Origin of the sequence: Pseudomonas sp. L7 (assembly GCF_046605565.1) — a bacterium.
GTDB classification, from domain to species: domain Bacteria; phylum Pseudomonadota; class Gammaproteobacteria; order Pseudomonadales; family Pseudomonadaceae; genus Aquipseudomonas; species Aquipseudomonas wayambapalatensis.
This window is the reverse complement of the sequence record NZ_CP176784.1, coordinates 5,029,126-5,259,811: the sequence shown is the minus strand read 5'-3', so window position 1 is coordinate 5,259,811 and position 230,686 is coordinate 5,029,126. Positions and strand designations below refer to the sequence as shown.

Below are 230,686 nucleotides of genomic sequence, written 5' to 3'. Positions count from 1 at the left end.
GCTTCACCTCGTCGGCGCCCTTCACCTCGAGGATTCCCCAGGCGATCCACGCCTTCCGCCAGCGCTTCCCGGCGGTGCACCTGCACCTCAAGGAGATGAGCAGCCGTGAGGTGGTCGACGCGGTGTTCGACGAATCCATCGAGGTCGGCCTGATGCGTCCGCTGCCGGTGCCGGAAGGGCTGGCGGTCACCGAGTTGTTTCGCGAGCCGCTGGTCGTGGTGCTCAATGCCTCCCATCCGCTGGCGCTGGGCGGCGAGCAAGGCCTGTATATGCGGGACCTGGCTCACGAGCCGTTCGTATTCTTCCCACGCAGCTACGGCAGCGGTCTGTATGCGCAATTGATGGACCTGGCACGCCAGGCTGGCTTCAGCCCGCATTTTGCCCAGGAAGCCGGTGAGGCGCTGACCATCATCGGTTTGGTCTCGGCGGGCCTCGGGGTATCGGTGCTGCCAGCGTCGTTCCAGCGCATCCGCATCGATGGCGTGGTGTACCGCACGCTGCTCGACGAGCAGGCGAGCAGTGCGGTCTGGCTGGTGCGCCGCGAGGGCGCGGGCTCTGCGATGGCGAGGGCATTCGTCGATCTGCTGGCGGGGTTGGAAAAGCCCGAAGGTGCTGGCTAAACCGCCGCGCCGGACACATACTCGGGCATTCCCTGATACACGGAGGTCAGTCATGCGGCGCGTGGTGTTCAATCAGAAAGGTGGCGTGGGCAAGTCGAGCATCGCCTGCAACCTGGCGGCGGTCAGTGCCAACGAAGGCTACCGGACCCTGTTGATCGACCTGGATGCCCAGGCCAACTCGACCCAGTACCTGACCGGTTTGACGGGTGACGATATCCCCATGGGTATTGCCGATTTCTTCAAGCAGAGCCTGTCCAGCGGGCCGTTCAGCAAGAAGAACAAGGTCGATATCTACGAAACGCCCTTCGACAACCTGCACGTGGTCACCGCCACCGCCGAGCTGGCCGACCTGCAGCCCAAGCTCGAGGCCAAGCACAAGATCAACAAGCTGCGCAAATTGCTCGATGAGCTGGACGAAGACTACGAGCGGATCTACATCGACACCCCGCCAGCGTTGAATTTTTATGCGGTTTCCGCGTTGATCGCCGCAGATCGTGTGCTTATTCCCTTCGATTGCGACAGCTTCTCGCGCCAGGCCCTGTACGGCCTGCTGGCCGAGATCGAGGAACTCAAGGACGACCACAACGAAGACCTCCAGGTAGAGGGCATCGTGGTCAACCAGTTCCAGTCACGGGCCAGCCTGCCTCAGCAGATGCTCGACGAGCTGCTCGCCGAGGGCCTGCCGGTGCTGCCGGTGTACCTGGGCAGCTCGGTGAAGATGCGCGAATCCCACCACGCCAGCCTGCCGCTGATTCACCTGGAGCCGCGGCACAAGCTGACACAGCAGTTTGTCGAGCTGCACTCGCTGCTCGAAGAAAACGCTTAGATCCCTTGGCTGCGCAGCCACTCCAGCAATGACTGGAGTGGAAACGCCCCCGATGCGCGGTGAATGGCACCGGCTTTGCCGGTGTTCGCGGGCAAGTCGGGGCGCCGAACCGCCGCTCCCACAGGGATGGATTGCCCCCAAGAAGTTGGACACCAATCCAACCCTTGGGGGCAAGTCCAGGTCAGTCGTAGTTCAGGAAGAGCAGCTGATTTCCAGGTGCTTGCCCCACTCCGGTGGCCGCTCGGCATAGGCTTGCATCCCGGGTTGCTCATCGAACGGCTTGCACAGGACCTGGTGCAGCCGTCGCACTTCACTGTAGTCCCCGCCCTCTGCCGCTTCGATGGCGCGCTGCGCGAGATAGTTACGCAGGATGTACAGCGGGTTGACTGCATGCATGCGCTCACGCCGACCCTCCGCGTTAACCGCCTCACGCTGGCAGCGCGCCAGGTAGTCGGCGCCCCAGGCATCGAAGCCGGCGAGGTCGATGAAGTCGTCGCGAACCGCCTGCAGCGCCTGTTCCACAGGTTGCTCGCCAAGCCGGCGGAAGAACAGGGTGTAGTCCACGCCGCCACTCTGCATGCGTTGCAGCAGGCGTTCGACCAGGGCCATGTCGCCGTCTTCGGCGGTGGTCAGGCCCAGGCGTCGGCGCATCAGGTCCAGGTAGTGCGCCTGGTACAGCGGCAGGAACAGCCCGAGGGTTTCCTTGAGCGCATCCACTTCGATCACCGTGGTCAGGGCCTGGGCCAGGGCGCTCAGGTTCCAGTGGGCGATCGGCACCTGGTTGGCGTAGCTGTAGCGGCCGCGGTCGTCGGAGTGGTTGCAGATGAAGTTGGCGTCGAAGTCGTCGAGGAAGGCATAGGGGCCAAAATCGAAGGTGATGCCCAGGATCGACATGTTGTCGGTGTTCATCACCCCGTGGCAGAAACCATAGGCCTGCCAGCGCGCGATCAGCTCGGCGTTGCGCTCGACGATGGTGCGGAACATCGCCAGGTAGGGCTGCTCGGCGTCGCGACACTCGGGGTAGTGCTGTTCGAGCACGTGGTCGATGAGCACGCGTTGCTGCTCGGGCTGCTGGGTGTAGTAGAAGTATTCGAAATGACCGAAGCGCACGTGGCTCTGCGCCAGTCGCAGCAGCATGGCCGCGCTTTCACGGGTCTCGCGCCACACCGGGGTGCTCGAACCCACCACGCACAGCGCCCGGCTGCTGGGGATGCCCAGGGCGTGCAGTGCTTCTGAAGCAAGGAATTCGCGGATCGAGGAGCGCAGCACCGCGCGGCCGTCGCCCATGCGCGAGTACGGGGTCTGGCCGGCGCCCTTGAGGTGCAGGTCCCAATGCTCGCCGGCATCGTTCAGCACCTCGCCCAGCAGCAGGCCGCGGCCGTCCCCCAGGCGCGGGTTGTACGAACCGAACTGATGGCCGGAATAGACCATCGCCCGTGGGTCGGCTTCTTCCCAGAGCTTGTGGCCGCTGAACAGCTCGGCGAACACCGGCTCATCGGCCTGGGCTGGGTCGAGGTCGAGCAGGGCCATGGCCGATTCACTGGCGACCACCAGGCGCGGCTCGGCAATCGGCTCGGGCAGCACCTGGGTGGAGTAGGTGTCGCCGAGTTGGGCGAAGCGGTTGTCGAAGGTGAGTTGGTCGAGGGCTTTCACGGGGCCGGCTCCTGAAGTCTGGACATCGGGGCCGCCTTGCGGCCCTTCGCGGGCAAGCCCGCTCCCACAGGTAATGCGCGGTCTCTGTAGGAGCGGGCTTGCCCGCGAACGAGGGCGCAGCCCTCGCAGGGATTCTGCACAGAATAAAGTATTCGAGTGCACTCAGACCGATGCAGTGCCATCGGATTTCGGTTGCTCCAGCGGGATCATCTGCTGCTTGCCGCCCTTGGTGTCCATCAGGAACACCTCCACCTGGCGGACCGAGATCTTGATGTCGTGGGCCTTGAACTCACGGTTGATATAGCGGTTGATCTCGTCCAGCGTCGGGTTGCGGTCGCCCAGGTCGCGCACGTGCATGCGCAACTCATGATCCAGCGAGCTTTCGCCGAACTGCAGGAAATACACGATCGGCTCAGGGTCCTTGAGCACACGTGGGTTTTCATGGGCGCCCTTGAGCAGCAGCTCGCGCACCAGGTCCAGGTCGGAGCCGTAGTCGATGCCCAGCTTGAGCGTCACCCGTGTAACGGTGTCGGTCAGCGACCAGTTGATCAACTGGCCAGTGATGAACGTCTTGTTGGGGACAATGATGTCCTTGCGGTCGAAGTCGGTGATGGTCGTGGCGCGAATGCGGATCTTGCTCACCGTGCCGGACAGGTTGCCGATGGTGATGGTGTCGCCGATCCGCACCGGGCGCTCGAACAGGATCATGATGCCGGAGATGAAGTTGGCGAAGATCTCCTGCATACCGAAGCCCAGGCCCAGAGACAGGGCGGCGACCAGCCATTGCAGCTTGTCCCAGCTCACCCCTAGGGTGGCCAGGGTGCTGACGATGCCCACGCCGACGATCACGTAGGACAGCAGCGTGGTGATCGCGTAGGCACTGCCCTGGGCCAGGCTCAGGCGCGACAGTACCAGCACTTCCAGCAGGCCCGGCAGGTTGCTGGCCAGGGCAATGGTGATGCCGGCGATGACCAGTGCACCGAGCAGGTCGCCGAGGCTGATCGGCACCATGCTGGCCGTTGCGCCGGTGCCGCTGGCGTATTCGTACAGGGTGACGTTGTTGAGGTAGGAGAATACGGTGATCAGGTCCGACCATACCCAGTACAACCCACCGATGAAGCCGCCGAGCAGGGCCAGGCGGATCAGGCGCAAGGACTGCTGGTTGACCTGCTCGATGTCCAGGGTCGGTTCCTCGACGATGACTTCGCCGTCCAGGCCTTCCTTGGCGGCCGCGCGCTTGCTCAACGCGCGCTGGTAGGCCAGGCGTCGCGCCGCCACCGACAGGCCGCGAACGAACGCCGCCTCGATCACCAGCCAGAACAGCAGCAGGTAGAGGGTGTAGATCAGGCGGTCGGTGAGTTTCAGTGCGGTGTAGTAGTAGCCGAAGCACACCGCGACGAACAGCGCGATCGGCAGCGCGGTGAACGCTACCCCGACCGCCTTGCGGAACAGCGATGTGTCACGGTGTGCCGGGCTGCTCAGCAGCAGACGGCTGAGCAGCCAGGCCATCAGCGCATAGCAGGCCAGCACCACGCCGATGCCCAGCACGTCGTCGGCCAGCGCCGAAGGCTGGTGTTCGGCCACCGCGACCACACCCACCAGGGCCAGCACCACCGTGCCGAGCCTGCGTACCCAACCGCGCAGGAACTCGACCTGCGGCTTGTGCCAGCGGAAGTGCACCTCGGCCACGCCTCCGGGGGCCAGCACGCGGTAGGCGGTGTAGAACACCAGCCAGGCCTGGGCCAGTTGCCACAGCGCGGCGCCGAGATTGGCGTTCTGGCCGCGGGCGTCGATCTGCAAGGCATAGCTGCACAGTGCCAGGCCCAGGCTTACCGGCATGGCCAGGAGGATGTTGATCAGGATCGCCTGGGGGGTGTGCCACTGGCTGTCGCGACGGAAGTGGCCGATATCCTGGTGCACCTTGCCCAGGCGCTGGTACAGGTACTTGCGCCTCCACAGCAGCGCGCCGATCACCAGCAACAGCGGCAGGAACAGCAGTGGGCGCTGGCTCAGGCCGTCGGCCAGTTCCTTGATGCCCGAACCCCAGGGCAGGCTGGCGACCTGGTCGGCGAAGCGCTCGGGCACATAGCGCAGCCAGTCCCAGTCCAGCGGCTTGTTGCTGGGGATCCAGAACATCTGCTCATCGAGGGTGGTGCGCAGATTCTGCGCGGTGCCCAGCAGCTGCTTCTGGTTGAGCTGCAGGGTGATGGATTCGTTGAGCAGTGCCGACAGTTCGCGGTTCAGGCGCTCGAGCAGGTCGCTGCGGGTGATGGCGACTTCCAGCAGTGCCTTGCGCAGTTGCGGGGTGACGTCCTGCTCAGGCTGGGTGGACAGCAGCTTGTCGACATAGCTGACCGGGCTGCTCATCTGCTCGCGCTGCTGGTTGACCTCGAACTGGTACAGGCGGATATCGGCGATCTGGTCGGCCAGGTCGCGATCCACCTTCAGGTGCGGCAGCGCCTGCTTCTGCTTGTAAAGGATCTTCGACAGCAGCAGGCTGCCCTTGAGTACGTTGATCTGCTCGTCCAGCGCCTGGTCGGCCTGGGTCAGTGTGTCGAGCTGCTGCTTGGTCTGCAGGTTCTGCTGGGTGAGTTCGTTGAGGCGGTCGGTGCTGCGCAGCAGGTAGTCGGAGAGCTTGAGGTTGGCGGCGCTCTCGTTGGCCAGCAGGGTGCTGCCGCCGGCCTTCTGCGCTTCGATCGACTGCTGGGTGACGGTCTGTTGCGACTGTGCCAGGCGTTTCTCGTTGATCAGTGTCTGCAGGTCCTGGATTTCTTGCTCAAGGCGTGTGGCACGCTCGATCAGCAGGTCGTGGCGGGCGTTGCCCAGATCCTGCAGCAGGCTGTTGCCGGCCAGCTCCTGGCGGCGCAGCAGGGTGAGGGCGTTGAGCGAGGCCAGTTCGGCGTTGAGCTGGTTGCGCTGGTCGACGGAAATCGCCTTGCCGTTGTCCTTGCCCGATTTCAGCGCGTTGTTGATCTGCTGGGCGCGGGTCTGGTTGTTGCTGATCTCGGCCTGGGCACGTTCGGGGCGGGTCTGGGAGTTGATGATCAGGCTGTTGGCTTCGGACAGCGCCTTTTGCAGCTCGCCCTGCTGGGTGCTGCGTTCGCTGAGCATCTGCTCGAGCTGCGGCACGCTGAGGCTGGCATAGCGCTGGGCCACGGGCGTGACCTTGGTGTCCTTGAGCTTGGCCAGTTCGCGCTGGCTGTCGCGGGTTTCCTGAGGGGCACCGGCCAATTGCTGCTTGAGGTCGGCGAGTTTCTTCTCGCTATCCTCTTTGCTGGCGATCAACGCGAGGGTCTGCTCCAGCACCTGCTGGAGCGCCTTCTGCTCGGGCTCCGGCAGCTTGCGCTCGGCAATCTTGTCGAGGCTGTTCTGGATGCCGGGAGCGGCCGGCACCTCGGCCGCCACGGCGGCGAACGACAGGGAAAGGCACAGCCCCAGCAGGGCTGCGCGGACATACACGCGCAGGGACATAGGCAGACTACTTGCGAGAGGGCACGAACGGAGTTTAGAGGAACAGCCCCGGGCCGGGCCGGGTTCCTTCGGGGAATCTGACGCCCACTTTCTGGATCTTGTTCCCGTCCATGGTCGCGACCGTCCAGATCGTGCTGTGCCATTCGACCTGGTCGCCTACGACTGGAGCGCCTCCGACCTTCTGTCGGATGAACTGCGCCAACGGCATTTTCGCATCCAGCCCGTCGAGCTTCAGGCCATAAAGTGCTGCCACCGCGCCGAGCTCGGCATCGCCTTCGAGGACGAAGTCGCCGAAGAAGCGCAGGTCCAGGCCGCGCTGTGGCGCCTGGCTGAACAGTTTGCCCAGGGCTGGCAGGTTGTGCTCATGGCCGATCACGCAGAGCATGTCGCCGACCTCCAGCACGGTACTGCCCGAGGGGTGCAGCAACTGCTCGCCACGGAACAGCGCGGCAATGCGCGTGCCCTCGGGCATCTTCAGCTCGCGCAGGGCTGCGCCGATGCACCATTTTTCCGCGCCCAGGCGGTAGACGAACAGCTCCCATTCGCTGGTGATGTGCACCTCCAGCGCCGAGCGCGAGATCGGCGCTGGATCTGGCGGCACCGTGACCTTCAGCAGCTTGGCCATCCACGGCAGGCTGGTGCCTTGCACCAGCAGCGACACCAGCACGATGAAGAACGCCAGGTTGAAGAACAACTGCGCATCGGGCAGGCCCGCCATCAGCGGGAACACCGCAAGGATGATCGGTACCGCGCCGCGCAGGCCAACCCAGGAAATGAAGCCCTTTTCGCGGCCGTGGAACGCCTTGAACGGCAGCAGTGCGGCCAGCACCGACAGTGGGCGGGCGAAGAGGATCATCCACAGCGCCAGGCCCAGGGCGGGCAGGGCGATGGGCAGCAGGTCGTGCGGGGTGACCAGCAGCCCCAGCACCAGGAACATGCCGATCTGCGCCAGCCAGGCCATGCCGTCGAGCATGTGCAGGATGCCGTGGCGGCTGCGGATCGGCTTGTTGCCCAGCACCAGGCCGCACAGGTAGACGGCAAGGAAGCCGCTGCCGTGCAGGGCGTTGGTCAGGGAGAACACCACCAGGCCCCCGGCGATCACCAGGATCGGGTACAGGCCACCGGCCAGGTTGATGCGGTTGACCAGTTGCAGCATCAGCCAGCCGCCACCCAGGCCCAGCAGGCCGCCGATGCCGAACTCGCGGATCAGGTGGGTCAGCAGGCTCCAGTGCAGGCCGGTCTGGCCGCTGGCGATCATGTCGATCAGGGTGACGGTGAGGAATACCGCCATCGGGTCGTTGCTGCCCGACTCGATCTCGAGCGTAGCCGTGACCCGTTCGTTCAGGCCTTTGCCACCGAGCAGCGAAAACACCGCCGCGGCGTCGGTAGAGCCGACGATGGCGCCGATCAGCAGGCCCTGGATCAGGCTCAGGTCGAACAGCCAGGCGGCGACCATGCCGGTCAGGCCGGTGGTGATGAGCACGCCCACCGTGGCCAGCGACAAGGCCGGCCACAGGGCCACGCGGAAACTCGCTACCCGCGTACGCAGGCCGCCGTCGAGCAGGATCACGGCCAGCGCGAGGTTGCCCACCAGGTAGGCGGTCGGGTAGTTGTTGAAGATGATGCCGCCACCATCGACACCGGCGACCATGCCGACCGCGAGGATGATGACCAGGATAGGAATGCCCAGGCGCGACGACAGAGAGCTGACCAGGATACTTGCGCCCACCAGCAGTGCGCCGATCAGGAACAGGCTGTTGATGGTGCTGGCATCCAAAGGCAGGTACTCCGGGATATCGCGGAAAGATGACTTGACTCGCAAGTCGCGTGCCAATCGATTCTAACCTGATGAATTGCCAGCATGTAAAGCGTTTCTGCAGATGTACAAAAGGCACCGCGGTGGGTGCCTTTTGTTGTGTTGCCTATGCGGGCCCTTTCGCGGGCAAGCCCGCTCCCACAGATTCACCACAGGCATGAAGACTTGTGCAGTACCTGTGGGGAGCTGGCTTGTCGGGGCGACGAACCGCCGCGAAGAGGCCGGTGCAGGATTACGCCTGCTTCACCTCACGCATCGGCTTGCCCTTCACCGGCGCACCGTTGGCCTTGTAGTACTTGGCCGTGCTGCGTGGCAGTGGCTTGCGGCCACGGATCTTGTCGGAGATTTTCTCGGCGATCATGATCGTGGTGGCGTTGAGGTTGCCGGTGATGATGATCGGCATGATCGACGCATCGACCACACGCAGGCCTTGCATGCCATGCACGCGGCCTTCGCCATCGACCACCGCCATGTCGTCGGTGCCCATCTTGCACGAGCAGGATGGGTGGAACGCGGTTTCGGCGTGCTCGCGGATGAATTTGTCCAGCTCTTCATCGGTCTGCACGTGCGCGCCCGGGCTGATCTCGCGACCGCGATACGGGTCCAGCGCAGGCTGGGCCATGATCTCGCGGGTCAGGCGGATGCCGTCGCGGAACTCTTGCCAGTCCTGTTCGGTGGCCATGTAGTTGAACAGGATGCTCGGGTGCTGGCGCGGGTCCTTGGACTTGAGTTGGATGCGGCCACGGCTTGGCGAACGCATCGAGCCCATGTGCGCCTGGAAGCCGTGTTCCTTCACGCCGTTGGAGCCGTTGTAGTTGATCGCCACCGGCAGGAAGTGGTACTGGATGTTCGGCCACTCGAACTCAGGGCGGGTGCGGATGAAACCACCGGCCTCGAACTGGTTGCTGGCGCCGATGCCGGTGCCGTTGAACAGCCACTCGGCACCGATGGCCGGCTGGTTCCACCACAGCAGCGATGGGTACAGCGACACCGGCTGGGTGCAGGCGTACTGCAGATACAGTTCCAGGTGGTCCTGCAGGTTCTCGCCGACGCCCGGCAGGTCGTGGACCACCGGAATGTCGAGGCTCTCCAGCAGGGCGCGCGGGCCGACACCGGAGCGCTGCAGCAACTGCGGCGAAGCGATGGCGCCGGAGCTGACGATGACTTCCTTGCGGGCACGGGCTTCGACACGCTCTTCGCTGTCACCGACCAGATAGGTCACACCCACGGCGCGCTTGCCTTCGAAGAGTACGCGGTCGCTCAGGGCGTGGGTGACGATGGTCAGGTTCGGGCGTTTCTTGGCCTGGTCCAGGTAGCCGCGGGCGGTGCTGGAGCGACGACCGTTCTTGGTCACCGAACGGTCCATCGGACCGAAGCCTTCCTGCTGGTAGCCGTTGAGGTCTTCGGTGCGTGGGTAACCGGCCTGTACACCGGCTTCGACCATGGCATGGAACAGCGGGTTGTTGCCGGCTTTTGGCGTGGCAACGCTGACCGGGCCGTCGCCACCGTGGTAGTCGTTCGGGCCGATGTCGCGGGTTTCGGCTTTCTTGAAGTAGGGCAGGCAGTCCAGGTAGGTCCAGTCTTCCAGGCCTGGCAGTTCGGCCCAGCCGTCGAAGTCCATGGCGTTGCCGCGGATGTAGCACATGCCGTTGATCAGCGAGGAGCCACCCAGGCCCTTGCCGCGGCCACATTCCATGCGGCGGCCATCCATGTGCGGTTCAGGGTCGGTCTCGTAGGCCCAGTTGTAGCGGCGGCCCTGCAGCGGGAAGGCCAGGGCGGCTGGCATCTGGGTGCGGAAATCGAAGCGGTAGTCGGGGCCGCCGGCTTCCAGCAGCAGCACCGAGACGCTGGCGTCTTCGGTCAGGCGGGTGGCCAGGGTGTTACCGGCCGAACCGGCACCGACGATGATGTAATCGTATTCTTGGGACATGCAAAGTACCCTCGTTGGCAGTGTTCAGGGAGCGGGAGTGCCCGTGCGCAAAGGCACGGGCGTGGCCAGACCGGTCTTAGAAGACCGAGTTGTAGCCGCCCAGCTCGACCTGCACCGACTTGATGCGAGTGTATTGAGCCAGCGAGCTGACGCCGTTCTCACGGCCGACGCCCGACTGCTTGTAGCCGCCAACCGGCATTTCGGCTGGCGATTCACCCCAGGCGTTGATCCAGCAGATACCGGCTTCGAGCTTGTGGATGATGCGGTGGGCGCGGGTGATGTCGTTGGTGCATACGCCCGCAGCCAGGCCGTACTCGGTGTCGTTGGCGCGGCGGATGACTTCTTCTTCGGTTTCGTAGGTGAGGATGCTCATCACCGGCCCGAAGATTTCTTCCTTGACGATGGTCATGTCGTCGCGGCAGTCGGTGAACACGGTCGGGGCGACGAAGGCGCCCTTGGCGAACGCGCCTTCGGTCAGACGCTCACCGCCGCACAGCACGCGGGCGCCTTCTTCCTTGCCCTTGGCGATGTAGCCCAGGACGCTTTCCATGTGCTGGAAGCTGACCAGCGGGCCGAAGTTGGTGTTCTCGTCTTCCGGGTTGCCGATGCGGATGCGGGCGACGCGCTCGGCGATCTTGGCTTCGAACGCCGCTTTCATCGCGACCGGGACGAACACGCGGGTGCCGTTGGTGCAGACCTGACCGGAGCTGTAGAAGTTGGCCATCATGGCGATGTCGGCGGCCTTGTCCAGGTCGGCGTCGTCGCAGATGATCAGCGGCGACTTGCCGCCCAGTTCCATGGTCACTTCCTTGAGCGAGGAGCTCGAGGCGCTGGCCATGACCTTCTTGCCGGTGGTGGTGCCGCCGGTGAAGGAGACTTTCTCGATGCGTGGGTGCTCGGTCAACAGGGTGCCGACTTCACGGCCGCTACCGGTCAGGACGTTGAACACGCCATCCGGCAGGCCGGCTTCGGTGAAGATCTCGGCCAGTTTCAGGGTGGTCAGCGAGGTGACTTCCGACGGTTTGAAGATCATCGCGTTGCCAGCGGCCAGGGCAGGCGCGGACTTCCACAGGGCGATCTGGATCGGGTAGTTCCACGCGCCGATACCGGCAGTCACGCCCAGTGGCTCGCGACGGGTGTAGACGAAGGACGATTCGCGCAGCGGGATCTGCTCACCTTCGATTGCCGGGACCAGGCCTGCGTAGTACTCCAGTACATCGGCACCGGTGACGATGTCGACGTAGCGGGTTTCGGAGTACGACTTGCCGGTGTCCAGGGTTTCCAGCATGGCCAGCTCGTCGTTGCGCTCGCGCAGGATGTCGACGGCGCGGCGCAGGATGCGCGAACGCTGCATGGCGGTCATCGCGGCCCAGACTTTCTGGCCACGTTCGGCGCTCTCGACGGCGCGCTCGACGTCAGCCTCGGTCGCACGCTGGACGTGGGCAAGGACTTCGCCGGTGGCCGGGTTGATGGCCTCGAAGGTGGCATCGCTGCCAGCGTCGACATAACCACCATCGATGTAGAGTTTTTGCGTTCCGAAACGGGCCATAGAGTCCTCGCAAGTGCAGTGTGTGATTGGCTAGCCGCGTCGTGCTCCTGCCGATTGGGCAGTCGCTGCGTGCGATCGTTCAGCCGCCTGGGGGTTGGAATCCAGGTCGTGCTGCTTAGCCAGTTGTAGATCCATGTATTCGTAGGCGATCCGTATTGCCTGCTCGGTGTCGAACGCGTCGCCCGAGAGCGCACCGCGCAGCCACAGGCCGTCGATCAGGGCCGCCAGCCCGCGAGCGGCCTTGCGCGCATGGTAGAGCGGCAAGACACGGCGGAACTGGCAGCACAGGTTGGAGTAAAGGCGGTGATCGTTGATCCGCTGCAACCTGTGCAAGGACGGCTGGTGCATGCTGGCGGCCCAGAAGGCCAACCAGGTTTTCATTGCCGGGCCGCTGACCTGGCTTGCGTCGAAGTTGCCTTCGACGATCACTCTCAGGTGCGCCCGCGGGCTGTCGTCTGTGAGGGCTTGTCGGCGGGCGACGGTGCCTTCGCTCAACGCGTTCATGAGGTAGCGCATGGTCGCTGCGATCAGGCCGTTCTTGTCCTGAAAGTAGTGACTGATGATGCCGTTCGACACACCGGCCAAACGGGCAATCAGCGCAATGCTGGCATCTCCCAGACCGACCTGGTCGACAGCCTGCAATGTGGCGTCGATCAACTGCTGGCGGCGGATGGGTTGCATACCGACCTTGGGCATCTTGCTATCTCCTCAGGCCTGCGAGCGGACGACCTGCATCCGACTCGGCAAGGGCCAGTCTATTTTGTTTTGATTGAACGTTCAATCAATAAAGAATAAGCTCTGCGACAATTTGTGCCATTGACAGTTTTTCAGGCGGTCGAGAAAGCACGGATTGACACCCCAGGAAAACGTGTAACCCCCGGAATACAAGGCGTTGACGGGCAAGAACGATGCATGGACAGATTCTGCCGAGCGGTCGATGACCGCGCGGACGACCCTTGGAGCGGGTCAGGCGAGCTGTGACGAATGCGCGCATCCAGCAAGGATGGCAGCGTTCAGGCAGTGCCCGCCGGTCTGTTTAATTGCAGCGTTTCGATTCGGGATCACGGTTTCCAGGGTGCTTTTATAACACCTGACGCAGTGGGGCTATTGCACCAATTGCGCGGGAACTGACTGATTAGCCTCCACAGCCTTACTGCCCGGAGCATTCGTGCAATGAGTTCTGCCTCCCTGACAAAGCCCCCCGCCGAGAGGGTTCGGGTCAACCGCGTGGTGTTCTTCACCTCCGCGCTGCTGGTCCTCGCGTTGACTGCCTTGCTTATCGCTGTACCCGAAACCGCCGGCCAGGTGCTGGGCGTGGCCCAGAGATGGCTGACGCGCACCTTCGGCTGGTACTACATGCTGGTGATCTGTGGTTACCTCGTGTTCGTCGTCTTCCTGGCCTTCTCCGACTACGGCAAGCTCAAGCTGGGCGGCAAGGATGACCAGCCCGACTTCAGCTATGGCGCCTGGGCCGGCATGCTGTTCTCGTCCGGTATCGGTATCTCGCTGCTGTATTTCGGCGCATCCGAACCGCTGGACCACTACTTCAACCCGCCCGAAGGCAACCCCGCGAGCCTCGAAGCTGCGCGCCAGGGCCTGCAACTGACCTTCCTGCACTGGGGCCTGCATGGCTGGGCGATCTACGCCCTGGTGGGCCTGGCCGTGGGCTACTTCGCCTACCGCCACAACCAGCCGCTGGCGCTGCGTTCGGCGCTGTACCCGCTGGTCGGTGAGCGCTGGGTCAAGGGCGCGGCGGGCAACGCCGTGGACATCTTCGGCATGTTCGTCACCCTGCTGGGCCTGGTGACCAACCTGGGTATCGGTTCGATGCAGGTGTCTTCGGGCCTGGAATACCTGTTCGGCATGGACCACAGCAAGACCAACCTGCTGGTGGTCATTCTGGTGATGGCTGGGGTGGCCACCGTCGCCGCCGTGTCGGGGGTGGAAAACGGCATTCGCCGCCTGTCCAACCTGAACATCATGCTGTTCAGCGGCCTGCTGATCTTCGTCCTGCTTGGCGGCAACACCCTGCACCTGCTCAACGGCTTCGTGCAGAACGTCGGCGACTACCTCAACGGCATCGTGCTCAAGACCTTCGACCTCTACGTCTACGAGGGCGAGGCGGGCAAATCCGAGCGCTGGCTGGGCCTGTGGACCGTGTTCTACTGGGCCTGGTGGATCTCCTGGGGCCCGTTCGTCGGCATGTTCATCGCCCGTATCTCCAAGGGCCGTACCGTACGCCAGCTGGTCAGCGGCGTGCTGCTGATCCCGCTGGGCTTCACCCTGGCGTGGCTGTCGATCTTCGGCAACACCGCGTTGGACCTGGTAATCAACCAGGGCGCCGTGGAGCTGGGCAAGACCGCGTTGGAACAGCCGTCGATGTCGATCTACCAGTTGCTGGAATACTTCCCGGCGGCCAAGGTGGTGATCGGTGTGGCGGTGTTCGTCGGCTTCGTGCTGTTCCTCACCCCGGCCGACTCGGGTGCGGTGATGATGGCCAACCTTTCGTGCAAAGGTGGCCAGGTCGACGAGGACGCGCCGCACTGGATGGTGGTGTTCTGGTCGGTGATCATCACCCTGGTCACCATCGGCCTGCTGTTCGCCGGCAACTTCGAAGCCATGCAGACCATGGTGGTGCTGGCCGGCCTGCCGTTCTCGGTGGTGCTGGTGCTGTTCATGTTCGGCTTGTACAAGGCGATGAAGCAGGATGTCGCGGTCGAGCAGGAACGTGCGGAGCTGGCTGCCCGTGGCCGTCGTGGCTTCAGCGAGCGCCTCACGCAACTGGAGCTCGAGCCGACCCAGGCGGTGGTGCAGCGCTTCATGGACAAGCAGGTCAGCCCGGCCCTCAAGGAGGCGGCTGAACAACTGCGCGCCCAGGGCTTCGAGGTGGAGACCCGCGTCGGTCAGTCGCGCAACATGATGGGTGTGCGGGTGATGATGGAAGAGGGCAACCCCTTCGTCTATGAAGTCAGCCTGGACGGCTATCTGGCGGCACCGAGCGAGGCATCTGCCGGGGGCGAGCCTGAAGTGCGCCAGCGCTTCTACCGCGCCGAGGTGTACCTGCACAACGGTAGCCAGGAGTACGACCTGATGGGCTTCCTGCCCGAGCAGATCGTGCGCGATGTGCTCGATCAGTTCGAAAGCCATCGCCAGTTGCTGGGGCGTGTCTACAGCTGATCGCCCCTACGCGTGCTGTCATGAAAAGGCCCTGTCACACGACAGGGCCTTTTTGTTTGCCTCAGCGAGCTACAGGCGCAATCACGTCGGTGCGGAGCGCAGATTGTTGGCGGATGATGTCCTCGCCTCGGGTGCAGATCTTCAGCGGCAGCTTGCTGGCCTCGAAGGTGAAGTGGGTGTGACGCAGGAGGCCAAAGCCCTTGGGGTCGTCACAGTCGATCTTCGCTGCCGGGCCTTGCTTGACCCGGTAGTGGACCACGTCCGGTGGATGGCGTGTCCAGGTGACTCGCACGCCACCATTGTCCTGATACGCATAGGTCACGTCGGGGAAGGGCACGTCCTTGGCGGGCAACAGTTCCGTCGCCAGCGTCAGGCTGTTGGCCATCAGCGCGACCGAGGGCGCCTGCTCGGGGGTATTCACGCCGATCAGGCAGAGAAAGTGCCAGCCGGGCTCTGGGCCGACGGGGGCGTCGATCGGCACTTCCCCCGCAGCGATGGTGCCGCTGTAGCCGGTCGGCTCTTCACAGGCCAGTGGGTCGGTCGTGGTCTTGAAGCGATAGCGGGGCGTGTCGAGGGTGAAGTGCAGGTTCCAGCCGGGCGGGGTGTACTGCCCTTGCTCATCGCTGGCGATCTTTTCGAGAAAGCGAGGCCGCTTGGTCACCGTTGCCGAGAAGCCGGGCAGTAGCTGGCAGCTGTCCAGTGCCAGGTCGGCCACACCTTGCTTGAAGCAGCCGAGGACCCTGTTCAGCGGCATGGCGATGTTGCGTGGCGGGGCGTCTTGCGAGCCTTGCGCATTTACGCAAGGGCTGTTTGTAGCGCAGGGCGCGCTGGCGTCGCTGGTGACACTGTTGATCACTGCGATCACCTGCTGGTCGTCTGGCGTTATCACGGGGCTGCCTGAGGCACCGGCACTGACCCCGGGGCAGTCGTTGACGCGTATGTTGCGCCAGACCCAGGGGTGCTCCAGGGCAAAGTCGGCGGGGTGCTCGGTACAGCTTGCCACGCGCAGGCCCTTGCCGATGCTGCCGGGTTCACCAATGACCACAACCGGTTTTTCTTTGGCCGGGTTGCTGCCCATGCGCAGCGGCATGATGCCTTGCGACATGACTTCATCGAGCGTGGCGTCCAGCTCAAGCAGTGCCAGGTCGGTGCCCTGCATGCTGTTCCACAGGCTGCGCTTGAGAGCGAAGGTCTTGCGCTGCTCCTGGGTGTCGATGAAGTAGTTGAAGGCGATGCTGCCGTGTGTCGGCTGGTCCTGGCCGATGCGGCCATTGCGCGTGTCCACGCAGTGGCCGCTGGTCAGGATGTAGGCGGGGCCGCTGTCGGTCGTGGGCGGGTTGTCGCGGCTGTCGATCAAGGTGGCGATGCACAGTCTGCCGTTGTCCATGGTCAATCGGCCGATTCCGCTCCAGTGCGCATGTTGCGCCTGGGCATTCAACACGGGGCTTGGTGTGCTTGCAGGTTCTGCCATGAGGGCTGCAGGGGCTAATGCACCGAGCAGGGCGGCGAGGCTCCAGGGAGATAGTGAGGGCATCAGTAGGCTCCGTTGTGGGGACACGCAGCAGCCTGTTCCGACAAGAGAGGGTGTGGGTGGTAGATATCGCGTGACCTGATGCAGGGGAGAGGCAAAACGCCAAGCTTGAGGAGCTGCGGACCAAGCTCGTCAAGGTGAAAGAAACACTCGACCAACCGCCTCCCACGGATCCGGACAACCTTTCCCGGTTCAACACGTTGACCGAACTGTACACCGCAAAACGCGATGCACTGCTGCGCGAGATGAACGGCCTGCGCCGGCAGCGTATCGAACTGGTGTATTCCATGTTCGAGCACTACGTCAACGCAGAGAACAGCATTGTCACGCTGCTGGATAACCCTAACTATACCCGCACGACCGCCCACGACAGGGACCAGCGACAAACCCTCACGAATGTGCGTCGAGACCTGATCAGCTATGGCGTGTTCATCCTCGATGAAGCGGTGGCGGTGGGTAACTTCCATGAGTATGACCGGATTGCCAGCAGTTTGAGCGGGGCCACGCCGCAAGCCCGCGCAGCCCTCTATGTCAGGTGCCGGGAGTTGCTTGAGGGGCTGGTGCTGGACCAGCCAAGGATCATGGAGGTCTCCAGCCAGATGGATCGTGTGCTGGCGGTCAGCGATATCGGGATGGAGATCGAATCGAGCAGGGGCCGTGTCACCGTTGCGCAAGTCATCGCCGCTCGCAAGACGTCTACGGTCATGATCCGCTTCTTCCAGGCCATGAGCCTGGTCGAACTGGCCCTTCGCTTGAAAGAAGGAGCCACCAACCAGCATTACACGATCTTCCGTGACGCGATCGCCAGTTACCGTTTGCGTGTTGCCGCCAACTCCCACCATCTCTCGATGTTCTGCGAGCTGCCGATCGCCGAGCGCATCGAGGTGCTGCAAGGTGCCTGGGATGAGTACCTGGCAGCGATCCTCAACTGCGACCGCATCACCAAGCTGGGCAGACGCTTGGTCGATATCCCGCGCCTGGCATCCTACAGAGAGCAGATGGTGCTGTTGAAGACAATGGCAGGCGAGTCGCTGGTCGAAGCCATGCGTGAGCAGGCAGCCGGGCAAGCCCAGGCGCCGCGTCGTGCGGTTTATCCGCTGCGTGCATTGCAAGTGGCGCGCACCCATGCAGGCCAGACAGTGCTGGGTACCGAGGTCATGGTCGATGGGAAGTCGGAATTGCAGGTCAAGGGCGCGTTCAGCGCCCAGGTCCAACACCGTTTTCACAAGACAGGCGGTGCATGGTTCGAAGAGGTCGCGAGCACAGCACCTGAGCCGCAATCGCGGGCCTCGACGCCGGAATCCGAGAGGAAAAGCCGTGAACTGGCCGAGGGCATACTGGCGCAGAACGAGAGCGTCATCGAACAGGCCAAGGCATTGGTGGCCAACGACGCGCAGGACAGCGGGTTGATCTCGATGCTCGATGCGCAGGTCGCCGAGGTGCTGGACTTGCGCGAACAGTTGGCGGACGTGGATAGCACCGACAGCCTGCTGGGTCGTCTGGATGACGCTGTGATCCGGTTGCGCGAGCAGAAGCGCGAATGCCTGGTCGAGCTTTATACCAAGACGCGCTATCCCGGCGCCCATGGGTTGAGCTTCCTCCATCAGCAAGGCTTGATCGCGGTCGAGTACGTGGGGCCGCGCAAGCCGGTTTCGGATGGTTTCCTGGATGAGTACCGCATCAACCTGCTCAAGTCGTCCGCTGACAGCAAGGGCCGACCCCTGTGGGCTGCGCACTTCCACTTCGCTGACTCCCAGGCGGCGCCCACCGCGTTCGGCAAGGGCCACCTGAAGCTCTGGAGCCAGCGCAAGATGGGCTATAGGGAGCAGATGAGGGCCGCGAGCGAGGGGCAGGTGCTGAGCATCTACCGGGGCAACCTGACCTACGCCCAGGCCAAGGACATCATTCCCTTCAACAGCCTGTAGGCGCTCTGAACGGCGCGCGGATCAACGGTTGCTGTATCGACCGTTGCGACCGTGCGCCGGCATGGCCTGGTTGCTGCGCTCGGCGATCATCTGGCGCAGTTCGATCAACTCGATGCCCTGGCGCTTGAGCCCGGGCATCTCTCGTTCGAGCACTTCGAGGGTTTGCGGGTAGGGGTGGCCGATCAGCACCGCCGAGCCTTGCTTGCGTGCAAGCTCGATGCCTTGGCGCAATTGAGCGGCGATGGCTTCGGGGGTGCGCACGTCATCCAGGAATACGTCCCGCGAGACATGCGCCAATCCGATCGCCTGGGCCTGGGCCGCCGCCACCGTGGCAGCGCTGGTACGGCTGTCGACGAAGAACAGCTCGCGCTCCTGCAGGTTGCCCATCAACCAGGCCATGGCGTCGCGCTGTGCGGTCATGCGGCTGCCCATGTGGTTGTTGATGCCAGCGGCGAACGGCACCTTGAGCAGGGCTGCATCGAGCCTGCGGGCCAGTTCTTCGATGGGCAGGCCCGGGTGCCAGGCGTAGGGGCCGGTGGCCGGGTCCATGGGCATGTGCAGGATCACCGTACGCCCGGCCTTGTGGGCCTGGCGGGCGAAATCGGTGGCGTGCGGGGTGTCGGGCATGATCGCCAGGGTGACCGGACCGGGCAGGGCGAGGGTGCGGCTGTCGCGTTCGCTGTTCTGGCCCAGGTCGTCGATGATGATGCTCATGTAGGCCGGCGCCGCATGTGCGACACCGGCCATCAGGCAGAACAGCGTGAACAGCAGAAAACGCATGCAGGTATCAATCACCCTTGGTGATGTTCAAGCCCTTGAGCAGGCTGAGTGCCTGGCTGAGCTGGAAATCGTTGTCCTGCGGGCGCTCGGTACGCTTGCTGCTGCCGGTCGGGCGGTCGGCGCCGCCGTTGCCGTTGCCCAGGTGCCCTTGCAGGTCGGCTTCCTTGAAGTTGTCGGTGTCGGCTTCGGCCGTGAGCTTGGCCTGGCGTACTTCGATGTCCGGCACGATACCCTGTGCCTGGATCGATCGTCCGTTGGGGGTGAAGTACAGCGCGGTGGTGAGCTTCAGCGCACGGTCGTTGGCCAGTGGCAGCACGGTCTGTACCGAGCCCTTGCCGAAGCTGTCGGTGCCCATCAGCACGCCGCGTTTCTGATCCTGCAGGGCGCCGGCGACGATCTCCGAAGCCGAGGCGCTGCCGCCGTTGATCAGCACCACCAGCGGTACACCCTCGCTGGCGTCGGCCGGGTCGGCGGAGAAGCGCAGCTCGGAGTTGGCGATACGGCCCTTGGTGTAGACGATCAGGCCTTTGGTGAGGAAGTGGTCGGCCACTTCCACGGCCGACTGCAGGACGCCGCCGGGGTTGTTGCGCAGGTCCAGGACCAGGCCGCGCAGCTTCTTGCCGTTATCCTTGCGCAGCTTGGCCAACGCCTTGCCGACCTCTTCGCCGGTCTTGACCTGGAACTGGGTGATGCGGATATAGCCGTAGTCGTTCTCGAGCAGCTGGCTCTTCACGCTCTTGACCTGGATGACCGCGCGGGCCAGCGTCACATCGAATGGTGTTCCGCCATCGCGTACCAGGGTCAGGGTGATCTTCTGGCCGATCTTGCCGCGCATCTTGTCGACCGCTTCGGTCATGGTCTGGCCGCGGGTCGGGGCGCCGTTGATCTTGACGATCAGGTCGCCTGCCTCGATGCCGGCGCGTGATGCCGGGGTGTCGTCGATGGGTGAGACCACCTTGACGAAGCCGTCCTCCATGCCAACCTCGATGCCCAGGCCGCCGAACTCGCCGCTGGTGCTTTCCTGCAGCTCCTGGAAGTCTTCAGGGCCGAGGTAGGCCGAGTGCGGGTCGAGGTTGCTGAGCATGCCCTTGATGGCGTTTTCCAGCAGGGTCTTGTCGTCCACCGGCTCGACGTAGGCCGCCTTGATGCGGTCCATGACCTCGGCGAAGGTGCGCAGTTCGTCCAGCGGCAGCGGCGCCTTGGCCGTCACCTCGGTGGCCGGCACGGCAGCCGCCTTGGCGGGCTTGACCGGCTCTGCGGCACTGGCCAGAGGCGCGCCGACGACCAGGGCGATGGTCAGGGCCAGCGGGGTGAGGCGAGACGAGTGCAGCATGTCGAACGAACTCCTGATCCTGTAGGCGCTCCCGGAGGAGCATCGGTGCGGCCCGCTGTCGGGCCTTACCGTAAATGTTGCGGTGCCTAGCCTCGGCACCATTGCGCAGGGTCGGTAGGCCGCCCCTGCTGGCGAATCGCGAAGTACAGACCTGCGCTGTCCTGGCCACCGCTGTCGCCGACGGTGGAAATGGCTTCGCCGGCCTTGACGATGTCGCCGGCGCTCTTGAGCAGGCTCTGGTTATGGCCGTACAGGCTGAGATAACCATTACCATGGTCGAGAATGACCAGAAGTCCAGCGCCGCGCAACCAGTCGGCGAACACCACGCGCCCGCCATGTACGGCGCGCACCTGGGTGCCGGCGCTGGCGCTGATCATCACGCCGTCCCACTTGGCGCGGGCATCACCGCCTCGCGTGTCGCCGAAGCGTGCCAGCAATCGACCATTGACTGGCCATGGAAGTTTTCCCCGGGCCGCAGAAAATGCACCGCCGTAGTTGGCGCCATCGCTGGACACCAGCGGGCCGAGCACGGTGCGGGCCTTTTTCGGTGGCGCTTGTGGCTCTTGCTGCTCGTCGCGGCGAGCGTCGGCCAGGGCCTGCTCCTTGCGCCGCTTCTCTTCTTCCTGCTTGGCCAGCAGCGCCTTCTGCCGCGCTTCCTCGGCTTCGCGGGCTTGGCGGGCGAGGGTTTCCTCGATGGTCTTGAGCACCTTGGCAAGGTCGGCCTGGTCCTGCTCGCGGGCCTGGAGCTTCTGGTCGCGATCCTTGACGTCGCTGTTGAGCTTGGCCAGTACCTGCTGGCGCTTTCTGCGCTCGGCCTCCAGTGCCTGGCGGCGGCTGTCGAGGTCGGCGCGCTGGGCCATCAGTTGTTCCTGCTGGCCGGAAATTTCCAGTTCGACATTGGCCAACTGGCGCAAGGTTTCGTTGAAGGTGCGCAGTTGCTCCAGGCGCGCCTTGCTCAGGTAGTCGTAGTACGTGAGGGTGCGGGCGAACTTCTCGGGATTCTGCTGGTTGAGCAACAGCTTGAGGTACTCCTCGCGACCGTTCTGGTAAGCGGAGCGGGCCTGGATCGCGATCAGTCGTTGTTGTTCAACGCGGGCGCTCTGGAGTTTTTTTTTCTCGTGGTCAAGGCGCTCCAGCTCGCCCTCGGTCTTTTTTAGCTCTTGTTGCAGACCCTCCACCTGTTTCTCGAGATTGCCGATATCGGTCTCGGTGGACTTGAGGTCTTTCTGCACGCCGGCTTTCTCTTCCTGGAGCTTGCCCAGCATTTTCTTGAGCTCGGCGATGTCCTGGCGCGTGGCGTCCAGTTGTTGCTGGGTCTGCGCGCGCTCGTCGGCGAACGCCGGACTGAGCAGGCATGACAGGGCTAGGAGTATGAGGGCGCGGCGCATGGAATCGGGCGTACCAGGGATGGAGACTGGCCTAGTATGCCCGCCCGGGCGCGCAAAAAAAACGCCTCCCGGCGCCTCAAGGCAAGCGTTTGTCAGGAAAGTCCGGTGATGCATCGGACTAAACCCTGAAAAAACGGGAAACATACGTATCTGGTTACGTGAGTCTTGCTCGATACCATTGTGATTGGGCGTCCTCAAAGCCCGCCCGCCAATCGTTGTGTGAGACTCAAGCATGCCTACGCCCAAACGCTCCGCCCCCCCGCGCCGCTGGCTGTTGTGCGGCACCGTCCTGATCATGGTCGCAACATCGGTGCCCGCGCTGGCGGTGCAGGAGGATAGCTGGTACCTGCAGACCAGCGTCTACACCCGGCATTTCAATCCCAATCCCGAGCACAGCGAGCGTCAGGAACTGATCGGCCTGGAACGCAATCGTGCCGATGGCCTGTTGTACGGCGCGGCGACCTTTCGCAACTCGTATCGGCAGCGTTCGGTGTACGCATACGGCGGCAAGGCCTGGCACCATGACCACTGGCCGGTGTATGCCAAGGTCAGCGCGGGCCTGCTGCATGGCTATCGCGGGGAGTACCGGGACAAGATTCCGCTCAATCGCTTCGGTGTCGCGCCCGTGATCATTCCATCGCTGGGCACGCGCCTGGGGCCTGTCGGCCTGGAGGCGGTGCTGCTGGGGACCAATGCAATGATGGTCAACGTCGGCTACCACTTCCGGTAGAGCCTTCGAAAATGAAAAAGCCCGATGCCATGGCATCGGGCTTTTCTTTACAGCGCGGGCTCAGGCGTCGAGCAGAATCGACGTCCCGGTCATCTCCGCCGGCTTTTCCAGGCCCAGCAGCTTGAGCATGGTCGGTGCCACGTCGGCCAGCACGCCGCCCTCACGGACTTTGACGCTGCGCTTGCCGACATAGATGAACGGCACCGGCTCGGTGGTGTGGGCAGTGTGCGCCTGGCCAGTGGACTCGTCTTCCATCTGCTCGACGTTGCCGTGGTCGGCGGTGATCAGCGCTTCGCCCCCCACCTTGTCCAGCGCCTGGACGATGCGCCCGACACAGCCATCCAGCGCCTCGACCGCCTTGACCGCAGCACTGAACACGCCGGTGTGCCCGACCATGTCGCCGTTGGCGTAGTTGACCACGATCACGTCGTAACGCTGTTGCTCGATGGCCTCGACGATACGGTCGGTCACTTCCGGTGCGCTCATTTCGGGCTGCAGGTCGTAGGTGGCGACTTTCGGCGACGGAATGAGGATGCGCTCTTCGCCTTCGAAGGGTTCTTCACGCCCGCCGGAGAAGAAGAAGGTCACGTGGGCGTACTTTTCGGTCTCGGCGATGCGCAGCTGGGTCTTGCCGTTCTTGGCCAGGTACTCGCCCAGCACATTGTTCAGGCTGGCTGGGGCGAAGGCGGCAGGGGCGGGGATCTTCGCCGAATACTGGGTCAGGCCGATGTAGGCCGCGAGCTTCGGCAGGCGCGCACGGGGGAACTCGTTGAAGTCGGCCTCGACGAACACCCGCGACAGTTCGCGGGCGCGGTCGGCGCGGAAGTTCATGAAGATCACCGCGTCGCCGTCTTCGACCTTGACCGCCTCGCCGATGCGGGTGGCCTTGACGAATTCGTCGCTCTCATCACGTGCATAGGCTGCTTCCAGCCCAGCCACGGCGCTGTCTGCGCTGTATTCGGCGGTGCTGTCGACGATCAGATTGTAGGCAGCGCTGACGCGGTCCCAGCGGTTGTCACGGTCCATGGCGTAGTAGCGGCCGATCAGGCTGGCGATGCGGCCCTTGCCCAGCTTGGCGAAGGTCGCATCGAGCAGTTCGATGGACGACTGGGCGCTGCGCGGCGGGGTGTCGCGACCGTCGAGGAAGGCGTGCAGGTAGATTTTCTCGGCGCCACGCTGCGCGGCCAGTTCGGCCATGGCGACGATGTGGTCCTGGTGGCTGTGCACGCCGCCGTCGGAGAGCAGGCCCAGCAGGTGCACGGCCTTGCCGGCGGCGACTGCCTTGTCAACGGCGCCGGTGAGCACCGGGTTTTCGAAGAACTCGCCGTCGCGGATGGCCTTGGTGACCCGGGTGAAGTCCTGGTACACCACACGGCCGGCGCCGAGGTTCATGTGACCGACTTCGGAGTTGCCCATCTGCCCGTCCGGCAGGCCGACATCCATGCCGGAACCGGAGATCAGGCCATGCGGCTGGGTGGCGCGCAGGCGGTCATAGACCGGTGTGTTGGCGGCGTAGATGGCATTGTATTCGGGGCTTTCGCTGTGACCGAAACCATCCAGGATGATCAGGACCAGGGGCTTGGGCGTGCTCGTCATCAATCAAACTCACGGTTGTTCAAAGATGATAAAGACACGCATTTTAGGGCAAATCGGCCAGCGACGGCGAATATTCGTCGGTTCGCACGACCAGCGTCCCGACGGGTTGCAGATGAAGGCTGGTTCCGAGCCGGCCCGGCGGGCTTTGGCGGGCATGGGTGGCTGTGTATACTGGCCGGCATTTTCAATCGCCTGGAACACCCCTGATGGTTGCTCACTTGATTCAATTCGCGACAGATCACTTCATCCTGGTTGCGATCTTCTTCGTCCTGCTGATCCTGCTGCTGGTCAATGAAATCCGCCGCGGCGGCCAGAGCCTGAGCAACGGCCAGCTGACCGCGCTGGTCAACGCCGAGAAGGGCGTGGTGATCGATATCCGTCCAAGCAAGGAATACTCCGCCGGCCACATCGTCGGGGCGCTGAACATTCCGCAGGACAAAGTCGTCGGCCGCATTGCCGAGCTGGAAAAGCACAAAGAAAAGACCCTGATCATCGTCGATGCGATGGGCCAGCAGTCCGGCACCGTCTGCCGTGAGCTGCTCAAGGCTGGCTTCACCGCTGCCAAGCTCAGCGGTGGCGTGTCCAGCTGGAAAGCCGATAACCTGCCCCTGGTGAAGTGATATGAAGCCCGTCATCGTCTACTCCAGCGACTACTGCCCCTACTGCATGCGCGCCAAGCAGCTGCTGGCGAGCAAGCAGGTGGCGTTCGAGGAAATCCGCGTCGACGGCAAGCCGCAGCTGCGCGCCGAGATGGCGCAGAAGGCCGGGCGTACCTCGGTGCCGCAGATCTGGATCGGCAGCACCCACGTTGGCGGTTGCGATGACTTGTTTGCGCTGGAGCGCTCGGGCAAGCTCGACGCCCTGCTCGAGGCCTGATTCACGCCTCTTTCAACCATTTTCAGAAAAGGATCTGCCATGACTGACCAACAGAACAACGGCGCCGCCGAAGAGAACAACCCACAATTCTCCCTGCAGCGCATCTACGTGCGTGACCTGTCGTTCGAAGCCCCGAAAAGCCCGCAGATCTTCCGCCAGCAGTGGGAACCGAGCGTCGCGCTGGACCTGAATACTCGTCAGAAGGCCCTGGAAGGCGACTTCCACGAAGTCGTGCTGACCCTGTCGGTTACCGTCAAGAACGGTGAAGAAGTCGCCTTCATCGCTGAAGTTCAGCAGGCGGGCATCTTCCTGATCTCGGGCCTGGACGCAGCGTCGATGAGCCACACCCTGGGTGCGTTCTGCCCGAACATCCTGTTCCCGTATGCGCGTGAAACCCTCGACAGCCTGGTCACCCGCGGCTCGTTCCCGGCGCTGATGCTGTCGCCTGTGAACTTCGATGCCCTGTACGCCCAGGAGCTGCAGCGCATGCAGGAAGCTGGCGAAGCGCCTTCCCTGCAGTAATAGTTTTCGCGCGACACAAAAAAACCCTCGGGATCGACCCGAGGGTTTTTTTATGGGCGCACGCCGAGTTTCAGCCGAACTGCTTCTGCTGTTGCTGCTGCTTGGCCACCGCCTCCGACGCTGCCACGTAGGCGTCCTGGAACTCGTCGCTTTCCAGCCAGGCCATGGTGGCCGCTTCATCAGCGCCATCGAGCCAGGCGCGGTAAGCGGTAAACACCAGGACGATGTAGTCGGTGGCGTGCTCTTCCTTGTGCCCCTTGAGCACCAGCGCCAGCAGCGGATCGACCAGGAACACCGAGATCATCGCCACCAGGCCGGTTTCCTGGGCTTCCTTCATCTTCTTGAACAGCGCGTCATAGCTGCCGGATTCCATGGCCTTGCTGTACACCTGCTCGACGCTGGTGCTCTCGCCCGCGCTGGCCTTGACCGCCTGGCCGCCGCGGACCATACGGTTCTGCTTGGCCTTGGAGGCGGCGCGCTTGGCGCGTTTCTGTTGCTTGGTGTTGGAGGCCATGGGTGAATCCTTGGGGGTGTCCGAAAAAACGCGTATTGAAGCCTAGTTGGCGCGCTTCTGGATAGAGCCCATCGGTCAGAAGCTGTAGGTGCCTGTCACCACCAGGCTGCGCGGATCGCCGAACTGGATCTGCGCGGCGCTGGTCGCCGAGCTGTAGTAGGTCTTGTCGGTGATGTTGTTCAGCGCAGCGCGAACGTCCCAGTCGTGGGTGCGGAACCCGGCCAGCGCATCCCAGCGACCGTAGCCTGGCAGCACCGTGGTGTTCTGGTTATCGGCATAGCGGTCGCCGACCAGGGTCAGGCCGGTTTCGGCGTACCAGCCCAGCTCCGGCTTCCAGGTCACGAACAGGCTGGCGTTGCGTCGCGCCACGTTGTTTACCCGGTTGCCTTCCAGGCCGCCGTTGTCCTTGGCGATGATGGCATCCTGCACGCCGATGCCGCCGCGCACGTACCAGTTGCCGACCACATTGCCCTGGGCCGTCAGCTCGATGCCTCGCGAGCGTTGCAGGCCGGTGAGGATGGTGATGCCTGGGTTGTCCGGATCGGTGGTGCGGCGGTTGTAGAGCTCCAGCTCGTAGACGGCAAGGGTTGTGCTCAGGCGCTCGTCGAACCAGTCGCTCTTGACCCCGATTTCCTTCTGGCGGGTGTTCTCCGGAGCGGTTTCGTTGGTGTTGCCGGCAGCGCCGGGGGTGATGCCGATCAGGCCGCCGCCGACCGGGGAATAGGTCTTGCTCCAGGAGGCGTAGAACGAATGCTCCTGCCAGGGCGAATAGACCACGCCCAGGCGCGGGCTGGTGCTGTTGTCGTCCTGCTTCTCGGAAATGCCCCGCAGCTTGTTGGTGGTTTCCACCTCGAACTGGTCGAAGCGCACGCCTGCGAGGATCTGCCATTGCTCGTTGAGGCGGATCTGGTCCTGCAGGTAGACGCCACGGCTGTCGACCACGGTATGGTTGTAGCTCGACGGCACCATCGGGCCGTTGTGCTGCAGGCGTCGGTTGGGATTGTTCAGGTTCAGCGGTGGTACTGCCTGGCCACCGGCGTTCGCCGCCAGGGCGGTGTACAGGCGCGGGTCGCGGCGCTGGTTACCGAACTCCAGACCCAGCAGCAGCTTGTGCTCCAGACCCCAGGTGCTGACATCACCCTCGGCCTCGAGGTTGTTGAACAGGTTGCGGGTGTTCAAGTCCTGCTGCCAGCGCTGGCGGGTCACCAGGTTGGTGCTCGGGGTGTAGCCGGTGAGGTAGGTGTTGTCGAAATCGCTGTCGAGCTTGAACAGGCTCAGCGTGTGGCGCAGTTGCCAGTTGTCGCTGAGTTGGTAGTTCAGGCGCGAGCGCAGCGACTGCGACTTGTCATCGATGAAGTCGCGCTGCGTGTCGCCATAGGTGGTGCTGCGCCCGACATCTGCCGGACGGCCGCCGACACCCGGAATGCCGCGATCCGGGGTGCGGTTGTAGCGGCTGTATTCGTACTGCACCAGCCAGTTCAGGTCGGGGCTCAGTTGCCAGCTCAGCGACGGGGCGAACAGTTGGCGGTTGCCATCGACCCCATCGCGGAAACTGTTGTTGTCCTGATTGCCCATGTTCAGGCGCACGCTGATGTCGTCGTTGAGGTCGGCACTGAGGTCGGCGTACAGGCTGCGCAGATCCTCGCTGCCGCCCTGGGCTTCGAGGGTCGAGCGACGGCCATGCTCCGGCGCCTTGCTCACCCGGTTGACGATGCCACCCTGGCTGCCGCGGCCATAGAGCACCGCTGCCGGGCCCTTGAGCACCTCGATACGCTCGATGTTGTGCAGGTCGCGCACGTACTGGCTGTCATCACGCACGCCGTCCAGATAGAAGTCGTTGCTGGCGTCGAAGCCGCGGATGCGCAGGCTGTCGAAGCGAGTGTCGGCACCGCTGCTGACGTTGGGGATGCCCTCCAGTGCCTTGCCCAGGCTGTTGGTGCCGTAGTCCAGGACGTTGGCGGTCTTCACCGTGTCGATGGCCTGCGGGACGTAGCGCACCGGGGTCGAGGTGCGGGTGGCGGTGCTGACGTCCTTGACCCGCGGGTTATCGCGCTCGCGTTCGCTTTCGGCGGTGACCGAGAGTTCAGGCAGGGTCGTGGTGGCAGCGCTGGCAAGGCCTACGCTGAACATCAGCGACAGGCCCAGGGACAGGGGAGACAAGCGGCAGGGGGCAAGCATCGGCAGGCATCCAGCAGAGGTTGTTGTGAAAAGGATGCGAATGTTAATGCTTGCTATTTGCTCTTGCCTGGCTATTTGTAAAGATGAAGATTTACGAATGTATCAATTTGTAACTGGTAATTATTCGCTTTTATGCGCGTGTTTTTGTCAAGTCAACCAAGAGTAGGCTGTCTGTACGAAAGTACAGAAAAGAGAGGGAATAACTGTCTGTCCTGCGATTCAGCACAGATTTGCACCAGCTCTGGCCTTTAATTTGGTTATATCAACCTTCATTTCACGTTTTTTTGACATTGCGAAGCACACGCGGCTAGGATTCGGCCTCTACGCCTGCCGGCCATCAGTTGGCCGAGCGCCGGACGAAGCCCGCTACCTGCAAAAGGAGCGGGGTTTTCAGTTTGGATACAAGCGTCGAACCTACGAAGGGGCGTTGGTTCCTGGCGTTTTAGGTAGCAGAGCGTTCTGATTCGGTAATAAGGAAAACAACATGTTGAATACAAGGATCAGCCTGGTAGCGCTGGCACTCATCGCCGCCACTCAGGCCCAGGCCAACGACCAGGCCGAAAGCAAGGGCTTCATCGAGGACAGCCACGCCAACGTCCTCCTGCGCAACGCCTTCATCAACCGTGACAAGAAGCACAACACCAACGACCAGTCCCAGTGGGGCCAGGGCGTGATCGCCAACTTCTCCTCCGGCTTCACTCAAGGCACCGTGGGTGTCGGTGTCGACGCCTTCGGCCTGTACGCCGTGCGTCTGGATGGTGGCAAGGGTCGTAACGGCGGCGCCGGTATCGACTTCTTCAAGCGTGAGAACACCGTCGATGCCGACGGCCGCAGCTCCGCAGCCAACGACCTGGCCCGTGGCGGCGCGGCGATCAAGTTCCGCATCTCCAACACCGTGCTGAAGTACGGTGACCAGATGCCGGCTCTTCCGGTTCTGCAGTACGACGATTCGCGTCTGCTGCCAGAAAGCTTCACCGGCGCCCTGCTGACCTCCAAGGAGATCAAGGGCCTGGAACTGAACGCGGGTCGCTTCACCCAGGAAGCGCGCAAGAGCGCCCAGGGCCGTGACAGCGGCGCACTGAAGTCGATCAACGTCTTCGGTGGTAGCTACAAGTTCACCGAAAACTTCACCGCGTCGCTGTACACCGCCGACAACGAAGACGTGATGCGCAAGCATTACCTGGGCCTGAACTACGTCTTCCCGATTGCGGCCGACCAGTCCCTGACCCTGGACTTCAACGGCTACAAGTCGAGCCTGAACAAGCAGTTCGTCCAGCGCGCCGAACTGAACGGCGACAGCAACACCATCTGGAGCCTGGCGGCCACCTACGCCTTCGGCCCACACTCGATCACCCTGGCGCACCAGCGCAACACCGGCAGCACCGGCTACAACTATGGCGGTTACAAGAACCAGCCATGGGGCGTGGGTGACGGCGGTTCGACCATCTACCTGGCCAACTCGTACTGGTCCGACTTCAACGCCGAAGACGAGCGTTCCTGGCAACTGGGCTACGGCCTGGACTTCGGTGCCTTCGGCATCCCGGGCCTGACCTACAAGATCGCTTACGTGGTGGGTGACAACATCAACACCCGCAACCTGAGCAATCCTCAGGGCTTCGGCGAAGGCAAGGAGCGCGAGATCTTCAACCAGCTTCGTTACGTGGTTCAGGAAGGTCCAGCCAAGGACCTGTCGGTCAAGCTGCGCGGCTCGTGGGTTCGCACCAACAACGCCGTCCAGCAGAACGGCTACAACGACGACGGCAACGAAGTTCGCGTATTCGTCGAGTACCCGATCAGCATCTTCTGATACTGATCTGGCGTAACCAAACAGCCCCGGCATTTGCCGGGGCTGTTTCGTTTCAAGGCTAGCGCGCCAGCAGTTGCGGATAGTCGCCGAACCAATATTCCATCGCGTCGGCGTCCACGCCGTTTGCCCCGGTCCAGAAATCCACCGGATAGCTCCAGTCCGACGAGCGCGAGCTGCTCGGCGCCAGACCCTGATTGGTGAAACGCTGCAAAACGCGCGGTTCCAGTTCCTATTCTGCTGTCACGTGATTGGTGATTTTCAGTGACCTCAAGTACAACACTCCAGGCGGCCTGTGAGCCATCAGGACCTTCAATCGGGGAGGTGATGACGTAGCAGGGTTGGTTGAGGGGCAACTGGGTTTTACCGCCGTCACTTACATTTCGCCAGTATATGATTACATGAACAGGCCTGTTCAATGATGTTGCTCGGCTGAAAAGTAATGCTCGATCGGCAATCCTGCACTTTCAAATTCAAACAGGACTTTCCACGTGAATGCGGTGGCCCAGCGATCAATCATCTCTCGTGCTTCATAACGATTTTCAGTGGTGCAGGTCAGTGAGAAAATAGACGTTTTCTTCTTGCCTTTGTACACATTTATCGAAGCCTGATACTCGATCATGCGTTCTTCATCCGGTGCTCTGCACCAGATGTCCAAAGTGGCGGAAATAGGGACGCCGCTATCGAGTGTTCGCTCACTGCTCGCCATGAATATGTTATCGGCGAAAAAATTCTGTGTGACCAGAAAGCGCACATGCTCATCGTCGATTGTTTCCAGAATGTCAGGGCCGATATCGACGAAGTCATTTTTCGAGATCGACCAACCGGTAGGGATACGCAGAGCCATCAGTGCGTGTTGCTGCACAATCGTTTGGATGATGTTCATATTTTTATTTCAGATAGCTCATGTGGTCTGCCTGCGAGATCGGATGCCCATGGAATTCGGGCAAACAACGCGGTACGGCAGGACCGCTACAACGACGACGGCAACGAAGCTCCCATGTTCGTCGAGTACCCGACCGACATCTTCTGATACTGAGCTTGCTGATGCCCGAATTGCGCAGATAGATCTTGGCCGACTTGAGGACGTTCAGGTGGGCGTCCCCCTGGCGTCAAACTCGAGGCGCGCTACGGCCCGTCGTCCCTCGTAGACTTCCAGCGTACTGCCAGGGCATAACAGGTCCCTGGGGGCATTGGGGGCAAGGAAGCGCGCGGTTCCGGTTCCTATTCTGCTGTCACGTGATTGGTGATTCTTCGTGACCTCAAGTACAACACTCCAGGCCGCCCGTGAGCCGTCAGGGCCTTCAATCGGAGCGGTGATGACGTAGTAGGGGTGGTTGAGGGGAAGCTGGGCCTTACCGCCGTCACTTACATTTCGCCAGTATATGGTTACGTGAACAGGTCTGTTCATTGGTTGATCACTTTCCACAAGAGATACCCCGCGTCCAACGTGGCTTGATGCGAGCACGATTCAAATCTGCAATTTCTATGTATCTGGCTTTGCCAATACTGTCCAAATTGCTGGAGGAGAACGCTGCATTGGCAAGTTTGTCAGGAACCTTGACCTGAACGATTTTGAAGTCTCCGCCGTGGCCCATCGTCTTACCCCATGTCACAGCATCTTTGTATGACTCAGCAAACCATTTTCCTTCCATGGTGCCATTCGATGTCCACGTGCCGGTTCGCATAAGTCCGTTATATTCTTCCATGCTCATGGAGCGGTAGAGGACAGTCTCCCACCCTAGCGGGTCAATCCACATAAACGGATTGGGAGCATAGCGGTAAAGGTTCCACCCCCCCGCCAACCCTATCGGATCCGGCTGGGTAAAGCGTCCGATGTCGGGATCATAGAATCTGAAGGTGTTGTAATGCAGTCCTGTCTCACGGTCCAGGTACTGGCCTTGGAACCTCAGGTTCTGCTCCATGCCCTGGTCTGGGTTGCAGCGCTCGGCGGCAGTGTTGCCCCACACCCGATAGGTAGCTTCCCATTGGGTCTGTCCATCTTCGTCGGTCTGACGATATGGCAGACCGTTGAGGTGGTTGTGAAAATGCAGTATGCGTTGATGGGCGCCGTTCCCATCGACGCGTGCAAGGGGTTCGTGGCCAGATTCTGCATACAGGTACAGACTGTTTCGACCGTTGCGGCGCTCATGCAGCAGACGCAGGCCATCCCACAGGAAGTCGGTTCTTCCCAGCAGAAGGCCGCGTACATCGTATTGTTCCTTGGCAACGCGTCTGCCTAGTGGGTCGTAGTGCATCCTTACGCAGGTTTCTCGACCGGCATGCAGGGTGCGGACTTCCACCAGTCTGTGCTCAGCGTCGTAGCGAAAGCGTTGGACGCCTCGTGCGCTGCTGACCTTTTCAATCAGGCGCCCGAAGCCGTCGTAGCGATAGCGCTTGTCCTGATACTTCAGCAGTTGGTTGTACTGAACCGAAGAGTTGTTGATTCCGTCGAGCAGGTTTGCGGCGGGGTCGTAATTGAACTGTTCTTGACGACCACCAGATGAGGCATAGCTTGAGCGCACCCTGGCCGTAACGTCGTAGGCAATGGTCTCAAGCGTGTTGCCTGTGGCGTGAAACTCCTCCACCTGGATCAGATTGTCGGCGCCGTCATAGCTGTAGTGCCGACGTGCGTTAGCCAAAGTGGCGGATGTCGGATCGCTTGCGTGATTGCCACGGCTGCGAAGCCGACCCAGTTGGTCGTAATCGCTGCGGTACAGCAGGCGTCCCTGGGTACGATTGATTTCTCGATGCAGCCGATCGCGCTCGAAGTCGGCGATGACGTGCCCATCGAGGTTCAGTTGATGCAGATGGCCCGAGCCATACATCAAGCGGTTGATCGAACGACCATCGGGAAGAATGAGCCTGGTCTGATTACCCAGCTCGTCGTAGGAATAGCCAAGTGTGCCATGTGGTGTGTGCTCCTCGAGCACATGCCCCAGCTTGTCATAGACATAGCTCAGCGTCTGGGAGTTGCCGTCCAGGGCAATGGTCTGCACCGCGAGCAACTGGTCCAAGGCATCAAACCGGTACTCCGTGCGGCCATCGGAGGTGATCTTGGCCACGAGCCGACCGATGGCATCGCGTTCGAGCTGGTGGGCGACAGGAGTATCGGGGCTCTCTGGCGCTGGGTGGAACACCAGCCGTATCAGATTGCCCAGAGCGTCATAGCTATAGGTCTTGTGACTACCCCCCAGATCGCGTTGCATTGCCAGGCGGTCACACGCGTCCCAGGAGAATCGATAAGCTTCGCCGTTTTCGTTGACGAGCTCTACCAGTCGGCCGTAGTGATCGTACTCGAAACGCACGCTACGGCCGGCCGCGTCAACTTGGCGGCTGAGCTGTCCGCGTGCTGTGTATGAGTAGCGCGTGGTATGGCCAGTCGCGTTCACATGGGCAATCAGGGCGCCATCGGCTGCACGCTGGTACTGCTCGTGCGTACCGTCTGGCCGAGTGATGGACTGCAACCTGCCTTGTGCGTCATGGCTGTATCGAGTCGTGCAGCCCTCTGCATCCGTCACCTGTGCTAGATGGCCGCGGTGGTCGTAGCTGTAATGAGTAACGGAGCCCGTGCAATCGACTGTCTCGATGACTTGATCCAGGTCGTTCCAGCGCTGTGATCTTGTTTTTCCCGCAGCGTCGACCATCTCGACCATCCTGCCGTGAGGGTCATGGCGAAACCGCGTCAGATGTCCTTCAGGGTCTTCTTCACGGGTGCAGTTGCCACGCGGGTCATAGCGGTATTTCCAGCGATTCCCAGCGCGGTCGACTTGCTCTCTGGGTAGCGCCCAATGTTCCAGCCAATACGTGGATTCGCTGCGCCCGAGCGGATCCACCGTCTCGGTCAGGTTGCCGGATTCATCATAGAAGTATTGCCAGCGTCCGCCTTGAGGGTCTACCGCGCCCAACAGCTGACGTTCATCGTTCCATTCGAAATGCCAGGTGTTCGCCAGGGCGTCGGTGTGTTCCACGACTTGATATTGGTTGTTCCAGCGATGCGTATGAGTGCGTTGCAGGCTGTCCGTAACATGGGTCAGCCCGGCGATCAGGTCGTAGGAAAACTGGTATTGATCACCCTCGGAAGTCCAGTGCCGACAGACGCGCCATTCATCGCCGAGGGCTTGCCACTCATAGTGACAAACTAATCCCGAAGCGTTCCGGTGTTCAATCAGTCGCCGGTGTTCACCATAGACGAAAAGCCGCTGCACTTGGCCGCTGCCATCCCTGACTTCAGCGAGCTCTCCGAACGCGTCGTAGTCATAACAGACCAGCGATTCGTTGCTCCCGTCACTGTACACGCGAACAATCTCGGAGACGCGAGAGGGCCATCGGGAGCTATAGCGCAATTCCATTCTGGTAGCGCCGTACGTGTCATCGAGCCCGATCAGGCGACCATGCTCGTCGTACCGAAGGTGCACCCGATTGTCATTGCGGTCACCCAACAGGCGCAGGCGCAGGCGTTGGGGATCTATTGGGGAGGGTTCGAATAATCGATAGAGGCCGTCCATATCCTCGATCAACAACTCGCCATCAGCCGCGCGTCTTACGCTCAAACCTTCGCCGGCACTGAATACTGCGTCGCCTGGGGGGATCGTGCCCATATCGATGATCCGCGCCTGCTCATCCGTGTACAGCAGGCGTTCTCCGTCATCCAAATCGGCGATCAGGTTCACGCAGACTTCGTAGGGAACGCTCCAACCTCTGCCGAGCAAACCGTCCTGGCGTTCGTCCAGGCTGCTATAGAAGCGCTGCCAGACCAGTGGCATCAGCGCCGGTAGTGTGAAGTCCAGCTCCTGCTCGCCGCTCAACACTTTCGCGCCAGTGGCTGCATGCACCGGGTTGGGGGCACCGGTTATGGCACGTGTGAGTGCCCCGGTCACCTGGCTACTGACGACACTCGCGGCGCCACCGAGCAGCATGCAGCCAAACTTGCTGTAGAACTTGCCCCCACGGCCACGCAACATCATCAGCGCGGTGATGGCCAAGCCTATGCCTGGCGTCTTACCGCTGCGGATCTCTCGTACGACGATTTTCTCGCCACCAATGCGCACGTTGTCCGATATCAGGCCGGAGTCGACGATCACCGCGTCGCAGGTGCTGCGATCGCCACTGCGCGCCGCTGGTTGGCCATTGATGCTGACCTTGCCAGAGCCCTCGGCGATATATTGGGGAGGCATCGCCGGATGCTTGGTGCACAGCACCTTGTCATCGTCCGCAGGTTCGGTGTTCGGGGCTGGCGAGGCTACGGTAGGCCGCCACATTTGCGAAAAGAACGCCTTCGTCATGTCGAGGAAGGTTTGCTCTTGCTCTTCTTCTCCTTCATCAGCCTGGCCAGCGGCAGGAGGAGGCAACACCACACCTGCAGCCCGGGCTGCAGGTTTTGAGTTTATGTAGGTATTTTGCGAACCACTGGCAATGTGGGCCTGCACTGTCGGTGGAAAAAGCGCGTTACCTATACCTTCGCAGAACCGACTCAGTGCGGTGTCCGCTCCGGTGCTGGCCATTGCCACGCCGACCACCACCCCCACGACCGCGCCCAGCACAACGCAGCCCAGACCACCGGTAGCAGCAGTGATGCCAAGCGCAGCCCCGACCGCAGCCGTGGCCAAGGCCCCGATGGCGATGGTGGCGGCGACTTCGAGTACACCGCCGACGATGTCGGCCATCATCGAGGTGTGCATCAGTGCGTCGCCTTCGCGCGCAGCCCAGAGTGCGTCGGACATGGTTGTCGTTCAGCCGAGGTTGTCGAAGTCGAGCGACTGTTTGAGAGCCGCCCAGTGCGCCGCTTCCTCCTCACCCAATGGCTGCGGCTTCACGTAGCTCAGGGCGAACATCTTGCGCGAGCCCGGCAGCAACAGCGCCAGTTGATATTGGTAAACCTTCTCTTTGCCCTTGGTGAACTGGCTCTGCAACTCGATGCCTTCCAGTTTTCCATCTGCTCCCAGCTTCACCGGCCGGGGGGGCTGCAAGCGCAGATCCAGCACCTGCTGGCGCAATCGCTGGATCTGGTCGTCGAAGTTGCTTTGCAACGTTTCCCCTTCGTTCAACAGGCTGCGGCTGACTACCAGTGAGGTGCCCAGTGTCTCGAAACGCAGGATGTTGATGCTGGTATCTCGCACCTGATCGGTCGGAAGGTCGAAGCGAAATTCGTTGAGGCGATAGTTCATGATTCGGGTGTCCGTCACTGGCGCGGGAATTTGTCGCTGACCCGACCGTCGATGCTGCCTTTGTCACCATGGCTGCCCGGTGTGGTGCCTGCTGCTCCACCGATGTTCAGGTCGAGCGTGCCGTTGGGGGTATTGATCTGTGCATGTTCGCTGGCGTTGATGTTCAGGCGTACGCCTGTGAGATTGATGTGACCGTTGGCGTTGAGCTCCAGCACACTGTCGCCGCACACCAGACGCAACTTTTCCCCGGCCTCCATCAGGTAGGTGGTGCTGATGCTGTCGGTCTTGCTGGCGCCAACCAGCAAGGTATCGTGATGGCGTACTGCGCGTACTCGATCCTGGCCGATGGTCACCATCTCCACCATTCCGACGCTCTTGGTCCGGCTTATGCCCACCGACAACGTTTCGTTCTGCTCCACCACCGTGTCCATGTTGCGCTCGGCATGCACATACAACTGCTCCTGCCCGCGCTTGTCCTCCATGCGGATCTCGTTGAAGTTGGCCGGGCTGCCGCCTTTGCTCGAACGGCTCTTCATGCCGCTCTGGGTGGCGTTGCCGGGCAGGTCGTAGGGCACGGCCTGCTCGGCGTTGTACACCCGGCCAGTGATGATCGGTCGGTCGGGGTCGCCTTCGAGAAAGCTGACGATCACTTCCTGGCCGATCCGCGGGATCTGCATCGAGCCCCAGTTCTTGCCGGCCCAGGCCTGGGATACGCGGATCCAGCACGAGCTGTTCTCGTTGGACTGGTCGTGGCGGTCCCAGTGGAAGTGCACCTTCACCCGACCGTACTGGTCGGTCCAGATCTCCTCGCCGCTGGGGCCGACCACCACGGCGGTCTGCGGGCCCTTGACCAGCGGGCGCAGGGTGCTCGAGACCGGCCGGTAGCTCTGCTGGGCGTCGATGCAGCTCAGGTTGCTTTCGAACTGCGCCGAGCCGCTGCCGCCGCCGGTTTCCAGACGCTCCTGTACTACGTAGTAGCGGGCGGCGACGATCAGGTACTCGCGGTTCTGGTCCTGGCGGGAGAAGCCGCTGAGGCTGAACAAATGACCACTGCCAAGACCACGGGCGTTGCCGCGCAGCTCCACGCGTTCATGCAGGCTCTGCAGCGACTCGAGACGGGTGCGCGCATAGTGCTCGCCATCCTGGGTCTGCTCATAGGCGCCGGGGTAGTCGTACAGCGGGTAGTCGCCGGCCTGGTGCGGGCGTGGCATGGCCGAGCGCACGTCGATCCGTGCGCTGGGGCGCTGGAAATCGTAGTCGTTGAGTTCCAGCGAGCCGGGCTGAACCTCCTGCGCCAGGTGCCAGTCGTTGATGTGGTCGCGCTCGCGGTGCTGGCCGTCGGGCGGATAGAACGGCACCGACTCGTAGCCCGGCGCCTTCTGGTGCGCGCCATAGGCGTCGGCCATCACCAGGACGTGGCGTTCTTGTTCATGACGGAAGAAGTAGTAGATGCCTTCTTCTTCCATCAGCCGGCTGACGAAGTCGAAGCTGGTCTCGCGGTATTGCACGCAGTACTCGCGCTCGCGATAGCTGCGGCTCAGGGCGTCCTCGAAGTCCGAGAACCCCAGGTCGCGGAACACCTGCTTGATGATCTGCGGTGCGCTCAGGTGCTGGAAGATCCGGCAGTCGCTGGTGCGTGTCAGCAGCCACAGCCAGGGCCGCAGGGTGACGCGGTAGCTGGCGAACTGCCCGCGATCGACCGATTGGCTGCAGCGCGCGACGATGCCATGAAAGTGGCGCGAGCCCCCGCCGCTCATCTGCAGCGACAGACTCATGGGTTTGCCCAGCAGCTGGTTGAGGTCGATGGCCGCGTCGTCGCTGGTCAACTGCAGCTCGTAGTCGAACAGGCGGCCGAGCTCTTCGCTGCCGCCCATCTCGCTGAGGATCAGCACGTTCGGCCCCAGGGGGCTGTTGATCTGCGCCAGGCGCGTCAGTTGCGTGAACAGCATGGATGTTCCTGTATGCGCGAGACTCAGGCCGCGCTGAAGTCATAGTGCAGTTCGTTGTCACGCGCGCCGATACTGACGCTGGCCAGCGGCTTGCCTTCGAGCAGACGGGTGAGGAACTCGCGGCTCATGTCCGGCAGCAGGCCGTTGGTCAGGATCGCGTCGATCATTCGCCCGCCGCTCTCGGTCTCGGTGCAGCGCGAGACGATCAGCTCGACCACCGCGTCGTCGTAGGCGAAGCCGACCTTGTGCGTGGCCTCGACACGTTTGCGGATGCGCTCCAGTTGCAGACGGGTGATGGCCTTGAGCATGGCGTCGCTGAGCGGGTAGTAGGGGATGGTCACCAGGCGCCCGAGCAGCGCGGGCGGGAAGATCTCCAGCAGCGGCTTGCGCAGCATGGTGGCGACCGCATCCGGTTCGGGCAGGGTCTGCGGGTCCTTGCAGATATCGGCAATCAGCTCGGTGCCGGCGTTGGTGGTGAGCAGGATCAGGGTGTTGCGAAAATCGATCTGGCGCCCTTCGCCATCTTCCATCACGCCCTTGTCGAACACCTGGAAGAAGATCTCGTGCACGTCGGGGTGGGCCTTTTCCACCTCGTCGAGCAGCACCACGCTGTAGGGGCGGCGGCGCACGGCCTCGGTCAGCACGCCACCTTCGCCGTAGCCGACATAGCCGGGCGGTGCGCCCTTGAGGGTGGAGACGGTGTGCGCTTCCTGGAACTCGCTCATGTTGATGGTGATCAGGTTCTGCTCGCCGCCATACATGGCCTCGGCCAGCGCCAGGGCGGTCTCGGTCTTGCCCACGCCCGAGGTGCCGGCAAGCATGAACACGCCAATGGGTTTGTTGGGGTTGTCGAGGCCGGCGCGGGAGGTCTGGATACGCTTGGCGATCATCTTCAGGGCTTGGTCCTGGCCGATGATGCGCTTGCCCAGGTGGCTGTCGAGGTTGAGCACCGTCTCGATCTCGTTGCGTGCCATGCGCCCCACCGGGATACCGGTCCAGTCGGCAACCACCGAAGCCACGGCCTGGTAGTCGACGGTCGGCAGGATCAGCGGGCTTTCGCCCTGCAGGGTGCCCAGGCGCTGCTGCAAGTCGATGAGTTGTTCGCGCAGCGCATGGCTGCCTTGGGCATCGACCTCCTGATCGACCACCCCGACCTGCTCACGCAACTGGGCGCGGGTGGCCAGTAACTGATCGACCAGGGCTTTCTCTTCGGCCCAGCGGTTTTCCAGCTCCAGCAGGCGCTGACGCTCTTCGGTCAGCAGGGTGTCGGCCTGGGCTTGGCGTTGCTCGGTGGCGACACCAATGGCCGCTTCGCGGGCGATGATCTGCAGTTCGACTTCCAGCGCCTCGATACGCCGACGGCTGTCATCGACCTCTGCGGGCACCGCATGCAGGCTGATGGCCACGCGTGCGCAGGCGGTATCGAGCAGGCTCACCGACTTGTCGGGCAATTGCCGGGCGGGGATGTAGCGGTGCGACAGCTTGACTGCCGCCTCCAGGGCTTCGTCGAGGATCTGCACCTGATGGTGCTTCTCCATGGTCGAGGCCACGCCGCGCATCATCAGCAGCGCCTTTGGCTCGCTCGGCTCATCGACCTGCACGACCTGGAAGCGGCGGGTCAGTGCCGGATCCTTCTCGATGTGTTTCTTGTACTCGGCCCAGGTGGTCGCTGCCACGGTGCGCAGGCTGCCACGGGCCAGTGCTGGCTTGAGCAGGTTGGCGGCATCGCCGGTCCCGGCCGCCCCACCGGCACCGACCAGGGTGTGGGCTTCGTCGATGAACAGGATGATGGGTTTGGGCGAGGCCTGGACGTCCTCGATGACCTGGCGCAGACGCTGCTCGAACTCACCCTTCATGCTGGCGCCAGCCTGCAGCAGGCCGACATCCAGGCTGCGCAGCTCGACATCCTTGAGCGCGGGCGGTACATCGCCGGCAACGATGCGCAAGGCGAAGCCCTCGACGACGGCAGTTTTGCCCACGCCCGCTTCGCCGGTGAGGATCGGGTTGTTCTGGCGGCGACGCATGAGGATGTCGACCAGTTGGCGGATCTCTTCGTCGCGGCCGACGATCGGGTCGAGCTTGCCGCTGCGTGCCTGCTCGGTCAGGTCCACGGTGAAGCGCTTGAGTGCCTCCTGCTTGCCCATCGCAGCGGGGGCCACGGCGCCGCTGGCTTCGCCCGGCGCTGCCGCGGTGAAGCCGTCGCTGGCGGCCAGATTGTTCTCGGGGGAGTCGCCGACGTACTCGTCGAAACGCTCGCTCAGGGCCTCGACCTTGAGCTTGGCGAACTCGCTCGACAGACCCAGCAGGGCATTGCGCAGGCTCGGGGTCTTGAGGATGCCGACCAGCAGGTAGCCGGTGCGCACCTGGCTTTCGCCGAACATCAGGCTGCCGTAGACCCAACCGCGTTCCACTGCCTCTTCGACCTGCGAGGACAGGTCGGTGATCGAAGTCGAGCCCCGTGGCAGGCGATCGAGGGCGTCGGTCAGATCGCGGGCCAGGCGTGCCGGCTCGACATTGAACTGGCGCACGATGCGGTGCAGGTCGCTGTCCTGCAACTGCAGCAGTTGGTGCAGCCAGTGCACCAGCTCCACGTAGGGATTGCCGCGCAGCTTGCAGAACACCGTGGCGGCCTCGATGGCCTTGTAGGCGACGCTGTTGAGTTTGCCGAACAGCGCGGCGCGGCTGATTTCACCCATGTTCCTGACTCCTTGTGCATGGCGGTTGGACCGGCTGCGCGGCGTAGTAGCGAGCGAGCTTGAGGTCGTTGGCATCGTGTTGTGGACGGCCGAGCCAGGTGTCGAAACCCAGGCGCCTGCCGGCATCGAGTCCCAGCGCGGGCACGTGCTCGCGCGCGAGAATGAGGTTCAGGTCCCAGTCCAGCTCGTGGCCCAGGTACTCGGCGACCCAGGCCGCCAGTTCCATGAAGGCCTGCCCGCCGGGCAGCAGGGCGTGGTACTGCTCCAGCGTCAGCGGGCCGAGGCACAGGCGGAACTTGTGCTGGCGATCCCAGACGTAGCGGCCCAGGCACAGGTCCACACCCAGGCGATTGGCGTCCACGCCGAGGCGACTGCGCTCGGGCAACTCAAGCCACTGGCCGACGTACTCCTCGACATGCACCGGCACGCCGAAGTAGCCCGACAGGATGCTGCACAGGCCATCGGGGTAGCGGGTCTGCGCGGCGAGGTGGCCGGAGTAGTGCAACTTGGCGGTATGCGGCAGCGGGCCTTGAGCCTGCAGCTCGGGTTGGCCGCGACCGCTCAGGGCAGCCAGGCGTGCGGCCCAGTAGTCATCGCCGGGGCGGTCGTGGCTGACAGTCGGTCGTGCTTCGGCCCAGGCTCGGTAGAACAGGCTCAGCAGGCGGTGATGGAAGATGTCGAGAAAGCGTTTGCTGGTGTGGTCGGCGTGGTTGCGCTGGCGCTCACGCAGGTACTCGGTCAGGTGTAGCGGCAAGGGGCCGTTGGGGCCACCGAGGCCGAAGAAGAACTGCTCCAGGCGCGCCGGGCCTTCGTCGTTTTGCGTCACCGACGCCAGCGTGGCCGGGGCGAAGCTGCAGTCCAGGCGCTGGCCCAGGCGCACCGGTTCGTCGGCCAAACGCTGGGCGTGGCCGAAGCGCGGCAGCTCGGGGTGCTCGGCCTCCAGGCGACGCAGCGCCTGGAAGAAGTCGAACGCCCAGGGTTCGGCCTGCATGGCCTCGAGTGTGTTCACAGGGTCGGCCTGCGTCCGGGCTTGGCTTTCCATCGCATGATCTCGCCGCGTTCGCGGGTGCGCAGAACGGTTTCGGTAAAGCTGTTGATGGACACGTAGCGGGTCAGGAAGCGTTCGAACACCGCGCCGAGCAGGAACACACCGGTGCCGCGGAACGCGTTTTCGTCGAACTCCAGGGTGATTTCCAGGCCGCGGCCGAAGACGATCGGGCCGGGCATGGGCAGGCGCCGGGTGCAGGGCTTGCTGCTGACTTCGCGCAGGCCGTCGATCTGCAGGTGCAGCGCGCTGTCCTGGCTATCGCCGTACAGACGCAGCAGTTCGCGCAGGGCGGCTGCGCCCTGGCCTTGCTCGGTCAGCGACAGGTAGTTCAGCGACAGTTGGCTGATCAGGCGCCACGCGCGGTTGTCATGGGCATGGCTGGCCTTGGGGCGGCTGGGGCCGGCCAGGCAACGTACGGCAGACACGGGCGCGCTGTCGGCGAGGCTGAAGTCGCTACGCCCGTCGCCCACGCTCATGAACAGCGGCAGATCGCGGTTGCTGCACAGCGCGCTGATACCCAGCTGGCGCAGGTCGTGGCGGTGCGGCGCCTGTTGGCCATCGACCAGGCTGATGAAGGTTTCGCTGCCCATGTAGCTCGAGCGCGTGCCGTTGCGCCGTTGTTCGCTCGACAGCACCCGTTGCTCGCGGCGCACGATGTAGTAGGCCTGGTCGCGGCCATAGCGCGAGGGGTCGCGCACGGCGTAGAAGGGCAGGAACTCCTGGTCGGCACCGGTGCCGTGGCCGGTGACGTGCTGCAGCGAGTGGATCTCGAAATCGGTAGGGCGGGTGCGGTCGGCGATTACATGGTGTTCGTTGACCTTGTCGGTCAGGTGGATGCGATCGACGCGGCGCGGGAACAGGTTGATCGCTGGGGTGCAGAAGGGCACCAGGCGCTCGGCGCCGACGCTGCTTTCCAGTGTCGAGTCGAAGCGCTCGAACAGTACCAGCAGCTCCAGCTCCTGCCCGTTGCAGCGCTTGACCGCCCGTTCCAGGCCCGCGAAATCGACAAATAGAAAGCGCTGCGGCAGGGCAAAGTATTCCTGCAGCAGCCGGTAGCCCTGAAACGCCTGCGGCACCACTGGCAATGCGGCTTCACTGTCATCGAAACCACAGGGGCGCAGGGCCTGCTCCAGCGGGATGCGCTCGACCCAATCAGCGCCGGGCTGGCGGGCGAACACGGCGCAGGCGCTGCCCAGCAGTTGTTCGTAGAGACGGTAGGGCGTTTCGTCGGCGCCGTTGAGGTACAGCGGCAAGTGCGTCAGCGGCAGGCTGCACAGCGGGATCTCGGCACCGCTGCGCAGGGTCAGGCGCAGCGCGGCGCGGGCCTTGGGTTCGCTGGCGGCGAGGCGGCCGAGCACGGTGCCGGGGTTGCCGAAATATTCGGCGCGGGCCACCTGCAGCGGCCACAGGGTCACGTCCTGGGTGCTGCGAAATTCGCAGGGGGTCTGCGAGTCGCGGCCAAGGTTGGCCCGCAGCACGCTGCCACGTGGCAGCGGGAAGCCGGCACTGAGCGAGCCCTCGTCGGGGTCGGTCTGCAACTGCACCACGGTCATCGAGGGCGTCGGTGCCAGATAGTGCGGGTAGGCGATTTCCAGCAGGTTGTGGGTGAAGGTCGGGTACTCGGCGTCGAGCTTGAGCTGCACGCGTGCAGTGAGGTACGCGAAGCCTTCGAGCAGGCGCTCGACATACGGGTCGGCGCAATCGATGCCGGACAGTGTGAGGCGTCCGGCGATCTTCGGGTACTCGCGGGAGAACTCCGCTGCACTCTCGCGGATGTGCCGCAGTTCCTGGTTGTACAGCTCGAGCAGGCGCGGGTTCATGCGCGTCTCCGGCGATCGGCGGGGGCCACGTGCACTTGGCCGGACTCCAGGTCCAGGTCGGTCTGCAGCAGCAATGGCAAGGCCGCAGGCTGGGCCCAGAGATCGCCTTCGATCTCGAAGCTCAGGGCGTTGGCGTTCATTTCGCCGGGCGCGACCAGGGCCCGCACCTTGAGGGTGTGGGCGAGGATGCGTGGCTCGTAGGTGGCGATGGCCTGGTGAATGATGCGCTCCAGGGCCAGCAGGTCGATGTTCGACGCGCAGTTGCCGGCCAGGGCGGGCAGGCCGTAGTTGATCACCGAGGTGCCTGCGGGGGTATCCAGGGTGCGGGTGCTGTCGAGCAGCGATGTGGTATTGAGCAGCCAGGCCAGGTCGCGCAGCACCGAAGCCTTGAGCTGTTGCAGCGATAGCACGCGCTTGTCCGGGGCCTCCTGCGGGTTGCCGGGGTCGTCGTCGGTCAGACGATCCAGCAGCGAGGGTTGCAGGCGGTCACGGGCGGCGATGTCGGCTACCACGGATGGATTCCTTCAAGGATTCGGGATCGTGTCGACTGCTTCGCAAGCAAGTCGCAGCGGCGAACCGCCGCTCCTACAAACGAGGAGCGGAATTGCCCGCGAAGCAGTCGACGCCGCTATCAGATCTTGACGTTCTGGCGCACGTTCCAGCCGTACTTGATCGCGCCGCCATCCTTGGTGCCGTCGGCCTTCTGCGGCTGATAGTCCACGGTGACCTTGGCGAAGTTCAGGGTGACGTTCTCGGTGAGGCGGTCATCGCTGCCCGAGCCGCCGGTGCTCAGCGAGCTGATGATCACCTCTTCGAGGTTGATGATCAGGTACTCGACCTGGCTCTCGCCACCGGCCTTGCGCACGGTCAGCTTGACCTTGTCGATGTGCTTGCCGCTGGAGCAGTGGGCCATCAGGTTGGGGCTGGACTTGTCCACGTACTTGGTGATCGACAGGTCCTGGATGTTGACCTTGCCGGAGCCGCCGCCCCCGCCCATGTGCATGTTGCCGGACTGGGACATGCCCCAGCTCCAGTTCAGCACGTCGATTTCGTCCTTGTGGGCCTTGTCCGCGGACTCGCCCTTGATGTCGCCGATCTTGATGAAAATATCTACAGCCATGATGTCCTCGGTATTTCGCGTCGGTTGGCGGTTCTATCGGGGCTGCTGCGCAGCCCATCGCGGGGCGCGCAGCGGCCCCGGTTCAGGCTCAGGCCCCTTTGGCCGAAGGCAGCTTCGAGACCAGGCGCAACGACACGGTCAGCCCTTCGAGCTGGTAGTGCGGGCGCAGGTAGAAGCGCGAGTTGTAGTAGCCAGGGTTGCCCTCGACTTCCTCCACCACCACTTCGGCCGCAGCCAGCGGATGTTGGGCCTTGGTGGTCTCGCTGGAGTGCGCCGGGTCACCGTCGACGTAGTTCAGGATCCAGTCCTGCAGCCAGCGCTGCATCTCGTCCTTTTCCTTGAACGAGCCGATCTTGTCGCGAACGATGCACTTCAGGTAATGGGCGAAGCGGCAGGTGGCGAACAGGTACGGCAGGCGGGCGGCCAGGTTGGCGTTGGCGGTGGCGTCCGGGTCGTCGTACTCAGCCGGTTTTTGCAGCGACTGGGCGCCGATGAACGCGGCGAAGTCGGTGTTCTTCTTGTGCAGCAATGGCATGAAGCCGTTCTTCGCCAGCTCCGCCTCGCGGCGGTCGGAAATGGCGATCTCGGTCGGGCACTTCATGTCCACGCCACCGTCATCGGTGGGGAAGGTGTGCGCCGGCAGGCCTTGCACTTCACCGCCCGACTCCACGCCGCGGATGCGCGAGCACCAGCCGAAATGCTTGAACGAGCGGTTGATGTTGACCGCCATGGCATAGGCCGCGTTGGCCCAGGTGTACTTGCTGCTGTCGGCGCCGTCGGTGTCTTCCTCGAAGGCGAAGGCCTCGACCGGGTCGGTCTTGGCGCCATAGGGCAGGCGTGCCAGGAAGCGCGGCATGGTCAGGCCGATGTAGCGCGAGTCTTCCGATTCGCGCAGCGAACGCCAGCCGGCGTATTCCGGGGTGGTGAAGATCTTGGTCAGGTCACGCGGGTTGGACAGCTCCTGCCACGAACCCATGCCCATCACCGTTGGCGACGCCGCGGCAATGAACGGCGCATGCATCGACGCACACACCTTGGACATCTCGCCCAGCAGCTCGACATCCGGAGGCGACTGATCGAAGTAGTAGTCGCCCACCAGGCAGCCGTAGGGCTCTCCGCCGAACTGGCCGTACTCTTCTTCGTAGAGCTTCTTGAACACCGGGCTCTGGTCCCAGGCGGTGCCCTTGAACTTCTTCAGGGTCTTGTGCAGGTCGGTCTTGGAGATGTTGAGCACGCGAATCTTCAGTTGCTCGTCGCTCTCGGTGTTGTTGACCAGGTAGTGCAGGCCGCGCCACGCGCTTTCCAGCTTCTGGAAGTCATCGTGGTGGATGATCTGGTTGACCTGTGCGGTGAGCTTGGCGTCGATGGCGGCGATGATCTGCTCGATCGAGCCGATGGCGTCGTTGGAGACCAGGTTGGTCTGCGCCAGGGCTTGCTCGGCGAGGGTGCGCACGGCGCTTTCGACAGCTTCCTTGGCGCGCTCGGTCTTGGGTTTGAATTCCTGCAGCAGCAGGTTGGCGAACTCGCTGGCCTGCTCGGTGGCGGCCGGCTGGGCCTGGGTATCGCGCAATGGATCGGTCATGGCGGGCTCCTCAGGCGCTCGGCTCGTTGTCGGAAGGTTTCGGGGCGCTGGCCAGGGCCTGCAGCAGGGCAGGGTCCTTGATGGCCTTGAGGATGATGTCCTCGGCACCGGTCTTGCCGTCCATGTAGGTCAGCAGGTTGGCCAGTTGGGTACGCGCCTCGAGCAGCTGGTTCAGGGCATCGACCTTGCGCGCCACGGCGGCCGGGCTGAAGTCGTCCATGCTCTCGAAGGTGATGTCCAGGCTCAGGTTGCCTTCGCCGGTCAGCTCGTTGGGGACGTTGAATGCCACGCGTGGCTTCATCGCCTTGAGGCGCGAGTCGAAGTTGTCGACATCGACTTCCAGGAACTTGCGGTCGGCCACCGCGGGCAGTGGCTCGGCGGGCTTGCCGGCGAGGTCCGAGAGCACGCCCATGACGAAGGGCAACTGGACCTTCTTCTCGGCGCCATACAGTTCGACGTCGTACTCGATCTGCACTCGCGGCGCCCGGTTGCGCGCGATGAATTTCTGGGAGCTGTCTTTGGCCACGTGGTTCCTCCTGGTCGCCGCTGGGGGCGCTGTCGTTCGTTGCGGCTGTCGGTGGTATCAGTCGTCCTGGGGCCCGCGCAGGTTCTCGAACTGCGAAAGGCCATCGGGAATCAGGTCGCGCACGATGGTCGCGAAGTCGGCGTTGACCAGGTTTTTCGCCCGGCGCAGCAGCACCGGCAGCGGGCTGGAAGGCTCGTGACGGGCGTAGTACTGGAGCAGGCGCTCGAGGCTTTGCTGAACTTCGTCGCGGCTGCTGATTTCGCCAGGGCGCACGGCGGGGCGAGCGGTCGCGGCGACGGCAGCGGGTGCCGAAGGGGCATCGTCGAGGCTGTCCTGCTGCGGCTGTTCGTCTGGCGCGGCTGACGGCGAGCCCCCAGGGGCGTAATCGGCAAGTACCTGTTGCGCCAGGCGCAACGGCTGCTTGAGTGCGGACAGATCGACGCCACTGGCCGAGCCGACCTGGTCGCTGACCCGGCGCTCGATCGCTTCGCAGGCCTCGCGGGCCAGGTTCAGGGCCTGGCGAGTCTGTTCGAGTTCATCGGCGTCGGCATCGCGCAGGGCTGCGGCCAGCGCCTCGACGCTCAGTGTCTCGCTGGCGAAATGCTGCAGGCCGGCGGCGTGCAGGGCGGCACGCAAGGTGATCGGGCCAAAGGCGCGCGAGCGCGCCAGCACGGCATCGCGCAGCAGGGCGATGTTGGCTTCGCACGTCAGGCCGGTCAGTGCGTTGATGCGCACGGTCGGGTCGTTGTCGTCGGAGGCGTCGAGCTGCGGATGCAGGTGCAGCCAGTATTCGCCGAGCAGGTCGCGGATCAGTTCCAGGCTGGCGGCGAGGCCGGCGAAGCCGTGCAGCGCGAGGTTGGCCTGGACCAGGAAGTGGGTGATGCGCAGGTCCTTGCTGCGCTGCAGCAAGCTGGCGCAGGACTGTTCGATCGCTCGCCACTCGGGGGGCTCGGCCGCCTGTACTGCATCGCCCATGACCCGTTCCGGACGCCCTTGGGCATCGCGTTCGAGTTGCAGGAAGTCCGCGTCATATTCGAGATCTTCACCGCAGGGGAAGTCATCGGAAACAGCGGCGAGCAGCAGCGGTGAGTTCACCAGGAATCGATCTCCATATCGGCCCGTGGCGGGGCTTTAGTTGCGCGAAGTTGCAAGTGTGAACTGGCGCACAAAACTTGCAGAAGAGCGGGCGGTTGATATCGTTGTGATATCAGTGGCCGGCTCCAAAGTTGCGCATTTATGGTTTATTTCCAAAATGCTGTCAAGGTAAGCTACCCGCCCTCGAGTGGAGGTGTGACCGAGTCTGCAGCTTTGAAGGCCCACCTGTCGGATGCCATCAAAGTGCCTTGCCGTTGTGGTTAAATTCGCCGATATGCCGCGATAAAACAGTGATAGGTGTTATTTAAATCATTGTTTTATAAAGAGTTATTGGCGATTTTCGCTATCCACTCATTTGAATGGAATCACGAGTCATATTATATGCAGGAGGAGTGATGGCACTTTGCCTAACTATCACTAGTTATCACAAGATAACTCCGGGGCAATGCGCGGAGATGATTGTGGAAACTGGTGCCGTCACCATCGGGCGAAGTCCAAACAATGATTGGGTGTTGCCGGATCCAGAGCGGTTGGTGTCGTCCAATCATTGCGTCATCCAGTTTCGGGATGGCCGTTATTACCTGACCGATAACAGCACCAACGGTGTGGAACTAGTACACGCTGGCGTGCGCATGCGCCGAGGAAACAGCGAGCCATTGATGGATGGCGAAGTTATCCGGATTGGTGAGTACGAGATTCAGGCACGCATCGATTCAGGATTCTCGCTGGAGGAGAGCCGCCAGCCTGGCGCGCAGAGCTTCGAGGCGTTGATGGCCCACCAGGCGACGCCCGCCGAGCCCCCCCTTGCACCCGCGCCGGCTGCTTTCCTGCAGGGGGCTTCGAGCCACGACACACTGCCCGACATCTTCGATTTCCTCGGCCCTGCCAGCGTGCCGACGGCGAGCCAACCTGACCATGTTCCGGCCCAGCAGCATGACTTTCGTCCGCCCGCACCGGTCCCCGCCGCCGCGCCACCTGCCTCACCGGCCCCCGGCGTGATACCGGCGGACTGGAACCTGTTCGACGAGGCGCCGGCCTCCAGCCCCCTGCCTGCCCACGAGCCGATGACGCCTGTTGCCGCAGTGCCTCCACCGCCTGCGCCCGTTCCCGCACCGCCCACCCCCCAGGCCATGCCCGACCAGGCGTTGCTGCAGGCCTTCCTGCGCGGCGCGGGCATCGAGCACCTGCGCATCGACGCTGGCGATGCCGCAGCGCAGATGGAGGCGGTGGGCCGCAGCTACCGCCTGATGGTCGAGGGCCTGATCGATGTGCTGCGCGCACGCAGCAGCCTCAAGGGCGAGTTCCGCATGCAGCAGACCACCATCGCGCCGGTGCAGAACAACCCGCTGAAATTCGCCCCCAATGCCGACGAGGCGCTGTTGCTGCTGCTGCGCCAGGGCAACCAGGCGTTCATGCCCGCCGACCAGGCGGTACGCGACAGTTTCGATGACCTGCGTGCCCACCAGCTGGCCGTCATGGCCGGGGTCGAGGCGGCGATCAAGCACGTGCTGACGCGTTTCGAGCCCGCCCGGCTGGAGGCTCGCCTGGCCCCGGCAACGGGCCTGGCGAAGGTGTTCGGTGGCTCGCGCCAGGCCCATTGCTGGCAGCAGTTCACCGAGCTGTACGGGCAGATATCACGTGAAGCCCAGGACGATTTCCAGGACTTGTTCGGCCGCGAGTTCAGCCGCGCCTACGAGGCCCACAACGCCCGACTGCAACGCTCTTGAGACTGATGCTCAAGGCAGGAAGAACACCAATACGTCATGAGGACGAGGATGAGTGCAACAAGACTGATCGCAGCCCTGGCCTTCGTGCTGCTCAGTGCCTGCAGCAAGGATGCGCCGGTCGTACCGAGTTCGGACGCTGAGCCGGCAGTGCCGGGCGTCACCCTGTACTTCAGTGCCGCCGCCGGGCTCAACCCCGGCGCCGATGGCACACCAGCGCCTGTGCGGGTGCGCATCTACGAACTGAAGAATGCCGCCGCTTTCGAGCGCGCCGATTACTTCGCCCTGGCCGAACGGGCCCAGGACACCCTCGGCGCCGACCTGATCGACCAGGACGAAGTGCTGCTGCAGCCCGGCCGTCAACTGCACCTGGACCGCCCGCTGAACCCGGCCACGCGCCAGGTCGGCCTGGTGGTCGGCTACCGCGAGATCGACCAGGCGCAGTGGCGCAGCGTGCTCGCGGTGCCACCTCGCGACTATCAGATCAGCCTCGATGTGCGCGCCGTGCGCAGCGCCGTGGCCACCCCACAACCTGTGCCTGCCCACTAGGCAAACGGAGAACCCATGTCCTGGAACAATCGCGTGGTCTGGTCGGAAGGTATGTTCATCACGACCCAGCACTTCCAGCAGCACGACCGCTATCTGGAAAACTTCATCGATGCCCGCAGCCGCCCGCTGTCGAGCGCGGCCTGGGGCTTTTCCGAGCTGCTGGTCGACCAGGGCCTGCTGGCCCAGGGCAAGCTGGCGATCCTCAGTGCCCGTGGCCTGCTGCCGGACGGCACCCCCTTCGACATTCCCCGCGATGACCTGCCACCGGCGCCTCTGGAAATTCCCGACGACCTGCGCGACGGGGTGATTCACCTGGGCTTGCCGCTCAAGCGTGCCGGTGCCCGCGACACCGTCGACGAAGGCGAGGCGCTGGACGGCGCGCGCTATGTGGCGCGGGTCAGCGAAGTGCGCGACGACAATGCGCCGTTCGAGAACCGCGCACCACTGGCTCTGGGTGGCCGCGCGCTGCGCCTGCTGCGTGAGGAAGATGGCCTCGGCGATTTCGCCGCGCTGGGTGTGGTGCGCATTCGTGAAAAACGTGCCGACCGGGCCTTGGTGCTGGACGACAGCTACATCCCGCCGCTGCTTGATGTGGCGGCCAGTAACCCGCTGTCGAATTTTCGCAGCGAGCTGCTGGGGCTGCTGCACCAGCGTGGCGAGGCACTGGCCGGGCGGGTGGTGGCCTCGGCCAATGGCGGTGCCTCGGAAATCGCCGACTTCATGCTGTTGCAACTGGTCAACCGCGCGCAGCCGTTGATCGAGCATCTCGGGCAGCTCAGCCCGCTGCACCCCGAACGGCTGTACAGCGAGCTGGTGGCGCTGGCGGGCGAGTTCGCCACCTTCACCCGCGAGGGCCGTCGCCCCGAGAGCTTCCCGGTGTACCAGCACGATGACCTCGCGGCGACCTTCCAGCCGCTGATGGCGTCGCTGCGTGAAGCGCTGTCGATGCTGATCGACAGCAAGGCGGTGGCCATTCCTATCGTCGAGAAAGCCTACGGCGTGCACGTGGCCATGCTCGCCGACCGCAGCCTGCTGGACAGCGCCAGTTTCATCCTCGTGGTGCGCGCCGACGTGCCAGGCGAGACCCTGCGCAGCCGCTTCGGCCAGCAGAGCAAGATCGGTTCGGTGGAGCACATCCGCGACCTGGTCAATCTGCAACTGCCAGGCATTGGCCTGCTGCCGTTGCCGGTGGCGCCGCGGCAGATCCCGTTCCATGCAGGCTCCACCTATTTCGAACTCGACCGCGGCAGCGAGCACTGGAAGCAGTTGCAACACTCGGGGGGCTTCGCCTTCTACGTCGCTGGCGAGTTCCCTGGCCTGAACCTGGCCTTCTGGGCCATTCGAGGATAAGCCGCGATGCAGCACGACGATCCGCAGGCCAACGACCGCACCCAGTTCATGCCTCGCCCGGGCGGACGAGGCCCGCAGCCGACGGCGACGCCCCAGGCCGCGCCAACGCCGCTGAACGTACCCGCCGAGCCGCTGGCACCAGGCCAGGGCGAGGGCCTCAATCCGCTGGAGCAGGCGGCCGGGCCGCTGCTGGCGTTGCTCACGCGCTTGCGCAATACCATCGCCCATCCAGCCCCGGCGAGCCTGCGTGCGCAACTGCTCGCCTACCTGCGCCAGTTCGAAGAGCGCGCCGAAGCCAGCGGTGTGCCGCGCAACGAGGTGCTGCTGGCGCGCTATGCCCTGTGCACCGCGCTCGATGAGGCCGTGCTCAGCACCCCCTGGGGCAGCAGCAGCGACTGGGGCAAGCAAAGCCTCTTGATCACCGTGCACAACGAAGCCTGGGGCGGCGAGAAGGTCTTCCAGTTGCTCGAACATTGCCTGCAGAGCCCGCGCGAACGCCTGAACCTGCTGGAGTTGCTGTACCTGTGCACCAGCCTCGGTTTCGAGGGCCGCTACCGGGTGATGAACGGTGGCCGAGCACAGCTCGAGGCACTGCGCGAGCGTACCGCCGCGGCCTTGCGCAGCGCGCGCGGCGAAATCGAGCGTGAATTGTCACCGCACTGGCGCGGCGTTTCGGTCAGCCGCGATCGTCTGACCCAGTTCGTGCCGCCCTGGGTAGGGCTCGCGGTGGCCCTGGCCTTGCTGCTGTTGTTGCTGTTCGGCCTGCGCCTGAAACTTGCCGCCGACGCCGAGCCTGTGTTCCGCGGCATCCATGCCCTGGGTGAAATCCCGGTGCAGGCCATGGACCGCCCGGTGGTGCAGCCCAAGCCGGTCGAGCGCCCGCGCCTGGCAGGTTTCCTTGCCGAGGACATCAAGGCGGGTCGGGTCGCGGTGGAGGATGCGGTCGATCGCTCGGTGGTGACCATTCGTGGCGATGAACTGTTCGCGTCTGCCAGCGCCAGTATCAAGGGCGATTTCGAGCCGCTGATGCTGCGTATCGCCGAGGCGATTTCCAAGGTGAAGGGCAACGTGCGCGTCACCGGCCACAGCGATAACCAGCGCATCGCCACGATCCGCTTCCCCTCCAACTGGGCGCTGTCCCAGGCTCGCGCCGAAGAGGTCAAGGCAATGCTCGCCGCGCGCACCGGGCAGCCGCAGCGCTTCAGCGCGCAAGGCCTGAGCGACACCGAGCCGCTGGCCTCCAACGACACCGCACAAGGCCGGGCGAAGAATCGCCGGGTCGAAATCACCGTTCTGGCGGAGGGCGTCGAGTGAAGGCGTTTTTCAGTTTTGTCATTCGCTGGGTGATCCCGGTGCTGGGGCTGATCGCCCTCAGCCTGATCATCTGGTTCATCGGGCCGCTGTTGGACGTACTGGCGCCGCCCACCCCGCGCTGGATCCTGATCGTCCTGCTGTTCGCGGTGTGGATCGCTTACCGTACCTGGCGCATCGTCCAGGCGCGTCGCCAGGCCGCCAAAGTGATGGAGAGCCTGGCCGCCGAAACCGCGCCGGATCCTGCGAGCCTGGCCACCGCCGAAGAGCTGGCGACCCTGCGCCAGCGCATGGACGAGGCCCTGGTGCTGCTGAAGAAAGCGCGCCTGGGCGGTGACGAGCGCCGCAACCTCTACGAGCTGCCGTGGTACGTGATCATCGGCCCGCCGGGCTCCGGCAAGACCACCGCGCTGGTCAACTCGGGGCTGCATTTCCCGCTGGCGGCACAGTTGGGCGAGGGCGCCATCCGTGGTGTCGGTGGCACGCGCAACTGCGACTGGTGGTTCACCGACCAGGCGGTGCTGCTCGATACCGCCGGACGCTACACCACCCAGGACAGCCATGCGCAGGTGGACAAGGCCGCCTGGCTGGGCTTTCTCGACCTGCTCAAGACCCAGCGCTCGCGCCGCCCCATCGACGGGGCGTTCATCGCCATCAGCCTGTCCGATCTGCTGCTGGGCAGCGACGCCGAGCGCGCCGCCCATGCAGCGGCGATCCGCACCCGGATCCAGGAGCTGTACAGCCAGCTCGGCGTGCGTTTCCCGATCTACCTGATGCTCACCAAGCTCGACCTGGTGCCGGGCTTCATGGAGTACTTCGACAACCTGAGCAAGGACGAGCGCGCCCAGGTGTGGGGCATGACCTTCGCGCTGGATGACGGGCAGCAGGGCGACGGCCCACTGGCCGGCTTCGACCAGGAGTTCGGCCTGCTCGAACAACGCCTCAACCAGCGTCTGGTCGAGCGCCTGCAGCAGGAGCGCGACCCGGCGCGGCGCGACCTGATCTATGGCTTCGTCCAGCAATTTGCGGCACTGCGCGGCAATCTCAAGACCTTCCTCGACGGTGTGTTCAAACCCAACGCCTTCGAGGCGCGGGCGCTGCTGCGCGGGGTGTACTTCACCAGCGGCACCCAGGAAGGCAGCCCCATCGATCGCCTGATCGGCAGCATGGCGCAGAGCATGGGCCTGGACCGCGCGCACCTGGCGCGCCAGACCGGCACCGGACGCAGCTACTTCATCGAGAAGCTGTTCAGCGCCGTGGCCTTCGCCGAGCGTGGGCTGGTGGGCAGCAACCCCAAGGTCGAGCAGCGCCGCAAGTGGATCACCCGAGGTGCCCTGGCGCTGAGCGTGGCTCTGGTGCTGGTCGTCGGCACCCTGTGGACCCTCAGCTACCGCGCCAACCAGCAGTACATCGCCGAAGTCGACAGCCGCCTCAAGCCGCTGGGCAAGAGCGTGCAGGAGCTGAGCCCGGCGCAGCGCGAGGTGATCGAAGTGCTGCCGCTGCTCAACGCCGTGCGCCGTCTGGCGGACGATCCGCCGGCCTGGGCCGAGGGGCTCGGGTTGTACCAGGGCGACATGCTGGAGACCGAATCCACCAGCGTCTATCGCAAGCTGTTGATCGCGATCTTCGCCCCGCGGCTGGTCACCCGCATCGAGGAGCAACTGTACGCCGGCGGTCCTTCCGACTATCTGTACGAAGGCCTCAAGGCCTATCTGATGCTGGCCGACGGCGAGCATTACGACGCTGACTTCCTCAAGGCATGGATCAGTCTCGACTGGGAGCGCCATCTGCCGCGCGACCTGGCTCCCGAGCAGCGCCAGGCACTTGAACAGCACCTGGCGGCGCTGTTCGACAAGCGCCCGCCGAATGCGCGCCTCGACCAACGCCTGATCGACGACACCCGCCGCCAGTTGCAGCAGTTGCCGGTGGCGCAACGTGTGTATGACCGGGTCAAGCGGCAGAAGCTGCCGGCCGGCGTCAGCGATTTTCGCATCAGCGACGCCGCCGGGCGCGATGCCGCGCTGGTGTTCCAGCGCAAGAGCGGCAAGCCGCTGACCGAGCCGCTGCCGGGCATCTTCACTGTCGAGGGTTATCGCAAGGCGTTTCTCGCCGCCAGCGTCGCCCACAGCGAAACCCTCGCCGAGGAGCGCTGGGTGCTCGGTCGCGAGCTGAGCGAGGCCAGCGATGCCAAGCGCCTGGCCGACGATGTGCGCCAGCTCTACTACCAGGACTACATCCGCCACTGGGACGCGCTGTTGGCCGACCTGGACTTCGTGCCGATCACCAGTGTCGGGCAGGCCGCCGACGTGCTGCGGGTGTTGTCCGGCCCTACCTCGCCGATGAAGAAACTGTTGCAGGCGGTGGCCAAGGAAACCGACCTGCAGCAGCCCACCACGCTCGACAAGGCCCAGGCCAAGGTCGAACAGGCCGGTGTCGATCAACTGCGCCAGCGCCTCGGCGGTCTGCTCGGCGACATGCCGATCCCGGGCACCGAGCAAGGTGCGCGTGAGGTGGACCCCGTGACCGCACACTTCGCCGAACTGGCCGAGCTGGTCGAAGGTGGCGAAGGCCAGCCAAGCTCGATCGATGGCCTGCTCGCCGATCTCAACGCCCTGTACGTACAGGTCAGTGCGATGGTCGGCGCCAGTGGCGAAGCCCTGCTGGGCGAGGCCAAGAACCAGGCTCAGGCTGCCTCGCAGAGGGTTTCGCTCGGCGCCGCGCGGCAGCCGAAAGTGGTGCGGAACCTGGTCGGCTCGGTGGTCGGCTCGACCAACGCCATCGTCATGGGTGGCGTACGCAACCAGCTCAATGCCGCCTGGACCAGCGAGGTGGTCAACGTCTACCGCCAGTCCCTCAGCGGTCGCTACCCGCTGACGGCCGGCAGCCCGCGCGATGCGACCCTGGAAGACTTCGGCCAGTTCTTCGGTGTTGGCGGGGTGATGGACAACTACTTCCGCAAATACCTGCAGCCTTACGTCAACACCTCCACGTCGCCGTGGAGCTGGCAGCCAGGGGCGGCGCAGAAGCTGGGGATCAATGCCGGTGTGCTCAACACCTTCCAGCGCGCCGCGACCATCCGCGATGCCTTCTTCCGCAACAGCAGCGGCCTGACGCCAGGCGTGCGTTTCGAGCTCAAGCCGGTGGCGATGGATGCGTCGATCACCCAGTTCATGCTCGACCTCGATGGCCAACAGGTCAGCTATGACCACGGCCCGAGCCGTCCGGTGTCGTTGCAGTGGCCGAACCCGAACAGCATCGGCGTGGTACGCCTGTCGATCTCGCCCCCTTCGGCCAGTGGCCGTTCGGGGCTGACGCTGGAAGGGCCGTGGGCGTGGTTCCGCCTGCTCGACCAGTCCGACCTGATTGCCGGCACCTCACCCGAGCGCTTCAGTCTGCGCCTGCGGGTCGAGGGTGCCAGCGTGTCCTACGAGCTGCGTGCCAGCAGCGCCTTCAACCCGTTCCGCAGCCGAGTGGTCAGCGGTTTCAGCCTGCCGGAGCGCCTGTGAACGACGTTGGTTTCTACGGAAAGATGGCCTGCCGCGGTGACTTCGTCAGCCGCGATCTGCCACAGAGCTTCATCCAGCCCTGGGACCAGTGGCTGGCCGCAGGTATCCAGGCCAGCCAGCGGCAACTGGGTGAGCAGTGGCTGCAGGCCTACCTGGTCAGCCCGCTGTGGCGCTTTGCCCTGGCAGCGGGTGTGTGTGGGCCGCAGGCGATGATCGGGGTGGTGATGCCGAGCATCGATCGGGTCGGGCGGTATTTTCCGCTGACCGTGGCGCAGGCGCTGGAGCCGCAGGTTTCGGTGGCGGTTGCGGTGGTGGGTGCGGATGAATGGTTCGAACAGGTCGAAGCGGCCTTGCTCGGCACGCTGGAGGAAGGTGCGCAGTTCGAAGCGTTCGAGCATGCCGTGCAGCCCTATCGGGGCACCACCCCGCTGCCACAGGGGATAGCGAGTGGGCCTGCGGTGGGTGGGTTGCAACGTCTGGCCGCGACCACGCCTGAGGGGCGAGAACGCGCGTTGGCCGAGTGCGCCTGCGAGGGCATGAGCCTGTGGTGGGGCAGGGGTTCGGAGCGGATCGCACCGGGCCTGATGCGCTATCCGGGCCTGCCGCGCAGCGAGGATTTCGCCGGGTTTCTTCTGGGTAGCGAGGCCGCACGCGCATGACCGACCTGCAGTACAGCGCGGCCAGCTACAGCCATGTCGGCATGGTGCGCAAGATCAACGAGGACGCCTGCCTGGACCTGACCTGGGCGGGCCTTTGGGCAGTGGCCGACGGCATGGGTGGCCATGCGGCGGGCGACTATGTCAGCAGCCTGGCGGTGGACAGCCTGCGCCGCCTGCCGATGCTCGACTCGCTGGCGGAGTTCGCCGACGAAGTGCGTGACGGCCTGGCGTGGGTCAACTTCAAGGTCCGCGAGGAAACCGCACGCCGTGGCGTAGCGATGATGGGCAGCACCGTGGTGGTGCTGGCGGCGCGCGGCGACCAGGCCATCGGCCTGTGGGCCGGTGACAGCCGTCTGTATCGCCTGCGCGGCGGGCGCATCGAGCGTCTGTCCCACGATCACAGCTACGTCCAGGAACTGCAGGACAGCGGCCTGCTCAGCGAGGCCGAGGCCCGGGTGCATCCGCGCGGCAACATCGTGACCCGCGCCATCGGTGTCGAAGATCACCTGGAGCTGCAGGCCGTGGCCCTGCAGGTGCGCCCTGGCGACACCTACCTGCTGTGCAGCGATGGCCTGACCAAGACCGCCGAAGACCTCGAGATCGGCGAGGTGCTCAGCCATGCCGACCCCTACCAGATAGTGCGCAGCCTGGTCCACCTGGGCCTGACCCGAGGCGCGCCCGACAACATCACCGCCGTGGTGGTGAAGGCCAATTGAAGAACATCATGGACATGCAGATCCCCGGATTCGACATCGACGGCGAGATTGGCCAAGGCGCCATGGCCAGCGTCTACCTGGCCACCCAGCGCTCGCTGCAGCGCAAGGTGGCACTCAAGGTGATGGCCGCGAGCCTGGCGGCCGATCCGACCTTCTGCGAGCGCTTCCTGCGCGAAGGCCGCACCCTTGCACGCCTGGCCCATCCGCACATTGCCACCATCCACGACATCGGCAATGTCGGCGAGCTGTACTACATGGCCATGGAGTACCTGCCCAGCGGCACGCTCAAGGAGCGCATCGCCGCCGGGCTGACGCCGGAGCAAGGGTTGATCTATGTGCGCCAGATGGCCCAGGCGCTGGGCTATGCCCATGCCCAGGGCCTGGTGCACCGCGACGTGAAGCCGGCCAACATCCTGTTCCGGGCCGATGGCAACGCCGTGCTGTCGGACTTCGGCATCGCCAAGTCCCTGGACGATCACACCCAGTTCACCCAGGCGGGTTTCGCGGTGGGGACGCCCAGCTACATGAGCCCGGAGCAGGCCCGCGGGCTTGAGATCGACGGGCGCGCCGACCTTTATGCCTTGGGGGTGGTGCTCTACGAGATCCTCGTCGGCAAGCTGCCCTACAGCGGCACCGATGCGCTGTCCACGGCGCTGGCGCACCTGACCGAGCCGCTGCCGGAGCTGCCCATCGAGCATGGGCGTTATCAGGAAATCCTGCGCGGGTTACTGGCCAAGGACCCGAACGAACGCTTCGCCGATGCCGCCGCCTTGCTGGCGGCACTGGACCGCCTTCCGGAAGAAGACTGCCATAGCACGGTGATCAGGCCACTGGTCGTGCCCCAGGCGGCCCCCGAACTGGCAGGGTTGACGCCAGTGTCCATCGAGATTCCCCAGGCGGCTGCCCAGCCCGAGCCAGCCCGGCGTGAGCCACAGCAGAGCCGCCCGGCGCCTGTTGTTGCGCCAAAGAAAAAGCCCGCGGTGGCGCTGTTGGCGGTGGCCATCGCAGCGGCATTGGGCCTGGCAGCGGGCGGTTACTGGTTGTTCGCCGGTCACGACAAGCCCGCCGTCGCCACACCGGTGGCACAGACACCCGTCCAGCCCAGCGCGCCGCCTCCCGTCGCCAGCGCGGCGCAGAACGATCAGCGGCCGCTGCTCATGGCGGGCAAGAAGACCCTGTTCCAGCGCGTGCTGACCAAGCCCGGCGCGCGCCTGGCCGATAGCCCTGGTGGCGCTGCCGGCGATAGCCTGCCGGCCTTCTCGGTGCTCTACGTTTATCAGCGCAAGGATATCGACGGCAAAGCCTGGATCCAGGTCGGCGCTGCCAGCGATGGCCTGCGCGAAGGCTGGCTGCCTGCAGAGCAGACCAGCGACTGGAAGCAGAGCCTGGTGCTCAAGTTCACCGAACGCTCCGGCCGCGCGCCGGTGATGTTCATGCGTGAGCCCGACGATGTGCAGCAGTTGCTCGACGACAGTACCCAGGCCCGCGCGCAACTGCTCAAGGCGCAAAACGATCCGGCCGAAGTGCCGCGTGTGCTGGCGCTGGAGCCTGCGGCCAACGCGGTGCCGCAGGACCAGTTCTACCTGATGCCGATCTTCGACTACCGCGAGAGCTTCGACGCCGACGGTCAGCCGGTGCAACTGCTCAATATCGCATCGATCGATCCCGGGAGCAGTGCGGCTGGCAGCGCGCCGCAGGCCGCAGGTGTTGCCAGCGCCGGCGACAACAGCTTCCGCACCGGCATCGTGCTGGTGGTGGACACCTCGGTGTCGATGCAGCCCTACATCGACCGGGTGCGCCAGGTGGTCAGCGAGTTGCAGCAGCAACTGGCGGCACGCGGTGAGCTGGACAGCGTCAGCTTTGGCCTGGTGGGCTTTCGCAACAGCGTCAAGCGCACGCCGGGCCTGGACTACTTGAGCAAGACCCTGGTCAGCCTCGATGAAGGCCGCGACCCTGCGCGCTTTCTCAAGGCCGCATCGCAGGTCAAGGCCACCACCGTGTCCAGCCATTCGTTCAACGAAGATGCCTTCGCCGGGGTCATGCAGGCGGTCGAGGGCATGGACTGGTCCGGCTACGGCGGACGCATCGTGCTGCTGGTCAGCGATGCTGGCGCCTTGCGCAAGAGCGACCCCGAGAGCAGCACGCGGATGAACGAAGCCGAGGTGCGTCAGGCGGCGCTGAGCAAGCAGATCAAGATCTACGCCCTGCACCTGCGCACCCCTGCCGGGGTGAAGAACCACGGCTCGGCCGAGCAGCAGTACCGCGTGCTCACCGCCGACAGCAACCCGCGTATCGGCGACCTCTACGTGGGTGTGCCGGGGGGCGATGTGAACGCCTTTGGCGAGCGCGTGCAGGAGATCGGCTCGACCTTCGCCGAGCTGGTGCACCAGGTGCGCAACCAACAGCCGCAGGCCGTGCCGTTGCTCGCCTCCGGTTCCAGCCTCGCCGCCAAGACCCAGGCCGTGGGCTACGCCATGCACATGGACTTTCTCGGCCGTCGCAGCGCCAGCCAGGCGCCGCAACTGGTGAGTGCCTGGACCGCAGACCGTGACCTCACCAACCCGGCGCTGCCGACCTTGCAGGTGTGCGTGATGCTGACCAAGCTGCAGCTCAACGACCTGCAGCAGTCGCTCAAGCTGATCGTCGATGCGGCGCGCAAGACGCGCAGCTCGCCGGGCGACTTCTTCAATGAAATCGCCAGCGCCAGTGCCTACATGAGCCGCGACCCCGGCGCGCTGAGCAAGGGCGCCAACCTTGCCCAGGGCGGCGTACTCGGTGAGTACCTCGAAGGCCTGCCGTATCGCAGCAAGTCGCTGAGCATGACCCAGGACCTGTGGCTGTCGCTGTCGGTCGCCGAGCAGGAGGATTTCATCGACGAGCTCGACTCGAAGATTCGCCTCTACGAAACCTTCCACAACGACATGGCCAACTGGGTGCGTTTCGGCAACGCCGAACCGGGCGACGCCCTGTACCGTGTCCCGCTCTCGACGCTGCCTTGATGATCAGCCTGCAAGGGGTGCACAAGACGCGCGGGCGCTACCGCCTGGAGATCGGCGATCTGCGCCTGGGCGCCGGTGAGCGTGTGGCGCTGGTCGGCCCCAGCGGCTGCGGCAAGAGCACCCTGCTCGACCTGCTGGCATTGGTGCTGGCGCCGGATGCGGCGGACGCCTTCACCCTGGAACTTGAAGGCATCGTGCAGGATGTCGCCGGGCTGTGGCGTGGTCGTCGGCTCGACCGGCTGGCCGCCTTGCGCAGTCGGCACCTGGGTTATGTGCTGCAAGCGGGCGGGCTGCTGGGCTTTCTCGATGTGCGCGGCAATATCCGCCTGCCGCGTCAGTTGCTGGGGCTGGCCGACGACGGTGGCGTCGAACGCCTGGCGGCCGCGCTGGATGTGAGCGACCAGTTGGACAAGCGTCCGGCGGCGCTTTCGCTGGGCCAGCGCCAGCGGGTCAGTTGTGCCCGCGCCCTGGCCCATGCGCCAGCGCTGTTGCTGGCGGACGAACCGACCGCAGCGCTCGATCCGGTCAATGCCGAGAGGGTGATGCAGTTGCTGTTGCGCCAGGCCGAGGCGCATCGGGTGACCTGCATCATCGCCACCCACGACGAGACCCTGGCCCGCGACGCCGGGCTGCGGGTGCTGCGCATGCACTGTCGGCGCGATGCCGACGGCGGCGTCATCGCGACCTTGGGGCAGGCTGCCTGATGCGCCCGCTGCTGATCGCCGGGCTGGCCTGGCTGGACTACCGCACCGACGCGCGGCTGTCGGCCTGCGCGGTGCTGGCGCTGGTGGCGGTGATTGCGCCGCTGCTGGTGCTGTTCGGCCTGAAGTTCGGCCTGATCGGCAGCCTGACCGAACGCCTGCAGCGCGACCCGGGCGTGCGTGAGGTCATACCCTTGGGCGGTGGACGTTTCACTGCCGATTTCATTACCGGGCTCGCGGCGCGCCCGGATGTCGCCTTCGCCATCCCGCGCACCCGCCAGATCGCTGCCACCGCCGAGCTGTTGCTGCCTGCACAAGGGCGTGGAGTGACGGTCGAGATGCTGCCGACCGCGCCCGGCGATCCGTTGCTCGACGGCGCCGTGGCCCCCGATGCAGCCGACTTGCGCGACGTAGTGCTGAGTTTCACCGCGGCGGAAAAGCTCGGCGCCCATCCTGGCGATCGCTTGCAGGCCAGTTTCAATCGCCAGCGTGCGGGCGAGGTGCAGTGGCGCCAGACCTCGTTGCACGTGCGTGCCGTGCTGCCGCTGGCAGCGTTCGAGCGCGATGCCTTGTTCGCACCGTTGGCCTTGCTGGAGGCCGCCGAGGACTACCGCGACGGGCGTGCGGTACCGGCGCTGGATTGGGCGGGCGAGCTGCCGGCCGGTAACGCGGCGCGGGTCTACCCGGCGTTTCGCCTGTATGCCCGCACGCTCGAGGACGTCGAGCCGCTGCGCCAGTTCTTCGCCGAACGTCAGTTGCTGGTCTCGACCCAGGCGGCGCAGATCGCCCAGGTGCAGTCGCTCGGGCGCAACCTCGACCTGGTGTTCTGGATCATCGCCGCGTTGGCCGTGGCCGGGGCGGTTGCGGCGGTTGCCGCAGGTGCTGTGGCGGCGGTCGAGCGCAAGCAGCGCGAGCTGGCGGTGTTGCGCCTGCTGGGCTTCGGCACCGCCGCGCTGCTGTTGTTCGTGGTGTTGCAGGCGCTGTACAGCGGCCTGCTCGCCGCCGGGCTGGCGGCTCTGTTGTATGCCCTGGCCGAGCACGGCCTGAACCGACTGTTCATGCAGGTGCCCGGCGAGTACGCCGCTCACCTGCTGCCCATGCACTATCTCGTCGCGCTGCTCGCCGTGTTGTCGGCCAGCACCGCTGCCGCCGCCCTGGGCGGCTGGCGGGTGGCGCGGATCGACGCCTCGCAAGGAATTCGTGATGTCTGAACTTCGCCTCAAGGTAGCGGCCTTGATCGTCACCACACTGGGTCTTGTGGCCTGTTCTCCAGCTGATGGCGGGGACAAGCCCCAGGCCTCCGCGGTCAACACCGCCAAGCCCGACCCTGCCGCCACCAGCAAGCTGGACAACCCCAAGCCCCTGGCCGACGACGTCAGCTTGCCGCTGCCCTGTGGCGGCGAGATTGTCTTCCGGCATGTCTACGTGCTGGCGCAAGGCAGCCTCGACGACCGTGAGGTCAACCTGGGCTATCCCTTCAGCGAAGGCGAGGCGGGTTACAAGCAGTCGTTCATCTCCGGGTATCGCCGCGACTTCATCAATGGCCAGTTCAGCCTGCAGGACCTGTCCTCCGCCTGGCAGAAGCAGGTCGGCGCCAGCCTGCCCAAGGTCGAGGCGGGCAGTCCGCTCAAGCCGATGATGTATTTTATCGGCAAGTACGAGGTGACTGCGCGCCAGTATGCGCAGGTCATGGCCCAGGCTCAGTCGCTGGCCAGCGGCGAGGCGGAGCCCGCCTGCGAACCGGTCACCGAGGCCGCCGGTCGCCTGCCCAAGGTCAAGCTGTCGCGGTTCGAGGCCGAGCGTTTCGCCGCGGTGTACAGCGCCTGGTTGATGAAGCATCACCGCGAGTTGCTGCCGGTCAGTGGCCGGGGCAGCAAGGCCGAAGATGGCGGGATCGGTTTCGTGCGCTTGCCCACCGAAGTGGAATGGGAGTTCGCCGCCCGCGGCGGTTCGGCGGTCAGCCGCCAGGAGCTCGATGGGCGGCTGTTCCCGCGCAAGGTCGAAGGCAGCGACAGTGACGGGCCGTTGGCCGACTGGGCGGTGTTCAACCAGGTTGCCGGTGGCACCGGACAGGCTGCGCGACTGATGCCGATCGGGACCAAGCAACCTAACCCGCTCGGGCTGTTCGATGTGATCGGCAATGCCGCCGAAATGGTCCAGGAATCCTTCCAGCTGGTGCACGCTGGTCGCCGTCAGGGCGCCTACGGCGGCTTCGTGGTCAAGGGCGGCAACTACCTGGAAGGCGAGACCACGCTGTTCACCGGCATGCGTCGCGAGTATCCGCTGTTCGGTGCCGACGGCACTGAGCAGCGCAACGAGACCACCGGTTTTCGCCTCGCCATCGGCGCGCTTTCCGCGCCGCGTTCGCGCTACCAGGAGCTGTTCGAGCAATGGCAGAAAGAGGGGCGCCTGGCCGGCCTCACCGACGACATCAATGCCGCCGATGACCCGACCACGCGCCTGGACGGCATCATCGCCGGCGCCAGCGACCCGCGCCTGCAGGCCGAGTTGGGTCTGGTCAACGAGGAGCTCAAGCGCAATGTCTCGCTGATCGCCCGCCAGCGCGAAGAAGCGGCCGGCAACCTGATCCAGTCGGCGGCCCTCGTGGCCGAGACCATCAACAACTACAACATCCGCCTGACCAACCTGCAGAACACCCAGGCCAAGGCCCAGGCCTCCGGCGACCAGGCCAGCGCCAGCCTGTATGGCGCCGCCATCGCCAACGGCCGCAGCGCGCTGGACGGCGCGCTGGCGATCTACATCGACAACCTGGCCAGCGGCACGCGCTACACCGATGCGGTGATCCAGGCGCAGTTCCAGCGGGTCAAGCAAGAGCTTGAGCGCAAGCCGGTGCTGGGCAAGAGCCTGGAGACCCGCGCCACCCTGTTCGTCCGCCACGTCGGGGAGTACCGCCAGAACCGGCGGGCCGACCCGGCGACGATCCTCAAGGAGCTGCTGGCATCGGCTGCTCCGCGACCTTGAAGAAACCCTGAAAAAAGACCCCGGCCCGCATGAAGCAGGCCGGATCAGCACAACCCGAGAGAGAACCCGACCATGCGCTTGAATCGCACCTCCCTGATCACCGCTTCCAAGGCCCGTGCCGCTCTGCTGCTGGCTGCCGGTTTCAGCAGCGTCCTGCTGACCGGCTGCGCCGGTTCGCCGGTTTCCAAGATCGGTGCAACGACCAAGGTGGAGTACTACCCCAACTGCTACGAGCCGGTGCAGCACCTGCGTTCCACTGACGGCGACATGACTCGCTCGGTCGCCACCGGCGCACTGCTCGGCGCGGTAGGCGGTGCCCTGACCGGCGCACTGGTGGACGGTGACAACCGTGGTCGCAACGCCGCCATCGGCGCTGCTGGCGGCGCCCTGGTCGGCGGCGCGGCGGGCTACTACACCGAGCGCCAGAAGCAGATCAGCGACGATAAGCAGCGCATCGCTTCCTACGCCGCCGACATCGACAAGAGCGCCGCCGACTTGGACCGCACCACCCAATACGCCAAGGCGTCCCAGGCTTGCTACCAGCGTGAATTCGCCAGCCTGATCCAGAACCGCAAGGCCAACCGCATCAACGACACCGAAGGCCGCAAGCGCCTGGCCGAGATCGTTGCCGGCCTGAACGAGTCGAACCAGCTGCTCGGCACCGTCAACGGTCGTCTGGGTGAGAACCTGAACAACTACACCCAGGCCTACGAGCAGGACCTCAAGCAGGTGGGCGTGCAGCGTTCGGAAGTGGTGGCCGTGGTCCAGCCACCGAAAGCGACCAGCAAGTCTGGCACCAAGAAGGGCCAGGCTGCGGGCAAGACCAACACCAAAGTGCCGACTGAAGCAGTCGCTACCGAGAAGACCCTGCAGAACGCCACCGGCAAGAAGGCCGAGGCCCAGCAAGTGGCCAAGGCGGGCGTGGATCAGGTCAACAGCATGTGCCGCAACCCGGACATGGGTGACTGGGCACCGGTGCCTTGCCCGAACGTTTGATGGGATTGCAGGGGTGCATCGCGCCCCTTTCGCGACGCAAGGCCGCTTCGGTAGGGAGCGGCTTTGTGCTGTGGACAGGCCAGCCTGTAGCTGAGTAAGGACACGTATTCATGAAAGACCTTCTGGTCAACGAATTGGCCAACACCTCGCAGTTTCTGGCGCAGCAGCGCCTGCAGGGGCGTATCGACCAGCAGAAGCTGTTCAAGGCGATCGATGCCGACCCTGGCATCGTCGGTGCGGGTGTCGTGTATATCGATGCCGACTACAACGTGATCGTGCTGCGCGAGTTTCAGCCGATCTGCAGTATCAAGCCCAAGCGCATCATCCTGCGCGAGGCGCCTCGCTACATTGCGCCCCAGCAATTCATGAACCAGTTGCAGACCAACCCGCGTGAGTCGCGCGTGGTCAAGGAGGCGGTAGGCACCACGCTCTCCTGCGCTGGTGCGATCCTGGGTTGGGTCGTCATGTTCAGCGGCACTATCGCCGTCCCCTTCTCCGGCGGTGTGAGCCTCGCGCTTACCGCTGCCGGATATGCAGCAGCAACCGCCAGTACCGCACAGTGCGTTATCGGTGTTGTCAGAACGGTCAACGAGGTCAACGACCCGTCAGCCAATGATGCGATGGATCAGGAGGCCTGGTACAGGGCGGCCACACCGTTGCTCGACGGTATATCGCTGCTTGGCGTCGGTAGCTCGGCCCTCACGACTGTACGCTTCCTGCAGGTGCGCAAGGCGGCCACGGGCGCCAACTGGCTCGACCTGACCCGTTCATTGAGCCGTCAGCAGCGTAGCGCTCTCACCCGCGAGTTGCTGTCGATCAAGCATCCTTCGCTCACCGCGAAGCAACTCAAGCTGCAACAGAGCACGGGCGAGCTGATCAAGCGTCACACGCCCACGCAGATCAAGCACGCCACTCAAACACTGATCAAGGATTCGCTTGGCGCTTCCATCGGTTTTGTCGGCAGCGGGACGGTGCAGGACAAGACCAAGAGCATCGCTCTGGGGCTCTATGAGGAGTTCGAGTAATGAGTCGGCACCCTGACCTTCAGAAGTTTCTCGATCGCTACTTCATGGTGTTCCTGGCGGGGTATTTTCTCTCGCTGTACGCCTTGGCCGGGACGTTCTCTCTGGTGTGGAGTACCTATTGCCGTGACTGCAGCCGGGAGATCAACTATCCGCTCAGCCTTGGTGTGCTGGTGGTGACGCTGGTCACCGCGCATGCCGCCGTAGTGCGAGGTCGTGACTGGGGGGTATGGATGGTCGCCGCCCTTTGTATCGGCTCCGTGATTTTCCTGTTGCCGACCTACGGTTTCAGGCCGCACATGGGGATCTTCCTGAGCATCATAGTCGTCGCGCTGCTGGCATTGCTGGTACTCAACAGCAAGCGCTACAGAGCGATGCGCGTGCTACTTGCCGAGTATCGACACAAGCGTCAAGCCGATAGAGCTTCAAAAGCCCAGCGCCTCAAAGTTCGACGGTCTCGATGATGGGCGAGTATCAACGCCATCTTGAATTCCATGCGTTCATGCGTCGTTACTTCCCGACGTTCCTGCTGGGCTTTTTCACCTGTGTGCTGTCGGTGGCATTGGTTCTTGCCATGTGGATCGACGAGCATTGGCGCAGCCATCCGGATAATCCCGTCTACACGATAGTTTCGAGTACAGCACTGGCGGCGCTGCTGTGCCTGGGGCACTTGGCGATGATTCGTGGGTATGGATGGGCAATGTGGGCCGTTTTGCCAGTACCGCTGATGGCGCTGCTGATCGCCCTGAGCTTGTTGGGCAACTGCCTGCATTTCATGTTGTTGGCTGCCATCCTGCTCTTGCCTCTGCTGGCGCTGCTGGTGTTCAACAGCGAGCGGCACAGGGAGATGCGCAGACGGCTCGTCGAGCTACGGCAGGCCCGAACCCGGCGCTAATGCGCCGGGCCCGTCAACACCAATCTCTACCTCAACGCTCCGGTCGCAGCACCTTCACATCCCCAGGCTCCGCCGTTTCACGCAGGTACTCTTCAAGCGAATCGTCCAGCGCCTTGATCCAGCGGGTGTGGTGTGGCACCGAGGCGGTGCCGGTCATCACCGAGCGGTACGAGCGGTCGCGGTAGCCCATGATGTCGTGCTTCTTGTCGTTCTTCCATTTGAGGAAGATGCGGTTCACCGCGTCGATGTCGAACCGTGGGTAGTCGGTCTGCTCGATCAGGCGGGCGATGTAGCTGCCCTGGAATTCGTACATCGAGGCCGTGGTTTGCAAGGCCTCTTCCTCGGCGCGCCAGTGCTCGCTGTCGGCGCGCATGGCGGCCGGGTCGGGCAGGGCGATGCGGCCGAGGATCACGTCGCGTACGAACCAGGCCTGGGCGTCGAACAGGTTGAAGCTGTACCACAGATCTTGCATCCCCAGGTACATCAGCTGCGGGTTGGCCTCCCACACCACGCCCTGGTACAGGCCCAGCGGCCACAGACGGTTGCCGGTGCGCAGGGTCAGGTCGTCGGGCAGGAACGGGAAGTGGTGCTGGTAGCCGGTGCACAGGATGATCGCATCGACGCGCTTGCTCGAGCCGTCGGCAAAGTGCGCGCGGTCGCCGTCGACCCGCTGCAACTGCGGCCGCTCTTCCCAGCCCTTTGGCCATTTGTAGCCCATCGGCTGGGTACGGTAGGCACTGGTGATCGAGCGTGCGCCGTATTTGTAGCACTGCGAGCCGATGTCTTCGGCGGAGTAGCTGCTGCCGATGATCAGCACATCCTTGCCGGCGAATTCCAGTGCATCACGGAAATCATGGGCGTGCAGGATACGTCCGGAGAAGCGCTCGAAGCCTGGGAATGACGGCACTTGCGGCGTGGAGAAATGCCCGCTGGCGACCACCACGTAGTCGAACACCTGTTCGTAGCGCTGGCCATTGGCGTAGTCGTGGGCGGTGAGGGTGAAGGTGCGACTGGCGTTGTCGAAGCGCACGTCCTTGACCACGGTGTCGAAGCGAATGTACTGGCGCACGTCGGCCTTTTTCACCCGGCCCTGGATGTAGTCCCACAGCACTTCGCGCGGTGGATAGGAGGAAATCGGGCGGCCGAAATGTTCGTCGAAACTGTAGTCGGCGAATTCCAGGCATTCCTTCGGGCCGTTGGACCAGAGGTAGCGGTACATGCTGCCATGCACCGGCTCGCCGTGCTGGTCGAGGCCTGTACGCCAGGTGTAGTTCCACATGCCGCCCCAGTCGGCCTGCTTCTCGAAGCAGACGATTTCGGGCATGGCCGCGCCCTTGGCGTGGGCGGATTGGAAGGCACGCAGTTGCGCCAGGCCGGAAGGGCCGGCGCCGATGATGGCGACGCGAGTAGTCATGAAAAAGTCCTGTGATCACGGAAGAAAGGCAAGACTTCCCCAGCCCCGAACGGTAACGGGCCGAGGGCGGTGGAAGCGCGGAAACTTCAGGGGTCAGCAGGCAGGCGGAGGTACGCGGCGCTTGCGCTTGTGCGCCAGCAGGACATCGCGGGGCGGGATCGACAGGTTGTGGAAGAGTGTCGAGAGCGGGGAACAGCCGAGGCTGGAAACGGCGGCAGGGAAGGGCCCGGTAGACTTGCCGATCAGATTGGCAAGCGGGCCATGCGGCCGACGGATACGTGTGATCTCGTGCATGGGGGCGTGGTTAGCCTCTTTTCGTTATGGGTGCCTTTTTAGCTATATCGCATTGGGGGAAGGGGTTCAAGGTTTGGGATTGTAGCGGCCACGGTGTCAGAAATTTTGTCCTGTTGAAAATCAGGGCCTGCCTGGCGGCAGGCCACTGCCGGCCCGAACGCAAAAAAATGACAGCTCCGGGCAAGTGCGCTCCCACACTTAGTCCACGGCCCTTGGGAATGAAGCCCTACATCAGAAGTTGCCTCTCAGCGTCACTGTGAAGTTGCGCGGCTCACCATAGAAGTTACCCCACGAAACCGCCCCCACACTCTGGTAGTACTTCTTGTCGAACAGGTTGTTGCCATTGAGCGCCAGCGACCAGTTCTCGTCGATCCGATAGCCGATCCGTCCACTCCAGATGCCATACCCTGGCTGGACGGATTTCACCGCCACGGGCCTGATATTGCCATCCCGGAACGCGACATCACTCTGCGCCGTTACCCCTGCACCCACGCTCCAGCGCTCCAGTGCTCCCGCCAGTTGGTAGTCCGCCGAGGCCCGGAACAGATGGCGCGGGAAGTAGGTGGTCGAAAACGCCGGCTCCTGCGGATTGGCACTGGTGCTGTCCAGGTACTTGGTCTGGGTGTAGGTATAGCCCGCCAGCACCTGCAAGCGCTCGATCACCTCGCCACTGATTTCGGCCTCGAAGCCCTGTGCCCGGACCTTGCCCACATCGCTGTAGCAGAAGCCGTCCGAAGACCCTGGGCAGCTGCTGTCGTAGTTGGCCTCCGCGCGATGTTCCTCGATGGTGCGGAACAGGTTGAACGAGGTGTTCACGCGCCCATCCAGCAGTTCGCCCTTGATCCCCAGCTCGTAGCTCGCGCCGGTCTTGGGCTGCAAGGGGCTGCCTGCCTGGTCGGTGTAAGTGCTCTGCGGCTGGAAGATCGCGGCATAGCTGGTGTAGACCGACCAGTTGTCGTTCAGGTCGTAGATGAGCGCGCCGAATGGCGTCACTTCACCGTTCTCCTGGCTGCGGTCGTGCTGCCAGTAATCCCATGCCTGGGTGTAGGAGTCACGACTGTTGCGGTACCAACTGACGCGCGAACCCAGCACCAGGGTCAACGGCTCGGCCAGCTTCAGGCGAAGCGTGGCGTAGGTGCCGAATTGCCGGGTGTCGGTCTCGGTCGGGAAGGGGCCGCCACGGTAAGCGTTGGGCGCGTAGAAGCCATCGCGGGGCTCGGGGATGTGCGGGTTGGGATTGAGCGGATCCTGCGATGCGCCGAGTAGGCCGGTCATGTTGATCAGCGCCCAGTGGTCGCGGGTCTGGGCGCGGCTGGCGTTGGCGCCTACCACCAACTCATGCTGCAGGCCGAAGGCATCGAATTTGCCATCCAGGTACGCGTCGAAACCGTAGTCGGTCTGGTCATAGTCGAACAGGCCCGAGTACACCGAGGATGGCGCCGAGGTCGCACCTGCAGGCACCCCGCCAGGGGTCTCGGAAAGGGCGTACTTGATGTCCTGGTCGTTGTGGGTCCAGGCCCCGGCGAACTTGAACGCCCACTCATCGTTCAACTGGTGCTTGAGGTCGGCGAACACCGTGGTGCGCTGGCTGTCCCAGGTGTTCCACGAAGCGCCCAGGCAGGTCGAGCGACTCAGCTTCAGGTCCTTGCCATCGCTCCCCCTTGGCAGGCCGTGCCAGCAGGGCCGGGCGTCGAGCCTCTCGTAGGCGATGCCTAAGCCCAGGGTGGTATCCGGCGTCAGGTCGTAGTCCAGGGCGCCGTAGAGGATCTGGTCCTTGCGTTTACCCAGGTCGTAGAAGTACTGGCGATCCTGCAACGCTACCACCGCCCGGCCACGCAGCGTGCCCGAAGCGTTGAGCGGGCCACCGGTGTCGATCTGGCTTCGGTAGTTGTCCCAGGAGCCCGCCGACAGGCTCAGGCTGGTGGTGGGCGTGCTCTGGCCGCGTTTGCGCACGAAATTGACCCCGCCCGCCGAGCTGCCCGAGCCCTTCATCATGCCCGCCGCGCCCTTGAGCACTTCGACCCGGTCGTAGTAGGCCATGTCGCCCGAGAAGCTGTTGGCCTGTACGTACTCGCCGCCCACATCCAGCGGCACGCCGTCGTACTGGTACTGGCCCTGCATCATGAAACCACGCGAATAGAAGTACTTGCCGCCCATGGGCGATTCGTACACCGCGATACCCGGGGTTTTCTCCATCGCCTGGTCGATGGTGTTGATGTTCTGGTCGTCCATGTACTTGCGGGTCAGCACGGTCACCGCCTGGGGTGTCTCGCGCAGCGTGTGTGTGCCCTTGCCGATGGTCACCGCCCGCGCGGCGTAGGCCCCGGTGCCTTCGGAGGTGGCGTCCAGGCGCTGGCTGGAGATGGTCGTGGCGTCCAGCTCCAGCGAGCCGTCATTGCGCGGCGACGGGCGCAGCACATAACTGCCATTGCTCTGCGCGACCACCTGCAACCCTGTGCCTTGCAGCAGCAGCGCGAAGCCCTGGGCAACGCTGTAGCGGCCTTGCAGCCCCGGCGAGCGATGGCCGTCGGTCAAGGCGGCATCGAAGGAGAAGGCACTGCCCGAGGCCGATGCAAAGGCGCTGAGCGCCTCCGTCAGGCTGCCGGCAGGAATCTGGTACTGGCGCAGCTCACTGACTTCGGCTGCATGGGCGAACGCCGGCAGCGTAGTCAGGACTACGCTGCAAAAGCCCAGGCGAATGGCTGCGGCCACCGGTTTCAGTCGGCGCGCATACGGGTACGTCATGATGGTCCTCCCCCAATTGATCCGCTCAAACGGCAGATGTCTGAGCAATGGCCGAAGGACGTGAGAAAAAAGTGCAACGCAGATGAGGATTTTTTTGCAACGCCTCAACCGACCCGAGGCATGACACTGACCCAGTAATCGGTACGCCGCACGATGTGCAGCTCGAAACCGCTGGCCAATGCGGCGAGGGCGAGGTCGATGTCGTGCAGCGGAAAGGCCCCGGAAATCCGCAGCCCGGCAATCGATGGATCACAGCGCAGCCAGCCACGCCGGTAGCGCGACAGTTCTTCCAGCAAGTCGCCCAGCGGCCGGTTGATTGCTATCAGGCTACCCGTTTGCCACGACGCCACCGAAGCGTCGCTGCGCCACGGCTCGCCAAGCCGAGAGCGATCGAACCGCACCTGCTGACCCGCTTCCAGACGCAGGGTTTGTGCGCTGTTCAGCGGACGCACCTGTACGGCCTTTTCCAGCACCGTCACCTCGCAGAAGCGCTCGTCGGCCTCGACCGTGAAGCGGGTGCCCAACGCCTGCACCTGCCCCTGGGCCACCTCCACCAGAAACGGACGCGCCAGGGCATCGGCGGCCGTTTGCACCAGCACCCGCCCGCTCAGCAGACGCAGTACACGCTGCGCTGCGTCGAAGCGCACATCCAGCGCCGAACGGCTGTCCAGCAGGATCTGGCTGCCATCCTCCAGCACCACCTCACGCTGCTCACCGACCCCGGTGTGCAGGCTGGCCATCAGCGTTGTTCGCAGTTCGCTTCTCCAGCCGCCCACACCCACCACACCGACGCCCGCCAGCACCAGCAACTGACGCAGCACCCGCCTGCGCGACTCCCGCGCCTGACGCAGGGCCGGCGCTGCAATCTGCCGTGGCACCCCCTCGACCATCCGCCGAACTGCCTCAACCTGTTGCCAGGCCTGCTGGTGCAGAGGATCTGCATCGTGCCAGCGCTGCCAGCGCTGCTGCTCGCCCGCATCCTCGAGCCCCGACGACAGCCGCGCATACCACTGCGCCGCACAGCGCAACGCCTCGCGCTGTGCTGTGCTCAACGGCGATGATGACACGGTGCTCACAGCAGCCCCAGGCGCATCAGGCAGCACTGCTCCATCGCCTTGGCCATGTGGTTGTTCACCGTGCGTACCGAGACGCCCAGGCGCTCGGCGATCTGCGGATACGTCAGCCCCTCGAACTGCGACAGGATGAACGTCTGACGCACCTTGTCGTCCAGGCTGTCTAGCATGCGATCGATTTCCATCAAGGTTTCCAGAACGATCGCCTGGTCTTCCTCGGATGGATGGTCGCAGGTGGGCAGGGAGGCCAGCGCCTCGAGATAGCTCTGCTCCAGCGCCCGGCGGCGGAACAGGTCGATGACCAGACCTTTGGCGACGGTGCTCAGATATTGGCGCGGCTCGCGGATATCCAGGGCACGACGCGCCTTGATGACCCGCACGAAGGTGTCTTGTACCAGGTCGGCGGCATCGCTGGTGGAGTCCAGACGCTTGCGCAGCCAGCCACGCAGCCAGGCGCTGTGGGTGAGGTAGAGAGCCTCGGTGGCGGAGCGCAGGGCAGAATCGGTGGGGGGCATGGGGGAAGGGAGTTGTTAATGGGAATTAGTGCGATTTGAACTCTTTTGGGCAGGGTTTGGCAATGGGGGGCTTGAGGTGTGCGCTGTGGGCGGGCTGGTGCTAGCGTGGCAACACCACAGTCGCTTCCAGCCCACCGCCATCGCGATTGGAAAGCCGCAACTCACCGCCATGGCTGGCGGCAATCCGCCGGGCAATGCTCAGCCCCAGGCCATATCCGCCAGACGCCTGGTTGCGCGAACCCTCTCCACGCACGAACGGATCGGTCACGGTGTCCAGCAGGCCCGCGGCAATACCTGGCCCGCGATCCTCGACATGAATCCGCACCTGCGCCGTATCCGCCTCGAGCCGCAGCGAAACCGCCTTGCCATAACGCAGGGCATTGACCAGCAGGTTCTGAAGGCACCGCTGCATCAGCAAGGCATCGACCTTCACCTTGCCCACTTCACCCTGAATCGGCAGCGGCTCCTCGGCACTGGCCAGGTCGGCGCACAGCCGTGCCACCAGGCGGTCCAGGTCCACCTCCTGCAGGTTCTGCTGCTCGCCGGCCCGCAGGTAGTCCAGTACCTGGCCGATCATGGCATCCATCTGCGCGATGTTCTGGCGCAGACGCTCTTTGTGTTCGCCATCCTCCAGCCGCTCCAGGCGCAGGCGCATGCGGGTCAGGGGCGTACGCAGGTCGTGGGAGACGGCGGCGAGAAAGTAGGCCTTGTCGTTGACCATGGCGATCAGCCGCTGCTGCATGGCGTTGAACGCCTGCGCTGCCTGGCGCACTTCCTCAGGGCCTTCCAGGGGCAGGGCCGGCTGCTCCAGATTGCGCCCCAGGCCACGAGCGGCATCGGCCAGGCGTCGCAGCGGGCGCAGGCACAGGCGCACGGCCACCAGGCACACCAGCAGCACGGCGACGATGCGCAGGGCATAGACGCGCAGCAGATAGTCGCTGATCAGCACCCAGGCCGACTCGCCACTCCAGCCCTGCAGTTCTTCGCCGTCGATCACCAGCCAGTGGCCATCCTCCATCGGCACGGCGAACTGCAGGTGCGCCTGGGCGGTACGCAGGCCGAACAGGCTGCGCCAGACGATCGGCTGACCAAGCTCATCGGTCAGTTGTACCTTCAGCAGGCGCGCTTGCTGGTCGCGGCCGAGTTCGTAGGCCAGCGCCTGGTGCAGCAGCAGTTCGATGCGGTGCCGCCCGCGTCGATCATCACGTTGGGCTTCGGGCAGCGATTCGGCGCAGCGCAGGTGATAGTGCGCCGGCACCTGCAACTGCCCGGCATGGCAGTCGGCCTGGGCGATCAGCGGCGCACTGCGCGCAGCGATCAACCGCACCGGGGCCTCGAACACTTGGGCGAAGCGCACGTCGAACCAGATGCTGCTGGACATCAACTGGATCAGCAGGGTGCCGCTGATCATGATCAGCAGCAGTTGGCCGAACAGCGTCCGTGGCCACAGGCGGCGCAGCAGGCGCACTTCAGGCGCCTGGCTCGCAGGCGATGCTGAGCAGGTAGCCTTCGTTGCGAATGGTGAGGATCTGCGCGCTGCCATTGGCGGCGCGGCGCAGGTGCTGGCGCAGGCGGCTGATGCACATGTCCACCGAGCGGTCGTCGGGCAGGTGGTCGCGGCCAAAGGCGCTGCGCGTCAGGTGATCGCGCGATACCACGCGGTTGTTGGCCTCGAGCAGCTCGCGCAGCACGCGGTAATCGGAGCGGGGCAGGGTGAGGGCCTGGCCGTCGGGATGAGTGAGCAGGCGCTTGATATGGTCGAGGCTGAACCCTGCGAACTGCTGCGCCTGGCTGGCGGGCTCTTCGCTCGGCGTGTCGAGGCGCTGCGGGCGGCGCAGGACGGCCTTGATGCGGGCAATGAGTTCACGGGGTTCGAAGGGCTTGGACAGGTAGTCGTCGGCGCCCACTTCCAGGCCGATGATGCGATCCAGCGTGCTGCCCTTTGCCGACAGCATGATCACCGCCAGGCCCGGCTGCGCCTGCAACTGGCGGCACAGGCTCAGGCCATCCTCGCCGGGCAGCATGAGGTCGAGCACCACCAGCTCGACCTTGTGTCGTGCCAGCTGCTGGCGCATCTGTTCGCCATCGGCGGCAGCCAGCACCTGATAGCCGGCATCGGTAAGGTAATCGCAGAGAAGTTCGCGGATCTCGTCGTCATCGTCGACGACCAGCAAGGTCGTGCTCATTGCGGGGGACACCTGTCGGGGGCGCCTATGCAGCGCCCGTTACGTTCCATTACATCCCCGTACAAGCCGGGCATGGAGCCCAGAGGGCACATCCCTAGAATCGTAGCAAAAACCATCTGCGAATACGAAGCCTTCCCAAATGAAACCTCAGAGCATCCCCGGCGCCTGCGCCCGCTTCACCCGCGGCGGCAGCCGCCTCTCACCGCTTGCCTTGTGTATCGCCTTCAGTCTGTCTGCAGGTGCCTTTGCGGCTGATCCCCAGCCCCTGGAGCTGGGCGCCACCAACATCGAAGACAGCGCGCTGCCCAGTGCCGACGACGCCGGCCAGCTCGGCTATACCGTCGAGAGCACGCGCAGCTCCACCGGCCTGAACCTGACCCCGCGCCAGACCCCGCAGTCGGTGACCAGCATCACCCGCCAGCAGATGGACGACCGCGATGTGCACAGCATCGAGCAGGCGCTCGACACTGCACCGGGGATCAGCATGAGCAAGATGGAAGTCGGCGGGCGTACCGATTTCCGCGCCCGTGGCTATTCGATCAGCAACTGGAAGATCGATGGCCTGCAGTTCCCCGGCGGCTCTGACTTCAGCGGCAGCGGCAACGCGCTGAACCTGGACCTGTACGAGCGCATCGACATCGTGCGTGGCGCCAACGGCCTGCTCGGCGGCACCGGCGACCCGTCGGCAACGGTCAACCTGATCCGCAAGGCACCGACCCGCACCTTCGGCGGCAGCGCATACGCCACCTACGGCAGCTGGGACAAACGCCGCCTGGGCGCCGACCTCAACCTGCCGCTCTCCGAAGACGGCCGCCTGCGCTCGCGCTTCGTGGTCACCCAGCAGGACGCCAACTCGTTCCGTGACAATCAGTCCGAGCGCGCTCGCGCAGCGCTGGCCAACTTCGAGTTCGACCTGGACGACGCCACCACCCTCGGTGCCGGTTACCAGTACGAATACAACAAGGTGGTCGGTGGCGGCTGGGGCGCCAACATCCCGATCTGGTATGGCGACGGCAGCAAGACCGACCTGCCGCGCAGCACCAACGTGGTGCCCAGCTGGAGCTTCGGCGAGTACATCACCCGCACCACCTTCGGCTCGCTGCAGCACCACTTCGACAACGACTGGACCCTGGACCTGAAAGGTTCGCAGAGCACCAGTGATGCCCTCAACCACCGCGGTCTGGCCAAGGTCAACTCGTCCGGGCGCGGTGTCTATGGCGGCTACTGGGACCAGGATGGCAGCGGTGCGGTGCTCAACGGCCTGCACAGCTCCAGCGACACCACCCAGCAATCGGCGCAGATCGACCTGTCTGGCCCGTTCCAGATGTTCGGCCGCACCCACCAGGCGATGGTCGGCTACAACGACAGCCGCACTGTGGCCTGGTCGCCGGAATACACCTGCACCATGGTCAGCGCCAACAGCGTCAGCGCCCCGGCCCTGGGCTGCCAGTTCCGCGCCAACAACGGCCTGCCGCTGAGCAACTGGCTCAATGGCGTGGACAGCGACTACGACATGCTCGCCTCGCGGACTGGCCGTCACAGCAAGACCACCACCCGCCTTCAAGGCATGTACGCGGCCACTCGCCTGAGCATCACCGACCCGCTGTCGGTGATCCTCGGTGTGCGCAGCACCGACTACTCGGCCACCACCCGCAACGTCAGCGGCGTGCGCAGCAACCAGCAGAACAACGGCATCGTCACCCCTTACCTGGGCGCGGTGTATGACCTCAACGACACCTACTCGGTGTACGCCAGCTACACCGACATCTTCAACCCGCAGACTGAAGAGACCGCCAGCGGCACCAAGGTCGAGCCGATCCGCGGCCAGAGCTACGAGACCGGCATCAAGGCCGCCTGGTTCGACGGCCGCCTGAACGCATCCGCCGCGTACTTCCGCACCAAGCAGGAGAACAAGGCCGTTACCGACGGCGACCTGCTGACCCCGACCGGCGCCACCGCCTACAAGGCAGGTTCCGGCCAGGAAACCGACGGTATCGACCTGGAACTCGCAGGCGCCCTGACCGAGAACTGGAACGTCTATGCCGGCTACACCTACCTGCACTTCCGCCGCCTCGACAGCGACGGGCGCAGCGACCCGTCGCACCTGTTCAAGGCCTCGACCACCTACCGGTTGTCCGGCCCGCTCGACCGCCTGACCCTCGGCACCGGCGTCACCGCGCAGACCAACATCCGCGCGCTGTCCACCCCGGCCGGCCAGCCGACCAACGGTGTCAGCCGTAGCTCAAGCGACGTCAACTGGTCGGGATATGCGATCTGGAATGCCATGGCCAAGTACCAACTGACCGACGACACCAGCGTCAGCCTCAACGCCAACAACCTGTTCGACAAGCACTACTACACCCGCTACGGCTTCTACGCCGGAGCGATCTATGGCGATCCGCGCAACCTGTCGCTGACGGTCAGCACGGCGTTCTGACGAAACACCCGCACCTGTTGCAATATGCATATGGAAATCCGTATATTCGGATTTCCATATGTTCAGGTGCCCCCTCATGATCACCCCCACCCAGGTCTTCAAGTCCCTCGCCGACGAGACCCGCGTCCGCGCCACCTTGCTGATCGCCCGTCTCGGCGAACTGTGTGTGTGCGAACTGATGTGCGCCCTCGACGACAGCCAGCCGAAAATCAGCCGCCACCTCGCCCAGTTGCGCAGCGCCGGTCTGTTGCTGGACCGCCGCCAGGGGCAGTGGGTGTACTACCGCCTCAACCCTGAACTGCCCGCCTGGGTTGGCGAGCTGTTGCAGGTCACCACCCAGGCCAATGGCGCCTGGCTCCAGGACAACATCGCCCGCCTGCAGCACATGGACGATCGCCCCGTCCGTGCCGCTGCCTGCTGCTGAGTGGACGAGGCCCTGCCGATGCTGATCGCCGCCTGCGTCTTCGTCTTAACCCTCATCCTGGTCATCTGGCAGCCCAAGGGGCTCGGTGTCGGCTGGAGCGCCAGTTTCGGCGCGCTGCTGGCGCTGCTGTTCGGCGCGGTGTCGTTGCACGACATTCCCGCCGTCTGGGCGATCATCTGGAATGCCACGGCCACCTTCATCGCCATCATCATCGTCAGCCTGCTGCTCGATGAGGCCGGCTTCTTCGAATGGTCCGCCCTGCACGTGGCGCGCTGGGCACGCGGCGACGGACGCCGCCTGTTCGCCTTCATCGTGCTGCTCGGCGCGGCGGTGTCGGCACTGTTCGCCAACGACGGCGCCGCGCTGATCCTCACCCCCATCGTCATGTCGATGTTGCTGGCGCTGCGCTTCTCGCCCGGCGCGACCCTGGCCTTCGTCATGGCCGCAGGCTTCATCGCCGACACCGCCAGCCTGCCGCTGGTGGTGTCGAACCTGGTGAACATCGTCTCGGCCGACTATTTCGGGCTGGGCTTCGGCGCCTACGCCTCGGTGATGCTGCCGGTCAACCTGGCGGCGGTGGCCGCCACCCTGCTGGTGCTGTTCCTGTACTTCCGGCGCGACATCCCGGCGCGCTATGCCCTGGATGACCTCAAGGCCCCGGCCCTGGCCATCCGCGACCGCGCGACCTTCCGCGTCGGCTGGGTGGTGCTGCTGGCGCTGCTGGTGGGTCTTTTCGTGCTCGAACCGCTGGGCATCCCGGTCAGCGCCGTGGCCGCCGCCTGCGCCGCCGTGCTGTTCGCCGTGGCCGCCCGCGGCCACGTGATCTCCACCCGCCGCGTGCTGCGCGAAGCGCCCTGGCAGATCGTGGTGTTCTCGCTGGGCATGTACCTGGTGGTGTACGGCCTGCGCAACGCCGGCATGACCGACGCCCTGGCCGGCGTGCTCGACCGCCTCGCAGCCCACGGCCTGTGGGCCGCCACCCTCGGCACCGGCCTGATTGCGGCGTTGCTGTCGTCGGTGATGAACAACATGCCCAGCGTGCTGGTCGGCGCCCTGTCGATCCAGGCCAGCGGCGCCGAAGGCCTGGTGCGCGACGCGATGATCTACGCCAACGTCATCGGCTGCGACCTCGGCCCGAAGATCACCCCCATAGGCAGCCTCGCCACCTTGCTCTGGCTGCACGTGCTGGCCCGCAAAGGCATGCGCATCACCTGGGGGTACTACTTCAAGGTCGGCATCCTGCTGACCCTGCCGGTGCTGCTGATCACCCTTTCCGCCCTGGCACTGCGCCTGGGCCTTTGAAAACCGCCACGCGGCGGGGAGCGAGCGATGCGAATCCTGTTCATGTGCACTGCCAACAGCTGTCGCAGCATTCTGTGCGAAGCCCTGTTCAACCACCTCGCCCCGCAAGGCTACCAAGCCATCAGCGCCGGCAGCTTCCCACGAGGCCAGGTGCTGCCGCGCAGCCTGCAGACCCTGCAGCAAGCCGGCATCGCCATCGACGGCCTGAGCAGCAAGGGCAACGAAGCCTTCGAAGGCAACCCGCCAGACATCGTCATCACCGTCTGCGACAAGGCCGCTGGTGAAGCGTGCCCCGTGTACTTCGGCCCCGCGCTCAAGGCCCACTGGGGGTTGGAAGACCCTTCCGACGTGGTGGGCGACGAAGCCGCGATCGACGGCGCGTTCCGGGCAACCCTCGCGCATATTCAACGGCGTTTCGAGGCGTTCTTCGCGCTGCATCCGGATACCCTCGACCGCGACCAGCTCAAGCGCGAGCTGGACCGCATCGGCACGCTCTGAGGAGGCCACATGTCAGACACCCTGCCCAACCTCGACCTGTCGCTGTTCGGCGACCTGCCCGGGCAGCCGCAGGCCAGCGCTCACCCCCCGCGCATCCTGCTGCTGTACGGCTCGACCCGCGAACGCTCCTTCAGCCGCCTGCTGGTCGAAGAAGCCGCCCGCCTGCTGCAGCACTTCGGCGCAGACACCCGCATCTTCGACCCCTCCGGCCTGCCCCTGCCGGACGACGCCCCGGTCGATCACCCCAAGGTCCAGGAACTGCGCGAGCTGGTGCAATGGTCCGAAGGCCAGGTCTGGTGCTCGCCGGAGCGCCACGGCGCCTTGTCGGCAGTGTTCAAGGCCCAGATCGACTGGATCCCCCTCGAACTCGGCGCCATGCGCCCCACCCAGGGCAAGACCCTGGCGGTGATGCAGGTGTGCGGAGGGTCGCAGTCGTTCAACGTCGTCAACCAACTGCGCGTGCTTGGGCGCTGGATGCGCATGTTCACCATCCCCAACCAATCGTCGGTGCCCAAGGCGTACATGGAGTTCGATGAAGCGGGGCGGATGAAGCCCTCGCCGTATTACGACCGCGTGGTGGATGTGATGGAGGAATTGGTGAAGTTCACGGTGCTGTTGCGTGGGCGGGCGGAGTATCTGGTGGATCGATATTCGGAGCGGAAGGAGAGTGCGGCGGAGTTGGCGAAGCGGGTGGGGCAGGGAGCGATTTGAGGGGGCTTTTTGGCCAGCCTCGCAGGGAAACTGACCGGTTGTAGCTTTTGGTGGAACCGAATCGGGAAGCGACACGCCAGTTGTCGTTTCAGCTTGCGTGTCGGGTCTCTGCACGGCATTGTAAAGACCAATGTCATTACGCCGAGGCCCCTTTTCATGGCATCCATCAACGTCCGTATCGACGACGAACTCAAGGCGCGCGCCTACCGCGAATTGGAAAAGCTGGGCGTGACGCCTTCCGAGCTTATGCGCCAGGCACTGCAATACGTTGCCGAGCGTGGGCAGCTTCCTTTCAAGACTGTGCTGGTCACGGAGGAGGATGAGGCACTGCTGGCAACCGTCAGGGAGCGACTGGCCAATCCTCAGCGAGTGAAGGTTTCACTGGATGACCTATAGCCTCGAATTTGATGCGCGAGCGCTGAAGGAGTGGTGCAAGCTCGGGGATACGGTTCGGCAGCAACTAAAGACAAAGTTGATAGCGGTTCTGGAGAATCCACGGGTTGAGGCTAACCGGTTGAGTGATCTTCCGGACTGCTACAAGGTCAAGTTGCGTAGCAGTGGGTATCGCTTGGTTTACCAGGTTGTGGAGCAGCGGGTGGTTGTGTTTGTAGTGGCTGTGGTTAAGCGGGAGCGGGGGGAGGTTTATCGGGCGGTTGCTGGGCGGGTAGTAAACCGGGAGTAGTGTCCGATATCGAAACGTACCTCCTAATCTTAAAGCTTCCCTTGTTAGCGCTGGCTACCCTCGGAATCCGACGGAACGCCAAAACGAAAAAACCCGCCGGAAGGCGGGTTTTTCGGGGGTTCCAGAGATTTTGAAAGCTTTCTATGGAACCTTGAATGGTGCCGGCACCAGGAATCGAACCCGGGACCTACTGATTACAAGTCCACCCTATCGCCTAGCATCCATTGATAAAAGCCAGCTATCACCTGATTTTGTTGGTTATTAAGGGATATTTGGGTCAGGTATCCGAGAGCGCTGTGGACACTTTGTGGACACTCCCAGCAGCTCAACCCTGCACATCCCTTCAATCCTTTGCACAGTGTGCAATGCCTGCCAGCTCCCTGTGGCCCACGCCGCGCCTGCCGTAGCCAGCCATTGCACAGCCCAAGCCCTTTGCATTTTTTTCCGAGGCGAAGCGCGTCGGCGGGAGGGGGATAAGTGATTTCCGAAGATGATTTTTTACAGCTTCGATCTTTTTACCTCTGCCGGCCATGCTCCACAACAGAATCAAAAAATGATAGCTTTGTGCTCGCACTCTCTACGAGGATCAAAAATGAGCGATGCCGCGACATCTTTAATGAAAGTGTTGTCAGCTTTAACTTCGCCCAAAGCATCTGTGAAGTTTATTGCGGTCGCCATATTTATGATTTTTTCTTGGAAATATGTGGATCGGCAGGTTTTGGAACTTGATGTGCCGCAGCAATATGCTGAGCTTATTAAGGTGTTCTTAGGGTTGGGGCTAGGTACTTTGGCTGGTGAGGGCTTTTATTTCTTGGTTGCAGAAATACTTAAAGCGGGAAAAGACTGGCGAAGCCGCTTAGCTAATGAGAAGGAACGCGAGCGAAACGAGGCTGAAAAAGCAGTAAAGCTTGAGCAGAAGAAACGCGAGGTTGTTGAGAGTTTTGTTAAAGCATTTGCTCATTACCATATAGAGAAAAGAGAAATTCTAAGGGATCTCACTTTGCGTGAATGTTGCTTGGCCGCTCATGCTAGTGATGTAGTGGACCTAGAAGTCCAGGGTTATATAGTGAAGGTGGTTAGAGTTGATGAAAACAGAAACGTCTACAGGCTGAACGCTTTTATTCACGACTACGTTAGCAAGCAGTGGAGGGAGGAGGTAGAGATAAACGTGACAGATTTTCTTGATGATATGTCTGAGGATGAGGCTCTGCTTCTTGACTTTATGGATGAGGATTTCGAACCGGCTGGCAAAGTGATTTCTGGACCATTCGATGTAAATTTCCCCCCTATAGCTCCTTGCTTTGACGTTGAAATGACCCCTAGCGGGATAGTGCTCAGTTTTAAGCAATTATATAGGGAGGTATTCGCTGTTAGGACAGGAAGGAAATTTAAGGAGGAAGTATTTATTCCCGATGAGTATGTGGCTTATCAGTAACGAATCGCGCCTCTCTCCTAAGTTAAGGTGGCTTCTACTAGTTTTTCATAAAGCTTTTTCGCGCCCCCGGCAGAGTGGCTGAACGCGGTTGCATTACTAGGGGGTGGGGTGGGGCCATGCGTATGTGTGGCCAACTGAAGATTCATTTGGTGTACCAAATCGAGGAGGTCACACAGCACCTTCAGAACATTCACCTCTTCTGATCCCAGCCAGGTCTTCGGCGCTTGTAGGCGCTGGATGCCTGCCGTCACGCTTTGACGCATGCCATTGATGCGTTCTTGCAGGTCGCCGCCGATCGTCGCGTTGAATTTCTGTGCTACCACCAGGTTCAGATCGCGGCCAGTCGCCTGGTGCAGATCATCAATCGCCGCCAGGCTTGCGGATCCGCCCGACAACAGCTTCAGCGCGCCCAGGGCCTCAATCGTCTTGATACCCCCGACAGTCTCTATCGAATGGGCATCCACGTTCCTGGTATGGTTCTGGAACTGCTCGCGGTTCGCTAGCGACTCCACCTCGCGCTCGATCGCCTTGTCCTGGATCTTCCCATCCGTCTGGCGTAGCCAGTTGCCGTCCGCGTCCACGCGCTGCTGACAGGCCTCGCTGTGCTGCCAGACCTGGTCGCCTTTCGGTACCCGGGGCAGGCTCAGGCCATGCGGCAGGATCTGCTGGATAAACGGCTTGTGCGGCAGACCGTAGGCGAACGAGACCACAACCGTGGTGCCCTCCTCGGGGAAGCCGAACATGCCGGCTTCCTGGCCGCCCATAAGCGCTGGCAGCGGCAGACTGGTGAACACTGGCAGCGCCGGATCCGGCTCGCCGTTTGGCAGCAGTATCTGGACATCGACGCCGAAGCGCGGGCGAAAGTCGTCACATAACCCAGGGTTGGCGGGGGCATCGGGCACGGCGACCACGCACCCGAAGCGCGGCAAGTGGTAGCCCCCGGTAATTTCTGGAAATTGACGTTCTACTGCGCGCCGGATGATCTCTTCCATCACATACCTAATGTATTCGAGTATTTTGCTTCAGTGAGAAATTGTCCCAGTTTTTTTGGAGAGTCTAAGGGCTGGAATTTCTCTTCGTTTAGTAGTGTGAATATAATCTGTCGGGTGTAGTTTATTATCTTCGATAAGTCATCTTGTTTAATATCATTGCTGCCGGAGTGGACCGCGCTTGAACGGATTCCGTAAAGTCGTTTGATGTCAGAGGCTATGTGAATACACTCTTCGATTGATGAGCCCAGAATTTGCGCTGTCGCTTCGGAAATTTGGGCGACAATGGACGGGGCGAAACCTCCCTGCTCATCAATTTTCAGCAAAGACTCTAAGGCGATCATAGCTTTTATAAAAGCACTTCCCATATTGGGTTCTCGCAAGGCTTGTGCTGTCCAGTCGATGCTACGGCATATTTTCCTTTCTAAAGCATTCGCTGACGCCTCGTTTATCGAAATAAGCTTTCCTATATAAGGAGGCGGGTCTTGGAAGACTGGAGCGCTTAGGTTAACTTCGAAGTTTTCAGGGCTGTCGACGGAGTAGCCGAAGGAGTCGGAAGAGATCGTGTAAGTGAATGATTCTCGGGGGCCTGCATAGTTTACTAGGGAGAACTCGAACGATCTGCTGCCTACAATGAATGTAATCAAAGATTCAAGTTCTTGAAATGCTAAGGTCGCTAGTTCAGATACTTTTCGCGACTCGGCCGCGGTTACTTTGCATTCTGCCAGGATGCGGTGTTTGTTTTCCTTCATAAAGGATGCGTCAAACTCATGCTGGCAGTGCTGCAGGATTATTTCTGAATGCTGCGCCCAGTCGTAAATTATAAACTTACCAATCCGAACAGGTGGGGAGGCTTTATAGAAGCTGGCGCCAGTGACCTCTCGAATTACTGTGACCTCTATGTTAGGCATGTTGGCCACTTCGGATTTCAAAAAGTCTTCGTCGATCTTGCTAAATTTTTTGCTTTCAAATAATTTTTCGGCGCAGAACTTTAGAAGCCTATCCGTGAACCAGCGAAGGGAGACGTAGCGCCATGCAGGGTCTACATAGATAGCTTCGATATTCCTTTTGACCACAGACATGTCGGAGCTCTTCTCAATGAGCAAGTACCCATGGTTCCATGGAATAAGTTTTCGAAATCCTCCTTGAGGGGCATTGACTAATTGGCAGTGTTCAAGAATCTCATTTAGTCGGGTGTGAAAACTCATGATCAACTCCAGTGGGGACTGCAGGCATATTACCGCCACTTGATAGCCATTTGACTGCCAATCAACGCAACGCTTACTATCCCTTCGCCCTGGTTGATCGTTGCTCCAGGTCGCAGCCCGGGAAGGGCCGCGATCATGGCGCTCTGGTTGCCCTGGTAGCTGTCGAACAGCTCGACGGGCAGTTGCAGCGCAGGACGCACGCCGAAATAGCTGTCGGCCCAACTGCCCACGAACACCTCGCCGTCGCCCTGCTGCTGCCACATGAAGTCGGGAATGTCGTAGACCTGGGCCAGGCTTTCCATCGCCTGGTAGCCCGCCGCCAGGCTGTAGAAGTACGGCGCCCGGCTCGAGGCGTAGTGCCGATCGGGGACGCGGAAGCGCCGCCCGGTTTGGCGGCTGGCCTCCTCGAGCACGGCGCGCAGGTCCACATGGCGCAGGTTCATCGGCATCGGCTTGGCCAGGATCGCGGCCAGCTCGCGGCAGAACAGCACCTGCTGTTTCGAGTTCGCTGCAGTACTGCGTCACACCTTTGCCAGCCACTACATGGCTAACGGTGGGGACATCCTGACCCTCCAACGTGTCCTTGGACATTCCTCGCTGGTAATGACGATGCGCTACGCACACTTCAGCCCTGGTCATCTTGCTGAGGTTGTAACACTTAATCCCATTGCGACCTTGGCAGGTGGATGATGAAGGAAGGGCTAGATTGGTGCGCTGTAATCTGGCAAGTGACGGGGGCCAGTACCAGCGGCGACTCCAATGAGTATATGCCGCTGATAGTCGCGGTGATGGCTGGATGTTTCACCGTCGCGGCCGTCATTCTTGGGCGAATTTTCCAAGATTTTTTGGAGCGGCGTAGTGTCAGAGCTTCGCTATTAGCAGAGGTGGCTGCTCTTAGGGATGTAGTCAGAATGCGAGGTTATCTAGGCGATCTTCGGGACACAGCAGAGGAGCTGAGGGGAGAGCTTGGCAGGCAGATGAGGGAAGAAGGGAAAGTCTGGAAGTTCCACATCCCTATAACGTCGGACTACAACCAAATCTATAAGGCGAACCTAAGTCGCTTGGGGGTTTTGTCAGAGCACGAAGCAGTATCTATTGTTCGCTTCCACCTGCTAGCAGAGAGCGTTCGAACGGATGTCTCGGAAGGAGGCATTCTGTATGAAGGTAGCGATGATGAGGAAGATTTCGACGATGCAGCGGACCTGCTGGAGCAGGCAATGGCTTTGGCTGGAGAGCTTGTCGCGAAGCGGTTGCCCTGGTGGAAGCGCGTGCCGCTAAAGATGTGGACACTTTGTGGACGTTGAAAGAGCTTGAAAGACTGCTGAGCATTCTTCCAGAAAGACGAAAGCCCCGCATTGCGGGGCTTCTAAGGTGGTGCCGGCACCAGGAATCGAACCCGGGACCTACTGATTACAAGTCAGTTGCTCTACCATCTGAGCTATACCGGCATAGGCGCGTCATTATAGCGATCGGTTGGCTGCTGTAAACCACTTCCTTGCATTCAACGCGAAATCGCCTAAGTCGCCGCCCTCAAAGGAGAAAATCCTACCAGCCGCGGTGGATGCTGTTGACGCTCGGTTCAGGCTCTGCGGGGTTGAAAAACAGCTTGTGGTTGTCGCAACCGCGCTTGCGGCAGCGGTCGTCCACTCGCAGGGGCAGGCCGCGGTCGCCGCCGAGCTGCATGCCGGGGGTTTCCCAGTCCAGGTTCGAGGTTCTTGGGGTGTAGCTGCTGCTACTGCTGGAGCAGCCGCTCAGGGCCAGGCCAAGGGCCAGAAGGGTGAAAGGCGTGGTGTATTTCACGTGTCGAAATCCGTTCATCTATCAATCTGGGTTGCGAATGCGCTGGATGGTGCCACCGCAGGCCATGTAGCAGCTGTCGTATTCGCGGCCGCAACTGTAGCTGGATGAGCTGCCGAATGGGTAGCTCGGTTGGTAGCAGTTGTGACGCGCTTCCTTCTTGCTCTTGCCGGTCTTGCAGTACTGGTAGGCACGCATTTCGGCCTGGTACAGGGCGCGCTGGCTGTTTTGTTCCAGACGCTCCAGTTGCTGGCAATGCCTGCGCTCGCTCGAGCAGCTGTTGATGCAGTTCATGCCATGCGCGCTGGGCGGTGGCGAATACCTATACGTGTAACTCGGGCCGCAGCCGCTGATCAGCCAGGTGGCCAGCAGTACGGCGAGTAAACCTTTGTGGGGCAAATACATGGGTGTTGCAGTCCTTGATCATTCCTCGCTGAACTCCAGCAGGTCGCCGGGTTGGCAGTTCAGCGCGCGACACAGCTTCTCGAGGGTTTCGATCTTGAAGCCCTTGATCTTGCCGTTCTTCAGCAGCGACAGGTTCGCTTCCGTTATGCCGATGATTTCCGCCAGGTCCTTGGAACGGATCTTGTTCCGGGCCATGACGACGTCGAGGCGGATGATTATCGGCATAAGGGCTGGCTAGACATAACAGTTGTGTTCATCGCTGATGGTCTTGGCGTCACGCATGAGCAGCGAGAAGGCGCAGAGCAGAATGCCTTTCATGATCTCGTAGACAGCCTCGGATGATACACCGATCGACACGCTGAAGCTCCTTTCGCCAGCAGGCAGGTCGATGGCCAGCGCCAAGCCCTCGAAAGTGCCGATCAGCGACCAGAGCAGCGGCGAGCCGATGCACAGCAGGCCGACCCACCAGAGCAGGCGGATGTTGGGCAGGGTCCAGGTCTGGCCCTTGGACAGGCGCATGAAGAAGATGCCGGTCAGTAGCAGGGCGAATGCCGAAATGGCGGTGGGAATCAGGTCGAGGAAGAACACCAGGCCGATCGCCAGGTGAGACGGTTGGTAGCCTTCGGCGAGGAGCAGCGGCATCTGGTCGCCGTAGGCCTGCAGGTAGGCGGAAACCATGGTGGGGTAGTCGAGCAGCCAGAGCATCGGCGTGCCGCCGAACTCGACGGCAGCGGTGGTCCAGGCCAGAAGGGCGGCCAGGGCGCCGATGGTGCGCAATCGGGAGCGCGCATAGGCGACGGATCTACTGTTCATGGGGTGCCTCCGTACAGTGATGAACGGGGTGGATTATTCTTGATAAATTATCGTAATACAATAATTTATTTTTCTGTAATAGCTTTTGCGACGCTTTGCCGCAGTGGGAACTTGAACCAGGTGTGGGAGCGGGTTTACCCGCGAAGAAGACACCGCGCTGCCTGGCACGGGCTACGCCCGTGTTCGCGGGCAAGCCCGCTCCTACAGGGGGATTGGGCTGGCCTTTAGATTTTGAACAAGACAGTTGCTACCAGGGGGTTGCGTCGGATCTGGGATTTGGCTTATGCACAAGCGGCATGCAGGTGCTGCGCGAGAGGCATGCCGAAGCGCTGCGCCGTTGGTCTTTGCGCAAAGGCCTGTTTTTGTTGGCGTTCGCTTACTGAAGGGAATAAGTGAAGCGGGTGAAATAGCCAGTGGATCCAATAAACCGTGAATTTCATCACAAGCTTGTTCACAGAGTTATCCACAGGTTTTCCGGCTATTCCCGCTCCCCCAGCAGCAGTAGGTTGCGCGGAGTCAGTGGATAGCTGCAGAACTCGCCCAGGCGCACGTTGTAACCCTGTTCCTGAAGGAACAGCGCACGATCGAGCACCAGCCACAACTCCAGCGGTCGACGGAACAGGTTGCGCAGTAGTTCGAGGTTGCGCACTTCGGCCAGGCGTTGCCAGCCGGCGGCTTCCAGCGCCGCCCAGTTGGGGTGGCCGTTCAGCGGCACCTGGCGCAGGGCTGCGAGGTCGCGGCAGTAGTCTTCGAAGGATTTGTCCAGCCAGGCGGTTGGCAGCGATGGGGTCGGCAAGTAGTCGTCGCAGTGGCGCTGCTGGCGCTGCAACAGGTCGAAGCCCAGGCGACGGGCCATCGAGGTGTCGCGCAGGCGGCGCGCGCGGGCGCCGGAGGTGACGGTTTCGCTCAGTGGCAGGCCGAGGTCGGTGATGCTCAGTTGCAATGTCGAGGCCTGCGCGGTGCTCGACAGTGCCTGGTAATGCTCGCGCTGGGTGCGGTTGTAGCAGCAGGGTGCGATGGCGATCTGTCGGCAGCCTTGCGCGCTGGCCAGTTGCAGAAGGCGCACGTGCAGGTCGCCGCAGGCGTGCAGGGCGACCACGCTGTGATCGCGGGTCAGGTGGCGAACGCTGTCAGCGGCCATCACATCCTGGTGCAGGTGGTGCGCGGGCAGGTGGTGGTGGTCACTCAGTGCCTGGCCGGCTGCGACGAGCTCGGCGTCGTATTCGAGGCAGGTCAATTGCTGGCCGGGCTGCAGCAGCCGGCGGCCCAGGTGTCCTTTGCCCGAACACCAGTCCAGCCAGTGGGTCGTGGGCTGCTTGAAGCTCAGGCGGCTGCCGAAGGCTTCGATCTGCTGCCACTTGCGGCCGGGCACGTTGACCGCCAGGCGATGACCCGCTGTGTGCAGGTCGGCCAGGGGCAGTTCGGCGACGCGGGATAGCTGCCGGGCCTGGTCCGCGAGTTGCGGGAAGGGCGCGGGGGCGGGCAGTCGTTCGGGGTGCTGTGCGGCGGCTTCGGCTTGCTCCAGGGTGCGGGTGCGCAGCCATTGGGCGAGCTCGGGATGGCGGGATTCCCATTCCAGGCGCAGGGCGGTGAAGGGGCGGGGTTTCCACACGGATTCGTGCTGGAGCAGGAACTGGTCCAGGGCCTGGAAGCGGGCGCTCAGTTGGTCGGGGTGGAGGAATGGGGTCGGGGGCATGGAGGGTGGTCGGTGGTGAGGCCTTCGCGGGCAAGCCCGCTCCTACAACAACCCTCCAATCATGCAGGGCAGCTGTGGCAGCGGACTTACGCGCGAAAGGTCAGCGCGGGTTCAGATCACCGCCCCTGGCAGGCGTCGACGCGCAACCAGCGCTCGAGCAGCTTGAAACCCTGCACCAGGACGAACGAAATCAACAGGTAGAACACGCCCGCCGCAAAGAAGATCTCCACCGGCAGGTAGGTGCGGGCGATGATCGTGCGCGCCATGCCGGTCAGTTCCAGCAGCGTCACGGTACTGGCCAGGGCGCTGGCCTTGAGCATCAGGATCACTTCGTTGCTGTACGCCGGCAGGCCGATGCGCGCGGCGCGCGGCAGCATGATGTAGAACAGTGCCTTGCCGCGCGACATGCCCAGCGCGCGCGCCGCCTCGATCTCGCCCTTGGGGATCGCCTGCAGCGCACCGCGCAGGATCTCGGCGATGTAGGCGGCGGTGTGCAGAGTCATGGTCAGCACCGTGCACCAGAACGGATCGCGCAGGTAGGGCCACAGCGAGCTGCTACGCACCAGGTCGAACTGCGCCAGGCCGTAGTACACCAGGAACAACTGCACCAGCAGCGGTGTGCCGCGGAAGAAGAAGATGTAGCCGTAGGGCAGGGCGCGCACGTACCAGTGGCGCGAGGAACGGGCGATGCCCAGCGGGATGGCCAGGATCAGCCCGGCAACGACCGCGATGGCCACCAGCTCCAGGGTCAGGGTCGCGCCCTGGGCCAGGCGTGGCAGCCACTTGATGATGACTTCCCAGTTCATTGCGCGGCCCTCATGAAGCCGCGAGCGGCGCGTTTTTCAAGGAAATGCATGCCGGCCATGGCGACGATGGTCAGGCACAGGTAGATGCAGGCGGCGACGGCATAGAAGGTGAACGGCTCCTTGGTCACGGTCACGCCGATCTGGGCGTGGCGCATGATTTCTTCGAGGCCGATCACCGACACCAGCGCAGTGTCCTTCATCAGGATCATGAACAGGTTGCCCAGGCCCGGCAGGGCCACGCGCCACATCTGTGGCAGGATGATCCGCGACAGGATGCGCCCCTTCGACAGCCCCAGTGCCAGGCCCGCTTCACGGTGGCCCTTGGGGATCGCCAGGATCGCGCCGCGGAACACTTCCGTGGCGTAGGCGCCGAAGCACAGGCCCAGGGCGATCACGCCCGCGGCGAAGGCGCTGAGCTCCAGGCCGGGCATGTTCAGGGCATCGCCGAGGCTGCTCATCAGCCCGACGGTGCCGAAATAGATCAGCAGGACCCATAGCAGCTCGGGCACGCCGCGAACCAGGGTCGAGTAGGTGCCGCCAAGCCATTGCAGCGGCTTGATCGGCGAGGTCTTGGCCAGTGCGCCGAGCAGTCCAAGGACCAGCCCCAGCAGCAAGGCACAGAGCGCCAGTTTTACGGTCATCAGGGTGCCAGCCAACATGGCCGGACCGAATCCGTGCAGGTCGATATTCATGGGCAGGGTGCGTTCAAGGGACCGGCACCGCGCAGCGGCGGTGCCAGTCGGGGCGTATCAGTAGATGCTGAACGGGAAGTACTTGTCGTTGATCTTCTTGTACGTGCCGTCGGCGATGATTTCCTTCAGAGCAGCGTTCAGCTTCTCACGCAGCGGATCGCCTTTACGCACGGCGATACCGATCTTGTCGCTCTCTTCCACCGGATCGCCCTTGAACTCGTAGTTCTGGCCGTCCTTGCTCTTGAGCCACTCGTACTGCACGTACTTGTCGGCCAGGATGCCGTCGATACGGCCGGCGATCAGGTCCAGGTAGGCGTTTTCCTGGGTGTCGTAGAGCTTCACATCGACATCGCTGCCGTAGTGGTCTTCCAGCCAGGTGCCGGCCAGGGTGGCGCGCTGGGTGCCGATGGTCTTGCCCTTGAGCGAAGCCTTGTCGGTCTTGAAGTCAGCGTTTTTCGGCGCGATGAACTGCAGCTTGTTGGAGTAGTAGGGCTCGGTGAAGTCCACGGCCTGCTTGCGCTCGTCGGTGATCGACAGCGACGACACCAGGAAGTCGAACTTCTTGGCGTTCAGGGCGGGGATGATGCCGTCCCAGTCGGAGGTCACGACCGAGCACTCGACTTTCATCTTGGCGCACAGGGCGTCGCCGATGTCCTTGTCGAAGCCGACCACGTTGCCGCTGGCATCCTTGTTGTTGAACGGCGGGTAGGCCGCCTCGATACCCATGCGCAGTTTTTCCGCGGCCAGGGCGTTGGCCGACATCACCAGCGTGGCGGCAGCGGCCAGGAGGAATTTCTTGTAGGTCTGCATGTGTTGCTCCGTTTAGCGGTGGCTGGACATGAATTGCTTGCAACGCGCCGAGGTCGGGTTTTCGAAGACCTGTTGCGGCGATCCTTGCTCTTCCACGAGGCCCTGGTGCAGGAAGACCACTTCACTGGACACCTGGCGGGCAAAGTTCATCTCGTGCGTTACCAGCAGCATGGTACGGCCTTCGTCGGCCAGTGCGCGGATAACGTTAAGCACTTCCTGGACCATTTCCGGATCGAGCGCCGAAGTCGGCTCGTCGAACAGGATGACCTTGGGCTTCATGGCCAGGGTGCGGGCGATGGCGGCGCGCTGCTGCTGGCCACCGGAAAGTTGGGCGGGATAGCTGTGACGCTTGTCGTGGATGCCGACCTTGTTCAGCAGCGCCTCGGCCGCTTCGATGGCCTCGGCCTTGCTCTGGCCGAGCACGCGGCGTGGCGCCTCGATGATGTTGTCGAGGATCGACATGTGCGGCCACAGGTTGAAATTCTGGAAGACGAAGCCGATTTCGCTGCGCAGACGGTTGATCTGGCGGTTGTCGGCGGCGATCAGGTCGCCGGTCTTGGTGGGCTTGAGCTTGAGCGCTTCGCCGGCGACGAGGATTTCACCCTGGTGCGGGTTCTCGAGCAGGTTGATGCAGCGCAGCAGGGTGGACTTGCCGGAACCGGACGAACCGAGGATCGAGATCACGTCACCGTCGCGCGCGGTCAGCGAAATGCCCTTGAGAATTTCCTGATCGCCGTAGCGTTTGTGCAGATTGCGGATTTCCAGCGCGGGCGTGGCCTGGGCCATGTGCGGTCCTCATGTGTTCGGGTGCGTTCCCAGCTGTTGGCGGCCTTCCTGGCGAGCGCAACGCTAGCATAGCGGCGTAATGGCGGCCAACCGGGTCGCAGCAGGCTCGGGTCGTTGACAGGACAGTTTGTCGCATCGCTGCAGTGCAACGTCGCGCGGATGTCCGCAACACGGTGCGCTTGGCGCCGGAGCCTTGATGAAAAAAGGCGCGATGGTGCCAGTTTTGGGCTAGGGAGGGAAGCGGTTTTGCTTTTGTTCGGTGGTGTGGCCGTGGCTCAAACTGTAGGAGCGGGCTTGCCCGCGAAGGCCACACCACCGACTCAAGGTTGCACGCCGAGGTTGCACCTTTTGTGCCCCTGATCGGTGCAAAGGTGTTACCAAGGACTACCTTTAGTGCATTTGTAAGTGGGTATTTCAGTAATGCACACTTGGCCCGCAGGCCTGGATGGGCATTCGGTCAAACCCTGGCCGAATGCCCGCAAGGCCCCGCCATTCGGGACTGAGGCAATATTCAGACGAATGATTTTCCGCGCTGGCGCACTTATTGCCAGCTGGAAAGCGCCGATTGCCAAGGCGTCTAAATCAACCCCTGGCGCGCTTCGTTATCAGCAATCGGGTGGTCCACTCCTTACAAAGGTAGTTTTATGAGCGGTAAGCACAATTCCAATGACCTCGCTCAGGGGCTCAAACAACGGCATGTCACCATGCTGTCCATTGCTGGCGTCATCGGCGCCGGTCTGTTCGTCGGCTCCGGCCACGCCATCGCCGCAGCCGGCCCGGCGGTCCTGCTCGCCTATGCTGCTGCCGGTACTCTCGTGGTGCTGGTGATGCGCATGCTCGGCGAGATGGCCGTCGCCTCGCCAGACACCGGTTCGTTCTCGACCTACGCCGACCGCGCCATCGGGCGCTGGGCCGGCTTCACCATCGGCTGGCTGTACTGGTGGTTCTGGGTGCTGGTGATCCCGCTGGAGGCCAACGCCGCTGCAGCGATCCTGCATGCCTGGTTCCCGGCCGTCGACCTGTGGGCGTTCTCGCTGGTGATCACCCTGGCGCTGACCATCACCAACCTGTTCAGCGTGAAGAACTACGGCGAGTTCGAGTTCTGGTTCGCCCTGCTCAAGGTGCTGGCGATCATCGCCTTCATCGTCGTCGGCTGCGCGGCCATGTTCGGCATGGTGCCGGGCAGCCAGGTCAGCGGTGTCAGCCACCTGTTCGATACCCAGGGCTTCATGCCCAATGGCCTCGGTGCAGTGCTGGCGGCCATGCTGACCACCATGTTCTCGTTCATGGGCACCGAAATCGTCACCATCGCGGCCGCCGAGTCCAAGGACCCAGGCAAGCAGATCAGCCGTGCGACCAACTCGGTGATCTGGCGTATCTGCCTGTTCTACCTGGTGTCGATCTTCCTGGTCGTGGCCATGGTGCCGTGGAACGATCCGACCCTCGCGGAGAAAGGTTCCTACCAGACCGTCCTGAGCCTGATCGGTGTGCCCAATGCCAAGCTGATCGTCGACATCGTCGTGCTGATCGCCGTGACCAGCTGCCTGAACTCGGCGCTGTACACCTCTTCGCGCATGCTGTTCTCCCTGAGCAAGCGTGGCGACGCACCGGCCGTGGCCCAGCGCACCACCAAGGCGGGCACCCCGCACTGGGCGGTCATGCTGTCGACCGCTGCGGCCTTCCTCTGCGTGTTCGCCAACTTCGTCGCGCCGGCCCAGGTGTTCGAGTTCCTGCTGGCCAGCTCCGGCGCCATTGCGCTGCTGGTGTACCTGGTGATCGCCGTTTCCCAGCTGCGCATGCGTGCCCAGCGTGAAGCGCGCGGCGAGAAGATCTCGTTCAAGATGTGGCTGTTCCCGGGGCTGACCTGGGCGACCATTGCCTTCATCGTGGCTGTGCTGGTGGTGATGGCGCTGCGTGAAGATCACCGGATCGAGATCATCGCGACGGCCTTGCTGAGCATCGCCGTGGTCGCGGCGGGCCTTTTGCTGCACCGCAAGCGCGGTGCTGCCGGGCAGGTGGCGCTGGATAACTGATCCGCATCGCGCAAATGAAAAGGCCGCGTCCTGTGAGGGACGCGGCCTTTTTCATGGGCGGCGAATCGCTGTCTTGCTCAGGCAAAGCCTTGCTGGCGCCAGGCCTCGTATACCGTGACGGCCACGGTATTGGACAGGTTCAGGCTGCGACACCCGGGCCGCATCGGCAGGCGCAGGCGTTGCTCGGCGGGCAGGCTGTCCAGCACCTCGGCAGGCAGGCCGCGGCTTTCAGGGCCGAACAGGAAGGCATCGCCCGGCTGGTAGGCCACTTCATGGAAGGAGTGCGAGGCCTTGGTGGTAAAGGCGAACAGGCGCGGCTGCCCCAGGCTCTCCAGGCATGCTTCGAGGCTCTCGTGGCGCTTGAGCGTGGCATACTCGTGGTAATCCAGCCCCGCACGACGCAGGCGCTTGTCGTCCAGCTCGAAGCCGATCGGCTCGATCAGGTGCAGGTCGCAGCCGCTGTTGGCGCAGAGGCGGATGATATTGCCGGTGTTCGGCGGAATTTCTGGTTGAAAGAGGATGACGTGAAACATGCACGGCTCCAGGCACGAAGATGACGAGCATTCTACCCTCGAACCGGACCCGCGTTCGAAGGCTTGGCCGCGTGTGTTGCTGTCGATGGCGATCGTCGGTGTGATGGTGGGGCTGATGATCGGTCGCCTGACCGCGCCTGACGTACGTGTGCTCGAGCGGGTCGAGGTGGTGCAGGATGGCCTCGACCTGTGGTTCAACGAAGCCCCCAAGCTGCATGGCGAAAACGTCGAAGGGACGGTGGCCGTGGTGTTCCAGGCCGAGGGCAAGGCCCAGCGCGGACAGTTGAGCCTGCAGGGCCGGCCGGTGGGCTGGCGCTTGCAGCAGAGCGAGGAAGGGTTGGTGCTGACGGTGGTTGCCGCGCGTCCTCTGAGCGGCACTTGGGCCGCTGCAGAGGACGCCGGACACTGGCGAGTGCAGGTCAGGCTGCACGAATAAAAGAGGGGATGTCTCGGCCTGCCTGTACCAAGGTCCCCAAAACGGGCGATGTTGCGAATAAAAGAGGGAGTCCCGGCCTGCCTGTACCGAGGTCCCCAAAACGGGCGGTGTTGCGAATAAAAGAGGGAGTCCCGGCCTGCCTGTACCGAGGTCCCCAAAACGGGCGGTGTTGCGAATAAAAGAGGGGATATCCCGGCCTGCCTGTACCGAGGCCCCCGAAACTGGAGATACAGTACCTATTGCAGGGGGCGTGCCAGTTTTGAAAGGCCCGGAAATACTGGGCTTTCAGGGTGGTTTTGCGGGGATTGGAGGGGATTTGTGCCTTGCCGAGGTGCAAGTGGCACAGGATCGGTGCAGAGGAGGGCTGGTGGGGTAGGCAGGCTATGTTTTTGTAGGAGCGGGCTTGCCCGCGAAAAAGACACCGCGGTGCATGGCACGGGCTACGCCCGTGTTCGCGGGCAAGCCCGCTCCTACAGGAGCCGGGCTTGCTTTGGGATCGGATGAGCGCAGCGCGACGCGTCAGGCCTCAGTGATCCTCACCCTCGTCGTCATCCCCGCCATCGACCTTCATCCCCAGCTCCTTGATCTTGCGAGTCAGGGTGTTGCGCCCCCAGCCCAGCAGCACTGCGGCATCGCGTCGGCGTCCGGCGGTGTGCTTGAGTGCGGTCTCGATCATGATCCGTTCGAAGCTCGGCACGGCGCTGTCGAGCAGATTCGACTGCCCGCGCGCCAGGGCCTGGTCGGCCCACTGGCGCAGCGCCTGCTCCCAATTGGTGACCGGCGCGGCATCGTGCGGCAGGTTGAGCAGCTCTGGCGGCAGGTCGCCGATCAGCACCTCGCGGCTGGAGGCCATCACCGTGATCCAGCGGCAGGTGTTCTCCAGCTGACGCACGTTGCCAGGCCACGGCAGGTTGCGCATGAACTCCTCGGTTTCCGGCTTCAGCAGCTTGGGCTCGACCGCCAGCTCCCGCGCCGCGCGGCCCAGGAAGTGGCGGGCCAGGGCCGGGATATCCTCGCGCCGGTCCGCCAGGCGCGGGATGTGGATACGAATCACGTTCAGGCGGTGGAACAGGTCTTCACGGAACTTGCCGGCCTGTACCAGTGATTCCAGGTTCTGGTGGGTCGCGGCGATGATGCGCACATCCACCTTCACCGGTACATGGCCACCGACCCGATAGAACTCGCCATCGGCCAGCACGCGCAGCAGGCGGGTCTGGGTGTCGGCAGGCATGTCGCCGATCTCGTCGAGGAACAAGGTGCCGCCGTCAGCCTGTTCGAAGCGTCCGCGTCGCTGGTTGGCCGCGCCGGTGAAGGCGCCTTTCTCGTGGCCGAACAGCTCGGACTCCATCAGGTCCTTGGGAATCGCCGCCATGTTCAGGGCGATGAACGGCGAAGCCGCACGCGGGCTGTGGCGGTGCAGGGCGTGGGCGACCAGTTCCTTGCCGGTACCGGACTCGCCGTTGATCAGCACGGTGATGTTGGAGTGGCTCAGCCGCCCGATGGCGCGAAACACCTCCTGCATTGCCGGGGCTTCGCCGATGATCTCGGGCGTGCGGGCAAGTACGGGCGGCGCTTCGAGCGCCTGTTGTTCCTGGGCATGCTGGTTGGCGCGCTTGACCAACGACACCGCCTCGTCGACGTCGAACGGCTTGGGCAGGTACTCGAAGGCACCGCCTTGGTAAGACGCCACCGCGCTGTCCAGGTCGGAATGGGCGGTCATGATGATCACCGGCAGGCGCGGGTGCTGTTCGCGAATCTGCGCGAGCAGGTCCAGGCCGCTGGCGCCAGGCATGCGGATGTCGGAGATGATCACGTCCGGCTGCTGCCGGGCCAGGCGACCCATGACTCCGTCGGCACTGTCGAAGCTCTGGGTGGTCATGCCCTCTTGTTGCAGGGCTTTTTCCAGGACCCAGCGGATGGAACGATCATCGTCGACGATCCACACGGTTTCACTACGGCTCATGGGGCTGTGGCTCCTTGTTCCAGGGGCAGGAAGATCGAGAAGGTGGTATGGCCGGCATGGCTTTCACACTCGATCAGCCCCTGATGCTGACTGATGATGTTCTGGGTAATGGCCAGCCCGAGCCCGGTACCGTCCGGGCGCCCGCTGACCATGGGATAGAAGAGGGTGTCCTGCAGTTCCGAGGGAATGCCGGGGCCGTTGTCGATGATCTCGACCCGTGCCACCAGCCTGTGGCGCACATGGCCGATGGTGAACTGGCGCACCGCGCGGGTGCGCAGGGTGATGCGGCCCAGGCGCAGTTCGTTCTGCCCGCTGATCGCCTGCATGGCGTTGCGCACGATATTGAGTACGGCCTGGATCATCTGCTCGCGGTCGATCAGCACGTCCGGCAGGCTCGGGTCGTAATCGCGCACCAGGGTGATGCCGCCCTGGCTTTCGGCCTCTACCAGGCTGCAGACACGTTCGAGCACTTCGTGCACGTTGGTCATCGACAGCGACGGCAGCTTGTTCGAGCCGAGCATGCGGTCGACCAGGTTACGCAGGCGGTCGGCTTCTTCGATGATGACGTTGGTGTAGTCGCGCAGGCCATCTTCGGGAAGCTCGCGGGCCAGCAGCTGGGCTGCGCCGCGGATGCCGCCGAGCGGGTTCTTGATCTCATGGGCGAGGCCGCGCACCAGCATCTTGGTGGTTTCCTGCTTGCTCAGCTGCGCTTCTTCCTTGGTGATGCGCAGCAGGCGGTCGCGCGGGTGGACTTCGAGCAGCAGCAGGGTGTTGCCCTGGTGCAGGATCGGCGTCACGGCGTAGTCGACGGTGATGCTCTGGCCGGTCAACGAGGTCAGTTGGGCTTCGCGCTTGGTGAACGGGTGCGCCTGCTCCACGGCCTGGCGCAGGGAATTGAGCGCCTCGGTCGATTCGGTGAACAGTTCACTGATGAACTGGCCATGGCTGCGCTGGCCGCTGACGGCCAGGAGCATTTCCGCTGCCGGGTTCATGTACTCAAGGCGCAGTTCGCTGTTGAGCAGCAAGGTGGCAGTGGTCAGGTTGTCCAGTAGCAGACGGTGCTGTGCATCGCTGATGGTCATGGGGCGTCGTTGACCTCTTTTGGCGCTGTTCTGGCACATGGCGCCCCTGGTCGAGCCAGGGGCGGGCACGCTGGTATTCCGCTGATAGCCTGAAAATGCAAGAAACAAACCAAGGCTCCGAAAAGAAGCGGAATTGCCCGATAAAGCGCTGGGTATGCGCAAAATCGGCTCAGAAAAGCCTGGTTTACCGATTCTCCTGACCTAATTTGGGTTGCATTGCAGGGCGTTCAGCGGTTTTGTGCACCAATATAGAGCATAGAGCCTCAGGGGCGTTGGCAGAGGTTGGCGGTGGCCCGGATGAGGAACAGCCGACGCGGGGCGTCGCTGGAGCGCAAGGCAATGGCTTCGGCCAGTGCGTGGCCGCACTGCGCGGGAGGTGCCTGGTCGAAGCGGGCGAGGGCGTCGAGCAGTCGGCCTTGCAGCAGGTCCAGGCGCGGACGGATCTCGCTGGCGAGGTCCTGGCGTGGGATGTCGGGGGCTTTTTGCAGCAGGTGCCATTGCGTGAGCAGGTGGTACTGCCTGAGCTTGTTGGCTTCTATCTGGTCACTGAAGAACTGGCTGGCGCGTGCCGGATCCAGCCCGTGCTCGGGGGCAAGCTGGCTCACGTTCAACAGCACCTGTCGTTCGCGAGGGCTGTCCTGCACCGGCTGCTGGCGATCCCATTTATGCAGGGCGACCGCCTGGGCGATATCCAGCCGTTGTTCGATGCTGTCGAGCAGCGGGTCGAAGGTGGTGTCGGGTGGGGTGGCGTTCACGCAGCCGGACAGGGCAATGACGCAGAGCAGGGCAAGTGGCAGTGGGTGCATGGGAATCTCCTGGCAGGTGGAGATGCGAGTGTGGCCAATGCTGCTCGGTGCACCAGTAGGATGCGTCCGAATGGCTTGAGTGTAAAAACAGAAACGGCCTCCCGAAGGAGGCCGTTTCTCTAGACGGTCACGGCGCAAGCGCCGCGCGCATCAAACGCTGTAGTACAGGTCGTATTCCAGCGGGTGAACGAAGGTACGGACCTTGATTTCTTCTTCGGACTTCAGCTCGATGTAGGCATCGATGAAGTCGTCGGAGAACACGCCGCCCTTGGTCAGGAACGCACGGCCCTTGTCCAGCTCTTCCAGGGCTTCTTTCAGGCTACCGCAAACCTGTGGGATTTCCTTGGCCTCTTCAGGCGGCAGGTCGTACAGGTTCTTGTCGGCGGCATCGCCTGGGTGGATCTTGTTCTGGATACCGTCCAGGCCGGCCATCAGCAGTGCGGCGAAGCACAGGTACGGGTTGGCAGCCGGGTCCGGGAAGCGCGCTTCGATGCGGCGGGCTTTCGGGCTGGAAACGTAAGGAATACGGATCGAGGCCGAACGGTTACGGGCCGAGTAGGCCAGCATGACCGGGGCTTCGAAGCCTGGTACCAGACGCTTGTAGGAGTTGGTGGCCGGGTTGGTGAAGCCGTTCAGGGCCTTACCGTGCTTGATGATGCCGCCGATGAAGTACAGGGCGGTGTCGGACAGGCCGGCATAGCCTTCGCCGGAGAAGGTGTTCTTGCCGTCCTTGGAGATCGACATGTGAACGTGCATGCCCGAGCCGTTGTCGCCGTACAGCGGCTTCGGCATGAAGGTTGCGGTCTTGCCGTAGGCGTCGGCGACGTTGTGCACGCAGTACTTCAGGGTCTGGACTTCGTCAGCCTTGGTGACCAGGGTGTTGAACTTCACACCGATCTCGTTCTGGCCGGCAGTCGCCACTTCGTGGTGGTGAACTTCGATGACCAGGCCCATTTCTTCCATGGCGTTGCACATGGCAGTACGGATTTCGTGGTCGTGGTCGCACGGCGGAACCGGGAAGTAGCCGCCTTTGACGGCAGGGCGGTGGCCCTTGTTGCCGCCTTCGACGTCCTGGTCGGTCATCCAGGAGCCTTGTTCGGAGTAGATCTTGAACATCGAGCCGGAGATGTCCGACTTGAACTTCACCTGGTCGAAGATGAAGAACTCAGGCTCCGGGCCGACGAACACGGTGTCGCCGATGCCGGTGCTCTTCAGGAACTCTTCGGCACGCTTGGCGATGGCGCGTGGGTCGCGGTCGTAGCCTTGCATGGTGGACGGCTCGATCACGTCGCAGACCAGGATCAGGGTCGGCTCTTCGGTGAACGGGTCCAGCACGGCGGACGAGTCGTCCGGCAGCAGGATCATGTCGGAAGCTTCGATGCCTTTCCAGCCCTCGATGGAGGAGCCGTCGAACATCTTGCCAGCTTCGAAGAAGTCTTCATCCAGCGCATCGCGAGCCGGCATGGTGACGTGGTGCTGTTTGCCTTTGGTGTCCGTGAAACGCAGATCAATCCACTTGACGTCATGATCTTTGATGAGTTGAACCGACTTCGACATGTTGTCCTCCGGATGGTCTAGGGTGCGCTTGGCCGCTGCCCTGGAAAAAGGGTGTCGCCGGGCGCGGATAGTCGGCCAAGCTTACCTGCATCACAAGGGAGCAAATTGCATGCCAGTGCCCGAAAATGGCGATGGCGCCATGAAAATGGGCGTTTGCGGGCGTTTGGCGAGGGAAGGGTGTGAGGCTGTGCACTCATAAAAGGCATTTCCTTGCGACAATGCTTCATTTTGGTGCGCTTATTTGTGCGTGATGCGTTTTTTGAGGGCCTCTTCGCGGGCAAGCCCGCTCCCACGGGGTTGCCGGTGGGCGCAGATCCTGTAGGAGCGGGCTTGCCCGCGAAAGGGCCTTTGCAAGCGCCATCAATCCCACCCGAAAGCCCTCGAACAAACCTCTGATCAAAAGTTGCTCAAACCTCGAGCCATTTCCGCTATAATTCGCGCCCCTCATTTTCGGCAGGCCCCGGGCGCGCTGTTAACCCAATGAAACTTATCGTCAAAGTCTTCCCAGAGATCACCATCAAGAGCCGGCCGGTGCGCAAGCGCTTCATCCGCCAGCTCGGCAAGAACATCCGCAACGTGCTCAAGGATCTGGATCCGGAGCTCGTGGTCGATGGTGTCTGGGATAACCTCGAAGTGGTCACCCGCATCGAGGACGAGAAGATCCAGCGCGAGATGATCGAACGCCTGACCTGCACCCCAGGGATCACCCACTTCCTGCAGGTGCAGGAATATCCGCTGGGCGACTTCGACGACATCGTCGACAAATGCAGGCAGCACTTCGGCCACCTGCTGGCCGGCAAGCGTTTCGCTGTGCGCTGCAAGCGCGGTGGCCACCACGACTTCACCTCGATGGACGTCGATCGCTACGTCGGCAGCCAGCTGCGCCAGCAGTGCGGCGCCGCCGGCATCGACCTGAAGACCCCCGAAGTGATGGTGCGCATCGAGATCCGCGATCAGCGCCTGTACGTCATCCACAACCAGCACAATGGCATCGGCGGCTACCCGTTGGGTGCGCTGGAGCAGACGCTGGTGCTGATGTCCGGTGGTTTCGACTCCACCGTGGCCGCCTACCAGATGATGCGCCGCGGCCTGATGACCCACTTCTGCTTCTTCAACCTCGGTGGCCGTGCCCACGAGCTGGGGGTGATGGAAGTCGCGCACTACCTGTGGAAGAAATACGGCAGCAGCCAGCGCGTGCTGTTCATCAGCGTGCCGTTCGAAGAAGTGGTCGGCGAGATTCTCGGCAAGGTCGACAACAGTTATATGGGCGTGACGCTCAAGCGCATGATGCTGCGTGCCGCGGCGCGCATGGCTGACCGCCTGGAAATCGACGCCCTGGTCACCGGCGAGGCGATCTCGCAGGTTTCCAGCCAGACCCTGCCCAACCTTGCGATCATCGATTCGGCCACCGACAAGCTGGTGCTGCGCCCGCTGCTGGCCAGCCACAAGCAGGACATCATCGATACCGCCTACCAGATCGGCACCGCCGATTTCGCCAAGCACATGCCCGAGTACTGCGGCGTGATCTCGGTGAACCCGACCACCCATGCCAAGCGCCACCGCATGGAGCATGAAGAGAAGCAGTTCGACATGGCGGTGCTCGAGCGCGCCCTGGAGCGCGCCAAGCTGATCTCCATCGACCACGTGATCGACGAGCTGGGCAAGGATATCGAGATCGAGGAAGTGGCCGAGGCGCTGCCGGGCCAGATCGTCATCGACATTCGTCACCCTGACGCCCAGGAAGACGAACCGCTGCAGATCGAAGGCGTCGAAGTCCAGGCACTGCCGTTCTACGCGATCAACAGCAAGTTCAAGCAGCTCGATGCCAACCGCCAGTACCTGCTTTATTGCGACAAGGGTGTGATGAGCCGTTTGCACGCACACCACCTGCTCAGTGAGGGGCATGCCAATGTGCGTGTTTATCGTCCGGCATAAGACGCCAGGGCTGTATGGCGGCAGCATCCGCCATCGCCCTCCCGACCTGCGGGCCCGCTGAGCCTTTTACCTTCATATTGGCTGCCTAGACTGGCGGCAAACCGAATCCTCTGCACGAGATACAGTTGTGATCGAAAATCTGCGTAACATCGCCATCATCGCCCACGTTGACCATGGTAAAACCACCCTGGTCGACAAACTCCTGCGCCAGTCCGGCACCCTGGAGCGTAACGAGCTCAACGACGAGCGCGTCATGGACTCCAACGACCAGGAAAAAGAGCGCGGCATTACCATTCTGGCGAAGAACACCGCCATCAACTGGAACGGCTACCACATCAACATCGTCGACACCCCCGGCCACGCCGACTTCGGTGGCGAGGTTGAGCGTGTAATGTCGATGGTCGACTCGGTGCTGCTGCTGGTCGATGCCCAGGACGGCCCGATGCCGCAAACCCGCTTCGTAACCAAGAAAGCCTTCGAAGCCGGCCTCAAGCCAATCGTCGTGATCAACAAGGTCGACCGTCCGGGCGCGCGTCCTGACTGGGTTCTGGACCAGATCTTCGACCTGTTCGACAACCTCGGTGCCACCGACGAACAGCTGGACTTCAAAGTCGTCTACGCCTCGGCCCTGAACGGCATCGCCGGTCTGGACCACACCGAAATGGGTGAGGACATGACCGCGCTGTACCAGTCGATCGTCGACAACGTACCTGCGCCGGACGTTGACCGTGAAGGTCCGTTCCAGATGCAGATCTCGGCTCTGGACTACAACAGCTTCCTCGGTGTTATCGGCGTTGGCCGTATCGCCCGTGGTCGCGTCAAGCCGAACACCCCGGTTGTCGCCATCGACACCAACGGCAAGAAGCGCAACGGCCGTATCCTCAAGCTGATGGGCCACCACGGCCTGCACCGCGTCGACGTCGAAGAAGCCCAGGCTGGCGACATCGTCTGCATCAGCGGTTTCGACGAGCTGTTCATCTCCGACACCCTGTGCGCCCCGGACGCGGTAGAGGCGATGAAGCCGCTGACCGTCGACGAGCCAACCGTTTCGATGACCTTCCAGGTCAACGACTCGCCGTTCTGCGGTAAAGAAGGCAAGTTCGTCACCAGCCGCAACATCAAGGACCGTCTGGACAAGGAGCTGCTGTACAACGTAGCCCTGCGCGTTCAGGAAACCGATTCCCCTGACAAGTTCAAGGTATCGGGCCGTGGTGAGCTGCACCTGTCGGTTCTGATCGAAACCATGCGTCGCGAAGGCTTCGAGATGGCCGTTGGTCGTCCTGAAGTGATCATCCGCGAAGTGGATGGCGTGAAGCAGGAACCGTTCGAGAACGTCACCATCGACATCCCTGAAGAATCCCAGGGTAAGGTCATGGAAGAGATGGGCCTGCGTAAGGGCGACCTGACCAACATGGTCCCGGATGGCAAAGGCCGTGTTCGCCTGGAGTACAACATCCCGGCCCGTGGTCTGATCGGTTTCCGTAACCAGTTCCTGACCCTGACCAACGGTGCAGGCATCCTGACCTCGATCTTCGATCGCTACGACACCATGAAGTCGGGCCAGATGTCCGGCCGTCTGAACGGTGTTCTGGTTTCGGTCGAGACCGGCAAGGCCCTGACCTACTCGCTGGAAACCCTGCAGGCGCGCGGCAAGCTGTTCGTCGAGCACGGCCAGGAGATCTACAACGGTCAGATCATCGGTCTGAACAGCCGTGACAACGATTTGGGCGTGAACCCGACCAAAGGCAAGAAGCTCGACAACATGCGTGCTTCGGGCAAGGACGAAGTCATCGCCCTGGTTCCGCCGGTTCGCCACACCCTGGAGCAGGCCCTGGAGTTCATCCAGGACGACGAGCTGTGCGAAGTCACACCGAAGTCGATCCGTCTGCGCAAGAAGATCCTGGACGAAGGCGAGCGTACCCGCGCTGCCAAGAAAGCCAAGAACTGAGTTAGCTCAGGCTGAATGAAAACGCCCCCGGTCGAAAGGCCGGGGGCGTTTTTGTTTGTCTGCAGTTTGTGTTGTGTTTGTACCGGCCTCTTCGCGGGCAAGCCCGCTCCCACAGGGATAGGGCATGCGCAGGACCGGTGGGAGCGGGCTTGCCCGCGAAGAGGCCCGAACCGGCGCTACAGGCCTATCGCCCAACCACCTTGGGCTTGTATGCACAATACCCCGGCCGCGGTCCGACCTTGGGGTGGTTGCGGCAGGTGTCCGGGCGCTTGTCATAAATGGTGCACAGCCGGCTCTTGCGGTCCAGATACATGCAATCGTCGTTGCTCATTCGGGTCAGGGTGAAAATGCCCGACTTCTGGTTGAAGCGCTCGATGATGCCTTCTTTCTGCAGGCGCTTGGCGACGTTCTTCGGCGGCTCGTCCTTCTCGAACTCGTCCACCACGCCGATGCGGATCAGATCCTTGATCTTCACCTCCACAGGCAGGGTACAGCAGGTCGAATGGCAGCCATGGCACATGCTGCTGGTGTAGCGCTGCCAGGTTTCCAGGCGGTCGACTTCGGCGGCGGCGATCAGGGTCGGTTTCATTTTAATAGTGGGCGGATCACGGTCTTGGGGCGCGCGATCATACCGGAGTTGTTCAATTTGTGAACAACCTTTTGCCGGAATCGCCAAGGCGGCATGAAAACTGCGAACCGTAGCCTGTCACTCCCTGTCGAAGGGTCTAGTCTCTTCAATCTCCCTCCGTATTCGTCAACTTGCCCGAGGATGCCGCATGTCCCAGGAACCCAAAGCTCGTGACGCCGAGGTGGCCGCTTTTCGCGCCGCTGTACTGGACAAACTGACCTACGCGGTCGGCAAGGACCCGGAACATGCCTTCGACCATGACTGGTTCGAAGCCATCGCCCTGGCCGCCCGCGATCACATGGTCGACCACTGGATGGACCACACCCGCCAGGCCTACCGGCGCAGCCAGAAGCGGGTCTACTACCTTTCCCTGGAGTTCCTCATCGGCCGGCTGCTGTACGACAGCCTGAGCAACCTGGGCTATCTGGAGATCGCCCGTGAAGCGCTCGAGGTGCTGGACGTGGACCTTGAACGCATCCGCCTGCTCGAGCCCGATGCCGCGCTGGGCAATGGCGGCCTGGGACGGCTGGCGGCGTGCTTCATGGAAAGCATGTCGACCCTCGGCATCGCTGCCCATGGCTACGGTATCCGCTACGAGCACGGGCTGTTCCGCCAGGCCATTGTCGATGGCTGGCAGCAGGAGCAGACCGAGAACTGGCTGGACTTCGGCAACCCCTGGGAGTTCGAGCGCGCCGAGGTGATCTATCCGATCAGTTTTGGCGGCAGTGTCGAAACGCTGCACGACGCCCAGGGTGTTGCCCGGCAGGTCTGGACGCCGGGCGAAACCGTGCGTGCCGTGGCCTACGATACGCCCGTGGTCGGCTGGCGCGGTTCCAGCGTCAACACCCTGCGCCTGTGGCGCGCCCGGGCGCTCGAAGAGTTGCACCTGGAGCGCTTCAATGCCGGCGATCACCTGGGGGCGGTGGCCGAAGTGGCGCGGGCCGAAAGCATCTCGCGGGTGCTTTATCCGGCGGACAGCACCGAAGCGGGGCAGGAATTGCGCCTGCGCCAGGAATACTTCTTCGTCTCCGCGTCGCTGCAGGATCTGCTGCGACGTCACCTGAACATGCACGATGACCTGCTCAACCTGCCGGACTCGGCGGCGATCCAGCTCAACGACACCCACCCCTCGATCGCCGTCGCCGAGCTGATGCGCCTGCTGGTCGACCAGCATGCCATTCCCTGGGAAAAGGCCTGGGAGCTGACGGTCGGCACCTTGGCCTACACCAACCACACCCTGCTGCCCGAGGCCCTGGAAACCTGGCCTGTGGCGCTGATGGAACGCATGCTGCCGCGGCACATGCAGATCATCTACCTGATCAACGCGTACCACATCGACGCGCTGCGGGCCAAAGGGCTGCACGACTTCGACGTGCTGCGCGCGGTGTCGCTGATCGAGGAGGACAACGGCCGCCGTGTGCGCATGGGCAACCTGGCGTTTCTCGGCTCGCACAGCGTCAACGGCGTGTCGGCGCTGCACAGCAAGCTGATGAAGAGCACGGTATTCGCCGAACTGCACAAGCTGTATCCGCAGCGGATCAACAACAAGACCAACGGCATCACCTTCCGCCGCTGGCTGTACCAGGCCAATCCGCAGTTGACCGGCATGTTGGTCGACGCCCTGGGCGCCGAGGTGCTGGACGATCCGGAGGGCAAGCTCAAGGCGCTGGCGCCCCACGCCGAGAAAGCCACCTTCCGCAAGCAGTTCGCCGCCCAGCGCCTGCATAGCAAGCGCGCACTGGCGAGCATCATCCAGGACCGCATCGGCGTGACGGTCAACCCCGAAGCGTTGTTCGACGTGCAGGTCAAGCGTATCCACGAGTACAAGCGCCAGTTGCTCAACCTGTTGCATACCGTCGCGCTGTACCAGGCCATGCGCAATGACCCCGGCACCCCGTGGGCGCCGCGGGTGAAGATCTTCGCCGGCAAGGCGGCAGCCAGCTATCACCAGGCCAAGCTGATCATCAAGCTGACCAACGACATCGCTCGGGTGGTCAACAACGACCCCACCGTGCGCGGGCTGCTCAAGGTGGTGTTCCTGCCCAACTACAACGTCAGCCTGGCCGAGAGCATCATCCCGGCGGCCGACCTTTCCGAGCAGATCTCCACTGCCGGGTACGAAGCGTCCGGCACCAGCAACATGAAGTTCGCCCTCAACGGCGCGCTGACCATCGGCACCCTCGACGGCGCCAACGTCGAGATGTGCGAGCAGGTCGGCGCGGAAAACATGTTCATCTTCGGCCTGACCGCCCAGCAGGTCGAGGCGCGCAAGCGTGCGGGCGATTTTGGTGCAGCGGCGGCCGTGGCCGCCTCCGGGCGCCTGGGCGATGTGTTGCAGGCGATCCGCAGCGGGGTGTTCTCGCCGGATGATCCAGGGCGCTATGCCGGGCTGATCGACGGCCTGGTGGCCTACGACCGCTTCCTGCTGTGCGCCGATTTCGATGCGTACTGGGACGCCCAGCGGCGGGTCGAGGAGCTGTGGCATACGCCGCAGGAGTGGTGGCGCATGGCGGTGCTCAATACCGCACGGATGGGCTGGTTCTCGTCGGACCGCACCATTCGCGAATATGCCACCGAGATATGGAAGGCGTTGGATTAGCAGGGTGTCAGTTCCGGCCCTATCGCGGGGCAAGCCCGCTCCCACAGGTGCACCGTTGGTTTCGGGATCAGCGGGGTGCCTGTGGGAGCGGGCTTGCCCCGCGATCAGGTCGCCGCCGACCAACTGCCTGAACTCATCGCCCGAACCACCGTCTGATCCGCCAGGCGAGTCTCTTCGCTCGCTAGGCTGCCACTCTCCCTGTAAACTGCGGGGGTTTTTCTACCCCTTTCCACTTCGGAGCCATACATGTCCCGCGTTACCCTGAGTCGCTATCTGATTGAGCAGACCCGCAGCAACAACACTCCTGCCGATCTGCGCTTCCTGATCGAAGTGGTGGCGCGCGCGTGCAAGGAGATCAGCCACCACGTGTCCAAGGGCGCCCTGGGCGGCGTGCTGGGCAGCATGGGCACCGAAAACGTGCAAGGCGAAGTGCAGAAGAAGCTCGACGTCATCTCCAACGACATCCTGCTCGAGGCCAACGAGTGGGGCGGCCACCTGGCCGGCATGGCGTCCGAAGAGATGGACAACGCCTACCAGATCCCGGGCAAGTACCCCAAAGGCGCCTACCTGCTGGTCTTCGACCCGCTGGACGGTTCGTCGAACATCGACGTCAACGTCTCGGTCGGCACCATTTTCTCGGTGCTGCGTTGCCCGAACGAATACCTGAGCCAGAACGAAACCCTCAACGAAAACGCCTTCCTGCAACCAGGCACCCAGCAGGTCGCCGCCGGTTATGCGATCTACGGCCCGCAGACCATGCTGATCCTCACCTTGGGCAATGGCGTCAAGGGCTTCACCCTGGACCGCGAACTGGGCAGCTTCGTCCTGACCCACGAAAACATCCGCGTGCCGGAAACCACCGCCGAATTCGCCATCAACATGTCCAACCAGCGCCACTGGGAAGCCCCGGTGCAGCGTTACGTGGGCGAGCTGCTGGCCGGTGAGACCGGGCCGCTGAAGAAGAACTACAACATGCGCTGGATCGCCTCGATGGTGGCCGACGTGCACCGCATCCTGACCCGTGGCGGCCTGTTCATGTACCCGCGCGACGCTCGCGAGCCGAGCAAGCCGGGTAAGCTGCGCCTGATGTACGAAGCCAACCCGATGTCGTTCATCATCGAGCAGGCTGGCGGCGCATCGACCAACGGTTACGAGCGTATCCTCGACATCAAGCCTGAGAGCCTGCACCAGCGTGTGTCGGTGATTCTGGGCTCGAAGGAAGAGGTCGAGCGCGTCACCGCCTATCACAAGGAGTAAGTCATGCTCGCACCTTGGCAGCCGTTGCTGGAGTGGTGGTTCGGTTGGGGCACCAGTGCCCAGGCCGTGGCTGACGAGAAGAGTACGCAGTGGTTCGGCAAGCATCACGATGCCGATGCCCAGGCACTGTTCGGCGATCTGGTCGAACAGGCCCTGGCCGGTGGGCTCGACGAGTGGCAGCAAAGCCCGCAGGGCTGGCTTGGTCTGTTGCTCCTGCTCGACCAGTTGCCGCGCATGATCTACCGCGACACGCCGCGCGCCTTCGAGGGCGACCGGCGTGCCCAGGTGGTGGCCATGCAGGGTTTGCAGAAGGGCTGGGATTATCAGCTGCTGCCGATCCAGCGCGTGTTCGTGCTGCTGGTACTGGAGCACGCCGAGGTGCTGGATTGGCAGAACCTGTGCGTGGAGCGCTACCGGACGTTGCTGGACGAGCAGCCTGAGGCCAATCGTCGGCTGTTCGAAGGCTTCCTGGACTATGCCGAGCAGCACCAGCGGGTGATCGCTCGGTTCGGCCGTTTCCCGCATCGCAATCTGTTGCTGGGGCGGCCGAGTACCAGTGAAGAGATGGACTTTCTGCTGGAGCCGGGCTCCCGGTTCTAAATCAGCGCAGCCTTCTTCGCGGGTTTACCCGCGAAGAAGGCGCCGTCGAACCTTAGATCCTGAAACTCCCCACCAACTGCTTCAACCGATCGACCTGATGCTCCAGGTCGTTGCAGGCACGCAAGGTGCTCTGCAGGTTCTGCACCCCTTGCTGGTTCAGCGTATTGATCTCGGTGATGTCGACATTGATCGACTCGACCACTGACGTCTGCTCTTCGGTCGCCGTAGCCACCGACTGGTTCATGCCGTCGATCTCGCCGATACGTTGGGTCACGCTGCCCAGGCGGTCACCTGCGCGGTTGGCGATCTCGACGCTGTGATCACTGTGCTGCTGGCTCTGGTTCATGGTGCTCACCGCCACTTGCGCGCCAGCCTGCAGTTCCTCGATCAACCCCTGCACCTGCTGCGCCGACTCCTGGGTGCGGTGCGCCAGGTTGCGCACTTCGTCGGCCACCACGGCAAAGCCGCGCCCGGCCTCGCCGGCCCGTGCGGCCTCGATGGCGGCGTTTAGCGCCAGCAGGTTGGTCTGCTGGGAGATGCCGCTGATCACGTCGAGAATCTGGCCGATGTTCACCGTGTGGGCGTTGAGCGTCTCGATGTTGCCGCACGAATCGCTGATCCGCGCCGACAGCTTGTTCATCACATCGATGGTCTGGCCAACCACCTGCTGGCCTTCCGCGGCCAGGTCACGGGCGTCGCTGGAGTGCTGCGAGGCGAGGGCGGCATTCTGGGCGATCTCCTGGGCTGCGGCGCCCAGCTGGTTGATCGCCGCCGCCACGCTGCTGGTGCGGCTGGACTGCTGGTCGGCATTTTCGATGGAGGCGTTGGAGGCACTCACCACTTGGCTGGCCACGGCGTTGACCTGGCCAGTGGCCGAGGCCACTTCGCGGATCGACTCGTGAATACGCTCGACGAAGCGGTTGAACGATTGCCCCAGGCTGCCGAACTCGTCCTGGCCGTGGATGGTCAGGCGCCGGGTCAGGTCGCCTTCGCCCTCGGCGATGTCACGCATCGCGCGGCCCATGACATGCAGCGGCTCCATCAGCACGCGGATCAACAGGCCGAGCAGGGCGATGATCACCACTATCGCGATCAGCGTTGCCACCACTGCCGAGGTGCGCAGTTCGCCCAGCATGGCGAAGGCGGCGTCCTGATCCAGGACCAGGGCGACGTACCAGTCCGCCGGCACGCCATCGACGTGGCTGAAGCTGATGAACTGGCTGCGTCCGTCCGCTTCGACTTCAGCCATGCCCTTGGCGATGCGCGGGGTAGCGTTGGGGTAGAGGTCGGCCAGGGTCTTGAGCGCCAGGTCGGCCTTTGGATGGATGAGGATCTTGCCTTCACCGTTGACGATGAAGGCGTGGCCCTTGCCGCCGAAGTCCAGGGCATTGACCAGGTTGCTGATGGTCTGCAGGTCAGTGTCGACGCCGCTGACGCCGATCAGTTGCCCGGCCTGCTGCACGGGCGTGGCGAGGGTGACCACCAGCTTGCCGGCCGACGCCGAGATATAGGGCTCGGTGATGATGGTCTGGTTGGCGGCGCTGGCGGCCTTGTACCAGCCGCGGGCGCGCGGGTCGTAGTCGGGGGCGCGATTGCCGACCGGCACCGATTGCATGCGGCCATCTTTGCCGCCGAAGTAGGTGAGCTGGAAGTTGCTGGCATACACCGGCAGCGCCAGGCTGCGGTCAAGGCTGGCCTTCTGCGGCCCGTCCACGGCGATCTGCTGGGCCAGTGACTGCAGCAGTTGCATGCGGCTGTCGAGCCAGGTGCGGATGTTGCCCGCGGTCAGGTTGCCCAGGGCTTGCAGGTTGGTTTCGGTGTCGCTGCGCAGCGACTGGCGCTGGCGATAGTCGTTGAACAGCACGAAGCAGGCGAAGGCGACGGCCACCACGAGTGCGGCGGCCACCAGGATCTTGTGGCTGAACTTGAGATTTTTTGTCATGTGCAAGGTCTGCGCAGGCATTTCGGGAGGAGGGTGCGGCAAAAGGCCACATCGCTGAATGCTATGTCGCCTGCGATGAAATAGCCATGAGCGTTTTGTGACAGCACCCGACCAACGGCATGGTACGAAAGCAGGGGTAGCAGGGAACCGGGGAGGCATTTTTGCTTCTAAGCTCTCTGCAGGCCGTCTCGCCTGTTGCATCCATCTCCAGGAGAGCCCTTCATGTCGTTGCGTTCCCTCGCCCTGTTGTCCTTGTTGGTCGTCCTGACCGCCTGCAGCAAGATCAACCAGGAAAACTATTCCAAGCTCAAGGCCGGCATGACCAAGGCCGAGGTCGAGCAGTTGCTCGGCTCGCCGAAGGAGTGCTCCGGAGCACTCGGCATGAGCAGTTGCACCTGGGGCGACGAGAAGAGTTTCATCAGTGTCCAGTACGCCGCTGACAAAGTGCTGATGTACTCCGGGCAGGGCCTCAAATGAAGCGCGTGCACCTGTTGCTGGCGCTGGGGCTTGCGCTGGTGCTCGGCGGTTGTGCCAGCTCGTCGGTGGATTCGCTGGCGCCCAAGACGGCTGGCAACGTCGACCTCAAGCGCTACCAGGGCAAGTGGTTCGAGCTGGCACGCCTGCCGATGCGCTTCCAGGAAGGCTGTGCGCAATCCGAAGCCCATTACAACCTCAGGCCCGATGGCAGCCTGGGCGTGCTCAATCGTTGCCGTACCGAAGGTGACGAATGGCTGCGCGCCGAGGGCCGCGCCGGCATCGAGGAGCCGGGGCGCACCGACAAGTTGTGGGTGGAGTTCGACAACTGGTTCACTCGCCTGGTGCCGGGGCTGACCAAGGCGGACTACTGGATCCTGTACGTGGACGATCACTACCGTACCGCGATTGTCGGCAGCCCCAACCGCAAGTACCTGTGGATCCTGTCGCGAACCCCGAGCCTGCCGGCATGGGAGCGCGAGAATCTGTTGTCGAAGGCTCGCCAGCAGGGGTATGACACCAGCCGGCTGATCTGGCGGGTGTCGGACAAGGCAATCGTTGCCCGGCATTGAGTTGCCGGGTTCCAGATCCAGGCTTGGCGCGATCGAGCAGGTGATCGCGCCGGCTTTCAGCCCAGCAGTGTGCGCAATACCGCTGCGAAGGCCTGCCCGCTTTGCTCTTCCAGCGCATGTCGCCCCTGGCGCACCACCCACTGTCCGTTGACCATCACATCACGCACCTGACGGTCGCTGCCGGCGAACAGCCAGCGGTTGAGGATGCCGTCGCCGCTCGAGGTCGCCAGGTACGGATCCTGCCCATCGAGCACCAGCCAATCGGCACGCTTGCCCACCGCCAGCTCGCCAATCTCTTGCCCCAGGGCCTGCGCACCGCCTGCCAGCGCCGCGTCGTAGAGGGTCCGGCCGACCATCGGCTGGTCGCTGCGGCATAGCCGGTTGCGCCGCTGGTCGCGCAGGCGCTGGCCATACTCCAGCCAGCGCAGTTCCTCGACCACGCTCAGCGAGACATGGCTGTCCGAGCCGATGCCCATGCGCCCGCCCTGGGCCAGGAAGTCGACGGCCGGGAAGATGCCATCGCCCAGATTGGCCTCGGTGGTCAGGCACAGCCCTGCCACCGCGCCGCTGCGGGCCATGGCGCTGACTTCGTCGGCCTCGACGTGGGTTGCATGCACCAGGCACCAGCGCGAATCCACCTCTACGTGCTCGTACAGCCACTGCACCGGGCGACGGCCGCTCCAGCTCAGGCAGTCGTTGACTTCCTTCTGCTGCTCGGCGATGTGGATGTGCACCGGGCATGCCTTGTCGCTGGCGGCCAGCACTTCGGCGATCTGCTGTGGCGTTACCGCGCGCAGCGAGTGGAAACACAGGCCCAGGTGCTGCGCGGGTTGCGCGGCCAGCAGCGGCTTGAGCTGTTGCTGCAGGCGCAGGTACTGCTCGGTGGCGTTGATGAAGCGCCGCTGGCCCTCGTTCGGTGCCTGGCCGCCGAAGCCGGAGTGGGAGTACAGCACCGGCAGCAGCGTCAGGCCGATGCCGCTGGCGCTCGCCGCGGCGCTGATCTGGCGGGATAGCTCGGTGGGATCGGCGTAGGGCTTGCCGGTGTTGTCATGGTGCACGTAGTGGAATTCGGCCACCGAGGTGTAGCCGGCCTTGAGCATCTCGATGTACAGCTGGCGGGCGATGACCTGCAATTGCTCGGGAGTGATCAGGCCGACCAGGCGGTACATCAGGTCGCGCCAGGTCCAGAAACTGTCGTTGGGGTTGCCGACCACCTCCGCCAGGCCTGCCATGGCGCGCTGGAAGGCGTGGGAATGCAGGTTGGGCATGCCCGGCAGCAGCGGGCCGGCCAGGTGCTCGGCGCCTTCGGCACTGGCGTTCGCGTCTATTTTTTCGAGCCGCCCGTCGGCGGACACCTCAAGGCGGACATTGCTGGCCCAGCCTGAAGGCAGCAGGGCACGTTCGGCGAAGTAGGCGGACATCACTCGGTCATCCTGTATCGTTATTTGTATATACATATACAGACGTTTGCCTGCCGGGTAAACTGCGGCAAGCTACCGTCAATCAAATTGCACAAGGATGCATAGCCGTGCCGACACCTTCCGTCTCCGCGCTGGTGGCCCAGATGGGCGAAGGGCCGGCGCCGCTGTATGCGCGGGTCAAGCAGATGATCGTCCAGCAGATCGAAAACGGCAGCTGGCCGCCCCATCATCGCGTCCCGTCGGAAAGCGAGCTGGTCAGCCAACTGGGCTTCAGCCGCATGACCATCAACCGCGCCCTGCGCGAGCTGACCGCCGAGGGCCTGCTGGTCCGCATGCAGGGCGTCGGGACTTTCGTCGCCGAACCCAAGACCCGCTCTGCATTGTTCGAAGTCAACAACATCGCCGACGAGATCGCCGGGCGCGGGCATCAGCACCGCTGTCAGGTGATCGTCCTGGCCGAAGAGCCTGCCGGCTCCGAGCGTGCCCTGGCGCTGGACATGCGCGAAGGCCAGCGGGTGTTCCATTCGCTGATCGTGCATTACGAAAACGGCGTGCCGGTGCAGATCGAGGACCGCTACGTCAATGCACTGATCGCGCCAGACTACCTCAAGCAGGACTTCACCCGGCAGACGCCCTACGCCTATCTGTCCCAGGTCGCCCCGCTGACCGAAGGCGAGCACGTGGTCGAAGCGATCCTGGCTGAGCCTGACGAATGCAAGCTGCTGCAGATCGAGCGTGGCGAGCCGTGCCTGCTGATTCGCCGGCGTACCTGGTCGGGCCGCCAGCCGGTCACCGCCGCGCGCTTGATTCACCCCGGTTCCCGTCATCGCCTGGAAGGACGTTTCAGCAAATGAGCCAGTTGCAGTTGTTGCGTGCCCGCGATTATCCGCGCATGCCCTGGAAGAACGGTGGTGGGTCCACCGAAGAGATCACCCGCGATGCCGGCGTTGGCCTGGACGGGTTCGGCTGGCGCCTGTCGATCGCCGATATCGAGGCCTCTGGCGGCTTTTCCAGTTTCACCGGTTACCAGCGGATCATCACCGTGCTGCAGGGCGATGGCATGCGCCTGTCGGTGGACGGTCACGAAAGCCGGCCGTTGCTACCGTTCGATGCCTTTGCGTTCAGTGGCGAGAGCCAGGTGGCCTGCACGCTTCAGGGTGGCCCGATCCGCGACTTCAACCTGATCTATGCGCCGAACCGGTACGGGGCGCGGTTGCAGTGGTTTGCCGCCAGCACCCGCCTGTTCAGTGCGGCCGAGACCGTGCTGGTGTTCAGTGCCGAGGCGGACTTGCACGTTGCGATCCAGGGGCAGGAGTCGGGGCTTGGGTTGTATGACTGCCTGCAGCTCAGTGGTAACGCGGGCTTGCTCGAGGTCGAGGTATCGGGGCGCTGCTGCGTTATCGAGTTGAGCCCTCGACACGTGTGAGTTTCGAGGGCCCTATCGCGGGACGAGCCCGCTCCTACAGATTCAGCGCTGTCCTGGACCTGTAGGAGCGGGCTCGTCCCGCGATAGGGCCCTCAAAAACCCTGCAAAACAGTTACCCGGTAACGCCCGCAAACAGCGCACCCTGTTACCGAATGCCCCAAGGTGGCGCAAAGCCATTGCCGTCTGAATTCCCACCACATCCTTCCCCCTGATTTTTCTTCCCCCCCTCAAGCCCTTGAGTCACAAGGTCTGCAGCCCATCACCCGAACACCTCTAACCACCCGTTTCGACGACTTGGCAATTCAATTGCATATGCTTGTATGTACAAGTAAAGATAAGTGCGCGATAGTGGATAGGCCGTCCCATCCGCACGGTACTGAACAGCCCCGGCCCGCCGATCTCGTCGGGTTTGAATAGATCGCTCAAGGAGCACCTTTCGTGACTGACAAAAAGCCCACCACCTTCCGTGACGTCGAGATCCGCGCCCCACGTGGCACCCAGTTGAACGCCAAGAGCTGGCTGACCGAAGCCCCGCTGCGGATGCTGATGAACAACCTGGATCCGGAAGTGGCCGAAAACCCCAAGGAGCTGGTGGTGTACGGCGGCATCGGCCGTGCTGCGCGCAACTGGGAGTGCTATGACAAGATCGTCTCCACCCTCAAGGAGTTGAACGACGACGAAACCCTGCTGGTGCAGTCGGGCAAGCCGGTCGGCGTGTTCAAGACCCACAGCAACGCCCCCCGTGTGCTGATCGCCAACTCCAACCTGGTGCCGCACTGGGCCAACTGGGAGCACTTCAACGAGCTGGACGCCAAGGGCCTGGCCATGTACGGCCAGATGACCGCCGGCAGCTGGATCTACATCGGTAGCCAGGGCATCGTTCAGGGCACCTACGAAACCTTCGTCGAAGCCGGTCGCCAGCACTACGGCGGCAACCTCAAGGGCCGCTGGGTGCTGACCGCAGGCCTGGGCGGCATGGGCGGTGCCCAGCCTCTGGCCGCGACCCTGGCTGGCGCCTGCTCGCTGAACATCGAATGCCAGCAGGTCAGCATCGACTTCCGCCTGCGCACCCGTTATGTCGACGAGCAGGCCACCGACCTCGATGACGCCCTGGCACGCATCGCCAAGTACACCGCCGAAGGCAAGGCGGTTTCCATCGCCCTGCATGGCAACGCTGCTGAAATCCTCCCGGAACTGGTCAAGCGTGGCGTGCGTCCGGACATGGTCACCGACCAGACCAGCGCCCACGACCCGCTCAATGGCTATCTGCCGATCGGCTGGACCTGGGAGCAGTACCGCGACCGCGCCAAGACCGACCCGGCTGGCGTGGTCAAGGCCGCCAAGCAATCGATGGCCGTGCACGTGCAAGCCATGCTCGACTTCCAGAAGGCTGGCGTGCCGACCTTCGACTACGGCAACAACATCCGCCAGATGGCCCAGGAAGAAGGCGTGAAGAATGCCTTCGACTTCCCAGGCTTCGTGCCGGCCTACATCCGTCCGCTGTTCTGCCGCGGCATCGGCCCGTTCCGCTGGGCAGCCCTGTCGGGCGACCCGCAGGACATCTACAAGACCGACGCCAAGGTCAAGGAACTGATCCCGGACGACGAGCACCTGCACCGCTGGCTGGACATGGCCCGCGAGCGCATCAGCTTCCAGGGCCTGCCGGCACGTATCTGCTGGGTTGGCCTGGGCCTTCGCGCCAAGCTGGGCCTGGCGTTCAACGAAATGGTGCGCAGCGGCGAGCTGTCCGCCCCGGTGGTGATCGGCCGCGATCACCTGGACTCCGGCTCCGTATCGAGCCCGAACCGTGAAACCGAATCCATGCAGGATGGCTCCGATGCCGTGTCCGACTGGCCGCTGCTCAACGCCCTGCTCAACACTGCAGGCGGTGCCACCTGGGTTTCCCTGCATCACGGCGGTGGCGTGGGCATGGGCTTCTCCCAGCACTCGGGTGTGGTCATCGTCTGTGACGGTACCGACGAAGCGGCAGCGCGCATTGCCCGCGTCCTGACCAACGACCCGGCCACCGGCGTGATGCGTCATGCCGATGCCGGTTACCAGATTGCGATCGATTGCGCCAAAGAGCAGGGTCTGAACCTGCCGATGATTACGGGTTGATCCGCGTCCCAGGGGCTGCTGCGCAGCCCCATCGCGGGACAAGCCCGCTCCTACTGTAGGAGCGGGCTTGCCCGCGAAGGGGCACGCAGTGGCCCCAGGTGATCCACCTTCTTTGCAGGGACTGCCGATTTCCACTTCTTAAGTTTGGGAGCGTCACGCAATGAAAACCAACAAGACCTTGCTTGCTTCGCTGTTCGCCCTTGGCCTGCTCGGCAGCGCCGGTGCCACTCAGGCCGCTACCTGGTGCGAATCCGGCAAACCGGTGAAATTCGCCGGGCTGAACTGGGAAAGCGGCATGCTGCTGACCGACGTGATGCAGTTCGTTCTCGAGAAGGGCTACGACTGCAAGACCGACAGCCTGCCGGGCAACTCCATCACCATGGAGAACGCCCTGGGCACCAACGATATCCAGGTCTTCGCCGAGGAATGGGTGGGTCGCAGCGAGGTGTGGAAAAAGGCTGAGGCAGCCGGCAAGGTGGTCGGCGTCGGCGCACCGGTGGTCGGTGCGGTCGAAGGCTGGTACGTGCCGCGCTACGTGATCGAGGGCGATGCCAAGCGCAAGCTCGAAGCCAAGGCGCCGGATCTGAAGAACGTGGCCGACCTGGCCCAGTACGCCAGTGTCTTCAAGGATCCCGAAGAACCGAGCAAAGGCCGTTTCTACAACTGCCCGGCCGGCTGGACCTGTGAGCTGGACAACACCCAGATGCTCAAGGAGTACGGCCTGGAAGACAAATTCACCAACTTCCGCCCGGGCACCGGCCCGGCGCTGGATGCTGCGGCGCTGTCGAGCTACAAGCGCGGCGAACCGATCCTCCTCTACTACTGGACGCCGACCCCGCTGATGGGCCAGATCGACCTGGTCAAGCTCGAGGAAAAGCCGGGTGTGGACAAGACCGTGTCGATCAAGGTCGGCCTGTCGAAAACCTTCCACGAACAAGCGCCGGAGCTGGTCGGCGTACTGGAAAAGGTCAATATTCCGCTCGACATTCTCAACCAGAATCTGGGGCGCATGAGCAAGGAACGCATCGAATCGCCGAAGCTGGCCAAGATCTTCCTCAAGGAACATCCTGAAGTCTGGCAGGCGTGGGTCAGTGAAGACGCTGCCAAGAAGATCAATGCGGCGCTCTGAGCGTCCTCACCTGATGAGTGGTACCTATGTTCCCTGACAACCTCACATTCTCCATCGCCGACTGGGTCAATGGCTGGGTCGATGCGCTGGTGACCAACTACGGCGATGTGTTCCGGCACATTTCCGACACCCTGCTGTGGGCCATCGTCAACCTCGAAGGCCTGCTGCGTGCGACGCCCTGGTGGCTGATGCTGGGGGTCGTCGCGGTCATCGCCTGGCACGCCACCCGCCGCATCCTGCCGACCCTGGTGATCACCGGCCTGCTGTTCCTGGTCGGCGCTGTCGGCCTGTGGGACAAGCTGATGCAGACGCTCGCGCTGATGCTGGTGGCCACGCTGATCTCGGTGCTGGTGGGCATCCCACTGGGCATCCTGTCGGCGCGCAGCAATCGCCTGCGGGCGGTACTGATGCCGCTGCTGGACATCATGCAGACCATGCCCAGCTTCGTGTACCTGATCCCGGTGCTGATGCTGTTCGGCCTGGGCAAGGTGCCGGCGATCTTCGCCACGGTCATCTATGCCGCGCCGCCACTGATCCGCCTGACCGACCTGGGGATTCGCCAGGTCGATGGCGAGGTGATGGAAGCGATCAACGCCTTCGGCGCCAACCGCTGGCAGCAGCTGTTCGGCGTGCAGTTGCCGCTGGCGCTGCCGAGCATCATGGCCGGGATCAACCAGACCACCATGATGGCCCTGTCGATGGTGGTGATCGCCTCGATGATCGGCGCCCGCGGCCTGGGCGAGGACGTGCTGGTCGGCATCCAGACCCTCAACGTTGGCCGCGGCCTCGAAGCGGGCCTGGCCATCGTGATTCTCGCGGTGGTGATCGACCGCATTACCCAGGCCTATGGTCGGCCACGTCATGAGGTGAGCAAATGAGCACGCAGCCGATCAGCAAGATCGAAGTGAAGAACGTCTTCAAGATCTTCGGCGAGCGCGCCGGGGAAGCCCTGCAACTGATCCGCGAGGCGCGCAGCAAGGAGCAGGTGCTGTCGCAGACCGGCTGCGTGGTTGGGGTCAACGACCTGTCGCTGTCGATCGGCAGCGGCGAGATCTTCGTCATCATGGGCCTGTCCGGCTCGGGCAAGTCCACCCTGGTGCGCCACTTCAACCGCCTGATCGACCCCACCAGCGGGCAGATCCTGGTGGATGGCGAAGATATCCTGCAGTACGACATGGACGCCCTGCGCGAATTCCGCCGACGCAAGATCAGCATGGTGTTCCAGAGCTTCGGCCTGTTGCCGCACCGCAATGTGCTGGACAACGTCGCCTACGGCCTGAAGGTGCGTGGCGAGAGCAAGCAGCTGTGCCAGGAGCGTGCGCTGCAGTGGATCGAGACCGTGGGCCTGAAGGGCTACGAGAAGAAGTATCCGCACCAGCTCTCCGGCGGCATGCGCCAGCGCGTGGGCCTGGCGCGGGCGCTGGCCGCCGACACTGACATCATTCTCATGGACGAGGCTTTCAGCGCCCTCGACCCACTGATCCGCGCCGAAATGCAGGACCAGTTGCTGGAGCTGCAGAAAACCCTGCACAAGACCATCGTGTTCATCACCCATGACCTGGACGAGGCGGTACGCATCGGCAACCGCATTGCCATTCTCAAGGATGGCCGCCTGATCCAGGTGGGTACGCCGCAGGAAATCCTTCACTCGCCGGCCGACGAATACGTTGACCGTTTCGTTCAGCGCCGCGCCGTCGCGGTATGAGGAGCATCATGTCGAAACCTGAAGTCGTGGTGATCGGCAACGGGCCTGTACGGTGGCAGGACATCGCCGCCGTGGCCCGCCATGGCGCGCGCCTGGAGCTGGCACCGCAGGTCTGGGCGCGTATCGACAACGCCCAGGCCATCGTCCGGCGTATCGTCGACAGCGGCGAGCGCGCCTATGGCGTGAACACCGGCCTGGGCGCCTTGTGCAATGTCTCGTTGCAGGGCGAGCAGCTCAGCGCACTGTCGCGCAACACCTTGCTCAGCCACGCCTGCGGGGTCGGCCCGGCGCTGCCGGACGAACAGACGCGGGCGATCATCTGCGCCGCCATCGTCAACTACAGCCACGGCAAGTCGGGCCTGCAGCGTTCGGTGGTCGAGGCGCTGCTGGCGTTGCTCGAACATGGCATTACCCCGCAGGTTCCGTCCCAGGGTTCGGTGGGGTATCTGACGCACATGGCCCACATCGGCGTGAGCCTGCTGGGGGTGGGCAAGGTCAGTTATCGCGGGCGCCTCGTCGAGGCCGCCGAGGCCTTGGCCGATGCCGGGCTTGCGCCTGTGCAGCTGGGGGCCAAGGACGGGCTGTGCCTGGTCAATGGCACGCCGTGCATGACCGGCCTCGCCAGCCTTGCACTGGATGACGCCAGCCGCCTGCTGCAATGGGCCGATGTGATCGGCGCCATGAGCTTCGAGGCCCTGCGCGGCCAGATCGCCGCGTTCGACCCCGAGATCATCGCCCTCAAGCCACACCCAGGCATGCAAGTGGTGGGCGAGAACCTGCGCGCGCTGCTCGATGGCAGTGAAGTGATCGCCTCGAGCAAAGGCATCCGTACCCAGGACGCCCTGAGCATCCGCTCGATCCCGCAGGTGCATGGCGCGGCGCGCGACCAACTGGCCCATGTGGTGCGCCAGGTCGAGGCCGAGCTCAACGGCGCCAACGACAACCCGCTGCTGCTCGGCACACCGGACGATTTCCGTGTGGTCTCGCAGGCCAACCCCCACGGCCAGTCGGTGGCCCTGGCTGCCGACCTGCTGGCGATCGCCATGGCCGAGATCGGCTCGATCGCCGAGCGGCGTCTGGACCGCCTGGTCAATCCGCATGTCAGTGGCTTGCCGGCGTTCCTGGTCAGCAACCCGGGCGTCAACTCGGGGATGATGATCGCCCAGTACGTCGCCGCCTCGCTGTGCGGGCAGAACCGCCAGCTGGCGCAGCCCGCGGTGCTCGACAATTTCGTCACCTCGGGGCTGCAGGAAGATCACCTGAGCATGGGCACCAATGCTGCGCTCAAGCTGCACCAGGTGTTGGAGAACTGCACGCAGATCCTCGCCATCGAGTACCTGCTGGCCGCCCAGGCATTCGAATTCCTCAAGGAACAGCGTTTCGGCGCGGGCACCGACGCGGCCTGGCGCTTGCTGCGCGAGAGCGTGCCTGCCTACCTGCAGGACCGCTGGCTGGCGCCGGACATCGCCAGCACCGCGGCCTTGCTCAAGGATCCACGGTTGCCGCAGCCGCTGCTGGCTGCGCTGCACTAAACAAAATAACAAGGAGCATGAACATGGAAGCTTTGACCCTGACCCCCGGCCAGTTGACGCTGGCCCAGTTGCGCCGCATCCACCAGGCGCCGGTGCGCCTGAGCCTCGATGCCGACGCTGGTGCCGCCATCGACGCCAGCGTTGCCTGCGTCGAGCGCATTCTGGCCGAAGACCGCACGGCCTACGGCATCAACACCGGCTTCGGCCTGCTGGCCTCGACCCGCATCGCCAGCCACGACCTGGAAAACCTCCAGCGCTCGCTGGTGCTGTCCCACGCTGCCGGGATCGGCGCGCCGCTGGACGATGCGCTGGTGCGCCTGATCATGGTGCTGAAGATCAACAGCCTCAGCCGTGGTTTCTCCGGCATCCGCCGCAAGGTCATCGATGCGCTGATCAGCCTGGTCAACGCCGAGGTCTATCCGCACATTCCGCTGAAGGGCTCGGTTGGCGCCTCTGGCGACCTCGCGCCGCTGGCGCACATGTCGCTGGTATTGCTGGGCGAGGGCAAGGCGCGTTACCAGGGACAATGGCTGAATGCCAACGAAGCCCTCGCGGTGGCAGGCCTCGAGCCGCTGACCCTGGCTGCCAAGGAAGGCCTGGCCCTGCTCAACGGTACGCAGGCGTCCACCGCCTATGCGCTGCGTGGCCTGTTCCAGGCCGAAGACCTGTTCGCCGGGGCCATCGCCTGTGGTGCGCTCACCGTGGAAGCGGCACTGGGCTCGCGCTCGCCGTTCGATGCGCGTGTCCATGAGGTGCGCGGGCAACGTGGCCAGATCGACGCTGCCGCCTGCTACCGCGACCTGCTGGGCGACTCCAGCGAGATTTCGCAGTCGCACAAGAACTGCGGCAAGGTCCAGGACCCTTACTCGCTGCGTTGCCAGCCGCAAGTCATGGGCGCCTGCCTTACGCAACTGCGCCAGGCTGCCGAGGTGCTGGCCATCGAGTCCAACGCGGTATCCGACAACCCGCTGGTGTTCGCCGCCGAGGACGAGGTGATTTCGGGCGGCAACTTCCACGCAGAGCCTGTGGCCATGGCGGCCGACAATATCGCCCTGGCCATTGCCGAGATCGGCTCGCTGAGCGAACGCCGCATCTCGCTGATGATGGACAAGCACATGTCGCAGCTGCCGCCGTTCCTGGTGGAAAACGGCGGGGTCAACTCCGGCTTCATGATCGCTCAGGTCACCGCCGCCGCACTGGCCAGCGAGAACAAGGCCCTGTCGCACCCGCACAGCGTCGACAGCCTGCCGACCTCGGCCAACCAGGAAGACCACGTGTCGATGGCCCCGGCCGCCGGCAAACGTCTGTGGGAGATGGCCGAGAACACCCGTGGCGTGCTGGCCATCGAATGGCTGGGCGCCTGTCAGGGCCTGGACCTGCGTGAGGGCCTGAAGACCTCGGCCAAGCTGGAGCAGGCGCGCCAGACCCTGCGCCGCGAGGTGCCGCACTATGACCGTGACCGCTTCTTCGCGCCGGATATCGAGGTGGCGGTGGAGCTACTGGCCGACGGGCGCCTGACCGGGTTGCTGCCCGCCGGAGTACTGCCGAGCCTGTGATCGGTGTCGATGCCATCGCGGGCCGAGCTCGCTCCCGTAGCCGAACCTGCAGGCGCGGGCTCGTCCCGCGATGAGGCAATCAAGAACAACAATAAGGACGAACCATGCAACCAGCACAAGGACTCAAGCGCGGGCTGACCGCCCGACACATTCGATTCATGGCCTTGGGATCGGCCATCGGCACCGGCCTGTTCTACGGCTCGGCGTCGGCGATCCAGATGGCCGGGCCAGCAGTGCTGCTGGCCTACCTGATCGGCGGCGCGGCGGTGTTCATGGTCATGCGCGCCCTCGGCGAGATGGCCGTGCACAACCCCGTGGCCGGTTCTTTCGGGCAGTACGCCAGCACCTATCTCGGGCCAATGGCCGGATTCGTGCTCGGCTGGACCTATGCCTTCGAGATGATCATCGTGTGCATCGCCGACGTCACCGCGTTCGGGATCTACATGGGCTTCTGGTTTCCCGAGGTGCCGCGCTGGATCTGGGTGCTGGGCATCGTGTTCCTGATCGGCGGGCTGAACCTGTGCAACGTCAGGGTGTTCGGCGAGATGGAGTTCTGGCTGTCGCTGCTCAAGGTCGGCGCCATCGTTGCGATGATCGTCGCCGGCTTCGGCATCATGGCGTTCGGCCTGGGCCAGGCCGGTGGCGAAACCAGCGTCGGTGTCGCCAACCTGTTCGAGCATGGCGGCTTCCTGCCCAATGGTGTCGGTGGCCTGATCGCCTCGTTCGCGGTGGTGATGTTCGCCTTCGGCGGCATCGAGATCATCGGCATTACCGCCGGTGAGGCGCAGGACCCCAAGCGCGTCATCCCCAAGGCGATCAACGCCGTGCCGCTGCGCATCCTGCTGTTCTACGTGCTGACGCTGTTCGTGCTGATGTGCCTGTACCCCTGGCCACAGATCGGCACCCAGGGCAGCCCCTTCGTGCAGATCTTCAGCAACCTTGGCATCGGCTCGGCCGCTGCGGTGCTGAACGTGGTGGTGATTTCCGCGGCGGTCTCGGCGATCAACAGCGACATCTTCGGTGCGGGTCGCATGATGTATGGCCTGGCCGAACAGGGCCAGGCGCCGCGCGGGTTCGCGCAGTTGTCCCGGCACGGCGTGCCGTGGCTGACGGTGCTGGTGATGGGCGCTGCTCTGCTGCTGGGGGTGCTGCTCAACTACCTGATTCCGGAAGACGTCTTCCTGCTGATCGCCTCGATCGCTACCTTCGCCACCGTGTGGGTGTGGCTGATGATTCTGGTCACCCAGGTGGCCATGCGTCGGCGCATGAGCCGCGAGCAAGCGGCGGCGCTGGAGTTCCCGGTGCCGTTCTGGCCATGGGGCCCGGCGCTGGCGATTGTGTTCATGTTGTTCATTTTCGGTGTGCTCGGCTACTTCCCGAACACCCAGGCGGCGCTGCTGGTGGGCGTGGCGTGGGTGGTGTTCCTGGTGCTGTCCTACCTGTTGTGGTGCAAGCCGCGCTCAGGGCAGGGCCAGGTCGCCCGGGAGCAGGCCGAACTGCACCGCTGACTTGTGGAGAGCTTTATGAGAACCCTCTGGCAGCACTGCCACGCGGCCACCATGGCCAACGGCAGCTACTCGATCATCGAGGACGCGGCGATCGTCACCAATGCCGGGCTGATCGAATGGATCGGCCCCCAGGCCGAACTGCCGGGCGTCGATGCCGAACGCGTGGTCGACCTGGGCGGCGCCTGGGTCACTCCCGGCCTGATCGACTGCCACACCCACACGGTGTTCGGCGGCAACCGCAGCGGTGAGTTCGAGCAGCGCCTGCAGGGCGTCAGCTACGCCGAGATCGCCGCCCAGGGCGGTGGCATCGCCAGCACCGTGCGTGCTACTCGCGCGGCCAGTGAGGACGCACTGCTTGCCAGCGCCCGTCAGCGCGTTCAGGCGTTGCTGCGCGATGGTGTGACCACCCTGGAGATCAAGTCCGGCTACGGCCTGGACCTGGCCAACGAGCGCAAGATGCTGCGCGTTGCCCGACGCATCGCAGAAGAGCTGCCGGTGACCGTCCGCGCCACCTGCCTTGCCGCCCACGCGTTGCCGCCGGAGTACGCCGGGCGGGCCGACGACTACATCACCCATGTCTGCGACGAGATGCTCCCGGCCCTGGCCGCTGAAGGGTTGGTGGATGCGGTGGATGCCTTCTGCGAGCACCTGGCGTTCTCGCCGGCGCAGGTCGAGCGGGTGTTCATCAAGGCGCGCGAGCTGGGGTTGCCGGTCAAGCTGCACGCTGAACAATTGTCGTCGCTGCATGGCTCCACGCTCGCGGCGCGCTACCAGGCGCTGTCGGCCGATCACCTGGAATTCATGACCGAGGAAGATGCCATCGCCATGGCTCAGGCTGGCACCGTCGCCGTGCTGCTGCCGGGGGCGTTCTACTTCCTGCGCGAAACCCAGTTGCCGCCGATGGACGCTCTGCGTCGGCATGGCGTGAAGATCGCTCTGTCCAGCGACCTCAACCCCGGCACCTCGCCAGTGCTGTCGCTGCGCCTGATGCTGAACATGGGCTGCACCCTGTTCCGCATGACCCCGGAAGAAGCCTTGGCCGGTGTCACCCTGTACGCCGCCACGGCCCTGGGCCTGGGCGACAGCCATGGTTCGCTGGAGACTGGCAAGGTCGCCGACTTCGTCGCCTGGCAGATCGAACGACCTGCCGACCTGGCCTACTGGCTGGGTGGCGACCTGCCTAAGCGCGTGGTGCGCCTGGGCCATGAAATTTCCCACTGAGCGAGGCGTCATGGACAAGGTATTGAGTTTTCATCAAGGTCGCCTGCCGCTGCTGATCAGCATGCCCCACGCCGGCCTCAAGTTGACCCCGGCGGTCGAGGCCGGGCTGGTGGACGAGGCCAAAAGCCTGCCGGACACCGATTGGCATATCCCGCAGCTGTACGATTTTGCCCGTGAGCTGGGTGCCAGCGTGGTGGCGGCGCAGTACTCGCGCTTCGTCATCGACCTGAACCGACCGGACGATGACAAGCCGTTGTATGTCGGCGCCACCACGGGTCTGTACCCGGCGACGCTGTTCGAGGGCGAGCCGTTGTTCAGGGACGGCCAGGTGCCGTCGGCCGACGAGCGTGCCACCTACCTGGAGCAGATCTGGCGCCCTTACCACGGCACGATCCGCCAGGAGCTGGATCGCCTGCGTGCCGAATTCGGTTACGCGCTGCTGTGGGATGCCCACTCGATCCGATCGGTGATCCCGCACCTGTTCGAGGGCAAGCTGCCGGACTTCAACCTCGGCACCTTCAACGGCGCGAGCTGTGACTCGGAGCTGGCCGAACGGCTGGAGAAGGTGTGTGCCCAGGCGCCAGCCTATACCCATGTGCTCAACGGGCGCTTCAAAGGCGGACACATCACCCGGCATTACGGGGATCCGACCAATCATATCCATGCAGTGCAACTGGAGCTGGCGCAGAGCACCTATATGGAAGAGGTGGAGCCGTTCGCCTACCGCGAGGATCTGGCGCGGCCCACGCAGGAGGTGCTGCAGCATCTGCTCGCCAGCGTGCTCGAGTGGGGCAAGATGCGTTACGGCAAGTGAGGCCAGCCCCAGGCCGGAACAAAGCCGGCCTGGGGACGGTGCGGTGTCGCCAACACGTCACTCGCGTTCGGGGTTGGCCTGGATGGTCAGCTCCAGAATCAGGCGGGCCTCTTTTGCGTCCTTGTCACGCTTCAAGTTGTCGAACTCCGGCGCGAGTTGCTCCAGGGTGCTGTCGGGGAACTGCTCGGGCAACTCCAGTACCTGCGCCTGGTACTGCTGTTCGATTGCATCGAAGCGCGCCTGGTTGGTGTGGCGCAGGTAGCGAATCCATTCTTGGTTGCTGGTGGCGTAGTTCAGGAACGATTCGCCCTGTTCTTCGCGGTGCACCTGGTCCACGGCCAACGCCAGTTCGTTACGGCTGACGTCGGCAGATGCCTGATACAGCATGTTGTCGTCCGGTACGCCAAGCTTGAGTTCTTCGTTCAACCCACGTCGATAGGCCAGGCGCACCTCTGCCTCGTCGCGTCCCCTGGCCTTGTCCCGGGCGATCTCGTCCAGGCGGTGCAGGCGGTACAGGCGACGCAGCTCACGGTAGAGCGTGTGCTCCGAGTCTGCCGGCTCGGTCAGCAGGCGCCGGCCGTCGATCAGCAGTTCGATGTTCTGGAACACCAGCAGCGCGCCGTCATGGCAGGTCTGGCTGCCGGTGTCGGGCTGTACCAGGGCCTCCTCGGCCACGGCGTTGAACAGCAGACGCTCCTCGGTAATGACCGAGGCCTTGACCAGCATCAGACGCACGCGCTCGCAGAACGATTGGCGGGTCTGCCCGTTGCGATAGGGGGCGGCCTGGCGCAACCGGCCGACCAGCGCCAGCAGGTTGGCGGCCTCACCGCCTTCTTCGAGGGTATCCCAGGCGCTTTTCAGGGCTTCGTTCTGCGCCTCTGTGCCGAGCAACCAGTCGTCGATGTTGGGCAGATCGTTATCGACCGAAAGCATCGGGTTGTGCAGGTGCCCGCCAGCCATTTCATCATCTGAGGAGGTGAGCAGGAGCAGGTCGTCGGGCATGTCCATGGCGAAGGTGTAGCTGTGCTGGCTGTCCGACGAGGTGCGCGCGCGCATCATGGTGTCCATGCTCAGCGGGTTACCGAACAAGGCGATCGATGAGATCGGGAAGTCGTTGTTGATGTTGCTGAGAATGTGTTCGGGAAGTGCAGTGAGCTGATTTTCACTGAGATCCAGCATGTCCATCGGCAGCAGGCTGTCGACCCAGGTCGGCCAGTGCTGCAGGCCCATGTTGTTCAGGTCGAGGCGGCGCAGGTTGCGCAGCCCTTCGGGCACTTGGGTGATGCTACCCATGCGGTTGCCGCCCAGGTCCAACAGCGTCAGGTTGCTCAAGTGGGCGAGGGTTGCAAGCAGGTTGTCGTTCACCTCCAGGCCCATGTCACGTATCGAGAGGTAGGTCAGGTTTGGCAGGCGCAACAGTGCCGTGGGCAGGGTCTGGGTGGCGCCGATGTACTCCACCAGGTTCAGGCTCTCGACGTTCGGCAGCCGGGCGAAGAACGTGTTCAACTGCTCCGTGGTTCCGCTGGCTCGGGATATGGACAGGTTGCGCACCCGCTCGTTGAAGAAAGCCGGCAACTGTGGCGGGAAATGCCCCAGGTCCATGTCTTCCAAGCGCAAGGTCGTCTGGGTCAGGCCTTGTTCCTGGCTTTGCCAGAAGGTGCTCAACGCGGAGCCGATACGGCGGCGGGCAAGCGTCGCGGCTTGGCTTAGCGGTGCGCTCGAACTGGAGGCGTTGGCCCACTGGTCGATGGCCTCGTGCAGCGCCTGGCGTTGCTGGATGTGTTGGTCCAGGCGGGTGCGCAGGCTGGGTGAGATATCGACCGCGATGTTGGGCGTCGATGTGTCCTGGGCCAGCAGCAGGCGCAGCAATTGGTCATCGCTGATGCGGTTGCCTTCCAGTGAGATGACGGTGCGTGGGCGTGCGTCGGCGTGGCTGCCGAACAGCATGCCAGGCAGTACCCGCAGGTTGTTGTCGCGTAGCGACAGTTCGCCGATGTTCGCCAGTGACCCCAGGCTCAGACCCTGCGGCCATTGGTCGAGGGTCATACGGTCGAGGCCAAGGTAGTCCAGCGTGAGCTCGCGAAAATCCGGGCGGTAGCGTTCTGAAAGGCGGTTGCCGCCGAGGTCCAGGCGACGCAGACGGCGTAGACCGGCGAGGCTGTTGATGTCGCTTTCGGACAGTTGCAGGTTCTGGTTCAGCAGGCTGAGCGATTCGAGCTCGGGGAAGTGCGTGGCCATCAAGCCGACGCTGAACAGTAATTGGGAGGGGGCCGCGGTTTCCGAGTAGGGGCGGCTGATTTCGAGTGAGCGCAAGCCTGGCAACTGTTGGAACAGGTTGTTCAGGTGCCGTTCGTATACTGCCCAACCCACGCTATTGCCGAATGACGGCTCGGTCAGTTGCAGGTGCGTGATCGTTGCGCTGAGGAAGTCGGGCAGGCCTGCGGGGAAGCTGCTGAGGTCGATGCGCTCCAGGTGCAGTGGGGCTTGGGTGTCGCCGAGGCTGGGCAATGCGTTGCGGTGCCAATGATTCATGAAGCGTGCCTGAAGCTCGGAGAACGCTTGGGGCGCAGTGAGGGTGTCAGGGTGGACCGTCGTGCGCCAATCGTCCAGCCAGCGCTGCAGGGTGGTGCGTTGTTCTTGCAGCTGGCGCAGGCGGTTATGGATGTCCGAGCGGTTCATGCCGCTGGTTTCAAGGCGGGTCAGGATCTGTTCGGCCGAGTGGGAGAGGTGTTCCGGCAGTTCAAGGGTGCGGATGATGCGCAGCAGGGTATGGCGTGTGAAATGCCCCCCGGCCGCACCTTGGCCGCCCAGCGGGTAGCCGATGCGTCCGTCGGCCAGGCGCATCGGTGAGCGGTAGCCCGAGTTCAGCGGTTGCATGCCCAGCAGGCGTCTGAGTGCAGGGCGCGGCAGGGGGGTGGCCTGGATCAGGCGTTTCAGGGCAAGGGCTTGTTCGGCATCGTTGCCCGTCAGTGTTTTGCGCAGTGCGGCGGGTATCACTTCGAGCAGCGCGCTGTACAACGAGGCGTGTGTGGACAAGTCGATACCCGTGGCGGCACTCGATTGCGCAAGGTAGCCCGCGGCGGTGCTGACCACGGTCTGGCCCTGCGTGTCGGCTGCACCGATCTCGAAGCTGCCGCCAGGCAGCTGCTCCAGGGTCATGCGGGTGCCGGCTGGCCAGTCGGACAACCGCTCCAGCGTGTACAGCGCCAGCCGCTCGCTATCGGCGTTGCGCACCGAGTCCAGGTACAGCCCCTCGTAGGCCCGCGCCAGGCGCACCTGCTGCTGATAGATGCGTATTTCCTGGGCCAGGCGGTAGGGCACCTTGGCCTGTGCCAGGGTTTGCAGTTCCTCGGGCGTGGCGTGGCGCAGCAGTTCCTCGACGATGACACCCGGTAGTTGCGGGTAGCGCTGGCGGATGACCTCTGCGGATGGCATCGCTGTGCTCGACAAGGCGCTGTAGCGCTTGGCGAATTCGGCCTGGGCCTTGTGTGGCTCGGCGTAGGCGGGCGCCTGGCTGATCTGCTGGTCCAGCTTGAAGCGCGTCAGGGTGTCTTCCAGCAGTGCGGGAAGCCGTTGATTCTCGGTGACGATCCGGCGCAGTACGTCTTCCCGGGTATCGCTGATCTCCAGAATGCGGCTGATGGTTGCATCGTCGAACGCCGTGGCCAGCGGGCTGGCGCGACGCATGAGGGCGGGTGCCTGCCAGGTCAACGGCTGGTCCAGTTCGTGCTGCCAGGCACCGGCACCATTGTGACGCAGGCTGGGCTGGTAGCTCTGCGGGTTATGCGGGTGTTCGAGTCGATACTCACCGGTATGCGCCGCCTGGGTCAGCGAATAGTGGGTGCCGTCCAGCGCCAGCCAGGTCTTGCCTTGGTGGTGGTAAAGGCCGAATTCATCTGGCTGCAGGTCGGCGGGCAACAGGATGTCGTGCGCGAACGGTCGCAGGTCGGGCGCCCACAGGCGGGTCTGGCCATTGGGCAGTTCGATAGGGGTGAGCTCTTCTATGAACGAGGGCGTTTCCACCGCAACGCGCTCGAGCGCCGGTATCTCGCCTGTGCCGCCGGCGGCCCCCAAGGCGGCGGTGAGCGCCACGTTCTCGACCACGTCCATCAGATACTCGAATGCCTGTTGCTGGTCGCCGTTGGCCCAGCTGTCGAGACCCTCGAAAATCTCATAGCTCAGTTGGATCGCGGCCACACCCATCATCACTTGGCCCAACACGGGTACGAAGAAGCCGCTGATGTTGAGGGCGTTGAAGGCCAACTGGGTGAAGTAGGCTCGACGCTTTGTGGCGGTCTTTTCGTCTTCGACGGCGGTGGGCACCGCGTGGAATGCCGCGTCGTCCTTGAGTCGCTGTTGCTTCTGCTCGACCAGGTGCGTGAGCAGCGGCTTGCGAAAAGGCTTCAGGGTTACGGGTACCCAGGCTTCGGGGTCGCGTACCCGCTCGACCTGGCGTTCTTGGCCGTTGGGGGTAGGTTTCAACGTGCTCCAGTCGATGGGCCGCAGACAGTCGATCAGCTTTTCGACGAAGGTGGCGCTGTCACGCGCCGACACTGCGCGCTTGAGCTGGCTGTCCGGCATTTTCCCCAATTGCTCGCGCAAGTGGGCCTGCGCCTCGTGCACCGAGTGGTGCTGTTTCAAGGGTATGGCGCTGCCGGGAAGGTAGGTGACAAGGAGGCCTTTGTACGGCAACAGCAGCGGATCGTAGATCAGCAGTTGTTCGGGGGAGGGGACTGCGCCGATGACCATGGCTCCGGTCAATGGCACCCCGAACAGCGCCAGTGCGGCGCAACGCACCGGGCTGCCCTGGTACTCGGCCGACGTGTCCTCGACGAGGCTGAGCAGTATCGAATGCAGCTCGGCGTCGATCGCTTGGCTGAGGCGGGCTTTGTGCACTTCCACGCGCAAGGCCGCCTGTTCGGTAGCGCGCAGCGCTGGCGCTGCGGTGTTCAACAGGTCGGCGATCAGCGTCTGGTACTGGCCGCCGATATCCAGTTCACGGCTCAGGGCTGCGAACTCATGGGGCGCGATGGCTAGTTGCTTTCCGACAGGAGTGAGGAACCTGAAGACGTTGCTGTCGACTACGGCCGCGCTGAGCGATTGTCCATCCAGCCCATTGGGCTGGGCTTCGGCCTCCTCGAAGTTCTGCAGCGCGCAGTGCAACAGCGATTGAGTGGCCAGCTTCAGCGCGCGCTGCCCGTCGACGACGGGGTCGCCTTCCAGTTGCGCCTTGTAGGCTTCGGCCTTGCTGGCATTGATCAGGTAGTGGGTGGCCACGTCGAGGGATAGCCTGAACCGCGTGTGAATCGCCTGTTGCAACTGCTGGGTGGCGAACGCAGTCAGCGCCGGGAGCGCGCTCATTTGTGCATCGAGCTTTGCACTTTGGGCCTGGTAGTCGGCATAGGCTTGGGCGAGGTCATGGGTCGTGGCGTTGGCCTGCGCGAACCAGGCCGGCGGAGTTTTGAGGGTTTTGCGCATGACGGCGTGCATGCGGGCGGGGGTCGTGCGCATCCACGACGGCATCTTGTGCTCGATCAGGGCGTGGGGCGTGAGGGGGGCTGGCTTGTTCATGGCGGTGTCTCATGGGAAAACACCGATGCTAGTGAGCCACGCAGGCCAGGCTGACATAACAGTTTATGGGGGCCTTGAGACAATGATCGGGCATGCCCATCACACGGGTACATGCTCAAAGCGCAATTCAGGTTTATGATGGCCCTCGGCCGAACAATCCCCACACGGAGTGCGCAATGCAGACCCTCTACCCGCAGATCAAACCCTACGCCCGGCACGATCTGGCCGTGGAAGCGCCGCACGTGTTGTACGTCGATGAAAGTGGTTCGCCTGAAGGTTTGCCGGTGGTGTTCATCCACGGAGGTCCGGGCTCGGGCTGCGACGCCCAGAGCCGTTGCTACTTCGACCCCAACCTCTACCGCATCATCACCTTCGACCAGCGCGGCTGTGGGCGCTCCACGCCGCACGCGAGCCTGGAGAACAACACCACCTGGCACCTGATCGAAGACCTGGAGCGCATCCGCGAGCACCTGGGCATCGACAAATGGGTGCTGTTCGGTGGCTCCTGGGGCTCGACGCTGGCGCTGGCCTACGCCCAGACTCACCCCGAGCGCGTGCATGGCCTGATCCTGCGTGGGATCTTCCTGTGCCGTCCCCAGGAAATCGAATGGTTCTATCAGGCGGGCGCCAGCCGTCTGTTCCCTGACTACTGGCAGGACTACATCGCGCCGATCCCGGCGGATGAGCGCGGTGACCTGGTCAAGGCCTTCCACAAGCGCCTGACCGGCCACGACCAGATCGCCCAGATGCAGGCCGCCAAGGCCTGGTCGACCTGGGAAGGCCGCACCGCCACGCTGCGTCCCAACCCGCTGGTGGTCGATCGTTTCTCCGAGCCTCAGCGCGCGCTGTCGATCGCCCGCATCGAATGCCACTACTTCATGAACAATGGCTTCCTCGAGCCGGACCAGTTGATCCGCGACTTGCCGAAGATCGCCCACCTGCCGGCGGTGATCGTGCATGGCCGCTACGACGTGATCTGCCCGCTGGACAACGCCTGGGAGCTGCACCAGGCCTGGCCGAACAGTGAACTCAAGGTGATCCGCGATGCCGGCCACGCCGCATCCGAGCCGGGCATCACCGATGCCCTGGTACGCGCCGCCGACCAGATGGCCCGTCGCCTGCTCGACCTGCCCCTGGAAGAAGCATGAAGGGCCTGCTGCAGCGTGTACGCGCAGCTCGGGTCGAAGTCGAGGGCGAGATCGTCGGCGCGGTAGACCAGGGTTTGCTGGTGCTGGTGGCGGTCGAGCCTGAAGATACCCGCGAACATGCCGATAAGCTTTTGCACAAGCTGCTGAACTACCGGGTGTTCAGTGACCCGCAGGGCAAGATGAACCTGTCGCTCAAGGATATCGGCGGCGGGCTGCTGCTGGTCTCGCAGTTCACCCTGGCCGCCGACACCCGTAGTGGCATGCGGCCAGGTTTTTCGACGGCGGCACCGCCTGCTCTGGGGGCCGAGCTTTTCGACTATCTTTTGCAGCAGGCTAAGCTTCAGCACTCGAACGTCGAGAGTGGCCGTTTTGGTGCAGACATGCAGGTTCACCTGGTCAATGATGGCCCCGTAACATTTATGTTACAAATATGAGCCGCAAAAACCCCTTGTTTGTAGGAAAACAAGGGGTTTTGTACGATAAATAGTTTGTCCAGCCTGATGCGTTGTAACGCAGCCTGCTGGATAATCGCGCGCTGCGTGAGCCTGCGTTCGCAGGTTCGTTTCACTCTGACTCGAGCATTGTCTGGATCCGTTTGGGGAATCATTGCGCCCTTGCGGGGTCCGAACAGTGCTCGCCAACCCGGCATTGGTCGCTGGCCGTTGGTTTCATGATCTGTTTACGGCGAGGGTTGCTCGTGATTGTAAGTCCCTGTAATGCACCAAGAATCCCCGGCAATCGGCTGCGCACGGCCTTGTTGGCAGGCGCAGCGCTGGTTGGCCTGATGAGCGCAGGCCAGCTGTGGGCATTCAATCTTGACGATGTTGCAGCCAAGGCAAAGGATCTGGCCGGCCAGAAGTACGAAGCACCGAAGAGCAACCTGCCTCCGGTGTTCCGCGACATGAAGTACGCGGACTATCAGAAAATCCGCTTCATCCAGGAAAAGGCCGAATGGGCGAATGACAAGACCCCGTTCAAGCTTTCCTTCTACCATCAGGGCATGCACTTCGACACGCCGGTGACCATCAACGAGATCACCGCCAAGAAGGTCGAAGAGATCAAGTACGACCCGAGCCGCTTCGAGTTCGGCGACGTACCGCATGACGCCGATGCCACCAAGAACCTCGGCTACGCCGGTTTCCGCGTGCTCTACCCGATCAACAAGCCTGACAAGCAGGATGAGATCATGACCCTGCTGGGCGCCAGCTACTTCCGCGTGGTCGGCAAGGGGCACGCCTATGGCCTGTCCGCCCGTGGCCTGGCCATCGACACTGCGCTGCCGTCGGGCGAAGAGTTCCCGCGCTTTCGCGAGTTCTGGATCGAGAAGCCCAAGCCTGCCGACAAGCACCTGGTGATCTACGCGCTGCTCGATTCGCCGCGCTCCACCGGCGCCTACAAGCTGACCGTGCGTCCGGGCGACGACACCATCGTCGACGTCAAGTCCAAGGTTTTCCTGCGTGACCACGTCAGCCGCCTGGGCATTGCCCCGCTGACCAGCATGTTCCTGTTCGGCCCGAACCAGCCGTCGAAGGTGCAGAACTACCGTCCGGCGCTGCACGATTCCGAAGGCCTGTCGATCCACGCCGGCAACGGCGAATGGCTGTGGCGTCCGCTGAACAACCCGAAACACCTGGCCGTGAGCAACTTCAGCGTCGAGAACCCGCGTGGTTTCGGCCTGATGCAGCGCCAGCGTGCCTTCAGCGACTTCGAAGACCTCGACGACAACTACCAGAAGCGTCCAAGCACCTGGATCGAGCCCAAGGGCGACTGGGGCAAGGGCACCGTCGACCTGGTCGAGATTCCGACCGCCGACGAGACCAACGACAACATCGTTGCTTTCTGGAGCCCGGAAACCCTGCCTGAGCCAGGCAAGCCGTTCGAGTACAACTATCGCCTGCACTGGACCATCAGTGAGCCCAAGTTCCAGGCCCAGGACCTTGGCTGGGTCAAGCAGACCCTGCGTTCGACCGGTGACGTCAAGCAAGCCAACCTGATCCGTCAGGCCGATGGCAGCGTGGCCTTCCTGGTCGACTTCGACGGCCCGGTCCTTGCCGCCCTGCCGGCCGACACTGCCGTGCGCAGCCAGGTCAGCGTTGGCGACAACGCCGAGGTGGTCGAGAACAATCTGCGCTATAACCCAGAGATCAAGGGCTGGCGTCTGACCCTGCGGTTGAAGGTCAAGGATCCGAAGAAGTCCACCGAGATGCGTGCCGCGCTGGTACGCGATGTTCCGGTCGAGGCACCGAAGGAAACCAAACCTGCCGAAACCCAGCAGGACAAGGCGGCCGCCAAGCACGCCAAGGCTCAGCATGCCAAGGCCGAGAAAGCCGAGAAGCCGGCCGAGCAACCAGCCGCCGACGCGGCGTCCACCAACGGGGCCCCGGCCACCACCGAGAAGGTGCTGACCGAAACCTGGAGCTATCAGTTGCCTGCCGATGAGTAACTCAAACGCAAGGCCGGAATCGCTTGGCGAGTACCTGGCCCACCTTCCTCTGAGCGACGAGCAGCGAGCGGAACTCGCCAGCTGCTCTTCCTTCAGCGAGCTGCACCAACGCCTGGCGGCTGATCCGGCCGCCAGCGCCACCGAGGCCGTCCAGGCTTCGGTGGGTTCCCGTCTGACCGTCGGCAGCGCCGCCGAGCTCGAAGAGGCCGAGATGCTCGGCGTCGACGGCGGTGGCCGCCTGTGCCTGAAGATCGCCCCGCCGATCAAGCGCACCAAGGTCCTGCCCGAGCCCTGGCGCACCAATATCCTGGTGCGCATGTGGCGGCGCATGACCGGCCGCACCAACGCCCCGCAACCGCCCAAGCGCGAGCTGCCGCCGGCACGCTGGCGCCGGGTCGGCTCGTTGCGCCGCTACATCCTGCTGGCGCTGATGATCGGCCAGACCATCGTCGCCGGCTGGTACATGAAGGGCATCCTGCCGTACCAGGGCTGGTCGTTCGTCGACCTGGAAGAAGTGGTCAACCAGCCGATCTGGGATACCGTCGTGCAGGTCTGGCCCTATGCCTTGCAGACCTCCATCCTGATCCTCTTCGGCATCCTGTTCTGCTGGGTGTCGGCGGGCTTCTGGACCGCGCTGATGGGCTTCCTCGAGTTGCTCACCGGCCGTGACAAGTACAAGATTTCCGGCAGCAGTGCGGGCAACGAGCCGATCCCGGCCGATGCCCGCACCGCGATCGTCATGCCGATCTGCAACGAGGACGTGCCACGGGTCTTCGCCGGCCTGCGCGCGACCTTCGAGTCGGTGGCCGCCACCGGCAACCTGGACCGCTTCGACTTCTTCGTGCTCAGTGACACCAACGACACCGACATCGCCGTTGCCGAGCAGCAGGCGTGGCTGGAGGTGTGCCGTGAGGCGAAAGGGTTCGGCCGTATCTTCTATCGCCGCCGCCGCCGCCGTGTGAAGCGCAAGAGCGGTAACCTCGACGACTTCTGCCGTCGCTGGGGGGGCGAGTACAAGTACATGGTCGTCCTCGACGCCGACAGCGTGATGAGCGGCGAGTGCCTGAGCAGCCTGGTGCGCCTGATGGAGGCCAACCCGGACGCCGGCATCATCCAGACCGGGCCGAAGGCTTCGGGCATGGACACGCTGTATGCGCGCATGCAGCAGTTCGCCACCCGCGTGTACGGCCCGCTGTTCACCGCTGGCCTGCACTTCTGGCAGTTGGGCGAGTCGCATTACTGGGGGCACAACGCGATCATCCGCATGAAGCCCTTCATCGAGCATTGCGCCCTGGCGCCGCTGCCGGGCAAGGGTGCCTTCGCCGGCGCGATCCTGTCCCACGACTTCGTCGAAGCCGCGCTGATGCGCCGTGCCGGCTGGGGCGTGTGGATCGCCTATGACCTGCCGGGCAGCTATGAAGAGCTGCCGCCGAACCTGCTCGACGAGCTCAAGCGCGACCGGCGCTGGTGCCACGGCAACCTGATGAACTTCCGCCTGTTCCTGGTCAAGGGCATGCACCCGGTGCACCGCGCGGTGTTCCTCACCGGGGTGATGTCGTACCTGTCGGCGCCGCTGTGGTTCCTGTTCCTGGTGCTGTCGACGGCGCTGCTGGCAACCAACACGCTGATGGAGCCGCAGTACTTCATCGAGCCGTTCCAGCTCTATCCGCTGTGGCCGCAGTGGCACCCGGAAAAAGCCATCGCGCTGTTCTCCACCACCATCGTGCTGCTGTTCCTGCCCAAGCTGCTGAGCATCATCCTGATCTGGGCCAAGGGCGCGACCGAGTTCGGCGGGCGGATCAAGGTGACCCTGTCGATGCTGATGGAGATGCTTTTCTCCATGTTGCTGGCGCCGGTGCGGATGATCTTCCACACCCGCTTCGTGCTGGCTGCGTTCCTCGGCTGGGCAGCGACCTGGAATTCGCCGCAGCGTGACGACGACTCCACGCCATGGAGCGAAGCGGTACGCCGCCATGGCCCGCAGACCCTGCTGGGTATTGCCTGGGCTGCGCTGGTGGCTTGGCTGAACCCGAGCTTCCTGTGGTGGCTGGCGCCTATCGTCGGTTCGCTGGTGTTGTCGATCCCGGTTTCGGTGATTTCCAGCCGAGTACGCCTGGGCCTGGCGGCCAAGGATGAGCGCTTGTTCCTGATTCCCGAGGAATACGCCACGCCGCACGAGCTGCTGGCAACCGACCAGTACACCCACGAGAACCGCTGGCACGCCCTGAACGATGGCTTCGTTCGCGCCGTGGTCGATCCGCGTCAGAACGCCCTGGCCTGCGCCATGGGTACGGCCCGTCACGGCCAGTCCGATGCGATCGAGTCGCTGCGTGCCGAGCGTATCGCCAAGGCGCTGGAAGCCGGTCCCAAGGGGATCGACGGCAATACTCGCCTGGCCCTGCTGAGCGACCCGGTGGCGCTGTCGCGCCTGCACGAGCGGGTGTGGGCCGAGCAGAACGAGGCGTGGATCAATGTGTGGCGCAACTCCATCGCCAACGATCCGCACTCGCCGCTGCTGCCGCTGCATCCTGAAGGTGAAGGCCAGCCGGCACTCGTCGGCGCCTGATCCATCGCATTCGCGGGCAAGCCCGCTCCTACAGTCATGCGCTGTGGGAGCGGGCTTGCCCGCGAAGCTTTTTCTACCGCCATGATTTTTGGCCAACAAAGTCCCCGCCGGCTCTAGGTCCCAGGGCCTGCATGCGTTAGCATCCGTCCCGACACAACGCACCGGTCGGAACGATCGTGCACACAATAAAATTCTGCGTACTTCTTGTTAGGGGACCTGGTGATGATGAAGAAATACCTGTCGCGCATGCTGCTCGGCGTCACCGCGCTGATCGCGGTCACAACCGCCCAGGCGGGCGCCATCGATGATGCGGTCAAGCGCGGCACCCTGCGCGTGGGTATGGACCCGACCTACATGCCGTTCCAGATGACCAACAAGCGCGGCGAGATCGTCGGCTTCGAGGTCGACATCCTCAAGGCGATGGCCAAGTCCATGGGCGTCAAGCTCGAGACCGTCTCCACTGCCTATGACGGCATCATCCCGGCCCTGCTGACCGACAAGTTCGACATGATCGGCAGCGGCATGACCCTGACCCAGGAACGCAACCTGCGCCTGAACTTCAGCGAACCCTTCATCGTCGTTGGCCAGACCCTGCTGATCCGCAAGGAGCTGGCAGGCGAGATCAAGTCGTACAAGGACCTGAACAACGAGAAGTACCGCCTGACGTCCAAGCTCGGCACCACCGGCGAGATGGTCGCCAAGAAGCTGATCAGCAAGGCCAAGTACCACGGCTACGACAACGAGCAGGAAGCGGTGATGGACGTGGTCAACGGCAAGGCCGATGCCTTCGTCTACGACGCGCCGTACAACGTGGTCGCGGTGAACAAGGCCGGGGCCGGCAAGCTGGTCTACCTGGAAGAACCCTTCACCTACGAGCCGCTGGCATTCGGTCTGAAGAAGGGCGACTACGACAGCATCAACTTCATCAACAACTTCCTGCACCAGATCAAGCACGACGGGACCTACGATCGTATTCACGACAAGTGGTTCAAGAAGACCGACTGGCTGAAGGACATGGAATAAGAGCCCGGACCACAAGCCCTGGCGATGACCCTGACGCGCAGGCAACCCCTGCGCGTTCGCATTTACGGAAGCACCCACGTGATCAAACACAAGAAAGCCCAGTGGCCCTGGCACGCGCTGACCGCGCTGGTGCTGGTGGGCTTGGCGTTCAGTCTGTACATGGCCACCTCGATGATTTCCTACGAGTGGCGCTGGAACCGTGTGCCGCAGTACTTCGCCTTCCAGGCCGAAGACGTGCAGCGCGCCGCGGCCTACGGCACCGTCGAGGAAATCGTCGTGTCCGGCAACGACGCCCGCGTCACGCTCAAGAGCGAGGACGGCGAGGTGCAAGTGCTGGAGGTGGTCAAGGACAGTTTGCAACTGAGCCGTGGTGACGATGTCGCCGAGGGCGACCAGATCGGCGTCACTCGCCACTGGGCGGCCGGCCCGCTGGCCTGGGGCCTGTGGACCACCTTGTGGATCTCGGTGCTTTCCGGGGCCTTCGGCCTGGTGATCGGCCTGTTCGCCGGGCTGTGCCGGTTGTCGAGCAACCCGACCCTGCGCGACCTGTCCACGGTGTATGTCGAACTGGTGCGCGGTACGCCGCTGCTGGTGCAGATCTTCATCTTCTATTTCTTCATCGGCACCGTGCTCAACCTGTCCCGCGAGTTCGCCGGGGTGGCGGCGCTGGCGCTGTTCACCGGCGCCTATGTGGCCGAGATCGTCCGTGCCGGCGTGCAGTCGATCGCCAAGGGGCAGAACGAGGCGGCGCGCTCGCTGGGCCTGAATGCCAGCCAGTCGATGCGCCATGTGATCCTGCCTCAGGCGTTCAAGCGCGTGCTGCCGCCACTGGCAGGGCAGTTCATCAGCCTGGTCAAGGACACCTCGCTGGTGTCGGTGATCGCCATTACCGAGCTGACCAAGAGCGGCCGCGAAGCGATCACCACGTCGTTCTCGACCTTCGAGATCTGGTTCTGCGTGGCAGGCCTGTACCTGCTGATCAACCTGCCGCTGTCGCACATTGCCAGCCGGCTCGAGCGGAGGCTTGCGCAAAGTGATTGAAGTCCGTGACCTGCTGAAAGTCTTCGACACCCGCGGCCAGGTGGTGCGTGCGGTGGACAACGTCTCCACCCAGGTCGCCAAGGGCGAGGTGGTGGTGGTGCTGGGCCCCTCGGGGTCGGGCAAGTCGACCTTCCTGCGCTGCCTGAATGGCCTGGAGCATTTCGACGAAGGCCACGTGGCCATCGACGGGCTGCGCCTGGAAGACCCCAAGACCGACATCAACGCCTACCGCCGTGAAGTCGGCATGGTGTTCCAGCACTTCAACCTGTTCCCGCACATGACCGTGCTGGAGAACCTGTGCCTGGCGCAGAAGGTGGTGCGCAAGCGCAGCAAGGCCGACCGCGAAGCCAAGGCCCGTGCTTTGCTGGAGAAGGTCGGCATCGGCCAGAAGGCCAATGAATACCCCTCTCGCCTGTCCGGTGGGCAGCAGCAGCGGGTGGCCATCGCCCGTGCCCTGGCTATGGACCCGAAGGTGATGCTGTTCGACGAGCCGACCTCGGCACTCGACCCGGAAATGGTCGGTGAGGTGCTGGATGTCATGAAGACCTTGGCTCAGGAAGGCATGACCATGGTCTGCGTGACCCACGAGATGGGCTTTGCCCGTGAAGTGGCTGACCGGGTGCTGTTCTTCGACCATGGCAAGTTGCTGGAAGATTCGGCACCCGCAGCGTTCTTCGCGGCGCCGAAGGATCCGCGGGCCCAGGCGTTCCTGCGCCAGGTGCTCTGACCGGTTCGCTCTTTCCCGGGCAAGCCCAGCCCCTGTAGGAGCGGGCTTGCCCGCGAAAGACGCACCACAGTTCCTACAAGCTGAACCTCCCCACCATCCCGCGCAATTGCTGCCCCAGCTGCTCCAGTTCGCCACTGGAAGTGGCCGTCTGCTCGCTCGCCGAACTGGTGTGATCGGACGCCTCGCGCACGCTGATCACGCTGCGGTTGATCTGCTCGGCCACCACGCTCTGTTCTTCGCTGGCGGTGGCGATTTGCTGGTTCATGCCCTGGATGTTCGACACGGTCCGGGTGATCTGCCCCAGTGCATCGCCCGCTCGGCGACTCAGATCGACGCTCTGCTCGGTCAGGGTCCTGCTGCTGTCGAGCAGCGAGGTGACTTCATCGGTACCTTTGTGCAGGCTCTCGATCAGGTGCTCGATCTCCTCGGTCGACTGTTGAGTGCGCTGGGCAAGGCCCCGCACTTCATCGGCCACCACCGCGAAGCCGCGACCGGCTTCGCCGGCACGCGCCGCTTCGATGGCGGCATTGAGGGCCAGCAGGTTGGTCTGTTCGGAAACCGACTTGATCACATCCAGGATGCTGCCGATCCGTTGGCTTTCCCCCGCCAGGTGTTGCATCGAGGCGAGGCAGCGGTCCATCTGCGTTGCCAGCTGTTCGATACGCGCGATGGCTTCGGCCACCACCTGATCGCCCATTTGCGCCTGCTGGTCAGCGTCGGTTGCGGCCAATGAGGCATGTTCGGCGTTCTGCGCCACTTCCTGCACGGTCGCGCTCATCTGGTTCATCGCCGTGGCCACCTGGTCGGTTTCTTCGCGCTGCTGAGTGATGCGCTCGAGCGTGTCGGCGCTGGCTCCGGCCAGTTGCGAGGCCGCTTGTGACAAGTGCTCGACGCTCTGGTCGATGCCGCCGATCAACTGGCGCAGGCTCAGGGTCATCTCGCGCATGTTGCTTTGTAACTGGCCCATTTCGTCGCGCCGCGCCACCGTCTCCACGTGGCAGAGGTCGCCGCGGGCGATCCGCGCGGCCTGGGCCAGGGTCTGGCGCAAGGGCTGGGTGATCTGCCGAGTGATCAACCAACCGGCCAGCACGCCGACCGCGAGGGCGAGCAGTGCCACGCTGGTCAGTATCGAGCGCGCGGCCACAGCCTCATGGTCGCGTTGTGCGACTTTCTGCTCGGCCAGTGTCACGCTGGCGTCCCTCAGGTCATTACCCATGGTTTCCATGTCGTTCTGCAGTTGTTCGACGCGGATCGCTGCTCGGCGGTATTGCTCCAGGCTGGTCCGGTACTGGGCCAGGGCGAGCGTGGGGCGCGCCATGAGGTCGCTCGGCAATGCGAGCGGGGCGAGCGCCGTGAGCATCTGTTCCAGGCTGACTTGCGCGGCATCGAGCGCCGTATTGCCGACCTGAGCGAAGTCCTCGACGGGCGAGAACGTGTAGGCAGGGACCAGGCTTTGCTGGTTGGCGCTGTCGACCTGGCGCGTGAGCGTGTCCATCAGCCCGAGCAGGTTGCCCTGCGGTTGGTCGGCGGGAAGCTTGAGCAGAGCCTGGGTCTGCAGGTCGTCGATGACTTCATCCAGTATCCGGTCCTTGTCCTGCATGATCGTGCGCAGCTCGGTGCGGCTCCCGACTGCGCGCAGCAGCTCGGCGAAATGTTCGCGCAGGCGTTGCAACTGGCGCAGCTTCTCGCTGAGCAGCTCGCGCGACTGATCGACGCTGCTGCGTTGCTGAAGCAGCGTGAGCCGGCGTTCGAGCTGGTCGAGGATCGCGTCGATGCGTGCCTTGCTGGTGTCGTCGGCCAGCACGCGGTAGGTGATGCGCTCGGCGCGCAGGTCTTTGCTCAGGTCATTGATCTGGATGATCTCGCTGAGCTGCTGCGAGCGAATGATGGCGTCGTCCAGGGCGCGCCAGCCGCTGACGGTGGTGGCGAGGGTGAGCAACAGGACCACGGCGAAGCCGAGGGTGAGCTTGAGGCGGACGCTCATGTTGCCGAGGTGGTGGTTGAGGTATCCGAACATGGCGAGTCTCCATCCATTTGAGAGAAGGGCCATGCTGTTGGGTTGCCAGCATGGCCCTCCTGCTCATCGGCAGAGATCGCGTGAGACTCGACCTGCAAATCGAGTGGGAAAAGTCCTCAATAGCGTGGTGATTATTCCGCGCCCTGCAGGGCAAGCACCCTGCTCAGAGGCGGAAACGTCCCACCAGGCCCTGCAGGTGGGTGCCAAGCCGCGCCAGCTCCACGCTGGAACTGGCGGTCTCCTCGCTCGCCGCCGAGGTCTGGTCGGAAATATCCCGTACATTCATCACGCTGCGATTGATTTCCTCGGCCACCGCGCTCTGCTGTTCGGCCGCGGTGGCGATCTGTTGGTTCATCGACTGGATCGAGGACACGGTGCGGGTGATGGTTTCCAGCGAGCTGCCGGCACGACGGGTCAGTTCCACGCTGCTGTCGGTGAGCTCGCGGCTGCTGTCCATGACGCTGGAGACGCGCTGGGTGCCATTTTGCAGGCTGGCGATCAGCTCTTCGATTTCTTCGGTGGACTGCTGCGTGCGCTGGGCCAGGCTGCGCACTTCATCGGCGACCACGGCAAAACCACGGCCGGCCTCACCCGCGCGGGCGGCCTCGATGGCGGCGTTGAGGGCCAGCAGGTTGGTCTGCTGGGCGACCGACTTGATCACGTCGAGCACGCTGCCAATTTTGTCGCTCTCGGTCTTAAGTTGGTTCATCGCTTCGCTGGAGTGCCCGACTTCGGTGGCCAGGCGTTCGATCTGGGCGATGGCCTCGCCAACCACCCGATCACCCTCGCGAGCCTGCTGGTCGGCCATCAGCGCCGCTTCCGAAGCCTGCTCCGCGTTGCGCGCCACTTCCTGCACGGTGGCTGCCATTTCGTTCATGGCGGTCGCCACCTGGTCAGTCTCGACTTTCTGGTTGTTGACCCCGGCGCTGGTCTGCTCGGTGACGGCCGACAACTCTTCGGCAGCACTGGCGATCTGGGTGACACCGTCGCCGATGCCGCTGATCAGTTCGCGCAGGCTCTGGGTCATGCGTTGCATGCTGGCTTGCAGTTGGCCGAGCTCGTCGCGACGTTGCACCTGCAGTTCCTGGCTCAAGTCGCCGCTGGCCACGCGTTCGGCGGCGCTGAGGGTCTGGCGCAGGGGCACGACGATCTGCCGGGTGATGGCCCAGGCGGCAATGATGCCTAGCAGCAGGGCAAGGGCACTGGCTCCGCCCAGTAGGGTCTTGGCCTGCAGGGCACCACTGTTGCGCACGGCGGTCTGCGATGCGGTCATCTGCGTACCGGCATCCATCAGCACCTGGCCCTGTACGACCATGCGTTGCAAGGTCTGCTCGGCGCTGGCCTGCGCTGCGCCAAACTGGTTCACCGCATCGCGATAGGCGCCCATGGCATTGGCGGCATCATCGAGACTGGCGGCGTATTCGGCGGGCACCCTGGCCGGCAGGGCCTTGAGCACAGCGAGCGCCTGGTCGATGGCATCCAGCGCAGTCTGCTGGAATTCGGCCTTGCCGCTATAGGTGTAGCCGCGCACCTGGAAGCGCGCCTGCTGGAGCAAGGCGCTGGCCTGCACGATCTGTTGATAGAGGCTGATGTCGCCACCTTGCGCAAGGCGTTGCTGCACCTGGCCGATCAGCGCAGCGGCCTTGTCGGCGCTGTCACCCAGCACACTGCGGGCGGCTTCACGGCGCTGGCCGGCCTGCTTGAGCTCGACGAAGGCCTGGCGGTATTGGCGCACGGCTTGACGCTGCTGCTCCAGGCGCTGGTGATCCTGCGGATGCTCGATCTGCCCGAGCATCATCTCGACCTGCTGCTCGAGCTTGCCGAGCGCTTTTTCCAGCTCACCCGCCGATGCGTCGTCGCGATTGCGTTCGTACTGCTGGCGGGCGATGCGCAGGTCCTGGCTGTAGCTGAGGATCACGGAGATGTTGCCCAGCGTGTCACCGCGGTCGATGATCGAGTCCATGCCGCGCCAGCCTGTGGCGGTGATCGCCATGGTCAACAACAGTACCAGGCCGAAGCCGGCCCCCAGTTTGCGACTGACGCTCACGTTTCCCAGCGACTGGACAACCTTTCCGTACATGACGATCTCCCCGGCGACTTGAAAAGCCAGAATTTTCTTGTGTTGCAAGGCCATCGGCCTGTTGGGGAGAAACTTGATGGCAGGATGCTGACCGAATGGTCAGAATATTCGGGAAAGCAGAGCCGTGACCGCTGTTTCCACGCGCAGGATGCGCTCGCCCAGTTGTACGGGGGCCAGGCCGGCCTTGCCCAGCAGTTCCACTTCGTAGGGGATCCAACCGCCTTCCGGGCCGATCGCCAGGGTCACCGGCCCTTGCACCGCGCGGGGACAGGCCGGGTAGGGGCCGGGATGGCCAACCAGGCCGAGAGTGCCGTCGGCGATGGCGGGCAGCCGGTCTTCGACGAAGGGTTTGAAGCGTTTTTCGATGATGACTTCCGGCAGCACGGTATCGCGTGCCTGCTCAAGGCCCAGGATCAGGTTCTCGCGGATGCTGTCCGGCTGCAGGAACGGGGTCTGCCAGAAGCTTTTCTCGACCTTGTAGCTGTTGACCAAGACCAGCCGTGGCACGCCAAGGGTGGCGATGGTCTGGAACAGTCGGCGCAGCATCTTGGGGCGGGGGACGGCCAGCACCAGGGTGAGCGGCAGCTTCGCGGGTGGCTGCTGGTCGAAGCTGACCCGCAGCTCGGCTTCGTGGCCCTCCAGGCGGATCACCTCGGCCTGGCCCATCAGGCCGCCGATGCGGCCTACGCGCAGGTTGTCGCCCACCGCCACGCGGTGGATGTCCTGCATGTGCGTGAAGCGGCGGTCGGCCAGTACGACACGGTCGGCCGCGACGAAGTCGGCCTCCTCGAGCAGCAGCAGGTTCACGCCTGGGTCGCTGGCGGCTGGTCGTTGTGGTCGTCCGCAGCTTCATCCTGCGGATGGCTGCGCTTGCGGATCAGGCCGCCGAACAGCACGCCGATCTCGAACAGCAGCCACATGGGCACGGCCAGCAGCGTTTGCGAGAAGATGTCCGGTGGCGTGAGGATCATGCCGACCACGAAGCAGCCGATGATCACGTAGGGACGGATCTTCTTCAGGTACTTCACATCGACCACGCCGATCCACACCAGCAGCACCACGGCCACCGGAATCTCGAAGGCGACGCCGAAGGCGAAGAACAGGGTCATGACGAAGTCGAGGTAGCTGGCGATGTCGGTCATCATCGACACGCCTTCAGGGGTGGCGCTGGCGAAGAAACCGAAGATCAGCGGGAACACCAGGAAGTAGGCGAAGGCCATGCCGGCGTAGAACAGGATGATGCTGGAGATCAGCAGCGGGATGGCGATGCGCTTTTCATGGCGGTACAGCCCCGGTGCGATGAAGCCCCAGATCTGCTGGAGGATGAACGGGATGGCCAGGAACAGGGAGACGATCATGGTCAGCTTGAACGGCGTGAGGAACGGCGAGGCCACATCGGTGGCGATCATCGTCGCGTTGGCCGGCAAGTGCGCACGCAAGGGCGCCGAGACCAGGGTGTAGATCTGCTGGGCGAAGGAGAACAGCCCGGCGAAGATCAGGAAGATAACGGCGACGCAACGCAGCAGGCGGGTGCGCAGTTCGGTCAGGTGCGAGACCAGCGGCATGGGCTGGTCGTGTTCCGGAGTTTCGCTCATGGGGCTCGGGGCGGCTGGTGCGGCTCAGGGGTGGTCGTGGGCGCCGCAGGGGCGGCATTGGCGTCGGCGGCAGGTGCGGGAGTCTCGCTCGCGGCCGCTGTGTTCACGGGCTGCGCGGGCGGTGTCTGCGGGTTGAGGATGCGCTTGGCTTCCTGTTCCATCTGCAGGATGTGCTCGTTGTGCAACTGGCGGCGGATGTCATCGGCACCGATTTCGCGCTCGACTTCCATCTTGATGCTGTTGAAGCTGCGCTTGAGCCGGCCGATCCACAACCCCGCGGTACGCGCGGCGCCGGGCAGGCGCTCGGGGCCGAGCACCAGCAAGGCAACCAGGCCGACGAGCAGCAGCTCGCTGAAGCTGATGCCGAACATGGGTCAGTCTTTCCGTTGTGGCTCTTGGACCGGCTGAGCCTGGCCCTCGATGGTGTGCGGCTGGTTCAGCGGCGCGGTGTTGTGCGGCTGCTGGGTGGGTTGCACGGACGGCTGGACAGGCGGCGGAGTCTGCTCGGCAGGCTTGCTCTCTTCCTCGTTCATGGCCTTGCGAAAGCCCTTGATCGATTCGCCCAGGTCACTGCCGAAGTTCTTCAGCTTCTTGGTGCCGAACACCAGCACCACGACGACCAGCAGGACGATCCAGTGTTTCCAGTCAAAGATACCCATGGTGTACTCCCTTGAATGATGTGAAGCCTGAGCGGGCGTTATCGCGGGGGCGAGCCCGCTCCTGCAGGGGCATGGCGATCAGGTCGGTTGGCGCGCGGCCTTCTCGTCATGGCCGGAAAGCCCGAAGCGGCGGTCGAGTTCGTCCAGTACCGCCTGTGGATGCTGCCCCAGTGCGCTGAGCATCACCAGGCTATGAAACCACAGGTCGGCGGTTTCATAGATGACATCACTGTAATCCTTGCTCACGGCGGCGTCCTTGGCGGCGATGATCGTCTCGATCGACTCTTCGCCAAGCTTTTCCAGAATCTTGTTCAGGCCCTTGTGGTAGAGGCTCGCCACGTAGGAGCTGTCGGGGGCCGCCTGCTTGCGTTGCTCGAGCACTTCGGCCAGGCGATCAAGTGTGTCGCTCATGTTCAGTGCCCCGCGTGGTAGATGGTGTCAGGATCTTTCAGAACCGGGTCTACGATCTTCCACTCACCGTTTTCGAAGACGCGATAGAAGCAGCTTTCACGGCCGGTATGGCAGGCGATATGGCCCAGTTGCTCGACCATCAGGATGACCACGTCGGCGTCGCAATCCAGGCGCAGTTCATGCAGTTTCTGCACATGGCCGGACTCTTCGCCCTTGCGCCACAGCTTGCCTCGCGAGCGCGACCAGTAGATGGCGCGGTTCTCGGCGGCAGTCAGGGCGAGCGATTCACGGTTCATCCAGGCCATCATCAGCACGCGCCCGGTCTTGTGGTCCTGGGCGATCGCCGGTACCAGGCCATCGCTGTTCCACTTGATCTCGTCCAGCCAGTCTTTCATCGTCGACTCCAAAACAGGCCCGCTCCCGTACCGGGCCCTTTGCGCCTAGTGTGCCAGCCAGCAGCGCGGCTGGCTATCGGCGCACGATCAGGTAGAGCCCGGCAACCAGCATCAGCCACGCCGGCCAGGCGGCCGGAGCGCTGAGGCTCGCGGCACCGGCGGCCAGGGTCGCGCCGCCACCGAGCAGGCCGGCACCGAGCAGGCGCAGTGCCCAGTTGTCGCCCGCACGGCGACGCTCCGGCAGTTGCGGGTCGTGCAGGTGCGGTTGCGACAGGCGTTCGAGCAGGTCGCGGGTCATGTCGGCCAGGTGCGGCAACTGCTCGGCCTGGCTGTAGAGGTTGCCGAACACCGCCTTGGGGCTCATGCGTTCGCGCATCCAGCGTTCCAGATAGGGTTTGGCGGTGCTCCACAGGTCCAGGTCGGGGTACAGCTGGCGCCCCAGGCCTTCGATGTTGAGCAGGGTTTTCTGCAGCAGTACCAACTGCGGCTGAACTTCCATATTGAAGCGGCGGGCCGTCTGGAACAGACGCATCAGCACCTGGCCGAAGGAAATATCCTTTAACGGTTTTTCGAAGATCGGCTCGCACACGGTGCGGATCGCCGCTTCGAATTCGTTGACCTTGGTGTGCGCCGGCACCCAGCCCGAATCGATGTGCAACTGCGCCACGCGGCGGTAGTCGCGCTTGAAGAAGGCGATCAGGTTGCGTGCCAGGTAGTCCTGGTCTTCGGCGGTCAGGCTGCCGACGATGCCGCAGTCGATGGCGATGTACTGCGGGCTCCACGGCTTGACCGTGCTGACGAAGATGTTGCCCGGGTGCATGTCGGCGTGGAAGAAGCTGTCACGGAACACCTGGGTGAAGAACACCTCGACGCCGCGCTCGGCCAAAAGCTTCATGTCGGTGCGCTGGTCGGCCAGGGTGGCCATGTCGGTGACCGGCACGCCGTAGATGCGCTCCATTACCAGCACTTTCGGGCGGCACAGGTCCCAGTACACCTGCGGCACGTACATCAGCTCCGAGCCTTCGAAGTTGCGGCGCAGTTGGCTGGCGTTGGCCGCTTCGCGCAGCAGGTCGAGCTCGTCGTAGATGGTCTTTTCGTAGTCACTGACCACTTCCACCGGGTGCAGGCGGCGCGCATCGGCGGAGGCCCGTTCGGCAACCTTGGCGATCAGGAACAACCACGCCAGGTCCTGGGCGATCACGGGCTTGAGGCCCGGGCGAACCACCTTCACGACCACCTCTTCGCCGGTCTTGAGGCGTGCGGCATGGACCTGGGCGACCGAGGCGGAGGCCAGCGGTTCGACGTCGAAGCGGCTGAACACCTCGCCGACTTTCGCGCCGAGCTGCGCTTCGATCAGCGCCACGGCTTTCTGTGGGTCGAACGGTGGCACGCGGTCCTGCAGCAGCATCAACTCGTCGGCGACGTCCGTTGGCAGCAGGTCGCGGCGGGTGGAGAGCAGTTGGCCGAACTTGATGAAGATCGGCCCCAGGTCCTGCAGGGCCAGGCGCAGGCGCGCGCCCCGGCTGAGCTCGCTGGGCTTGCGCGGCAGCCAGCGCCAGGGCATCAGCAGGCGCAGGCTGAGCAGCCACCAGGGCAGGGGCAGGTCGAACAGCAGGTCATCGAGACGGTAGCGGATCACGACGCGCTGGATGCGCAACAGACGGCGGACGGCGAGCAGCTTCATGCGTTATCGCTGGAATCAAGAGTGTGGGAAAGGCGACGGATGCGCGCCTCGAGACGTTCGATATCGACCTTCAGCGCATCGAGCTCGCTGAATGCCGCTTCGGCTTCGCGCTGCCCGACCAGGGTGCGCGATTCCTCGGCGAGGTATTCGGACAGGTTCTGGCTGAAGCGCGACAGGCCTTGCCGGGTCCAGCGTGCGCGCAGGCGCAGGTGGCCGGCGATCAGCGCGGTGGGGACCGGCCCCAGCCAGCGCGACAGCTCGTACTCCCAGTCGAGCTCCAGGTCCTGCAGCACGCCGACCAGGTCGAGCAGCACCGCGCTGTCGCCATGCAGTTCGACCTGCGGGCTGTGCAGTACGGCGTTCTTGTCCTTGGCGAAGGCCAACTGGGCCAGGCTGCCGGCTGGGGCACGCAGGGTGCAGTCGACCTCGCCCTCCCAATGCGCGGCGAGCATCAGGCCCTCTTGGTCGGGCAGGATGAACAACTGCAGGGCGGGCTGGCGGCAGTCGATGGCGATCACCTTGCCTTCCAGCGCACCCAGGCGCGGCAGCGCCGTGCTGTCCATGCGCAGCACACGGTTGAGCCCGTGCTCGACGCTGGCGAGCAGCCCGGCCAGGAGCATCAGGGCTTGATTCCCCGGTGCACGGCGACGATGCCGCTGGTCATGTTGTGGTAGGTGACGCGGTCGAAGCCGGCATCGACCATCATGCTTTTCAGCGTTTCCTGGTCGGGGTGCATACGGATCGATTCGGCCAGGTAGCGATAGCTTTCCGAGTCGTTGGTGATCAGTTTGCCGGCCAGGGGCATGAAGGCGAAGGAGTAGGCATCGTAGGCGCGCGACATCAGTTTGTTGGTGGGTTTGGAGAACTCTAGCACCAGCAGGCGGCCGCCGGGCTTGAGCACACGCAGCATCGAACGGATGGCTTCATCCTTGTGCGTCACGTTGCGCAGGCCGAAAGCGATGGTCACGCAGTCGAAGTGGTTGTCGGGGAAGGGCAGCTTTTCCGCATCGGCCTGGACGAACTCGATGTTGCCGGCCACGCCACGGTCGAGCAGGCGATCACGGCCGACCTTGAGCATCGATTCGTTGATGTCGGCCAGTACGACCTGGCCGGTCGGGCCGACCAGGCGCGAGAACTTGGCTGCCAGGTCGCCGGTGCCGCCAGCGATGTCGAGCACGCGGTTGCCGGTGCGCACACCGGACAGCTCGATGGTGAAGCGCTTCCACAGGCGGTGCATGCCGCCGGAGAGCACATCGTTCATCAGGTCGTACTTGGCGGCCACGGAGTGGAAGACCTCGGCGACCTTCTTCGCCTTCTGGCTCTCGGGGACGTCCTGGTAGCCAAAGTGGGTGGTGGGTTCGGCGTGGTCGCCTTTGCGCTGGTCGTTCATATCGCTTCACCGGAAAAAATTACCGCCATTCTAGGGTGAACGGGCGGATTTGTCTTGGCGGGGTGTGCCGTGTCGCGGGCGCGGGCATAATGCCGATTATGTCTTCATTGCCTGGATACCCCGAATGACTCAGATCAGCGTCGAACGCAAACATTCCCTCGGCCGCGAAGCTGCCCGGGCCAAGGCCGAAGGCCTGGTCGACAAGCTGTCGCGCGAGTACGACCTCAAGGCCACCTGGAACGGCGACCGCGTCGATGTCGCGCGCAGCGGCGCCAACGGTAGCGTGCACATTGGCGAGGACACCATCCGTGTCGAGCTGAAGCTGGGCATGATGCTGTCGATGATGAGCGGCACCATCAAGGGCGAGATCGAGCGCGCGCTGGACAAGGCGCTGGCCTGAGGCGCGTGGCTGCACGGCGACCCTGGTCCTTCACCTTAGGGTGAGAATTCTAATTTCCCACCCTATCTTCATGCTCAAGCCCGCATTCCAAGGGCAGTTCCTCCATCCACACCGAACGTGAGGTGCAGAGCATGGCCAAGTTGACCCTGAAAAAGAAAGAAGACGCCCAGGACAGCACCCTGAGCGAAGTGCGCGGCTACGCGCGCAAGATCTGGCTCGCCGGCGTCGGCGCTTACGCCCGTGTCGGCCAGGAAGGCTCGGAGTACTTCAAGGAGCTGGTCAAGGCCGGTGAAGTCGTCGAGAAACGCGGCAAGAAAACCCTCGACAAGAAGCTCGACGCGGCCAACGGCCAGCTCGACGAAGCGGCCGAGGAAGTGAGCCGGGTACGCGGCAAGGTCGAGGTCCAGCTCGACAAAATCGAAAAGGCTTTCGACGCACGGGTGGCCCGCGCCTTGAATCGCATCGGCATTCCGTCTAAACATGACGTTGAGGCGTTGTCCATCAAACTCGAACAGCTGACCGAGTTGCTCGAGCGTGTCGCGCGCAAACCATAAGGAGAGCAGGATGGCTGGCAAGAAGAACACCGAAAAAGAAGGCAGCTCCTGGATCGGCGGGATCGAGAAGTACTCCCGCAAGATCTGGCTGGCTGGTCTGGGGATCTACTCCAAGGTCGACCAGGATGGTCCCAAGCTGTTCGATTCGCTGGTGAAGGACGGCGAGAAGGCTGAAAAGCAGGCGAAGAAGGATGCCGTTGCGGCCAAGTCGGCGACGACCTCGCGGGTCTCCGATGTGAAGGATCGCGCGCTGGGCAAGTGGAGCGAGCTGGAAGAGGCCTTCGACAAGCGTCTGAACAGTGCAATCTCGCGCCTGGGCGTCCCCAGCCGTAACGAGATCAAGGCGCTGCACCAGCAGGTCGACAGCCTGACCAAGCAGATCGAGAAGTTGACCGGCGCCTCGGTGGCACCGGCGTCCAAGGCTGCCGCGAGCAAGACCGCTGCCAAGCCGTTGGCCAAGGCTGCGGCAAAACCCGCCGCAAAACCCGCCGCCAAGCCGGCTGCCAAGACTGCGGCGGCAAAACCGGCTGCCAAGCCTGCAGTTAAGGCCGCTGCGGCAAAACCTGCAGCCAAGACCGCTGCGGCGAAGCCGGCTGCCAAGCCTGCTGCAGCCAAACCGGCCGCCAAGCCCGCTGCCAAACCGGCTGCAGCCAAGAAACCTGCAGTGAAGAAAGCCCCGGCCAAGCCTGCGGCCGCGAAACCGGTCGCTGCCAAGCCCGCAGCTCCGGCCGCTGCTGCGGCGCCAGCACCGAGCGCCGTACCGGCTGGCAATACGCCGTCGGCACCGGTGAGTCCAGCCGGCCAAAGCTGATACCGCGGCGTGCTTTTCGCGGGCAAGTCGCAGCGGCGTTTCGCCGCTGCGACTTGCCCGCGAATGCGTCAGTGGCAACAGCGCAAGTCCAGCCCCTACACTTCCAGATATTTCCCCGCCAATTGCTCCGCTGCCCTGCGCGCCGGCTCCTGCAGATGCGGCGCCACCAGCATCATCACCTGGTACACCACGATCCCCACATCGCCCTCGCGTCCCAGTACCCGCTGGTAATCCAGCGAGAACAGCAGCGTCAGCGTAATCTGCTCCACCAGTTGCCCCAGCGCCTGAGTCTCGCTCACCACCAATCCCTGGCTCTTCAGGCTGGCCAGCAACGCTGCCAGGGTGCGCTTGACCGCATTGATCAGCCCGCGCATGCCGCGCGCCAGCTTGGGCAGGCGGCCGGTGAGGTTCGAGAGGTCCTGGAACAGGAAGCGGTACTGCGACATGCGCTCGACGATCAGGTGCAGGAACAGCCAGTAGTCCTCGGCATCCAGGCGCACCTCCAGTGGTGGATCGAGCAGCGGCATCAACTCGTCTTCGAAGCGCTCGAACAGGCCCATGACCAGCGGCTCTTTGCCGTGGAAGTGGTAGTAGAGGTTGCCCGGGCTGATGCCCAGTTCGTTGGCGATCTCCAGGGTCGAGACGTTCGGCTCGCCCTGGCGGTTGAACAGCTCCAGGGCGCAAGCCAGGATGCGGTCGCGGGTCTTCATGGGCTCAGCGTGCCATTACATAGGTGCCAGGGGCCGGCCCGAGCGGTGGGTAGGATGGCGTGCCCAGTTCGGCCTTCGGCGGCCTGAGGCTGCCTGAGCGGCGTGTGACCCATTCCAGCCACTGCGGCCACCAGGTGCCGTCGCTGCGGGTGGCATCGTGGAACCAGGCGCGTGGGTCGCTGGAGAGCCGGGGGTTTTCCAGGTAATAGGCCTTGGGGTTGCCGGGTGGGTTGATGATGCTCTGGATGTGCCCGCTGTGCGACAGCACGAAGCGGCGCTCGCCGCCCAGCAGCAGGGCCGAGCGGTACACCGCGTCCCAAGGGGTGATGTGATCGTTGCTGCCGGCCACGGTGAAGCTGTCGACCGTAACTTGCCCGAGGTCGATCGGGGTGCCGCACACCTCCAGGCCGCCCGGCTGCACCAGTGGATTGAGCTTGAAGAAGTCCAGCAGCTCGCCGTGCAGGGCAGCAGGCAGGCGAGTGTTGTCGGCGTTCCAGTAGAGGATGTCGAAGGCCGGTGGTGTCTTGCCGAGCAGGTAGTTGTTGACCCAGTAGTTCCAGATCAGGTCGTTGGGGCGCATCCAGGCGAAGATGCGCGCCACTTCGCCGCCGTCCAGCACGCCGCGCTGGTAGGAGCGGCGCTTGGAGGCTTCGAGTGTCTGCTCGTCGGCGAACAGGCTGGCTGGGCTGTCGAACTGGGTGTCGAGCAGGCTCACCAGGTAGGTGGCGCTGCGCACTTTGCGCAAGCGCCCCTTGACCTGCAGATGCCCCTGCAGCGCGGCCATGGTCAGCCCGCCGGCACAGGCGCCCATGAGGTTGGGATCGCGGTTGCCGCTGATGCTGCGACAGGCATCCAGCGCTTCCTCCAGCGCCTGGACGTAGCTCGACAGGCCCCATTCGCGGTGGCATGGGTCGGGGTTGCGCCAACTGACCATGAACACCTGCAGGCCGTTCTTGAGCATGTATTGCACGAAGCTGTTGGTCGGCCCCAGGTCGAACACGTAGAACTTGTTGATCTGCGGCGGCACCACCAGCAGGGGGCGGGTGTACTGTTTCTCGCTCATCGGCTTGTACTGGATCAGTTCCAGCAGCTCGTTGCGAAACACCACCGCGCCAGGGGTGGCGGCCAGGTTGCTGCCGACTTCGAAGGCGCGATCGTCGACCTGGCGCGGCAGGCCGTCGTTGTGGCGCAGGTCGTCGAGCAGGTGGGCGAGACCGCGCACCACGCTCTGGCCACCAGTGTTGAGCATCTCCTTGACCGCAAGTGGGTTGAGCAGCGAGTTGCTTGGCGACACGGCATCGGTGAGCAGGTTGAACAGAAAGTGCGCGCGGGCTCGGTCGTCATCGTCCAGCGAGCTTTCCTCGATCCACTGACGGGTCTGCTTCTGCCACGCCAGGTAGGCCTGCAGGCCGCGCCGGTAGAAGGGGTTCTGGCTCCAGGTCGGATCGCTGAAACGCGCGTCCCGAGGGTGCGGCTGGTGAGGGGTGTCGCCGAGCAGCACGCGGCCCAGCTGGCCACCGAGGCTCAGCAGGTGGTGGGCGGTGTGCAGCGGGTTGCGCAGGCCGATGCGTCCGACCTGACGCAGGGTCGAGATCAGGTCGCGGCCGCGCAGGCCGGCGATGGCGTTCTGCACGTTCATGCTGGTGGCCGGGATCGGTGTCGTCCCCTTTACCGGTTTGTCCTTCATGGCAACAATCCCTCGTCGATCCTTGTCTGCGGTGTCGCCTTTGCGGGCAAGCCCGCTCCCACCTGCACCGGATCCGTGGGAGCGGGCTTGCCCGCGAAGGCAGCACCGCCGAGTAACTGAATGTCCTAGCGCCCGCTCACCTCCGAGCCACCGGCCGCGGATGCATGACCGCACGCTGGCGCTCTTCCTGGAGGAATTTCATGATGATCGGAGCGACGGCCTCGGCGCGGGTAATCAGAAAAAGATGGCCGTCGTCGATTATGTGTAGCTGGGCATTGGGAATCCGCCAGGCCAGCAGGCGCATGTTGATCAGCGGAATCAACGGGTCATCATCGCCGGCCAGCACCAGGGTCGGCTGGTGGATCTTGTGCAGCCAGTGGATGCTCGTCCAGCCAAGCCCGGCGAACAGTTGCCAGTAGTAGCCGGTCTTGCCGCCGGAACGCACCTTGGAGGCGTGGTGCAGCGCCAGGTCCGGGTCGCGGCGGAAGGCGCCGCCATAAATCATCGGTGCGATGCGGATCACGTGCGATGGCTGCACATAGCGCCGCGGGCTGGCCATCATCCACAGCACCTTGGGCTTGCCGGGCACCATGAAGGCCCCGGCGGCAGTGGCGGCGAGCACCAGTTTCTTGCAGCGCTCGGGATAGTCGTGGGCAAACTGCTGGGCCAGCGCCCCGCCCCAGGACACGCCGATGACATTGACCTGGCCGTAGTCCAGGTAGTCGAGCATGCGTGCGGTGAGCTTGGCCAGGCCCGGAAAGCGGTAGGGGTGGCGGGGCGTCGAGGAGCCGCCGACACCGGGGACGTCGAAGGCGATGACTTCCAGGTCCGGGTCCAGCGCCTCGATGAACGGGAACACCAGCTCGAGGTTGGCGCCAATGCCGTTGAAGATCAGCAGCGGCGTCAGATGTGGCTTGCCGGGGCGGACGGCGGTGCGGATGGACTGGTTGTCCAGCTCGACGGTCCTGAATACGTAGGGTTGCGACATGCGCCTGACTCTGTGATGGATGAAGCGCCGCGGCCCGCCGGGTGGCCGCGGCGGTGCGACTCAACGCTCGTGCACGTAGGTTCCCGGGGCCGCTTCGCCCGCGCTGTAGGCGCGATTGCCCAGGCGCGTCGGCGCCTTCTTCAGCTCTCCGGCGCGCTCGCCCAGCCAGGTCTGCCAGTGCAGCCACCAGGAGTCGGCGTGCTTGATCGCGTTCTCCTGCCAGGCCAACGGATCGTCCGGGCGGTCTTCACCGGTCAGGAAACGCGCCTTGGGGTTTCCTGGCGGGTTGAGGATGCTCTGGATATGGCCGCTGTTGGAGAGCACGAACTCGATCTTGCCGCCGAACAGGTGCGCCGAGCGGTAGCACGACTGCCAGGGGGTGATGTGGTCGGCGGTGCCGGCGACGCTGTAGATATCGCACTGCACTTTCTTCAGGTCGATGGCGGTGCCGCAGACTTCCAGCGCGTCGGCGCGGGTCAGCGGGTTGGTCTTGAACATCTCGATCAGGTCGCCGTGGAAGGCGGCCGGCAGGCGTGTGGTGTCGTTGTTCCAGAACAGGATGTCGAAGATCGGCGGCTCGTTGCCGAGCAGGTAGTTGTTGACCCAGTAGTTCCAGATCAGGTCGTTAGGGCGCATCCAGGCGAACACCTTGGCCATGTCGCTGCCTTCGAGCACGCCGGCCTGGTAGGAGTGGCGCTTGGCGGCTTCGAGGGTCTGTTCGTCGACGAACAGGGCCACTTGGGTATCGACCGTGGTGTCGAGCACGCTCACCAGCAAGGTCAGCGAGTTGACCTTGGTTTCGCCCAACGCGGCGTAGTGGCCCAGCAGTGCGGTACAGGTGATGCCGCCGGAGCAGGCACCGAGCATGTTCAGGTCCTTGGCGCCGGTGATCGCCAGCACCGCGTCCACCGCTTCCTTAAGGGCGTCGATGTAGGTCGACAGGCCCCACTCGCGCTGGGCCTTGGTCGGGTTGCGCCAACTGATGATGAAGGTCTGCTGGTTGGAGCGCAGGCAGAAGCGCGCCAGGCTCTTTTCCGGGCTCAGGTCGAATACGTAGAACTTGTTGATCTGTGGCGGCACCACCAGCAGCGGGCGGCTGTGCACCTGCTCGGTGATCGGCCGGTACTGGATCAGCTCCAGCACGTCGTTGCGAAACACCACCGAACCTTCGCTGGTGCCGAGGTTCTTGCCGACCTCGAAGGCTTCCATGTTCACCTGGCTGGGCATGCCGCCATTGTTGACCATGTCCTTGGCGAGGTTGGACAGGCCGTCGAGCAGGCTCTTGCCGCCGGTCTCGAAGAAGCGTTTGACCGCCTGGGGGTTGGCCAGCGTGTTGGTCGGCGCCATGGCTTCGGTCATCAGGTTGATGACGAACTGGCCGCGGCTGACATCCTGGGGCGACAGGTCGCTCTCGGCGATCCAGTCGTTTAGCTCCTTGCGCCAGGCCAGGTAGGTCTGCAGGTAGCGGCGATAGAGCGGATTCTGGCTCCAGGCCGGATCGCTGAAGCGACGGTCGTCGCTCTCGGGATGCAGGCTGGACTTGCCCAGCAGCACGTTTTTCAGCTCCAGGCCGAAATGTGCCACATGCTTGGCGCTGTGCAACGGCTGACGGACCGCCTGGCGCAACACGGTGCGCGCGGAACTCAGCAGGTCCTTGCGACGAATGCCGATGACCGGATTCAGGCCGAGGGTGTTTTCCGAGGCCTGTTTCTGCAGCTCATCGTTGTTCTTGTTACTCATCTACGACGCTCCGTTGTCCTGAGACGAGTACCGGCTGCCTGTGGCGGGTACACAGACGACCGCCCGGTACTGCTGCTCGGGTGACCAGTGATAACGAACAGATGCAGGAACTTGCCAGCCCCATTGGTTACCCGACTTTCATGTAATGCGCAAGACAGCCAGTCATTGGCTGTCTGTAAGTCATTCAAACAAAACGCATTAGAAAATGCGCTCTAACGTCTGGAAGACTTGACCTAGAGCATCAGCTTGACCACCGACTCGACCGGATCGCGGGATTTGCCGGCCTTGTGCAGTTCGTCGAGGTACTCGGCCCACAGCTGCTCCTGGCGCAGGCACAGTTGCTCGAGGTATTCCCAGGTGAACAGACCGCTGTCGTGGCCGTCGTCGAAGGTCAGTTTCAAGGCATATTGGCCGGCAGGTTCCAGGCCGCTGAGGCCGACGTTGATCTTGCCGAACTGCAGGATGGGATTGCCGTGGCCCTGGACCTCGGCGGAGGGGGAGTGCACGCGCAGGAACTCGGCGGGCAGGTGATAGACCTCGCCGGGGGCGTAGGTGAGTGTCAGGGTTTTCGAGGCTTTGTGCAGGTTGATGGCGGTGGGGAGGCGGGCCATGGGGGAATCTCTCGGGAGCTGATGGAACAAGCTTCCAGCTTCTGGTGGAGGGATTCAAGGGCCCATTCGCGGGCAAGCCCGCTCCCACAGGGGCACCCTATACCTTGGCATTGTGGTGACCCCTGGGGAGCGGGCTCGCCCGCGGTGGTGGTATTACAGGATGTAACGCGACAGGTCTTCGTTCTGCGCCAGCTCACCGAGGTGGCTGTTCACATAGGCGGCGTCGATGTTGATCGGCGTCTCGTCATGGGCGCTGGCCAGGTCGCCGGCACTGAACGATACCTCTTCGAGCAGGCGCTCGAGCAGAGTGTGCAGGCGGCGGGCACCGATGTTCTCGGTCTTCTCGTTGACCTGGAAGGCGATCTCGGCCAGGCGCTTGATGCCTTCGTCGGCGAAGGCGATGTTCAGGCCTTCGGTCTTGAGCAGCTCGCGGTACTGTTCGGTGAGCGAGGCGTGCGGCTCCTTGAGGATGCGCTCGAAGTCCTGCGGCGTCAGGGCCTTGAGCTCGACACGGATCGGCAGGCGGCCCTGCAGCTCCGGTACCAGGTCGCTCGGCTTGCTCAGGTGGAACGCACCGGAGGCGATGAACAGGATGTGGTCGGTCTTGACCATGCCCAGCTTGGTGTTGACCGTGCAGCCTTCGATCAGCGGCAACAGGTCGCGTTGTACGCCTTCGCGGGACACATCGGCGCCGCCGACGTTGCCGCGCTTGGCCACCTTGTCGATCTCGTCGATGAACACGATGCCATGCTGCTCGACGGCTTCCAGGGCCTTGGCCTTGAGCTCTTCCTCGTTGACCAGGCGGCTTGCCTCCTCGTCACGGACCATCTTCAGCGCTTCCTTGACCTTCAGCTTGCGCGCCTTGCGCTTGCCCTTGCCCATGTTGGCGAACAGGCTCTGCAGCTGGTTGGTCATCTCTTCCATGCCGGGCGGCGCGGCGATTTCGACGCCCACCGCATCGGCGACTTCGATCTCGATTTCCTTGTCGTCCAGCTGGCCTTCACGCAGGCGCTTGCGGAACAGCTGTCGGGTGTTGGAGTCGCTGCTGGACTGCTGGGCTTCCTCGTTGAAGCTGCTGACCCGCGCCTGCGGCAGCAGGGCATCGAGGATGCGGTCTTCGGCGGCGTCTTCGGCGCGGTGGCGCACACGGACGATTTCCTGCTCGCGCAGCATCTTCAGCGCAGCATCGGCCAGGTCGCGGATGATCGACTCGACATCACGGCCAACGTAGCCGACTTCGGTGAACTTGGTCGCTTCGACCTTGATGAACGGCGCATTGGCGAGCTTGGCCAGGCGCCGGGCGATTTCGGTCTTGCCGACGCCGGTAGGGCCGATCATCAGGATGTTCTTGGGGGTGACTTCGGCACGCAGCTCGGCAGGTAGCTGCATGCGCCGCCAGCGGTTGCGCAGGGCGATGGCGACGGCACGCTTGGCGTCGTCCTGGCCGATGATGTGGCGGTTGAGTTCGTGGACGATCTCGCGGGGGGTCATGGACATGGTGAATTGGGTCCTTGGGCGTAGTGAGTCAGCGTGGGAAAAAGTCCCGCCGTGAGCGGGACACCAGATCAGCTGATCACTCGGCCAGGTCCTGCTCCTCGATGGTCAGGTTGTGGTTGGTGAACACACAGATGTCACCGGCGATATTCAGTGCGGTCTCGGCGATTTCGCGGGCCGAGAGATCGGTCTTGTTCAGCAGGGCGCGGGCTGCGGCCTGGGCGTAGGCGCCACCGGAACCCATGGCGATCAGGCCGTCCTCGGGTTCGACCACGTCACCGTTGCCGGTGATGATCAGCGAGGCGTCCTTGTTGGCCACGGCGAGCATGGCTTCCAGGCGGCTCAGCGAGCGATCGGTGCGCCACTCCTTGGCCAGTTCGACGGCGGCACGCACCAGGTGCCCGGAGTGCTTCTGCAGTTGCGCTTCGAAGCGCTCGAACAGGGTGAAGGCGTCGGCGGTGGCGCCGGCAAAGCCTGCGATGACCTCGCCGTTGTACAGGCGACGGACCTTCTTGGCGTTGCCTTTCATCACGGTGTTGCCGAGGGATACCTGGCCGTCGCCGCCCATGACGACTTTGCCGTGGCGGCGGACTGAAACGATGGTGGTCAAGAGAGAGTCTCCACGCAGCGGGGCGAAAATGCCTGTTGCAGACTCATATGGGGGGAGGGGGGAAGGATTTCAACCTGAGGGGATGAGTGGTGGTTGTGCCGGCCCTATCGCGGGGCAAGCCCGCTCCCACAAGGAAGGTGTGATCCCTGTGGGAACGGGCTTGCCCCGCGATGGGGGTTGCTCAGGCTTCGTGGCAGACATGCCCATCGACCAGGGTGTAGCGCACCGCACCCGGCAGGCAATGCCCGATGAACGGGCAGTTTTCACCACGGGAGAACCACTGCTCGCCGGCCACGGTGGAGGCGCTCGGGTCGAACAGTACCAAGTCTGCCGCACCACCGACCTTCAGCTCGCCCGCCGGCAGGCGCAGCGCCTGGGCTGGGCCACTGGACAGCCGCGCCAGCAGGGTCGGCAGGTCGAGCAGGCCGTCCTCGACCAGGGTCATGGCCAGCGGCAGCAGCAGTTCGACACTGCTGATCCCGGCTTCGGTGGCGCCGAACGGTGCCAGCTTGGCGTCGCGCTCGTGGGGCTGGTGGTGGCTGGAGATCGCCTGGATGACCCCCGACTTCACCGCCTCGCGCAGGCCATCGCGGTCAGCCGGGGTGCGCAGCGGCGGCTGTACGTGGTACAGGCTGGAGAAGTCGCGCAGCGCTTCGTCGGTGAGGATCAGCTGGTACAGCGCCACATCGGCGGTGACCGGCAGCCCCAGTTGCTGGGCCTGGGCGATCAGCCGTGCACCGCGGGCGCTGGTGATCTGGGTGAAGTGCGCTCGCACGCCGGTCTGTTCGACCAGCAGCAGGTTGCGCGCCAGGGCCACGGTCTCGGCGGTTTCCGGAATGCCCGGCAAGCCGAGGAAGCTGGCCATGGCACCTTCGTGGGCCAGGCCTCCGGCTGACAGGTCGCGGTCCTGGGAGTGGAACACCACGGTCAGGTCGAAGGTGGCGGCATATTCCAGGGCGCGGGCCAGGGTCCGGTTGTTGGGGATCTCCTTGAGGCCGTTGCCGAAGGCCACGCAGCCGGTGTCGCGCAGGGCCACCAGCTCGGCCAGTTGCTCGCCTTCAAGGCCCTTGGTCAGGGCGCCGATCGGGTAGACCTTGCTGTTGGCTGCTTCGCGGGCGCGGTCGAGAATCAGTTCCGCGACGGCCGAGGTGTCGAGCACAGGTTTTGTCTGCGGCGGGCAGCACAGGCTGGTGACGCCGCCGGCCACGGCTGCGCGGGTCTCGCTGGCAATGTTGCCCTTGCGGCTGTAGCCCGGCTCGCGCAGGGCGACGTCCAGGTCGACCAGGCCGGGGGCGGCGACCAGGCCGTCGGCCTGGATCGTGCGGCTGGCGCTGAAGCCTGCTGGTGCGGCGCCGATGGCAAGGATGCGACCGTTTTCCAGGTGCAGGTCGGTGATCTGGTCCAGGCCGCTGCTGGGATCGATGACCCGTGCGCCGATGATGCTGATGGTCACAGGGCGTTCTCCTGGTCGAGTTGACGTTGCGCGTTCTGGCCGCTCATGGCCATCGACAGCACGGCCATGCGCACGGCGATGCCGTAGGTCACCTGGTTGAGGATCACCGAGTGCTTGCCGTCGGCCACCGCCGATTCGATTTCCACGCCCCGATTGATCGGGCCCGGGTGCATGACGATGGCGTCCGGCTTGGCGCCGGCCAGGCGTGCGGTGGTCAGCCCGAACAGGCGGTAGAACTCGCCCTCGCTGGGCAGCAGGCCACCGGCCATGCGTTCACGCTGCAGGCGCAGCATGATCACCACGTCGACGTCTTTCAGACCCTCGGCCAGGTCGGTGTAGACCTTGACGCCGTACTGCTCGATACCGATCGGGATCAGCGTCTTCGGGCCGATCACACGGATGTCCGGGCAACCCAGCGCCTTGAGCGCGAGCATGTCGGAGCGGGCCACGCGCGAATGCAGGATATCGCCGACGATCGCCACCGAAAGGTTTTCGAAGCTGCCTTTGTGCCGACGGATGGTCAGCATGTCGAGCATGCCCTGGGTCGGGTGGGCGTGGCGGCCATCGCCGCCGTTGATCACCGCGACTTCCGGGCACACGTGCTCGGCAATGAAGTGCGCGGCGCCGGAGTCGGAGTGGCGTACGACGAACATGTCGGCCGCCATGGCTTCCAGGTTGCGCAGGGTATCGAACAGGGTCTCGCCCTTGCTGGTCGAGGAGGTCGACACGTTCAGGCTGATCACGTCGGCCGAGAGGCGCTGGGCGGCCAGTTCGAAGGTGGTGCGGGTACGGGTGGAGTTCTCGAAGAACACGTTGCACACGGTCTTGCCGCGCAGCAACGGGACCTTCTTGACGGCCCGGGCGCCGACTTCGAGGAAGGAGTCGGCGGTGTCGAGGATCTCGGTGAGCAGTTCGCGGGGCAAACCGTCGAGCGAGAGGAAATGGCGTAGCTGGCCCTGATCGTTGAGCTGCAGCGGGCGCTTGGCGTCGAATGGCGTCATCGCGGGGGACTCTTAAAGGGCGGATGCGGGGGCGAGGTCCTGGCGCTCGAGGGCGAGCGGGGCGGGTCCGGTCAATTTTACCCGTTCATGGGCCGCCAGGGACAGCGTTGCGCCGAGCACATTCGGGCGGATCGGCAATTCGCCTGCATCCAGGTCGAGCAGGCAGACCAGGGTCACGCTGGCCGGGCGCCCATAGTCGAACAGCTCGTTGAGCGCTGCGCGGATGGTGCGACCGCTCATCAGCACGTCATCCACCAGCACCAGGTGCTGGCCTTCGATCTCGAACGGCAGCTCGGATGGACGCACCTGCGGGTGCAGGCCGTTCTGGCTGAAGTCATCGCGGTAGAACGACACATCGAGGGTGCCCAGCGGGCTTTGGTCGCCAAGCTCCTGCTGCAGCGCCTGGGCGACCCAAACGCCACCGGTACGGATGCCGATGAAACGTGGCTCGGTGATGGCGCGGCGCGCCAGGTGGGCGCGAAGGTCGACGGCCATCTGCCGGATCAGGTCGGCGGGATTGGGTAGGCTCATTGCGTGCTCCTTGGGGCGCCGGTATCACCGGCGGCAAAGCGGATGGTCAGGTATTGGCCTCCAGCCAGCCCTGCAGCAGCAGTGCCGCGGCGATGGCGTCGACCGGGTTGTCGCGGTAGCTGCCACGCTGGCCGCCACGGGCCATCTGTTCGCCCTTGGCCTCGAAGGTGGTCAGGCGTTCATCGTGGGTGTGCACCGGCAGGTTGTAGCGTCCGTGCAGGCGGCGGGCGAACTTCTCCGCGCGTTCGCTCATCTCGCTGGGCGTGCCGTCCATGTTCAGCGGCAGGCCGACGACGATGGCGTCGGGTTTCCATTCCTTGATCAGTTTCTCGACCTGGTTCCAGTCCGGCACACCGTTCTGTGCCTTGAGCGTACACAGTTCGCGGGCCTGGCCAGTGATGACCTGGCCGACGGCGACGCCGATCTGGCGGGTGCCGTAGTCGAAGCCCAGCAGCAGGCGCAGCTCGGCCATCAGGCGTGCCCTGCCTGGCTGGTCAGCAGGCTGAGGTTGATCCCCAGGCTTTGCGCGGCGGCCTGCAGGCGCTGCTCGCAGGCCATGCCGAAGAGGATCTCGGGGTCGAACGGGCAGTTGAGCCAGGCGTTATCGGCCAGTTCCGCCTCGAGCTGCCCGGCTTCCCAGCCGGCGTAGCCCAGGGTGATCAGACTCTGCTTCGGGCCGACGCCCTCGGCGATGGCGAACAGCACATCCTGAGATGTCGACAGCGACAGGCCTTGCAGCTCGATGGTGGCCTGGTAGCTGCATTCGGCGCTGTGCAGGACGAAGCCGCGGTCGGTCTGCACCGGGCCGCCCTGGTAGATCGGGATCTGCAGGGTGCTGGCAGGCGGTTCCTCATCCGGGCGCAACTGCTCGAGGATATCGGCCAGGTTCAGCTCCTGCGGGCGATTGACCACCAGGCCCATGGCGCCGTTGGCGTTGTGCTCGACGATGTAGGTGAGGGTCTGGGCAAAGTTCGGATCGGCCATGTGCGGCATGGCAATCAGGAACTGGTGCTTGAGGTAGCTCGGCGTGAGGGTTTTCATGAGGGGTAGTGTGGCGTCAGGTGGCGAGGCTGACAAGCTGGCTGTGCGGTGTCCGTAACGGCCCCATCGCGGGGCAAGCCCGCTCCCACAGGTACTTCGCTGTATTTGCTATCTGCGGGGTACCTGTGGGAGCGGGCTTGTCCCGCGATGGGCCGGCACAGCCCGCACCGATCAGTTGCTCGACAACCGGTCGCCGCGCGCGAAGCGCCAGGTGCGGATGATCTCCAGTCGGTCGAACTCCGCCAGATCGCCGGTGAACGGCGCAAACGGGGCCGCCAGGCGCACGATGCGCTGGGCGGCCTGGTCCAGCACCGGTTGCCCGGAGGATTCGAGCACCAGCACTTCATACAGCGAACCGTCGCGGTTGATCGACACCATCATCCGCAGGCTGCCGTACATCTGCTGGCGCCGGGCTTCTTCCGGGTAGTTGAGGTTGCCGATGCGCTCGACTTTCTTGCGCCACTCCTCTTTGTACCAGGCGCCTTTGTCGCGCATGGTCGAGGCGGCGTTGAGGCGATGGATGCGTGGACGCTTGGCATACAGCTGCTGTTCGTTGGACAGCTCGGCTTCGAGGCTGGCGATCTGGCTCGACAGTTGCAAGCTGTCGAAGTCCGGCACAGGCGCGGGAGGCTTGGGTTGAGGCTTGCTTTCCTTTGGCGCGGTCTCGGCTTTCTGCGGTTTCGGCGCCTTGGTGGTCACCACTGACTTTTCCGGCGCCGCAGGCGTTTCCGGCCGGGCCGTAGGGGGCGGGGTGATCTTGTTGACCTTGCTGTCCTGGAACGGCGCCACCTCGGTGGTGGTGGGCACGGCTTTCTTGTCCAGGGTGCCACTGCCCTGCTGGTTGTCCTGGGCCTGGTAGTCGGCTTTTTCGGGCGGCTTTTCGCGCTTGAAGGTGGCCAGGGTGATGTCCATGGTCTGGCGGATTTCGGCGGGCTTGACCACGCTGAAGCCCACCCCGAGGATCAGCGCCAGGTGCACCAGCGCGGCCAGGAAAAGCGTGAAGCCGAGCCGGTCCACCGGGCGAACGCGCGGTGGCAGCAGGTCGGAGGGGATGTCGGCAGGCAGCGTCATCGGGTATCCAGCAACCGCAGTGGGGCAGCAGGTCGAGTGAAATGGACCGGCATCATACCCCACTCCAGGGTTTTGCTCCGCGTCGGCGGTCAGCGCGCCTTGAGCTTGCGATCAATGGCGTCCATCAGCTGGCCGCCGATATTGGTGTTGTAGGCCGCATCGATCTCGCGGATGCAGGTCGGGCTGGTGACGTTGATCTCGGTCAGCGAGTCGCCAATCACGTCCAGGCCGACGAACAGCAGGCCCTTTTCGCGCAGGGTCGGGCCGACCTGGGCGGCGATCCAGCGGTCGCGCTCGGTCAGCGGACGGGCTTCGCCACGGCCGCCGGCGGCCAGGTTGCCTCGGGTCTCGCCGCTGGCCGGGATGCGTGCCAGGCAGTAGGGCACCGGCTCGCCGTCGATCATCAGGATGCGCTTGTCGCCATCGACGATCTGCGGCAGGTAGGCCTGCGCCATGATCTGCTGGTGGCCATGCTGGGTCAGGGTTTCGAGGATCACCGAGAGGTTCGGGTCGCCCTGGCGGTGGCGGAACACCGACGCGCCGCCCATGCCGTCGAGCGGCTTGAGGATCACATCGCCATGGGTGGTGGCGAAGGCGCGCAGGATGTCGGCGCGGCGGCTGACCAGGGTCGGCGCCATGCACTGCGGGAACTGGGTGGCGAACAGCTTCTCGTTGCAGTCGCGCAGGCTCTGCGGCTTGTTGACGATCAGCACGCCTTCGCGCTCGGCCTGCTCCAGCAGGTAGGTGCTGTAGACGAACTCCATGTCGAAGGGTGGATCCTTGCGCATCAGGATCACATCCAGCTCGCTCAACGCGCTGTCCTGCTCATCGCCCAGTTCGAACCAGCGCGCCGGATCGGCGAACACCTTCAGCGGGCGCATCTGCGCGCGGGCCTGGCCGGCACCCAGGTAGAGGTCGCGCTGTTCCATGTAGAACAGGCTCCAGCCGCGCTCCTGCGCCGCCAGCAGCATGGCCAGCGAGCTGTCCTTCTTGTAGGAAATGGACGCGATGGGGTCCATGACAATCCCGAGGCGAACGCTCATGGGGTAATTCCTCTTGGCGGCAGGTGGCCGCGATGGCACGAAAGAAAAGTGGCTCAGGGTGGCGCCGGGAACGCGGCCGGTCAAGGGGGGAGGCAGATGGAATGCCTACCCGGACTGTGTTAAAAATGCCAGTCAGAGCGCTGCATCGCAGCCCTCGAGGTTTCATTCCTGGCTTGGCGATGGGTGACGCATTTCATGGAACAGCCCCTGAAGGTGATGGTGATCGACGATTCCCGCACCATCCGCCGCACCGCCCAGATGCTGCTGGGCGAGGTGGGTTGCGAGGTGATCACCGCCAGCGACGGTTTCGATGCCCTGGCCAAGATCGTCGATCACAAGCCGCGGATCATCTTCGTCGATGTACTGATGCCGCGCCTGGACGGTTACCAGACCTGCGCGGTGATCAAGCACAACAGTGCGTTCAAGGATATCCCGGTGATCCTGCTGTCCTCGCGTGATGGCCTGTTCGACAAGGCCCGCGGCCGGGTGGTCGGCTCGGATCAGTTCCTCACCAAACCGTTCAGCAAGGAAGAACTGCTCGACGCGATCCGTGCCCACGTGCCCGGATTCGCCGTGCAGGCACAACACGCACCCTGACCGCGCCCGCCCTGGCGCGGTCTTCATTTTCCTGATGGGGAAACCGTATGGCCCGAGTGCTGATTGTCGACGACTCGCCGACAGAGATGTACAGATTGACCGAATGGCTCGAAAAGCATGGCTACCAGGTGCTCAAGGCCAGCAACGGTGCCGATGGCGTGGCCCTGGCCCGCCAGGACAAGCCGGATGCGGTGCTGATGGACATCGTCATGCCCGGCATGAACGGCTTCCAGGCCACCCGTCAGCTCAGCAAGGACCCGGAAACCAGCGCCATCCCGGTGATCGTGGTCACCACCAAGGACCAGGAAACCGACCGCATCTGGGCCACGCGCCAGGGTGCCCGCGATTTCCTGACCAAGCCGGTGGAAGAAGACGCGCTGATCGCCAAGCTCAAAGAGGTGCTGGGCGCTTGACCACGCGCCCCCAGGGTGCGTCGCTGACCGCCTTCGAGCTGTTGCTGGACATCGACCGCCGCTGCCGCCTCTTGGTGGCCGACCAGCCGCTGCAGGACACGCGCCTGCAGCAGTGGAGCGGTATCGGTTTTCGCATCGCCGGGCAGTGGTTCGTCGCCCCCATGGGTGAGGTGGCCGAAGTGTTGCGCGAGCCGCGCAGCAGCCGGGTGCCTGGGGTGCAGCCATGGGTGTGCGGCGTGGCCAACCTGCGCGGTCGCCTGCTGCCGGTGATGGACCTGTCGGCGTTCTTCGGCCTTGGGCCGGCGGCCTCGGGCAAGCAGCGCCGCGTGCTGGTGCTGGACCATGACGACCTGTTCGTCGGCTTGCTGGTGGACGAAGTGGTCGGCTTGCAACATTTCGACCTGAGCAGCCTGGAGCTGTCGCCGCCGCAGCCACTGATCCGCGCCGCGGCGCGTTTCGTCCAGGGGCATTTCCCCCGTGAGCGCAACTGGGCGATCTTCAGCCCCTTCGCCCTGGCCCAGGCGCCGGGCTTTCTCGATGTGGCGTTGTAGAGGACCCTGCGACAGTGAACAAGCCCGCTCCAACCGTCGTTCCCGAAGCCGTGGCCCAGCGCCCGCGCAGCACGGCGCAGATCACCGTACTGTTTGTGGTGCTGATCCTGTCGATCGTGCTGCTGTTCGCCAACTTCGCCTACCTCAATACCCAGTCCAACCACGACAAGCAGTACATCGGCCATGCCGGCGAGCTGCGCGTGCTGTCCCAGCGCATCGCCAAGAACGCCACCGAGGCGGCGGCGGGCAAGGCCCTGGCGTTCAGGCTGCTGTCCGATGCCCGCAACGATTTCGAGCGCCGCTGGAAGTACCTGCGCGAGGGTGACAAGGCCACCGGCCTGCCGCCCGCACCGGCCACGGTGCGCGACGAAATGGACGCGGTGCGCCAGGACTGGGAGAACCTGCGGCGCAACACCGACACCATCCTGGCCAGCGAGCAGACCGTGCTGTCCTTGCACCAGGTGGCGGCAACCCTGGCCGAAACCGTGCCCCAGTTGCAGGTCGAGTACGAAAAGGTTGTGGAAATCCTGCTGCAGAGCGGTGCACCGGCCAGCCAGGTGGCCGTGGCCCAGCGCCAGTTGCTGTTGGCCGAGCGGATTCTCGGTTCGGTCAATACCGTGCTGGCCGGTGACGATACCTCGGTGCAGGCCGCCGACACCTTCGGCCGTGATGCCAGCCGCTTCGGCCAGGTGCTCGAAGGCATGCTCGGCGGCAATCCGGCGATCCAGGTGACCCGTGTCGAAGACCCGGACGCCCGCGCGCGCCTGGCCGAGATCGCCGAGCTGTTCCAGTTCGTTTCCGGCTCGGTCGACGAAATTCTCGAAACTTCACCGGAACTGCTGCGGGTGCGCGAGGCGGCGAGCAATATCTTCAGCCTGTCGCAGACCCTGCTCGACGAAGCCTCGCACCTGGCCAACGGTTTCGAGAACCTCGCCGGGCGCACCCTCGATACCGTCGGCGGCTACGTGCTCGGCCTGCTGGCGCTGGCCTCGATCATCCTCATCGGCCTGGTGATGGTCCGCGCCACCAACCGGCAACTGCGCGACACGGCGGAGAAGAACGAGCGCAACCAGCAGGCGATCATGCGCCTGCTCGATGAAATCGAAGAGCTGGCCGATGGCGACCTGACCGTCACGGTGTCGGTCACCGAGGATTTCACCGGCGCCATCGCCGACTCGATCAACTTCTCGGTAGACCAGTTGCGCGACCTGGTGGCGACCATCAACCACAGTGCCGAGCAGGTTGCCGCTGCGGTGCAGGACACCCAGAACACCGCACGCCAGCTGGCCAAGGCCTCGGAACACCAGGCCGACCAGATCAGCGAAGCGTCGCTGGCGGTGGGCGACATGGTCGAGTCGATCGACCGGGTTTCCGCCCACGCCTACGAGTCGGCCAAGGTCGCCGAGCGCTCGGTGGCCATCGCCAACAAGGGCAACGAGGTGGTGCACAACACCATCCATGGCATGGACAACATCCGCGAGCAGATCCAGGACACCGCCAAGCGCATCAAGCGTCTGGGCGAGTCTTCCCAGGAAATCGGTGACATTGTCAGCCTGATCGACGACATTGCCGAGCAGACCAACATCCTGGCCCTCAATGCGGCGATCCAGGCCTCGCTGGCGGGTGAAGCCGGGCGCGGCTTCGCCGTGGTCGCCGACGAGGTACAGCGCCTGGCTGAACGCTCGTCGTCGGCGACCCGACAGATCGAAGCACTGGTGCGGACCATCCAGGCCGATACCAACGAAGCGGTGATCTCCATGGAGCAGACCACCGCCGAAGTGGTGCGCGGTGCGCGTCTTGCCCAGGACGCCGGCGTGGCCCTGGCTGAAATCGAGGGCGTGTCGCAGAACCTGGCCGAGTTGATCCACAGCATTTCCGACGCGGCGCAACTGCAGACATCCTCGGCCGGGCAGATTTCCCACACCATGGCGGTGATCCAGCAGATCACCGCGCAGACCTCCGCCGGTTCCGGCGCTACCGCCGACAGCATCCGTCACTTGGCCAGAATGGCCAGCGAGATGCGCCGTTCGGTGTCTGGTTTCACCCTGCCGGCCCCGGCCGAGCGGCGCTGAGGAGAGGCCGATGGCCGTTACGGCAATGAGCCCCGAACGTCACGACACCGTCGCCCTTAGCTGGACCAAGGCGGCCATCGCCGATTGCCTGGGCCAGGCGCGCCAGGCGCTGGAGCGTTTTTCCAGCGAGCCGGGCGACCCGGCCTTGCTGGGGTTCTTCGTCGACAACCTGCATCAGGTACAAGGGTGCCTGACGATGCTCGAGCTCAATGGCGCAGCGCGTCTGGCCGAGGAGCTGGAGTTGCTCGGGCGCGCCCTCTTCGAGGGCCAGGTCAGCCCGCGTGGCGATTGCCTGGGCGCGCTGTTCCGCGGCCTCGAGCAATTGCCGCCCTATCTCGAGCGCCTGCGGGGTGCGCGCCACGACCTGCCGTTGGTGGTGTTGCCGTTGCTCAACCAGTTGCGCCTGTGCCGTGGCGCCGAGCCGCTGGCCCAGGACAGCCTGATGGGAGAAGCGGCGCAGCGCCTGGCGGGGGCCAACGATCTGGCCAACCTCGACCTGTCGCTGGGCAACTGGCGCGACCAGTTGCAGGCCGGCCAGGGCCGCGATGCCCTGCGCTCGGTGATCACTGCCCTGTGCGACGACCTGGTGCGGATCAAGGAGCGGCTCGACCCGTTCGTACGGGGTGATAACGAGCAGCGCGACCCGCTCGATGTGCTGGTCGCGCCGCTGCGCCATGTAGCCGATACCCTCGCAGTGCTGGGTTTCCAGCAGCCGCGCCGGGTCATCATCGATCAGGTGCTCGCCTTGCAGGCCCTGGCCCAGGGCGAACGTGCCGTGGACGATGCGGTGCTGATGGATGTGGCCGGTGCCCTGTTGTACGTGGAGGCGACGCTCAACGGCATGGTCGGCGGCCTTGCCGAGGGCCTGGAAAGCGGCATGCCCGGCTCGGACGTGACCGAGACCCGCCAGCGGGTGTTCGAGGAGTCGCTCTCGGTGTTGCAGCAGGCCAAGGACCTGATCGGCGACTGCCTGGAATCCGGTTGGCCGCGCCAGCGTCTGCAGCCCCTGCCGGGCCTGCTGCAGCAGGTTCGTGGTGCGTTGGCGATGCTGATGCTGCCGGCCGCCTCCGAGGTCTTCGGAGTGTCGGCCGACTATGTGCAAGGTTGGCTGTCGCACCTCGATCAGGAGCCCCCGGAGCAGGAGTTGACCCACCTGGCCGAGGCCTTGAGCGCCGTGGAGTGCTACCTGCAATGGCGTGTAGCCGATCCGCTGGCAGATGCCCAGCGTTTCCTCGACATGGCCTTTGCAAGCCTGGCCGCGCTGGGGCTGCGCTGCAGCCACGAGGCCGTGAGCGCCACCGCGCAGATACCGGATGACGGCATCGACGACGAGTTGCGCCAGGTGTTCCTCGAAGAGGCCGGCGAGCTGTTGCCGGAGATCGAGCGCCAATGGTTGCGCTGGCGCGCCGACAATCAGCAGCGCGAGGCGTTGATCGAATTGCGCCGTGCCCTGCATACGTTAAAGGGCAGCGGGCGGATGGTGCACGCAGGTGCCGTGGCCGAGCTGGCCTGGGCGGCCGAGCATCTGCTCAATCGTGTGCTGGAAGGGCGCATCGTACTGAGCGGCGAGGGCGCTGTGGCCCTGCAGCAGGCCCTCGTCCACCTGCCCGATCTGCTCGCCGACTTCGCTGCCGGCCAGATACCTCGGTTGGCCGATGTCGAGCAGCTCAGCGGCCACTTGCATGTCCTGGCTGTCAACGACAAGGCGCCGGCCAGTGCCGATGACGGGCTCGACCCGCACCTGCTGGAGATTTTCCGCAACGAGGCCCAAGGCCATCTGGCCAGCCTCGACAGTTTCCTCACGGCTGCCGATGGCCAGGACACCCAGGTCAGCGACAGCCTGCAACGCGCGCTGCATACCCTCAAGGGCAGTGCGGCCATGGCCGGGGTGATGCCGATCGCGGAGCTGGCCACCGCCTTCGACCGCCTGGCGCGTGAATACAAGGCGCACCAACTGCCGTTGGAAGTGGCGGATATCGAATGGCTGGAAACGTCGCGCCGCCTGTTCCAGCTGGGCCTGGCCCAGCTTGAGCGCACACCGCTGGCACCGATTCCTGGCGCTGCGCAACTGATCGAGCAGGTCGGCGAAGCGGTGGATGCGCGCCTGGCGGTGCTGCAGGATGGGGCGTCGCACACCCGCCGTAGCCGCCGGGATCCGCAACTGATCGCCAGTTTCCTGGCCCAGGGGATGGATATTCTGCTCGATGCCGAGTCGCTGTTGTCGCGCTGGCAGGAGCACCCGCGCGAACGCCAGGAGCTGGACACGCTGCTTGACGAGCTGACGACCCTGGCCCACGGCGCGCACCTGGCCGATTTCTGGCAGGTGGATGAGCTTTGCGAAGCGCTGCTCGATCTGTACGGGGCGGTGGAGGAAGGCAGCCTGGTCGCCGACGGGCATTTCTTCTCCCAGGCGCGGCAGGCTCATGAAGCCCTGATCGACATGCTCGACGAGATTGCCGCGGGGCAGGAAGTCACCCCGCGCAGCGAGTGCCTGGATGGCTTGCGTGCGCTGCTGGACGGGGCGCTCGACCCGGCGGCAACCGGGCTGGTGGGCGAGCAGGGCGTGACACCATTGGCCACTGCCATGGACCTGCCGGAGCCGGCAGTGGTGCAATTGTTCCTCGAAGAGGCCGGCGACATTCTCGACAGCGCCGACCAGGCTTTGCAGCGCTGGCGGCAGGAGCCTGACGGCAGTTGCGCGGTGTCCGCGCTGCAGCACGATGTGCAGACCTTGCGCGGCGGTGCGCAGATGGCCGCGATTGGCGCCATCGAGGTGCTCGCCCAGGAGCTGGCGTTGCTCTACGAAGGCGTGGTCGACCGCCGATTGGGCGCCAGCAAGGCACTGTTCGAGCTGCTGCAGCGCAGCCATGCGGCGCTGGGCCAGATGCTCGACAGCCTGCGCCAGGGCCAGGTGCCGTCTTCGGCGGTGGCACTGCTTGGTGAGTTGCGTGAGTTCCGCCATGCGCCAAGCAGCGAGCCGGAGGGTGCAGAAACCCCCGGCGACAAGGAGCTGCTGGAAGTCTTCCTCGAAGAAAGCTCGGACATCGTCGAAAGCGCTGCAGCTGCATTGGCGCGCTGGCAGGCCGATCCGCGCAGCAGTGTTGAGGTGGAAAACCTGCTGCGCGACCTGCACACCCTCAAAGGCGGCGCGCGCATGGTGGAAATCGCCGCCATCGGCGACCTGGCCCACGAGCTGGAATTTCTCTACGAGCTGCTCGCCGCTGGCCGCCTGCCACCGACGCCTGCGCTGTTCAGCCTGCTGCAGAACTGCCACGACCGCCTCGCGCACATGCTCGACGCCGTGCGCCTGGGGCAGCCGCTGCACGCCGCGACGGCGCTGATCGACTACATCCGCAACTTCTCCAGCGCGGCGCTGACCGACAGCGCTGCCGGCCAGCCGCCGGTGGAGGCCGCGCCGCTCGACGTACCGGCCGCCGCACCGGAGCGCGCGCCCGGTGACATGGTCAAGGTCGATGCCGAACTGCTCGACGACCTGGGCAACCTGGCCAGCGAGCATGCGATCATTCGTGGTCGCATCGAGCAGCAGGTCAACGATGCACAGTTCGCCCTGAGCGAAATGGAAACCACCCTGGAGCGCATGCGCGACCAGTTGCTGCGCCTGGACAACGAAACCCAGGGCCGCATGTCCAGCCGCTGGCAGGCCGAGGGCGACGCCTACGACGACTTCGACCCGCTGGAAATGGACCGTCACTCGCAGTTGCAGCAGCTGTCGCGGGCGTTGTTCGAGTCGGCTTCCGACCTGCTCGACCTCAAGGAAACTCTTGCCTTGCGCGCCCAGGAGGCGCACGGCCTGCTGCAGCAGCAGGCGCGGGTCAACAGTCAGTTGCAGGAAGGCCTGACCGCCACCCTGATGGTGCCTTTCGAGCGCCTGGTGCCACGCCTGCAGCGCGTGGTGCGGCAGGTGGCGAGCGAGCTGGGCAAACAGGTCGAACTGGTGGTCGGCAACGCCGAGGGCGAGCTGGATCGCAGCGTACTGGAGCGCATGGTCGCGCCACTGGAGCACATGCTACGCAATGCTGTCGACCATGGCCTTGAACCGCGCGAGGTGCGCCTGGCGGCAGGCAAGCCGGAGCAGGGCACCATCCACCTCAATCTGCTGCACGAGGGCGCCGATATCGTCATCGAGATGAGTGACGACGGTGCCGGGGTGCCGCTGGAGGCGGTGCGCAAGAAGGCCATCAAGCGTGGCTTGCTGGCGCCGCAGGCGCAGCTCAGCGATCACGAGATTCTGCAGTTCATCCTGCGTCCGGGCTTTTCCACGGCAGAGAAGATCACCCAGATTTCCGGGCGCGGGCTGGGCATGGACGTGGTCCATGAAGAGGTCAAGCAGTTGGGCGGCTCGATGAGCATCGAGTCCAGCCCTGGCAAGGGGGCACGCTTCCAGATCCGCCTGCCGTTCACGGTGTCGCTGAACCGGGCACTGATGGTGCACCTGGGCGAGGAACAGTACGCCATCCCGCTCAACACCATCGAGGGCATCGTCCGCGTGCCGCCCGCCGAGCTCGAGGCCTGCTACCAACTGGACCCGCCACGCTATCACTATGCTGGGCACGCCTACGACCTGCGCTATCTGGGCGAGCTGCTGCAGGATGTCGCTCGGCCGCGCCTGCTGGGGCAAAGCCTGCCCTTGCCGGTGCTGCTGGTGCATGCCCAGGAGCAGTCGTTCGCGATCCAGGCCGATGGCCTGTCGCCGAGCCGCGAGATCGTGGTGAAAAGCCTGGGGCCGCAGTTCGCTGCGGTGCCGGGGTTGTCGGGTGCGACCTTGCTCGGTGATGGGCGGGTGGTGCTGATTCTCGACCTGCTCGGTCAGCTGCGTGGCCAGCAGCGGCGCCTGGCGCGGTTGCCGGTGGGCGATGGCGAGCGGCGCCAACTGTTCGGCCCGGCAGCGCGGCGGCCGTTGCTGGTGATGGTGGTCGACGACTCGGTCACCGTGCGCAAGGTCACCAGCCGCCTGCTGGAACGTCATGGCATGAGCGTGTTGACCGCCAAGGACGGGGTCGATGCCATGGCCCTGCTGGAGGAGCACCGCCCTGATGTGCTGCTGCTGGACATCGAAATGCCGCGCATGGACGGCTTCGAAGTGGCGACGCGGGTGCGGCGCGACAACCGACTGCACGACCTGCCAATCATCATGATCACCTCGCGTACCGGTCAGAAGCACCGCGACCGAGCCATGGCCATCGGCGTCAACGAATACCTCGGCAAGCCTTACCAGGAGTCGCTCCTGCTGCAGAGCATAGCCCACTGGAGCAAGCCCCATGCTTGAACATATCGCCGGCCAGCGCAGCAGCCTCACCGGCCTGTTGCTGCCCCTGGGCGACCGCACCCTGGTGCTGCCCAATGTCGCCGTCGCCGAGCTGATCGGTGAGCGTGCGTTCGTCTGCGAGCGGCACCAGCCGGCCTGGCACATGGGCTGGATCGACTGGCGCCAGCAGCGCTTGCCGCTCATCGGCTTCGAGGCGGCCTGTGGGGGCGAGACGCCTTGTGGCGAGCGGGCGCGGATTGTCGTGCTCAACGCCCTGGGCGATACCGGGCTGCGCTACCTGGCGGTGCTGCTGCAGGGGATTCCGCGCTCGTGCAAGCTCGACAGCCAGTTGAACTATGTGGACGTGCCACTGGGGGCAATGGAGCTGGCGGCGGTACAGGTGGGCGATCAGGTGGCGCGGGTGCCTGACCTGGCGGCGCTCGAGCGGCTGGTGCGTGACGCGGATCTGCAACCTTTGGTGCAGTAGGATGGTGCTGTTGCGGGCCCTATCGCACCACTGCCTGTCAGGAACCCATTGACCTTGTGGAGGTCAGACTCTGCATGTACTACGGTGAACGCTTCAATGCCTGGACCCACCTGGTCGGTGCCGTCCTGGCCTGTATCGGTGCCATCTGGCTGATCGTCGTCGCGGGCTTGCAGGGCGACCCCTGGAAGATCGTCAGCTTCTCCATCTACGGCTTTACGCTGCTGTTGCTCTACAGCATTTCCACGCTTTATCACAGCACGCGCGGCCGGGCCAAGGTGGTCATGCGCAAGCTCGATCACCTGTCGATCTACCTGCTCATCGCCGGCAGCTATACACCGTTCTGCCTGGTCAGCCTGCGCGGGCCCTGGGGCTGGAGCCTGTTCGGCATCGTCTGGGGGCTGGCGGTGATCGGCATGCTCCAGGAGATCAAGCCGCGCTCCGAGGCGCGGGTGCTGTCGATCATCATCTACGCGGTGATGGGCTGGATCGTGCTGGTGGCGGTCAAGCCGCTGCTCTACAGCCTTGGCGGCGCCGGCTTTGCCTGGCTGGCGGCCGGCGGTGTGTTGTACACCGTCGGCATCATCTTCTTCGCCTTCGACAGCCGCTTTCGTCACTGGCACGGCATCTGGCACCTGTTCGTCATCGCTGGCAGCCTGATGCACTTCGTCGCGGTGTCCTTCTATGTGCTCTAGGGGCTGAGCCTAGAAATCGCCCCACAGCTGCTGCGCCACCGACAGCGCCACCACCGGCGCGGTCTCGGTGCGCAGTACGCGGGGGCCGAGGCGGGCGGCGTGGAAGCCGGCGCCCTTGGCCTGATCGACTTCGGCATCGCTCAGGCCGCCTTCAGGGCCGATCAGGAAGGCCAGGCGTGCGGGCTTGTCGTGGCTGGTCAGTGGCTCGGCCACCGGGTGCAGGACCAGCTTGAGCTCGGCCTCGCTGTCTTTCAGCCATTCGGCCAGGGTCACCGGCGGATGGATCACGGGCAGGGTGGAGCGCCCGCATTGTTCGCAGGCGCTGATCGCCACCTGGCGCCAGTGGGCCAGGCGCTTGTCGGCACGCTCATCCTTCAGGCGTACTTCGCAGCGCTCGCTGACGATCGGGGTGATTTCGTTGACGCCCAGCTCGGTGGCCTTCTGGATCGCCCAGTCCATGCGCTCGCCGCGGGACAGCCCCTGGCCGAGGTGGATGTGCAGCGGCGAGTCGGGCTGGCCGGGCAGGGCCTGGTCGAGGCTGACGCGCACGGATTTCTTGCCTACTTCAAGCAACTGGCCGAGGTATTCCTGGCCGCTGCCGTCGAACAATTGCACGGCGGCGCCGGCGGTCATGCGCAGCACGCGGCCGATGTAGTGGGCCTGGGCCTCGGGCAGCTCGTGCTCACCAAGGCTTAGCGGGGCGTCGATGAAGAAGCGGGACAGTCTCATGGTTTGGCTCGGAATAGGGGGGTGGACATCGTCCTCTGTAGGAGCGGGCTTGCCCGCGAATGCGTCAATGGCAGCACCGCAGCATCCGCGGGCAAGCCCGCTCCTACAGGGTTAGGTGATAGTTAGCCCGGATCGCGGAAGTCGGGATGGAAATCGGCCGGCACCGCCACGCTGACGCTGTCACGGGTGGCGATATCGATGCCTTCGCTGGCCACTTCGGCCAGGAAGTCGATCTGCTCCGGGGTGATCACGTAGGGCGGCAGGAAATACACCACGCTGCCCAGCGGACGCAACAGCGCGCCGCGCGCAAGGGCATGCTCGAAGACCTTCAGGCCGCGGCGTTCCTGCCATGGGTAGGCGACCTTGCCGGCCTTGTCCTTGACCATCTCGATGGCCAGGGCCATGCCGGTCTGGCGCACTTCGGCCACGTTCGGGTGATCGACCAGATGCGCGGTGGCGCTGGCCATGCGCGCCGACAGCGCCTTGTTGGCGTCGATCACCTGGTCCTGCTCGAAGATGTCCAGGGTCGCCAGCGCTGCGGCGCAGGCCAGCGGGTTGCCGGTGTAGCTGTGCGAATGGAGGAAGGCGCGCAGGGTCGGGTAGTCGTCGTAGAAGGCCTGGTACACGTCATCGGTGGTCAGGCAGGCGGCGAGCGGCAGGTAGCCACCGGTCAGGGCCTTGGACAGGCAGAGGAAGTCGGGGCGGATACCGGCCTGCTCGCAGGCGAACATCGTGCCGGTGCGGCCGAAGCCGACGGCGATTTCGTCATGGATCAGGTGCACACCGTACCGGTCGCAGGCTTCACGCAGCAGCTTGAGATAGACCGGGTGATACATGCGCATGCCGCCCGCGCCCTGGATCAGCGGCTCGACGATGACTGCGGCGATCGTGGCGTGGTGTTCGGCCAGGGTCTGCTCCATGGCTGCGAACATTTTGCGCGAGTGCTCCTCCCAACCCATGCCTTCGGGGCGCAGGTAGCAATCGGGGCTGGGCACCTTGATGGTGTCGAGCAGCAGGGCCTTGTAGGTTTCGGTGAACAGCGGCACATCGCCGACCGACATCGCGGCGATGGTTTCGCCGTGGTAGCTGTTGGTCAGGGTGACGAAGCGCTTCTTGGCGCCTTGGCCCTTGTTCTGCCAGTAGTGGAAGCTCATCTTCAGCGCCACTTCGATGCATGACGAGCCGTTGTCGGCGTAGAACACCCGGTCCAGCCCGGCCGGGGTCATGGCCACCAGGCGCTCGGACAGCTCGATCACCGGCTGATGGCTGAAGCCTGCAAGGATCACGTGTTCGAGCTGGTCGACCTGGTCCTTGATGCGCTGGTTGATGCGCGGGTTGGCATGGCCGAAGACGTTGACCCACCAGGAGCTGACGGCGTCCAGATAGCGCTTGCCCTCGAAGTCCTCGAGCCAGACGCCCTCGCCACGGCGGATCGGGATCAGCGGCAGGCTCTCGTGGTCTTTCATCTGGGTGCAGGGGTGCCAGAGGACCTTGAGGTCGCGCTGCATCCACTGTTGATTCAGGCCCATGGGGCAGATCTCCTGGCTGGGGTGGCGTGTAGGACGGTGTAAGCCTAAGCAAAGGCACCCACAGGAACAACCTTGGGTTTTGTGCTGGCTTCTGCAGGAGCGGGCTTGTCGGGGCGCCGAACCGCCGCAAAGGAGCCACCACAGAAACCTGAACCATTCGAAGCACTTGATAGCGCTGTGCTGGCAGGCTCCCAGGACCTGACGTATTCTTAACGCATCTCTCCCGGGGAAATCCTCCCCGCTTACATTTCGCTTCTGATCCGGAGTTCGCCGACATGGCTGCTGCTTGGGTGCGCCTGTGCGCGTTGGTATTGATTGGTGCATCCAGCGCGGGCGCGCTGGCAAAGGACAAGACCCCCACGGCGATTGTCGTCGGCGGTGGCCTGGCAGGTCTGACGGCGGCCTACGAGCTGCAGGCCAAGGGCTGGCAGGTGACCCTGCTCGAAGCCAAGAGCGGCATGGGTGGCCGTTCGGGGCTGGCGACCAGCGAGTGGATCGGCAACAACAAGGCGCAGCCGGTACTCAATCAGTACCTGGACCGCTTCAAGCTGGAAACCTTGCCTGCGCCCGAGTTCGTGCGTACCCCAGGCTACCTGATCGACGGCGAGTACTTCAGCGCGGCCGACCTCGCCACCAAGCAGCCCGCGACCGCCGAGGCGATCAAGCGCTACGAGAAGACCCTCGATGACCTGGCCCGTTCGATCGATGATCCGCTGAACCCGGCGGCCAACAGCACGCTGTTCGCCCTCGATCAGATCAACGTCTCCACCTGGCTGGACAAGCTGCAACTGCCGGCGACCGCCCGTCAGTTGATCAACCAGCAGATCCGTACCCGCTATGACGAGCCCTCGCGCCTGTCGTTGCTCTACTTCGCCCAGCAGAGCCGGGTCTATCGTGGAGTCGGCGATCGCGACCTGCGCGCGGCACGCCTGCCCGGCGGCAGCCCGGTACTGGCCCAGGCCTTCGTCAAGCAGCTCAAGACCATCAAGACCAGTTCGCCGGTCACCTCCATCGTCCAGGACAAGGACGGCGTCACCGTCAAGGTGGGGGCCGTCGGCTATCAGGCTGACTATCTGGTCCTGGCCGTGCCGCTGCGCGCGCTAGCCAAGATCCAGATGACGCCGGGGCTGGACAATCAGCACCTGGCGGCGCTCAAGGGCACCAACTACGGCTGGCGCGACCAGTTGTTGCTCAAGTTCAAGAACCCGGTGTGGGAGAGCCGCTCGCGCATGTCGGGCGAGATCTTCAGTAACGCAGGCCTGGGCATGCTGTGGATCGAACCGGCGCTCAAGGGTGGTGCCAACGTGGTGATCAACCTGTCCGGCGACAACGCCCGCCTGCTGCAAGCCTTCGGTGACAAGCAGATGGTCGACCAGGTGCTGATTCGCCTGCATGCCTTCTACCCCCAGGCCCGTGGTGCCTTTACCGGTTATGAGGTCAAGCGCTACAGCACCGATGCCGGCACCGGTGGCGCCTACCTGGCCTATGGGCCGGGGCAGATCAGCAAGTACTGGCGCCTGTGGGAGCGTCCGGTGCAACGTGTCGCCTTTGCTGGCGAGCACACCGATGCACTTTACCCGGGCACCCTGGAAGGCGCGCTGCGCAGTGGCCAGCGTGCTGCGGGCCAGATCGAGGACCTGGCTGCCGGCAAATCCTTCGATCCAGTGGTCAAGGCGGCGCCGGTCGCTGCAGCTGCGGGCGCTGCGGCAGTCGGCGCGGCTGCCGCCAAGGACAACAAGCCTGGCTTCTTCTCCCGCCTGTTCGGTGGCGACGATAAACCGGTGGCCAAGGCCGAGCCGGTGGCCAAGGTGGATGAACCGACACCTGCGCCGCCAGCTCCGGCACCGGCAGCCGCACCTGCGGCGCCTGTGGCCAAGGAGGAGCCCGTCAAGGCTGCGCCGGCCAAGGCCGCACCTGCCAAGCACGTACCCGCGCACAAGCCGCCTGCCAAGCAGGCCAGCAAGCCGGAGCCGGTGAAGAAGGCGGCCGCAAAGGCCGAGCCCGTCAAGAAGAAACCCTCGGCCGACACTCAGGCCAAGGCGAACTGATTGACCAAGGCGGGCACCTCGTGGCGTTGCTGCGAAGTGCCCGCGATAGTTCCTACCCTGACAAGTCCCCCGCGCCCGCTTATTGTTAATGTTGACTTAATTGGGTGAATTCAAAATAAGCTATCGGTTTATTCGATAATAAAAAGCGGACTTTTCCGCTTTAATTCGATATTTATCGCGTTATCTTGTGCACAGCTTTCACGGGGAATACGCCAACATGCAACTGCGCAATTCTGCTTCTCGCTATGGTGCGGTCAGCATCTTCCTGCACTGGGGCGTGGCCCTTGTCGTATTCGGGTTGTTCGGTCTGGGTCTGTGGATGGTCGGTCTCGACTATTACGATCCTTGGCGCAAAGCCGGGCCCGACCTGCACAAGAGCATCGGTCTGGTATTGCTGGCAGTCATGCTGCTGCGCGTACTCTGGCGTTTGATCAGCCCACCTCCACCGGCTCCGGCCAACCACGGGTCTCTCACCCGCGTGGCCGCCAAGCTGGGGCACCTGGCGCTGTATCTGGGGTTGTTTGCGGTGATGGCCGCCGGCTACCTGATCTCCACTGCCGACGGTGTCGGCATTCCGGTCTTCGGTCTGTTCGAGGTGCCGGCGCTGGTCAGCAACCTGCCCGATCAGGCGGACACTGCCGGTGTGATTCACCTGTACCTGGCCTGGGGGTTGGTGATCTTCGCCATCCTGCATGCCCTGGCAGCCTTGAAGCACCATTTCATTGACCGTGACGCGACCCTGACTCGTATGCTGGGCCGCAAAGCTTGACTCTCAACCTCAATTGCAAAGGAAGGAAGTAAGGATGTTGAAAAAGACTTTTGCCGCCCTGGCGCTCGGTACCGCTCTGATTGGCGCTGGTCAGGCCATGGCCGCTGACTACAAGATCGACAAGGAAGGCCAGCACGCTTTCGTCGACTGGAAGATCAGCCACCTGGGCTACAGCTTCATCCACGGCACATTCAAGGACTTCGACGGTTCGTTCTCCTGGGACAGCGCCAAGCCTGAAGCCAGCAAGATCAGCGTCGAACTGAAGACTGCCAGCCTGTGGTCCAACCATGCCGAGCGTGACAAGCACATCGCCAGTGCCGATTTCCTGGATGTGAAGAAGTATCCGGACGCCAAGTTTGTTTCCACTGCCGTCAAGTCCACCGGTGACAAGACTGCCGACGTGACCGGCGACCTGACCCTGCATGGCGTGACCAAGCCGGTCACCTTCAAGGCCGTGTTCAACGGCGAGGGCAAGGACCCGTGGGGTGGCGAGCGCGCTGGCTTCAACGCCAAGACCACGCTGAACCTGAACGACTTTGGCATCAAGGGCCCAGGCCCGACTTCCCAGACCCTGGATCTGGACATCAGCCTGGAAGGCGTGAAGCAGAAGTGATTCGCGTCATCTGAAACGACAAGGGGCCGCTATGCGGCCCCTTGTCGTTTCTGTCAGCCCTTGCGGGTCAGCAGCGCCGGACGCTCGCCACGTGGGCGGCTCGGCAGATCATCCAGTTGCTCGGGCGTTGGGTAACGGTCGAGCTTGGACTCCTTGCGGATGATCACAGGCGTGCTCTGCGGCTCACGCGGATTGCGTACGGCAGGCTCCTGGCGGTTGCTGTCGTCCCGGCGCGCGCGGCCTGGGTTGCCATCACGGCGTGCACCACCACCATTGTTGTTGCGGGGACGCTTCTCGCCAGAGCCCTGGCCGCCCTGGCGCTGGCCGCCGCCACCGTTGTTGCTGCGAGGCTGGCCCGAACCCGAACGCTGCCCCTGGCCTTGAGCCTGGCCGCCGTTGCCGCCTGGGCGACGGTTGCGGCCCTGGCTCTTGCCGTTCTGGTAAGGGCTGACGTAGTCGGCGCGGTTACCGAAGTTGTCGATATCGTCGTCCAGGAATTCTTCCGGGTCGCGATCGGCAGGGACTTTGGGGACATTGCCCTGGGCCTGGCCGGCCTGCTGCTGACGCGGCTTCTTGTTGTCGCGCTGCTTGCGTGGTTCCTGCTTCTTCTGCTGTGGCTTGTCACCCGCAGTGGCCTTGTCGGCAGGTTTGTCGGCGGCCTGTTGCTTGGCCTTGCCTTTGTCCTTGCCCTTGTCCTTGCGCCCGCCGCTGCCTTCCTTGCTGCCTTCGGCACGTTGCTGCTGGTTGCGCCCGCCGCGGCCGTTATTCTGCTGGCGCTCGCGCACCTCGGGTTTCTCGGCCTCGACCTGCGAGGCATCGAAGCCCATCAGGTCGCCATCCGGGATCCTCTGCTTGGTCACCCGCTCGATGCTCTTGAGCAGCTTCTCTTCGTCAGGTGCCACCAGCGAAATGGCTTCACCGGAGCGGCCGGCACGGCCAGTGCGACCGATGCGGTGAACGTAGTCTTCCTCGACGTTGGGCAGTTCGAAGTTGACCACGTGCGGCAACTGGTCGATGTCCAGGCCGCGGGCGGCGATGTCAGTGGCGACCAGCACCCGCACGCTGTTGGCCTTGAAGTCGGCCAGAGCCTTGGTGCGCGCATTCTGGCTCTTGTTGCCGTGGATCGCGGCAGCGGTCAGACCGTGCTTTTCGAGGTACTCGGCAAGGCGGTTGGCGCCGTGCTTGGTACGGGTGAAGACCAGCACCTGTTCCCAGGCGCCGAGGGTGATCAGGTGGGCCAGCAGCGCACGCTTGTGGCTGGCGGGCAGGCGGTAGACGCGCTGCTCGATACGCTCGACGGTGGTATTGGGCGGCGTGACCTCGATGCGCTCGGGGTTGTGCAGCAACTTGTCGGCGAGGTCGGTGATGTCCTTGGAGAAGGTCGCCGAGAACAGCAGGTTCTGGCGCTTGGCCGGCAGGCGTGCGAGGACTTTCTTCACATCATGGATGAAGCCCATGTCGAGCATGCGGTCGGCTTCGTCCAGAACGAGAATTTCCACCTTGGACAGATCGACGCTGCCTTGGCCGGCCAGGTCGAGCAGGCGGCCCGGGCAGGCGACCAGAACGTCGACACCCTTGGCCATCGCCTGGATCTGCGGGTTCATGCCGACGCCGCCGAAGATGCAGGCGCTGATGAAGTTCAGGTCGCGGGCATAGATCTTGAAGCTGTCGTGGACCTGTGCGGCCAGTTCGCGGGTTGGGGTCAGGACCAGGACGCGCGGTTGGCGCGGGCCGTGACGCTGCGATTTGTCAGGGTGGCCACCCGGGAACAGGCGCTCGAGGATCGGCAGGGCGAAGCCACCGGTTTTACCAGTGCCAGTCTGCGCGGCGACCATCAGGTCGCGGCCTTGCAACACGGCGGGAATGGCCCGCTGTTGCACCGGGGTAGGCTGGGTGTAGCCCGCAGCCTCGATAGCGCGGACAAGTGCCTCGGAGAGACCGAGGGAAGCAAAGGACATGGGCAATCCTGTTCTCGTTTGGGCTGAGCCCTGTGGGATGTTCTGCCTGGCGCGACGGGCATCGGTGGGATGCGATCGCGTCCGGTCCAGCTGGGCTTACACTGCGCATCCTGGAGGCGGCGGGCGGGCACTTGAGTGTGCGTCGCTGCTGGTCGAGATGCCTGTTGCGAGGCCGAGCGTCCGGGCGTGAGCCGGGCGGGAAGGCCCGAGTATAACAGAGCTATCGCGAAGTGCTGCGATCCTGCTGCTCAACGGTGTCGAGAAAATGTCCATCGATGTTTGCGTTGCGCGTCTGCAGGGCAGTACAGGCGCGCTCCAGGGTGGTCAGCAGGGCTGTGCTCAGGCTTGCTGTGCGTCGATCAGATGCCGCTCGATATCCTTGTGGCGTGAGCCTAGCGACAGACGAAGGCCGGGTTGGCGCAAGCATTCGCGCAATTGCTCGGGGCTCATGCCACCCTGACGCTGATTGAAGTTTTCCAGGGCCTTGTCCCACCACGCCGTGGCGCAGGCGCGGTCGAATTCGTTGTCGTAGGGATAGCAGCCATAGAGCAGTTCGCGAGCGAACTGGCGGTGACGACTGGGTAGCGTCAGGCTCATGGCCTTGTAACCGAGGCGGTGCAGGGTGGGTGGGCGAGGCAGTTGGTCGTTGACCAGCGTGATGTCGGCCAGCGCGGCTTCGCCGAGCGGATCGTCGCCGTGCTTGCGCAGCCACGCCTGGATCTTGGCACGGAACTGCGCCTTGCGGCTCCAATAGTGGTGGATGACGTCGGTGCAGGTGGCCAGTTGCAGCTTGCGGTAGGCGGCGACCGCCAGGCAGAACTCCTCGAGCGTATAGGCCTCGCGCGCCAGGGGATAGAGCTCGTCCATCAGGGCGATGGAGTGGTCCAGGGTCGTTGCGTCCTGTGCAGTCAGGCCGATGACGCCGGAGTTGACCAGCGGCATCTGGCAGTCGGCCAGGCCACGTTGCTGCAGGAGGGTCAGCAGGTTCTTGTACAGCAGGCACTTCCGGTTTTCGCCGTAGCGTCCGTCGATGGCGTTGCAGAGCACCGCGCCTGGCTTGACCCGGCGGAACAGTTCGATCGGCGACTGGCGGAAGAAGGTGTCGGTGTCGATCAGGACCGCGCGCGGGTGTTGTTCGAGGACCTGGCGCAGCAGCACATGCTTGCTGCGGAAGTGATAGCCGTGGGGCTGGTTCCACGTTGTACGCGTGTGCTCATCGAGTAGGTGCACGGTGACGGGCAGCTTGGCGTAGGGTTCGGGGTTGTCGGTGTAGACCTGGATGTCCATGGCTTCACCTGGCGTCTTGCGCAGGTTGGCCAGGGCGCTGACGATGCTGAAGCACGCTTCCTGGTGATAGGTAGCCGGGCCGAAGGCGAGGTAGACGAGTTGCGGGAAGGACGATTGTGCTGGCTTCATGCCGGACACCTACTGCTAAAGCATTAATTGGACGAGGTTTCAGCCTATGCCAAAACCTCGTGCAATTTATTAAAGAAGCGTAACAGGATGATGAATCAGCGAGGTAGCTTCAGGTTGTTCCAGATCGCGAGGCTCGGCTCGGCCTGGTTCAGCGTGTAGAAGTGCAGGCCCGGCGCACCGCCTTGCAGCAGCTCTTCGCACATGGTGCTGATCACTTCTTCGCCGAATGCCTGGATGCTGGCGGCATCGTCGCCGTAGGCTTCCAGTTGCTTGCGGATCCAGCGTGGGATCTCGGCACCGCAGGCGTCGGAGAAGCGCGCCAGCTTGCTGTAGTTGGTGATCGGCATGATGCCGGGCACTACCGGAATGTCCACGCCCAGCTTCTGTACGCGCTCGACGAAGTAGAAGTAGCTGTCGGCGTTGAAGAAGTATTGGGTGATGGCGCTGTCGGCACCGGCCTTGACCTTGTGTACGAAGTTGGCCAGGTCGTCCTCGAAATTGTGCGCCTGTGGGTGCATTTCGGGGTAGGCGGCGACTTCCAGGTGGAAGTGGTCACCGGTTTCCTGGCGGATGAATTCGACCAGGTCGCTGGCGTGGCGCAGCTCGCCACTGGCCATGCCCATGCCGGACGGCAGATCGCCGCGCAGGGCGACGATGCGCTTGATCCCGGCCGCCTTGTATTCGGCGATCAGGGCGCGCAGGTCGTCCTTGCTGTCGCCGACGCACGACAGGTGCGGGGCTGCAGGGACTTTCACTTCGTTTTCCAGTTGCAGCACGGTGTTCAGCGTGCGATCGCGGGTCGAGCCGCCGGCGCCGTAGGTGCAGGAGAAGAAGTCGGGGTTATAGGTGGCCAGTTGACGGGCAACGGCCATGAGTTTTTCGTGACCGGCATCGGTCTTGGTCGGGAAGAACTCGAAACTGTAGCGGCGTTCCTGGGACATCGGTCGTTCCTCTGGCAGCGTGCCTCAAGCGTCAGGCTGCAAATAAAAGCCAGATCGGTGATGGCCGATCTGGCTTGGGCGTAGTTCAAGATCCTTGCGCTGCTGCGGCGCGCAATACGCGCCGCATGCCGCTTAGTAGCGGTACGCGTCGGGCTTGAACGGGCCTTCGACAGTCACGCCGATGTACTCGGCCTGCTGCGGGGTCAGCTGGGTGACCACGCCGCCGAAGCCGCGGACCATTTCCAGGGCCACTTCTTCGTCGAGCTTCTTGGGCAGCACTTCGACGGTCAGGCGCTCGGCCTTCTTCGCGGCAGGCAGCTCGGCGAACTTCTGCTCGAACAGGAAGATCTGCGCCAGTACCTGGTTGGCGAACGAGCCGTCCATGATGCGGCTCGGGTGGCCAGTGGCGTTGCCCAGGTTCACCAGACGGCCTTCGGCCAGCAGGATCAGGTAGTCGTCATTCTGCGGATCGAAGGTGCCAGCGCCGGTGCGGTGGATCTTGTGCACCTGTGGCTTGACCTCTTCCCATGCCCAGTTCTTGCGCATGAAGGCGGTGTCGATCTCGTTGTCGAAGTGACCGATGTTGCAGACCACTGCACGCTTTTTCAGGGCCTTGAGCATGTTGGCGTCGCAGACGTTGACGTTACCGGTGGTGGTGACGATCAGGTCGATGCGGCCCAGCAGGTCCTTGTTGATGCCGGCTTCGGTACCGGTGTTGATACCGTCCTTGAACGGCGAGACCACTTCGAAGCCGTCCATGCAGGCCTGCATGGCGCAGATCGGGTCGACTTCGGTGACCTTGACGATCATGCCTTCCTGGCGCAGGGACTGGGCCGAGCCCTTGCCCACGTCGCCGTAGCCGATCACCAGGGCCTGCTTGCCCGACAGCAGGTGGTCGGTGCCGCGCTTGATGGCGTCGTTCAGGCTGTGACGGCAGCCGTACTTGTTGTCGTTCTTGCTCTTGGTGACCGAGTCGTTGACGTTGATCGCCGGGACTTTCAGCTCGCCCTTGGCCAGCATGTCCAGCAGGCGGTGCACGCCAGTGGTGGTCTCTTCGGTCACGCCGTGGATCTTGTCCAGCATGGCCGGGTATTTCTTGTGCAGGATTTCGGTCAGGTCACCGCCGTCGTCCAGGACCATGTTGGCGTCCCATGGCTGGCCATCTTTGAGGATGGTCTGCTCGATGCACCACTCGTACTCCTGCTCGGTTTCACCTTTCCAGGCGAATACCGGGATGCCGGCAGCGGCGATGGCGGCGGCAGCCTGGTCCTGGGTGGAGAAGATGTTGCAGGACGACCAGCGCACTTCGGCGCCCAGGGCGACGAGGGTCTCGATCAGCACGGCGGTCTGGATGGTCATGTGGATGCAGCCGATGATCTTAGCGCCCTTGAGCGGTTGCTCGGCTTGATACTTGCGGCGCAGGCCCATCAGTGCGGGCATTTCCGATTCGGCGATGATGACTTCCTTGCGGCCCCAGTCGGCCAGGGAAATGTCGGCGACCTTGAAGTCGGAAAAACCAGCGGGCGTGTTTACAGCGCTCATGAAGAGCCTCCATTCGTAGTGTGCGAATGGGCGCCGTTGTGCGTTGAGCGTCCGCAGGAGCGGACAACGCCCCATCCGAGCCTGACAGGTGAACCTGCTGCAGCGCCCCTCGGACAGGTGGCGGGATGACCACCGCAGCGGGTGGCCATTGGAAACGGCGAGATTATAGCCGCGGCTGTGTGACACACCCAAGACTTTCTGTTGATTTATCGCGACGATAGTCGATGTTCAATGGAGGCGGGCCGGTGGGTCTGCCATCATTGCCCCATGTCAGTCAGGCACGTCAGGAGTTGTAATGAATTTCCACACGCGCAAATGGGTAAAACCCGAAGACCTCAATCCCAACGGCACCCTGTTCGGTGGCAGCCTGCTGCGCTGGATCGACGAGGAAGCGGCGATCTACGCCATCGTCCAGTTGGGCAACCAGCGGGTGGTGACCAAGTATATTTCCGAGATCAACTTCGTCAGCGCCTCGCGCCAGGGCGAGATCATCGAGCTGGGTATCACCGCCACCGAGTTCGGCCGCACCTCGATCACCCTGCAGTGCGAAGTGCGCAACAAGATCACCCGCAAGAGCATCCTCACCGTCGACAAGATGGTCTTCGTCAATCTGGGCGAGGATGGCCTGCCGGCACCGCACGGGCGCACCGAGATCAAGTACATCCAGGATCAGTTCCCGGATTCGGCGGTGGAGTAGTGCTGGAAACCGTGCGGCGCACTTCGCGGGCTCGCTCGCGGAGTGCGCCATTGTAATCACGGCTGGGCGCTTACCCGGCGCACCACCTTGCCGATTGTCAGCCCCTGCACCAGGATCGACGACAGCACCACGATGTAGGTGATCGACAACAACAGGTCGCGTTCGTCTCCCACCGGCAGCGACAGCGCCAGGGCCACCGATACGCCTCCGCGCAAGCCTCCCCAGGTCAATACCCGCACCGTGCCACGTGGCACTTCGCGCCAGCGCCGCAGCAAGACGATGGCTGGTGCCACGGTCAACAGGCGCGACGCCAGCACCGCGACCGCAAGCACGCCACCCGCTGCCAGGTGCAGCCAGTTGAACGGCAGCAGCAACAGCTCCAGGCCGATCAGGGCGAAGAGCAGGGCATTGAGCATGTCGTCGATCAGCTCCCAGAAACCGTCCATGTAGCGACGGGTCATGTCGTTCATCGCCAGGTTACGCCCCAGGTTGCCGATGATCAGGCCGGCTACCACCATGGCGATTGGCGCCGACACGTGCAGTTCGTAGCACATGGCCGAGCCGCCGATCACCAGCGCCAGGGTCAGCATCACCTCGACCTGATACTGCTCGATGCTCTTGATCATGCGGTAGGTGGCGTAGCCGATCAGCCCACCGAACACCACGCCGCCGATGGCTTCGCGGGCGAACAGGATGGCGGTGTCGGAAACGCTCGGCGTCTCGCCGAGCTGGATGATGCCCAGCAGCACGGTGAACACCACCACCGCAGTGCCGTCGTTGAACAGCGACTCGCCGACGATGGTGGTCTTCAGCGGTTTGGAGGCGTTGGCGGTACGCAGTGCACCGAGCACCGCGATGGGGTCGGTCGGCGAGATCAGTGCGCCGAACAGCAGGCAGTAGATCAGCGGTACGTCCCAGCCGAACATCGCGAACACCCAGTGGGCGAGGTAGCCGATCACCACGGTGGCGATCAGTACGCCGATGGTGGCGAGCAGGCCGATTGGCCAGCGGTAGCTGCGCAGGTCGCCGAGGTTGACGTGCAAAGCGCCCGCGAACAGCAGGAACGACAGCATCCAGTGCATCAGCAGGTCATTGAAGTCGATCTGGTTCATCAGGCCTTCGACGCGTTCCTCCAGGCCGGGGAAGCCGATCAGGCTCAGGCCCTGCAGGATCAGTGAGAACAACAGGGCGGTGACCATCACGCCGATGGCGGGCGGCAGGCCGATGAAACGGTAGTTCACATAGGTGAGGAGGGTGGTGAGGCAGATGAACGCGGCAACTAATTCAAGCATCCTGAATCCTGTGACAATGGCTTCCAAGTCGTAACCCGAAGGGCTCGGGCAGTTCTTTGATGGCCTGACGGAGCGCTCGGGACACACCTTATGACCGGAATTATAAGGATCGTTCCTCAATTCACCGCTGAAACGGCCCTGTAGGAGCAACTGTCTGGTTCACATCTGACGGCCAGCTCATCCTTCTGTGTAGGAGCGGGCTTGCCCGCGAACACCGGCTTGGCCGGTGCCCTGCACCGCGGTGTATGTTTCGCGGGCAAACCCGCTCCTGCAGGCGCTGCCCGGATCGCGTATATAGTGACTCGAGTCTTGTCCAAGGAACTCCACGCGTGCTGGCAACTTCCCTCGTCCTGATCGCCGCCCTGCTGCATGCCACCTGGAACACCCTCATCAAGTTCAGTGCCGAGCGCCTGCTGGTAATCGCCAGCATGGACGCGGTGGCGCTGGTCTTCGCGGTGCTGGCGGTGGCGTTCGTCGAGCCCCCTCCGGCGGCGATCTGGCCATGGCTGCTGGCCTCGGCGCTGGCCGAGCAGGCCTATCGTGTCCTGCTGATCAAGGCCTACCGGGTCGGTGACCTGGGCCTGGTCTATCCTCTGATGCGGGGATTGTCGCCGCTGGTGGTGCTGGGGCTGACCCTGGCCTTTGCCGGTGAATCGCTGAGCAACCAGCAGATCATTGGCATTCTGCTGATCCCCTGCGGCATGGCGTGTCTGCTCTGGCAGGGCGGTGGCGGTGATCGGCTGCCCTGGTCGATGCTGCCGGTGGTGGCGCTGATCGGCCTGTGCATCGGTTGTTACACCTGGTTCGACGGCCAGGCGGTGCGCCTGTGGGGTAAACCCTGGGACTACCTGGTCTGGCTTACGCTGCTGAGTGCCTGGCCGTTCCCGGTGCTGGCAGGCGTGGCCCGACGTGAACCCTTCGTGCAGTTCTGGCGCAGCCAGTGGCGGCTTGGGTTGGCGGTGGGGCTGTGTGTATTGCTGAGTTACGCCCTGGTGCTGTGGGCCATGCACCTGGGGTCGGTGGCCGAGGCGGCGGCGCTGCGGGAGGTCAGTGTGATCCTGGTGGTGCTGTTGGGCATGCGCTACCTCAAAGAACCTTTTGGCGGTCCGAGACTCTTAGCTTGCGGGCTGGTCCTGGCAGGCATGCTGGTGATGAAGCTCTGACCTTTCTGAACGAGGAGCCAGTCCATGACCGTTGCCCTGTGGTGCATCCTGATCGCCCTGGTCCTGCCGCCGTTGTGCGCATTGATCGCCAAAGTCGCCAGTGGCCGTTTTGGCTTGAGCGACAACCATGATCCGCGAGCCTTTCTAGAGACGCTCTCAGGCTTGCCTCGGCGCGCTAATGCGGCGCAGCAGAACGGCTACGAGGCGTTTCCTGCCTTCGCCGCAGCGGTGCTGGTGGCCGATATCGTCGGTAACGCCGAGCAAGTGACCCAGGATGTGCTGGCGGTGCTGTATATCACCAGCCGGCTGCTGTACATCATCTGTTACCTGGCGGACTGGGCGGCGTTGCGCTCGCTGGTGTGGTTTGCCGGGTTGGCGTTGATCGTGTCGTTGTTCGTCGTATCGGCGTGAAGCCATCGCGGGGCAAGCCCGCGATAGCTTCACCACCGATCACGGCACCTTCGGCACTTCAGGCAGGGCAGCCCCCTTGGGCCACAGCATCCAGATCTGTCCTTGCTGCTTCATGTTGCCTGCCAGCTCGCCGGCCTCGGGGCCGGTGCCCCAGAACAAGTCGGCGCGCACTTCGCCGGTGATCGCGCCGCCGGTGTCTTGCGCACCCACCGGGCGCACCACCGGCGAGCCATCCGGCCGGGTGGTGGACAGCCACAGCAGGCTGCCCAGCGGAATCACCTTGCGATCGATGGCCACGCTGTAGCCTGCGGTCAATGGCACGTTGAGCGAGCCGCGCGGGCCTTCGTTGCTGTCGGGGCCTGCGGCGAAGAACACATAGCTCGGGTTGCTCGCCAGCAGCTCCGGCACCCGCTGGGGGTTGGCCTGGGCCCAGGCGTGGATGCTGCCCATGGTCACGTCTTCTTTTTTCAATTGGCCCTGGTCCACCAGCCAGCGGCCAATCGGTCGGTAAGGGTGGCCGTTTTGGTCGGCATAGCCCAGGCGCAGTTGGCGACCGCTCTCCAGTTGCACGCGACCGGAACCCTGGATCTGCAGGAACTGCAGGTCCATCGGGTCGGTCAGCCAGGCCAGCACCGGCGCCTTCACACCCTGGCGGTTGATCACTTCGGCGGTGTCGTAGGGCTTGAGTACGCGACCTTCGAGACGACCGCGCAGGCGTTTGCCCTTGAGTTCGGGGTATACGCTGGCCAGGTCGACCACGATCATGTCGTCGGGCGGACCATAGACCGGGACACTGGCCTTTGCCGTACGTGTCAGGCTGCCGGGATAGACCGGTTCGTAGTAGCCGGTGATCAGGCCATTGGCGTTGTTTTCTGCAGAGCGCAGACCATAGACCTGCAGATTCTGTTGCAGGAAGGCGCGCACCTGGGCGGCGTCTGCCGGTACTCCGGCAGCGGCATTGCAGGTAGCGGCCCACACCGGATCACGCTTGAGTTTCTCGCAGCCGTTGCGCCAGGCCTGGAAGCCTGCGACCAGGTCGGTGTCAGTGACACTCGGCAAATCTTGCCAGGTGGCATCGGCATAGGTGGCGATGGCGTGGGGCTCAGGTTTTGTACCCTCACCGCCGTTGCAGCCGGCTAGCAGGGCCAGGGCCGGGAGTGCCCAGGCGAGAGGGCGCAAAGCAGATTTCATAAGCAGGGTCCTGTTGCGGGCAGAGATGAAAAATCGCCCTTGTCTTTTGTGTGGCTATTGGTCTTTACCCGGCGGGCAGCGATACTGGCGACCCGTTCATGCAGGCCGAAGAGACCGTGATGTTCAAGCGATTGACCGTAGTGCTGCTCGCCACCCTGGCCCTGACCGCTTGCGAGCGTGTCGATCCGAACTCGCCATTGGGCCAGCGCAAGGCGATCTTCAAGGACATGCTCAAGACCAGCGAAGACCTGGGCGGCATGTTGCGCGGGCGCTTGCCGTTCGACGGGATGAGGTTCGCCGAGGGGGCGGTGAAGCTCGATACCCTGGCCCACGAACCCTGGCAGCACTTCCCGCAGGCGCGTGACGGGGGGGACAGCAGCGCCCGGCCTGAGGTCTGGGAGCGCCAGGCGCGGTTTCGTGACCTGGCCCGCCAGCTCGAGGGGGTTACCGGCGAACTGGTCGGTGTGACCCGCAGCCAGCCACTGGATGCGGCTGGGCTGAAGGCGCCGATGGACCGCGTCGAGGCGGCGTGCAAGGCCTGTCATACCGAGTTTCGCAATCATTGATGATCTGCAGTGCCCTTTGCGGGAGCGGCCGCGCTTGCCTGGCCTCAGCGTTCGAGCTCGTCGACCGCTTCCTGCAGTTCTTTCTTCGCCTCGGCGAGCTTCTCCTTGCGCTTGTTGATCTTTTCCGCGTCACCTTTTTTCATGGCCTTGTCCAGGTCCTTGGTGCGCTGGTTCACCTCGTGGCGGGCATCGAGCACCTTCTGCTCGCGTTCCTTGCGCAGGCCCGCATCGGTGCAGTGTTCGGTGACTTCGCTCAGTGCCTTTTCCAGGCCCGCCTGCTGATCGGCGTTGCCGTGGGCGCGGGCTTGCTCGATCTGGGTGCTGATGGCCTGGCGCTTGGCGGCGCAGCCGGTCAGCTCCGGCTGCACCTCTGCGGCCAGGGCGCTGTTGGCGACCAGGCCCAGTGCGGAAGACAGAATGAAGGTCGAGAGCAGTTTCATGAAGGGCTCCAGTCGGGAGGCGGCAGAAACGGAAATGCTGCCCTGATCTGCGAAAATTAGAAACCCTCTATTGCATGCCGACGCAGTTCTCCGGCCACGGCCAGCACTTCCTCATGGGCGAAAAAGGCCCGCAACTGCCCGGCCCTGCCACGGCCAACCCCCGGTTCGGCAAGCCATTGCTCAATGTTTCGGCTGGCCAGTGTCTGCCAGTCTGGGCCCAGGCGCAGGTTACTTGGGGCCGGAACACCCAGGGCGCGCAGCCAGCGTTCGAACGGCTGTGTGCGGGCCGTCATGAAGGCCTGATGCAGTTTTTCGGCGCGTACGCTGCCAATCCCCGGGACCTGCAGCAGGTCATCCTGGCCAAGCTCCAGCCAGCGGGTCAGGGTGTCGCCCAGGCCTTGCTCGGTGAGTAACTGCCAGGTGCCGGGGCCCAGGCCTGGCATGTTCAACCCTTGCTTGCCCGAGAGCCACGTGAGGCGAGCAAGGTACTGTTGGCTGCAGTCGTCGCGAGGTGTCCAGCAACTGAGCGGGTGGTAGCTGCCTGGGTCGGGTACTGCGACGGGGACGCGCTGCAGACTGCGCAGCACCACACTTTCGAACCGCGGGATGGTGAGCCCGGCCAGGCTCACCGCCACCTGGTCTCCGGGGCGGATATCCAGTTGCTGCCAGCGCTGCAGCGAGCCGAGGCTGATCTGGCGAACGAGGCGGTCGTCCAGCTTTACAGGCTGAACCTCCAGCAGCGGGGTGATGCGGCCGCTGCGGCCGATGCGGAAGCTGACCTGGCGCACTTCGGTCAGCACCTGGCGGTAGGGGTATTTCCAGGCAGCGATCCAGTAAGGCGCCTGGGCCCGCCAGCGCGTGGCGGGCGGACGGCTGTCCTGGCGCAGAATCACGCCATCGGTGGCGAACGGCAGGGGTGAGCGGTACCAGTGTTGGCGCCAGTGGGCCGCTTGTTCGAGGTTGTCGATCGGCACGCTCAGGCGGCGGCTGTCAGCAAAGCCCAGCGCTTCCAGCTGGGCCAGGCGCTGCGCCTGGTTTTCGGGACCCTCGGGCCAGTCCCAGACGAACAGCCCGATCCCTGCGGCCTGGTCCGCAGGCAGTTGCTTGCGTGCCAGCAGGCCGGCGACGATGCCACGAGCGTTGACCGAACCTGCCTGTGCCTGCACATGGTCTTCGAGCTGCCAGTACAGCTCACCTTGGAGCACAAGGTCGTGCGGCCCGGATAGTTGCCGTATGTCGGCACGCAGGTGCGGGATATGCCGGCTCCAGTCGTGGCCGTGCACACCATCGCCGCGGCTGAGCAGCGTGCTCAGGCGTCCCTGTCGGTAGATCAGCGACACCGCGACGCCGTCGACCTTGGGTTGTATCCAGACAGCCTGCCGGCCCTGCAACCATTGGCCTACAGCGGCTTCGTCGGCCAGCTTGGCAACGCCGGTATGTGCCACCGGGTGGGCATGTGGACCTGCGGCCGTGGCCAGTGGCGAGTCGCGATGAGGTTGTCCGAAACAGCCTTGCAGGTGCTCCAGCCGATGCCGGCTCTGGTCGTAGAGCTCATCGGCCACTGTGGCAATACCCTGGCGATGGTAGCGGTCGTCCCATTCGGCGAGGGTCTGGCGCAATTGTGCGATTTCATCGGTGGCGCGCCGTGGCGGCCAATCGGGACAGGGGGTGGCCAACGCTGCTGAGCTGAAGGCGATGAGTAGCAGTAGGGTGAGCAAGCGAATCGACATGGCCAGCATCCTTGCATGGCAGGAGGAAGGGCTCAGCCTAGGCGCCGATGTTCAGGTGTGCCGGGACAGGACTGTCAGGTGATGTGTCACAAAAAAGCCCCTGCTGATTGCTCGGCAGGGGCTTTCCGTTACTGCTGTAGGAGGCTTACAGGCCGGCGGCGTCGCGCAGGGCGGCGGCGCGGTCGGTGCGCTCCCAGGTGAAGGTGGTGAAGGTGTCGTCACCCACGGTCTTCTGCTGCGGCTCACGGCCGAAGTGACCGTAGGCGGCCGTCTCCTGGTACATCGGGTGCAGCAGGTCGAGCATGGTGGTGATCGCGTAGGGGCGCAGGTCGAAGCACTCGCGCACCAGCTGGATGATCTTGTCGTCGGACACCTTGCCGGTACCGAAGGTGTTGATCGAGATGGAGGTCGGTTGGGCTACGCCGATGGCGTAGGAAACCTGGATCTCGCAACGCTCGGCCAGGCCTGCGGCAACGATGTTCTTGGCCACGTAGCGACCGGCGTAGGCTGCGGAACGGTCGACCTTGGACGGGTCCTTGCCGGAGAACGCGCCACCACCGTGACGGGCCATGCCGCCGTAGGAGTCGACGATGATCTTGCGACCGGTCAGGCCGCAGTCGCCCACAGGGCCGCCGATGATGAAGTTGCCGGTCGGGTTGATGTGGTACTGGGTGTCCTTGTGCAGCAGGTCGGCCGGCAGGGTGTGCTTGACGATCAGTTCCATCACCGCTTCCTGCAGGTCTTTCTGCGACACTTCAGGGTTGTGCTGGGTCGACAGGACCACCGCGTCGATGCCGACCACCTTGCCATTCTCGTAGCGGCAGGTGACCTGGGACTTGGCGTCCGGGCGCAGCCATGGCAGCAGCTTGGACTTGCGCGCTTCGGCCTGGCGCTCGACCAGGCGGTGCGAGAAGCAGATCGGCGCAGGCATCAGCACTTCGGTTTCGTTGCTGGCGTAGCCGAACATCAGGCCCTGGTCGCCTGCGCCCTGGTCTTCCGGCTTGGAGCGATCGACGCCCTGGGCGATGTCCACCGACTGCTTGCCGATGATGTTCATCACGGCGCAGGTGGCGCCGTCGAAGCCGACGTCGGAGCTGTTGTAGCCGATGTCGATGATGACCTTGCGCACCAGGTCTTCCAGATCGACCCAGGCCGAGGTGGTGACTTCGCCGGCGATGATGGCGACACCGGTCTTGACCAAGGTTTCACAGGCTACGCGGGCGTATTTGTCCTGGGCGATGATTGCGTCCAGGACCGCGTCGGAAATCTGGTCGGCGATCTTGTCCGGATGCCCTTCGGACACGGACTCGGAAGTGAAAAGGGAGTATTCGCTCATCTCGAGGGGTTCCTAAAATTTACCGATGTGTGTGTCGCCAGCGGCCCGCTGGAAATGACGGACCTGAATCTGGAAACCGTTACGCAAGCCAACATAGAGGCTGTCCCCGGGAGTCAGCCCCGCAGCATTGGCCCAGCGGGCCAGGTCGTCCTGCTCGAAGCCCAGCCAGAGGTCGCCGCAGGCGTCCCGCGCCCACCCCTGGTTATGGCTGCACAGCTCGGTGACCAGCAGGCTGCCGCCCGCTTTCACCCGTTTGGCCAGCAGGCGCAAGGCCAGGGCCGGGTCGCTGAAATGGTGCAGGACCATGTTCAGCACAACGCAGTCGGCTTCCACATCCGTTGCACCCAGTGCATCGGCCAACTGCAGGATTACATTATCCAGGCCTTCACGTTCGCAGACCTGGCGAGCCAGTTCGAGCATGGTCGGGCTGTTGTCCATCGCCGTGACCTGAGCGAAGCGCTGCGCCAGATCAGGCAGGAAGCCGCCATCGCCGGGGCCAACCTCCAGGGCGCTGGCGTCGCTGCCAAAGCTCAGCTTGTCGAGCAGGGCCAGCAGGCTTTCGCGGTATTGCGGTACACCGGCGATCAGGTCCTGCTGGGCACGGAATTTTTCTTCGACGCGCTGGAAAAAGTCCTGGCTGGTGGCCGCGCGGCGTTGTTGCACCTGGGCAATACGCGCCTGCACGTCGTCCGGCAGGGCCAGTTCGTCGATTTCCTCGAGCAGGGCCGCATGCAGGCGTCCGCCTTGGCGCAGGCTGTCGGGCAGGGCGCGGCGATAGAAGATCGCGTTGCCTTCGCGGCGCGTGGCCACCAGTTCCGCCTGGGCCAGCACCTTGAGGTGGTGGCTCATGCCGGACTGGCCGATGTCGAAGATCTGCGCCAGCTCCAGCACGCCGAACGAATCGCTGGCCAGGGCGCGCAGGACATTCAGGCGCAGCGCATCGCCACTGGCCTTGCACAGGGCGGCCAGTGTATCGCTTTGTTGGGGGATCGCTTGCGCACGCAGGTTCATGGTGCGGCAGTCTAGACACGCGTCGTTGTCCTGGCAAGCCAATATCAAAAAGTTTTGATATTGGCTGATGGGTGGCCGATGCCAGGATTTGGAATCCGTGGGCGCGGGTTCATCCGCGAAAACTACGACGCCGATCTCGAGTTTTTTACCCGAAGTGCCCTCCAATCACAGGAAAAATCCCCGACTGCGACCATCCGTCATTGCCCCGAAGGCCCCCAGTGGGCGAAAATGGCCGCCTTTTTTCGTTTCACTACTTATTCAAGCCTCAGGAGATAAGCGATGCCCAGCCGTCGTGATCGTGCCAACGCCATTCGTGCCCTCAGCATGGATGCCGTGCAAAAGGCCAACAGCGGCCACCCAGGTGCCCCCATGGGCATGGCGGATATCGCCGAAGTGCTTTGGCGCGACTACCTCAAGCACAACCCGAGCAACCCGAATTTCGCCGACCGCGACCGCTTCGTGCTGTCCAACGGCCATGGTTCGATGCTCATCTATTCGCTGCTGCACCTGACCGGCTACGACTTGTCCATCGATGACCTGAAGGCGTTCCGCCAACTGCACAGCCGCACCCCGGGCCACCCGGAATACGGCTACACCCCGGGCGTCGAGACCACCACCGGCCCGCTCGGCCAGGGTATCGCCAACGCTGTCGGTTTCGCCCTCGCAGAGAAAGTGCTGGCGGCCCAGTTCAACCGTGAAGGCCACGACATCGTCGATCACAACACCTACGTGTTCCTGGGCGATGGCTGCATGATGGAAGGTATTTCCCACGAAGTCGCCTCGCTGGCCGGCACCCTGGGCCTGAACAAGCTGATCGCCTTCTACGACGACAACGGCATCTCCATCGACGGCGAAGTGCACGGCTGGTTCACCGACAACACCCCGGCGCGTTTCGAAGCCTACAACTGGCAGGTGATCCGCAACGTCAACGGCCACGACGCCGAAGAAATCAAGATGGCGATCGAGACCGCGCGCAAGAGCGACCGTCCGACCCTCATCTGCTGCAAGACCATCATCGGTTTCGGCTCGCCGAACAAGCAGGGCAAGGAAGACTGCCACGGCGCGCCGCTGGGCAACGACGAAATCGCCCTGGCCCGCAAGGAGCTGAACTGGAACCACGGCCCGTTCGAAATCCCGGCCGACATCTACGCCGAGTGGGACGCCAAGGAAGCCGGTGCCAAGGCCGAAGCCGAGTGGAACCAGCGCTTCGACGCCTACGCCAAGGCCTTCCCTGAACTCGCCGCCGAGTTCAAGCGCCGCGCTGCTGGCGACCTGCCGGCCGATTTTGCCGAGAAGGCCCAGGCCTACATCAATGAAGTCGCCGCCAAGGGCGAAACCATCGCCAGCCGCAAGGCCAGCCAGAACACCCTCAACGCCTTCGGCCCGCTGCTGCCCGAGTTCCTCGGTGGTTCGGCGGACCTGGCCGGTTCCAACCTGACCCTGTGGAAAGGTTGCAAGGGCGTCGAGGCCAATGACGCCAGCGGCAACTACGTGTTCTACGGCGTGCGCGAGTTCGGCATGACCGCCATCATGAACGGCGTGGCCCTGCACGGCGGTCTGGTGCCTTACGGCGCCACCTTCCTGATGTTCATGGAATATGCCCGCAACGCGGTGCGCATGTCGGCCCTGATGAAGCAGCGTGTCATCCATGTCTATACCCACGACTCCATCGGTCTGGGCGAAGACGGACCGACCCACCAGCCGATCGAGCAACTGACCAGCCTGCGCAGCACGCCGAACCTGGACACCTGGCGTCCGGGTGACGCGGTCGAGTCGGCCGTGGCCTGGAAAGCCGCCCTGGAGCGCAAGGACGGCCCTTCGGCGCTGATCTTCTCGCGCCAGAACCTGCAGCACCAGGAACGCAGCGCCCAGCAGATCGCCGACATCGCCCGTGGCGGCTACGTGCTCAAGGACTGCGCCGGCGAGCCTGAGCTGATCCTGATCGCCACCGGCTCCGAAGTGGGCCTGGCCGTTCAGGCGTTCGACAAGCTCAGCGAGCAGGGCCGCAAGGTCCGCGTCGTGTCGATGCCAAGCACCAGCGTGTTCGACGCCCAGGACGCTGCCTACAAGCAGTCGGTACTGCCGTTGGAGGTCGGTGCGCGTATCGCCATCGAAGCTGCCCATGCCGACTTCTGGTACAAGTACGTCGGCCTCGAAGGCCGCGTCATCGGCATGACCACCTACGGCGAATCGGCCCCGGCCGCCGCGCTGTTCGAGGAGTTCGGCTTCACCCTGGAGAACATCCTGGGTACCGCTGAAGAGCTGCTGGAAGACTGATGCATCAAGCCTGGGGGCAGTGATGCCTCCATCGATCGCGGGACAAGCCCGCTCCTACAGCGCATGTGTAGTGCTCTGTAGGAGCGGGCTTGTCCCGCGATGGCCGTTCAACGCACTAGCCACGTGAGTCCCGAATGCCCCAGCGTCCCTACAAAGTTGCACTCAACGGTTACGGCCGCATTGGCCGCTGTGTCCTGCGCGCACTGTTCGAGCGAGGGGCGAAGGCAGGTTTCGAGATCGTTGCGTTGAACGACCTGGCCGACCAGGCCAGCCTGGAGTACCTGACGCGCTTCGACTCCACCCACGGGCGTTTCCCCGGCGAGGTGAAGGTCGACGGCGACTGTCTGCATATCAATGGCGACTGCGTGAAAGTCATGCGCAGCGCCACCCCTGAAGGCATCGACTGGGCCGCCCTGGGCATCGACCTGGTGCTGGAGTGCTCCGGTGCCTACAACACCCGCGCCGATGGCCAGCGTTTTCTCGACGCCGGTGCGCCGCGCGTGCTGTTCTCGCAGCCGATGGCCAGCGAGGCGGACATCGATGCCACGGTGGTCTACGGTATCAACCAGGACCGCCTGACCGGCGACGAGCTGCTGGTCTCGAACGCGTCCTGCACCACCAACTGCGGCGTGCCGCTGTTGCGCGTGCTGGACCAGGCGTTCGGTATCGAGTACGTGCAGATCACCACCATCCACTCGGCGATGAACGACCAGCCGGTGATCGACGCCTACCACCACGAAGACCTGCGCCGTACCCGTTCGGCGTTCCAGTCGGTGATCCCGGTGTCCACTGGTCTGGCGCGCGGCATCGAGCGCCTGTTGCCGGAACTTGCCGGGCGAATCCAGGCCAAAGCGGTACGTGTGCCGACCGTCAACGTCTCGTGCCTGGACATCACCCTGCAGACTGCCCGTGACACTACGGCTGCCGAGGTCAACCGGGTGCTGCGCGAGGCGGCGCTGGACGGCCCGCTCAAAGGCCTGCTGGCCTACACCGAACTGCCGCACGCCAGCTGTGATTTCAACCATGACCCGCACTCGGCCATCGTCGATGCCAGCCAGACCCGCGTCTCAGGCCCCCGCCTGGTGAACCTGCTGGCCTGGTTCGACAACGAATGGGGGTTCGCCAACCGTATGCTCGACGTTGCCGAACATTATCTGCACGTCGTCCACCAAACCCGCAGCAAACAGCCCTGAAGGACTGCATTCATGACCGTGTTGAAGATGACCGACCTCGACCTGCAAGGTAAGCGCGTACTGATCCGCGAAGACCTCAACGTGCCTGTGAAGGACGGTGTGGTAACGAGCGATGCGCGTATCCTGGCAGCGCTGCCGACCATCAAGCTGGCCCTGGAAAAGGGCGCCGCGCTGATGGTCTGCTCGCACCTGGGCCGTCCGACCGAGGGCGAGTTCTCCCAGGAAAACAGCCTCAAGCCGGTCGCCGACTACCTGAGCAAGGCCCTGGGCCGCGCAGTACCGTTGGTCGCCGACTATCTCGACGGTGTCGAGGTCAAGGCCGGTGAGGTGGTGCTGTTCGAAAACGTACGTTTCAACAAGGGCGAGAAGAAGAACGCCGACGAGCTGGCGCAGAAGTACGCCGCCCTGTGCGACGTGTTCGTCATGGACGCCTTCGGCACCGCCCACCGCGCCGAGGGTTCCACCCACGGTGTGGCCAAGTTCGCCAAGGTCGCTGCCGCTGGCCCGCTGCTGGCGGCCGAGCTGGACGCCCTGGGCAAGGCCCTGAAGGCGCCGGCCAAACCCATGGCAGCCATCGTTGCCGGCTCCAAGGTCTCGACCAAGCTCGACGTGCTCAACAGCCTGTCGACCGTCTGCGACCAGCTGATCGTCGGTGGTGGTATCGCCAACACTTTCCTCGCCGCTGCCGGGCACCCGGTCGGCAAGTCGCTGTACGAGCCAGACCTGGTCGAGACCGCCAAGGCCATCGCCGCCAAGGTCAGCGTACCGCTGCCGGTCGATGTGGTCGTTGCCAAGGAATTCGCCGAGAGCGCCGAAGCCACCGTCAAGGCCATTGCTGACGTGGCCGCCGACGACATGATCCTGGATATCGGCCCGCAGACCGCCGCCAACTTCGCCGAGCTGCTGAAGTCGTCGAAGACCATCCTGTGGAACGGCCCGGTCGGTGTATTCGAGTTCGACCAGTTCGGCAACGGCACTAAAGTGCTGGCCAAGGCCATCGCCGAAAGCGCCGCGTTCTCCATCGCCGGTGGCGGCGACACCCTGGCGGCCATCGACAAGTATGGCGTCGGCGCTGATATCTCCTACATTTCTACCGGTGGCGGTGCGTTCCTCGAGTTCGTCGAGGGCAAGGTCCTGCCTGCCGTGGCAATCCTGGAAGAACGGGCCAAGGCCTGATAGTGACGGCGCCTGGCAAAGGGAGCGACCTGATGGTCAAGCAATTGCCTGTGATGATCGTGGCCTTGTTTTTGGGGGCCTGCTCCAGCGGCGGCGCCCCCGACAGCGAACCGGCACGTGAGCCCAAGGGCGGCTGTTACCAGTCGCAGTGGCAGGCGGAGACGGTGCCGGTGATCAACAAGCGCCTGGGGCCGGACGGGCTGGAGAAGTACGACGAAGAACACCAGCGCAAGGCGCCCGGCTGCCCTTGATCGGACAGCGGGCAACCGATGGGCTGTTTTGTGGTCTTGAACAGAAGGTCCGTGGTGCGGCCTTCGAAGCGAGGATACTCAATGAAAGCGCTGCTGGCCGTACTGGCCCTGGCGACCCTGGCAGGCTGCTCCCTGCTGCAACCGTCGCGACCTGCCGCGACGGACAACTGGACCCGCTGGGTCTGTGACAGCCAGGCCGAAGTGCTGTGGCGCTTCGCCGATGCTTCGCAGCAGTCGGTCGATGTCCGCCTCGGCGGCGCTGACCAGGTCTACCGGCTCAAGGCCGAGCCCGGCGCCTCGGGCGCGCTGTACAGCGATGGCGTACTCGCCTTCCACACCAAGGGTAATGAAGGCCTGGTGTACTGGGAAGCGACCAACGATCTGATTGGGCGGGGCTGCAAGGCGCCGTGATTGGCCGGACCGCGACGGTGGTCCACAACTACTTGAACAGCAACCGCCCCTGCGGCAGGCTTGCACGAAACAACGACGCTTGTCGGGAGAGAGATACACAATGGCACTCATTAGCATGCGCCAGATGCTGGACCACGCCGCCGAGTTCGGCTACGGCGTTCCAGCTTTCAACGTCAACAACCTCGAGCAGATGCGCGCCATCATGGAAGCCGCCGACAAGACCGACTCTCCGGTCATCGTCCAGGCCTCCGCCGGTGCCCGCAAGTACGCCGGTGCTCCCTTCCTGCGTCACCTGATCCTGGCGGCGATCGAAGAATTCCCGCACATCCCGGTGTGCATGCACCAGGACCACGGCACCAGCCCTGACGTGTGCCAGCGCTCGATCCAGCTGGGCTTCAGCTCGGTCATGATGGACGGCTCGCTGCGTGAAGACGGCAAGACCCCGTCCGACTACGAATACAACGTGCGCGTCACCCAGCAGACCGTGGCATTCGCCCACGCCTGCGGTGTGTCGGTGGAAGGCGAGCTGGGCTGCCTGGGCAGCCTGGAAACCGGCCAGGCCGGTGAAGAAGACGGCGTCGGCGCCGAAGGCATCCTGGACCACAGCCAGATGCTGACCGACCCGGAAGAGGCTGCTGACTTCGTCAAGAAGACCCAGGTCGATGCCCTGGCCATCGCCATCGGCACCAGCCACGGCGCCTACAAGTTCACCAAGCCGCCGACCGGCGACATCCTGGCGATCGACCGCATCAAGGCGATCCACCAGCGTATCCCCAACACTCACCTGGTGATGCACGGTTCCTCGTCGGTTCCGCAGGACTGGCTGGCGATCATCAATGAGTTCGGCGGCGACATCAAAGAAACCTACGGCGTGCCGGTCGAAGAGATCGTCGAAGGCATCAAGCACGGCGTGCGCAAGGTCAACATCGACACCGACCTGCGTCTGGCCTCCACTGGCGCGATCCGTCGCTTCCTGGAGCAGAACAAGTCCGAGTTCGACCCGCGCAAGTACTTCGCCAAGACTGTCGAAGCCATGCGTGACATCTGCATCGCGCGTTACGAAGCCTTCGGTACCGCTGGCAACGCGTCGAAGATCAAGCCGGTTTCGCTGGATGAGATGTACCTGCGTTACGCCAAGGGCGAGCTGGCCGCAAAGGTCAACTGATCCGCTGATGGCACTGAAGAAACCCGCAGAAATGCGGGTTTTTTTTCGCCTGTGAAATGATCGCAAAGCGCAGTGACCATTAGTCGGCTATTTTCATTTTATCCATTGATAGCGAACTGATTGCATTGCGTCCTGCAAAGTCGCGTCTAGAGTAGAGAATCGGATCCAATTACAAGACGAAGTCGGTCGGACAAGAGAAGCGGCATGGATGGAGCTCAACCCGCGGCACCGGAAGGCAGCTCAGTGCTGCTGGTGGTCGATGACTACCCGGAAAACCTGATCAGCATGCGGGCTTTGCTAGCCCGGCAGGATTGGCAAGTACTCACCGCAGGCTCAGGGATGGAAGCACTGAGCACCTTGCTGGAACACGAAGTGGACCTGGTCCTGCTCGATGTACAGATGCCCGAGATGGATGGCTTTGAGGTCGCCCGCTTGATGCGCGGCAGCCAACGCACGCGCCTGACCCCAATCATCTTCCTTACCGCCAACGAGCAGTCCGAAGCTGCCGTGCTCAAGGGCTATGCCAGTGGCGCGGTGGACTACCTGTTCAAGCCCTTCGATCCGCAGATCCTCAAGCCCAAGGTGCAGGCCCTGCTCGAACAGCAGCGCAACCGGCGCATGCTGCAGCGGTTGAGTCGTGAGCTGGAGTCGGCCCGCGCATTCAATGCCTCGATTCTTGAGAACGCCGCCGAGGGTATCCTGGTGGTCGACGAGGCGGGTGATATCAGCTTTGCCAACCCTGCTATCTCGCGTCTGCTGCAGATGTCGGTGGACAAACTGCAGGGCGCCCATCTCCTGGACCTGATCCAACTGCCCAGCGCTGCGTTGTGGCGCGACTCGGACTTCTACCAGGCCTATCTGGGGCGGCAGATCTTCCGCGTGCACGATGCCCAGTTGCGTCCGCCCGAGGGGCCGCTGGTTCCGGTAGCGCTGTCGTGTGCGCCGCTGCCCGCTGAACAGAAGGCCATGGTGGTGACCGTACTGGACATGTCGGTGGTGCGCAGCCTGCACCAGCAACTGGAACACCAGGCGGTGACCGACCCGCTGACTGGCTTGCTCAACCGCCGTGGTTTCTATCAGACGGCAGAAGGTGCGTTGCTGCGCAACGAACGGCCCGGCAAGGTCCAGGCCTTGATGTACATGGATCTGGATGGTTTCAAGCGAATCAACGATTCCTTGGGTCACGAAGCGGGCGACCGGGTCCTGCGCTGGGTCGCCGAGCAACTCAAGGACTGCCTGGGCAGCCAGGCGATGCTTGGGCGTATGGGCGGTGATGAGTTCACCGCGTTGTTCGACGGCTTGCCCTATGCGGAGCAGACCGGCCGGTACGCCGAGGCCTTGATCGAGCGCATGTCCAGTTGCCCGCAGGTTGACGGCCAAGATGTCAGTCTTGGGGTCAGTATCGGCATCGCCACCTACCCTGATTGCGGTGCCACCGTCGAAGGCCTGCTGCGCGCTGGCGATGCGGCGATGTATGCCGCCAAGCGCGCCGGGCGCCAGCAGTATCGCTTCTATGACCAGGAGCTCAACGGCCGCGCGCGTTCGCGGCTGATGCTCGAGGATAGTGTGCGCACTGCCATCGAGCAAAAGGACTTCACCTTGGTCTACCAGCCGCAGGTGGGATTTGCCGACGGACGTCTGCGTGGCTTCGAGGCGCTGCTGCGCTGGCGGCACCCCAGTGTGGGCGATGTGCCGCCGGGGCTGTTCATTCCGCTGCTGGAAGAAGCGCGCCTCATCCATCGGCTGGCGAGCTGGATCTACAGCAAGGGCGCGGCCCAGCGTCAAGAATGGCGCCAGGTATTCGCCGACGATGTGGTGCTGGGCATCAGCCTGAGCCGCGCGCAGTTCACCCAGCCGAACCTGGTCGATGAACTGCGGCGGGCGATCCAGGAGCATGGCCTGGAGCCTGCGCAACTGGAAGTGGAGGTGGCGGAAACCTCATTGATGTATGACATCGACGCGGCTGCCAAGCAGGTCAAGCGTTTGCGCGAGCTGGGCGTACGCGTGGCGCTGGACGACTTCGGCGCCGGAGATTGCTCGCTGCGCATGCTGCGCGACCTGCCGATCGACACCCTGAAGCTCGACCGCCACTTGGTGGCACGCCTGCCGGATTCGAAGGTCGATGCGGCGCTGGCGCGCAGCGTCATCGCGCTGTGCGCCGACTATGGCATCACGGTGATCGCCGAGGGCGTGGAAACCGACGTTCAGGCGCAGTGGCTGCGCGACAGCGGCTGCGCCTACGTGCAGGGTTTCCTGGTTGCACGGCCGATGACGGCGAGGGATGCGCGTGGTTTTCCGACGGTGTATCCGTGGGTGCCGACCCGATCAACCACTCCCCAGACCTGATAAAACTGCCAGTTGCCCGTTCGGCTCATGATGAGCGACTGTCGTCTCTCCAGTCATGACCCGCAGGTGTACAGGTTGTGAGCAGCGCACTGTTCCAGCAGACGCCCTCGATCAAGGTCCTCGACAACCGCGGCCAAACGGTGCGCGAGATCGAGTATCAGCGTGCTTCGCTGCTGGATGCCGCCGATACGCGTATCACGCGGCAGGTGTTCAGCCCGGCAGGCCGACTGGCGCAGATCACCGACCCACGGTTGCATGGCGCAGGTCTTGCCAACTTCAGCCATTGGCATGATCTGACAGCTCAGGTGATACGCACGCAAAGCGTCGATGCGGGCGTGAGCCTCGATCTGAAAGACGCAGCCAGACGTGACCTGTTCTCGGTGAGCCGTATTGGCAGGACGTTGGATGGCCAGGACAGTTTCGCCGAAGCCGTGACCCGGACCCTGCGCTACGAACCGGTCAATATGCCCGGGCGTCTGTTGGCGGTTGGCGAGCAAGTTGCTGGCGATATCCCTCGTATCAGTGAACGTGTGTTGTATGGCGGCAATGAGTCGCAAGAGAAAGCCCGCAACCTAGCCGGCACTCGGATTGCCCATTACGATCCAGCCGGGTGCGTTTCTACCCTCGCCAACGCCCTCGGCGGCGCAGCCCTCTGTGTGCAGCGCAAGCTGCTGAAGGGTGGCGACGACGATGCGGTGCAAGTTGACTGGCAAGGTGAGGCTGCTGAGGCCTGGGACGCACTGCTGGATGATCAGCGCTACACGACCCGTAGCCACGTAGACGCCACCGGCAAGGGGCTCACGGCGCTGGATTGCGCAGGCCATCAGCAGCGAAGCGCCTACGATGTGGCAGGCGTCCTGGCGGCCAGCTGGTTGACGCTCGAAGGTACGCCAGAGCGTGAGATCGTCAGGTCGGCGAGTTACTCGGCGGGAGGGCGCAAGCAGCACGAGGTGCATGGCAACGGCATCGTCACTGTGTACACCTACGAACCGATGACCCTGCGCCTGGCAACCGTGCGAACGACTCTCCAGGCCAGCGAAGGCCAGCGATTGCAGGACCTGCACTATCGCTATGACCCGGTCGGTAACGTCGTTGGGCTGGCCAACGACGCCGAGCCGACGCGCTTTTGGCGCAACCAGAAGATCACCGCGCAAAGCGAGTACCGCTACGACAGCTTGTATCAACTGGTTTTCGCCAGCGGCCGCGAGATGGCCAATGCCGGGCAGCAGGGCAATCATCTGCCAGGCGTGCTGGTGCCGCTGCCGGTGGATGATTCGGCCTATACCCTCTACACCCGGAGTTACACCTACGACAGCGCGGGCAATCTCACGCATGTCCGTCATAGTGCGCCGGCCACGAACAACAACTACGTCACTGCAATCACCGTCAGCCAGCGCAGTAATCGCGGCGTGTCGAATACGTTGGCCAGCGACCCGACCAAGGTCGAGGCGCTGTTCACCGCAGGTGGCGAGCAGCGTGTGCTGCTGCCGGGACAGCCGCTTGAGTGGACGGCACGCGGTGAGTTGCGCAGGGTTGCAGGCGGTACTCAGGAAAGCTATCGCTACGACGCTGGCAGGCAGCGAGTGCTCAAGGTGTGCCATCAGCAGCAAGGTGGATCACTGAAGGTGCAGCGCACGCTGTATCTGCCGGGGCTTGAGCTGCGTATCACCATGGCCGACGGCGCCGTGCAGGAAAGTCTGCACACGGTGGTAATGGGCGAGGCGGGCCGTGCCCAGGTGCGGGCGTTGCGCTGGGAGGCCGGTAAACCGGAGGGGATCGATAACGACCAGGTACGTTTTGGCTATGACAACCTGATCGGCAGTGTCGGACTGGAGCTCGATGGCGAGGGCAGTGTCATCAGCCTCGAAGAATATTACCCCTATGGGGGAACGGCGATTCTGGCGGGGCGTCATCGCATAGAGGTGGAATACAAGACGGTGCGTTATTCGGGGCGGGAGCGAGATGCGACAGGGCTTTATTACTACGGGTATCGCTATTACCAGCCGTGGGTGGGGCGGTGGTTAAATCCAGATCCTGCAGGGCCTATTGACGGTCCTAACCTATATCAAATGTTGAATAACAATCCCGTAGGAAGTTTCGACGACTCAGGCCTGTGTGTCATGAGCTTGAATCTCGGCAAGACGCGAGGTGATCTCATCTATGGCCTGAGCGACCCGCGTCGCAATTATTTCAAGGTTGCCGTCGTTGGTTACCGAGGTACCGATGATGACTCCGCCTTGACGATAGATCAGTATAATCTTGCGGTCGCTCAAACCATTCGATTGAAAGCGCTGGCGGACTCCAAGCTGCCGGAAAATGCTTCTCCAAGAGAAATTTTAAAAGCTGTTCGTGCGGACACTGTGCTTTTTGATGCCATTAAAGAGGCCTTTGGCACTTATGTGCTCTGGGATAGCTATTTTTCAGCAGGCAAGGGAAATGAAAAATTTAACATTCCTGCTATTTATGATGCCGTTTCACGGCAGTGGGGAGAAAGTCGCTTCCATGATTGGTGGGCGGATGACACTGGGCCGCAGTTACTATGGAAGCGAGGATCGAAACTGGGTTTATATATGGCAGCCCATAATGCTGGACAAAAAATTCATTTTGTCCTGGATGACTTGAAAACGTCGGCGGTCGTCACGAAAAAGGGTAAGTTTGGAAGTTCTATTACGGCGAGCGAATTGCGTTATGCCTTTCGAAACAAGCAGGCATTGAGTGGGAAAATTCACTTTTACAAAGGCGGATGGGAAGTCCCGGCACCTTGGCAAACTTCACCGTGGGAGTGGAGCGCATACAAATCTAAATCTGATCACCGCAGCCGGTTTTCGCGGTGGCAGGCGCTGCGACGAGAGTCGCGTCGACTGCGCAACGCATAGTTCTGATTAAGACGATGCTCGGATGATGTGCCGCTTGGCTACAACTCATCCGCAAACGGCAAATCCGGCCCAACTCGCGAGCAGGTGATCGCCGCCGCACGAATGGCAAAGCCCAGCATGCCATCGATCGTTTCCCGCTCCAGTGTCGCCAGCCCTGCAGGGCTGTCGGCACCCATGCGGGCGAGGTAGGTCAGCACCGAAGCCTGGAAGGTATCGCCAGCGCCCACGGTGTCTTTCACTGCCAGCGAGGCATCTGCCGGTCGTGTCCACGAGCCGTGCGCGCAATGCACGCTGGCGCCGTCTGCACCGTGGGTGACGAACACCAGTCGGCAGCGGTCGTTCAGCCAGCCACGGGCCACTTCGGCCGGCGCACGGTCCGGATAGAGCAGCGCGAGGTCTTCCTCGCTGGCCTTGATCAGGTGGGCATGGGCCGCGAAGGCTTGCACCTGGCGTCGCCACAACGCCACGTCGGGCTGCGGGTTGAGGCGTACGTTGGGGTCGAGGCTGATCAGCCGGTGTGCGCTTTCGCGCTGCACCAGTGCCAGCAAGGTGTCTGCCACGGGTGTGACCACCAGGGTGTAGGAGCCCACGTGCAGCCCACGGACCTGGTCACCGAGCAGCGGCAGGTGTTCGAGGCGCACCTGCCGGTCGGCGCAACCTTCGCCACGGAACTGGTACTGCGCCGAGCCGCTCGCATCCAGCCCGACCATGGCCAGGGTGGTCGGTGCATCGCTGGTCACCAGGTAACTGCAATCGACCTTTTCCTCTTCCAGCACCCGACGCAGGCGTGCGCCGAGGTAGTCGCTGGACAGCCCGCCGAACAGCGCCGACTCCACGCCCAGCCGGCGCAGGCCCACCGCGACGTTGAACGGCGAGCCGCCGGCAATCGCCTTGAAGCCCAACTCGCTGCTGCGTGGGCTGTCATCCAGGCTGAACACATCGAACAGGGCTTCGCCACAGACCAGGTACATGAAATTCTCCGAAACGAAGTAAGCGGGCAGGATACCTGCGATCAGTGCGCAGGCAGATGCGAAAGGTAACGTTGGTAGGCGGTTTCGTAGGCCGCCTGTTGTGCGGGCCGGGGTGTGGTGCGCGTGCTTTCGTCGAGTTCGACGCAGCGCTGGCACAGAGCCTCCAGGCTGTCACCTTCGCCGAGCTTGCGGCCCAGGCTCCAGGCAGCCTGGATCGCAGCACCCAGGGCGGCGGCTTCGGTCTGGCGCGGGCACACCACCGGCAGGCCGAGCAGGTCGGCGAGTGTCTGGCGCCATAGCGGGCTTTTCGCCGCGCCGCCGACCAGGCGGATCTCCTGGCCCTGCAGGCCGCTGGCGCGCAGCAGGTCGAGCCCGTAGCGCAGGCTGAAACAGGTGCCTTCGAGCACCGCCCGGCAGAGGTTGGCACGGGTCAGGTTGCTGCTGGTCATACCGTGCAGGCTGGCACTGGCCTCGGGCAGTGCGGGCACGCGCTCGCCATTGAAGAACGGCAGCAGCAACAAACCGTCGGCACCGACAGGGGCGAGTGCGGCGAGGTCGCTGAACGCAGCCAGGTCCAGTTGCAGCAGGTCTTGCACCAGGGCGCAGGCGCTGGTCAGGTTCATGGTGCAGATCAGCGGCAGCCAGCCGCCGGATGAGCCGCAGAAAGTCGCGACTTCACCGTGGGGGCTGACACGTGGCTGGTCGAGGTGTGCGGCCAGGGTGCCGGAGGTGCCCAGGCTGAGGGTGATCATGCCGGGGCGAATGTTGCCGGTGCCGATGGCGCCGAGCATGTTATCGCCCCCACCGCTGGCCACCCAGGCGCCAGTGTCCAGGCCCAGCGCCCGGGCTGCCGAGGGCTGCAGGGTGGCGATGCAGTCGCCGGACTCGACCAGCTCGGGCAGTGCCGCCAGCAGGCGCTTGCCGGGCTCGATCAGCGCCAGCACATCGGCGGCCCAGGTGCGTTTGCGCACATCGTAGTAGCCGGTGCCCGAGGCGTCGCCCGGTTCGCTGCAGGCACGGCCGGTGAGCCAGTGGTTGAGGTAATCGTGGGGCAGCAGCAGGTGTGCGGCGCGGGCGAACAGGTCTGGATGATGGCGCTGGCTCCACAGCAGCTTGGACAGCGTATAGCCCGGCGCGACCACCAGCCCCAGGCGCTCCAGCGAGCCTGCGGCGCCGCCGAGGGCGGCCAGCAGTTCGTCATTTTCCGTAGTGGTTTCGGTGTCGCACCAGAGCTTGGCCGGGCGCAGCACCTGGCCTTGGTCATCGAGCATCACCAGGCCGTGCTGCTGGCCAGAGACGGCCAGTGCGCGGATGGCATGGCCCCCGACCCCGGCGGCAGCGAGGGCATTGGCCACCGCCGTGCGCAGGGCCTGCAGCCAGTCTGCCGGATCCTGTTCACGGCGGCCGTGGTCGCCCTGCGGCGCCGCATGTGCCGCGCTGCCCAGCCCCAGTACGCGACCGCTGTCTGCGTCGAGCACCAGGGCCTTGGTGCCCTGGGTGCCGCAGTCGATGCCGAGGAACAGTCCTTCCATCATTGCTGCGCTCCGTCTCAGTCGCCCAGTACCCGGCGCAGGGTTTCACTCACGCCGACTTCACGCAAGCTGTCGTACAGGCGCTCGAAGGCGTCGACGAAGGCCCGTGAGTTGGGGATCGCCGTGCCGAAGATCGCTTCGTCGCCGAGCACCCGGGCCGCCAGGCCTTCGCGCTGGACGACACGGGCCTGGCACTGTGCTGCGCGCGGATCGGGAATGCTGTAGACATTGCCCTTTTCATCCTTGCCGCCCAGGTACAGCGCCCAGGCTGCGACTACCAGCGCCACGCGCTCCAGCGGCTTGCCGTCGGCAATCAGGCGGTTGGCGGTGGGTACGATGAACTTGGGGAATTTCGAAGAGCCGTCCGAGCACACCCGCTCCAACTGGTCGGCGATGGCGCGGTTGGAGAAGCGCTCGGTGAGGCTGTCCTTGTAGTGCGTAAGGTCGATGCCTGGCACCTGCGCCAGTTGCGGCGTGACGTCCTGGTCCATGAAGGTGCGCATGTAGCGGCGCAGCAGGTCGTCGGCGAGGGTCTCGTGGACGAAGCGGTAGCCCTGCAGGAAGCCCAGGTAGGTCAGCGCCAGGTGGCTGCCGTTGAGCAGTTTGATCTTCATCTCTTCATAGGGCGTGACGTCGTCGGTGAACTGCACGCCGACCTTCTCCCAGGCCGGGCGACCGCTGACGAACTTGTCTTCCAGCACCCACTGCAGGAACGGCTCGCAGACCACCGGCCAGGCGTCCTCTACACCATGGCGCTCGGCCAACTGGCGGCGATGTTCGTCGCTGGTCATCGGTGTGATGCGATCGACCATGGCATTGGGGAAGCTGACGTGCCGGGCGATCCACTGGGCCAGGTCATGGTTGAGCAGGTGGGCGAAGGCCAGCAGTGCCTTGCGCGCCACGTCGCCGTTGTGTGGAAGGTTGTCGCAGGACATGACCGTGAACGCCGGGGTGCCGGCCTCGCGGCGACGGCGCAGGGCCTCGCAGAGAAAACCGAATACGCTGTGCGGCTGGTCAGGTCTGGCCAGGTCGTGCTGGATCAGCGGCAGGTTCTCGAGGAACTCGCCCGTGCTGTCGTCGATGCAGTAGCCGCCTTCGGTGATGGTCAGCGAGACGATACGGACTGCAGGGTCGGCAAGTTTGTCGAGCAGCGCCTGGCTGTCGCTTTCGGCCAGCAGCATGCCGCTGATGGCACCGATCACGCGCACCTCGGTGTCGGGGTTCTCGCCCAGTTCGAACAGGGTGTAGAGGTGGTCCTGGCCGGCCAGGGCGTTGCGCATGGCGCGGTCTTCGCTGCGCAGGCCGGCGCCGCAGATCGCCCAGTCGAGGGCTTCGCCGCGGTTCATCAGGGCGTCGGTATAGGCGGCCTGGTGGGCGCGGTGAAAGCCGCCGACGCCGATGTGCACGATGCCCTGGCGCAGCTGCGCTGGGTCATAGGTGGGGCGGGCGACCGGGGCGGGCAGCTTGTCGAGATTGCGCTGGTTGAGTTTCATCGAGAAATCCTTGAAGACGGCTCAGGCCGCCTGTTGCAGTCGTTTGTCCAGGGCCTTGCCGGTGCTGTCGAACAGATGGCAGTGCGCCGGATCGAAGCTCAGTTCCAGTTGCTCGCCGTACTCGGGCGCGAAATCGCCGCGCACCCGCACGGTGAGCATCTCGCCGGAGGCGCTGCGCACGTGGCAGTAGCTGTCGCTGCCCAGGCGCTCGCTGACATCGGCGGTGACCTGCAGCGAACCCTGTTCGCCGTGACCGCTGCGGCTGATGCTCAGGTGCTCCGGGCGGATGCCCAGGGTGATCTGGCTGCCGGTGGTCAGTTCACCTGCGCACAGCGGCAGGGCGATGCGGGCGCCGCACTCGAGGGCGACCTCGCACTGGTTGCCCTGGTTGCGGCTCAGGTGTCCGCGCAAAAAGCCCATCTTCGGTGTGCCGAGGAAGCCTGCGACGAACAGGTTGGCCGGATGGTGGTACAGCTCCAGCGGCGAGCCGACCTGCTCGATACGACCGGCGTTGAGCACCACCACCTTGTCGGCCAGGGTCATCGCCTCGACCTGGTCGTGGGTCACGTAGATCATGGTCGCGGCCAGTTCCTTGTGCAGGCGCGACAGCTCCAGGCGCATCTGCACGCGCAGGGCAGCATCGAGGTTGGACAGCGGCTCGTCGAACAGGAAGATCTTCGGGTTGCGCACGATCGCCCGGCCGATTGCCACCCGCTGGCGCTGGCCGCCGGAGAGCTGGCGCGGCTTGCGCTCGAGCATCGGTTGCAGCTCGAGGATGCGCGCGGCGTTGTCGACCTTGCTGGCGACCTCGGCCTTGGCCACGCCCGCCAGGTCCAGGGCGAACGACAGGTTCTTGCGCACGGTCATGTGCGGATACAGGGCGTAGGTCTGGAACACCATGGCCAGGTTGCGCTTGGCCGGAGCGGTGTCGGTGATGTCGACGCCATCGAGGGTGATGCTGCCGCTGCTCACCTCTTCGAGGCCGGCAATCAGCCGCAGCAGGGTCGATTTGCCACAGCCGGACGGCCCGACGAACACCACGAACTCACGGTCGTGTACGTTCAGGTCGATGCCCTTGATGATGGCGTGGCCATCAAAGCCTTTTTGCAGGTTGCGGATCTTCAGGTCAGCCATGTCGAGTTACCTCCGCAGTGGCAAAGATTTTATGGATGTAACAAATTCCTGTAGGAGCGGGCTTGCCCGCGAACACCGGCATAGCCGGTGCCATGCACCGCAGTGTTTGCTTCGCGGGCAAGCCCGCTCCTACAGGGATGGCGTAGTTGGGGGTATTCATTTCACCGCTCCGAACGACAGCCCGCGCACCAGTTGCTTCTGGCTGATCCAGCCGAAGATCAGGATCGGTGCGCAGGCCAGTGTCGAGACGGCCGAAAGCTTGGCCCAGAACAGGCCTTCGGGGCTTGAGTAGGAGGCCACCAGCGCGGTCAGCGGTGCGGCGGCCGAAGAAGTCAGGTTGAGCGACCAGAACGCCTCGTTCCAGCACAGGATCAGCGACAGCAGCACGGTCGAGGCCAGGCCGCCACGGGCGATCGGCAGCAGCACGCGGAGGATTTCCTGCCAGGTGCCGGCGCCGTCCAGGCGCGCCGCTTCGAGGATGTCGACGGGGATGTCCTTGAAGTAGGTGTACACCATCCACACCACGATCGGCAGGTTGATCAGGGTGTACACGATGATCAGCGACAGCCGTGAATCGAGCAGCCCGAACTGCTTGGCCAGCAGGTAGATCGGCATCAGCACGCCCACTGGCGGCAGCATCTTGGTCGACAGCATCCACAACAGCGTGCGCTTGGTGTGGCGGGTCTCGAAGAAGGCCATGGAGTAGGCTGCCGGCACGGCGATCAGCATGCACAGCAGGGTCGCGGAGAACGAGATCAGCACCGAGTTCCAGGCGTAGGCGAAGTAGTCGCTGCGCTCGTTGATGTGCAGGTAGTTCTCCAGCGTCGGGTGGAAGATGAACTGCGGCGGCGTGGCGAAGGCGTCGAGTTCGGTCTTGAAGCTGGTCAGCAGCATCCAGAAGATCGGGAAGAAGATCGCCAGGGCAATGCCCCAGCACAGCAGGCCGATCAGCGCATCGCGCAGGCGGCGGGTTTGCTTGAGTGTCAGCATGGCGGGCTCCTCAGCTGCGCTCGGTGAGGTTCTTGCCGATCATGCGCACCAGCACGATGGCGGCGATGTTGGCGATCAGCACGGCGATCAGGCCACCGGCCGACGCCATGCCGACGTCGAACTGCAGCAGCGCCTGGTTGTAGATCAGGTAGGCGAGGTTGGTGGATTCATAGCCCGGCCCGCCGCTGGTGGTGGTGAAGATCTCGGCGAACACCGACAGCAGGAAGATGGTTTCGATCATGACCACCACGGCAATCGGCCGCGCCAGGTGCGGCAGGGTGAGGTGCCAGAAGATCGCCAGCGGGCCTGCACCGTCCAGGCGTGCGGCCTCCTTCTGCTCCTGGTCCAGCGACTGCATGGCGGTCATCAGGATCAGGATGGCGAACGGCAGCCACTGCCACGACACGATCAGGATGATCGACAGCAACGGATAGTGCGCCAGCCAGTCCACCGGCTGGGCGCCGAACAGGCGCCAGACCGCCGCGAGGATCCCGGACACCGGGTGGAAGATCAGGTTCTTCCACAGCAGCGCGCTGACCGTGGGCATGATGAAGAACGGCGAGATCAGCAGCACGCGCACCACGCCGCGGCCCCAGAACTCACCCGCCTCCAGCAGCGCGGCGATGAGCACGCCGAACACCACGCTGATCGCCAGCACGCTGCCGACCAGGGTCAGGGTATTCAGAGCGCCGGGCAGGAAGCCGGCATCGGTGACGAAGAAGCTGAAGTTCTCCAGGCCGACGAAGTCGTTCTCGCCGGGATACAGCAGGTTGTAACGGATCAGCGAGAAATACAGGGTCATGCCCAGGGGCACGATCATCCATAACAGCAGCAGCGCCACCGAAGGGCTGACCAGGAACCAGCCGGGGCCGACACGGCGTTTGCCGGGGCGCGCGGTGGCGTGGGTCGGGGTGTCGAGGGCCGAGGTGTTCATGACGACTCCGTGTTCGGCAGAAAGAGGCGAGCAGCCGGCCGCCGGCACACCGAGGGCGGCGTGCTGGCGGCCAGGGGCGGTCTACTTGGGGTAGCCGGCGCGTTTCATCTCGCGTTCGGTGGACGACTGGGCGGCGGCCAGCGCCTGTTCAGGCTTCATCTGGCCGGTCAGGGCGGCGGAGAACAGCTTGCCGACCTGGGTGCCGATGGCCTGGAACTCAGGAATGGTCACCAGCTGGATACCCACGTAGGGCACGGGCTTGAGGGTCGGGTGGTTGGGATCGACCTTCTTCAGCGACTCCAGCGTGACCTTGGCGAACGGTGCGGCCTGCAGGTAGGCCTCGCTGTAGGTGGAGGCGCGGGTGCCTGGCGGCACGTTGGCCACGCCTTCCTTGTCGGCGACCAGTTGGCCATAGGCCTGGGAGGTGGCCCAGGTGCTGAAGGTCCTGGCGGCGTCCTTGGACTTGGAGCTGGTGGGGATCGCCAGCGCCCACGAGTACAGCCAGGTCGCGCCCTTGTCGGTGACCTCCTTTGGCGCGAAGGTGAAGCCCACGTCGTCCACGACCTTGCTCTGGCTCTTGTCGGTGACGAACGAGCCGGCGACGCTGGCATCGACCCACATTGCGCACTTGCCGCTGTTGAACAGCGCCAGGTTCTCGTTGAAGCCGTTGCTGGAGGCGCCGGGCGGGCCGTACTGCTTCATGGTGTCGACGTAGAAGTTCAGGGCCTTGGTCCACTCGCTGCCGGTGAACTCCGGCTGCCACTGCTCGTTGAACCAACGGGCGCCGAAGGCATTGGCCAGGGTGCCGATCAGCGCCATGTTCTCACCCCAGCCGGCCTTGCCGCGCAGGCAGATGCCGTACTGGCCGGCCTCGGGCTTGTTGAGCTTGGCGGCGAATTCGCCCAGTTGGGTCCAGGTCGGTTGCTCGGGCATCTGCAGCCCGGCCTGCTGGAACAGGTCCTTGCGGTAGTAGGTGATCGAGGCTTCGGCGTAGAAGGGCAGGGCATAGAGCGTGCCCTTGACCGACAGGCCGTCGCGCACCGAAGGGAAGATATCGTCGAGCTGGTAGTCGGCAGGCAGGTCTTTCATGGGTTCCAGCCAACCCTTGGCACCCCACAGCGCGGCTTCGTACATGCCGATGGTGAGCACGTCGAACTGTCCGCCTTGTGTCGCGATATCGGTGGTCAGGCGTTGGCGCAGGACGTTCTCTTCGAGCACCACCCACTTGAGCTTGATGTCCGGGTGCTGCTCCTCGAACACCTTGGACAGCCGCTGCATGCGGATCATGTCGTTGTTGTTGACGGTGGCAATGGTCAGGGTTTCGGCAGCCTGGGCAAACACCGGCAGGCTCAGACAGGCAATGGCCACGCAGGCCTTGATCGAGTCGTTCATCGTTGAACTCCTCTTCCGGACCGCAGGGCGGCGCGGAAGTCACTATTGTTTTTTTTGTGTCGCTGGTTGCCGATTACACTCCTGCATCGCCAGCGCAACAAAGCCTCGACTGCACGCAGGCCGATACTTTTTTGCACTGGGGTATTGGCAGTGCGATGCACTGCTCAAGCGTTTCACTAAAGGTTTTGCTCGGTCAGGCGCTGGGTGACCAGGCTGCGGTAGCCCGACGGTGTCATGCCTTTGAGCTGCTGGAACCGCCGGTTGAAGTTGGACAGGTTGCTGAAGCCGGACTCGAAGCACACCTCGGTCACCGGCAGGTCGCTGCGCGCCAGCAGCTCACAGGACTTGCTGATCCGCAGGCGATTGACGAACTCGACGAAGCCGCGCCCGGCGGCCTGCTTGAAGAAGCGCGAGAAGTAGGTGGGGGTCATGCCCAGGTGCTCGGCGACCTCGTTCTGGGTGAGGTCCTGGGCGTAGTGCTGGAAGATGTAGTCCACCGCGCGGTTGATGCGGTCGACGTTGTGTTCGTCGGCCAGCTGCGAGGAGGTGACGGTGGACAGCAACTGGTAGTCCTCGCAGGCAGCCAACTGTTCCATGAGGATAAAAAAGTATCCCAGGCGCGTCATGCCGGCACTTTGCGAGATGCGTTGCATCAGTTGCTGGCTCTCGGCGATCAGGCGCGGATCGCGGAATTCGATGCCATAACTGGCGCGGGCCAGCAGTGGCGTCAGCTGGTTGAGCTCGGAGAACACCTGGCTGCCTTGCTCGAGCACTTCGTCAGTGAAATTGACCAGCATGTCGCGGGTGTCGACGACCTCGTCGGCGGCCACCTGGCTGATCCAGTTGTGTGGCAGGTTCGGCCCGGTGAGAAACAGTGTGCCCGGGGCGAAGTTGCCGATGTAGTCGCCGATGAACACCTTGCCGGAGCTGGCGACGATCAAGTGCAGCTCGTATTCCTTGTGAAAGTGCCAGCGCACCAGCGGGCTCGGGAAGCCGTGCTGGCGATAGATCAGCGAATGGCCTTCGTGGTCGTCCATCAGTTCGTAGGACGGGTCGGTGATCTTGCTGGCTTTGGGCATGGTGAGTGCTTCGAGCAGGGGGTGAATACTGCATCCTAGCCAAATTTTGCGTCCTGTAGGAGCGGGCTTGCCCGCGAAAGGGCCAGCCCTGCCAACCACAGGCCCCCGCCAATTCGGTAAACTCCCACCCCATGACCACCCTACGCTACTTGCAAGCCTATCCCCCGCACCTGCAGGAACAGGTCCGTCAGATGATCGCCAGCGATCGCCTGGGCGGCTACCTGCAGCAGCGCTACCCCGCCCGCCACGAGGTGCAGAGCGACAAGGCGCTGTACCTCTATGCCCAGGACCTGCGCCAGCAATACCTGCGCAGCGCGCCGCCGCTGGACAAGGTGCTCTACGACAACCGTCTCGACCTCACCCACCGGGCCCTGGGCCTGAACACGGCGGTGTCGCGGGTGCAGGGTGGCAACCTCAAGGCCAAGAAGGAAATCCGCATCGCCTCGCTGTTCAAGGACGCGGCGCCGCAGTTTCTGCGCATGATCGTGGTACACGAGCTGGCGCACCTGCGTGAGCGCGACCACAACAAGGCGTTCTACCAGCTGTGCCAGCACATGGAGCCGGACTACCATCAACTGGAGTTCGACTTGCGTGTCTATCTGACCTGGCGCGAATTGCCAGGCAATGCATGAGGATCCCACCAGCATGGACGTGAGCAAGACCAAGAGCAGCTTCTATCGCCGCCTCTACGTGGCCTGGCTGATCGACAGCCAGACCGCCACCAGCGTGCCCGCGCTGATGGAAGCCACCGGCATGCCGCGGCGTACCGCCCAGGACACCATCGCCGCCCTGGCGGACCTGGACATCGTCTGCGAGTTCGAGCAGCAGAGCGGTGCGCGCAACCACGCCGGGCATTACCGCATCCACGACTGGGGTGCGATCGACAAGCAGTGGATCATCCAGCACCTGCGCACTATTCGCGAAGTGCTCGGCTATCCATGACCACCCTCCAGGACCCGTTCATGCCGTCCAGCCGCTTCAGCAACTACGCCGCCATGGCCGAGGGCATCGCAGCCCTGTTGTTCCCGCATGCCGAAGTGGTGGTGCACGACCTGGCCAGCCAGACGGTGGTGCATATCGCCAACAACATTTCCAAGCGCCAGCTCGGCGATGATTCCGGGCTCGACGACCTGCCCAGCCAGCTCGATGACAGCACCCGCCTGGGGCCGTATGAAAAGCTCAACTGGAACGGGCAGAAGATCCGTTCGATCAGCAGCGTGATGCGCGACGCCAGCGGCCAGCCCGAGGCGCTGATCTGCATCAACCTCAACGTCTCGATTCTCGAGCAGGCGCGCGATGCGCTGGAGGCGTTCTTCCAGGCCAGCCGCCTGTTGCCGCAACCGCAGGCGTTGTTCCGCGACGACTGGCAGGAGCGCATCAACACCTTCCTGCATGCCTGGTTGCAGGCGCGTGGATTGAGCCTGGGCGGGCTGGACCGCGAGCAGAAGCGGCAGTTGGTCGAGGCGCTGCACGGGGAGGGCGCGTTCCGTGGCAAGAGCGCCCATGACTACGTGGCCAACGTGCTGGGGATGGGGCGGGCGACGGTATACAAGTATGTGAAGGCGTTGCGCCAAGGCTGAGGCCATCGCTGGCAAACGACAGGCTTTCAATGCGTGGAAGAATAGTCTACGGTAGAATTTAATTCTATATCGTGGCGTTTGCCCCTGCGCATCGCCCAAGGAGCCACCATGACCATCCTGGACACCCTGCCACACGCCATCCGCGAAGCCCATGAAGCCCTTCGCCCCCAGGTGGCGGTCACGCCGCTCAGCCACAGCCCGGGGCTTTCCCGCCAGAGCGGCTGCAATGTCCATCTCAAGTGCGAGCACCTGCAGCACACCGGCTCCTTCAAATTCCGAGGGGCCAGCAACAAGCTGCGCCTGCTCGACCCTGCGCAGCGTCAGGCTGGCGTGATCACCGCCTCTTCCGGCAATCACGGGCAGGGCCTGGCACTGGCCGGGCAATTGCTGGGTGTGCCGGTCACCGTGTACGTCAGCAGCAGCGCCTCGCCGCTGAAGATCCGGGCCATGCGCGGCCTGGGGGCCGAGGTGATCGAACTCGACGCTGACCCGCTGTCGGTCGAGCTTGAAGCGGCTCGCCAGGCCAATCTGCAGGGCAAGCCTTTCGTCTCCCCCTACAATGACGCGCAGATCATCGCTGGCCAGGGCACCATCGGCATGGAGCTGTTCGAGCAGGCGCCGGATCTGGACGCGGTTTTCGTCGCTGTCGGTGGTGGCGGCTTGATCTCGGGCATTGGCGCTGCATTGCGCGCGCTTGCACCCTCGGTGCAGGTCATCGGCTGCTGGCCGGCCAACGCGCCCACCCTGCAGCGCTCGCTGGAGGAGGGACGGATCATCGAGATGCAAGAGCTCGATACCCTGTCCGACGGCACGGCCGGCGGCGTCGAGCCCGGCGCCATCACCTTCCCCCTGTGCCAGCAGTTGCTGCATCGCACCGTGCTGGTCAGCGAGGCTGAGATCAGCGCAGCCATGCGCGACGTCGCAGGCCACGACCGCTGGATCATCGAAGGGGCGGCAGGGGTTGCCGTCGCAGGCATGCAGAAACTGGCCGGTGAGTTCCAGGGCAAGAAGGTCGCGGTGGTGCTGTGCGGGCGCAACATCGTGCTGGAGAAGTTCCTGGAGGCGATCCAATGAGGATCATCGACAAGGCGCAACTGGTCGAAATCCTCGACCGGGATTTGGCGGTACGCCTGATCGAAGAGGGTTTTATCGCCTTTTCCGCGGGCAAGGTCCATGTGCCACCGGTGCAGAATTTCGCCTTCCCTGAACAAAACGGCGACTGCTGCGTGAAGTCCGCCTGGCTGCAGGGCAGCGATAGCTTCACGGTGAAAGTCTCCACCGGTTTCTACGACAACCCTTCCAAGGGGCTGGAAAGCAACGATGGCTTGATGCTGGTGTTTTCGGCCAGTACCGGCCAACCGCTGGCGCTACTCCAGGACCAAGGCTGGCTGACCTGCCTGCGCACCGCGCTGGCCGGGCAAATCGCCGCCCGCCTGTTGGCGCCGCGCAAGGTACGGGCAATCGGTGTACTGGGCAGCGGGGTGCAGGCGCGGATGCAGCTCGAACAACTGCTACCGGTCACCGACTGCCGTCGTCTGATCGCCTGGGGCCGTGATGCCGGGCGGCTTGCGGACTACCGACGGTTCGCCGAAGGGCTGGGCTTCGAGGTGCGCACCACCCATGATGCCCGTGAGCTGGCCGAGTCCGCCAACCTGATCGTCTGCACCACGCCTTCGCGCGAGCCGCTGCTGCAGCGTGAATGGATACAGCCCGGCACCCATATCACCGCCGTGGGAGCCGATGGCCCTGGCAAGCAGGAGCTCGATCCAGCGCTGGTGGCCGCCGTCGATTGCATCGTGGTGGACGCTATCGGCCAATGCAGCCGCTACGGCGAGGTGTCCCACGCGCTGGAGGCCGGGCTGATTGCAGCAACCGACCTGATCGAGATCGGCGCGTTGCTGGCTGGGCAGGCGAGTGGTCGTACGCAGGATGCCGCGATCACGTTGGCTGACCTGACCGGCGTGGCGGTGCAGGACGCGCAGATCGCGCGGTGTGCATTGATGTCCCTTGGGGCAAGCCGCCAAGGAGACCTGCTCGCACAGTTCGGCTAAAATAGAGGCTAAATGACATCATTGTCCGCTGCCGTCGACTGTCGCCTTTGTGTACTCTCGCGTAATCAGTGTGGGGCCCTCAACTGCGAAAGGAACTGAGCATGCGGCCACTGCTTTGCGTTCTGGGATTGACCGCAATGATGTTCACGGCGCTCGCGGCGGCGCAGCCACCGCTGCGCCTGGTGGCTGACAAATGGCCGCCGTTCTCCGACAGCGCCATGCCGGGCGGAGGCCTGGCCACCAGCATCGTCACTACGGCACTCACCCGCGCCGGTTACGCCAGCGAGTTCGAGGAAGTGCCCTGGGCGAGGGCGCTGCTGGGGATTGGCGAAGGGCGCTACGACGTGCTCATCAATGCGTGGTACAACGAATCGCGTACTCGCCTGGGCCAGTTCTCCGGGGCCTATCTGACCAACCGTATCCGCCTGCTCAAGCGTCAGCGCGAGGCACTTGGCTTCAAGCGATTGGCCGATCTGTATCCCTACAGCATCGCCGTGGTGCGTGACTACGCCTACTCACCGGCGTTCGATGGCGACAGCCGGCTGAACAAGGTGGCGGTGCGCAGCTTCCCGTCGGCGATCCGCATGCTGGCGGCAGGGCGCGTGGACCTGGCGGTGGAGGACGAGTACGTGGCGCGCTACAACCTGCAGCGTGAGCCGCAGGAGGTGCGCGAGGCGGTGGATTTTGTCGAGCGGCCGCTGGGGGAGAACAGCCTGCATATCCTCGTCAGCCTTCAGCACCCTGAGCATCGGCAGATCGTCGAGCGTTTCGAGCGAGCGATTGCAGCGATGAAGGCCGATGGCAGCTATGCGCGGTTGTTGAAGCAGTATGGCTTGTGACCTGGGGTGTCGGTGCCGGCCTCTTCGCGGGCAAGCCCGCTCCCACCAGGTAGCAGAGTTCCTGTGGGAAGCGGCGGTTCGCCGCTGCGACTTGCCTGCGAAGAGGGCGACGCTACCCTCAAGCCGGCTCCCCTTCCTTGATCAGATGCGCCGCCAATGTACGCAACGGCCCCAGTTGCCGGCAGATCAACGCCAACTGGGTCTGTACCAGTCGCTGATGCTCATCCAGCTCCTCGGGCATCTGCTCCAGCTGGTTGGCCAGCGCTTCTTCTTCATCGCTGTGAATGGCCACCGGCAGCCGCGCCGCCAGGCCATTGGCGATCTCGTCGAGACTGCGTGCCAGGCTGCTGCCGACCCCATCGATCAACTGCTCGTGCACCTCGGCAGGCAGTGCCGTATCCCGGTGTGCGCCGAGCCCTGACAGATAGCTGAGCAGGGTGTGCGACAACACCAGGAAGCGGAAGCCCACATCGGCCTCCTTGCGGAAGTGCCCCGGCTCCATGAGCATGTTCGACAGCGTGGTCGATAACGCCGCGTCGGCATTGTGGGCGTTGCGCCGGGCCAGGCGGTAGGCGAGATCGTCGCGCTTGCCGTTGGCGTACTGCTGCATGATCTGGCGCAGGTACAGGCTGGCGCAGCTCAGGGTGTTGGCCAGCACCTTGTTCAGGCGCCGCCCCTGCCAGTCGGGCAGGAACAGGAACACCGCGAGGATCGCGATCAGGGCGCCCACCAGGGTGTCGAACAGGCGCGGCAGGAACAGCCCGTAGCCATCGCCGATCTGGTTGAAGCAGAACAGCACCATCAGCGTGATCGCCGCCGTGGCCAGGGTGTAGCGGGTGGTGCGGTTGACGAAGAACACCACGCCAGCGACCACCGCGAACAGCGACTGGACGATCGGGTTTGGGAACAGGTCGAACAGCGCCCAGCCAACCGTCAGGCCGATGGCGGTGCCGAAGATCCGCTGCACCAGCTTGCGTCGCGTCGCGCCATAGTTGGGCTGGCAGACGAACAGGGTGGTGAGGATGATCCAGTAGCCTTGCGTGGGGTGGATCAGGTGCACCATGCCATAGCCGATCGACAGCGCCAGCGGTAGGCGCAGGGCGTGGCGGAACAGCAGCGAGGTGGGCGTGAGCTGGGTGCGCAGGCGTTTCCACACCTCCTTGAAGGTGCGCGGCGAGCGGTCGAGCAGGCTGCTGTCGCTGGCGTCGGCAAGGCTGTCGGGGTTGCTGGCCGCGCCAAGCAAGCGGTCCAGCGTGGCCAGGTTGACTGCCAGCGCCCGCAGCGAGCGCAGCAGGCTGCGCCAGGCCGGGTTGTTCTGAGTGCGCAGATGCTCCAGCGAGGCGTTCAGGTCTTCCAGCGCCTCGGGGTAGCCGCTGGCGAGCACGAATGGCTGGCGCAGGCGGATCGAACGGGCCAGCTCCTGGCAGGACGAGCCCTGTTTGCGCAGCAGGCGCTGGCAGCGGAACATCACATCGCTGTGGAAGAACGCCTCGCTCAGGGCGTTGTAGGGGTAGTGCGAGGCGCTGACGCGCTCGTGGATGTCCTGGGCCAGGAAGTACAGCTTCAGGTAACGACTGACCTTGGAGTTGGGCTGGCTGTTGCCGACCCGGTGCAGGATGATTTCCTTGGCGGCATTGAGCGCGGCCACCACCTTGCCGTTCTGCTTGGCCAGCTCCAGGCGCGTGGCCTCGACATCGAGGGTGCGCACCGGCTCGAACAGGCTGGCCTTGAGCTTGAGGTAGCTGCCCAGCTCGTAGAACAGCTTGGCCAGGCTCTGCTGCACCGGCTGGTTGGAGAACAGCGCCTGCCAGAGCACCGAGAGCGCCCCGTACCACGCGGCTCCAGCCACCAGCAGCAGCGGCTCGTGCCAGAAATCAGTGACCACGCCGCCGCGCTGATCAACGCCGATCATGGTGTACACCGACAGGATCAGCGTCGCCGAGGCGATGGCGCCATAGCGTTCGCCCAGTGCTCCGAGCATGGTCAGGCCGAAGGCTGCCAGGGCCAGGGAGCCGGCGAAGATCCAAGGGTAGGGGAACAGTAGCTCGACCGACAGCGCGGCGATGGCGAAACACACCAGCGTGACGGCCAGCGCACTGAGACGGCCCTGCCAGCCGTCGTCGGTCTCGGCCAGGGCGCTGGCGATGATGCCGAGGAACAACGGGATGAGCAGGCTCATCTCGTTCTGGTACCAGCACCAGGCCATGGTGCCGGTCAGGGCGATGGTCACCCGGATGGCGTAGCTGAACTTGTCTTGGCCCCACAAGCGACGCAATGAATGGCGGAACGAGCTCGATGACATAGTGGCCTGCTGGACAGAGTTCGAATGAGGACCTTGGGACCGACGCGGCTGCGCTGCCTTTCGCGGGCAAGCCCGCTCCTACAGGGCCAGCGCAATCCTGTGGGAGCGGGCTTGCCCGCGAAGGGCAGCGCACCCGGTCAAACCTTCCCGGCACAGACCAGCAAGAAGCGTTCCGTGCTGAAAGGATTCTACTCTAAACGAACTGCGCCGCTGCGTTGGCAGAAGCCCACGCCCACTGGAAATTGAACCCGCCCAGGTGCCCGCTGACGTCCAGCACCTCGCCGATGAAGAACAATCCCGGGCTCTTGAGCGACTCCATGGTCTTGGACGACACCTCGCGGGTGTCGACGCCGCCCAGGGTCACTTCCGCGGTGCGGTAGCCCTCGGTGCCTGCCGGTACCAGTTGCCAGGCCGCGAGCTGCCCGGCGATCTGGGTCAATTCTGCCGGGGTGTACTGCTTCAAGGGTTTCGAAACGAACCACTGCTCGGCCAGCAGGGTCGCCAGCTTGCGGGTGAACACCTCGCCCAGCACGGTCTTCAGCTCGCTGTTGGGGCGTTCGGCCTGCACGCCTTGCAGCCACTCCAGCGCGTCGCGGTCGGGCAACAGATTGATCTCCAGGGTGTCGCCCGCTTCCCAGTACGAGGAAATCTGCAGGATCGCCGGGCCGCTCAGGCCGCGATGGGTGAACAGCAGGTTTTCGCGGAAGCTGGTGCCGTTGCAGCTGGCGATGCAGTCCAGCGAGGTGCCGGAGAGCTCGGTGCACAATGCCTTGAGCTGGGGCTCGGTGATGGTGAACGGCACCAGCGCAGCGCGGGTCGGCAGCAGGGCGTGGCCGAACTGGCGGGCGACCTGGTAGCCGAAGCCGGTTGCGCCCAGGGTTGGGATCGACAGACCGCCGGTGGCGATCACCAGCGACTGGCAGGCAAATACACCGGCACTGGTCTGCAGGCGATAACCGCTGTCGGTCTTCTCGATCTGCTCGATGCTGGTGTTCATCCGCAGCTCGGCACCGGCGTCGTCGCATTCGGCCAGGAGCATGTCGAGGATGTCGCTGGACTTGTTGTCGCAGAACAGCTGGCCGAGCTTCTTCTCGTGGTACGGCACGCCGTGTTTGGCCACCAGCTCGATGAAGTCCCACTGGGTGTAGCGGGCCAGCGCCGACTTGCAGAAGTGCGGGTTCTGCGAGAGGAAATTGGCGGGTTCGGTGTACATGTTGGTGAAGTTGCAGCGCCCGCCGCCGGACATGAGGATTTTCTTGCCCGGCTTGTTGGCATGGTCGAGCAGCAGCACGCGGCGGCCACGGCGCGCGCTGAGTTGGGCACACATCAGGCCGGCGGCGCCGGCGCCGAGGATGATCACGTCGGTGGAGTGCACGGTGTTACCTCATGGATTGCCGGGGCCGCTTCGCGGCCCATCGCAGGCAAGCCAGCTCCCACAGGGAGTGCACCCGGCCTAGGCTCTGGGGAGATCCTGTGGGAGCTGGCTTGCCTGCGATGGGCTGCGAAGCAGCCCCAGAATAGGTCAGACGATACGGACTTTCAGGGCCCTGCCCTTGATCTTGCCGCTGTTCAAGCGCTGCATCGCCTGCTTGGCCACGGCCCGCTCCACCGCCACGAAAGCGACGAAATCGAAGATGGCGATCTTGCCCACCTGCTTGCCCGGCAGCCCGGCATCGCCGGTCAGGGCGCCAAGGATATCGCCCGGACGCAGCTTGTCCTTGCGCCCGGCGGCGATGCACAGGGTGGTCATGGTCGGCAGCAGTGGCTCACCGCCCTTGTTCTTCAGGCTGTCTAACTGCTCCCAGCGCAGCGGGCGCTTCTGCAGGTCTTCGATGGCTTGCGCGCGGTGGCCTTCGGCCGGGGCCACCAGGCTGATCGCCACGCCTTTCTCGCCGGCACGGCCGGTACGCCCGACGCGGTGCACATGGATCTCGGCATCACGCGCCAGTTCCACGTTGATCACCAGGTCCAGGCCGTCGATGTCCAGGCCTCGGGCGGCGACATCGGTGGCCACCAGTACCGAGCTGCTGCGGTTGGCGAACATCGTCAGCACCTGGTCGCGGTCACGCTGTTCCAGATCACCGTGCAGGGCCTGGGCGACGATGCCCTTGGCGGTCAGGTGGGCGACCAGGTCCTCGCACTGCTGCTTGGTGAAGCAGAACGCCACGCACGACTGCGGGCGGTAGTGGCCCAGTACGCGGGTAACCGCCTCCAGGCGCTGCTGTGGATCGATCTCGATGAAACGCTGCTCGATCTGGCTGTCGCTGTGCTGGCTCTCGACCGTGACCTGCTGCGGCTTGCGCATGAAGTCGGCGGCCAGTTGCTCGATGCCGTCCGGGTAGGTGGCCGAGAACAGCAGGGTCTGGCGGCGCGACGGGGTCTTGCCGATGATGGCGGCGATGGCGTCGAAGAAGCCCATGTCGAGCATGCGGTCGGCTTCGTCGAGTACCAGGGTGTTGAGCCCTTTCAGGTCCAGGGTGCCCTTGTCCAGGTGCTGCTGGATACGGCCCGGGGTGCCGACGATGATATGCGCACCGTGCTCCAGCGAGGCGATCTGCGGGCCCAGCGAGACGCCACCGCAGAGGGTGAGGATC

At 64.0% G+C, this 230,686-nt stretch carries 191 protein-coding genes, 1 tRNA gene, 4 pseudogenes and 1 riboswitch (2 of these 197 running past the window's edge); of the genes and pseudogenes, 92 read left to right on the top strand and 104 right to left on the bottom strand.

Going from position 1 to position 230,686, the window contains the following annotated elements; translation table 11 throughout:
* Positions 1-620, top strand: partial view of a LysR family transcriptional regulator gene (locus ACK3BK_RS24000; RefSeq protein ID WP_186721463.1) — the 3' portion only. It extends 286 nt beyond the left edge of the window; only the last 620 of its 906 coding nucleotides appear in the window; the start codon falls outside the window, past its left edge; its stop codon occupies positions 618-620.
* A gap of 52 nt (positions 621-672) precedes the next feature.
* On the top strand, positions 673-1,446 hold the full coding sequence (locus tag ACK3BK_RS23995; RefSeq protein ID WP_054891199.1) for a ParA family protein: 774 nt from the start codon (positions 673-675) through the stop codon (positions 1,444-1,446).
* A 192-nt stretch (positions 1,447-1,638) separates the two neighbouring features.
* Here ACK3BK_RS23995 and selO read toward each other — a convergent pair whose 3' ends face one another.
* The 6 genes from selO to betI form a co-directional block, all read right to left on the bottom strand.
* Complete coding sequence (selO, locus tag ACK3BK_RS23990; RefSeq protein ID WP_411383453.1) at positions 1,639-3,099, bottom strand: protein adenylyltransferase SelO; 1,461 nt, start codon at positions 3,097-3,099, stop codon at positions 1,639-1,641.
* A 162-nt stretch (positions 3,100-3,261) separates the two neighbouring features.
* Positions 3,262-6,570 (bottom strand): mechanosensitive channel MscK, encoded by a 3,309-nt coding sequence (gene mscK / locus ACK3BK_RS23985; RefSeq protein WP_411383452.1) that lies wholly within the window; start codon positions 6,568-6,570, stop codon positions 3,262-3,264.
* 34 nt (positions 6,571-6,604) lie between these two features.
* Positions 6,605-8,347, bottom strand: a complete 1,743-nt coding sequence (locus tag ACK3BK_RS23980) for a potassium/proton antiporter (protein ID WP_186666100.1) — start codon at positions 8,345-8,347, stop codon at positions 6,605-6,607.
* Between the two features lie 271 nt (positions 8,348-8,618).
* The gene (gene betA / locus ACK3BK_RS23975; RefSeq protein WP_186665639.1) at positions 8,619-10,316 is read right to left on the bottom strand and encodes a choline dehydrogenase; all 1,698 of its coding nucleotides are present in this window, start codon (positions 10,314-10,316) and stop codon (positions 8,619-8,621) included.
* A gap of 76 nt (positions 10,317-10,392) precedes the next feature.
* Positions 10,393-11,865: a betaine-aldehyde dehydrogenase gene (gene betB / locus ACK3BK_RS23970; protein WP_186665641.1), complete on the bottom strand. Its 1,473-nt coding sequence runs from the start codon at positions 11,863-11,865 to the stop codon at positions 10,393-10,395.
* Positions 11,866-11,895: 30 nt separating this feature from the next.
* Positions 11,896-12,561 carry a transcriptional regulator BetI gene (gene betI / locus ACK3BK_RS23965; protein ID WP_186665643.1) on the bottom strand — a complete coding sequence of 222 codons (666 nt, stop codon included), beginning with the start codon at positions 12,559-12,561 and terminating at the stop codon, positions 11,896-11,898.
* Between the two features lie 534 nt (positions 12,562-13,095).
* Here betI and ACK3BK_RS23960 point away from each other — a divergent pair.
* Positions 13,096-15,042 carry a BCCT family transporter gene (locus ACK3BK_RS23960; RefSeq protein ID WP_411384513.1) on the top strand — a complete coding sequence of 649 codons (1,947 nt, stop codon included), beginning with the start codon at positions 13,096-13,098 and terminating at the stop codon, positions 15,040-15,042.
* A 61-nt stretch (positions 15,043-15,103) separates the two neighbouring features.
* On the opposite strand, the gene ACK3BK_RS23955 is transcribed toward ACK3BK_RS23960, so the two are convergent.
* Positions 15,104-16,576: a trypsin-like serine peptidase gene (locus tag ACK3BK_RS23955; protein ID WP_411383451.1), complete on the bottom strand. Its 1,473-nt coding sequence runs from the start codon at positions 16,574-16,576 to the stop codon at positions 15,104-15,106.
* Between the two features lie 197 nt (positions 16,577-16,773).
* On the opposite strand from ACK3BK_RS23955, the gene ACK3BK_RS23950 reads away from it, so the two are divergent.
* The gene (locus tag ACK3BK_RS23950; RefSeq protein ID WP_411383450.1) at positions 16,774-18,498 is read left to right on the top strand and encodes a hypothetical protein; all 1,725 of its coding nucleotides are present in this window, start codon (positions 16,774-16,776) and stop codon (positions 18,496-18,498) included.
* A 21-nt stretch (positions 18,499-18,519) separates the two neighbouring features.
* Here the strand turns inward: ACK3BK_RS23950 and ACK3BK_RS23945 are convergent, their stop codons facing one another.
* The 3 genes from ACK3BK_RS23945 to ACK3BK_RS23935 form a co-directional block, all read right to left on the bottom strand.
* Entirely contained in the window at positions 18,520-19,278 is a 759-nt protein-coding gene (locus tag ACK3BK_RS23945) for a divergent polysaccharide deacetylase family protein (RefSeq protein WP_186665648.1), read from the bottom strand.
* A gap of 7 nt (positions 19,279-19,285) precedes the next feature.
* A complete protein-coding gene (locus tag ACK3BK_RS23940) occupies positions 19,286-20,611 on the bottom strand; it encodes a S41 family peptidase (protein WP_186665649.1) in 1,326 nt (441 codons plus the stop codon).
* An 86-nt stretch (positions 20,612-20,697) separates the two neighbouring features.
* Positions 20,698-21,999: a murein hydrolase activator EnvC family protein gene (locus ACK3BK_RS23935; RefSeq protein WP_186721449.1), complete on the bottom strand. Its 1,302-nt coding sequence runs from the start codon at positions 21,997-21,999 to the stop codon at positions 20,698-20,700.
* 295 nt (positions 22,000-22,294) lie between these two features.
* Here ACK3BK_RS23935 and ACK3BK_RS23930 point away from each other — a divergent pair, with 295 nt between their 5' ends.
* Positions 22,295-22,729, top strand: coding sequence for a sn-glycerol-3-phosphate transporter (locus tag ACK3BK_RS23930; protein WP_411384512.1), 435 nt, complete (start codon positions 22,295-22,297; stop codon positions 22,727-22,729).
* Between the two features lie 60 nt (positions 22,730-22,789).
* Here the strand turns inward: ACK3BK_RS23930 and gpmI are convergent, their stop codons facing one another.
* Complete coding sequence (gene gpmI, locus ACK3BK_RS23925) at positions 22,790-24,325, bottom strand: 2,3-bisphosphoglycerate-independent phosphoglycerate mutase (RefSeq protein ID WP_186665652.1); 1,536 nt, start codon at positions 24,323-24,325, stop codon at positions 22,790-22,792.
* A 206-nt stretch (positions 24,326-24,531) separates the two neighbouring features.
* Between gpmI and ACK3BK_RS23920 the strand changes: the two genes are divergently transcribed.
* Genes ACK3BK_RS23920 through secB form a run of 3 tightly spaced genes read left to right on the top strand, consistent with a single transcriptional unit; the run spans position 24,532 to position 25,723 of the window.
* Positions 24,532-24,945: a rhodanese-like domain-containing protein gene (locus ACK3BK_RS23920; RefSeq protein ID WP_186711900.1), complete on the top strand. Its 414-nt coding sequence runs from the start codon at positions 24,532-24,534 to the stop codon at positions 24,943-24,945.
* Between the two features lies 1 nt (position 24,946).
* Positions 24,947-25,201, top strand: coding sequence for a glutaredoxin 3 (gene grxC, locus ACK3BK_RS23915; protein ID WP_054891214.1), 255 nt, complete (start codon positions 24,947-24,949; stop codon positions 25,199-25,201).
* A gap of 39 nt (positions 25,202-25,240) precedes the next feature.
* Positions 25,241-25,723: a protein-export chaperone SecB gene (secB, locus tag ACK3BK_RS23910; RefSeq protein WP_186665655.1), complete on the top strand. Its 483-nt coding sequence runs from the start codon at positions 25,241-25,243 to the stop codon at positions 25,721-25,723.
* Positions 25,724-25,793: 70 nt separating this feature from the next.
* Here secB and ACK3BK_RS23905 read toward each other — a convergent pair whose 3' ends face one another.
* Both ACK3BK_RS23905 and ACK3BK_RS23900 read right to left on the bottom strand, forming a co-directional pair.
* On the bottom strand, positions 25,794-26,237 hold the full coding sequence (locus tag ACK3BK_RS23905; RefSeq protein WP_186665657.1) for a hypothetical protein: 444 nt from the start codon (positions 26,235-26,237) through the stop codon (positions 25,794-25,796).
* 75 nt (positions 26,238-26,312) lie between these two features.
* Positions 26,313-28,415 (bottom strand): TonB-dependent receptor, encoded by a 2,103-nt coding sequence (locus ACK3BK_RS23900; RefSeq protein WP_411383449.1) that lies wholly within the window; start codon positions 28,413-28,415, stop codon positions 26,313-26,315.
* Between the two features lie 484 nt (positions 28,416-28,899).
* Between ACK3BK_RS23900 and ACK3BK_RS23895 the strand changes: the two genes are divergently transcribed.
* Positions 28,900-30,222, top strand: coding sequence for an OprD family porin (locus ACK3BK_RS23895; RefSeq protein ID WP_411383448.1), 1,323 nt, complete (start codon positions 28,900-28,902; stop codon positions 30,220-30,222).
* 58 nt (positions 30,223-30,280) lie between these two features.
* Here the strand turns inward: ACK3BK_RS23895 and ACK3BK_RS23890 are convergent, their stop codons facing one another.
* The 13 genes from ACK3BK_RS23890 to tssA all read right to left on the bottom strand — a co-directional run bounded on the left by ACK3BK_RS23890 (position 30,281) and on the right by tssA (position 48,222).
* Positions 30,281-30,433 carry a hypothetical protein gene (locus ACK3BK_RS23890; RefSeq protein WP_186665661.1) on the bottom strand — a complete coding sequence of 51 codons (153 nt, stop codon included), beginning with the start codon at positions 30,431-30,433 and terminating at the stop codon, positions 30,281-30,283.
* Positions 30,434-30,634: 201 nt separating this feature from the next.
* Positions 30,635-31,105, bottom strand: coding sequence for a hypothetical protein (locus ACK3BK_RS23885; RefSeq protein WP_186721441.1), 471 nt, complete (start codon positions 31,103-31,105; stop codon positions 30,635-30,637).
* Between the two features lie 532 nt (positions 31,106-31,637).
* Entirely contained in the window at positions 31,638-35,942 is a 4,305-nt protein-coding gene (locus tag ACK3BK_RS23880) for an RHS repeat-associated core domain-containing protein (RefSeq protein WP_411383447.1), read from the bottom strand.
* A gap of 9 nt (positions 35,943-35,951) precedes the next feature.
* Positions 35,952-36,386 (bottom strand): DcrB-related protein, encoded by a 435-nt coding sequence (locus ACK3BK_RS23875; protein ID WP_411383446.1) that lies wholly within the window; start codon positions 36,384-36,386, stop codon positions 35,952-35,954.
* A gap of 14 nt (positions 36,387-36,400) precedes the next feature.
* Complete coding sequence (locus ACK3BK_RS23870; RefSeq protein ID WP_186711593.1) at positions 36,401-38,335, bottom strand: type VI secretion system tip protein VgrG; 1,935 nt, start codon at positions 38,333-38,335, stop codon at positions 36,401-36,403.
* A 23-nt stretch (positions 38,336-38,358) separates the two neighbouring features.
* Entirely contained in the window at positions 38,359-41,031 is a 2,673-nt protein-coding gene (gene tssH, locus ACK3BK_RS23865) for a type VI secretion system ATPase TssH (RefSeq protein WP_411383445.1), read from the bottom strand.
* Positions 41,024-42,073 (bottom strand): type VI secretion system baseplate subunit TssG, encoded by a 1,050-nt coding sequence (gene tssG / locus ACK3BK_RS23860; protein WP_186665667.1) that lies wholly within the window; start codon positions 42,071-42,073, stop codon positions 41,024-41,026. Before tssG ends, tssH begins: the two co-directional genes overlap by 8 nt.
* A complete protein-coding gene (tssF, locus tag ACK3BK_RS23855) occupies positions 42,037-43,899 on the bottom strand; it encodes a type VI secretion system baseplate subunit TssF (protein WP_186665669.1) in 1,863 nt (620 codons plus the stop codon). Before tssF ends, tssG begins: the two co-directional genes overlap by 37 nt.
* The gene (tssE, locus tag ACK3BK_RS23850) at positions 43,896-44,411 is read right to left on the bottom strand and encodes a type VI secretion system baseplate subunit TssE (protein WP_186665671.1); all 516 of its coding nucleotides are present in this window, start codon (positions 44,409-44,411) and stop codon (positions 43,896-43,898) included. Before tssE ends, tssF begins: the two co-directional genes overlap by 4 nt.
* A 119-nt stretch (positions 44,412-44,530) precedes the next feature.
* Positions 44,531-45,019 carry an Hcp family type VI secretion system effector gene (locus ACK3BK_RS23845; protein WP_186665673.1) on the bottom strand — a complete coding sequence of 163 codons (489 nt, stop codon included), beginning with the start codon at positions 45,017-45,019 and terminating at the stop codon, positions 44,531-44,533.
* Positions 45,020-45,107: 88 nt separating this feature from the next.
* Complete coding sequence (gene tssC / locus ACK3BK_RS23840) at positions 45,108-46,601, bottom strand: type VI secretion system contractile sheath large subunit (RefSeq protein ID WP_186665675.1); 1,494 nt, start codon at positions 46,599-46,601, stop codon at positions 45,108-45,110.
* Between the two features lie 10 nt (positions 46,602-46,611).
* Positions 46,612-47,127, bottom strand: coding sequence for a type VI secretion system contractile sheath small subunit (tssB, locus tag ACK3BK_RS23835; RefSeq protein ID WP_054891229.1), 516 nt, complete (start codon positions 47,125-47,127; stop codon positions 46,612-46,614).
* A gap of 57 nt (positions 47,128-47,184) precedes the next feature.
* Complete coding sequence (gene tssA / locus ACK3BK_RS23830) at positions 47,185-48,222, bottom strand: type VI secretion system protein TssA (protein ID WP_186665677.1); 1,038 nt, start codon at positions 48,220-48,222, stop codon at positions 47,185-47,187.
* A gap of 395 nt (positions 48,223-48,617) precedes the next feature.
* Between tssA and tagH the strand changes: the two genes are divergently transcribed.
* The 15 genes from tagH (at position 48,618) to ACK3BK_RS23755 (ending at position 67,632) form a co-directional block, all read left to right on the top strand.
* Positions 48,618-49,949 (top strand): type VI secretion system-associated FHA domain protein TagH, encoded by a 1,332-nt coding sequence (gene tagH / locus ACK3BK_RS23825; RefSeq protein ID WP_186711089.1) that lies wholly within the window; start codon positions 48,618-48,620, stop codon positions 49,947-49,949.
* Positions 49,950-49,997: 48 nt separating this feature from the next.
* Complete coding sequence (tssJ, locus tag ACK3BK_RS23820) at positions 49,998-50,495, top strand: type VI secretion system lipoprotein TssJ (RefSeq protein WP_186721431.1); 498 nt, start codon at positions 49,998-50,000, stop codon at positions 50,493-50,495.
* 15 nt (positions 50,496-50,510) lie between these two features.
* Complete coding sequence (tssK, locus tag ACK3BK_RS23815; protein ID WP_054891233.1) at positions 50,511-51,845, top strand: type VI secretion system baseplate subunit TssK; 1,335 nt, start codon at positions 50,511-50,513, stop codon at positions 51,843-51,845.
* 6 nt (positions 51,846-51,851) lie between these two features.
* On the top strand, positions 51,852-53,159 hold the full coding sequence (locus ACK3BK_RS23810) for a DotU family type VI secretion system protein (protein ID WP_288376513.1): 1,308 nt from the start codon (positions 51,852-51,854) through the stop codon (positions 53,157-53,159).
* Entirely contained in the window at positions 53,156-56,662 is a 3,507-nt protein-coding gene (gene tssM / locus ACK3BK_RS23805; RefSeq protein WP_411383444.1) for a type VI secretion system membrane subunit TssM, read from the top strand. Before ACK3BK_RS23810 ends, tssM begins: the two co-directional genes overlap by 4 nt.
* Entirely contained in the window at positions 56,659-57,321 is a 663-nt protein-coding gene (gene tagF, locus ACK3BK_RS23800; RefSeq protein WP_186711094.1) for a type VI secretion system-associated protein TagF, read from the top strand. Before tssM ends, tagF begins: the two co-directional genes overlap by 4 nt.
* Positions 57,318-58,037, top strand: coding sequence for a PP2C family protein-serine/threonine phosphatase (locus tag ACK3BK_RS23795; protein WP_411383443.1), 720 nt, complete (start codon positions 57,318-57,320; stop codon positions 58,035-58,037). The genes tagF and ACK3BK_RS23795 overlap by 4 nt, the downstream gene beginning before the upstream one ends.
* An 8-nt stretch (positions 58,038-58,045) precedes the next feature.
* Positions 58,046-61,036 (top strand): serine/threonine-protein kinase, encoded by a 2,991-nt coding sequence (locus ACK3BK_RS23790; RefSeq protein WP_288376515.1) that lies wholly within the window; start codon positions 58,046-58,048, stop codon positions 61,034-61,036.
* Complete coding sequence (locus ACK3BK_RS23785; protein WP_411383442.1) at positions 61,036-61,740, top strand: ATP-binding cassette domain-containing protein; 705 nt, start codon at positions 61,036-61,038, stop codon at positions 61,738-61,740. The genes ACK3BK_RS23790 and ACK3BK_RS23785 overlap by 1 nt, the downstream gene beginning before the upstream one ends.
* Positions 61,740-62,948, top strand: coding sequence for an FtsX-like permease family protein (locus tag ACK3BK_RS23780; protein ID WP_411383441.1), 1,209 nt, complete (start codon positions 61,740-61,742; stop codon positions 62,946-62,948). Before ACK3BK_RS23785 ends, ACK3BK_RS23780 begins: the two co-directional genes overlap by 1 nt.
* On the top strand, positions 62,941-64,719 hold the full coding sequence (locus ACK3BK_RS23775) for a formylglycine-generating enzyme family protein (protein ID WP_411383440.1): 1,779 nt from the start codon (positions 62,941-62,943) through the stop codon (positions 64,717-64,719). Before ACK3BK_RS23780 ends, ACK3BK_RS23775 begins: the two co-directional genes overlap by 8 nt.
* 72 nt (positions 64,720-64,791) lie before the next feature.
* Positions 64,792-65,715 carry a type VI secretion system-associated lipoprotein TagQ gene (gene tagQ / locus ACK3BK_RS23770; RefSeq protein ID WP_063541541.1) on the top strand — a complete coding sequence of 308 codons (924 nt, stop codon included), beginning with the start codon at positions 64,792-64,794 and terminating at the stop codon, positions 65,713-65,715.
* Between the two features lie 110 nt (positions 65,716-65,825).
* Entirely contained in the window at positions 65,826-66,740 is a 915-nt protein-coding gene (locus ACK3BK_RS23765) for an NAD synthetase (RefSeq protein ID WP_065863909.1), read from the top strand.
* The gene (locus ACK3BK_RS23760; protein WP_411383439.1) at positions 66,740-67,201 is read left to right on the top strand and encodes a hypothetical protein; all 462 of its coding nucleotides are present in this window, start codon (positions 66,740-66,742) and stop codon (positions 67,199-67,201) included. Before ACK3BK_RS23765 ends, ACK3BK_RS23760 begins: the two co-directional genes overlap by 1 nt.
* Positions 67,201-67,632 (top strand): hypothetical protein, encoded by a 432-nt coding sequence (locus ACK3BK_RS23755; RefSeq protein ID WP_411383438.1) that lies wholly within the window; start codon positions 67,201-67,203, stop codon positions 67,630-67,632. The genes ACK3BK_RS23760 and ACK3BK_RS23755 overlap by 1 nt, the downstream gene beginning before the upstream one ends.
* A 31-nt stretch (positions 67,633-67,663) precedes the next feature.
* On the opposite strand, the gene ACK3BK_RS23750 is transcribed toward ACK3BK_RS23755, so the two are convergent.
* The 6 genes from ACK3BK_RS23750 to ACK3BK_RS23725 form a co-directional block, all read right to left on the bottom strand.
* Complete coding sequence (locus ACK3BK_RS23750) at positions 67,664-69,046, bottom strand: flavin-containing monooxygenase (protein WP_411383437.1); 1,383 nt, start codon at positions 69,044-69,046, stop codon at positions 67,664-67,666.
* A gap of 525 nt (positions 69,047-69,571) precedes the next feature.
* Entirely contained in the window at positions 69,572-72,085 is a 2,514-nt protein-coding gene (locus tag ACK3BK_RS23745; RefSeq protein ID WP_411383436.1) for a TonB-dependent siderophore receptor, read from the bottom strand.
* A 104-nt stretch (positions 72,086-72,189) separates the two neighbouring features.
* A complete protein-coding gene (locus ACK3BK_RS23740) occupies positions 72,190-73,161 on the bottom strand; it encodes a FecR domain-containing protein (RefSeq protein WP_411383435.1) in 972 nt (323 codons plus the stop codon).
* The gene (locus tag ACK3BK_RS23735; protein WP_411383434.1) at positions 73,158-73,673 is read right to left on the bottom strand and encodes a sigma-70 family RNA polymerase sigma factor; all 516 of its coding nucleotides are present in this window, start codon (positions 73,671-73,673) and stop codon (positions 73,158-73,160) included. The genes ACK3BK_RS23740 and ACK3BK_RS23735 overlap by 4 nt, the downstream gene beginning before the upstream one ends.
* Before the next feature lie 100 nt (positions 73,674-73,773).
* Positions 73,774-75,141 (bottom strand): ATP-binding protein, encoded by a 1,368-nt coding sequence (locus tag ACK3BK_RS23730; RefSeq protein WP_411383433.1) that lies wholly within the window; start codon positions 75,139-75,141, stop codon positions 73,774-73,776.
* Between the two features lies 1 nt (position 75,142).
* Positions 75,143-75,859, bottom strand: coding sequence for a response regulator (locus ACK3BK_RS23725; protein ID WP_186711458.1), 717 nt, complete (start codon positions 75,857-75,859; stop codon positions 75,143-75,145).
* A gap of 139 nt (positions 75,860-75,998) precedes the next feature.
* Here ACK3BK_RS23725 and ACK3BK_RS23720 point away from each other — a divergent pair, with 139 nt between their 5' ends.
* The 8 genes from ACK3BK_RS23720 (at position 75,999) to ACK3BK_RS23685 (ending at position 83,348) form a co-directional block, all read left to right on the top strand.
* Positions 75,999-78,296 (top strand): TonB-dependent siderophore receptor, encoded by a 2,298-nt coding sequence (locus ACK3BK_RS23720; protein WP_288376532.1) that lies wholly within the window; start codon positions 75,999-76,001, stop codon positions 78,294-78,296.
* A gap of 76 nt (positions 78,297-78,372) precedes the next feature.
* Positions 78,373-78,720: a metalloregulator ArsR/SmtB family transcription factor gene (locus tag ACK3BK_RS23715; RefSeq protein ID WP_411383432.1), complete on the top strand. Its 348-nt coding sequence runs from the start codon at positions 78,373-78,375 to the stop codon at positions 78,718-78,720.
* Positions 78,721-78,738: 18 nt separating this feature from the next.
* Positions 78,739-80,022: an arsenic transporter gene (locus ACK3BK_RS23710; protein WP_411383431.1), complete on the top strand. Its 1,284-nt coding sequence runs from the start codon at positions 78,739-78,741 to the stop codon at positions 80,020-80,022.
* 27 nt (positions 80,023-80,049) lie between these two features.
* On the top strand, positions 80,050-80,520 hold the full coding sequence (locus ACK3BK_RS23705; protein WP_186711456.1) for an arsenate reductase ArsC: 471 nt from the start codon (positions 80,050-80,052) through the stop codon (positions 80,518-80,520).
* Between the two features lie 9 nt (positions 80,521-80,529).
* Positions 80,530-81,231: an arsenical resistance protein ArsH gene (gene arsH, locus ACK3BK_RS23700; protein ID WP_411383430.1), complete on the top strand. Its 702-nt coding sequence runs from the start codon at positions 80,530-80,532 to the stop codon at positions 81,229-81,231.
* A 156-nt stretch (positions 81,232-81,387) separates the two neighbouring features.
* A complete protein-coding gene (locus ACK3BK_RS23695; protein WP_411383429.1) occupies positions 81,388-81,627 on the top strand; it encodes a type II toxin-antitoxin system RelB/DinJ family antitoxin in 240 nt (79 codons plus the stop codon).
* Entirely contained in the window at positions 81,617-81,913 is a 297-nt protein-coding gene (locus ACK3BK_RS23690) for a type II toxin-antitoxin system RelE family toxin (RefSeq protein WP_411383428.1), read from the top strand. Before ACK3BK_RS23695 ends, ACK3BK_RS23690 begins: the two co-directional genes overlap by 11 nt.
* Positions 81,914-82,505: 592 nt before the next feature.
* Entirely contained in the window at positions 82,506-83,348 is an 843-nt protein-coding gene (locus tag ACK3BK_RS23685; RefSeq protein ID WP_411383427.1) for a hypothetical protein, read from the top strand.
* Positions 83,349-83,365: 17 nt separating this feature from the next.
* Here the strand turns inward: ACK3BK_RS23685 and ACK3BK_RS23680 are convergent, their stop codons facing one another.
* From ACK3BK_RS23680 to ACK3BK_RS23670, 3 genes and pseudogenes are all read right to left on the bottom strand, one after another.
* Entirely contained in the window at positions 83,366-84,340 is a 975-nt protein-coding gene (locus ACK3BK_RS23680; RefSeq protein ID WP_411383426.1) for a hypothetical protein, read from the bottom strand.
* Complete coding sequence (locus ACK3BK_RS23675) at positions 84,340-85,545, bottom strand: hypothetical protein (protein ID WP_411383425.1); 1,206 nt, start codon at positions 85,543-85,545, stop codon at positions 84,340-84,342. The genes ACK3BK_RS23680 and ACK3BK_RS23675 overlap by 1 nt, the downstream gene beginning before the upstream one ends.
* 29 nt (positions 85,546-85,574) lie before the next feature.
* Positions 85,575-86,066 (bottom strand): annotated as a pseudogene (locus ACK3BK_RS23670) (hypothetical protein); the annotation flags it as partial.
* Here ACK3BK_RS23670 and ACK3BK_RS23665 point away from each other — a divergent pair.
* Positions 86,059-86,235, top strand: a pseudogene (locus tag ACK3BK_RS23665) (tyrosine-type recombinase/integrase); the annotation flags it as partial. The pseudogenes ACK3BK_RS23670 and ACK3BK_RS23665 sit on opposite strands and share 8 nt — an antisense overlap.
* Before the next feature lie 77 nt (positions 86,236-86,312).
* On the top strand, positions 86,313-86,849 hold the full coding sequence (locus ACK3BK_RS23660) for a hypothetical protein (protein ID WP_411383424.1): 537 nt from the start codon (positions 86,313-86,315) through the stop codon (positions 86,847-86,849).
* A gap of 68 nt (positions 86,850-86,917) precedes the next feature.
* Here ACK3BK_RS23660 and ACK3BK_RS23655 read toward each other — a convergent pair.
* From ACK3BK_RS23655 to ACK3BK_RS23610, 10 genes are all read right to left on the bottom strand, one after another.
* Positions 86,918-86,993 (bottom strand) — tRNA-Thr (locus ACK3BK_RS23655).
* A gap of 97 nt (positions 86,994-87,090) precedes the next feature.
* On the bottom strand, positions 87,091-87,345 hold the full coding sequence (locus ACK3BK_RS23650) for a hypothetical protein (RefSeq protein ID WP_411383423.1): 255 nt from the start codon (positions 87,343-87,345) through the stop codon (positions 87,091-87,093).
* A gap of 21 nt (positions 87,346-87,366) precedes the next feature.
* Positions 87,367-87,747: a hypothetical protein gene (locus ACK3BK_RS23645; protein WP_186711746.1), complete on the bottom strand. Its 381-nt coding sequence runs from the start codon at positions 87,745-87,747 to the stop codon at positions 87,367-87,369.
* 18 nt (positions 87,748-87,765) lie between these two features.
* Positions 87,766-87,972 carry a helix-turn-helix domain-containing protein gene (locus tag ACK3BK_RS23640; RefSeq protein ID WP_043211003.1) on the bottom strand — a complete coding sequence of 69 codons (207 nt, stop codon included), beginning with the start codon at positions 87,970-87,972 and terminating at the stop codon, positions 87,766-87,768.
* A gap of 9 nt (positions 87,973-87,981) precedes the next feature.
* On the bottom strand, positions 87,982-88,560 hold the full coding sequence (locus tag ACK3BK_RS23635; protein WP_186721381.1) for a hypothetical protein: 579 nt from the start codon (positions 88,558-88,560) through the stop codon (positions 87,982-87,984).
* A 478-nt stretch (positions 88,561-89,038) separates the two neighbouring features.
* Complete coding sequence (locus ACK3BK_RS23630) at positions 89,039-90,256, bottom strand: methyltransferase (RefSeq protein WP_411383422.1); 1,218 nt, start codon at positions 90,254-90,256, stop codon at positions 89,039-89,041.
* Positions 90,257-90,372: 116 nt separating this feature from the next.
* The gene (locus tag ACK3BK_RS23625; protein ID WP_186665732.1) at positions 90,373-91,062 is read right to left on the bottom strand and encodes an ABC transporter permease; all 690 of its coding nucleotides are present in this window, start codon (positions 91,060-91,062) and stop codon (positions 90,373-90,375) included.
* Positions 91,059-91,754 carry an ABC transporter permease gene (locus tag ACK3BK_RS23620; protein WP_186665733.1) on the bottom strand — a complete coding sequence of 232 codons (696 nt, stop codon included), beginning with the start codon at positions 91,752-91,754 and terminating at the stop codon, positions 91,059-91,061. Before ACK3BK_RS23620 ends, ACK3BK_RS23625 begins: the two co-directional genes overlap by 4 nt.
* A 57-nt stretch (positions 91,755-91,811) precedes the next feature.
* Complete coding sequence (locus ACK3BK_RS23615; RefSeq protein ID WP_186665736.1) at positions 91,812-92,564, bottom strand: ABC transporter substrate-binding protein; 753 nt, start codon at positions 92,562-92,564, stop codon at positions 91,812-91,814.
* A 12-nt stretch (positions 92,565-92,576) separates the two neighbouring features.
* Positions 92,577-93,350, bottom strand: a complete 774-nt coding sequence (locus ACK3BK_RS23610) for an ABC transporter ATP-binding protein (RefSeq protein WP_054895291.1) — start codon at positions 93,348-93,350, stop codon at positions 92,577-92,579.
* A gap of 644 nt (positions 93,351-93,994) precedes the next feature.
* Here ACK3BK_RS23610 and gabP point away from each other — a divergent pair.
* A complete protein-coding gene (gabP, locus tag ACK3BK_RS23605) occupies positions 93,995-95,383 on the top strand; it encodes a GABA permease (RefSeq protein WP_054895290.1) in 1,389 nt (462 codons plus the stop codon).
* Positions 95,384-95,460: 77 nt separating this feature from the next.
* Here the strand turns inward: gabP and trmL are convergent, their stop codons facing one another.
* Complete coding sequence (gene trmL, locus ACK3BK_RS23600) at positions 95,461-95,916, bottom strand: tRNA (uridine(34)/cytosine(34)/5-carboxymethylaminomethyluridine(34)-2'-O)-methyltransferase TrmL (protein WP_411383421.1); 456 nt, start codon at positions 95,914-95,916, stop codon at positions 95,461-95,463.
* Here trmL and ACK3BK_RS23595 point away from each other — a divergent pair.
* Positions 95,915-96,352: a hypothetical protein gene (locus ACK3BK_RS23595; RefSeq protein ID WP_402762789.1), complete on the top strand. Its 438-nt coding sequence runs from the start codon at positions 95,915-95,917 to the stop codon at positions 96,350-96,352. The genes trmL and ACK3BK_RS23595 overlap by 2 nt on opposite strands.
* Positions 96,353-96,878: 526 nt before the next feature.
* On the opposite strand, the gene ntrC is transcribed toward ACK3BK_RS23595, so the two are convergent.
* The 4 genes from ntrC to glnA all read right to left on the bottom strand — a co-directional run bounded on the left by ntrC (position 96,879) and on the right by glnA (position 101,760).
* Positions 96,879-98,315, bottom strand: a complete 1,437-nt coding sequence (ntrC, locus tag ACK3BK_RS23590) for a nitrogen regulation protein NR(I) (protein ID WP_063541426.1) — start codon at positions 98,313-98,315, stop codon at positions 96,879-96,881.
* A complete protein-coding gene (gene glnL, locus ACK3BK_RS23585) occupies positions 98,312-99,397 on the bottom strand; it encodes a nitrogen regulation protein NR(II) (RefSeq protein ID WP_186665741.1) in 1,086 nt (361 codons plus the stop codon). The genes ntrC and glnL overlap by 4 nt, the downstream gene beginning before the upstream one ends.
* Before the next feature lie 263 nt (positions 99,398-99,660).
* A complete protein-coding gene (locus ACK3BK_RS23580) occupies positions 99,661-100,203 on the bottom strand; it encodes a chorismate mutase (RefSeq protein ID WP_288377206.1) in 543 nt (180 codons plus the stop codon).
* Between the two features lie 150 nt (positions 100,204-100,353).
* Complete coding sequence (glnA, locus tag ACK3BK_RS23575; protein ID WP_063541420.1) at positions 100,354-101,760, bottom strand: glutamate--ammonia ligase; 1,407 nt, start codon at positions 101,758-101,760, stop codon at positions 100,354-100,356.
* Between the two features lie 480 nt (positions 101,761-102,240).
* Here glnA and thiI point away from each other — a divergent pair, with 480 nt between their 5' ends.
* Together thiI and typA are read left to right on the top strand one after the other, a co-directional pair.
* The gene (thiI, locus tag ACK3BK_RS23570; protein WP_186665745.1) at positions 102,241-103,695 is read left to right on the top strand and encodes a tRNA uracil 4-sulfurtransferase ThiI; all 1,455 of its coding nucleotides are present in this window, start codon (positions 102,241-102,243) and stop codon (positions 103,693-103,695) included.
* A gap of 127 nt (positions 103,696-103,822) precedes the next feature.
* Entirely contained in the window at positions 103,823-105,643 is a 1,821-nt protein-coding gene (gene typA / locus ACK3BK_RS23565; protein WP_186665747.1) for a translational GTPase TypA, read from the top strand.
* A 184-nt stretch (positions 105,644-105,827) separates the two neighbouring features.
* Here the strand turns inward: typA and ACK3BK_RS23560 are convergent, their stop codons facing one another.
* On the bottom strand, positions 105,828-106,232 hold the full coding sequence (locus tag ACK3BK_RS23560; protein ID WP_054895281.1) for a YkgJ family cysteine cluster protein: 405 nt from the start codon (positions 106,230-106,232) through the stop codon (positions 105,828-105,830).
* A gap of 187 nt (positions 106,233-106,419) precedes the next feature.
* Here ACK3BK_RS23560 and ACK3BK_RS23555 point away from each other — a divergent pair, with 187 nt between their 5' ends.
* From ACK3BK_RS23555 to ACK3BK_RS23545, 3 genes are all read left to right on the top strand, one after another.
* A complete protein-coding gene (locus ACK3BK_RS23555) occupies positions 106,420-108,870 on the top strand; it encodes a glycogen/starch/alpha-glucan phosphorylase (RefSeq protein ID WP_411383420.1) in 2,451 nt (816 codons plus the stop codon).
* Positions 108,871-109,116: 246 nt separating this feature from the next.
* A complete protein-coding gene (locus tag ACK3BK_RS23550; RefSeq protein ID WP_054895279.1) occupies positions 109,117-110,127 on the top strand; it encodes a class 1 fructose-bisphosphatase in 1,011 nt (336 codons plus the stop codon).
* 3 nt (positions 110,128-110,130) lie between these two features.
* The gene (locus ACK3BK_RS23545; RefSeq protein WP_186665752.1) at positions 110,131-110,727 is read left to right on the top strand and encodes a DUF924 family protein; all 597 of its coding nucleotides are present in this window, start codon (positions 110,131-110,133) and stop codon (positions 110,725-110,727) included.
* A 52-nt stretch (positions 110,728-110,779) separates the two neighbouring features.
* Here ACK3BK_RS23545 and ACK3BK_RS23540 read toward each other — a convergent pair whose 3' ends face one another.
* Both ACK3BK_RS23540 and ACK3BK_RS23535 read right to left on the bottom strand, forming a co-directional pair.
* On the bottom strand, positions 110,780-111,505 hold the full coding sequence (locus tag ACK3BK_RS23540) for a methyl-accepting chemotaxis protein (protein WP_411384511.1): 726 nt from the start codon (positions 111,503-111,505) through the stop codon (positions 110,780-110,782).
* A gap of 177 nt (positions 111,506-111,682) precedes the next feature.
* Positions 111,683-112,669: pseudogene (locus tag ACK3BK_RS23535) on the bottom strand (cache domain-containing protein); the annotation flags it as partial.
* A 222-nt stretch (positions 112,670-112,891) separates the two neighbouring features.
* Here ACK3BK_RS23535 and bamE point away from each other — a divergent pair.
* Positions 112,892-113,146, top strand: a complete 255-nt coding sequence (gene bamE / locus ACK3BK_RS23530) for an outer membrane protein assembly factor BamE (RefSeq protein WP_186721366.1) — start codon at positions 112,892-112,894, stop codon at positions 113,144-113,146.
* On the top strand, positions 113,143-113,715 hold the full coding sequence (locus tag ACK3BK_RS23525) for a lipocalin family protein (protein ID WP_186665756.1): 573 nt from the start codon (positions 113,143-113,145) through the stop codon (positions 113,713-113,715). Before bamE ends, ACK3BK_RS23525 begins: the two co-directional genes overlap by 4 nt.
* A gap of 56 nt (positions 113,716-113,771) precedes the next feature.
* Here the strand turns inward: ACK3BK_RS23525 and ACK3BK_RS23520 are convergent, their stop codons facing one another.
* Positions 113,772-115,136, bottom strand: coding sequence for a formimidoylglutamate deiminase (locus ACK3BK_RS23520; protein ID WP_411383419.1), 1,365 nt, complete (start codon positions 115,134-115,136; stop codon positions 113,772-113,774).
* A 143-nt stretch (positions 115,137-115,279) separates the two neighbouring features.
* Between ACK3BK_RS23520 and hutC the strand changes: the two genes are divergently transcribed.
* The 11 genes from hutC to hutG all read left to right on the top strand — a co-directional run bounded on the left by hutC (position 115,280) and on the right by hutG (position 128,145).
* The gene (hutC, locus tag ACK3BK_RS23515; protein WP_186666102.1) at positions 115,280-115,990 is read left to right on the top strand and encodes a histidine utilization repressor; all 711 of its coding nucleotides are present in this window, start codon (positions 115,280-115,282) and stop codon (positions 115,988-115,990) included.
* Entirely contained in the window at positions 115,987-116,562 is a 576-nt protein-coding gene (locus ACK3BK_RS23510) for a HutD family protein (RefSeq protein WP_186665760.1), read from the top strand. The genes hutC and ACK3BK_RS23510 overlap by 4 nt, the downstream gene beginning before the upstream one ends.
* Positions 116,563-117,000: 438 nt before the next feature.
* Positions 117,001-118,680 (top strand): urocanate hydratase, encoded by a 1,680-nt coding sequence (hutU, locus tag ACK3BK_RS23505; protein ID WP_186665762.1) that lies wholly within the window; start codon positions 117,001-117,003, stop codon positions 118,678-118,680.
* Between the two features lie 160 nt (positions 118,681-118,840).
* Positions 118,841-119,809, top strand: coding sequence for an ABC transporter substrate-binding protein (locus ACK3BK_RS23500; protein ID WP_411383418.1), 969 nt, complete (start codon positions 118,841-118,843; stop codon positions 119,807-119,809).
* A 26-nt stretch (positions 119,810-119,835) separates the two neighbouring features.
* On the top strand, positions 119,836-120,687 hold the full coding sequence (locus ACK3BK_RS23495) for an ABC transporter permease (protein WP_186665766.1): 852 nt from the start codon (positions 119,836-119,838) through the stop codon (positions 120,685-120,687).
* Entirely contained in the window at positions 120,684-121,514 is an 831-nt protein-coding gene (locus tag ACK3BK_RS23490; protein ID WP_186665768.1) for a glycine betaine/L-proline ABC transporter ATP-binding protein, read from the top strand. The genes ACK3BK_RS23495 and ACK3BK_RS23490 overlap by 4 nt, the downstream gene beginning before the upstream one ends.
* Before the next feature lie 8 nt (positions 121,515-121,522).
* Positions 121,523-123,046, top strand: coding sequence for a histidine ammonia-lyase (gene hutH / locus ACK3BK_RS23485; RefSeq protein WP_411383417.1), 1,524 nt, complete (start codon positions 121,523-121,525; stop codon positions 123,044-123,046).
* A gap of 23 nt (positions 123,047-123,069) precedes the next feature.
* Entirely contained in the window at positions 123,070-124,602 is a 1,533-nt protein-coding gene (gene hutH / locus ACK3BK_RS23480; protein ID WP_065863882.1) for a histidine ammonia-lyase, read from the top strand.
* A gap of 104 nt (positions 124,603-124,706) precedes the next feature.
* On the top strand, positions 124,707-126,110 hold the full coding sequence (locus tag ACK3BK_RS23475; RefSeq protein WP_186665773.1) for an amino acid permease: 1,404 nt from the start codon (positions 124,707-124,709) through the stop codon (positions 126,108-126,110).
* Between the two features lie 15 nt (positions 126,111-126,125).
* Complete coding sequence (hutI, locus tag ACK3BK_RS23470) at positions 126,126-127,331, top strand: imidazolonepropionase (RefSeq protein WP_186665775.1); 1,206 nt, start codon at positions 126,126-126,128, stop codon at positions 127,329-127,331.
* 10 nt (positions 127,332-127,341) lie between these two features.
* Positions 127,342-128,145, top strand: coding sequence for an N-formylglutamate deformylase (hutG, locus tag ACK3BK_RS23465; protein WP_186666104.1), 804 nt, complete (start codon positions 127,342-127,344; stop codon positions 128,143-128,145).
* Positions 128,146-128,202: 57 nt separating this feature from the next.
* Here hutG and ACK3BK_RS23460 read toward each other — a convergent pair whose 3' ends face one another.
* Complete coding sequence (locus ACK3BK_RS23460) at positions 128,203-133,716, bottom strand: dermonecrotic toxin domain-containing protein (protein WP_411383416.1); 5,514 nt, start codon at positions 133,714-133,716, stop codon at positions 128,203-128,205.
* 176 nt (positions 133,717-133,892) lie between these two features.
* Here ACK3BK_RS23460 and pip point away from each other — a divergent pair, with 176 nt between their 5' ends.
* From pip to ACK3BK_RS23425, 7 genes are all read left to right on the top strand, one after another.
* On the top strand, positions 133,893-134,864 hold the full coding sequence (pip, locus tag ACK3BK_RS23455; RefSeq protein WP_186665779.1) for a prolyl aminopeptidase: 972 nt from the start codon (positions 133,893-133,895) through the stop codon (positions 134,862-134,864).
* Positions 134,861-135,298, top strand: coding sequence for a D-aminoacyl-tRNA deacylase (dtd, locus tag ACK3BK_RS23450; protein ID WP_065863878.1), 438 nt, complete (start codon positions 134,861-134,863; stop codon positions 135,296-135,298). Before pip ends, dtd begins: the two co-directional genes overlap by 4 nt.
* Positions 135,299-135,561: 263 nt before the next feature.
* Entirely contained in the window at positions 135,562-137,307 is a 1,746-nt protein-coding gene (locus ACK3BK_RS23445; RefSeq protein ID WP_346655487.1) for a glucan biosynthesis protein G, read from the top strand.
* A complete protein-coding gene (mdoH, locus tag ACK3BK_RS23440; protein WP_411383415.1) occupies positions 137,300-139,873 on the top strand; it encodes a glucans biosynthesis glucosyltransferase MdoH in 2,574 nt (857 codons plus the stop codon). The genes ACK3BK_RS23445 and mdoH overlap by 8 nt, the downstream gene beginning before the upstream one ends.
* Positions 139,874-140,098: 225 nt before the next feature.
* Entirely contained in the window at positions 140,099-140,896 is a 798-nt protein-coding gene (locus ACK3BK_RS23435) for a transporter substrate-binding domain-containing protein (RefSeq protein WP_054894813.1), read from the top strand.
* Positions 140,897-140,974: 78 nt separating this feature from the next.
* Positions 140,975-141,937 (top strand): amino acid ABC transporter permease, encoded by a 963-nt coding sequence (locus tag ACK3BK_RS23430; RefSeq protein WP_054894812.1) that lies wholly within the window; start codon positions 140,975-140,977, stop codon positions 141,935-141,937.
* Positions 141,930-142,664, top strand: a complete 735-nt coding sequence (locus ACK3BK_RS23425; RefSeq protein ID WP_186666106.1) for an amino acid ABC transporter ATP-binding protein — start codon at positions 141,930-141,932, stop codon at positions 142,662-142,664. The genes ACK3BK_RS23430 and ACK3BK_RS23425 overlap by 8 nt, the downstream gene beginning before the upstream one ends.
* 73 nt (positions 142,665-142,737) lie before the next feature.
* On the opposite strand, the gene ACK3BK_RS23420 is transcribed toward ACK3BK_RS23425, so the two are convergent.
* The 12 genes and pseudogenes from ACK3BK_RS23420 to ubiE all read right to left on the bottom strand — a co-directional run bounded on the left by ACK3BK_RS23420 (position 142,738) and on the right by ubiE (position 152,895).
* Positions 142,738-144,681, bottom strand: coding sequence for a methyl-accepting chemotaxis protein (locus tag ACK3BK_RS23420; RefSeq protein WP_411383414.1), 1,944 nt, complete (start codon positions 144,679-144,681; stop codon positions 142,738-142,740).
* Positions 144,682-144,844: 163 nt separating this feature from the next.
* A complete protein-coding gene (locus ACK3BK_RS23415; protein ID WP_411384510.1) occupies positions 144,845-145,549 on the bottom strand; it encodes a methyl-accepting chemotaxis protein in 705 nt (234 codons plus the stop codon).
* Positions 145,550-145,747: 198 nt separating this feature from the next.
* Positions 145,748-146,644 (bottom strand): annotated as a pseudogene (locus ACK3BK_RS23410) (methyl-accepting chemotaxis protein); the annotation flags it as partial.
* Between the two features lie 216 nt (positions 146,645-146,860).
* Positions 146,861-147,568 (bottom strand): 16S rRNA (uracil(1498)-N(3))-methyltransferase, encoded by a 708-nt coding sequence (locus ACK3BK_RS23405; protein ID WP_288377167.1) that lies wholly within the window; start codon positions 147,566-147,568, stop codon positions 146,861-146,863.
* A complete protein-coding gene (tatC, locus tag ACK3BK_RS23400) occupies positions 147,565-148,356 on the bottom strand; it encodes a twin-arginine translocase subunit TatC (RefSeq protein ID WP_063546576.1) in 792 nt (263 codons plus the stop codon). The genes ACK3BK_RS23405 and tatC overlap by 4 nt, the downstream gene beginning before the upstream one ends.
* The gene (gene tatB, locus ACK3BK_RS23395) at positions 148,353-148,727 is read right to left on the bottom strand and encodes a Sec-independent protein translocase protein TatB (RefSeq protein ID WP_186721338.1); all 375 of its coding nucleotides are present in this window, start codon (positions 148,725-148,727) and stop codon (positions 148,353-148,355) included. Before tatB ends, tatC begins: the two co-directional genes overlap by 4 nt.
* 3 nt (positions 148,728-148,730) lie before the next feature.
* Positions 148,731-149,015 (bottom strand): twin-arginine translocase TatA/TatE family subunit, encoded by a 285-nt coding sequence (locus ACK3BK_RS23390; protein ID WP_186665793.1) that lies wholly within the window; start codon positions 149,013-149,015, stop codon positions 148,731-148,733.
* A 78-nt stretch (positions 149,016-149,093) separates the two neighbouring features.
* On the bottom strand, positions 149,094-149,426 hold the full coding sequence (locus tag ACK3BK_RS23385) for a phosphoribosyl-ATP diphosphatase (RefSeq protein ID WP_054894792.1): 333 nt from the start codon (positions 149,424-149,426) through the stop codon (positions 149,094-149,096).
* A gap of 2 nt (positions 149,427-149,428) precedes the next feature.
* Complete coding sequence (hisI, locus tag ACK3BK_RS23380) at positions 149,429-149,821, bottom strand: phosphoribosyl-AMP cyclohydrolase (RefSeq protein ID WP_054894791.1); 393 nt, start codon at positions 149,819-149,821, stop codon at positions 149,429-149,431.
* Positions 149,822-149,894: 73 nt separating this feature from the next.
* Positions 149,895-151,505: a ubiquinone biosynthesis regulatory protein kinase UbiB gene (gene ubiB, locus ACK3BK_RS23375; RefSeq protein ID WP_186710258.1), complete on the bottom strand. Its 1,611-nt coding sequence runs from the start codon at positions 151,503-151,505 to the stop codon at positions 149,895-149,897.
* Positions 151,502-152,125, bottom strand: a complete 624-nt coding sequence (locus ACK3BK_RS23370) for an SCP2 domain-containing protein (RefSeq protein ID WP_186665797.1) — start codon at positions 152,123-152,125, stop codon at positions 151,502-151,504. The genes ubiB and ACK3BK_RS23370 overlap by 4 nt, the downstream gene beginning before the upstream one ends.
* Positions 152,125-152,895, bottom strand: coding sequence for a bifunctional demethylmenaquinone methyltransferase/2-methoxy-6-polyprenyl-1,4-benzoquinol methylase UbiE (gene ubiE / locus ACK3BK_RS23365; RefSeq protein WP_288377162.1), 771 nt, complete (start codon positions 152,893-152,895; stop codon positions 152,125-152,127). The genes ACK3BK_RS23370 and ubiE overlap by 1 nt, the downstream gene beginning before the upstream one ends.
* Before the next feature lie 124 nt (positions 152,896-153,019).
* On the opposite strand from ubiE, the gene ACK3BK_RS23360 reads away from it, so the two are divergent.
* The 3 genes from ACK3BK_RS23360 to ACK3BK_RS23350 all read left to right on the top strand — a co-directional run bounded on the left by ACK3BK_RS23360 (position 153,020) and on the right by ACK3BK_RS23350 (position 154,660).
* Positions 153,020-153,295, top strand: coding sequence for a polyhydroxyalkanoic acid system family protein (locus ACK3BK_RS23360; protein WP_186665801.1), 276 nt, complete (start codon positions 153,020-153,022; stop codon positions 153,293-153,295).
* Between the two features lie 131 nt (positions 153,296-153,426).
* Positions 153,427-153,849 carry a phasin family protein gene (locus ACK3BK_RS23355; protein WP_186665803.1) on the top strand — a complete coding sequence of 141 codons (423 nt, stop codon included), beginning with the start codon at positions 153,427-153,429 and terminating at the stop codon, positions 153,847-153,849.
* A gap of 10 nt (positions 153,850-153,859) precedes the next feature.
* The gene (locus ACK3BK_RS23350; RefSeq protein ID WP_186710254.1) at positions 153,860-154,660 is read left to right on the top strand and encodes a phasin family protein; all 801 of its coding nucleotides are present in this window, start codon (positions 153,860-153,862) and stop codon (positions 154,658-154,660) included.
* Between the two features lie 95 nt (positions 154,661-154,755).
* Here the strand turns inward: ACK3BK_RS23350 and ACK3BK_RS23345 are convergent, their stop codons facing one another.
* From ACK3BK_RS23345 to gshB, 14 genes are all read right to left on the bottom strand, one after another.
* Positions 154,756-155,370, bottom strand: a complete 615-nt coding sequence (locus ACK3BK_RS23345; protein ID WP_411383413.1) for a TetR/AcrR family transcriptional regulator — start codon at positions 155,368-155,370, stop codon at positions 154,756-154,758.
* 4 nt (positions 155,371-155,374) lie between these two features.
* A complete protein-coding gene (gene phaC, locus ACK3BK_RS23340; RefSeq protein WP_411383412.1) occupies positions 155,375-157,057 on the bottom strand; it encodes a class II poly(R)-hydroxyalkanoic acid synthase in 1,683 nt (560 codons plus the stop codon).
* Between the two features lie 136 nt (positions 157,058-157,193).
* Entirely contained in the window at positions 157,194-158,045 is an 852-nt protein-coding gene (phaZ, locus tag ACK3BK_RS23335; protein ID WP_063546564.1) for a poly(3-hydroxyalkanoate) depolymerase, read from the bottom strand.
* 60 nt (positions 158,046-158,105) lie between these two features.
* A complete protein-coding gene (gene phaC / locus ACK3BK_RS23330; RefSeq protein WP_411383411.1) occupies positions 158,106-159,785 on the bottom strand; it encodes a class II poly(R)-hydroxyalkanoic acid synthase in 1,680 nt (559 codons plus the stop codon).
* Between the two features lie 233 nt (positions 159,786-160,018).
* The gene (locus tag ACK3BK_RS23325) at positions 160,019-160,396 is read right to left on the bottom strand and encodes a gamma-butyrobetaine hydroxylase-like domain-containing protein (protein WP_063546560.1); all 378 of its coding nucleotides are present in this window, start codon (positions 160,394-160,396) and stop codon (positions 160,019-160,021) included.
* Between the two features lie 153 nt (positions 160,397-160,549).
* Positions 160,550-161,893 carry an ATP-dependent protease ATPase subunit HslU gene (hslU, locus tag ACK3BK_RS23320; RefSeq protein WP_054894846.1) on the bottom strand — a complete coding sequence of 448 codons (1,344 nt, stop codon included), beginning with the start codon at positions 161,891-161,893 and terminating at the stop codon, positions 160,550-160,552.
* Between the two features lie 76 nt (positions 161,894-161,969).
* Positions 161,970-162,500 carry an ATP-dependent protease subunit HslV gene (gene hslV, locus ACK3BK_RS23315; protein WP_012312406.1) on the bottom strand — a complete coding sequence of 177 codons (531 nt, stop codon included), beginning with the start codon at positions 162,498-162,500 and terminating at the stop codon, positions 161,970-161,972.
* Positions 162,501-162,681: 181 nt separating this feature from the next.
* Positions 162,682-163,953, bottom strand: coding sequence for a dihydroorotase (locus ACK3BK_RS23310; protein WP_186665814.1), 1,272 nt, complete (start codon positions 163,951-163,953; stop codon positions 162,682-162,684).
* Positions 163,950-164,954 (bottom strand): aspartate carbamoyltransferase catalytic subunit, encoded by a 1,005-nt coding sequence (locus ACK3BK_RS23305; RefSeq protein ID WP_054894843.1) that lies wholly within the window; start codon positions 164,952-164,954, stop codon positions 163,950-163,952. Before ACK3BK_RS23305 ends, ACK3BK_RS23310 begins: the two co-directional genes overlap by 4 nt.
* A gap of 12 nt (positions 164,955-164,966) precedes the next feature.
* The gene (pyrR, locus tag ACK3BK_RS23300; RefSeq protein ID WP_186710250.1) at positions 164,967-165,485 is read right to left on the bottom strand and encodes a bifunctional pyr operon transcriptional regulator/uracil phosphoribosyltransferase PyrR; all 519 of its coding nucleotides are present in this window, start codon (positions 165,483-165,485) and stop codon (positions 164,967-164,969) included.
* Between the two features lie 46 nt (positions 165,486-165,531).
* The gene (gene ruvX, locus ACK3BK_RS23295) at positions 165,532-165,957 is read right to left on the bottom strand and encodes a Holliday junction resolvase RuvX (RefSeq protein ID WP_054894841.1); all 426 of its coding nucleotides are present in this window, start codon (positions 165,955-165,957) and stop codon (positions 165,532-165,534) included.
* Entirely contained in the window at positions 165,957-166,526 is a 570-nt protein-coding gene (locus ACK3BK_RS23290; RefSeq protein ID WP_186710248.1) for a YqgE/AlgH family protein, read from the bottom strand. The genes ruvX and ACK3BK_RS23290 overlap by 1 nt, the downstream gene beginning before the upstream one ends.
* A gap of 171 nt (positions 166,527-166,697) precedes the next feature.
* Positions 166,698-167,597 (bottom strand): energy transducer TonB, encoded by a 900-nt coding sequence (locus tag ACK3BK_RS23285; protein ID WP_411383410.1) that lies wholly within the window; start codon positions 167,595-167,597, stop codon positions 166,698-166,700.
* An 89-nt stretch (positions 167,598-167,686) separates the two neighbouring features.
* Complete coding sequence (gshB, locus tag ACK3BK_RS23280) at positions 167,687-168,640, bottom strand: glutathione synthase (RefSeq protein ID WP_186665819.1); 954 nt, start codon at positions 168,638-168,640, stop codon at positions 167,687-167,689.
* Between the two features lie 195 nt (positions 168,641-168,835).
* On the opposite strand from gshB, the gene ACK3BK_RS23275 reads away from it, so the two are divergent.
* From ACK3BK_RS23275 to trhA, 7 genes are all read left to right on the top strand, one after another.
* On the top strand, positions 168,836-169,237 hold the full coding sequence (locus tag ACK3BK_RS23275; RefSeq protein ID WP_065863864.1) for a PleD family two-component system response regulator: 402 nt from the start codon (positions 168,836-168,838) through the stop codon (positions 169,235-169,237).
* Positions 169,238-169,284: 47 nt separating this feature from the next.
* Entirely contained in the window at positions 169,285-169,650 is a 366-nt protein-coding gene (pilH, locus tag ACK3BK_RS23270) for a twitching motility response regulator PilH (protein ID WP_012274551.1), read from the top strand.
* Positions 169,647-170,201, top strand: coding sequence for a chemotaxis protein CheW (locus tag ACK3BK_RS23265; protein WP_065863863.1), 555 nt, complete (start codon positions 169,647-169,649; stop codon positions 170,199-170,201). Before pilH ends, ACK3BK_RS23265 begins: the two co-directional genes overlap by 4 nt.
* Positions 170,202-170,251: 50 nt before the next feature.
* Positions 170,252-172,273, top strand: a complete 2,022-nt coding sequence (locus ACK3BK_RS23260) for a methyl-accepting chemotaxis protein (RefSeq protein ID WP_370671316.1) — start codon at positions 170,252-170,254, stop codon at positions 172,271-172,273.
* Between the two features lie 10 nt (positions 172,274-172,283).
* Positions 172,284-177,560, top strand: coding sequence for an Hpt domain-containing protein (locus ACK3BK_RS23255; RefSeq protein ID WP_411383409.1), 5,277 nt, complete (start codon positions 172,284-172,286; stop codon positions 177,558-177,560).
* Positions 177,553-178,026, top strand: a complete 474-nt coding sequence (locus ACK3BK_RS23250; RefSeq protein ID WP_186665820.1) for a chemotaxis protein CheW — start codon at positions 177,553-177,555, stop codon at positions 178,024-178,026. The genes ACK3BK_RS23255 and ACK3BK_RS23250 overlap by 8 nt, the downstream gene beginning before the upstream one ends.
* 74 nt (positions 178,027-178,100) lie before the next feature.
* Positions 178,101-178,718 carry a PAQR family membrane homeostasis protein TrhA gene (gene trhA / locus ACK3BK_RS23245; protein WP_186665821.1) on the top strand — a complete coding sequence of 206 codons (618 nt, stop codon included), beginning with the start codon at positions 178,101-178,103 and terminating at the stop codon, positions 178,716-178,718.
* Positions 178,719-178,727: 9 nt separating this feature from the next.
* Here trhA and ACK3BK_RS23240 read toward each other — a convergent pair whose 3' ends face one another.
* Both ACK3BK_RS23240 and ACK3BK_RS23235 read right to left on the bottom strand, forming a co-directional pair.
* Positions 178,728-179,447, bottom strand: coding sequence for a 16S rRNA (uracil(1498)-N(3))-methyltransferase (locus ACK3BK_RS23240; protein ID WP_411383408.1), 720 nt, complete (start codon positions 179,445-179,447; stop codon positions 178,728-178,730).
* 122 nt (positions 179,448-179,569) lie between these two features.
* Positions 179,570-180,976 (bottom strand): adenosylmethionine--8-amino-7-oxononanoate transaminase, encoded by a 1,407-nt coding sequence (locus ACK3BK_RS23235; protein ID WP_411383407.1) that lies wholly within the window; start codon positions 180,974-180,976, stop codon positions 179,570-179,572.
* A 275-nt stretch (positions 180,977-181,251) separates the two neighbouring features.
* On the opposite strand from ACK3BK_RS23235, the gene ACK3BK_RS23230 reads away from it, so the two are divergent.
* From ACK3BK_RS23230 to ACK3BK_RS23220, 3 genes are all read left to right on the top strand, one after another.
* Positions 181,252-183,024, top strand: a complete 1,773-nt coding sequence (locus tag ACK3BK_RS23230) for a flavin monoamine oxidase family protein (RefSeq protein ID WP_411383406.1) — start codon at positions 181,252-181,254, stop codon at positions 183,022-183,024.
* A gap of 217 nt (positions 183,025-183,241) precedes the next feature.
* A complete protein-coding gene (locus ACK3BK_RS23225; RefSeq protein WP_186711853.1) occupies positions 183,242-183,793 on the top strand; it encodes a cytochrome b in 552 nt (183 codons plus the stop codon).
* 34 nt (positions 183,794-183,827) lie between these two features.
* Entirely contained in the window at positions 183,828-184,406 is a 579-nt protein-coding gene (locus ACK3BK_RS23220) for a YceI family protein (protein WP_411383405.1), read from the top strand.
* 53 nt (positions 184,407-184,459) lie between these two features.
* Here the strand turns inward: ACK3BK_RS23220 and ACK3BK_RS23215 are convergent, their stop codons facing one another.
* The 4 genes from ACK3BK_RS23215 to ahcY all read right to left on the bottom strand — a co-directional run bounded on the left by ACK3BK_RS23215 (position 184,460) and on the right by ahcY (position 190,263).
* Complete coding sequence (locus ACK3BK_RS23215; RefSeq protein ID WP_411383404.1) at positions 184,460-186,364, bottom strand: DEAD/DEAH box helicase; 1,905 nt, start codon at positions 186,362-186,364, stop codon at positions 184,460-184,462.
* 339 nt (positions 186,365-186,703) lie between these two features.
* On the bottom strand, positions 186,704-187,780 hold the full coding sequence (locus tag ACK3BK_RS23210) for a hypothetical protein (RefSeq protein WP_411383403.1): 1,077 nt from the start codon (positions 187,778-187,780) through the stop codon (positions 186,704-186,706).
* A 95-nt stretch (positions 187,781-187,875) separates the two neighbouring features.
* A complete protein-coding gene (metF, locus tag ACK3BK_RS23205) occupies positions 187,876-188,721 on the bottom strand; it encodes a methylenetetrahydrofolate reductase [NAD(P)H] (RefSeq protein ID WP_186665829.1) in 846 nt (281 codons plus the stop codon).
* A gap of 132 nt (positions 188,722-188,853) precedes the next feature.
* The gene (ahcY, locus tag ACK3BK_RS23200; RefSeq protein ID WP_186656321.1) at positions 188,854-190,263 is read right to left on the bottom strand and encodes an adenosylhomocysteinase; all 1,410 of its coding nucleotides are present in this window, start codon (positions 190,261-190,263) and stop codon (positions 188,854-188,856) included.
* Positions 190,264-190,284: 21 nt separating this feature from the next.
* Positions 190,285-190,380: riboswitch (S-adenosyl-L-homocysteine riboswitch) on the bottom strand.
* A 178-nt stretch (positions 190,381-190,558) separates the two neighbouring features.
* Between ahcY and ACK3BK_RS23195 the strand changes: the two genes are divergently transcribed.
* Positions 190,559-190,960, top strand: a complete 402-nt coding sequence (locus tag ACK3BK_RS23195; RefSeq protein ID WP_054894823.1) for an acyl-CoA thioesterase — start codon at positions 190,559-190,561, stop codon at positions 190,958-190,960.
* Between the two features lie 56 nt (positions 190,961-191,016).
* Here the strand turns inward: ACK3BK_RS23195 and ACK3BK_RS23190 are convergent, their stop codons facing one another.
* Positions 191,017-192,252, bottom strand: a complete 1,236-nt coding sequence (locus ACK3BK_RS23190; RefSeq protein WP_186665830.1) for a cation:proton antiporter — start codon at positions 192,250-192,252, stop codon at positions 191,017-191,019.
* Positions 192,253-192,581: 329 nt separating this feature from the next.
* Here ACK3BK_RS23190 and ACK3BK_RS23185 point away from each other — a divergent pair, with 329 nt between their 5' ends.
* Positions 192,582-193,415 carry a DMT family transporter gene (locus tag ACK3BK_RS23185; protein WP_186665831.1) on the top strand — a complete coding sequence of 278 codons (834 nt, stop codon included), beginning with the start codon at positions 192,582-192,584 and terminating at the stop codon, positions 193,413-193,415.
* A 24-nt stretch (positions 193,416-193,439) separates the two neighbouring features.
* On the top strand, positions 193,440-193,826 hold the full coding sequence (locus ACK3BK_RS23180) for an MAPEG family protein (protein ID WP_411383402.1): 387 nt from the start codon (positions 193,440-193,442) through the stop codon (positions 193,824-193,826).
* Positions 193,827-193,865: 39 nt separating this feature from the next.
* On the opposite strand, the gene ACK3BK_RS23175 is transcribed toward ACK3BK_RS23180, so the two are convergent.
* The gene (locus tag ACK3BK_RS23175) at positions 193,866-195,017 is read right to left on the bottom strand and encodes a murein transglycosylase A (RefSeq protein ID WP_186708283.1); all 1,152 of its coding nucleotides are present in this window, start codon (positions 195,015-195,017) and stop codon (positions 193,866-193,868) included.
* A 119-nt stretch (positions 195,018-195,136) separates the two neighbouring features.
* Here ACK3BK_RS23175 and ACK3BK_RS23170 point away from each other — a divergent pair, with 119 nt between their 5' ends.
* On the top strand, positions 195,137-195,583 hold the full coding sequence (locus tag ACK3BK_RS23170; protein WP_411384509.1) for a c-type cytochrome: 447 nt from the start codon (positions 195,137-195,139) through the stop codon (positions 195,581-195,583).
* 44 nt (positions 195,584-195,627) lie between these two features.
* Here the strand turns inward: ACK3BK_RS23170 and ACK3BK_RS23165 are convergent, their stop codons facing one another.
* The 4 genes from ACK3BK_RS23165 to ACK3BK_RS23150 form a co-directional block, all read right to left on the bottom strand.
* Entirely contained in the window at positions 195,628-196,023 is a 396-nt protein-coding gene (locus ACK3BK_RS23165; RefSeq protein ID WP_186708281.1) for a DUF1090 domain-containing protein, read from the bottom strand.
* A gap of 56 nt (positions 196,024-196,079) precedes the next feature.
* A complete protein-coding gene (gene ligB / locus ACK3BK_RS23160; RefSeq protein ID WP_411383401.1) occupies positions 196,080-197,753 on the bottom strand; it encodes an NAD-dependent DNA ligase LigB in 1,674 nt (557 codons plus the stop codon).
* 145 nt (positions 197,754-197,898) lie between these two features.
* Positions 197,899-199,089, bottom strand: coding sequence for a methionine adenosyltransferase (gene metK, locus ACK3BK_RS23155; protein ID WP_411383400.1), 1,191 nt, complete (start codon positions 199,087-199,089; stop codon positions 197,899-197,901).
* 12 nt (positions 199,090-199,101) lie between these two features.
* Positions 199,102-200,100, bottom strand: a complete 999-nt coding sequence (locus ACK3BK_RS23150; RefSeq protein WP_186721316.1) for an ArsR/SmtB family transcription factor — start codon at positions 200,098-200,100, stop codon at positions 199,102-199,104.
* Positions 200,101-200,379: 279 nt separating this feature from the next.
* On the opposite strand from ACK3BK_RS23150, the gene tkt reads away from it, so the two are divergent.
* The 8 genes from tkt (at position 200,380) to ACK3BK_RS23110 (ending at position 211,795) form a co-directional block, all read left to right on the top strand.
* Positions 200,380-202,377: a transketolase gene (tkt, locus tag ACK3BK_RS23145; protein ID WP_186665839.1), complete on the top strand. Its 1,998-nt coding sequence runs from the start codon at positions 200,380-200,382 to the stop codon at positions 202,375-202,377.
* Between the two features lie 134 nt (positions 202,378-202,511).
* Entirely contained in the window at positions 202,512-203,570 is a 1,059-nt protein-coding gene (gene epd, locus ACK3BK_RS23140; RefSeq protein WP_186708275.1) for an erythrose-4-phosphate dehydrogenase, read from the top strand.
* 12 nt (positions 203,571-203,582) lie between these two features.
* Positions 203,583-204,746, top strand: a complete 1,164-nt coding sequence (locus ACK3BK_RS23135) for a phosphoglycerate kinase (protein ID WP_063546513.1) — start codon at positions 203,583-203,585, stop codon at positions 204,744-204,746.
* Between the two features lie 32 nt (positions 204,747-204,778).
* The gene (locus tag ACK3BK_RS23130; RefSeq protein ID WP_186665841.1) at positions 204,779-204,997 is read left to right on the top strand and encodes a hypothetical protein; all 219 of its coding nucleotides are present in this window, start codon (positions 204,779-204,781) and stop codon (positions 204,995-204,997) included.
* 81 nt (positions 204,998-205,078) lie between these two features.
* The gene (locus tag ACK3BK_RS23125; protein WP_186665843.1) at positions 205,079-205,408 is read left to right on the top strand and encodes an MliC family protein; all 330 of its coding nucleotides are present in this window, start codon (positions 205,079-205,081) and stop codon (positions 205,406-205,408) included.
* A gap of 100 nt (positions 205,409-205,508) precedes the next feature.
* On the top strand, positions 205,509-206,573 hold the full coding sequence (fba, locus tag ACK3BK_RS23120; RefSeq protein ID WP_009399343.1) for a class II fructose-bisphosphate aldolase: 1,065 nt from the start codon (positions 205,509-205,511) through the stop codon (positions 206,571-206,573).
* Positions 206,574-206,777: 204 nt separating this feature from the next.
* The gene (locus ACK3BK_RS23115; protein WP_411383399.1) at positions 206,778-208,919 is read left to right on the top strand and encodes a putative bifunctional diguanylate cyclase/phosphodiesterase; all 2,142 of its coding nucleotides are present in this window, start codon (positions 206,778-206,780) and stop codon (positions 208,917-208,919) included.
* A 77-nt stretch (positions 208,920-208,996) separates the two neighbouring features.
* On the top strand, positions 208,997-211,795 hold the full coding sequence (locus ACK3BK_RS23110) for an RHS repeat-associated core domain-containing protein (RefSeq protein ID WP_411383398.1): 2,799 nt from the start codon (positions 208,997-208,999) through the stop codon (positions 211,793-211,795).
* A 38-nt stretch (positions 211,796-211,833) separates the two neighbouring features.
* Here ACK3BK_RS23110 and ACK3BK_RS23105 read toward each other — a convergent pair whose 3' ends face one another.
* From ACK3BK_RS23105 to ACK3BK_RS23070, 8 genes are all read right to left on the bottom strand, one after another.
* The gene (locus ACK3BK_RS23105) at positions 211,834-212,766 is read right to left on the bottom strand and encodes a carbohydrate kinase family protein (protein WP_411383397.1); all 933 of its coding nucleotides are present in this window, start codon (positions 212,764-212,766) and stop codon (positions 211,834-211,836) included.
* Positions 212,767-212,807: 41 nt separating this feature from the next.
* Positions 212,808-214,298: a xylulokinase gene (xylB, locus tag ACK3BK_RS23100; protein WP_411384508.1), complete on the bottom strand. Its 1,491-nt coding sequence runs from the start codon at positions 214,296-214,298 to the stop codon at positions 212,808-212,810.
* A 17-nt stretch (positions 214,299-214,315) separates the two neighbouring features.
* The gene (locus ACK3BK_RS23095) at positions 214,316-215,791 is read right to left on the bottom strand and encodes a mannitol dehydrogenase family protein (RefSeq protein WP_411383396.1); all 1,476 of its coding nucleotides are present in this window, start codon (positions 215,789-215,791) and stop codon (positions 214,316-214,318) included.
* 21 nt (positions 215,792-215,812) lie between these two features.
* Positions 215,813-216,925 carry an ABC transporter ATP-binding protein gene (locus tag ACK3BK_RS23090; protein ID WP_411383395.1) on the bottom strand — a complete coding sequence of 371 codons (1,113 nt, stop codon included), beginning with the start codon at positions 216,923-216,925 and terminating at the stop codon, positions 215,813-215,815.
* Positions 216,926-217,081: 156 nt separating this feature from the next.
* Positions 217,082-217,915, bottom strand: a complete 834-nt coding sequence (locus ACK3BK_RS23085) for a carbohydrate ABC transporter permease (protein WP_063546497.1) — start codon at positions 217,913-217,915, stop codon at positions 217,082-217,084.
* Between the two features lie 10 nt (positions 217,916-217,925).
* Positions 217,926-218,849 (bottom strand): carbohydrate ABC transporter permease, encoded by a 924-nt coding sequence (locus tag ACK3BK_RS23080; RefSeq protein ID WP_186665851.1) that lies wholly within the window; start codon positions 218,847-218,849, stop codon positions 217,926-217,928.
* A gap of 81 nt (positions 218,850-218,930) precedes the next feature.
* Positions 218,931-220,241, bottom strand: coding sequence for an ABC transporter substrate-binding protein (locus ACK3BK_RS23075; RefSeq protein WP_186665853.1), 1,311 nt, complete (start codon positions 220,239-220,241; stop codon positions 218,931-218,933).
* A gap of 176 nt (positions 220,242-220,417) precedes the next feature.
* Positions 220,418-221,320, bottom strand: a complete 903-nt coding sequence (locus ACK3BK_RS23070) for an AraC family transcriptional regulator (RefSeq protein ID WP_186666114.1) — start codon at positions 221,318-221,320, stop codon at positions 220,418-220,420.
* Positions 221,321-221,451: 131 nt separating this feature from the next.
* On the opposite strand from ACK3BK_RS23070, the gene ACK3BK_RS23065 reads away from it, so the two are divergent.
* The 6 genes from ACK3BK_RS23065 (at position 221,452) to ACK3BK_RS23040 (ending at position 225,790) form a co-directional block, all read left to right on the top strand.
* Positions 221,452-221,952 carry a M48 family metallopeptidase gene (locus ACK3BK_RS23065; protein WP_054895460.1) on the top strand — a complete coding sequence of 167 codons (501 nt, stop codon included), beginning with the start codon at positions 221,452-221,454 and terminating at the stop codon, positions 221,950-221,952.
* A 13-nt stretch (positions 221,953-221,965) separates the two neighbouring features.
* A complete protein-coding gene (locus tag ACK3BK_RS23060) occupies positions 221,966-222,262 on the top strand; it encodes a helix-turn-helix domain-containing protein (protein ID WP_186665854.1) in 297 nt (98 codons plus the stop codon).
* Positions 222,259-222,900, top strand: a complete 642-nt coding sequence (locus tag ACK3BK_RS23055; RefSeq protein ID WP_186708265.1) for a transcriptional regulator — start codon at positions 222,259-222,261, stop codon at positions 222,898-222,900. Before ACK3BK_RS23060 ends, ACK3BK_RS23055 begins: the two co-directional genes overlap by 4 nt.
* Before the next feature lie 108 nt (positions 222,901-223,008).
* On the top strand, positions 223,009-223,974 hold the full coding sequence (locus tag ACK3BK_RS23050) for a threonine/serine dehydratase (protein ID WP_186665855.1): 966 nt from the start codon (positions 223,009-223,011) through the stop codon (positions 223,972-223,974).
* Positions 223,971-224,951 (top strand): ornithine cyclodeaminase family protein, encoded by a 981-nt coding sequence (locus tag ACK3BK_RS23045; RefSeq protein WP_411383394.1) that lies wholly within the window; start codon positions 223,971-223,973, stop codon positions 224,949-224,951. The genes ACK3BK_RS23050 and ACK3BK_RS23045 overlap by 4 nt, the downstream gene beginning before the upstream one ends.
* A gap of 101 nt (positions 224,952-225,052) precedes the next feature.
* Positions 225,053-225,790: a substrate-binding periplasmic protein gene (locus tag ACK3BK_RS23040; protein ID WP_186708261.1), complete on the top strand. Its 738-nt coding sequence runs from the start codon at positions 225,053-225,055 to the stop codon at positions 225,788-225,790.
* A 118-nt stretch (positions 225,791-225,908) separates the two neighbouring features.
* On the opposite strand, the gene yccS is transcribed toward ACK3BK_RS23040, so the two are convergent.
* The 3 genes from yccS to dbpA form a co-directional block, all read right to left on the bottom strand.
* A complete protein-coding gene (gene yccS / locus ACK3BK_RS23035) occupies positions 225,909-228,092 on the bottom strand; it encodes a YccS family putative transporter (protein WP_186665857.1) in 2,184 nt (727 codons plus the stop codon).
* A gap of 193 nt (positions 228,093-228,285) precedes the next feature.
* Positions 228,286-229,467: an NAD(P)/FAD-dependent oxidoreductase gene (locus ACK3BK_RS23030; RefSeq protein WP_186665858.1), complete on the bottom strand. Its 1,182-nt coding sequence runs from the start codon at positions 229,465-229,467 to the stop codon at positions 228,286-228,288.
* A gap of 147 nt (positions 229,468-229,614) precedes the next feature.
* On the bottom strand, positions 229,615-230,686 hold the 3' portion of the coding sequence (gene dbpA / locus ACK3BK_RS23025) for an ATP-dependent RNA helicase DbpA (protein ID WP_411384507.1). The gene runs 266 nt beyond the window's last position; only the last 1,072 of its 1,338 coding nucleotides appear in the window; its start codon lies off the right edge, out of view; its stop codon occupies positions 229,615-229,617.

Coding starts and splice junctions, on each gene's coding strand:
- ACK3BK_RS23995 (WP_054891199.1), top strand. CDS start 673: ATGCGGCGCGTGGTGTTCAATCAGAAAGGTGGCGTGGGCAAGTCGAGC.
- mscK (WP_411383452.1), bottom strand. CDS start 6,570: ATGTCCCTGCGCGTGTATGTCCGCGCAGCCCTGCTGGGGCTGTGCCTT.
- betA (WP_186665639.1), bottom strand. CDS start 10,316: ATGTCCCAAGAATACGATTACATCATCGTCGGTGCCGGTTCGGCCGGT.
- betB (WP_186665641.1), bottom strand. CDS start 11,865: ATGGCCCGTTTCGGAACGCAAAAACTCTACATCGATGGTGGTTATGTC.
- betI (WP_186665643.1), bottom strand. CDS start 12,561: ATGCCCAAGGTCGGTATGCAACCCATCCGCCGCCAGCAGTTGATCGAC.
- ACK3BK_RS23955 (WP_411383451.1), bottom strand. CDS start 16,576: ATGCCCTCACTATCTCCCTGGAGCCTCGCCGCCCTGCTCGGTGCATTA.
- ACK3BK_RS23945 (WP_186665648.1), bottom strand. CDS start 19,278: ATGCGTTTTCTGCTGTTCACGCTGTTCTGCCTGATGGCCGGTGTCGCA.
- ACK3BK_RS23940 (WP_186665649.1), bottom strand. CDS start 20,611: ATGCTGCACTCGTCTCGCCTCACCCCGCTGGCCCTGACCATCGCCCTG.
- ACK3BK_RS23935 (WP_186721449.1), bottom strand. CDS start 21,999: ATGCGCCGCGCCCTCATACTCCTAGCCCTGTCATGCCTGCTCAGTCCG.
- ACK3BK_RS23930 (WP_411384512.1), top strand. CDS start 22,295: ATGGTCGCAACATCGGTGCCCGCGCTGGCGGTGCAGGAGGATAGCTGG.
- gpmI (WP_186665652.1), bottom strand. CDS start 24,325: ATGACGAGCACGCCCAAGCCCCTGGTCCTGATCATCCTGGATGGTTTC.
- ACK3BK_RS23920 (WP_186711900.1), top strand. CDS start 24,532: ATGGTTGCTCACTTGATTCAATTCGCGACAGATCACTTCATCCTGGTT.
- grxC (WP_054891214.1), top strand. CDS start 24,947: ATGAAGCCCGTCATCGTCTACTCCAGCGACTACTGCCCCTACTGCATG.
- secB (WP_186665655.1), top strand. CDS start 25,241: ATGACTGACCAACAGAACAACGGCGCCGCCGAAGAGAACAACCCACAA.
- ACK3BK_RS23905 (WP_186665657.1), bottom strand. CDS start 26,237: ATGGCCTCCAACACCAAGCAACAGAAACGCGCCAAGCGCGCCGCCTCC.
- ACK3BK_RS23900 (WP_411383449.1), bottom strand. CDS start 28,415: ATGCTTGCCCCCTGCCGCTTGTCTCCCCTGTCCCTGGGCCTGTCGCTG.
- ACK3BK_RS23895 (WP_411383448.1), top strand. CDS start 28,900: ATGTTGAATACAAGGATCAGCCTGGTAGCGCTGGCACTCATCGCCGCC.
- ACK3BK_RS23885 (WP_186721441.1), bottom strand. CDS start 31,105: ATGAACATCATCCAAACGATTGTGCAGCAACACGCACTGATGGCTCTG.
- ACK3BK_RS23880 (WP_411383447.1), bottom strand. CDS start 35,942: ATGTCCGACGCACTCTGGGCTGCGCGCGAAGGCGACGCACTGATGCAC.
- ACK3BK_RS23875 (WP_411383446.1), bottom strand. CDS start 36,386: ATGAACTATCGCCTCAACGAATTTCGCTTCGACCTTCCGACCGATCAG.
- ACK3BK_RS23870 (WP_186711593.1), bottom strand. CDS start 38,335: ATGCTGTTCACGCAACTGACGCGCCTGGCGCAGATCAACAGCCCCCTG.
- tssH (WP_411383445.1), bottom strand. CDS start 41,031: ATGGGTGAAATCAGCCGCGCCGCGCTGTTCGGCAAACTCAACAGCGTC.
- tssG (WP_186665667.1), bottom strand. CDS start 42,073: ATGGAAAGCCAAGCCCGGACGCAGGCCGACCCTGTGAACACACTCGAG.
- tssF (WP_186665669.1), bottom strand. CDS start 43,899: ATGAACCCGCGCCTGCTCGAGCTGTACAACCAGGAACTGCGGCACATC.
- ACK3BK_RS23845 (WP_186665673.1), bottom strand. CDS start 45,019: ATGGCTGTAGATATTTTCATCAAGATCGGCGACATCAAGGGCGAGTCC.
- tssC (WP_186665675.1), bottom strand. CDS start 46,601: ATGACCGATCCATTGCGCGATACCCAGGCCCAGCCGGCCGCCACCGAG.
- tagH (WP_186711089.1), top strand. CDS start 48,618: ATGGCACTTTGCCTAACTATCACTAGTTATCACAAGATAACTCCGGGG.
- tssJ (WP_186721431.1), top strand. CDS start 49,998: ATGAGTGCAACAAGACTGATCGCAGCCCTGGCCTTCGTGCTGCTCAGT.
- tssK (WP_054891233.1), top strand. CDS start 50,511: ATGTCCTGGAACAATCGCGTGGTCTGGTCGGAAGGTATGTTCATCACG.
- ACK3BK_RS23810 (WP_288376513.1), top strand. CDS start 51,852: ATGCAGCACGACGATCCGCAGGCCAACGACCGCACCCAGTTCATGCCT.
- ACK3BK_RS23795 (WP_411383443.1), top strand. CDS start 57,318: ATGACCGACCTGCAGTACAGCGCGGCCAGCTACAGCCATGTCGGCATG.
- ACK3BK_RS23790 (WP_288376515.1), top strand. CDS start 58,046: ATGGACATGCAGATCCCCGGATTCGACATCGACGGCGAGATTGGCCAA.
- ACK3BK_RS23785 (WP_411383442.1), top strand. CDS start 61,036: ATGATCAGCCTGCAAGGGGTGCACAAGACGCGCGGGCGCTACCGCCTG.
- ACK3BK_RS23780 (WP_411383441.1), top strand. CDS start 61,740: ATGCGCCCGCTGCTGATCGCCGGGCTGGCCTGGCTGGACTACCGCACC.
- ACK3BK_RS23775 (WP_411383440.1), top strand. CDS start 62,941: ATGTCTGAACTTCGCCTCAAGGTAGCGGCCTTGATCGTCACCACACTG.
- tagQ (WP_063541541.1), top strand. CDS start 64,792: ATGCGCTTGAATCGCACCTCCCTGATCACCGCTTCCAAGGCCCGTGCC.
- ACK3BK_RS23765 (WP_065863909.1), top strand. CDS start 65,826: ATGAAAGACCTTCTGGTCAACGAATTGGCCAACACCTCGCAGTTTCTG.
- ACK3BK_RS23760 (WP_411383439.1), top strand. CDS start 66,740: ATGAGTCGGCACCCTGACCTTCAGAAGTTTCTCGATCGCTACTTCATG.
- ACK3BK_RS23755 (WP_411383438.1), top strand. CDS start 67,201: ATGGGCGAGTATCAACGCCATCTTGAATTCCATGCGTTCATGCGTCGT.
- ACK3BK_RS23750 (WP_411383437.1), bottom strand. CDS start 69,046: ATGACTACTCGCGTCGCCATCATCGGCGCCGGCCCTTCCGGCCTGGCG.
- ACK3BK_RS23745 (WP_411383436.1), bottom strand. CDS start 72,085: ATGACGTACCCGTATGCGCGCCGACTGAAACCGGTGGCCGCAGCCATT.
- ACK3BK_RS23735 (WP_411383434.1), bottom strand. CDS start 73,673: ATGCCCCCCACCGATTCTGCCCTGCGCTCCGCCACCGAGGCTCTCTAC.
- ACK3BK_RS23725 (WP_186711458.1), bottom strand. CDS start 75,859: ATGAGCACGACCTTGCTGGTCGTCGACGATGACGACGAGATCCGCGAA.
- ACK3BK_RS23720 (WP_288376532.1), top strand. CDS start 75,999: ATGAAACCTCAGAGCATCCCCGGCGCCTGCGCCCGCTTCACCCGCGGC.
- ACK3BK_RS23715 (WP_411383432.1), top strand. CDS start 78,373: ATGATCACCCCCACCCAGGTCTTCAAGTCCCTCGCCGACGAGACCCGC.
- ACK3BK_RS23710 (WP_411383431.1), top strand. CDS start 78,739: ATGCTGATCGCCGCCTGCGTCTTCGTCTTAACCCTCATCCTGGTCATC.
- ACK3BK_RS23705 (WP_186711456.1), top strand. CDS start 80,050: ATGCGAATCCTGTTCATGTGCACTGCCAACAGCTGTCGCAGCATTCTG.
- arsH (WP_411383430.1), top strand. CDS start 80,530: ATGTCAGACACCCTGCCCAACCTCGACCTGTCGCTGTTCGGCGACCTG.
- ACK3BK_RS23695 (WP_411383429.1), top strand. CDS start 81,388: ATGGCATCCATCAACGTCCGTATCGACGACGAACTCAAGGCGCGCGCC.
- ACK3BK_RS23690 (WP_411383428.1), top strand. CDS start 81,617: ATGACCTATAGCCTCGAATTTGATGCGCGAGCGCTGAAGGAGTGGTGC.
- ACK3BK_RS23685 (WP_411383427.1), top strand. CDS start 82,506: ATGAGCGATGCCGCGACATCTTTAATGAAAGTGTTGTCAGCTTTAACT.
- ACK3BK_RS23680 (WP_411383426.1), bottom strand. CDS start 84,340: ATGGAAGAGATCATCCGGCGCGCAGTAGAACGTCAATTTCCAGAAATT.
- ACK3BK_RS23675 (WP_411383425.1), bottom strand. CDS start 85,545: ATGAGTTTTCACACCCGACTAAATGAGATTCTTGAACACTGCCAATTA.
- ACK3BK_RS23660 (WP_411383424.1), top strand. CDS start 86,313: ATGCCGCTGATAGTCGCGGTGATGGCTGGATGTTTCACCGTCGCGGCC.
- ACK3BK_RS23645 (WP_186711746.1), bottom strand. CDS start 87,747: ATGTATTTGCCCCACAAAGGTTTACTCGCCGTACTGCTGGCCACCTGG.
- ACK3BK_RS23640 (WP_043211003.1), bottom strand. CDS start 87,972: ATGCCGATAATCATCCGCCTCGACGTCGTCATGGCCCGGAACAAGATC.
- ACK3BK_RS23635 (WP_186721381.1), bottom strand. CDS start 88,560: ATGAACAGTAGATCCGTCGCCTATGCGCGCTCCCGATTGCGCACCATC.
- ACK3BK_RS23630 (WP_411383422.1), bottom strand. CDS start 90,256: ATGCCCCCGACCCCATTCCTCCACCCCGACCAACTGAGCGCCCGCTTC.
- ACK3BK_RS23625 (WP_186665732.1), bottom strand. CDS start 91,062: ATGAACTGGGAAGTCATCATCAAGTGGCTGCCACGCCTGGCCCAGGGC.
- ACK3BK_RS23620 (WP_186665733.1), bottom strand. CDS start 91,754: ATGAATATCGACCTGCACGGATTCGGTCCGGCCATGTTGGCTGGCACC.
- ACK3BK_RS23615 (WP_186665736.1), bottom strand. CDS start 92,564: ATGCAGACCTACAAGAAATTCCTCCTGGCCGCTGCCGCCACGCTGGTG.
- ACK3BK_RS23610 (WP_054895291.1), bottom strand. CDS start 93,350: ATGGCCCAGGCCACGCCCGCGCTGGAAATCCGCAATCTGCACAAACGC.
- gabP (WP_054895290.1), top strand. CDS start 93,995: ATGAGCGGTAAGCACAATTCCAATGACCTCGCTCAGGGGCTCAAACAA.
- ACK3BK_RS23595 (WP_402762789.1), top strand. CDS start 95,915: ATGCACGGCTCCAGGCACGAAGATGACGAGCATTCTACCCTCGAACCG.
- trmL (WP_411383421.1), bottom strand. CDS start 95,916: ATGTTTCACGTCATCCTCTTTCAACCAGAAATTCCGCCGAACACCGGC.
- ntrC (WP_063541426.1), bottom strand. CDS start 98,315: ATGAGCCGTAGTGAAACCGTGTGGATCGTCGACGATGATCGTTCCATC.
- glnL (WP_186665741.1), bottom strand. CDS start 99,397: ATGACCATCAGCGATGCACAGCACCGTCTGCTACTGGACAACCTGACC.
- ACK3BK_RS23580 (WP_288377206.1), bottom strand. CDS start 100,203: ATGCACCCACTGCCACTTGCCCTGCTCTGCGTCATTGCCCTGTCCGGC.
- glnA (WP_063541420.1), bottom strand. CDS start 101,760: ATGTCGAAGTCGGTTCAACTCATCAAAGATCATGACGTCAAGTGGATT.
- thiI (WP_186665745.1), top strand. CDS start 102,241: ATGAAACTTATCGTCAAAGTCTTCCCAGAGATCACCATCAAGAGCCGG.
- ACK3BK_RS23560 (WP_054895281.1), bottom strand. CDS start 106,232: ATGAAACCGACCCTGATCGCCGCCGCCGAAGTCGACCGCCTGGAAACC.
- ACK3BK_RS23555 (WP_411383420.1), top strand. CDS start 106,420: ATGTCCCAGGAACCCAAAGCTCGTGACGCCGAGGTGGCCGCTTTTCGC.
- ACK3BK_RS23550 (WP_054895279.1), top strand. CDS start 109,117: ATGTCCCGCGTTACCCTGAGTCGCTATCTGATTGAGCAGACCCGCAGC.
- ACK3BK_RS23545 (WP_186665752.1), top strand. CDS start 110,131: ATGCTCGCACCTTGGCAGCCGTTGCTGGAGTGGTGGTTCGGTTGGGGC.
- bamE (WP_186721366.1), top strand. CDS start 112,892: ATGTCGTTGCGTTCCCTCGCCCTGTTGTCCTTGTTGGTCGTCCTGACC.
- ACK3BK_RS23525 (WP_186665756.1), top strand. CDS start 113,143: ATGAAGCGCGTGCACCTGTTGCTGGCGCTGGGGCTTGCGCTGGTGCTC.
- ACK3BK_RS23520 (WP_411383419.1), bottom strand. CDS start 115,136: ATGTCCGCCTACTTCGCCGAACGTGCCCTGCTGCCTTCAGGCTGGGCC.
- hutC (WP_186666102.1), top strand. CDS start 115,280: ATGGGCGAAGGGCCGGCGCCGCTGTATGCGCGGGTCAAGCAGATGATC.
- ACK3BK_RS23510 (WP_186665760.1), top strand. CDS start 115,987: ATGAGCCAGTTGCAGTTGTTGCGTGCCCGCGATTATCCGCGCATGCCC.
- ACK3BK_RS23500 (WP_411383418.1), top strand. CDS start 118,841: ATGAAAACCAACAAGACCTTGCTTGCTTCGCTGTTCGCCCTTGGCCTG.
- ACK3BK_RS23495 (WP_186665766.1), top strand. CDS start 119,836: ATGTTCCCTGACAACCTCACATTCTCCATCGCCGACTGGGTCAATGGC.
- ACK3BK_RS23490 (WP_186665768.1), top strand. CDS start 120,684: ATGAGCACGCAGCCGATCAGCAAGATCGAAGTGAAGAACGTCTTCAAG.
- hutH (WP_411383417.1), top strand. CDS start 121,523: ATGTCGAAACCTGAAGTCGTGGTGATCGGCAACGGGCCTGTACGGTGG.
- hutH (WP_065863882.1), top strand. CDS start 123,070: ATGGAAGCTTTGACCCTGACCCCCGGCCAGTTGACGCTGGCCCAGTTG.
- ACK3BK_RS23475 (WP_186665773.1), top strand. CDS start 124,707: ATGCAACCAGCACAAGGACTCAAGCGCGGGCTGACCGCCCGACACATT.
- hutI (WP_186665775.1), top strand. CDS start 126,126: ATGAGAACCCTCTGGCAGCACTGCCACGCGGCCACCATGGCCAACGGC.
- hutG (WP_186666104.1), top strand. CDS start 127,342: ATGGACAAGGTATTGAGTTTTCATCAAGGTCGCCTGCCGCTGCTGATC.
- ACK3BK_RS23460 (WP_411383416.1), bottom strand. CDS start 133,716: ATGAACAAGCCAGCCCCCCTCACGCCCCACGCCCTGATCGAGCACAAG.
- pip (WP_186665779.1), top strand. CDS start 133,893: ATGCAGACCCTCTACCCGCAGATCAAACCCTACGCCCGGCACGATCTG.
- dtd (WP_065863878.1), top strand. CDS start 134,861: ATGAAGGGCCTGCTGCAGCGTGTACGCGCAGCTCGGGTCGAAGTCGAG.
- mdoH (WP_411383415.1), top strand. CDS start 137,300: ATGAGTAACTCAAACGCAAGGCCGGAATCGCTTGGCGAGTACCTGGCC.
- ACK3BK_RS23435 (WP_054894813.1), top strand. CDS start 140,099: ATGAAGAAATACCTGTCGCGCATGCTGCTCGGCGTCACCGCGCTGATC.
- ACK3BK_RS23420 (WP_411383414.1), bottom strand. CDS start 144,681: ATGTTCGGATACCTCAACCACCACCTCGGCAACATGAGCGTCCGCCTC.
- ACK3BK_RS23415 (WP_411384510.1), bottom strand. CDS start 145,549: ATGGCAGCCACCGTGCAGGAAGTGGCGCGCAACGCGGAGCAGGCTTCG.
- tatC (WP_063546576.1), bottom strand. CDS start 148,356: ATGAGCGAAACTCCGGAACACGACCAGCCCATGCCGCTGGTCTCGCAC.
- tatB (WP_186721338.1), bottom strand. CDS start 148,727: ATGTTCGGCATCAGCTTCAGCGAGCTGCTGCTCGTCGGCCTGGTTGCC.
- ACK3BK_RS23390 (WP_186665793.1), bottom strand. CDS start 149,015: ATGGGTATCTTTGACTGGAAACACTGGATCGTCCTGCTGGTCGTCGTG.
- ACK3BK_RS23385 (WP_054894792.1), bottom strand. CDS start 149,426: ATGAGCGACACACTTGATCGCCTGGCCGAAGTGCTCGAGCAACGCAAG.
- hisI (WP_054894791.1), bottom strand. CDS start 149,821: ATGAAAGACTGGCTGGACGAGATCAAGTGGAACAGCGATGGCCTGGTA.
- ubiB (WP_186710258.1), bottom strand. CDS start 151,505: ATGAAGCTGCTCGCCGTCCGCCGTCTGTTGCGCATCCAGCGCGTCGTG.
- ACK3BK_RS23370 (WP_186665797.1), bottom strand. CDS start 152,125: ATGCTCCTGGCCGGGCTGCTCGCCAGCGTCGAGCACGGGCTCAACCGT.
- ubiE (WP_288377162.1), bottom strand. CDS start 152,895: ATGAACGACCAGCGCAAAGGCGACCACGCCGAACCCACCACCCACTTT.
- ACK3BK_RS23360 (WP_186665801.1), top strand. CDS start 153,020: ATGACTCAGATCAGCGTCGAACGCAAACATTCCCTCGGCCGCGAAGCT.
- ACK3BK_RS23355 (WP_186665803.1), top strand. CDS start 153,427: ATGGCCAAGTTGACCCTGAAAAAGAAAGAAGACGCCCAGGACAGCACC.
- ACK3BK_RS23350 (WP_186710254.1), top strand. CDS start 153,860: ATGGCTGGCAAGAAGAACACCGAAAAAGAAGGCAGCTCCTGGATCGGC.
- ACK3BK_RS23345 (WP_411383413.1), bottom strand. CDS start 155,370: ATGAAGACCCGCGACCGCATCCTGGCTTGCGCCCTGGAGCTGTTCAAC.
- phaC (WP_411383412.1), bottom strand. CDS start 157,057: ATGAAGGACAAACCGGTAAAGGGGACGACACCGATCCCGGCCACCAGC.
- phaZ (WP_063546564.1), bottom strand. CDS start 158,045: ATGTCGCAACCCTACGTATTCAGGACCGTCGAGCTGGACAACCAGTCC.
- phaC (WP_411383411.1), bottom strand. CDS start 159,785: ATGAGTAACAAGAACAACGATGAGCTGCAGAAACAGGCCTCGGAAAAC.
- ACK3BK_RS23325 (WP_063546560.1), bottom strand. CDS start 160,396: ATGGCCCGCCTCCCCACCGCCATCAACCTGCACAAAGCCTCGAAAACC.
- hslU (WP_054894846.1), bottom strand. CDS start 161,893: ATGTCCATGACCCCCCGCGAGATCGTCCACGAACTCAACCGCCACATC.
- ACK3BK_RS23305 (WP_054894843.1), bottom strand. CDS start 164,954: ATGACGCCATTCGACGCCAAGCGCCCGCTGCAGCTCAACGATCAGGGC.
- pyrR (WP_186710250.1), bottom strand. CDS start 165,485: ATGAGCCTACCCAATCCCGCCGACCTGATCCGGCAGATGGCCGTCGAC.
- ruvX (WP_054894841.1), bottom strand. CDS start 165,957: ATGGCCGAGCTGCGCCTGCTGCTGGGCTTCGACTACGGCACCCGCCAG.
- ACK3BK_RS23290 (WP_186710248.1), bottom strand. CDS start 166,526: ATGAAAACCCTCACGCCGAGCTACCTCAAGCACCAGTTCCTGATTGCC.
- ACK3BK_RS23285 (WP_411383410.1), bottom strand. CDS start 167,597: ATGACGCTGCCTGCCGACATCCCCTCCGACCTGCTGCCACCGCGCGTT.
- gshB (WP_186665819.1), bottom strand. CDS start 168,640: ATGAGCGTTCGCCTCGGGATTGTCATGGACCCCATCGCGTCCATTTCC.
- ACK3BK_RS23275 (WP_065863864.1), top strand. CDS start 168,836: ATGGAACAGCCCCTGAAGGTGATGGTGATCGACGATTCCCGCACCATC.
- pilH (WP_012274551.1), top strand. CDS start 169,285: ATGGCCCGAGTGCTGATTGTCGACGACTCGCCGACAGAGATGTACAGA.
- ACK3BK_RS23255 (WP_411383409.1), top strand. CDS start 172,284: ATGGCCGTTACGGCAATGAGCCCCGAACGTCACGACACCGTCGCCCTT.
- ACK3BK_RS23250 (WP_186665820.1), top strand. CDS start 177,553: ATGCTTGAACATATCGCCGGCCAGCGCAGCAGCCTCACCGGCCTGTTG.
- trhA (WP_186665821.1), top strand. CDS start 178,101: ATGTACTACGGTGAACGCTTCAATGCCTGGACCCACCTGGTCGGTGCC.
- ACK3BK_RS23240 (WP_411383408.1), bottom strand. CDS start 179,447: ATGAGACTGTCCCGCTTCTTCATCGACGCCCCGCTAAGCCTTGGTGAG.
- ACK3BK_RS23235 (WP_411383407.1), bottom strand. CDS start 180,976: ATGGGCCTGAATCAACAGTGGATGCAGCGCGACCTCAAGGTCCTCTGG.
- ACK3BK_RS23230 (WP_411383406.1), top strand. CDS start 181,252: ATGGCTGCTGCTTGGGTGCGCCTGTGCGCGTTGGTATTGATTGGTGCA.
- ACK3BK_RS23225 (WP_186711853.1), top strand. CDS start 183,242: ATGCAACTGCGCAATTCTGCTTCTCGCTATGGTGCGGTCAGCATCTTC.
- ACK3BK_RS23220 (WP_411383405.1), top strand. CDS start 183,828: ATGTTGAAAAAGACTTTTGCCGCCCTGGCGCTCGGTACCGCTCTGATT.
- ACK3BK_RS23215 (WP_411383404.1), bottom strand. CDS start 186,364: ATGTCCTTTGCTTCCCTCGGTCTCTCCGAGGCACTTGTCCGCGCTATC.
- ACK3BK_RS23210 (WP_411383403.1), bottom strand. CDS start 187,780: ATGAAGCCAGCACAATCGTCCTTCCCGCAACTCGTCTACCTCGCCTTC.
- metF (WP_186665829.1), bottom strand. CDS start 188,721: ATGTCCCAGGAACGCCGCTACAGTTTCGAGTTCTTCCCGACCAAGACC.
- ahcY (WP_186656321.1), bottom strand. CDS start 190,263: ATGAGCGCTGTAAACACGCCCGCTGGTTTTTCCGACTTCAAGGTCGCC.
- ACK3BK_RS23195 (WP_054894823.1), top strand. CDS start 190,559: ATGAATTTCCACACGCGCAAATGGGTAAAACCCGAAGACCTCAATCCC.
- ACK3BK_RS23190 (WP_186665830.1), bottom strand. CDS start 192,252: ATGCTTGAATTAGTTGCCGCGTTCATCTGCCTCACCACCCTCCTCACC.
- ACK3BK_RS23180 (WP_411383402.1), top strand. CDS start 193,440: ATGACCGTTGCCCTGTGGTGCATCCTGATCGCCCTGGTCCTGCCGCCG.
- ACK3BK_RS23175 (WP_186708283.1), bottom strand. CDS start 195,017: ATGAAATCTGCTTTGCGCCCTCTCGCCTGGGCACTCCCGGCCCTGGCC.
- ACK3BK_RS23170 (WP_411384509.1), top strand. CDS start 195,137: ATGTTCAAGCGATTGACCGTAGTGCTGCTCGCCACCCTGGCCCTGACC.
- ACK3BK_RS23165 (WP_186708281.1), bottom strand. CDS start 196,023: ATGAAACTGCTCTCGACCTTCATTCTGTCTTCCGCACTGGGCCTGGTC.
- ligB (WP_411383401.1), bottom strand. CDS start 197,753: ATGTCGATTCGCTTGCTCACCCTACTGCTACTCATCGCCTTCAGCTCA.
- metK (WP_411383400.1), bottom strand. CDS start 199,089: ATGAGCGAATACTCCCTTTTCACTTCCGAGTCCGTGTCCGAAGGGCAT.
- ACK3BK_RS23150 (WP_186721316.1), bottom strand. CDS start 200,100: ATGAACCTGCGTGCGCAAGCGATCCCCCAACAAAGCGATACACTGGCC.
- tkt (WP_186665839.1), top strand. CDS start 200,380: ATGCCCAGCCGTCGTGATCGTGCCAACGCCATTCGTGCCCTCAGCATG.
- epd (WP_186708275.1), top strand. CDS start 202,512: ATGCCCCAGCGTCCCTACAAAGTTGCACTCAACGGTTACGGCCGCATT.
- ACK3BK_RS23135 (WP_063546513.1), top strand. CDS start 203,583: ATGACCGTGTTGAAGATGACCGACCTCGACCTGCAAGGTAAGCGCGTA.
- ACK3BK_RS23130 (WP_186665841.1), top strand. CDS start 204,779: ATGGTCAAGCAATTGCCTGTGATGATCGTGGCCTTGTTTTTGGGGGCC.
- ACK3BK_RS23125 (WP_186665843.1), top strand. CDS start 205,079: ATGAAAGCGCTGCTGGCCGTACTGGCCCTGGCGACCCTGGCAGGCTGC.
- fba (WP_009399343.1), top strand. CDS start 205,509: ATGGCACTCATTAGCATGCGCCAGATGCTGGACCACGCCGCCGAGTTC.
- ACK3BK_RS23115 (WP_411383399.1), top strand. CDS start 206,778: ATGGATGGAGCTCAACCCGCGGCACCGGAAGGCAGCTCAGTGCTGCTG.
- ACK3BK_RS23105 (WP_411383397.1), bottom strand. CDS start 212,766: ATGTACCTGGTCTGTGGCGAAGCCCTGTTCGATGTGTTCAGCCTGGAT.
- xylB (WP_411384508.1), bottom strand. CDS start 214,298: ATGGAAGGACTGTTCCTCGGCATCGACTGCGGCACCCAGGGCACCAAG.
- ACK3BK_RS23095 (WP_411383396.1), bottom strand. CDS start 215,791: ATGAAACTCAACCAGCGCAATCTCGACAAGCTGCCCGCCCCGGTCGCC.
- ACK3BK_RS23090 (WP_411383395.1), bottom strand. CDS start 216,925: ATGGCTGACCTGAAGATCCGCAACCTGCAAAAAGGCTTTGATGGCCAC.
- ACK3BK_RS23085 (WP_063546497.1), bottom strand. CDS start 217,915: ATGCTGACACTCAAGCAAACCCGCCGCCTGCGCGATGCGCTGATCGGC.
- ACK3BK_RS23080 (WP_186665851.1), bottom strand. CDS start 218,849: ATGAACACCTCGGCCCTCGACACCCCGACCCACGCCACCGCGCGCCCC.
- ACK3BK_RS23075 (WP_186665853.1), bottom strand. CDS start 220,241: ATGAACGACTCGATCAAGGCCTGCGTGGCCATTGCCTGTCTGAGCCTG.
- ACK3BK_RS23070 (WP_186666114.1), bottom strand. CDS start 221,320: ATGCCCAAAGCCAGCAAGATCACCGACCCGTCCTACGAACTGATGGAC.
- ACK3BK_RS23065 (WP_054895460.1), top strand. CDS start 221,452: ATGACCACCCTACGCTACTTGCAAGCCTATCCCCCGCACCTGCAGGAA.
- ACK3BK_RS23060 (WP_186665854.1), top strand. CDS start 221,966: ATGGACGTGAGCAAGACCAAGAGCAGCTTCTATCGCCGCCTCTACGTG.
- ACK3BK_RS23055 (WP_186708265.1), top strand. CDS start 222,259: ATGACCACCCTCCAGGACCCGTTCATGCCGTCCAGCCGCTTCAGCAAC.
- ACK3BK_RS23050 (WP_186665855.1), top strand. CDS start 223,009: ATGACCATCCTGGACACCCTGCCACACGCCATCCGCGAAGCCCATGAA.
- ACK3BK_RS23045 (WP_411383394.1), top strand. CDS start 223,971: ATGAGGATCATCGACAAGGCGCAACTGGTCGAAATCCTCGACCGGGAT.
- ACK3BK_RS23040 (WP_186708261.1), top strand. CDS start 225,053: ATGCGGCCACTGCTTTGCGTTCTGGGATTGACCGCAATGATGTTCACG.
- yccS (WP_186665857.1), bottom strand. CDS start 228,092: ATGTCATCGAGCTCGTTCCGCCATTCATTGCGTCGCTTGTGGGGCCAA.